Annotated in this window: 163 protein-coding genes, 2 tRNA genes, 1 pseudogene, 1 riboswitch and 1 other annotated feature; of the genes and pseudogenes, 122 read left to right on the top strand and 44 right to left on the bottom strand. The window is 49.4% G+C overall.

The window, feature by feature from the left end; genetic code table 11:
* The first annotated feature begins 450 nt into the window (after positions 1–450).
* From abc-f to AWM72_RS02555, 4 genes are all read left to right on the top strand, one after another.
* Positions 451–1,992 (top strand): ribosomal protection-like ABC-F family protein, encoded by a 1,542-nt coding sequence (gene abc-f / locus AWM72_RS02570; RefSeq protein ID WP_067972697.1) that lies wholly within the window; start codon positions 451–453, stop codon positions 1,990–1,992.
* A gap of 141 nt (positions 1,993–2,133) precedes the next feature.
* Positions 2,134–2,376: an AbrB/MazE/SpoVT family DNA-binding domain-containing protein gene (locus AWM72_RS02565; RefSeq protein WP_067972694.1), complete on the top strand. Its 243-nt coding sequence runs from the start codon at positions 2,134–2,136 to the stop codon at positions 2,374–2,376.
* Positions 2,370–2,723, top strand: coding sequence for a type II toxin-antitoxin system PemK/MazF family toxin (locus AWM72_RS02560; RefSeq protein WP_101603720.1), 354 nt, complete (start codon positions 2,370–2,372; stop codon positions 2,721–2,723). Before AWM72_RS02565 ends, AWM72_RS02560 begins: the two co-directional genes overlap by 7 nt.
* A gap of 312 nt (positions 2,724–3,035) precedes the next feature.
* The gene (locus tag AWM72_RS02555) at positions 3,036–3,983 is read left to right on the top strand and encodes a hypothetical protein (RefSeq protein WP_067972691.1); all 948 of its coding nucleotides are present in this window, start codon (positions 3,036–3,038) and stop codon (positions 3,981–3,983) included.
* Positions 3,984–4,042: 59 nt separating this feature from the next.
* Here AWM72_RS02555 and AWM72_RS02550 read toward each other — a convergent pair whose 3' ends face one another.
* A complete protein-coding gene (locus AWM72_RS02550; RefSeq protein ID WP_256364776.1) occupies positions 4,043–4,966 on the bottom strand; it encodes a LysR family transcriptional regulator in 924 nt (307 codons plus the stop codon).
* Between the two features lie 109 nt (positions 4,967–5,075).
* Here AWM72_RS02550 and AWM72_RS02545 point away from each other — a divergent pair, with 109 nt between their 5' ends.
* From AWM72_RS02545 to AWM72_RS02525, 5 genes are all read left to right on the top strand, one after another.
* Positions 5,076–5,819 (top strand): SDR family NAD(P)-dependent oxidoreductase, encoded by a 744-nt coding sequence (locus AWM72_RS02545; protein ID WP_230080827.1) that lies wholly within the window; start codon positions 5,076–5,078, stop codon positions 5,817–5,819.
* A 208-nt stretch (positions 5,820–6,027) separates the two neighbouring features.
* On the top strand, positions 6,028–7,218 hold the full coding sequence (locus AWM72_RS02540) for a uroporphyrinogen decarboxylase/cobalamine-independent methonine synthase family protein (protein ID WP_067972682.1): 1,191 nt from the start codon (positions 6,028–6,030) through the stop codon (positions 7,216–7,218).
* 426 nt (positions 7,219–7,644) lie between these two features.
* Positions 7,645–8,370 carry a DUF554 domain-containing protein gene (locus AWM72_RS02535; RefSeq protein WP_067972680.1) on the top strand — a complete coding sequence of 242 codons (726 nt, stop codon included), beginning with the start codon at positions 7,645–7,647 and terminating at the stop codon, positions 8,368–8,370.
* A gap of 62 nt (positions 8,371–8,432) precedes the next feature.
* Positions 8,433–9,506, top strand: coding sequence for a DUF6287 domain-containing protein (locus AWM72_RS02530; RefSeq protein WP_067972677.1), 1,074 nt, complete (start codon positions 8,433–8,435; stop codon positions 9,504–9,506).
* A gap of 114 nt (positions 9,507–9,620) precedes the next feature.
* Complete coding sequence (locus AWM72_RS02525; RefSeq protein ID WP_067972674.1) at positions 9,621–9,983, top strand: hypothetical protein; 363 nt, start codon at positions 9,621–9,623, stop codon at positions 9,981–9,983.
* Positions 9,984–10,082: 99 nt separating this feature from the next.
* Here the strand turns inward: AWM72_RS02525 and AWM72_RS02520 are convergent, their stop codons facing one another.
* Complete coding sequence (locus AWM72_RS02520) at positions 10,083–11,198, bottom strand: glycosyltransferase family 4 protein (RefSeq protein WP_067972673.1); 1,116 nt, start codon at positions 11,196–11,198, stop codon at positions 10,083–10,085.
* A gap of 187 nt (positions 11,199–11,385) precedes the next feature.
* On the opposite strand from AWM72_RS02520, the gene AWM72_RS02515 reads away from it, so the two are divergent.
* The 8 genes from AWM72_RS02515 to AWM72_RS02480 all read left to right on the top strand — a co-directional run bounded on the left by AWM72_RS02515 (position 11,386) and on the right by AWM72_RS02480 (position 21,131).
* Entirely contained in the window at positions 11,386–12,552 is a 1,167-nt protein-coding gene (locus tag AWM72_RS02515; RefSeq protein WP_067972669.1) for a nucleotide sugar dehydrogenase, read from the top strand.
* A gap of 341 nt (positions 12,553–12,893) precedes the next feature.
* Positions 12,894–14,087, top strand: coding sequence for a glycosyltransferase (locus tag AWM72_RS02510; protein WP_067972666.1), 1,194 nt, complete (start codon positions 12,894–12,896; stop codon positions 14,085–14,087).
* Positions 14,074–15,387, top strand: a complete 1,314-nt coding sequence (locus AWM72_RS02505; RefSeq protein ID WP_230080828.1) for an O-antigen ligase family protein — start codon at positions 14,074–14,076, stop codon at positions 15,385–15,387. The genes AWM72_RS02510 and AWM72_RS02505 overlap by 14 nt, the downstream gene beginning before the upstream one ends.
* Positions 15,365–16,432 (top strand): hypothetical protein, encoded by a 1,068-nt coding sequence (locus AWM72_RS02500; protein ID WP_067972663.1) that lies wholly within the window; start codon positions 15,365–15,367, stop codon positions 16,430–16,432. Before AWM72_RS02505 ends, AWM72_RS02500 begins: the two co-directional genes overlap by 23 nt.
* Before the next feature lie 10 nt (positions 16,433–16,442).
* Entirely contained in the window at positions 16,443–17,198 is a 756-nt protein-coding gene (locus AWM72_RS02495) for a glycosyltransferase family 2 protein (RefSeq protein ID WP_067972661.1), read from the top strand.
* A 47-nt stretch (positions 17,199–17,245) separates the two neighbouring features.
* Positions 17,246–17,318, top strand: a tRNA-Arg gene (locus tag AWM72_RS02490).
* A 785-nt stretch (positions 17,319–18,103) separates the two neighbouring features.
* Positions 18,104–19,753, top strand: coding sequence for an ArnT family glycosyltransferase (locus tag AWM72_RS02485; protein WP_067972658.1), 1,650 nt, complete (start codon positions 18,104–18,106; stop codon positions 19,751–19,753).
* 19 nt (positions 19,754–19,772) lie between these two features.
* Positions 19,773–21,131, top strand: a complete 1,359-nt coding sequence (locus tag AWM72_RS02480) for an MATE family efflux transporter (RefSeq protein WP_067972655.1) — start codon at positions 19,773–19,775, stop codon at positions 21,129–21,131.
* A 286-nt stretch (positions 21,132–21,417) separates the two neighbouring features.
* Here the strand turns inward: AWM72_RS02480 and brnQ are convergent, their stop codons facing one another.
* Together brnQ and AWM72_RS02470 are read right to left on the bottom strand one after the other, a co-directional pair.
* Entirely contained in the window at positions 21,418–22,767 is a 1,350-nt protein-coding gene (gene brnQ, locus AWM72_RS02475; RefSeq protein ID WP_230080829.1) for a branched-chain amino acid transport system II carrier protein, read from the bottom strand.
* A gap of 80 nt (positions 22,768–22,847) precedes the next feature.
* Positions 22,848–23,075: a binding site (T-box leader), on the bottom strand.
* A gap of 137 nt (positions 23,076–23,212) precedes the next feature.
* Positions 23,213–23,707 carry a beta-class carbonic anhydrase gene (locus AWM72_RS02470; RefSeq protein ID WP_067972652.1) on the bottom strand — a complete coding sequence of 165 codons (495 nt, stop codon included), beginning with the start codon at positions 23,705–23,707 and terminating at the stop codon, positions 23,213–23,215.
* A 202-nt stretch (positions 23,708–23,909) separates the two neighbouring features.
* Between AWM72_RS02470 and AWM72_RS02465 the strand changes: the two genes are divergently transcribed.
* Both AWM72_RS02465 and AWM72_RS02460 read left to right on the top strand, forming a co-directional pair.
* Positions 23,910–25,454, top strand: a complete 1,545-nt coding sequence (locus AWM72_RS02465; protein WP_067972649.1) for a glycosyltransferase family protein — start codon at positions 23,910–23,912, stop codon at positions 25,452–25,454.
* An 18-nt stretch (positions 25,455–25,472) separates the two neighbouring features.
* Positions 25,473–25,796, top strand: coding sequence for a hypothetical protein (locus AWM72_RS02460; protein WP_067972647.1), 324 nt, complete (start codon positions 25,473–25,475; stop codon positions 25,794–25,796).
* Positions 25,797–26,091: 295 nt separating this feature from the next.
* On the opposite strand, the gene AWM72_RS02455 is transcribed toward AWM72_RS02460, so the two are convergent.
* The gene (locus AWM72_RS02455) at positions 26,092–27,522 is read right to left on the bottom strand and encodes a sensor histidine kinase (RefSeq protein WP_067972645.1); all 1,431 of its coding nucleotides are present in this window, start codon (positions 27,520–27,522) and stop codon (positions 26,092–26,094) included.
* Complete coding sequence (locus AWM72_RS02450) at positions 27,522–28,229, bottom strand: response regulator transcription factor (RefSeq protein ID WP_067972642.1); 708 nt, start codon at positions 28,227–28,229, stop codon at positions 27,522–27,524. The genes AWM72_RS02455 and AWM72_RS02450 overlap by 1 nt, the downstream gene beginning before the upstream one ends.
* A 141-nt stretch (positions 28,230–28,370) precedes the next feature.
* Between AWM72_RS02450 and AWM72_RS02445 the strand changes: the two genes are divergently transcribed.
* The 5 genes from AWM72_RS02445 (at position 28,371) to AWM72_RS02425 (ending at position 33,049) form a co-directional block, all read left to right on the top strand.
* Entirely contained in the window at positions 28,371–29,150 is a 780-nt protein-coding gene (locus tag AWM72_RS02445) for an ABC transporter ATP-binding protein (protein ID WP_083505573.1), read from the top strand.
* Positions 29,128–30,630, top strand: a complete 1,503-nt coding sequence (locus tag AWM72_RS09170) for an ABC transporter permease (RefSeq protein ID WP_083272380.1) — start codon at positions 29,128–29,130, stop codon at positions 30,628–30,630. The genes AWM72_RS02445 and AWM72_RS09170 overlap by 23 nt, the downstream gene beginning before the upstream one ends.
* Before the next feature lie 71 nt (positions 30,631–30,701).
* Entirely contained in the window at positions 30,702–31,181 is a 480-nt protein-coding gene (locus AWM72_RS02435; RefSeq protein WP_067972639.1) for a cupin domain-containing protein, read from the top strand.
* Positions 31,182–31,682 carry a GNAT family N-acetyltransferase gene (locus tag AWM72_RS02430; protein ID WP_230080830.1) on the top strand — a complete coding sequence of 167 codons (501 nt, stop codon included), beginning with the start codon at positions 31,182–31,184 and terminating at the stop codon, positions 31,680–31,682. It begins immediately after the preceding gene.
* Positions 31,682–33,049, top strand: coding sequence for a DUF4767 domain-containing protein (locus tag AWM72_RS02425; protein ID WP_067972635.1), 1,368 nt, complete (start codon positions 31,682–31,684; stop codon positions 33,047–33,049). Before AWM72_RS02430 ends, AWM72_RS02425 begins: the two co-directional genes overlap by 1 nt.
* A gap of 152 nt (positions 33,050–33,201) precedes the next feature.
* Here AWM72_RS02425 and AWM72_RS02420 read toward each other — a convergent pair.
* Positions 33,202–33,275: transfer RNA gene (locus AWM72_RS02420), tRNA-Pro, on the bottom strand.
* Positions 33,276–33,618: 343 nt separating this feature from the next.
* Entirely contained in the window at positions 33,619–34,593 is a 975-nt protein-coding gene (gene trhO / locus AWM72_RS02415; RefSeq protein ID WP_067972632.1) for an oxygen-dependent tRNA uridine(34) hydroxylase TrhO, read from the bottom strand.
* 200 nt (positions 34,594–34,793) lie between these two features.
* Here trhO and AWM72_RS02410 point away from each other — a divergent pair, with 200 nt between their 5' ends.
* From AWM72_RS02410 to AWM72_RS02395, 5 genes are all read left to right on the top strand, one after another.
* Positions 34,794–35,267 (top strand): nuclear transport factor 2 family protein, encoded by a 474-nt coding sequence (locus tag AWM72_RS02410; protein ID WP_067972630.1) that lies wholly within the window; start codon positions 34,794–34,796, stop codon positions 35,265–35,267.
* Positions 35,268–35,595: 328 nt separating this feature from the next.
* Positions 35,596–43,158 (top strand): G5 domain-containing protein, encoded by a 7,563-nt coding sequence (locus AWM72_RS02405; protein ID WP_067972627.1) that lies wholly within the window; start codon positions 35,596–35,598, stop codon positions 43,156–43,158.
* 303 nt (positions 43,159–43,461) lie between these two features.
* The gene (locus tag AWM72_RS09360; RefSeq protein WP_158444725.1) at positions 43,462–43,638 is read left to right on the top strand and encodes a hypothetical protein; all 177 of its coding nucleotides are present in this window, start codon (positions 43,462–43,464) and stop codon (positions 43,636–43,638) included.
* A gap of 175 nt (positions 43,639–43,813) precedes the next feature.
* The gene (locus AWM72_RS02400; RefSeq protein ID WP_067972624.1) at positions 43,814–44,374 is read left to right on the top strand and encodes a DUF4256 domain-containing protein; all 561 of its coding nucleotides are present in this window, start codon (positions 43,814–43,816) and stop codon (positions 44,372–44,374) included.
* The gene (locus AWM72_RS02395) at positions 44,374–45,117 is read left to right on the top strand and encodes a cyclase family protein (protein WP_067972622.1); all 744 of its coding nucleotides are present in this window, start codon (positions 44,374–44,376) and stop codon (positions 45,115–45,117) included. Before AWM72_RS02400 ends, AWM72_RS02395 begins: the two co-directional genes overlap by 1 nt.
* A 947-nt stretch (positions 45,118–46,064) precedes the next feature.
* Here the strand turns inward: AWM72_RS02395 and AWM72_RS02390 are convergent.
* Positions 46,065–46,991, bottom strand: a complete 927-nt coding sequence (locus tag AWM72_RS02390; RefSeq protein ID WP_067972620.1) for a LysR family transcriptional regulator — start codon at positions 46,989–46,991, stop codon at positions 46,065–46,067.
* A gap of 123 nt (positions 46,992–47,114) precedes the next feature.
* On the opposite strand from AWM72_RS02390, the gene AWM72_RS02385 reads away from it, so the two are divergent.
* Entirely contained in the window at positions 47,115–48,299 is a 1,185-nt protein-coding gene (locus AWM72_RS02385; protein WP_067976513.1) for a uroporphyrinogen decarboxylase/cobalamine-independent methonine synthase family protein, read from the top strand.
* A 985-nt stretch (positions 48,300–49,284) separates the two neighbouring features.
* On the opposite strand, the gene AWM72_RS02380 is transcribed toward AWM72_RS02385, so the two are convergent.
* Both AWM72_RS02380 and AWM72_RS02375 read right to left on the bottom strand, forming a co-directional pair.
* A complete protein-coding gene (locus AWM72_RS02380; protein ID WP_067972615.1) occupies positions 49,285–50,049 on the bottom strand; it encodes an SDR family NAD(P)-dependent oxidoreductase in 765 nt (254 codons plus the stop codon).
* 98 nt (positions 50,050–50,147) lie between these two features.
* Positions 50,148–50,738, bottom strand: coding sequence for a TetR/AcrR family transcriptional regulator (locus AWM72_RS02375; RefSeq protein ID WP_067972612.1), 591 nt, complete (start codon positions 50,736–50,738; stop codon positions 50,148–50,150).
* Between the two features lie 128 nt (positions 50,739–50,866).
* Here AWM72_RS02375 and AWM72_RS02370 point away from each other — a divergent pair, with 128 nt between their 5' ends.
* From AWM72_RS02370 to AWM72_RS02340, 7 genes are all read left to right on the top strand, one after another.
* Entirely contained in the window at positions 50,867–51,568 is a 702-nt protein-coding gene (locus tag AWM72_RS02370; protein WP_067972609.1) for an ABC transporter ATP-binding protein, read from the top strand.
* An 11-nt stretch (positions 51,569–51,579) separates the two neighbouring features.
* Positions 51,580–54,282, top strand: a complete 2,703-nt coding sequence (locus tag AWM72_RS02365) for an FtsX-like permease family protein (protein ID WP_230080831.1) — start codon at positions 51,580–51,582, stop codon at positions 54,280–54,282.
* A 148-nt stretch (positions 54,283–54,430) separates the two neighbouring features.
* A complete protein-coding gene (locus AWM72_RS02360; RefSeq protein ID WP_067972604.1) occupies positions 54,431–54,910 on the top strand; it encodes a GNAT family N-acetyltransferase in 480 nt (159 codons plus the stop codon).
* A 355-nt stretch (positions 54,911–55,265) separates the two neighbouring features.
* Positions 55,266–55,826 carry a hypothetical protein gene (locus AWM72_RS02355; protein ID WP_067976510.1) on the top strand — a complete coding sequence of 187 codons (561 nt, stop codon included), beginning with the start codon at positions 55,266–55,268 and terminating at the stop codon, positions 55,824–55,826.
* Positions 55,827–55,948: 122 nt separating this feature from the next.
* Positions 55,949–57,097 carry a CD0519/CD1768 family membrane protein gene (locus AWM72_RS02350; protein WP_067972600.1) on the top strand — a complete coding sequence of 383 codons (1,149 nt, stop codon included), beginning with the start codon at positions 55,949–55,951 and terminating at the stop codon, positions 57,095–57,097.
* Between the two features lie 1,089 nt (positions 57,098–58,186).
* On the top strand, positions 58,187–59,650 hold the full coding sequence (locus AWM72_RS02345) for an anthranilate synthase component I family protein (RefSeq protein ID WP_067972596.1): 1,464 nt from the start codon (positions 58,187–58,189) through the stop codon (positions 59,648–59,650).
* A complete protein-coding gene (locus AWM72_RS02340) occupies positions 59,650–60,219 on the top strand; it encodes an anthranilate synthase component II (RefSeq protein ID WP_067972593.1) in 570 nt (189 codons plus the stop codon). Before AWM72_RS02345 ends, AWM72_RS02340 begins: the two co-directional genes overlap by 1 nt.
* Before the next feature lie 496 nt (positions 60,220–60,715).
* On the opposite strand, the gene AWM72_RS02335 is transcribed toward AWM72_RS02340, so the two are convergent.
* Positions 60,716–61,015, bottom strand: coding sequence for a rhodanese-like domain-containing protein (locus AWM72_RS02335; protein WP_067972590.1), 300 nt, complete (start codon positions 61,013–61,015; stop codon positions 60,716–60,718).
* 100 nt (positions 61,016–61,115) lie between these two features.
* A complete protein-coding gene (locus tag AWM72_RS02330) occupies positions 61,116–61,934 on the bottom strand; it encodes a ZIP family metal transporter (RefSeq protein ID WP_067972588.1) in 819 nt (272 codons plus the stop codon).
* Between the two features lie 168 nt (positions 61,935–62,102).
* On the opposite strand from AWM72_RS02330, the gene AWM72_RS02325 reads away from it, so the two are divergent.
* Together AWM72_RS02325 and AWM72_RS02320 are read left to right on the top strand one after the other, a co-directional pair.
* Positions 62,103–62,936, top strand: a complete 834-nt coding sequence (locus AWM72_RS02325; protein WP_067972585.1) for a CPBP family intramembrane glutamic endopeptidase — start codon at positions 62,103–62,105, stop codon at positions 62,934–62,936.
* A 321-nt stretch (positions 62,937–63,257) separates the two neighbouring features.
* A complete protein-coding gene (locus tag AWM72_RS02320) occupies positions 63,258–64,268 on the top strand; it encodes a bile acid:sodium symporter family protein (protein ID WP_067972582.1) in 1,011 nt (336 codons plus the stop codon).
* A gap of 76 nt (positions 64,269–64,344) precedes the next feature.
* Here AWM72_RS02320 and AWM72_RS02315 read toward each other — a convergent pair whose 3' ends face one another.
* Together AWM72_RS02315 and proB are read right to left on the bottom strand one after the other, a co-directional pair.
* Entirely contained in the window at positions 64,345–65,598 is a 1,254-nt protein-coding gene (locus AWM72_RS02315) for a glutamate-5-semialdehyde dehydrogenase (RefSeq protein ID WP_067972580.1), read from the bottom strand.
* Between the two features lies 1 nt (position 65,599).
* Positions 65,600–66,451, bottom strand: a complete 852-nt coding sequence (gene proB / locus AWM72_RS02310; protein WP_230080832.1) for a glutamate 5-kinase — start codon at positions 66,449–66,451, stop codon at positions 65,600–65,602.
* A 111-nt stretch (positions 66,452–66,562) separates the two neighbouring features.
* Between proB and AWM72_RS02305 the strand changes: the two genes are divergently transcribed.
* The 5 genes from AWM72_RS02305 to AWM72_RS02285 all read left to right on the top strand — a co-directional run bounded on the left by AWM72_RS02305 (position 66,563) and on the right by AWM72_RS02285 (position 71,288).
* Positions 66,563–67,426 carry a M15 family metallopeptidase gene (locus AWM72_RS02305; protein ID WP_067972577.1) on the top strand — a complete coding sequence of 288 codons (864 nt, stop codon included), beginning with the start codon at positions 66,563–66,565 and terminating at the stop codon, positions 67,424–67,426.
* An 85-nt stretch (positions 67,427–67,511) separates the two neighbouring features.
* Positions 67,512–68,063, top strand: coding sequence for a GNAT family N-acetyltransferase (locus tag AWM72_RS02300; protein WP_067972575.1), 552 nt, complete (start codon positions 67,512–67,514; stop codon positions 68,061–68,063).
* 564 nt (positions 68,064–68,627) lie between these two features.
* Positions 68,628–69,176 (top strand): hypothetical protein, encoded by a 549-nt coding sequence (locus AWM72_RS02295; RefSeq protein WP_067972573.1) that lies wholly within the window; start codon positions 68,628–68,630, stop codon positions 69,174–69,176.
* Between the two features lie 128 nt (positions 69,177–69,304).
* Positions 69,305–70,345, top strand: coding sequence for a tetratricopeptide repeat protein (locus AWM72_RS02290; RefSeq protein ID WP_067972570.1), 1,041 nt, complete (start codon positions 69,305–69,307; stop codon positions 70,343–70,345).
* A gap of 163 nt (positions 70,346–70,508) precedes the next feature.
* Positions 70,509–71,288: an acetoin reductase gene (locus tag AWM72_RS02285; RefSeq protein WP_067972566.1), complete on the top strand. Its 780-nt coding sequence runs from the start codon at positions 70,509–70,511 to the stop codon at positions 71,286–71,288.
* A gap of 819 nt (positions 71,289–72,107) precedes the next feature.
* Here the strand turns inward: AWM72_RS02285 and AWM72_RS02280 are convergent.
* From AWM72_RS02280 to alr, 3 genes are all read right to left on the bottom strand, one after another.
* Positions 72,108–72,935: a helix-turn-helix domain-containing protein gene (locus tag AWM72_RS02280; protein ID WP_067972563.1), complete on the bottom strand. Its 828-nt coding sequence runs from the start codon at positions 72,933–72,935 to the stop codon at positions 72,108–72,110.
* A gap of 657 nt (positions 72,936–73,592) precedes the next feature.
* Positions 73,593–74,486, bottom strand: coding sequence for a 4-hydroxy-tetrahydrodipicolinate synthase (dapA, locus tag AWM72_RS02275; RefSeq protein ID WP_067972560.1), 894 nt, complete (start codon positions 74,484–74,486; stop codon positions 73,593–73,595).
* 118 nt (positions 74,487–74,604) lie between these two features.
* Positions 74,605–74,747, bottom strand: a riboswitch (Lysine riboswitch).
* Between the two features lie 66 nt (positions 74,748–74,813).
* A complete protein-coding gene (gene alr / locus AWM72_RS02270) occupies positions 74,814–75,956 on the bottom strand; it encodes an alanine racemase (RefSeq protein ID WP_067972555.1) in 1,143 nt (380 codons plus the stop codon).
* Between the two features lie 104 nt (positions 75,957–76,060).
* Here alr and AWM72_RS02265 point away from each other — a divergent pair, with 104 nt between their 5' ends.
* On the top strand, positions 76,061–76,528 hold the full coding sequence (locus AWM72_RS02265; RefSeq protein ID WP_067972552.1) for a low molecular weight protein-tyrosine-phosphatase: 468 nt from the start codon (positions 76,061–76,063) through the stop codon (positions 76,526–76,528).
* Between the two features lie 382 nt (positions 76,529–76,910).
* Here AWM72_RS02265 and metK read toward each other — a convergent pair whose 3' ends face one another.
* Positions 76,911–78,110 carry a methionine adenosyltransferase gene (metK, locus tag AWM72_RS02260; protein WP_067972549.1) on the bottom strand — a complete coding sequence of 400 codons (1,200 nt, stop codon included), beginning with the start codon at positions 78,108–78,110 and terminating at the stop codon, positions 76,911–76,913.
* Positions 78,111–78,309: 199 nt separating this feature from the next.
* Between metK and AWM72_RS02255 the strand changes: the two genes are divergently transcribed.
* On the top strand, positions 78,310–78,678 hold the full coding sequence (locus AWM72_RS02255) for a hypothetical protein (protein WP_067972546.1): 369 nt from the start codon (positions 78,310–78,312) through the stop codon (positions 78,676–78,678).
* A gap of 878 nt (positions 78,679–79,556) precedes the next feature.
* On the opposite strand, the gene AWM72_RS02250 is transcribed toward AWM72_RS02255, so the two are convergent.
* Entirely contained in the window at positions 79,557–80,663 is a 1,107-nt protein-coding gene (locus AWM72_RS02250; RefSeq protein ID WP_067972543.1) for a M24 family metallopeptidase, read from the bottom strand.
* 86 nt (positions 80,664–80,749) lie between these two features.
* On the opposite strand from AWM72_RS02250, the gene AWM72_RS02245 reads away from it, so the two are divergent.
* The 10 genes from AWM72_RS02245 to AWM72_RS02195 all read left to right on the top strand — a co-directional run bounded on the left by AWM72_RS02245 (position 80,750) and on the right by AWM72_RS02195 (position 94,846).
* Entirely contained in the window at positions 80,750–81,484 is a 735-nt protein-coding gene (locus AWM72_RS02245; RefSeq protein WP_067972540.1) for a TraX family protein, read from the top strand.
* A gap of 23 nt (positions 81,485–81,507) precedes the next feature.
* Complete coding sequence (locus tag AWM72_RS02240) at positions 81,508–82,881, top strand: Sapep family Mn(2+)-dependent dipeptidase (protein WP_067972537.1); 1,374 nt, start codon at positions 81,508–81,510, stop codon at positions 82,879–82,881.
* A 1,298-nt stretch (positions 82,882–84,179) separates the two neighbouring features.
* Complete coding sequence (gene uxuA, locus AWM72_RS02235; protein ID WP_067972534.1) at positions 84,180–85,289, top strand: mannonate dehydratase; 1,110 nt, start codon at positions 84,180–84,182, stop codon at positions 85,287–85,289.
* 265 nt (positions 85,290–85,554) lie between these two features.
* Positions 85,555–86,409 carry an SDR family oxidoreductase gene (locus AWM72_RS02230; RefSeq protein ID WP_067972531.1) on the top strand — a complete coding sequence of 285 codons (855 nt, stop codon included), beginning with the start codon at positions 85,555–85,557 and terminating at the stop codon, positions 86,407–86,409.
* Between the two features lie 404 nt (positions 86,410–86,813).
* On the top strand, positions 86,814–87,665 hold the full coding sequence (locus tag AWM72_RS02225) for an HAD family hydrolase (protein WP_067972530.1): 852 nt from the start codon (positions 86,814–86,816) through the stop codon (positions 87,663–87,665).
* 18 nt (positions 87,666–87,683) lie between these two features.
* Positions 87,684–88,334, top strand: a complete 651-nt coding sequence (locus tag AWM72_RS02220) for a bifunctional 2-keto-4-hydroxyglutarate aldolase/2-keto-3-deoxy-6-phosphogluconate aldolase (RefSeq protein WP_067972527.1) — start codon at positions 87,684–87,686, stop codon at positions 88,332–88,334.
* Positions 88,334–89,371 carry a sugar kinase gene (locus AWM72_RS02215; protein ID WP_067972524.1) on the top strand — a complete coding sequence of 346 codons (1,038 nt, stop codon included), beginning with the start codon at positions 88,334–88,336 and terminating at the stop codon, positions 89,369–89,371. The genes AWM72_RS02220 and AWM72_RS02215 overlap by 1 nt, the downstream gene beginning before the upstream one ends.
* 25 nt (positions 89,372–89,396) lie before the next feature.
* Entirely contained in the window at positions 89,397–90,830 is a 1,434-nt protein-coding gene (gene uxaC, locus AWM72_RS02210; RefSeq protein ID WP_067972521.1) for a glucuronate isomerase, read from the top strand.
* Between the two features lie 1,252 nt (positions 90,831–92,082).
* A complete protein-coding gene (locus tag AWM72_RS02200) occupies positions 92,083–92,817 on the top strand; it encodes an amino acid ABC transporter ATP-binding protein (RefSeq protein ID WP_269465296.1) in 735 nt (244 codons plus the stop codon).
* A gap of 856 nt (positions 92,818–93,673) precedes the next feature.
* Entirely contained in the window at positions 93,674–94,846 is a 1,173-nt protein-coding gene (locus AWM72_RS02195; RefSeq protein ID WP_067972512.1) for a hydroxymethylglutaryl-CoA synthase, read from the top strand.
* A 63-nt stretch (positions 94,847–94,909) separates the two neighbouring features.
* Here the strand turns inward: AWM72_RS02195 and AWM72_RS02190 are convergent, their stop codons facing one another.
* Positions 94,910–96,244, bottom strand: coding sequence for a hydroxymethylglutaryl-CoA reductase, degradative (locus AWM72_RS02190; protein WP_067972509.1), 1,335 nt, complete (start codon positions 96,242–96,244; stop codon positions 94,910–94,912).
* Positions 96,245–97,091: 847 nt separating this feature from the next.
* Positions 97,092–98,573 carry a threonine synthase gene (gene thrC, locus AWM72_RS02180; RefSeq protein WP_067972503.1) on the bottom strand — a complete coding sequence of 494 codons (1,482 nt, stop codon included), beginning with the start codon at positions 98,571–98,573 and terminating at the stop codon, positions 97,092–97,094.
* A 212-nt stretch (positions 98,574–98,785) separates the two neighbouring features.
* On the opposite strand from thrC, the gene AWM72_RS02175 reads away from it, so the two are divergent.
* Positions 98,786–99,424, top strand: coding sequence for a 50S ribosomal protein L25 (locus tag AWM72_RS02175; RefSeq protein ID WP_067972500.1), 639 nt, complete (start codon positions 98,786–98,788; stop codon positions 99,422–99,424).
* A 1,113-nt stretch (positions 99,425–100,537) separates the two neighbouring features.
* Here AWM72_RS02175 and AWM72_RS02170 read toward each other — a convergent pair.
* Positions 100,538–101,329, bottom strand: coding sequence for an ABC transporter ATP-binding protein (locus AWM72_RS02170; RefSeq protein WP_067972497.1), 792 nt, complete (start codon positions 101,327–101,329; stop codon positions 100,538–100,540).
* A gap of 344 nt (positions 101,330–101,673) precedes the next feature.
* Between AWM72_RS02170 and ilvB the strand changes: the two genes are divergently transcribed.
* The 6 genes from ilvB to AWM72_RS02135 all read left to right on the top strand — a co-directional run bounded on the left by ilvB (position 101,674) and on the right by AWM72_RS02135 (position 109,033).
* Positions 101,674–103,383 carry a biosynthetic-type acetolactate synthase large subunit gene (ilvB, locus tag AWM72_RS02165; RefSeq protein ID WP_067972494.1) on the top strand — a complete coding sequence of 570 codons (1,710 nt, stop codon included), beginning with the start codon at positions 101,674–101,676 and terminating at the stop codon, positions 103,381–103,383.
* Positions 103,383–103,682, top strand: coding sequence for an ACT domain-containing protein (locus AWM72_RS02160; RefSeq protein ID WP_067972491.1), 300 nt, complete (start codon positions 103,383–103,385; stop codon positions 103,680–103,682). Before ilvB ends, AWM72_RS02160 begins: the two co-directional genes overlap by 1 nt.
* An 80-nt stretch (positions 103,683–103,762) precedes the next feature.
* Positions 103,763–104,773 (top strand): ketol-acid reductoisomerase, encoded by a 1,011-nt coding sequence (gene ilvC, locus AWM72_RS02155; RefSeq protein WP_067972489.1) that lies wholly within the window; start codon positions 103,763–103,765, stop codon positions 104,771–104,773.
* Positions 104,774–104,858: 85 nt separating this feature from the next.
* Positions 104,859–106,118 (top strand): threonine ammonia-lyase IlvA, encoded by a 1,260-nt coding sequence (gene ilvA, locus AWM72_RS02150; RefSeq protein WP_067972486.1) that lies wholly within the window; start codon positions 104,859–104,861, stop codon positions 106,116–106,118.
* Positions 106,119–107,368: 1,250 nt separating this feature from the next.
* Positions 107,369–108,574 (top strand): bifunctional phosphopantothenoylcysteine decarboxylase/phosphopantothenate--cysteine ligase CoaBC, encoded by a 1,206-nt coding sequence (coaBC, locus tag AWM72_RS02140; protein ID WP_067972481.1) that lies wholly within the window; start codon positions 107,369–107,371, stop codon positions 108,572–108,574.
* A 27-nt stretch (positions 108,575–108,601) separates the two neighbouring features.
* Positions 108,602–109,033 carry a hypothetical protein gene (locus tag AWM72_RS02135; protein ID WP_067972478.1) on the top strand — a complete coding sequence of 144 codons (432 nt, stop codon included), beginning with the start codon at positions 108,602–108,604 and terminating at the stop codon, positions 109,031–109,033.
* A 91-nt stretch (positions 109,034–109,124) separates the two neighbouring features.
* On the opposite strand, the gene AWM72_RS02130 is transcribed toward AWM72_RS02135, so the two are convergent.
* Positions 109,125–109,880: an SDR family NAD(P)-dependent oxidoreductase gene (locus tag AWM72_RS02130; protein WP_067972475.1), complete on the bottom strand. Its 756-nt coding sequence runs from the start codon at positions 109,878–109,880 to the stop codon at positions 109,125–109,127.
* A 994-nt stretch (positions 109,881–110,874) separates the two neighbouring features.
* Positions 110,875–111,447, bottom strand: a complete 573-nt coding sequence (def, locus tag AWM72_RS02125) for a peptide deformylase (RefSeq protein WP_067972472.1) — start codon at positions 111,445–111,447, stop codon at positions 110,875–110,877.
* A gap of 507 nt (positions 111,448–111,954) precedes the next feature.
* Between def and pdhA the strand changes: the two genes are divergently transcribed.
* The 11 genes from pdhA to AWM72_RS02070 all read left to right on the top strand — a co-directional run bounded on the left by pdhA (position 111,955) and on the right by AWM72_RS02070 (position 127,944).
* Entirely contained in the window at positions 111,955–113,058 is a 1,104-nt protein-coding gene (gene pdhA / locus AWM72_RS02120) for a pyruvate dehydrogenase (acetyl-transferring) E1 component subunit alpha (RefSeq protein WP_067972467.1), read from the top strand.
* Between the two features lie 2 nt (positions 113,059–113,060).
* On the top strand, positions 113,061–114,053 hold the full coding sequence (locus tag AWM72_RS02115) for an alpha-ketoacid dehydrogenase subunit beta (RefSeq protein ID WP_067972464.1): 993 nt from the start codon (positions 113,061–113,063) through the stop codon (positions 114,051–114,053).
* A gap of 114 nt (positions 114,054–114,167) precedes the next feature.
* Positions 114,168–115,820: a 2-oxo acid dehydrogenase subunit E2 gene (locus tag AWM72_RS02110; RefSeq protein ID WP_067972461.1), complete on the top strand. Its 1,653-nt coding sequence runs from the start codon at positions 114,168–114,170 to the stop codon at positions 115,818–115,820.
* 11 nt (positions 115,821–115,831) lie between these two features.
* Positions 115,832–117,244, top strand: coding sequence for a dihydrolipoyl dehydrogenase (lpdA, locus tag AWM72_RS02105; protein ID WP_067972458.1), 1,413 nt, complete (start codon positions 115,832–115,834; stop codon positions 117,242–117,244).
* 895 nt (positions 117,245–118,139) lie between these two features.
* Entirely contained in the window at positions 118,140–118,409 is a 270-nt protein-coding gene (locus AWM72_RS02100) for a UPF0223 family protein (RefSeq protein WP_067972454.1), read from the top strand.
* 12 nt (positions 118,410–118,421) lie between these two features.
* Positions 118,422–119,219: an inositol monophosphatase family protein gene (locus tag AWM72_RS02095; RefSeq protein ID WP_067972451.1), complete on the top strand. Its 798-nt coding sequence runs from the start codon at positions 118,422–118,424 to the stop codon at positions 119,217–119,219.
* Positions 119,220–119,612: 393 nt separating this feature from the next.
* The gene (typA, locus tag AWM72_RS02090) at positions 119,613–121,454 is read left to right on the top strand and encodes a translational GTPase TypA (protein ID WP_067972449.1); all 1,842 of its coding nucleotides are present in this window, start codon (positions 119,613–119,615) and stop codon (positions 121,452–121,454) included.
* A gap of 999 nt (positions 121,455–122,453) precedes the next feature.
* On the top strand, positions 122,454–122,771 hold the full coding sequence (locus tag AWM72_RS02085; protein ID WP_067972446.1) for a DUF1507 family protein: 318 nt from the start codon (positions 122,454–122,456) through the stop codon (positions 122,769–122,771).
* Positions 122,749–123,966 (top strand): FtsW/RodA/SpoVE family cell cycle protein, encoded by a 1,218-nt coding sequence (locus tag AWM72_RS02080; protein ID WP_143485095.1) that lies wholly within the window; start codon positions 122,749–122,751, stop codon positions 123,964–123,966. Before AWM72_RS02085 ends, AWM72_RS02080 begins: the two co-directional genes overlap by 23 nt.
* Before the next feature lie 203 nt (positions 123,967–124,169).
* Positions 124,170–127,607, top strand: coding sequence for a pyruvate carboxylase (locus AWM72_RS02075; RefSeq protein WP_067972439.1), 3,438 nt, complete (start codon positions 124,170–124,172; stop codon positions 127,605–127,607).
* Between the two features lie 25 nt (positions 127,608–127,632).
* On the top strand, positions 127,633–127,944 hold the full coding sequence (locus tag AWM72_RS02070) for a YlbG family protein (protein WP_070486073.1): 312 nt from the start codon (positions 127,633–127,635) through the stop codon (positions 127,942–127,944).
* Between the two features lie 936 nt (positions 127,945–128,880).
* Here the strand turns inward: AWM72_RS02070 and AWM72_RS09285 are convergent.
* A complete protein-coding gene (locus AWM72_RS09285) occupies positions 128,881–128,973 on the bottom strand; it encodes a type I toxin-antitoxin system Fst family toxin (protein ID WP_141737858.1) in 93 nt (30 codons plus the stop codon).
* A 935-nt stretch (positions 128,974–129,908) separates the two neighbouring features.
* On the opposite strand from AWM72_RS09285, the gene AWM72_RS02065 reads away from it, so the two are divergent.
* The 4 genes and pseudogenes from AWM72_RS02065 (at position 129,909) to AWM72_RS02055 (ending at position 147,539) form a co-directional block, all read left to right on the top strand.
* Positions 129,909–136,523, top strand: coding sequence for an Ig-like domain-containing protein (locus tag AWM72_RS02065; RefSeq protein ID WP_067972436.1), 6,615 nt, complete (start codon positions 129,909–129,911; stop codon positions 136,521–136,523).
* Positions 136,524–137,721: 1,198 nt separating this feature from the next.
* Entirely contained in the window at positions 137,722–144,246 is a 6,525-nt protein-coding gene (locus AWM72_RS09630; protein ID WP_067972433.1) for a Rib/alpha-like domain-containing protein, read from the top strand.
* Between the two features lie 11 nt (positions 144,247–144,257).
* Positions 144,258–144,407 (top strand): annotated as a pseudogene (locus AWM72_RS09695) (MiiA motif-containing surface protein); the annotation flags it as partial.
* Between the two features lie 126 nt (positions 144,408–144,533).
* On the top strand, positions 144,534–147,539 hold the full coding sequence (locus AWM72_RS02055; protein WP_067972430.1) for a MiiA motif-containing surface protein: 3,006 nt from the start codon (positions 144,534–144,536) through the stop codon (positions 147,537–147,539).
* Between the two features lie 887 nt (positions 147,540–148,426).
* Here the strand turns inward: AWM72_RS02055 and AWM72_RS02050 are convergent.
* From AWM72_RS02050 to AWM72_RS02040, 3 genes are read right to left on the bottom strand one after another with little or no spacing between them, the layout of a single operon-like run.
* Positions 148,427–149,041, bottom strand: coding sequence for an ABC-2 transporter permease (locus AWM72_RS02050; RefSeq protein ID WP_067972427.1), 615 nt, complete (start codon positions 149,039–149,041; stop codon positions 148,427–148,429).
* Positions 149,042–149,857, bottom strand: coding sequence for an ABC transporter ATP-binding protein (locus tag AWM72_RS02045; protein WP_067972423.1), 816 nt, complete (start codon positions 149,855–149,857; stop codon positions 149,042–149,044).
* Positions 149,858–149,860: 3 nt separating this feature from the next.
* Positions 149,861–150,238: a GntR family transcriptional regulator gene (locus AWM72_RS02040; protein ID WP_067972421.1), complete on the bottom strand. Its 378-nt coding sequence runs from the start codon at positions 150,236–150,238 to the stop codon at positions 149,861–149,863.
* Positions 150,239–151,872: 1,634 nt separating this feature from the next.
* On the opposite strand from AWM72_RS02040, the gene AWM72_RS02035 reads away from it, so the two are divergent.
* From AWM72_RS02035 to AWM72_RS02020, 4 genes are all read left to right on the top strand, one after another.
* Positions 151,873–157,713: an Ig-like domain-containing protein gene (locus AWM72_RS02035; protein WP_067972416.1), complete on the top strand. Its 5,841-nt coding sequence runs from the start codon at positions 151,873–151,875 to the stop codon at positions 157,711–157,713.
* Between the two features lie 249 nt (positions 157,714–157,962).
* Complete coding sequence (locus AWM72_RS02030) at positions 157,963–158,538, top strand: hypothetical protein (RefSeq protein WP_067972413.1); 576 nt, start codon at positions 157,963–157,965, stop codon at positions 158,536–158,538.
* 28 nt (positions 158,539–158,566) lie between these two features.
* Positions 158,567–159,082, top strand: a complete 516-nt coding sequence (locus AWM72_RS02025) for a signal peptidase I (RefSeq protein WP_158444724.1) — start codon at positions 158,567–158,569, stop codon at positions 159,080–159,082.
* Between the two features lie 106 nt (positions 159,083–159,188).
* Entirely contained in the window at positions 159,189–160,172 is a 984-nt protein-coding gene (locus tag AWM72_RS02020; protein WP_067972407.1) for a hypothetical protein, read from the top strand.
* Positions 160,173–160,569: 397 nt separating this feature from the next.
* On the opposite strand, the gene AWM72_RS02015 is transcribed toward AWM72_RS02020, so the two are convergent.
* The 9 genes from AWM72_RS02015 to AWM72_RS01975 all read right to left on the bottom strand — a co-directional run bounded on the left by AWM72_RS02015 (position 160,570) and on the right by AWM72_RS01975 (position 164,544).
* A complete protein-coding gene (locus tag AWM72_RS02015; protein ID WP_158444721.1) occupies positions 160,570–161,394 on the bottom strand; it encodes a CHAP domain-containing protein in 825 nt (274 codons plus the stop codon).
* Positions 161,363–161,596: a phage holin gene (locus AWM72_RS02010; protein ID WP_067972401.1), complete on the bottom strand. Its 234-nt coding sequence runs from the start codon at positions 161,594–161,596 to the stop codon at positions 161,363–161,365. The genes AWM72_RS02015 and AWM72_RS02010 overlap by 32 nt, the downstream gene beginning before the upstream one ends.
* Complete coding sequence (locus AWM72_RS02005; protein ID WP_067972398.1) at positions 161,587–161,853, bottom strand: hypothetical protein; 267 nt, start codon at positions 161,851–161,853, stop codon at positions 161,587–161,589. Before AWM72_RS02005 ends, AWM72_RS02010 begins: the two co-directional genes overlap by 10 nt.
* Before the next feature lie 150 nt (positions 161,854–162,003).
* Positions 162,004–162,255: a DUF2922 domain-containing protein gene (locus tag AWM72_RS02000; protein ID WP_067972395.1), complete on the bottom strand. Its 252-nt coding sequence runs from the start codon at positions 162,253–162,255 to the stop codon at positions 162,004–162,006.
* A gap of 22 nt (positions 162,256–162,277) precedes the next feature.
* Positions 162,278–162,475, bottom strand: coding sequence for a DUF1659 domain-containing protein (locus AWM72_RS01995; protein WP_067972392.1), 198 nt, complete (start codon positions 162,473–162,475; stop codon positions 162,278–162,280).
* Positions 162,476–162,541: 66 nt separating this feature from the next.
* Entirely contained in the window at positions 162,542–163,045 is a 504-nt protein-coding gene (locus AWM72_RS01990; protein WP_067972389.1) for a sigma-70 family RNA polymerase sigma factor, read from the bottom strand.
* Positions 163,046–163,205: 160 nt separating this feature from the next.
* The gene (locus AWM72_RS01985) at positions 163,206–163,691 is read right to left on the bottom strand and encodes a hypothetical protein (protein ID WP_067972387.1); all 486 of its coding nucleotides are present in this window, start codon (positions 163,689–163,691) and stop codon (positions 163,206–163,208) included.
* Between the two features lie 169 nt (positions 163,692–163,860).
* Positions 163,861–164,208, bottom strand: coding sequence for a hypothetical protein (locus AWM72_RS01980; protein ID WP_158444714.1), 348 nt, complete (start codon positions 164,206–164,208; stop codon positions 163,861–163,863).
* Positions 164,209–164,301: 93 nt separating this feature from the next.
* Positions 164,302–164,544 (bottom strand): helix-turn-helix domain-containing protein, encoded by a 243-nt coding sequence (locus AWM72_RS01975; RefSeq protein ID WP_067972380.1) that lies wholly within the window; start codon positions 164,542–164,544, stop codon positions 164,302–164,304.
* 679 nt (positions 164,545–165,223) lie between these two features.
* Between AWM72_RS01975 and AWM72_RS01970 the strand changes: the two genes are divergently transcribed.
* Together AWM72_RS01970 and AWM72_RS09455 are read left to right on the top strand one after the other, a co-directional pair.
* Complete coding sequence (locus tag AWM72_RS01970) at positions 165,224–166,306, top strand: LPXTG cell wall anchor domain-containing protein (RefSeq protein ID WP_067972378.1); 1,083 nt, start codon at positions 165,224–165,226, stop codon at positions 166,304–166,306.
* 272 nt (positions 166,307–166,578) lie between these two features.
* Complete coding sequence (locus AWM72_RS09455) at positions 166,579–167,436, top strand: LPXTG cell wall anchor domain-containing protein (protein ID WP_180754583.1); 858 nt, start codon at positions 166,579–166,581, stop codon at positions 167,434–167,436.
* A 513-nt stretch (positions 167,437–167,949) separates the two neighbouring features.
* Here the strand turns inward: AWM72_RS09455 and AWM72_RS01960 are convergent.
* Positions 167,950–168,681: a gamma-glutamyl-gamma-aminobutyrate hydrolase family protein gene (locus AWM72_RS01960; protein WP_067972372.1), complete on the bottom strand. Its 732-nt coding sequence runs from the start codon at positions 168,679–168,681 to the stop codon at positions 167,950–167,952.
* A 147-nt stretch (positions 168,682–168,828) separates the two neighbouring features.
* Between AWM72_RS01960 and rsmD the strand changes: the two genes are divergently transcribed.
* The 4 genes from rsmD to holA all read left to right on the top strand — a co-directional run bounded on the left by rsmD (position 168,829) and on the right by holA (position 174,167).
* On the top strand, positions 168,829–169,389 hold the full coding sequence (rsmD, locus tag AWM72_RS01955) for a 16S rRNA (guanine(966)-N(2))-methyltransferase RsmD (protein WP_067972366.1): 561 nt from the start codon (positions 168,829–168,831) through the stop codon (positions 169,387–169,389).
* Between the two features lie 712 nt (positions 169,390–170,101).
* The gene (locus AWM72_RS01950; RefSeq protein WP_067972362.1) at positions 170,102–170,806 is read left to right on the top strand and encodes a helix-hairpin-helix domain-containing protein; all 705 of its coding nucleotides are present in this window, start codon (positions 170,102–170,104) and stop codon (positions 170,804–170,806) included.
* A gap of 1 nt (position 170,807) precedes the next feature.
* Positions 170,808–173,144 carry a DNA internalization-related competence protein ComEC/Rec2 gene (locus AWM72_RS01945; protein ID WP_067972359.1) on the top strand — a complete coding sequence of 779 codons (2,337 nt, stop codon included), beginning with the start codon at positions 170,808–170,810 and terminating at the stop codon, positions 173,142–173,144.
* Between the two features lie 3 nt (positions 173,145–173,147).
* Positions 173,148–174,167 (top strand): DNA polymerase III subunit delta, encoded by a 1,020-nt coding sequence (gene holA, locus AWM72_RS01940; protein WP_067972357.1) that lies wholly within the window; start codon positions 173,148–173,150, stop codon positions 174,165–174,167.
* 599 nt (positions 174,168–174,766) lie between these two features.
* On the opposite strand, the gene fic is transcribed toward holA, so the two are convergent.
* Entirely contained in the window at positions 174,767–175,378 is a 612-nt protein-coding gene (gene fic, locus AWM72_RS01935; RefSeq protein ID WP_070485680.1) for a protein adenylyltransferase Fic, read from the bottom strand.
* A 593-nt stretch (positions 175,379–175,971) separates the two neighbouring features.
* Positions 175,972–176,226, bottom strand: a complete 255-nt coding sequence (gene rpsT / locus AWM72_RS01930; RefSeq protein ID WP_067972352.1) for a 30S ribosomal protein S20 — start codon at positions 176,224–176,226, stop codon at positions 175,972–175,974.
* 184 nt (positions 176,227–176,410) lie between these two features.
* Here rpsT and uvrB point away from each other — a divergent pair, with 184 nt between their 5' ends.
* Complete coding sequence (gene uvrB / locus AWM72_RS01925) at positions 176,411–178,408, top strand: excinuclease ABC subunit UvrB (RefSeq protein WP_067976506.1); 1,998 nt, start codon at positions 176,411–176,413, stop codon at positions 178,406–178,408.
* 807 nt (positions 178,409–179,215) lie between these two features.
* On the opposite strand, the gene AWM72_RS01920 is transcribed toward uvrB, so the two are convergent.
* Positions 179,216–179,860: a phosphatase PAP2 family protein gene (locus tag AWM72_RS01920; RefSeq protein ID WP_067972349.1), complete on the bottom strand. Its 645-nt coding sequence runs from the start codon at positions 179,858–179,860 to the stop codon at positions 179,216–179,218.
* Positions 179,861–180,000: 140 nt separating this feature from the next.
* Here AWM72_RS01920 and AWM72_RS01915 point away from each other — a divergent pair, with 140 nt between their 5' ends.
* The 3 genes from AWM72_RS01915 to pnp all read left to right on the top strand — a co-directional run bounded on the left by AWM72_RS01915 (position 180,001) and on the right by pnp (position 184,669).
* A complete protein-coding gene (locus tag AWM72_RS01915) occupies positions 180,001–180,879 on the top strand; it encodes a DegV family protein (protein ID WP_067972347.1) in 879 nt (292 codons plus the stop codon).
* Between the two features lie 155 nt (positions 180,880–181,034).
* Entirely contained in the window at positions 181,035–181,304 is a 270-nt protein-coding gene (gene rpsO / locus AWM72_RS01910; protein ID WP_067972344.1) for a 30S ribosomal protein S15, read from the top strand.
* Positions 181,305–182,545: 1,241 nt separating this feature from the next.
* A complete protein-coding gene (pnp, locus tag AWM72_RS01905; protein ID WP_067972341.1) occupies positions 182,546–184,669 on the top strand; it encodes a polyribonucleotide nucleotidyltransferase in 2,124 nt (707 codons plus the stop codon).
* A gap of 1,236 nt (positions 184,670–185,905) precedes the next feature.
* Here pnp and AWM72_RS01895 read toward each other — a convergent pair.
* Positions 185,906–188,365 (bottom strand): GW dipeptide domain-containing protein, encoded by a 2,460-nt coding sequence (locus tag AWM72_RS01895; protein WP_067972333.1) that lies wholly within the window; start codon positions 188,363–188,365, stop codon positions 185,906–185,908.
* A 502-nt stretch (positions 188,366–188,867) separates the two neighbouring features.
* Between AWM72_RS01895 and AWM72_RS01890 the strand changes: the two genes are divergently transcribed.
* From AWM72_RS01890 to cls, 4 genes are all read left to right on the top strand, one after another.
* Positions 188,868–189,911, top strand: a complete 1,044-nt coding sequence (locus AWM72_RS01890; RefSeq protein ID WP_067972329.1) for an aspartate-semialdehyde dehydrogenase — start codon at positions 188,868–188,870, stop codon at positions 189,909–189,911.
* A 454-nt stretch (positions 189,912–190,365) separates the two neighbouring features.
* Positions 190,366–192,069, top strand: coding sequence for a ribonuclease J (locus AWM72_RS01885; protein ID WP_067972326.1), 1,704 nt, complete (start codon positions 190,366–190,368; stop codon positions 192,067–192,069).
* Between the two features lie 3 nt (positions 192,070–192,072).
* Complete coding sequence (locus AWM72_RS01880) at positions 192,073–192,672, top strand: energy-coupled thiamine transporter ThiT (RefSeq protein ID WP_067972323.1); 600 nt, start codon at positions 192,073–192,075, stop codon at positions 192,670–192,672.
* 587 nt (positions 192,673–193,259) lie between these two features.
* Positions 193,260–194,738, top strand: a complete 1,479-nt coding sequence (cls, locus tag AWM72_RS01875; RefSeq protein WP_067972317.1) for a cardiolipin synthase — start codon at positions 193,260–193,262, stop codon at positions 194,736–194,738.
* Between the two features lie 418 nt (positions 194,739–195,156).
* Here cls and AWM72_RS01870 read toward each other — a convergent pair whose 3' ends face one another.
* Positions 195,157–195,546 carry a hypothetical protein gene (locus AWM72_RS01870; protein ID WP_067972313.1) on the bottom strand — a complete coding sequence of 130 codons (390 nt, stop codon included), beginning with the start codon at positions 195,544–195,546 and terminating at the stop codon, positions 195,157–195,159.
* A 247-nt stretch (positions 195,547–195,793) separates the two neighbouring features.
* Between AWM72_RS01870 and gmk the strand changes: the two genes are divergently transcribed.
* The 26 genes from gmk to AWM72_RS01740 all read left to right on the top strand — a co-directional run bounded on the left by gmk (position 195,794) and on the right by AWM72_RS01740 (position 229,938).
* Positions 195,794–196,426 (top strand): guanylate kinase, encoded by a 633-nt coding sequence (gene gmk, locus AWM72_RS01865; RefSeq protein WP_067972310.1) that lies wholly within the window; start codon positions 195,794–195,796, stop codon positions 196,424–196,426.
* Positions 196,426–196,632 (top strand): DNA-directed RNA polymerase subunit omega, encoded by a 207-nt coding sequence (gene rpoZ / locus AWM72_RS01860; RefSeq protein WP_067972308.1) that lies wholly within the window; start codon positions 196,426–196,428, stop codon positions 196,630–196,632. The genes gmk and rpoZ overlap by 1 nt, the downstream gene beginning before the upstream one ends.
* 704 nt (positions 196,633–197,336) lie before the next feature.
* Positions 197,337–199,751 carry a primosomal protein N' gene (priA, locus tag AWM72_RS01855; protein WP_067972305.1) on the top strand — a complete coding sequence of 805 codons (2,415 nt, stop codon included), beginning with the start codon at positions 197,337–197,339 and terminating at the stop codon, positions 199,749–199,751.
* An 8-nt stretch (positions 199,752–199,759) separates the two neighbouring features.
* Positions 199,760–200,716: a methionyl-tRNA formyltransferase gene (gene fmt / locus AWM72_RS01850; protein ID WP_067972302.1), complete on the top strand. Its 957-nt coding sequence runs from the start codon at positions 199,760–199,762 to the stop codon at positions 200,714–200,716.
* Positions 200,637–202,082, top strand: a complete 1,446-nt coding sequence (rsmB, locus tag AWM72_RS01845) for a 16S rRNA (cytosine(967)-C(5))-methyltransferase RsmB (protein WP_158444712.1) — start codon at positions 200,637–200,639, stop codon at positions 202,080–202,082. The genes fmt and rsmB overlap by 80 nt, the downstream gene beginning before the upstream one ends.
* Positions 202,083–202,844, top strand: a complete 762-nt coding sequence (locus AWM72_RS01840; RefSeq protein ID WP_067972295.1) for a Stp1/IreP family PP2C-type Ser/Thr phosphatase — start codon at positions 202,083–202,085, stop codon at positions 202,842–202,844. It begins immediately after the preceding gene.
* Positions 202,822–205,047, top strand: coding sequence for a Stk1 family PASTA domain-containing Ser/Thr kinase (gene pknB, locus AWM72_RS01835; protein ID WP_067972293.1), 2,226 nt, complete (start codon positions 202,822–202,824; stop codon positions 205,045–205,047). Before AWM72_RS01840 ends, pknB begins: the two co-directional genes overlap by 23 nt.
* Complete coding sequence (rsgA, locus tag AWM72_RS01830) at positions 205,040–205,930, top strand: ribosome small subunit-dependent GTPase A (protein ID WP_067972291.1); 891 nt, start codon at positions 205,040–205,042, stop codon at positions 205,928–205,930. The genes pknB and rsgA overlap by 8 nt, the downstream gene beginning before the upstream one ends.
* 19 nt (positions 205,931–205,949) lie before the next feature.
* Positions 205,950–206,606 (top strand): ribulose-phosphate 3-epimerase, encoded by a 657-nt coding sequence (gene rpe, locus AWM72_RS01825; protein WP_101603770.1) that lies wholly within the window; start codon positions 205,950–205,952, stop codon positions 206,604–206,606.
* Positions 206,606–207,274 carry a thiamine diphosphokinase gene (locus AWM72_RS01820; protein ID WP_067972286.1) on the top strand — a complete coding sequence of 223 codons (669 nt, stop codon included), beginning with the start codon at positions 206,606–206,608 and terminating at the stop codon, positions 207,272–207,274. The genes rpe and AWM72_RS01820 overlap by 1 nt, the downstream gene beginning before the upstream one ends.
* A 79-nt stretch (positions 207,275–207,353) precedes the next feature.
* On the top strand, positions 207,354–207,542 hold the full coding sequence (rpmB, locus tag AWM72_RS01815) for a 50S ribosomal protein L28 (protein WP_067976505.1): 189 nt from the start codon (positions 207,354–207,356) through the stop codon (positions 207,540–207,542).
* Between the two features lie 652 nt (positions 207,543–208,194).
* Entirely contained in the window at positions 208,195–210,132 is a 1,938-nt protein-coding gene (locus AWM72_RS01810) for a heavy metal translocating P-type ATPase (RefSeq protein ID WP_067972283.1), read from the top strand.
* A gap of 1,144 nt (positions 210,133–211,276) precedes the next feature.
* Entirely contained in the window at positions 211,277–211,639 is a 363-nt protein-coding gene (locus AWM72_RS01805) for an Asp23/Gls24 family envelope stress response protein (protein WP_067972279.1), read from the top strand.
* A gap of 54 nt (positions 211,640–211,693) precedes the next feature.
* Positions 211,694–213,331 carry a DAK2 domain-containing protein gene (locus tag AWM72_RS01800; RefSeq protein ID WP_067976503.1) on the top strand — a complete coding sequence of 546 codons (1,638 nt, stop codon included), beginning with the start codon at positions 211,694–211,696 and terminating at the stop codon, positions 213,329–213,331.
* Between the two features lie 1,189 nt (positions 213,332–214,520).
* A complete protein-coding gene (locus AWM72_RS01795; RefSeq protein ID WP_067972276.1) occupies positions 214,521–215,540 on the top strand; it encodes an MsnO8 family LLM class oxidoreductase in 1,020 nt (339 codons plus the stop codon).
* Positions 215,541–215,589: 49 nt separating this feature from the next.
* Positions 215,590–217,635 carry an ATP-dependent DNA helicase RecG gene (gene recG, locus AWM72_RS01790; RefSeq protein WP_067972273.1) on the top strand — a complete coding sequence of 682 codons (2,046 nt, stop codon included), beginning with the start codon at positions 215,590–215,592 and terminating at the stop codon, positions 217,633–217,635.
* Positions 217,636–217,684: 49 nt separating this feature from the next.
* Complete coding sequence (gene plsX, locus AWM72_RS01785; RefSeq protein ID WP_067972269.1) at positions 217,685–218,710, top strand: phosphate acyltransferase PlsX; 1,026 nt, start codon at positions 217,685–217,687, stop codon at positions 218,708–218,710.
* Position 218,711: 1 nt separating this feature from the next.
* Positions 218,712–218,963, top strand: a complete 252-nt coding sequence (locus tag AWM72_RS01780; protein ID WP_067972265.1) for an acyl carrier protein — start codon at positions 218,712–218,714, stop codon at positions 218,961–218,963.
* A gap of 794 nt (positions 218,964–219,757) precedes the next feature.
* Positions 219,758–220,462: a ribonuclease III gene (gene rnc, locus AWM72_RS01775; RefSeq protein WP_067972262.1), complete on the top strand. Its 705-nt coding sequence runs from the start codon at positions 219,758–219,760 to the stop codon at positions 220,460–220,462.
* 13 nt (positions 220,463–220,475) lie between these two features.
* Positions 220,476–224,078 carry a chromosome segregation protein SMC gene (gene smc, locus AWM72_RS01770; protein ID WP_067972259.1) on the top strand — a complete coding sequence of 1,201 codons (3,603 nt, stop codon included), beginning with the start codon at positions 220,476–220,478 and terminating at the stop codon, positions 224,076–224,078.
* The gene (locus AWM72_RS01765; protein WP_067972255.1) at positions 224,056–224,886 is read left to right on the top strand and encodes a Cof-type HAD-IIB family hydrolase; all 831 of its coding nucleotides are present in this window, start codon (positions 224,056–224,058) and stop codon (positions 224,884–224,886) included. Before smc ends, AWM72_RS01765 begins: the two co-directional genes overlap by 23 nt.
* Before the next feature lie 51 nt (positions 224,887–224,937).
* Positions 224,938–225,969 (top strand): signal recognition particle-docking protein FtsY, encoded by a 1,032-nt coding sequence (ftsY, locus tag AWM72_RS01760; RefSeq protein WP_067972252.1) that lies wholly within the window; start codon positions 224,938–224,940, stop codon positions 225,967–225,969.
* 1,013 nt (positions 225,970–226,982) lie between these two features.
* Entirely contained in the window at positions 226,983–227,333 is a 351-nt protein-coding gene (locus AWM72_RS01755; protein WP_067972249.1) for a putative DNA-binding protein, read from the top strand.
* Positions 227,334–227,349: 16 nt separating this feature from the next.
* Positions 227,350–228,789 carry a signal recognition particle protein gene (gene ffh, locus AWM72_RS01750; protein WP_067972244.1) on the top strand — a complete coding sequence of 480 codons (1,440 nt, stop codon included), beginning with the start codon at positions 227,350–227,352 and terminating at the stop codon, positions 228,787–228,789.
* A gap of 610 nt (positions 228,790–229,399) precedes the next feature.
* Complete coding sequence (gene rpsP, locus AWM72_RS01745) at positions 229,400–229,672, top strand: 30S ribosomal protein S16 (protein ID WP_067972242.1); 273 nt, start codon at positions 229,400–229,402, stop codon at positions 229,670–229,672.
* Positions 229,673–229,689: 17 nt separating this feature from the next.
* On the top strand, positions 229,690–229,938 hold the full coding sequence (locus tag AWM72_RS01740; RefSeq protein ID WP_067972240.1) for a KH domain-containing protein: 249 nt from the start codon (positions 229,690–229,692) through the stop codon (positions 229,936–229,938).
* Positions 229,939–230,686: the final 748 nt, after the last annotated feature.

Genomic DNA, 230,686 nt, shown 5'->3' with positions numbered 1-230,686 from the left:
ACAAAAAGCCAAGTCACTAGAATCGATAAAGTGCCTTGATCAATTTCCAATGCGGTATCCTATCATAGATTTCGAGCCATAGAAAAGCAGGGGCTTGCATGTTGTGCCTTGCGATCATTTTCTTATTTATTATTTTGTGGAGGAAGATGCCCATAATGTCTTAATTTCGCGTATCTTATATGGGAGAAGAAATATCGAAAATGCCTTAGGCGAGAATGATTGAGGCCTATACCAAGATGAAAAAATTTGTTATAATATAGTTAACTTAAGAAATCCGAGGTAAAAGGACATGGTAATTTTAATCTAAGCATCTGAGCAAAAAACTTCCTAATCATAAAGGGAGTAGTATGCATTCAGACACTTGGTTAATCTAGTCATGTCTTTTTGTGTACGCATTTTTAGCTCACAGTGATTGATGATAGCAGTACCGAACTTAAAGGAGAGCTAAAGATGGAAATGATAAAATTATTACATGTTTCGAAAATAATTGCCGACCAGCGATTATTTCAAATTGATCAGTTAATAGCTAACCAAGGAGACAAGATTGGTCTTATAGGAAAGAATGGTGTGGGAAAATCAACCTTATTAAGCATCTTGGTTGGATTAGATGAGGACTTTACAGGACAAGTGTCTATTCATCCAAGTTATGCCTACCTTCCTCAGCTTAATAAAAGTACTAAGGAATCTGGGGGAGAGCAAGAGAAAAGAATGTTGGAGGAAGTTTTTAACAAAGGGACTGACCTCCTTATTCTCGATGAACCGACAGCCAATTTAGATAGTGAAAATATTGATTGGCTCATCCAAAAATTGAATAATTATCTAGGAACTCTTTTGCTGGTTTCCCATGATCGTCAACTATTAAACCAAGTAGTGGATCAGATCTGGGAACTTGACCAAGGCAAATTGACCAAATACGTAGGCAACTATGATGACTATCAGACAGCTAAAGAAAGAGCCATTAAAGGACAAGAAGTTGCTTATAAAAATTATCAGAAGAAAGTTCATCAATTAGAAAAAGAAATCCAGCAAAGAAATCTGCGGGCGCAAAATTTTAAAAAGAAGAAAAAGAATGTTTCCCGTTCAGATTATAAAGTCAGTGGCTATGCGGGAAAATATGATGGACAGGAAAAAGCCATCGCCAAATCTGCTAAAGCTTTGCAAAGAAGAATTGACCAGCTTGATCCTGTCAAAGGGCCTGAGAAAGAACGACACTATACCTTCAAAGCGGTTGGAAATTTGGCAGTTAAGCCGGGAAGAACTTTGCTCCACTTAGAAGCGGGCCAAGTCCATGTTGGTGAGCGTTTATTATTTGCATTTTCTGAATTTAAAATACAGACAGGGGACAAAGTAGCTATTCAGGGATGCAATCAAGCAGGGAAAACAAGTTTTATGCGTCAGCTATACCATCAGCAACTGTCAGGTTATTATATGGAAAATTTAAAGATCGGTTATTTTACCCAAAATTTTGATCAACTCCAGCTGAATAAAAGTATTCTTGAAAATGTAGGTCAAGATAGCTTACAAGCAGAGGATTTGATTCGTCTGGTCTTAGCTTCTTTGGGCTTCGATCAAAATAAATTGTTCAATCAGGTCAAGTGGCTATCAGGAGGTGAACGTGTCCGTTTGGCATTCGCTAAATTATTACTAGGCGACTACCACCTTTTATTGCTCGATGAACCGACGAATTATTTAGATATTGGTACCCTGGAAAAGGTTGAAGACTTTATCAGAAACCATCCTGCTGCTATTCTATTGGTTTCGCATGATCAGGAATTTGTCAACCATAGCGTGGCTAAGCAATACCTCATCAGAAATAAAAAATTGCTTAGCCCTGCCTATCAGGATAATATTTCGAATAAAGCGGAAAAAGAAATTAGTCGCTTAAATTTCCGACTAAATCGGATGATTGCTGATGCAGATGTAGATATAGAAGAGATTAGAAGTCTCCAGGATAAGATTAGAGCATTAAAAGCAGACCACCAGATGGATTAGGACAGCTTTTATTAACTGAATCTAGCTTAGCGTTTCTTAGGAGATATACAAGAGAAAACCATATTGAAATGCATGTCAAAAGGCCTAATGTATATACATTTAGATAGTCATTTGATAAAATAGGCTTGAGGAGGGGATAGTATGCAAACCAAACTTGCTCAATGGGGGAATTCAAAGGCGATCAGAATTCCATCAACTATAGTTAAACAACTCGATTTAAAGAATAACCAAGTGCTCTCACTCGAAATCAAAGATCAAAGCTTAGTGATTAAGCCTAAGGAAGCAGAGACGATTCAGGAATTATTTGCTGATTACAAGACATCTTTCACTTATGAAGAAGAGATGGATTGGGGGCCAGCAGTGGGAGAAGAGCTCGAATGGTGATGCGGCAGGGAGATATTTTTTATGTTAATTTTAATCCAAGTATCGGACACGAGCAGAGAAGTAGTCGCCCAGCTATTGTATTGAGTCATGATCTTATCTTCAAGACGAGTCGCATGGCAATCGTTGCGCCTATCTCAACAACTAAACGAAATTATCCAGCCTATTATGAGCTTCAAGAAACTGAACATATCAAGGGTAAAGTTCTTTTAGATCAATCAAAGGCTCTTGATCTTTATCACCGTCAAGTCAGTCAAGCAGATTTCATTGAACGAGCTAAGCCAAATGAATTTAAAGGTATTATTCATCGCTATAAATTGTTATTTGATCTGGTAGATGACTATCAATAGCTAGTTAAGAAAAATTTGTAGTACTTCCCAAAATCCAAGCTTTTTTGGGGCAGTCCACTACTTATAGCCTAAGCGATTAAAAGTAAAAATATGTCACTGAAACAAAAAATCAATCAAACTAGAGAAGGTGAAGAGATGTATTTAGATAGGGAACGCGTTTTTAGAAATATCCAGAAATTCCTTGACCAGCATGGTGGGGACTTCGATAGTATTGATGAAGCAATGGACTAGGCGATTGCCTTGCTTAATGCGGGCTTGTTGTCCTTTGATGAGGATGACACTAGTCGGGCGCAGGACTAATTTGAGGTCGCCATGTATACGGATGACGAGGATCAGCGGTCAGTCTGGTTAGAAGAAGCCCATGATCTCGATCCAGATAATTTGGATATTTATTGTGCTTGGGCGCTCGACCAATTCGAAGACTTTGAAGTCATACCGATGATCCAAGCCAAGGCTGATGCCTATTTCAAGGCCCACCGCCAGGATATTAAAGAATCCGGCTATAGTTTTGTGACTAATCGCCCCTATTTCCGCGCCCAAAATATCCTCTTAGATTGTTATACTAGAGGCTTATTTATGGAAGAAGCGGAAAAAATTGCCAAGCATATCCTCCGCTACAACCCTAATGATAATATGGGCGTCCGCTACAAGTTAATGGCGCTTTATGTTAATAGCTTCCAACATAAGAAAGTGAGGAACTTCTTCAAAAGATATCCCTCAGATGACCAGATGCTGGTCTATCTGCCGACTAGTCTGATTCTAGAAAGAGATTTCAATTTGGCTAAGCACCGGATCAAAGAATTGTATCAACTTAACCCGACAATTGTTGACTTCTTTGCGGATGAGGGATTTAATGAATATAAGGTCTATCTTTTATTACCGGAGGAGTCATACCGTCCTAATTCGAAGCAGACTTTGGCTATGGCCTTCCGTGAAATGTTCCCCCTCTATCTGCCATCCAGACTCTTGTATCTTCACTTCAGGGAAATCTTAAAGGAGATTGACTCGGATTATTTTGCAGATATAGAAGCTCGAAAGGAAAAGAATCGTTACGCTGATCGGAATGCGGAAAAACTCGCAGGAACAGGGATATTCACCAATATATCCAGCCAGTATGTGCGCCTCTTGCTAGCAGAAGGTCTAGAAACGCTTGAGGATTTCAAAGAAAAGATGGAAGTGGAAGTTTACTTGATTGATGGCATAGGCAAGGTTACCATCGATCGCTTGAAGGCCAATGGGGTACGTTTTAAAGAAGACTAAGCCAAATTTGTAGTTTTATTAAGAGAGTCCTTGGACGAAGGGGCTCTTTTTTCTTTGGCTTAGTGAAGGTCTAAGTGGCCGTCTAGGATTTGATGGTTGTTGGCGGTCTGCTTGGGCTGGATCCATTGACCGATAAAGTCCAAAAAAGCGTGGAGGACGGGATGGGGGTAGGTGTCGGACCGGTAGACGAGCTGGAGTTTGCGGAAGGTCTTGCCGGGCTGGATAGGGAGGTAGCTGAGCTGCTGGGATGGATACTGCAAGGAAATACTGGTGATGAGTGAGGCGTAGCGTCCGGTCTGAGTCAAGCGCAGGATAGAGGCGGCGTCATCAACGCTGATCTGGTGGTGGATGTGGACGCCCAAGTCGGCCAGAAATTGGTCGCTCTGCTGTCTAAAGGCGTAGTGGTCATGGAGACCCACAAAGGCTAAGTCTTCCAGGTCCTGGCGGTTGATTTGGTCTTTACTAAGAAGCGGATGAGAGGGAGCTAGGGCTAGGTAAAGCTCATCTTCGAGCAGAACTTGGCTGATTAATTCGGGGGCTTTGACAGGGCCTGATGTGACCGCGACATCCAATTGGTAGTGGGTCAGTTGGTGGAGGGCTGCTTCGTGGCTCAGGTCATATTGGCTGAGCGTCAGGCCCGGATAGCGCTCCAAAAAGTCGTGGATTAATTCGGGGAAGACATGTGGCAGGGTGATCGCAAGGGAGAGCTGACCTTCTTGGAGGGAGCGTTGATTCTTGACAATCGCTTGGCCCACTTGGAGCTGGTTACGAGCGCTTTGGCAATAGGCTTGGAAGGTCCTGCCTTGGTCGGTCAGGAAGATACGCCGGCCCCGGCGGTAGAAGAGGGGGACCTGGAGCTGGTCTTCCAAATCACGGATGGCCTGGCTGATGGCGGATTGGCTGACCTTAAGAGTCTTAGCTGCCTGGGTCATGTTTTCATATTTGGCTACTTCGAGGAAGTAAGAGAGCTTGTGGTTAAAGATAAGATCGCCTCCTGATAAGATAAGCTTATTAAGTTATCGTTTATTCATAGTATTTATGATCAATTATATCACTTATAATAAAGATAAGTAATCTGAAGGAGTGATGATTTTGACGCAAAAAGTAGCAATAATCACCGGGGGAACGAGTGGTATTGGTTTGGCAACAGCTCAGAAGCTAAGTCAAGAAGGTTATCGCTTGGTCCTAGCCAGTGTGGACAAAGAAGAACAAGTCGAAGCAGCCTTAGAGAGCTTAGGACACACTGACTCGATCCTTCATGTGGCCTGTGACGTGTCCGACCCTAGTCAGTGCCAGGCAGCCGTTGACAAAGCTTTGGATGCTTTTGGACGCTTGGATGTCCTCGTCAATGTTGCAGGCATCACGGGAGAGCGTGGAGACTTCTTAGACTATGATTTATCGCTGATCAATCAAATTATTCAAATTAATTTGATGGGAACCATTAGTTTCTGCCAGGCAGCCGGTCAGAAGATGAAGGAAGCGGGCCAGGGTTGCATCATTAATGTAGGGTCGATCTGTTCTTTCCTTGCTAACGGTGAAAATATCGGTTACCACGCCAGTAAGGGTGGGGTGAAGATGGCCACTCAAGCCATTGCGAGAGAACTAGGGCCCCATGGCGTCCGCGTTCTTATGGTTTCCCCAGGCTGGGTGAATACCTCCATGATGAGGGGCGACCTTAAAGACTTTGGCGATAGCTTGCACATGAAAGAGCGGGTCATCGAGCCTGAAGAAGTTGCTAATGCTATCTACCTCCTCACCCTGCCAGAAGCCAGCGCGATCAATGGCACGAATGTGATGGTCGAAGATGGCTATACATCTTTTAAAGGGATTTTTTAAAGTATAAAGTCATTAAGATTTATTAGAAAGGGAGAAGCTCCAGCTTTGGGGCTTTTTCTTTTTACTGGCTAGCAATATTGGGCAATAGCTCCTGGCTATAGGCGGCTATATGCGATCGGTATTGGCAGAAAAAAGCTGGTTTGCTTATAATAAAGCTATTGAAAAGACTGGCAAGCTTGCCTAGGTACTGAGAAAGGGAGTAGCGAAAATGACGCAAAGTTCAAAACACTTCTTATTGGTCGGTTCCTTATTAAGGGATCCCGAATTATTAAAGTATCGCCAAGAAATTGAAACACGTGATGATATCACCTATCCATTCTATGAAGACTTCGAGGGTTATAAAGAAGTTGAAGACAAGGCAGTAGCCAAGGCTGTTCAAGCTCAAATTGACCACGGCCTGACTGAGGTTTCTGATGGGGAACAAGGGCGGTCGCTCTGGCATTTGGATTTTGCCTGGGGGCTGTCCGGTGTTCAGCGCTACATCAATGAAGTGGGCTATTTCTTCCACGAAGAAGGGGAAAAGGGACAAGCCAAATCCTTTGAGACCCGTAAGGACGTTGGTTTGGCTGTTAACGGTCCATTATCTGGAAAGAACCACCCTTTTATTGCCCAATACCAACGCCTCCAAGCCATTGTTAAAGCAAGCGGAGCTCATGTGAAGATTAAATTCACTATTCCAGCCCCTGCACAGATTTATTGTGAATTCTTATCTAACGATGTGGTGGGTGAAGGCAAGTACTATCATGATGATGCTAGCTTCAGAGCTGATTTAGTCCGCGCCTACCAAGAATTTGTCAAAGAATTCGCGGCAAACGGAGCAGAAATTTTACAGATGGATGATGCCATTTGGTCGGTCTTCGCCGGTGATGGGTCGGAAAATGCTAACCTATCCGCTTTAGATTTGTCAGGTGAAAATCGCCAGGCTCTCGCCCAAGCCGTAGTGGATATGAATAATGCAGTCACAGATTATGCCCATGAACTGGGGCTAAAAGTTTACACCCACAATTGCCGCGGCAACTATGCCTCACGCTCCAATGGTGAGGGGACTTATGAAGAAGTCGCCGATTATTTCTTGAGTCAACAACACTATGACCGTTACTTCTTAGAGTGGGATGACGACCGGGCAGGTTCCTTAGCCGCGCTAAAGGTTTTCGATGGAAAAGAAGGCGTGGAAGTGGTGCTCGGTGCCCTCTCTTCCAAGACTTCATCTTTAGATGATGAGGAACGTTGCTTAAAGCTATTAGAAGAAGCTAGCCAATACATCCCTAAAGACAAGCTCTACCTCTCCCACCAATGCGGATTTGCTTCCTGTGATGTCGGCAATGAACTGAACGAAGACCAACAATGGGCTAAGATCGACCAAGGCCAAGAGATTGCCAAAAAATTCTTTGGCGCATAAGATACAAGTTCAAAAAGCGAGAAATTCATCGGCGGATTTCTCGCTTTTTTAGTGGATTTCTAGTAGGTGGATGGAAGCCGGCCTTTCTGTATTATTTTGTACGGAAGCTCTTCGGCTATAGGGACCTGTATTGAAAATAAATAACGATTAAAAATCCCGGCTAGATGGATTGAGTGGACAGCTCACCGGTCTAGCTGGGATTTTTTTGTTGAAACTGGAGTCTTTTCTTGCCGTTCAGGATCTTATTGTGACCATTCAGGTAGGATCAGCTTTAGGGAGCAGAAATAATGCTATACTTCATTTGCAAGCCTACTCATCTAAACTAGAATTATAGCCCAAGCTATCATTAAAATTAAATGAGTTTTATATGATAAATATGCTAAAATAATAGCTATTGAAAACGAATGAAAGAAATGAGGAAATGAAATGGTAGGGCTTGGGACTGTGATTAATTGTGGTGGAATCTTACTCGGGGGTCTGGTTGGGGGCTTGGCAGGCAATCTGTTTAAGCCCAACCAGCAGGAGGCCCTTCAGAAGGCCTCTGGGGTGAGCGTGATCTTTATTGCCATTGCGGGAGCTATGGATGGGATGCTGACCTTGCAAGGAGGAGAGATTGTCAGTGGACGGTCAATGCTGGTGGTTCTCTGCCTGGCGCTCGGCAGCCTGATTGGCGAATTGATGGGGATCGACCAAGCTTTTGAGAAGTTTGGCCAATTCCTCCACAAGAAGTCGGGCAATGGCAGGGATCCCCTCTTTGTGGAAGCCTTTATTAGCGCTTCACTGACGGTTTCTATTGGGGCCATGGCTATTGTCGGTGCAATCCAGGATGGCCTCTTAGGGGACTATTCTATGCTGGCCATTAAGTCCGTTTTGGATGCCATAATCATTGCAGTGCTCACTTCTTCCATGGGCAAGGGGGCGGTTTTCTCCGTCATTCCGGTTCTAGTCCTGGAGGGCGGGGTGACCTTATTGGCCCGCTTACTGTCGCCGATTATGACCGACTTGGCCCTGGATTACCTCTCTCTGATCGGGTCCATCCTCATCTTCTGTATCGGAATCAACCTGCTATGGGATAAGAAGTTGAATGTCGCTAACATGCTGCCGGCGGTTTTCTTGGCGATTTTAGCCGCCTTCTTGCCCCTCTCATTCTAGCCATTCAGACGAGGCAGCTTGTTCTTGTCGCTATGATCAAATAATAAAAAAGGAGTCTAGCTATGAAAAAATTTAGTCAATGGGCACTTGTCCTATCAACTGGCTTGGTGCTTGCCGCCTGCCAGAACACAACCAAGCAATCAACAAACAATCAATCCTCCTCTGAGCCAGCTTCTGAGAAGGTCTCTTCGACTGCATCAAGCTCAAACAGTCAAGAAGCGTCTACAGCGTCTTCCAGTCAACAGACCTCCTCTAAGTCAGAAGCACCAGCTGTTAAGCCAGAGGTCGACAATATGATAGCTTACGGTCTGACCCTCCAGGAACTGGCCCAGGCTGAAGAGAACCGCCCAGATTACTTCGTCTTCTATGATATTGACGGCAATGGGGTGGATGAATTGCTGACGGCCACCGACTACGATGGCAAGCTCCAGTATAGCGACCTCTACTATCTAAAGGGTGGGCAAGAACCGACCCTACTGGCAAGAAATTACGCGGCTAGTGCAGGTGGCCTCCGTCAAGCCAGCGATATTTTTCAAGATGGGACGGTCTTGGATTCCTACCACTACTCTGCCCATGGAGAGGGTGAAGCTCAAATTCTCCGCATCAACCCTGAGACGCTGACAGAAGAGGTAGTCGAAGAGGGGACCTACTCGGTAGGGGATATCAGCACCCTAGATGACTTTGCCGGAGGTCGGACTCCCATCGATTATGACCAATTAGACTGGCAGCGGATTGACCAGGTCGTGCTGGCCGAATCAGCTGACCAAGCTGACGCAGCAAGTAGTTTTGACATGTCCGCTATTCTGGAAGGGGACTACTCGAGTCTGGTCGGAACTTGGCAGGATGGAAATGGCACAACTTTTGAATTTACTCCGGAAGATATTGTCTACGGTGACTTGACTATTTATAATAGCGAGGCTATGTCCGATGGCACGGTGAGACTAGGAATTGGTCCTAAGAGTGAATCCATAGCTGCAGGCGCCCTGCTTATCGTCATCCCCGCTGGACACACCCCTAATGGCCAGTCCAAGATTCCTGATACTTATGACGGATCTGACATGAGTCAGGACCGCTTATGGGCGGGACAGAGCCTAGACTTTAGGGATCCCAATGCCTTCTTTTATAAGGTGGATTGATCAAGACTATCGGCTAGGTGAATTTAACTTTTCTTGGTAAAATAGAGCTGGAAAGTTCGGACGCAGTTTTTGAGATCATGGTAGCGCTTAATGGGCATGGAAAGGATGGTTTTTATGCGCTTAGGGAAGGTTTTGAAACGGATTGGTCAGGACGAACGCTATACGGTCGAAAAGGATACAGGTTTAATTTATGCTAGGGTCAATGGCTATAGCCTCTTAGTGGACATGATGCACTTTGGCCAGCCGTACGATATTATATTTCATCTGACAAAGGATGGGCAGGCACCCGGCCGGCAGGAATTGATCCACCACCTGCCCAAGCATAAAAATTTACAGAATGTCAGAGTAGATGGGAATAAGGTCACTTACCAGGCTAGAACAGCTATGCTGGTTCAATCGACAGTGGATAGCTTGTTTGAGATAGTTGATTTAATCACTCAAGGCTTAGAAGAATTGGGATATGAAGAGATGGCTTAGTCAGTCAAGCAAAAAAGGAAATCATTAGCTGCTCTTGGCGCAATGATTTCCTTTTTTCTAATCTGATGACGAATAAAAGCTGCTAGCAAGAAAGTCCACTTAAGCCTTCAAGACTTTCTGGTAGAGTTGGCCATATCGTTCCGAGATCTTATCCCAGGAGAAGTCCTTTGAATGGTCGAGGGCGCGCTGGCAAAAGCCGGGATAGTCGGCGAGGATGACTTGGACATCGCGAACAAAGTCTTCGGGGCGGTCAGGGTTGAGGCTGGCGCCGACTTCATAATTAGGATAGTAGCTGTCGAAGCCTTCGCCTTTGGTATAGATGACAGGGAGGCCCTGGCTCATGGCTTCCACATAGACCAGGCCAAACGTTTCCCGTGAAGAGACTAGGGTAAAGATGTCCATCTGCCGGTAGAGGTCCCGCATCCCATCTTGGTCTTTGGGGCCGTGGTAGTTAACCAGGGGATGGTCTTTGACTTGGGCGAGGATGCTTTCATCCCAGGCCGGTCCAATGAGATGGAGTTCGGCTTCTTGGGCATTGTGATGGTAGTAGTCCACCAGGCGGATGAGCTTGGGGATCTGTTTTTCTTTTAAGAGTTTAGCCGTGCAAACAAAGCGCAGGGGCTGGTGGACTTCGGCTGTCTTGTCGGTGTAGCGGTTGGCGTGCCAGTAGTCGTCGATCCCATTGGCAATGACTTGGGTCTTGACTGCAAGCTCATCCTGCATGCTTTGAGGAATGTATTTGGCGAAGACTTCCTGCCTGGAGTTCTCAGAGATAAAGACGACTTGTTCGGCGTCAGCAAGAATCTGTAAACCCAGCTTTCGCAGCCAGGGCATCTTCTGGAAGAAGGTCCGGATATCAGCGCTGCGGACTGCCACAATGTAGGGAATGTGATGGGTCAAGTAGACTTTGTGGGCCAGCCAACCATTGGAGAAGAGGGAGTGGGCGTGGACCAGGTCGAATTGGTCGAAGGCATAGCGGCGCTTGAGGTCTTTCCAGATCTTATAATGTTTGAGATGGAAGACATAGCGGTCCGCTTGGTGGAAGGCTTCGACAATCTGGCAGTAGTCACCTTTAGCGGCTAGACGGTCTTTGGGGAATTCTTTGGCAATGGGGACATAGACGTCGAGGTCCATCCCGGAAGCAACTTGCCGGTCGTAGAGGTTTTGGTAGAGTGGGGTAGTTGAATAGTAGGAGTTAATATGGAGGATATGCACAAAGCTTCTTCCTTTCTTATAAAATGAACAATTCTCTATTATTATAGCAAAAAGAACAAAAGCCTAACAGAAGATAAAAAAATTATAAAATTCCTTTTTTTCTAGGGGAGGGGGCTTAATTGAGAGGGCATTATGCTATAATTAGCCCTATATGAAGTAAATGTACTGGAAGAGGAGAGCGAATCAAATGAAAATAACAGTTGTCGGTGTCGGCTATGTGGGGTTAGCGAATGCGATCTTGCTTGCACAGAACCACCAAGTGACGGCACTGGATATCAATGAAAATGTGGTCAATATTATTAATTCGGGTAAGCCTCATATCAAAGATCCCGAAATGGAAGCCTATATGGCCCATAAAGACTTGGATCTGACCGCAACGACAGATTCTGACCAGGCCTATGCAGGGCCAGAACTCATTATTATTGCGGCACCAACCAATTATGATGAGGTGACCAATTCCTTTGATACCTCAGCTGTTGAAGCCGTTCTCGATGATATCTTAGCCCATGATACGGACTGCCCAATCGTGATTAAATCAACCATTCCGGTCGGTTATACCGAGCAGATCCGCGAAGAAAAGGCTTGCGATCGTATTATCTTCTCACCAGAATTCCTGCGTGAAGGTAAGGCCTTATACGATAACCTCTATCCATCACGAATTATCGTGGGCGATGAGGGTGAAGCGGGCCAACTCTTTGCCAAGCTCTTGATTGAAGGAGCAGAGAAGGAAGATATTCCGGTTCGCTTCATGGCGCCAACTGAGGCCGAAGCGGTTAAGCTCTTTGCTAACACTTACCTGGCCCTGCGTGTTTCCTTCTTTAACGAATTGGATACCTATGCGGAAGTGCGAGGCTTAGATTCCAAGTCTATTATTGAGGGGATTGGCTTAGATCCACGGATTGGTCTTCACTATAACAATCCTTCCTTTGGGTATGGGGGCTACTGCCTGCCTAAGGATACCAAGCAGATGTTGGCTAACTTTGAAGACATTCCCAATAACATTATCCGGGCCATTGTGGACGCCAACGATACCCGCAAGCAATTTATTGCGGATTCGGTGCTGCGCCGTCAGCCTGAAACGGTTGGGGTTTACCGCTTAACCATGAAGCAAGACTCTGATAATTTCCGCCAATCGGCTATCCAAGATGTCATGAAGAAATTACGCGGTGAAGGGGTCGAAGTGATCGTCTACGAACCTAGCCTGGCTGGAGACGATTTCCAAGGTTACCGCTTAGAAAATGACCTCCAAACTTTTAAAGATAAGTCCGACTTGATCATCTCCAACCGTCTTGCCAAAGACTTAGAAGATGTGACGGATAAGGTCTACACCCGCGATATCTATAACGAAAATTAAAGACTTTTATCACATCATGTGAGTGAGCATCCGTTTCGCTTTTGAATTTGATCCTTGAAAAGCCATGGCACCGGTTCGGGCCAAGGTCCCTCACCTAGCGAGCTTCAAAGGGCTAGTAAGGCTTACGCCAACTATCCCTAATTCACATCGCTTGCTTTTTCATGGCTAAGGATCAACTTCAACGCTCTACTACTGCTCAAAGCTAACTTGTGCAAATTGTCTAGTTTAGTCATTAATAATAAATAGAGGAAAATTTAGTAAACTACACTACTTCCAAGTCGAGCGTTTTTTGCTTGGCTGGAAGTCTTTGTGTGCTTAGAAGGGAAATGAGGAAATCTGGCATGCCAAAAGACTCAGGCAAAGTCCGTCGCGTTCTCCACTTGATGAGTGGCTATGGCGGTGGCATTTCATCATTTATAAAGAATAAGGCGGAGGAAATGCCCCGCTATGGGATTGCCTTTGATGTGACGACCTATGACGAGTGTCCGGCAGACTTCCAAGCAGCCATTGAGGCGACTGGGGGCAAGCTTTATCCGCTCAGAAATCCGAAGAAAGAAGGTTTCAAGGCTTTTGAAGAGAGCTTAAACCAGGCCCTCGACCATAACGACTATGATGCCTTCTATTGCCATATCAATGGTTACCGGGCCCTTCCTTATTACTATCTCTGCCGGCGCCGGAGTCAGGCGCCTTTCTATATCCATGCCCATAATTCGCTCGATAACCAGGTCCCTAGCTTGAAAAACCGGGCCCAACAGTCCCTGTCCCAGGGCTTGAACCGCCGCCTGTCGGCTTGTCCGCTCGGCTGCGGTAAACGCGCTATCTGGGGCATCTTCGGCCCTGCCATTGATCTGGATGAGATGATGATCATCCCTAACAGTATTCATACGGACCGCTACCTGCGTTCCAATGCTTGGATTGACCAACAGAAGGCGCAGCTCAGGAAGGAGTATGCTTACCCAGCGGATACTCTTTTGATCGGACACATCGGCCGTTTAACAGCGGTTAAGAACCATGAGAAGAGCTTAGCCATTGCTCAGGCCATTAAGGACCAAGGCTGCAATGCCAAGCTCCTCATCATTGGGGCCGGTGAGCGGGACCAAGAGCTTAAGGAAGCTGTGCGCAAGCAGGGTCTGGAAGAGGTGGTAGATTTCACGGGCCGGATTAATCCGATTTCGGAATTTTATCCGCTTTTGGATGCTGTCCTCCTGCCTTCCTATTCCGAGGGCCTGCCGACAGTGGTGGTTGAGGCTCAAGCGCTGGGCATTCCTGTCTTAATGTCTGACCGGGTCACGGATGAAGTGGACCTCGGCTTGGACTTGGTATCTGCCTTGCCCCTTAGCGCTGGAGCTGAGGATTGGCTTGGTGAGATCTGCCAGCTGGCTGCTCAGGACCGGCCTAACCTGTGTGAGCGTGAGCAGGCGGTTGAAGCCAAGGCCTTCAGTAATGAAGCCTCGGCCCAGCTCTTTGTCGACTTTTTAGCGGGCAGGCGCCAGCATTTTAACTTTGAAGGGGGGCAATCTAGTGGCCATCTATAGTTTGATCTTACTTGCCAGTGTCTTTTTAGGCACGGAGCTATTGGCTATTCCGACTCCCTTTGCCCAGATGACCATCTATCGGCTCTTAGCGCTCGGCGTGCTTCCCCTGATTGCTTACCAGTCTCTGCTTAAGGGACCGAGCCTTAAGCTTAAGCGGCCTGGCTATGGCCTCTTCATGATTGGAGCCTATGTCTTTTGGTGGCTTTGGGCCCTCATCTCTGTACTCTGGGCCCGGGCTTTGGGTCCCTGGGCCCAGGCTGTCTTCCTTTTGACCATCGGTATTTCCAGTGTGGTCGCCCTCTATTTATGGACGGATAGCTTGCGCCAGTGGAAACGCTTAGTCCAGGCAGCCTGGTGGATGATGTCAGCCCTCTTAGTTTGGGGTTATTTTGAAATTATAACCAATATCTACTTATTTGCGGATATGGCCAAGCTGGATAAGTATGGGACCTTCGCCAGCCAGCCGCTGACCCGCCTGCCCATTACCCATTTCGAGAACCAAAACGACTACGCCACTATGCTCTTGGCTTATCTAGTTGTTACGGCCATCTTATTGCTCCGGTCGCGGGTGACTTGGCAAAAAATCGCCTATCTCCTGGCCATGGTCTTGGCGGAATATCTGATCTTTAGAAGTGGGTCGCGGATGAGCCTGCTCTGCTCCTTCTTATACTTCGGCCTAGTGGTCCTCCTGCAATTTAAGTGGGATCTGAAGCGTCGCCATTATGTTCTGGGCCTGCTTGCTCTGATCCTGGGATCGTTGGCCCTCTACTTGTGGGTACCGCCCGTCCAAGAAGCCCTAACTAGTTTGATTTATACAGGGAGTGAGGGCTATATTTCAGGAGATACCGGCCGGGTCAACCTCTGGCGGAATGGCCTGGTCTTTCTGGGGACGACCCTGGGCTTAGGCGTTGGAGCCGGTAATATTGAGACTTGGATGGCAGACTTCCCTCTCTTACCCACCAAGGGAATTGTCAATATGCACAATTGGTGGCTGGAAATTATGGTGGGCTATGGCCTTTTCGTCTTTTTAGCCTATGTCGTGGCCTATGCCCTCATGCTCTACCGGCTCAACCAGATTCGCTTAGTCCAGAGCCCCCAATGGCGCCAGGTGACCAACCAAGTGATGGCCTTTTTATTGGTCTTTATCCCGGCCAGTGTGACCAGTGCCAATAATATGTATATCGAATGGCATTGGGCATTCTTTGGCTTATTGATTAGCTACCTAGCCCTAGCAGAGAAGTCCCTAACGAATACAGAGAAAGAACGAGGTAGGATGTATGAGCTTAGCAACAATGATTAGTGAGTTGTGGCGTTTTTGTAAAGAAAATCTATTAAAAATTATCTTGGGTGCAGCTGTCTTGACAGCCCTGCTCTTCGGTTTGCGGGTGCTCTTGACCGACCATCCCGAAGAGAGTCTGAGCTCGGCGGCAGACCAAACAGTGCAGGCAGACGAAGCGACCCTAGAAGCGTCTAAGGAAGGGCTGAAAACGGCCTATAGCCAGGAACCCGCTGAGTTCCAGTTCAGCGCCTTAGTGGAAGACGGCAATGTCTTTAGTAATTCCTTCTTAATTGATGAATACCTGGCCCGTCCCGATATGGTCAAGAAAGCTGAAGAGAAGAGCGGGGTAAAGTTTGCGGATAGTCTGCAGGCTGAACAGAACTTAGGCCTCTATAAGAATGGTGATTTCCGCGGAGGATTAGCAGCTGTTCGCGATACCTCGAGTGGGGTGATTACCCTCCGTGTCCTCCTAGGAAAGACACCAGAAGAGAACAAGAAAATTGCCCAAGCCTATTATGATATTCTCCAGGAGCCCCTGCCCTTTACCCGCGACCTGAATCTGATCATGTTGGGCCGACCTGAAATTGGCGAACGCTTGGACCTGTCCCAGTATGAAATGGTGGCAACGCCAAATACCATCGCAAGTATTGTGGGGAGCAATTCCCTGCCACTGTGGCTCTTACTTGTTGCGGCTTATATCGTAGCCCTGCTGATAGTAGCCTTCCTGCTCTTTATCTGGCGGCTCTTCGATGGCAAGATTCGCTATGCCTTTGAATATGTTTGGGCCTTCGAGGATGAGCACCTACTGGCTAAGAACATGGATGAGGGCGTTCAACACTTCATCAACCAGCCTTACGGGAAGGACCGTCTCCTCTTAGCTGAGGAGGGTGGGCTCAATGCGCCCCTGGCTAGCCAGCAGACTTTAGAAGGCTTTAGCGGGCAAATGGATGAAATCGTCATCCTCCTGCAAGCTGGCCAGAGCCACAAGAAATGGTACCAGGCCCAATACCGCCTGGCTAAGCTCTACCATGTTCCGATTAAGATTGTGCATTTGATTCAAGCTTAAGGAGGTCATTATGCAAGACGACTTGGTTTCCATCGTGACGCCCGTTTATAAGGCGGAAAAATATTTGGCCCATACTATCGAGAGCGTCCAAGCCCAGGACTATGACAATTGGGAGATGCTCTTAGTGGATGACTGTAGCCCGGACCAGAGCGCTGAGATTATCAAGACCTACCAGGCTCAGGATGACCGGATCAAGTACCACAAGTTAGAGGAAAATAGCGGGGCGGCTGTGGCCAGGAACTGGGGCTTGGAGGCTGCCCAGGGACGTTATATTGCCTTCGTGGATAGCGATGACTACTGGACACCGGATAAATTGTCCAAGCAGCTAGCCTTTATGGACCGTGAAGCTTACGGTTTCACTTATACCAACTTCGCCCAAGTCAATGAGGCAGGGGAGGTCCTTAAAGAAAGAGCGGACTTGCCCCACAAGCTCGATTACGATGGCCTATTGAAGAATACGGCCATTGCTTGTTCAACAGTGATGATTGACCGCCAGCTGGTCGGTGACTTCCGAATGCCCCTGGTTCGTAAGGGCCAGGATACGGCGACTTGGTTGATGTTGATGCGGGAACGGGGCTGCCAGGCTTATCTCTTAGATGAGGTTCTCAACCACTACCGGCAAGTTCCCGGTTCGATTTCCTCTAATCGACTGGGGGCGCTCAAGCGGACTTGGCATACCTACCGTGAATTGGAAGGTCTCCCCCTCTGGAAGGCCTCCTATGTCTTTGCTTGCTATGTTTTTAACGCCATTAAGCGGCGAATTTAACAAATAAAGTCACAAGAAGCTTAACAAGTATGTTAAAATTCTTGTATGGCCCCGTAGCTCAGCGGATAGAGCATTCGTTTCCTAAACGATGTGTCGGAAGTTCGATTCTTCTCGGGGGCGTTTTTTTATGCCTTGAATCAAGTGTAAAAAATGTTGATTGAAATGGTGCTATGAGCATACGTTCCGCTGTTGAATTTGGGCCTTGAAAAGCCATGGCACCGGCTCGAGCCTTGGTCTCTCGCCTAGCAAGCTTCAAAGGGCTCGTACGGCTTCGCCTACGATCCCTAATTCACATTGCTTGCTTTTCATGGCTAAGGCCCAACTTCAACGCTGCACTTCTGCTCAAAGATAAATCTAAACCTGCTTTTTGTTTGGTGCTTTGATAGTGGTGGTGCGGGGATTGTGCTGATGAGCATGCATTTCGCTTTTGAATTTGGCCCTTGAATGATAAGTGGATCAACACGGCTGAAGCCGTCTTGTACTTTATCCGTAAGTCGCCAAGGCTCCAACGGCTAAAGCATGGCACCGGTTCGGGCCAAGGTCCCTCACCTAGCGAGACTCAAACGGTCCGTACGGCTAGCGCCTACGTTCCGTAATTCGCTTCGCTTGCTTGGTCACGGCTAACGATCACTTTCAAGCTCCACTCCTGCTCATGAGTAGATTCCAATCTCATTATAGTTTGGTGTTTTGTTAATGTTTGTGTAGAAACTGTGCTGGTGAGCGTACGTTGTGATTTTGAATTTGGTCATTGAATGTTCAGAGGATCAACATGGCTGATGTTATCTTGTTCTTTAGCCCTAGGTCACTTTGTTTTACGATTAAATGTCAGCGCTCCTACTTGCTTATTTGGGGGGGCGAAGACTTGAATATCAGCTTGTACATTAAAGTAAAAGAGGAGTCATGTGATGGAAAGTAGTCAAAAGAAATATTGGGAATGGTTTTTAGGGGGCTTGAGTGTTTGCTTGGTTTTAGGGCTCACTTTTATTTTTTCCCTGTCCTTGACCTCGAGTCCTTGGGCGGAGGCTATTCCCGGTCATGATAGTTCCATGTTTATTTATATGGGTCGGGAGATGGCTAGGGGTGGGATTCCCTATTTAGATTTTACGGACCACAAGGGGATTAGCATTATCTTAGTTAATGCCCTGGGTTGGCTCATGCCCCATGTCAACCGCTTTGGCGGGATTTACTGGGTGGAGCTCTTGGCCCTTTCGGCACTGACAGGCCTAATCTACTATCTGGGCCGGCAGTATTTAGACCGATTGCGATCACTCCTGGCTGTAGGAATTAGCCTGCTCATACTGGATCCTCTGATTGAATCCGGTAACTTGACCGAGCTCTATGCCTTGGCTGGCATCTTGTTCACCTTGATGGCTTACCTGCGTTATTTTGAAGCAGACCGCTTGCCGGCCTGGCAATATTTTTTAGTCGGCTTATCGGGAGCCTTTGTCTTTAATTTACGGGCCAATATGATTATCAGCTGGTTGCCTTTAATCGGACTGATCTTTGCCCACTTGCTCAGCTATAAAAATTACACTGAAATGAAGCGGGCGATTATGTGGACGGGGCTTGGGATTCTTAGCTTTATCCTGCCGGTTAGCTTATACTTGGTCTATCATGGCGCCTTTACGGAGATGATTAACTTCTCTATCCTCTTCAATCTCCAATATTTGACGGATAGTGAATTCACCAAGTCAGAAATTCTTACCAAGTTAAATGAAAAGTTAGCCTTCCACCATATCCTGGGCATGGGCAGCTTGGGCTTCCTGACTTGGTTGGTCAAGGACCGCCAGCAGCCCCAGACTTACTGGGGGTTGGCGGGTTTCCTCCTAGCTTTTGCGGCGACCTTCTACTCGACCCTCTTGTCGGGACGTTTCTATCCGCATTATTTTATGGTCCTCCTGCCCTTCATCAGCCTGCTCATCATTCACTTCTTGCGCCTCTTTAGTCTGAGGAGGGGGCAGGCCCTAGTGAACATTGGGGTCCTCGCTTTAGCCCTTTACTTCTTTAAATACCCGGCCGATATCTTCTACAACCGGGTCTACAGCGTGACCTTGCCCGAAGACCATCCGACCCTGGTGGAAAAGATGGACCAACTCGGCCCTGGCTTCAATGGGGGACTCAAGGGACCTGGCGACTGGCAATGGGAATTGGGAACGGATGAACGCTATGTCTGGGCGCTCCAGCGAAGTTCAACCAAGAACAAATACGAAGCAGCCAGTCAAATTATTCTGGCTGAAAGTCAGCCTACTGATCCGATTTATGCCCATCGCTTCGGCGGCGCCTTCTATCTCTTGACTGACCGGCAGGCACCCACTCGCTATTTCAACTTGCCGGCCGTTGACTTAGACCAGGCGCCAGCTATTGCGGATGAATTTCGGACCGACCTGACCCATAAGCAGCCCCAGGTCTTGGTCATTAAGGACCGTCTCAAGGAAGGCCAGTCTCTGAATTCTCAAGTGGAAGCTGACTTTTTGGATTGGATTCAAGCGAATTACCAAGCAATCGACCAGGTGGGGGAATACTGCCTCTACCAAAAATTACCGAGCCCACAGTGAGCTCTGAAAGGAGTTAGGAATGAAATTATTGAAGAATATCTTTAACGTGGCCCTGTCTAACATCATTGGCTTCGGGACGAGTTTTATTATTAACTTCCTCCTGCCGGCCATTCTGACAGTCGCTGACTACGGCAACTACCGCGAATATATCATGTATACTTCAATAACTTACTTGTTTAACTATGGCTATAATGATGGGATCTATATTAAATATGGGGGCAAGCGGTTGGAAGACTTGGACCCGCTGGAGATCCGGTCTGAGCATAACTTTATTGTGGTCTACCAGCTCTGCGTCTTCGCCCTGATGCTGACCTATTCTCTGGTGGTGAAGAATCCTATCTTGGCCCTCTTCTCGACGGTGACCCTCTTCGATACCATCAACATGTACCACCAGAATTTCTTGCAGGCTACGGGACAATTTGCGACCTTCTCGCGGGCCAATATCTCCAAGAGTATCTTCTATATCCTGACCCTCTTGGTGGCCATCTTCCTCATGCGAAGCGACAATTACTATCTCTACATCGTCCTCAATATCCTGTCCTATCTCTTCCTGACGGTCTTCTATGAATACCGCTTTATCAAGAACCAGGGCCTAAACTTTATCTTCTCTTGGAAAAAGCACCTGGGTCTCTTCCGGGTCGGCTTCTTTATCCTCTTTGCTAACATGTCCTTAACCTTTGTTGGCCTGATCGGGAGTTGGGTAACCAAGTGGTGGTACAATATTGAAGAATTTGCCCAGTATTCCTTCCAGAATTCCGTCCTCAATGTGATCCTCTTGATCGTCAATGCGGTGGGTATGGTTTTCTACAATGTTATTGCCAAGCGTAAGGACCAGATGCTCTTGAATGTGATCAAACGAGCCTGTATTTTCTTAGGCATTCTGAGTGGCTTTGCCTTCTTTATCTTCAAGTGGATTATCTTAACCTTCCTGGCTAAGTATGAGCCAGCGACGACCCTCTTGTCAGTTACCTTTATTGCGATTCCCTATATTATGCTCTCGCGGATCTTGGTAGCTAATATTTACAAGGCCACTGTGCCGGAACGCCAGTACTTCCGAGATAGTGTCCTTTATGCGGGCTTATCCTTTATCTTTGTGGCGGGCCTATCCTTTGTCTGGCACGATATCCTAACGGTTGCTATGACGACGACCCTCTGCTATATCTGCTGGTTCTTCTATACCAGCCAGATTCGCTTTACTTATTTGAAAAACAATTGGCGGGAGGTCCTCCTCTTGGTCAGCCATGCCGTCTGCTTCTATGCGGTGGCTAACTTCATGCCCTTTGTGGGGGGCGCCCTGCTTTACCTCCTCTACTTAGCAGTCGTGCTCTTCTTCTACCGGGATTGGCTCTTTGAAGCCAAGGCTCTCTTGGTTGATTAGTCTGTTCTTGCTTGTTCATGGCTAAGGGCCAACTTCAAAGCTCCACTCCTGCTCAAACTACATTGCTTAATTATTAAGAGTGCCTCATCTTTAAATCACAACAAAAAGAAAATAATAAATAATTTTTAGTGAGTAGCATTTTCCTTTTTGATTTTAGTATTAAGTTGCAAATCTAAAAGTAAATAATCTTGTAAAGGTGCTAGTGAGCAGTCAGATGTTCACCAGCACCCTTTTCTTTGCACGAAAAAACTCCCCTGGCTTTCCAGGGGAGCGTGTTAAAGCTGAATTAACGGGTCCATTCATTAACTGGGCTGCTGGCATAGCGAGGGAGTAGGACTTTTTCGCAGGCCAGGCTGATGAGGAGGGCGACTAGGGTAGGGACTAACCAGCCCAGGCCTTGACTGGCTAGGGGGAGGTTAGCGACGAGTGAAGTGAGGCCAGGGAAGCTGACCTTGAAAGTGGTCTGCAACATGTCGACCAAGGGGAGGGCGACTGAGACCGTAGCCGCTACGAGGTAGGAGAGGGGACCGTATTGGACGACTTCCTGGCTGATACCCATGAGGATAAGGACGAGGGCAACCGGATAGATGACGGTCAGAACAGGGACAGAGAAGGCCAGTAAATTATTTAAACCGAAGTTGGCAACTAAGAAGGAGAAGCCGGTCCAGATAAAAACCCAGGCCCGGTAGGAGAGTTTCTCCTTGAATAATTGGTTGAAGTATTCGGCGCCAGAAGTGATGAGGCCGACACAGGTTGTCAGGCAGGCTAGGGTGAAGATCCCGGCTAGGAAGACCAAGCCAAAATTACCTAAGGCAGCTTGGACAGCTTGGGTCAGGATGAAGGCTCCATTGTCTGCTCCAGCCAGTTTTTGGGAAGAGACCATCCCGATAGCGGCTAACATGGCGTAGACCAGGAAGAGGACTAGGCCAGCGAGGAGGCCGGACTTCATGGTATACTTGGCGACTTCCTTCTTGTCTTGGACGCCAAAGCGGCGGATGGCCATGGAGATGACAAAGCCGAAGTTGAGGGCGGCCACGGCATCCATGGTGTTATAGCCTTCGAGGAAACCTTGGACGACAGGACTTGTGGCATAGGCATCGACGGGTTCCGCTACGCCCTTAGGCATGAACATGACCCGGGCGAACATGAGCAGGATCATTAAGAGGAGCAGGGGCGTCAGGTACTTGCCGACCCGCTTGACTAATTGGTTGGGTTTGAGGCAGAGCCAGAGGGCCAAGGCAAAGAAGGCGAGGGTATAGATGAGGCGGGCGAGACCCAGGCTCATGGCTTCCGGGATATAGGGGGCCACTGCCATCTCGAAGGGGACAGAACCAGCCCGGGGAATCCCTAGGCCAGGGCCGATGGATAGGTAGATCGCTGTGGTAAAGATGATGGAAAACTTAGGCCCGACACGGTTGGCTAACTGGGAGAGGCCCTCTGTCTTACCGACCACAATAGTGCCTAAGACGGGGAAGATGACCGCTGTCACCGCAAAACTGACCAGGGCAATCCAGGTCCGACTCCCAGCCTGGTTACCGAGTAGAGGGGGGAAGATTAAGTTCCCAGCCCCAAAAAATAAACCAAACAGCATGATAGAAGTTTGTAAAAATTGACTTCGTGATAACTTGTTCATCATAATTCCTCCTTAATTTTCCATAACTAACCAGCAACATTTCAGACTTTGAAAACCATAAAAAAACGCCCCTTGTCCTATAGACAAAGGGCGAAATAGTCCGCGGTACCACCTTTATTCTTACCGAAATAAGCGCTCGAGCATCCAACAATGCCGGGGGAGGATAACGCACACCACTGCGACAAGGCTTACTACGCTTCAGCCTTGCAATCAAGAAAATGATTTTCGAACTTACTGCCGTTATAAGCTTCCACCAAACGCTTACTCTCTAGAAACTTTCATAAGCCTACTCGTTTTTCAATGTTTTTTATTGATCTTCAAAAGTTAAACCCATTGTAAGACGAAATCTCATAATTGTCAAATGGTTTTCTTAGATTTCTTAATATTTTTTTATGGTCATCCCTTACACATTAATTGTGAGCCTTAAATCTTCAAGTGTAGAAAGATCCTAATCCACCTGGTGCATGCGTCCGGTGTCTACGTCATAGACGGCGCCGGAGATGATAATATCATCGGGGATTAGAGGCGAGGCTTTGAGCAGGGCAATGTCTTCGCGGACACTGTCTTCCACATCGGTGAAGGGAAGGAAGTCTTGGCCTTTGACGTCGACGCCGAGGTCCTCTTTTAATTGCTGGGCGAAGCCTTCATTGGTGAAGGTCTGGGCGCCGCAGTCCGTGTGGTGGAGGACTACAATTTCACGCGTCCCTAATTGTTGCTCGGAGATGACCAAGGAGCGAATCGTATCCTCGGTGACGCGTCCCCCAGCATTGCGCAGGATATGGGCATCGCCGAGAGCCAGCCCCAATGCTTGGGCCACATGCAGGCGAGAATCCATGCAGGTCACAATGGCCACCCGGGTCTTGGGGTGGAGGGGAAGATGGGCATCTTCGTGTAGGTCGGCATAGGCTTGGTTGGTTTTTAAGAATTTTTCAAAATAAGACATGGTTTTCCTCCTGCTCGCTGTGTCATTTAAGTTGGGATTATCTTATCACTTTTTAGGGGACTTGTCCCTGATCACTCACTGGGGGACAAAGTCAGGAAAGTTGGGGAGGGGGGAAGAAATTGACGAGTTAGATTTAAAAAATCTTGGGCCTTAATTTTTGTTATAATACCTAAGTAAAACTAAAATGATGGGAGCGTATCAAGTGACTGATTCAAAAAAATCGCTGGCCTTTAAGCTAATTGGCCTCCTAACCCTGGCTATCTGCTTACTGGCAGCCTTTCGTACAGGACAAGATAAATTAGGCTACCATGTGGATGAATATTATTCCTATGGCTTATCTAACTCTTACTATAAGCCTTTTCCAGACGACTATAACCAATGGCTGAGCCCTGATTATTATGCGGACTATCTCACCACTTCGGAGGATGACCGTTTTTCTTATGGGTCGGTTTATTATAACCAGACTCAAGATGTCCACCCGCCTTTTTATTATATGGTCCTCCATACGGTGTCTTCTTTTTTTCCAGGGACCTTTTCTAAGTGGCTAGGCTTGGGAGTCAACTTAGTCCTCTATGCCTTGATTTTAGTCGTGCTCTTTTTCTTCTTGCGAGAGCTCCTGGCCAATCGTTGGCTGGCCCTAGCCCTGGCGAGCTTCTACGGGCTGAGTGTGGGCGGATTGACCTCCTTTGTCTATATCCGCATGTACCTCTTGCTGGCCCTTATCCAAGTAGTCTTTGCCTATCTGGCCTATAAGTACTTAAAAGCACCTAGCCGAAAAATCTTACTGGCGGCCATGGCCACCACTCTTCTCGGGGGACTCAGCCAGTATTATTACTATATCTTTGCGGGCATCCTCACCGCGGTTCTCTTTGGTCTCCTTTGCTTGCGTCAAGAGGGCAAAGCGGCTAGCCAATTTGCCTTAGGACAGGCCATGAGCGTGCTGGCTTGCCTAGCAATCTTTCCAAGTACTATCGACCACCTCTTCAATAGCAATCGAGGGAATGAAGTAGTGGGAAACTTGTTTGGGACCCAGCAAGTCGACCAAGTGCGAGCCTTCTATGACTTGATCATGGACCAGCTCTTCGCTGGCTATGGCAAGCCCCTCTTAGTCTTCGCCATCCTGGCTTTCCTGGTTTTGTCTTGGCAGCGGAAAGCTCTGGACAGTTTTCTTCTGCTCGCCCTGCCTGCCGTCTTAGGAGTGGCCTTGATTGCGCTCGTTTCGCCTTATCCATCAGCCCGCTATATCTTTGCTTTTTATCCCCTAATCATTGCTTGCGCTGGCCTGCTCTACCAGCAAGTTTTATCCCCTATTCCGCATTTGGGCTGGGCTAAATTGGCCCTGTTAGTCTGCCTCTTAGGCGGTCTTGGCTACGTTGGTCAGCGGGACTATGAGCTGGATTACCTCTATCCCGAGGCGGATGAATTTATGCAGGTAGTGAATACGGTAAGTGAAGCGCCAGTCATCGTCATTCCCGAATCGGAGACTCCGCAGAGAACTGCCTGGCATTGCGAGGAATTAATGCAGTTCCCAGCCATATATCCTCTAGCTGCTCAGGAGAGTCATTATGCAGAGGGCATCCAAGAGATGGCTCCGGGACCTGTCGAGGACCAAGTTGTTCTCCTCATCCACCGTGATGTGCTCAACCAACATCCCGAAGTAATTACCAGCCTCTATGACAAGTTTGGCTTCAGTGAGAATAATTGGCTAGGGCGCAACCGCCACTTTGAACTTTATCAATTGCATTAAAGAAGAAAGGAGCCCCTTATGGCAGAAATCGGTGCCATTACCTCAGTGGTCATGCTAGGCTGTGGTCTAGTTATCAGTTGGCAGGCCTGGCAAATCGCCTATAAAGAGCGTTTGGACCTCCTCAATGGCTATCATCCAGGCCGCTTGGCGGCTAAAGACCGGGTGCGCTTTGCCCGGGGCGTGGGTCAGGGTCTGGGCCTTATCGGTTGGTCAGTTGCTTTAACCGGCCTTAGCCTCCTCCTAAGCCAATCTTTATGGTCCTGGCTGGTCTTTGGCCTGGGCTTTGTCTTGGGCCTTGGGCGGGTTATTTGGACCAACCACCGTTACCATGGCCTGTTTTAGATTTTGATTGGAATTGAAAAGCCTTTCGACTGGCACTTAGCTGGCTAGTCGAAAGGCTTTTTTAATATAATATAGCGCGAGGAGAGACTGAGCATTCGTTTCGCTTTTGAATTTGATCGTTAAAGAGCCATGGCACCGGCTCGAGCCAAGGTCTCTCGCCTAGCGAGACTCAAACGGATCGTATGGCTAAAGCCTACGCTCCGTAATTCGCTTCGCTTGCTTTTCATGGCTAACGATCAACTTCAAAGCTTCACTACTGCTCACTGCTAGCCTAAAAAACTGGTACTTTAATTATCTAGCTATCGACATCAAAAGGAGAATGTTTATATAATTTCTGCTGATTTCTTGGGAATATGATACGGGCTTGGAAGCCTTGGGGGGAGAGGGCTCGGATTTGGAAATCGCCATGGTGGTTAGCCATAATCTGCCGGACGATGCGCAGGCCAAGACCGTGCTGGCCTTGGAAGGCTGCTTGGTCTTTATTTTCTTGGAAGACTTCGGCTTGGAGCTCTTGGACTTGGTTTGGAGGCAGGCCTTGGCCATTGTCGGAGACGCTAATCATGATGGCTTCGTCAAGGACTTGGAGGTCGACTTGGATCCGGCAGCCTTGGGGATTGTGGCGGATGGCGTTGGTGATGAGATTAGTTAGGGCCCTTTGCACCAGGCCGCTATCCGCCCAAATGAGGCAGTCTGTCCCTGGTCCTTGGTAGTTGAAGGCTATGGGATAGCGGTCTTCGTCCAGGCTGTTGAGGAAGTCGGCGACAACTTGGCGGCTGAGGGCCAGGAGGTTGACTTGGTCGAGTTTTAGAGGCTGCATTTGGTAGTCCAGACGCGAGGAGAGGTTCAGGTCTTCGACGAGGTCTTTGATTTTTTGCCCTTGGATGAAAATTGCTGCAACTTTCTTCTGGTCGGAGGGATTTAGGTGTTGGCTGCTCATTACTTGGTCGGCATAGCCCATAACCATGCTGAGGGGGGTGCGGATGTCGTGGGAGATGCTTGAGATCCACTGACTGCGGGCCTGGTCCTTCTTCTTGAGTTGGCTTTGTTGGTCGTGGAGGAGGGCGGAGGCTTGGTTGATTTTTTGGGCGATTTGGGCGAGGGGGCCCGATACTGTGAGGGTCAGCTTTTGCTTACTAGGGAGGGCTTGGATGGCTTCAGCCAAGGGACCTAGCGAGCTCAATAAGCGGCGGTTGGCGAAGAGGTAGATGGCGAGGAGGAGGACCAGGTCAAGGCCAATCATCAACGTAACATATTGAGGGGCCTTGGCAATGAAGGCATAGGGCCAGCTGGGATGCTGGAGCTTCCAATAGCTCTGTTTAGGGAAGGCGACCACTAAGAGTCCCAGGTCAGAGCTTCCAGTAAAAGTGGGGTAGTCGGCCAGGTAGCCGCTGTTAAAGGAAGCAATATCAGCTGTCCTGACTTGATTGCCCAGGTCAATGGGGATATGGTCTGACCGCCAGAGAATTTTGGGGGAGTCCTTGGCGATTAGGAAGGCCCAGGCTCCCTCCTCCTTGAGGGCTTGGGCGCCGCTTGCACTGAGCTGATAGGTCCCCTCCTTATAAGTGATTTCTTGGGCGACCTGGTCAGCAAGGCGCCAGGGTGAGCTGTCTTTTTGGTAGGGGCTGGCCAGGAAGGCGAAGGCTAAGAGGTTGACCATTAGGAGAAGGGCTGCCGAGCTGAGGACGATACGGATGTAGCGGCTGAGGGCCTTGTGCCAAGTTTCCATTAGACATGTCCTTTCGTGAGTAATTTATATCCCAGACCCTTAGCAGTGACCAGACACTGGGGTTGGGAGGGATTGGCTTCAATCTTCTTGCGCACCCGGCGCACATGGGTCATCAGGGCTTCCTCATAGCCAAAAGGATTATCGCCCCAGACGGCCTGGCAGAGATTATCGATGGTGACGATCTTCCCTTCGTTACGGTAGAGTACGCGCAGGAGGGCCACTTCCTTGGCGGTCAGTCGGGTTCGGTCCTGACCACGAATCACTTCGGCTGCTTCCAGGTCCACTTGACAATCGACCAGGTCAAAGCGGCTCTCGGCCTTGGGATAGGCCCGTCTGAGAATAGCGGTAATCTTATACAATAATTCCTTGGCGAGAAAGGGCTTGACCACATAATCATCCGCACCCAGGTCATAGCCCCGCAAGCGGTCTTCCGCTTCGCCTCGAGCAGAGAGGAAGAGGATGGGGTAGTTCTGTTTTTCTCGCAGGCGTTTCATCAGGTCAAAGCCATTCATATCCGGCAACATAATGTCCAGGATGGCAAGGTCAGGTGGAGTCTTTTTCACTAATTCTAAGGCCTCCTCGGCAGATTGGGCGGTAGAAATCTTTTGATAGCCGCCCTGTCTTAGGAAGTCGGCTGTCATTTCCAATAGGTCGGCTTGGTCGTCGACTAAGAGGATCTTTTTTTCTTTTAAATAATGGTTAGTCATCGATGCTTCCTCCTTAAGGCTATTATAGGCAGGAAGAAAGGGGGAAGCAATCCTTGCTTAAAAATGTCAGGAAATTGTCAGTTTGGGGTCAGGGACCTGTCAGCTTGCCTTGTTATCCTAGGGCTAAGTCAGGAAGAAAGGATGATTAAAATGACTGACTACATCATTGAAAGTCACCGCTTGAGTAAAGTGTATAAGGATTTCGTCGCTGTTGACCAGCTCTCCCTTCATGTGAGCCGGGGGTCAATCTATGGCTTGTTGGGGCCGAATGGGGCAGGGAAGTCGACCACTATGAAGATGCTTCTGGGACTGACGGCACCGTCTTCGGGCGACTGCCAGATTGATGGGCTGAGTTTCCCCAAGGACCGTCAAGCCATCCTCCACAAGGTCGGCGCCTTAATCGAGGCCCCTTCCTACTATGCCAACCTGAGCGGGCGGGAGAACTTGGACTTGATCCGCCGTATCTTGGACCTGGCGCCAGAGACGGTTGACCAGGCCTTGAATTTGGTGGACTTAGGCCCCTATGCGGACCGGCTTGTCCGCCATTATTCGCTGGGGATGAAGCAGCGTTTAGGCATCGCCTCGGCCTTGATCGGTCAGCCTCCACTCTTAATCTTGGATGAGCCCACCAATGGTCTCGATCCAGCAGGCATCCATGAGATCCGCCAGCTCATCCTCTCCCTGCCGGAACGCTATGGCTGTACGGTCCTGATCTCTTCCCACCTCTTGTCTGAGATGGAGCAGATGGTGGACGACCTCTGCATCTTAAACCGGGGCCGCCAGCTTTACGAGGGCTCACTCAGGGCCTTGAAAGACCGGGCAGCGGGGCAAGAGTCCTTGGAAGACCTCTTCCTAGAGATGGTTATGGCAGACAACCGCGGACAAGGAGGGAGCTCCCATGTTCAAAGCCTTGTCGATTGAGAAAAAGAAGTTAAAAGGAACAGGAATTGTGCCGGGAATCCTATTGACCGGCCTTGTCGGAGCAGTGTTGGTTGGTCTCACTTACTTCTTGCGCCGAGACCAGCTCTTGAACTTGCCAGGAGACCCAGTCCAAGTTCTCTTGGCCCAGCTTTATGGGATTTTGACGCTCTTGAACATGCTGGCGCTCATCCTTTCCGTTGCCCTGAGCTATGACTTGGAGCGCCGCGGCCAGGCCATTAAACACCTCTACTTCTTGCCTTATTCCCTAAGCAAAATGTACCTAGCCAAGCTTATCATCTTAGCCAGCCTTTACGGGCTCAGCCTCTTACTGGAGTTCGCGAGTTTGGCTGGCTTGATGGCTGGCTACTTGGGCTTCACAGCTGACCGACTCAGCCTGCTTGTCTCGGCTTTTGGCCTGGCCTTACTCTCTTCCCTGCCAGTCCTGACGGGGATGGTCCTCGTTGCCTCGCGCTGTCAGAACTTGTGGACCTCGCTGGGGATCGGCTTGGCTGGCCTCTTAACGGGCTTAGCCTTGGCTAATTTCCCCAACCAAGCGCTGCTTCTCCACCCCTTTGTCTTGATGTTCCAACCTTCTGCCACAATGACCTTCACTTTGTCAGGAGATCTGGGCTGGCTAGCGGGCCTATCCGCTTTGTTTTATTTAAGCCTCGGCCTTTACTTGCCCAGAATCGCTGCTATGAATAGAAAGGAGCTGGTCTCCATGTTGACCGCCTTAAAAGTCGAATGCCTCAAACTGCGCCGTAGCCATATCCTGCCCTTGATTTTGATTGCTCCCTTATTGATTGTCTTAACCGGCATCCACTCCATTTCGGCTTATTTTACGCCGGAATACAAGGAGGCCTGGGGCGCTATGTTTATCCAGTCTTGCCTCCTGTATGCCTATTATCTCTTGCCCTTTACCATGATTGTCCTAGCCGTGATGGTGACCCGACTGGAAACTAAGGACAGGGGGATGGTCAAATTACTCAGCCTTCCGGTCAAGCTCTACCAGGTCAACCTGGCGAAATTCCTGGTCTTAGTGGCCTTCTTAGGCTTGGAAATTCTTTTTTTCCTCCTGGTCTTTCTCCTGGCAGGATTTCTGGCTACGCACTGGGCAGGCATTGACCAGGCAGTTCCCTTGTCCTACCTAGTCAGCAAGTGCCTAGGGATCTTTCTTACTATGCTGCCCTGCTTGGCCTGTATCTGGCAGGTCCATGTGCTGATCAGCCAGCCCTTCCTGTCCATTGCCCTCAATTTATTCTTGGTCATTCCTAGTATCCTCCTCGCCAATACCAGCTTGTGGGCCCTTTACCCCTATTGTTACAGCGGTTACTATGTCAGCTGCGCCATGGCTGATTTTCAGGAGGGGATCGAAGCCTCGCGCTTTAATGGGATCGCTGCCCTGGTCTTTGGGGCTTGCTTCTTAGGCCTAGCCTTGCTTTTATCCAGCCGGTATTTTGCCCACCGCCAAGGCCGCTAAGGGAGACGCGTTAGAAAAACTAGGCCGCCGCCGGATAAAATGGTAAACTGGAGGAAAAGGAGGTCTTTTGAATGAAGACAAGTGCTGAATGGGCCAAGGCCCTGAACCTCGAACCCCATGTTGAAGGGGGCTATTTCCGACAAGTGGTCAAGAGTCCGGAACGGGTAAGGGACGGCGACCGCGCCCTCTACACCTCGATTTATTTCGTGCTAGAAGCGGATAATCCCTCCCACTTCCACCGCCTGACTTGCGATGAAATCTGGTACTACCATGCCGGTCAAGCCCTGACCGTCCATATGATTCATCCCGATGGCCGCTATGAGACGGTGGAACTGGGCTTGGATGCGGACCGGGGCCAACAGCTCTCTTATGTCGTACCCCAGGGGACGATCTTTGGGTCCACGGTTGAGGAAGACTATGCCTTGGTCAGCTGCTTGTGCGCGCCGGGCTTTGAGTATGATGACTTCGAGCTCTTTAGCCGCCAGGAGCTCTTGGATCGTTATCCCGACCATGCGGCGATTATAGAGCGCTTGACCCGGGAGGAGGTCTAAGTGGAGGCTAAAGCTTTTCTTATCAAATTAGTACGGGACCGGCAAGTTTGGGTGCCAGACCTCCTGGACGTCTGGGAGGCCTCGGTTCGTGCCAGCCATGATTTCCTGGATGAAGCTGCCATCCAGGCCATTAAAGAAGAAGTCCCAGCCGCTTTATTGGCTGTCGACCACTTAGTTTTAGTTCGGTCAGCGGTCGGGGAAACGGCAGGCTTCATGGGCCTGGTGGGGGATCGTTTGGAGATGCTCTTTGTACACCCCAGCTACTGGGGTGATGGCCTAGGCAGGGCGCTCTTGACCATAGGGATTAGCTCCCATGGCCTCAACCGGCTAACCGTTAATGAGCAGAACGCCCAAGCAGTGGCCTTCTACCAGCACATGGGCTTTGTCACTTATCGGCGGACGGAAGTGGATGAGGAAGGCAGGCCCTACCCTTTGCTCTATATGCGCTATGAGGGTCAGGAAATATCAGATATTTTTGGGACTAGGACGGAGGACGCGTGATGAAGAAAAAGTGGTTTGGATTGGGGATGCTGCTTGTCGTCGGCCAGTTGGCACTGACGGCTTGCGACCAGGAAAAAGCGGAGCCGACTTATGACCAGGCGCCAGTGGAAGAAGAAGTGACGGCTCAAGAGGAAGGCAATCAAGTGCCTTCGAGCCAGGCACAAAGTTCAGCTGTCAGCCAGGCAGAGGAGGCTGAGGCGACTGCTAGTGGAAGTGAAGACGGGGACCGAGAAACTTATATCCAGAATCTTCGCCAGGCCAATGCGCGATGGGCCAAGCGTCTGGACCAGGCGATAGCTTCTGGCCTTCCCACGGCTCAGAGCGTCCAAGCTGCCGACCGCGATCCCGGCGACGTCCATCCAGCTATTGCCGCGCTCTACCAGAAACTGGACCAAGAGCTGGCTAAGGAAAACCACCAAGAAAATTACCGAGAATTGTATTCGGATACTTTTGTTTTGGAGAAAATGCTGCTGCCGGAATTCGATGCAGCAGACCAAGAAGCGCTGGACCAGCTGAGGGAATGGCTGACGGGCTTGGTTTATGAAGACTACCAGAATCGCTTGGATGCCAAGTGGCGGATGAGCCAGTATGTCTTAGATCACTTGGACTTTGCCAAGCAGATGGCCGATGTGGCAGCCTTGACTGATGAAAGTTTTGATGAGGTCAACCGCTTAGCTGTCCATACCGGGGTGGCCATGGAAGCCTATATCACCCTCATTAATTATCCCAATTTCAAGGATGAAATTCCCTTCCAGGCCGACCTTTATGCGCATATTGTCTGGCCTTATACAACGGATATTGGGTCTACTCGGATCCAGGCTCAAGACCCAGCGACGGGTGACATCTGGTTTGGTGTGCCGCTTACAGGAGATGTGGGGCCCAAGCCAGCGGTTGACTATGAGGCCCGCTACGGTGTGGCCATCACCAACCACTATCCAGAAGGGTCAGCAAAAACCTCGACTCCTCCAAGTGGGACAGCTGGCAAAAGCCAGCGTCTAAGGAACTTTATGCTGACTTGGGGCCAGGAGATGGGGCAAGCCTACCAAGCTTACAGCCCCGACCAGCCTGCTGATTTCTACGGGGCTAAGCTGCCCCAAGAGGACTTTGAAATTGCCTTGGATGGCAAGACCCGCCAAGTCCAAGCGGGGGACGAGGCTGATGATTTGCGCTTGTTGGCAGCCTATAGCGATATTGAAGACAAGACCAATCCCAAGCCTGAGCGCCACTTCTATCTCTTTGTGGAAGACAAGGGCCAGCCCCGGATTCTGATCGCAGAAGAAGGACCAGATGCCAAGGGCCAGGTCCACTTCAAAGACACCGCCAACCAGGCACTCCGCCAGGGCTTCTTGGAGATATACAATGACTAAGGCATCGACCGAAATTTTCGGTCCTTGATGTCCCCAGCTATAATCTAGCAGATCAAAGAAAAAAGGAGACCGGACTAGCTTGTTCCAGCCTCTTTTTTGAGCTTAATATACAAAAAAAACGAGCGACGCTAAAAATCGCTCGGTTTCATGAATCGAGATGACAGGAATTGAACCTGCGACCCCTAGCACCCCATGCTAGTGCGCTACCAGACTGCGCTACATCTCGATATCTATCTGATAGAAACTATTATAGCACAGATAAAGAAAAGATGCTAGGGACTTACGAAAAAAGCGCCACTGCAAAAGCAGGACGCTTTTCTCGTGCCTCAGTACAGGACATAAGAGCAGACTTGGAGTGATTTCAGCTCATCGAAAAGTTTGACTGGTGTCAGTCTATTTTGATGCGCCGCCAATCATTCAAGTCTGATTGACCTTATTCACATCCTGTAGTCGGGTTCAGGCTAGCAGAAAGAGCTCCTCTTCACCAAAATCCGTCGAAGACTTTCAGTCTTCTCTGGTTTTTGGCTCCAGAGGTCTCTTTCTCCCGCTAGCCTTCACACCCTTTACTTTTATACTTTTTCCGATACCTGCAAGCTTTCACCAATCGCGTTCAAGCGCTCTTCCCACTGGGCCTTGCTGAGGTCGTGTTCAGCCACATAGCGGTTGCGGGGGTGGCGGCGGCATTCAGGGGAACAGCCGCGCAGGTACTTATCTTCATTAGCTTCAGAAGCGAAGATTTGCTTGTTGCATTCGGGATTGGCACAGTTGACATAGCGGTCGCAGGGTTCGCCGTCGAAGTGGTCGCGGCCGATGACGGTCGGTTTCACGTGATTGATTGGCACCGAGATGCGTTCGTCGAAGACATACATCTTGCCTTCCCAGAGATCGCCCTGGGTCTCAGGGTCCTTGCCATAGGTGTCGATGCCGCCTTCCAATTGGCCAACTTTTTCCCCGATGCCTTCGCGGACCAGCCAGCCGGAGAATTTTTCACAGCGGATGCCGCCAGTGCAATAAACGACGACCTTCTTATCCATAAATTCTTCCTTGTTGTCGATCACCCACTGAGGGAGTTCGCGGAAGGAGTGGATGTCTGGCCGGATAGCGCCTTGGAAGTGGCCTAGGTCGTATTCATAGTCGTTCCGGGTATCGAGGACGACGGTATCTTCATCTAAGAGGGCCTGGCGGAAGTCCTTGGGTTTGAGGTAGTCGCCCGTGGTTTCCAGCGGGTCCAGGTCCTCGTCCAAGTCCAGGGAAACAATTTCCTTGCGGGGACGGACGAACATCTTCTTGTGGGCATAGTCATCCGCCTCATCGATCTTGAACCAGACATCTTCAAAACCAGGCAGGCTGTGGACATAAGCCATGTACTGGTCGGTCTGGTCAATCGTCCCAGAAACCGTTCCGTTAATGCCTTCCTCACCGACGAGAACCCGGCCACGCAGTCCGATGCCCTTACAGAAGGCTAAGTGGTCTTTAGCGAAAGAGTCAGGATCTTCAATATGTTCATATTTATAAAATAATAAGACGCGGTAATCTTTTACCATCTTTATCTTCCTCCTTTGTAGTTGCAAGCTACAAACTATTACCTTAGCCATTATACGCGCTCTCATTGGTGAGGGCTAATCTTCTGCTCAGCCAGCCCCTGATCGGAAAAACTGCCAGTCTTTGATCGGAAATTTTGTCCCCAAATTTGGGTTGCGCGTTATAAAATAAGGCCAAGCAAAAAGGAAAGTAGGCGTAAGATATGGATATCCTAGAAGAATTAGCTGCCATTGAGGCCATCAAGCAGTGCAAGGCGCGCTATTGGCGGGCCATCGACTCTAAAGATTTCGACCTCCTGGAGACAGTCATGGCCGACCATGTGACCTTCGACACCTCCCTCTCCACCTGGGACCCCGTCAAGGGCCAGCACCCCTTGCTTCCTGCCAAGACCGAGCCCTCGCGCTCCTTAGCAGAAGTTAGCCGCAATGCCCGGAAGATCATGGGAGAGGGCGTCCAGAGCGCACACATGGGCCACATCCCAGAAGTCTCCATCGAATCGGACCGGACAGCCCGGGCTTATTTCCCCTTCGAAGACCGCGTCCTCTTCAATGGTTTTGCCGCCTTCGATGGCTATGGCTACTATGACGACCGCTTTGAGAAGATCGACGGCCACTGGCTAATTGTCAGCTCTAAGATCTACCGCTACCGTTTAATCTTTGATGACATTAATGCCTAAGAGAAGATCAAGGGGATTTCCATCTCAAAATTTGACAGAGATTAAAGGTTGGAAAGAAAAAGTTTTTATTTTGTATTTAATGAGAAAAGGTAAAATACACATAAATCTGATAAAATCAAGCTTTTTATTGGCTAATAAATTTATTTTTGTACAATAAAAGCTTAGAAATTGCTAGTCTGACAAGGAAATGCTAAGATACATTATATTGAGTTAATTAATTTATAATTTAGATTTTTTTAAAAATAAAAAACACTTTAGTGGAAATTTTGTTCTAAAAATGATGGTATGAACATTTTCTGGGACAAATTAGTAAGCTAGGAGGATATGTATGGAGAAGAATTATCGTTATGCGATTCGCAAAACGACGCTCGGTGTAGGGAGTGTTGCGATCGCAGCTTTTTTAGCTGGCCAAGTCCAAAGCGTCCAAGCCGCTGAAGGACAACCAATTGAACTCACCAGCCCCCTACTGGCTCCGGTGAACGAAGGGAGCCAAGCTGGACCAAAAGTTTTAACCCTTGTCGAGGATGCAAGTGAAACTCATAAAGCTGATAGTAGCCAACCCGCAAGTGAAACAGCTAATATAGCTTTAGAAGTTAGCCCAAACCAACCCGTTGAAGCTGTGGCAGTCCCTTATGCTGCAGAAGGTGCAGCGGTCAACTATGCTATGCCAGGAGAAGGCGGGACAGAAGGTAGCGTGCCGACATCTACTTCTGGCCTACCAGCGGATACAGTGAATACACCGATTGTACCTGCCAGTACCACTAATCCAGATAATATCAATTATTCTACCAATGAGAAGAATATTAGTGAGGGTAAGGGCTACCGACAATCTGAATTGGCCAATAATGGGATCTCACACTTCTCTGCGGCATCAAGCGCTAAGACGGAAGGGGTTAGTCATGTCGTTATTAACCCTAATGCAGACAAGGATACAGACCAGAGAACTTATGGAATTGATATCTCTATCGATCGCAATGATTCCCAACGAACCTATAACCATCTTTCTATAACGGATAGTGTAAGAAACCCACCTGTAGAGGCTGGAACTAAAAAGAATCCTCGTCTTGTTGAGTATGAAAATATAAATTCACTTACGACAATTGGCAATAAAGCTGTTGATTTCAAACCGAGCACAAAGGTAGTTTTGGTAAAGGACAAGCAACAGACTAGCCTAAATTCTCAATTAAATGAAACAGATTTACAGCATATTAATAATCATGCCAATAAGGAAACAACAATCTCTTTTAGAGATAAATATACGACTGATAATCCTTATGATAAATTGTTAGAAGGGAGAAACTTTGCAGTCACTTTTGGTGTCAACCCTTATCCAAATGAAAATGCCAACCTATCTCTTATCAAGGTAGCAGGTGACACCAATGTTAAGCGAGTGGCAGTTAAGGAAGGCTATGTCAAAACCGGTGCTCGGATTGATAACTTAGACCCAGCAGACTATGACCGGGTAGTCGGTCAAGTCTACCATCCGGATGGCTCCGTTGTGAAAGAAGCCAATGCTTTTATTGTTACCCCAACTAACATCCAAGAACTTCAGAGCAAACTAGGTAATGATATCCAGTTAGGTCAGATCATCTTCGCTATGCCTAAGGGTGCTCTGGAAGATCCTAATTCCATCTTCAATACCAATAAATTTAAAGGCATCCAAAGTTTACAAGCTCGTTTCTTCGCCCGTCCAAGAACTACTGAAGAATTCCAAGAAGTTGTCAATCTGAACAATATGAGAGAAACTGGCGTTGAAACGATAGAGGACTATAAACAAGCCGTTGCGGAAGGCTGGGATTATTCACCATATAAGTACGTCAAAACCGGTGCAGGCATTCAAACCATTAAGCATAACGGCAAGGATGTCGAAATCGACAAGCAAGGTATCGCCCGTTATGACAATTACAACGACCTAGGTCATATCACGATCAACCTTGATGATACAAGATATTACGAGCAAAAGTTCGATAAGAAACTTGAACATAAGGACGATAAGCTCACCGAAATTAAACCTGGCGAAGCCAAAATCATGGTGATAGATGATCAGAATATTAATCCAGATACCGAGCCTAATCGCAAAACTGGTAAGGAGATGATAAAGGCGGACGAACAAGGCTTCGCTGATGGTGTCATTGATCCAGATTTCATCAAAAAAGCAGAAGCTGAAGGTTGGGAGATTACGACCAATCCCAATGATATCTCTCAATTTACAGTTAAAGCGCCAAAAGGAGCCAAGGCTGGAGAGTTCATTGCTATTCCAATTACCTATACTTATACTAATGGTTCAACAGACCTCCACTGGTTCCATTTTGTCGTTCAAGATTCGGATAATAACCGGCCGGAATACCATGCGGAGGTAGGTTATCAGGGAGATGTCTTAAAGAACAAACCTGAAATACCTAAAAATGATAAAAAACGCCGACCGCTATCCTTTGAATTGGCTCAGCCAGTTTATAAAGATGAACAAGGCATTCCATTGCCAGCCGGGCAATATAAAGATAAGCAAGGCAATATCCAAACACTCCAGCCAGGGCAATATGTAGATAGTGCTGGGAATGTCTGGTCAAATGTTCAAATCGATTCAACGTCAGGGGTAGTAACTGCGATGGTACCGGAAGATGTTGAGATTATAGGTGGCGAAAACCTATATGTTAACGTCAGAGCTAATTATGGAACAGATGAAGTTACAAATGAACCTATTACAGAAGAAGTCAAAGCCCAATTTATCGCCCGTCCGAAATACAAGACAACCGTTACCGATACCGATGACAAATTGATTCCTTATGAAACTAAAGAAGAATATGATGAAACTCTGCCTGCAGGAACCATCCAAGTGGTGACTCCAGGTAAGGCTGGCAAGGAACGGACCATCTTCGAACAGGACGTCATCAACGGGCAAAAAGGTCTGGTTGACCCTGCCACTGGCCAATTTACAGCAGGCGACCAACTTTTCCGCAAACGGACCGAAACCGTCGAAGAAAAGCAAGACCGTTTAGTCAAGGTTGGGGTTAAACCGGTTGAAGAAACTGTGGCGATCCCTCGACCTGTTGAAATCGAAGTAGATCCAAATATGGAACCAACTGCTGAACCGGTTGTGGTTGAGGAAGGCCAAGACGGCGTAGTGACTGTGAAGACGACCAGAGACCCACAAACAGGTGCGGTTAATATCACTAAGGCCACCACAACACCAGCTCAACCTAAGAAAGTCAAAGTTGGCACCAAGACTACCGGCACGGTTGTCGATACCGATGAAATCCCATTCAAGTACACGGTGGAATTCGATCCGAATTTCTATAAGAACTATCCTGATGCGACCGAAAACTACAAGGTCGTGATCCCAGGACAAGCGGGTTCTAACAAGAAGACCTGGACCATCGAGAACTCCAAGGTCGTGGGCGAACCGGTCGTTGAAACGGTAGCCCCAGTCAATGCGCTGATCAAGGTGGGACAAAAAGACTACACGGGCAGCTTTGAAACGGTGGACAAGGATCCGATTCCATTTGAAACGGAATACATTGTCGACAATACCCTTGAACCCGGTAAAGAAGTGGTTGAAAACCCAGGAGCTCTAGGTGAGAAGACCACCACAACTACCCACACCATCCAGAATGGTCAGGTGACGGCTTCGACACCAGGACAAAGTGTCCAAAGCAAAGATCCGGTCAAACGTGTTGTTCGCATTGGGGCTAAGTCTAACGGTAGCTACCAAGTGACCGAGCCAATTCCATTCCAAGTGGAAGTGAAGACTGACCCATCACTTAAGAAGGGCGAATACAAGGTCGCAAATCCTGGTAAGCCAGGCAGTCAGACCAAGACCCTGACCATCGAAAACTCCCAAGTAACTGCTACTTCTGAACCTACTATCAATGAACAAGCAAGCAATGCGGTTGTTTTAGTGGGTGACCAAGACTTTACCGGCGAAGTTAGCCACGATGTCACTGAAAAAGTGCCATTCCCAGTCAAGGTCGTTGAAGACCCAACCCTAGACAAGGGCACCTACCATGTGGACCAAGAAGGGGTTCCAGGGTCTAAGACCACGACTTATACACAAGCCATCAAGAATGGGGCAACGGATGGCGCCCTGACTTCAACTGTCAAAGCGGAAAGCGCCCCTCAAGAACACATTATTCGTGTCGGCACCAAGCCTTTAACTGGCTCTACCACTGTGACGACCACCAGCCAAAAACCATTCGACGTGGAAATCGAATACGACGCGACGAAGCCAGCTGGTACGGTCGAAGTTGTGCCAAATACAGGGGTCCCAGGTGAAGAAAGCAAGACCACCCCAGTGACTGCTGCAGATGGCACGGTCACTCCAGGCACCACGACTACAACTGAAACCAAGGCGCCTGTCAATAAGAAGATTATTGTGGGGACCCAAGGCTATAACGGCGAATTCAGCCACGAATACACCAATGTCCTGCCTTTTGAAACCGAAGTTGAAGTGGACCCAAGTCTGGCTCCAAATGCAGTGGTTGAAGTTCAAAAAGGCCAGTTAGGCGAAACGACTACCACGGTAAGCCAAACTATTACCAATGGCCTTCCTGGTGAAAAAGTGGTTTCTGATCCGGTTCAAACCAAGGCGCCAGTCAACCGCAAGATCAAGGTGGGGGCGAAGACAGAAGGTATCCATACTTACACCGAAGAACTGCCATTTAGCTACACGGTAGAATACGACCCAGCTATCCAAGCCGGCAAGTATGAAATCGTGACTCCAGGTGCAGTCGGTTCCCGGACAACCGAATGGCCAATTACCAACTCTGTGGTCGGCCAAGGCAAGGTGACCCAAGAAACGCCTGCGTCCAACGCTTTAATCAAGGTCGGCAACAAGGACTTCACCGGCCAAGTTTCCCATACCGAAACCGTTCCGGTACCGAATACGGTGGAAATCCGCTACAATCCGAACGTCAAAGCCGGAGAAACCAAGGTCCTTGAAGCAGGTAAGCCAGGTTCCGTTGACGTGACATACAGTCAAGCCATCAAGAATGGCCAAGCGGCAGGGGACTTAGTGAAGACCGAAGCCAACCGCGTGGCCCCAGTTAACCGAGTTATCGAAGTCGGCACCCAGCCAGTATCTGGCACCGAAACCCCAATCCAACAAAATGTTCCAGTTGAAGTTGAATTTGTCTATGATAATACCAAGGACAAGGGCTTTGTTGAAGCCGGTCAGGTCACTCCTGGCAAGACGGAAAGCAAGGTGGTTTCCAAGGTAGTCGACGGCCAAGTGGTCAACACGGTTGAAAATATCGTGACTCCAGCCAAACAACAAATCATCGTCGGGACCAAGGACTATACGGGCGAATTCAAACATACCGAACAAAGTATTGCCCCATATCGAACTATCTACAAGTTGGATCCGACGCTTAAGCATGGACAAGAAGTCGTGGATCAAGAAGGTCAATTTGGCCTAATTCAACGTCAAGTTACGCAAGACTTCGTCAATGGCAAGCTTGGTGAGAAGACTTATGGTCCGACCGAAGAAGTGATGACACCGCAAGACCGAATTGTCCGCATTGGTTCAATGACTGACGGCACTCACACTTCTACAGAAGAAATCCCATTTGCGGTCAAGGTTGAAGTTGATCCAAGCTTGCCTAAGGGTGACTACCAAGTGGTCACACCAGGTGAACCAGGGACTAAGGAAACCACTGTGAAGATCGAAAACTCTCAAGTGGTGGGCACAGCTTCTAGCAAGGTCATTAAAGAACCTGTTACCCAAGTCATCAAGGTGGGCGACCAAGACTTCACGGGCGAAGTGTCCCATAATGTCACGGAAACCCTCCCATTCAAGGTGGAAATCCAAGAAGATCCAAATCTCCCACTCTTCGAAATTCAAGAAGTTCAAAAGGGTGAAAATGGATCTAAGACTACCAAGTATAGCCAAGCCATTAAGAATGGGGCAGCTGATGGTCAGCTGAAGGCGGAAGAAATTGCCCGCACCGAACCGAAGACCCATATCATCAAGGTCGGTACCAAGGCACCGGAAAATGCTGAAACGAGAGTCAAGGAAGTTCCTGCTGAGATTGAATACGTTTACGACAATACCAAGGACAAGGGCGTCGTTGAGAAAGGAGCCTACACTCCTGGCAAGCTTGAAACTAAGATTAAGAACGTCTTTAACCCTCAGACTGGCCAAATCGAAACCACAACCGAAGAAGTGCTGACCCCAGCCAAACAAGTCATTGTGGTGGGCACCAAGGACTACAGCGGTGAATTCAAACATACCGAACAAAGCTTGGCACCATTTAAGACCGAATATAAACTTGACCCAAGCCTGAAAGCTGGCGAAGAAGTGGTTGAACGAGAAGGTAAAGTCGGTTTAATCGAACGTGATGTCAGCCAGAAATACGTCAATGGCACACTGGCAGACAAGGTCTTCGGTGAGACTCGAGAAGTGATCGCTCCTGAAAATCGGATCGTCCGCATCGGTGCTAAGACTGATGGCAGCCATACGTCTACAGAAGAAATTCCATTTGATGTGAAGGTTGAAGTCGATCCTACTTTAACTAAGGGTGAGTACCGAGTGGTGACGCCAGGTCAACCAGGGACCAAGGAAACGACTGTCTCCATTGAAAATTCTCAAATTGTTGGCGAACCCGTGTCCAAAGTTACGAAAGAACCTGTTGCCCAAGTCATTAAGGTCGGCAAGCAAGACTTTACCGGTCAAGTGAAGCACACGGAACGCTTCGAAGTGCCATACAAGGTTGAAGTCCGTGAGAATCCAAATCTTAAGGCTGGTGAGACCAAGCTCATCCAACAAGGTCAGCCAGGTTCCTATGATGTGACCTACACCCAAGCCATTAAGAATGGTCAGGCCGATGGTGAATTAGCTAAAGCCATTACCAAGCCAGTCCAACCGAAAGCCCATATCATTGAAGTAGGGACCAAACCAGTGGCAGGCAACAGCCATGAAAGTCACAAGGATGTCCCTGTCGAAACCATCTTTGAATATGATCCAAGTCTGGACAAGGGCAAGGTAGAAAATGTCCAAGTCGTTCCGGGCCATGTGACGACCCAAATTGTCAACAAGGTAGTCGATGGCAAGGTCGTGACGGAAGAAGTGCCAGTGGTGACCCCAGCCAAGCATATCGTTAAGGTAGGGACCAAGGGCTATGAGGGTCAATTCAGCCATGAAAGCTTCCTTGAGACGCCTTTTGCGACGGAAGTGATTTACGACGACCAGCTCGATTCAGGCAAGGTCGAAGAAGTCCAAGCCGGTCAGCCAGGCCAAGTCAAAGAGACCGTGACTCAAGCCATTATTAACGGCGTTCTCCAAGACAAGAAAATCAACCAGGAAGTCCTCCGCGAACCACAAAAGCGGATCATCCGCGTCGGCATCAAGCAATTGATCAAGGAGGTACCAGTTGAGAAGATTGTGGAAATCGTCAAGGAAGTCCCAGTCGAAAAAGTCGTTGAAGTGGTTAAGGAAGTTCCCGTTGAGGTTATTAAGGAAGTTCCGGTCGAAGTGATCAAAGAAGTCCCAGTGGAAATCATCAAGGACTGCCCAGGTATTGAAGTGGTTTACAACAAAGACCTCAAGCCTGGCCAAGTCAAGGTGGTCGACCCTGGTGAAAAACGGATCACGGAAACCCGCGACGGTAAGACTATCGTCAAGCAAGAAGGACGCAAGATGATAGTTGAAGTCGGCTGCGGCAAGACGGAAAACCCAACTTCTGATTCGAATGGCGGCAAGCTAGATCCTCAAGGGCCAAAAGATCCAGAAGATGGCAACAAGCAGCCGGAAGGACCGAAAGATCCACAAGGCGACAAGGACCAATCGAAAGATCCGCAAGATCCACAAGGCGGTAAAGATCAGTCTAAGGACCCTCAAAATCCACAAGGCGACAAGGACCAGTCTAAGGACCCTCAAAATCCACAGGGTGGCAAGTAACAGTCTAAGGATCCTCAAAATCCACAAGGCAATAAGGACCAGTCTAAAGATCCGAAAGAGCCAGAATCAGGTCATAAAGATCCTCAAAACGATGGCAAAGATCCTCAAAACTCAGATAAGGATAAATTACCGTCCAAGGATCCAGAAACTGCTGACCATGACAAACTGAAGGACAAGGATCATTCCATTCCTGAAAATCCCAAACCAGGTCACAAAGATCCAAGTTCTGTAGAGAAAGTTCCTTCATCCGAAGAAACACGTCAAAACACCAAGCCCGAAGCAGTCAAGCTCAACGCAGACCAAGTGACAGTCCTGACAGCAGCAGATCCAGCAGTTGGACAAGCCGAGGCCTATACGCCATTGACTCAATTGCCAGCGACTGGGTCAGAGGATAGCGCCAGCCGCTTCCACCCTGCCGTACTGACCCTGATGCTTGGACTAGGGCTTGTGGCTTTCTCTACTAAGAAGAAAAAAGCTTAATCGGTTGAAGAATTAAGTGAGACTCGATTTTAGCGGCTAAATTTGCTGATCAAAGACAAATTAGAGCGCATCAAGATCATCTTGGTGCGCTTTTTTGTGGGTCAGGTCGCCTGGCTAAGTTTTGGGGCTAAAACATGTTATTCTAGGCTTAATAATAGAGAAAGGAGAGTTGCTTATGGATTTGAATGAGCGTTTGAAGTCAGTGGCGGAACGCTTTGAGGGGCATCTCGACCGCCATCCGGATTGGACTTGGGAGGATGTGCTGGCTTGTTTAGAGGGCAGGGAAGACCTTGTAGAGAGCCTCCTTGCTATGGAAGAGACGGGCGGTGAACCGGATTTGATCGCCTGCGAACCTTTTAGGCGGGCCTTTTTTGCGGATATGAGTCCGGAGAGTCCGGAAGGCCGGCGGAGTGTCTGTTATGACCGGGAGGCACGCTTGGGGCGGAAGAAGTTTCCACCTGAGACGAGTGTCGAGGAGATGTGCCAGGACATGGGGACCTGCTTGATGCCAATCGATATGTATATGACCTTGCAATTTCTAAAACCCTTTGACTTAAAGACTTCTTCTTGGCTGAAGACGACAGAACCCGTGCGTGAATTAGGCGGCGCCTTTTTTGGAGATAACCGCTATGGTCAGACTTTTCTTTACCATAGTGGGGCAGAGGCCTATTACAAATCGCGGGGCTTCCGCTCTTATTTTGTCATGCCTGATCGTGATAAGGAGGAGAAAAATTAATGACAACACATGAACTACTCGCAGCCTTAAAAGCAAAAAAATGGGTCAACCTGACCCATGAAGTGACCGAAGACATGGCCATCTACCAGGCCTTCAACCCCTTAGAAGAGCGGGTGCTGACGACCTTGGAGGAGACGGGGTCAGACAACCGGGAATACACCCTGGGAACTTCCCACGGGACCCACATTGACGCGCCGGCCCACTTCATGGCGGGCGGCCGGATCATGGCGGACATTCCTCAGAAGGAGCGCTACCTGCCCCTCTATGTCCTCCACCTGGAAGATAAGGTCGCAGCCGAGCCAGGTTATGCGGTGACAGTGGACGATATCAAGGCCTTCGAAGACCGCTATGGCGATATTCCGGCCGGGGCCTTTGTTGCCTTCTCTTCTGGCTGGTACAAGCGGATTTATTCCCAGGAAGCCTTCACCAATACCGATGCGGAGGGAGTCGAAGTGACGCCGGGCTGGTCTGTGGCAGCTTTGGAATACTTGAGCCGCGACCGGCAAGTCACCGCCATTGGGCACGAAACTTTGAATACTGATGCCGGCCCTGAAGCCGCCGCTGCCGGTGACCTGGTCGCCCAGCGCTTCTGGCTCAATGAAAACAAGTTTCAAGTCGAAGTCATGGCCAACTTGGACCAAGTCCCTGCAGTGGGCGGTGTGATTATGATCAATGCCCCTCATATCAAGGACGCCGTCGCCTTCCCAGCCGAAGTCATTGCGGTCCTGGATGAGGAAGCCTAGCTTGAAGGATTCTAATTAAATCTATGGAAAAAACCAGCAGAAGAGTGGCTCTGCTGGTTTTCTCGTTGTTGTCTCGCGGTTACTTTTGATCTCGTGATCTCTTTTTGTGGCGTCTACTTGTAGAAGGGGGCGAACTTTCAAATGGCGGCCTAGTTTGTGACTAGGCGGTGGCGCACTTTCAAAGGAGGCCTCCGTTAGCAGGTAGGGCTGTGTCAACTCGCAAACGGAACGCTGCTTAGCAAGTAGGGTCGCGCCAACTTTCAAATGAGGCTCTGCTTAGCAAGTAGCGTTGCGCCAACTTTCAAACGAAGCTCCAATTAGCAAGTCGAATCGCACCAAGTTGTGAACAGGGCCAGCATTAGCAAGTCGCCCCTGCTAGGCAAGCTGTCTTCTCTCTTCCCATAATGAAAACAAGCTAGCGAGGCTCTCGCTAGCTTGTTCATCCTTATTTTATGTTTTTATCATGGATTTTGCCGTATTTTACTTGGACTCAGTTTAGTTATCCACATTCAGACCTTGTGAGTGTGGGTTGCTTGTGTTTAACCCACACTCCCGACGTTTGTTTGAAGCTTGGTCGCGATCAATCCACACTGCCGAGATCTGATTGTGGGTTAGTCGTCTTCAATCCACACTCCCGATGTTTAGTTGAGGATTGCTTACTGCTAACCCACACTCCTGGTGTTTGATTGTGGGTTGAGAAGCCAGCCCTCACACCCTTTGTAGTCGGGTTCGACTTGACAGGCTTGGAGTGATTTCACAATTAAGAAACGCGCGAATGCTTCACTCTTATTCTTAATTGCTCCAATCATCCAAGCCTAAGCGCCAAGTCTCACACCCTAGTCGGGCTCGCAAGAGCAGACTTGAAGTGATTTCAGCTCATCAAAACGTCTGACTGGCGTCAGCCTTTTTTGATGTGCCTCCAATCATTCAAGTCTACCCGCTCTTGCTCACACCCTTTGTTTTTCGATGCCTTCTTTTAGGCAGTTTTCTAGGATGATGATGAATTCGTTGGCGATGGGGTTTAGGGTGTGGGTGTCGTTGGTGAGGTAGCCGATTTCGATCTCTTCGTTGGAGTCGAGGGGAATGGCGATGATGTCTTCGCCGTTGAGGTTGGCGTTGATGATGCCTGAGGAGATGGTGTAGCCGTTGAGGCCGATCATGAGGTTGAAGATGGTGGCCCGGTCGCTGACGACGATGGATTGTTTGACTTCTTGGTCTGCGTGGACTTCTTCCCAGAAGTAGAAGGAGTTGTGCTTGCCCTGGTCGAAGTTGAGCCGGGGGTAGGGGGCCAGGTCGTCGAAGGTCAGGCGGTCTTTGTCGGCTAGGGGGTGGCCCTTGTAGGTGAAGATATGGGGTTTGGCTGTGACCAGGGGGGTGAAGCTGAGGTGCTTGTCGGAGAGGACCCGGTCGATGATCTGCCGGTTGTAGTGGCTGCGGTAGATGACGCCCAGTTCGCTCCGCAATTGGTAGACTTCTTCGATCACCTCATAGGTTCGGAGTTCTTTAACCGAGGCTTGGAAGGCCTTGTCCTGGTGACGTTTGAGCAGGCGGGAGAAGGCTTCGACGACGAAGGCATAGTGGTGGCAGACGATGGAGAAGATCGGCAGGGCTGGGGGTTCCTTGTCGAAGTAGCGGCGTTCCACCAGGTGCATCTGTTCGAGGATCTGGTTGGCATATTGGAGGAATTCTTCGCCGTCCGTGGTCAGGGAGATGCCGCGCGAGCTCCGGGTGAAGAGGGTGACGTCCAGCTCTTTTTCCAGTTTGGTCATGGCATTGGACAGGGAGGGCTGGGAGATGTAGAGTTTGTTGGCTGCCTGGCTGAGGGAGAGTTCGCTAGCAACCGTTTGAAAATATTTAAAGTCTTCTAAGCGCATGGTGGCCTCCTTTAAGGAAAAGTATTGGCTATAGTCTACTGCTATACCTAGCTCTTGTAAATAGATATTTCAAAATTTTCCGCCCATCGCGTATAGTAAGAGTCAAGAAAGCGAGTGATTGATATGACAACTTTTTCCAAACGATTCTTAACGGTAGGATCCCTCTTACGGCCAAAAGAACTCCTGAAATATAAAAATGAAATTGAAAAACGTGACGACATTACTTATCCCTTCTACAATGACCTGCCAGGTTACAAGGAGGCGGAAGAAGCAGCGGTCAAGGACATCGTGGCTAAACAAGTGGCCCATGGCTTGACGGAAATCTCTGACGGGGAATTCCAACGCTCGCTCTGGCATTTGGACTTCGCCTGGGGCTTGGCGGGGATTGTCCGCTATATCAATGATTCCGGCTACCACTTCTATGAAGAAGATGAAGCGGGCAACAAGAAGGACTATGAGACCCGTCGTGACATCGGCCTCCATGTGACCGGTAAATTATCGGGCAAGAACCATCCTTTCGTGGACCACTTCAAGCTGGTCAAGGAACTTGCGCCAGAGGATGTGGCGGTTAAACACACCATCTTCGCACCTGGCCACCTCTACTTTGAATTATTGGCCCTCGGTGAAATTGGGGAAGGGAAGTTCTATTCTGACCTGGCTGAATTCCGCCATGACCTGGCCCAAGCCTACAAGGAATTCGTCAAAGAATATGCGGAAGCGGGAGCGACTATCCTTCAGATCGACGACTGCGTCTGGTCCAGCTTTGTGGGCGATGACGATGAAATTCGCTTGGAATCCTTAAACTTCGATGGGTCAAACTACTCCAAGGAAGAATTAGCGGGTCAATTGATCGAATTGAACAATGCGGTAGCGGACTATGCCCATGAACTGGGGCTCAGAGTCTACGGCCACAACTGCCGCGGTAACTATGCTTCCCGGGCCTTCACTGACGGGGCTTATACCGAAGTTGCCAAGTATTTCTTAGCCCGCCAACACTATGACCGCTTCTACCTGGAATGGGATGACGAACGCGCTGGCTCTCTCTCTGCCCTCAAGGCTTTCGAAGACCGCCCCGATGTTGAGGTAGTTGTCGGAGCCCTATCCTCGAAGACAGCAGGCTTGGACGATGCCGACCGTGCCATCCGCCTCTTAGAAGAAGCAACGAAATATATTCCCAAAGACAAGCTTTACCTCTCCCACCAGTGTGGCTTTGCTTCTTGCGACTGCGGGAATGAGTTAACGGAAGACCAGCAGTGGGCGAAGATTGACCAAGGTCATGAGATTGCTTACCGGTTCTTTGGGGAATAGGTTTTTTAAAAATGACTGGTGTTAGTGAGCATACGTTCCGTCTTGAAAGTAATCGTTAAATGTTTAGCGGATCAACACGGCTAAAGCCGTCTTGTACTTTATCCGTAAGTCGCTAAAGCTCCAACGGCTAAAGCATAGCACCGGTTCGGGCCAAGGTCCCTCACCTAGCGAGACTCAAACGGTTCGTACGGCTGGCGCCTACGCTCCGTAATTCGCTTCGCTTGCTGGGGCACGGTTAACGATCACTTTCAAGCTCCACTCCTGCTCACGATATTAATAGCAAATAAATATTATAATTCTAGTTTTATTAAAAAGTCCGAATTTACCTCTGTTTTTGTTTTATAAGTAGTGAAAAAAGTGGATGGTTCTGGTGAGCATCCGTTCCGCTGTTGAATTTGGTCCTTGAATTTCAGAGGGCAATCCCTGATCACAAGACTATGGCAAGTGAATCTTGTTTAATTGCTAAATTGTATGCTTATGGCTTACCAAATATTTTATATCGAGCTCCTCTTTATTATTGGGGAGCTTTTGATAGTCAAAAAGGCTGGAGTTAATTTTCCAGCCTTTTTGTTTGTAGATTTTTTTGCTGAGCTGTGTCGTTTTTGCGCACAGCCTGTGTAGTTGGGGTGGGCTGTCAACCCACATTTAGTGGCTTTGATTGGGGGGTGGGAGTCGGCAAGCCACACTCAGCGGCTTCGTTTGGGTGCTGAACGCTGTCAACCCACATTCGGAGCTTTTGATTGGGGGCTGGGTATCGGTAACCCACACTTGGTGCTTTTGACTGTGTGTTGGGGCTTGTCAATCCACACTCGGTAGCTTTGATTGGGGGTTAGGGCTGAGTGCCTCTGCTCACCCCCTTCCTAGTTGGGTTCGCAAGAGCAGCTTTGGAGTGCTTTCGCAAGTTGGAAACGTGCAAGCCTGGCTTGCCCTTATTCCAACTTACTCCAAGCATCCAAAGCTAAACGCTCTTGCTCTCACCCTTCCTTTACGGTCTTTGGTTTTGGCCGCCGTCGATATCTAGGGTGCGGCCGGTGAGCATTTTGCCGGCGGGGCTGGCGAGGTAGAGGGCGGTGCCGCCGACGTGGGTGATGCCGTCGGGGAATTTTCGAGCGGGGACGCTGGCGAGGACGGCTTGGTATTCTTCGGGGTGTTCTTTCGACCATTCGTCGAAGGCTGGGGTGAGGACAGCGGGGCAGATGGCGTTGGTATTGATGCCGTACTGGCTCCACTCGGTTGCGGCAACCCGGGTGAGTCCGCGGATGGCTTCTTTAGTTGCGGCATAGGAGGCGAAGCCGGCCATGCCCGTGATGCCTGCACCGGACCCCATGTTGATGATGCTCCCCTTACTTTCCTTTAGATAGGGGAAGCAGGCCTTCATATAATTGAAAGTCCCGTAGAGCCCTGAATTGATGGCCAGGCGGAAGTCGTCAAGGGTCTGGTCTTCCAGGGCGATGCCGGTGTTGACAGCTTGGGCATTGTTGATCAGGACATCAATCCGTCCCAGCTTGTCAGCGATATTTGAGACCACTTCTTGAACCCGGTCCTCATCGCCCCCATCGGCAACAAAGTAATGGATCTTGGCTTCATAGCCTTTACTAAAGTCTTCAACTGTGGCGGCTAAAGTTTCTTCCGTTCGTCCGGTAATGACCACCTGGTAGTGGGCCTGGCAGAAGGCTTCCGCAATGTCGCGCCCTAGTCCCGAACCGCCTCCGGTAATTAGTGCGACCTTGTCTTGGTTGTTTCTCGTCATCTCTAACAACTCCTTTATTTCTTTACTTAATGACAAGTATAGCATCTTCCGCGAGACAATACTGGTCAAAATGAAAAGGTTTTCTCTGCTTATTGAACTTAGCTAGTGATCAGCTGATAAGGTGGCAGGCGTTTGGCTTGGTCAATGAATTGGGCGATATCTTCGGGGCTTTCCTGGCCCCCGCGCTGGATCCAGAGCCTGATGATACTGACTACACTGGATAGGAGGACCTCCTTGGCATAGGGGAGGGGGAGGTCTTTGGGAGGAAAGTTCAGGTGCTTACTCGCCTCCAATTTGGCGGTCAATAAGCGGCTGAGGATATCCTTAACTTTACTCATAAAATGGGGATCACCTTGGGGGCTAGCCAGGGCTTGGATGAGGGTGAACTGACTTTCAACATATTGGAGGGCTTCCAGGATGGCAGCATAGGGGATGAGGCTGAGTGCGTCTATTTCCTGGGCTTGCTTATATTCTTCTTTAAAGAAAATCGTCTCAAGTTCGTCCATAATTTCTTCTTCAAGCTGGGTCATCAGGTCGTACTTGTCCACATAGTGAAGGTAGAAGGTGCCACGGTTGATGTCGGAACGACGGGCAAGATCGCTAACAGTGAGGCTGTTGAAGCCAACGTCATGGATTAAGTCGATAAAGGCTGCTTTGATTTTATCTTTACTTGCGGTCTGTCTTTTCATGGCTAGGTATCCTTTCTTTACTTAAATCAACAGATTGTTGATATTGATGATTGTTTTCTACTTGCCTTCATTTTATACTGGCTAGGTAGTTAAATCAACACGTTGTTTATATTAAGGAGGAAGCAAGATTGGCTTATATTGAAATGATAAAGAGTTCCAAGTTTTACGAGATGGGTGATCACCGTATTGTGGCTAATGACCAGGTATCCTTTCAAGTTGAAAAGGGAGAACTAGCTATTATTCTAGGGGCATCAGGTGCGGGTAAGTCAACTGTCTTAAATATCTTGGCTGGTATGGACAGCAATGACGAGGGCCAGGTCCTGATCGATGGTCAGGACATTTCAAATTATAGTCCCAGGGCCTTGACCCAATACCGGCGAGAGGCGGTTGGCTTTGTCTTCCAATTCTATAATTTAGTGCCTAATCTGACGGCTTTAGAGAATGTGGAATTAGCTACTGAAATTGTCAGTGATGCTTTAGATCCAGTTGAGGTCCTTCAGTCAGTTGCTTTGGATGAGCGGATGGGAAACTTTCCCTCCCAGCTTTCAGGTGGGGAGCAGCAGCGGGTGTCGATTGCCCGAGCGATTGCCAAGCGGCCCAAACTTCTGCTCTGTGACGAACCAACGGGAGCCTTGGACTATCAAACAGGCAAGCAGGTCCTCCAAATTCTCCAAGATAAGTGTCGAAACGAGGGGACGACGGTCGTGATTGTCACCCACAATGCAGCCCTAGCTCCGATGGCCGACCGGGTGATCCGGATGCGGGATGCCAAGGTTGAGACGGTTGAGCTAAATGATAGCCCTGCAGATATTGCGACGATTGAATGGTAGGGGGTGAAAGGATGCGCACATTATGGAAGGAAATCTGGCGGTCTATCCGTCAGTCCAAAGCCCGTTTTATCTCAATTTTTATGTTGATGTTAATTGGCTCCTTTGCTTTAGTTGGTTTGAAAGTGACGGGTCCTGATATGCGGCAGACGGGAAGGGAATATTTTGAAAGCTTGAATGCTGCGGATTTGACAGTGATCGGCTCCTTGGGTCTCAACCAAGAGGACTTGGATCATTTGCAAGCAGTGGATGGTCTTCAAGAAGTCGAAGCAGGCTATTTGAAGGATGTCACGCTCAAAGGGGATAAGGAGAGTTTACGGCTTTTTTCAAAGACGGATAGCTTGTCTCAGGCGGAAGTTCTGGAAGGTCGCTTACCTGAAAAAGCGGATGAAATTGCCCTGGATGGCTCGTACCGTGGAGATTACCGAATCGGAGACCGGATTCAAATTGATGAAGCTAAGAATCCGCTTGGGCAGAAAGTGCTCAAGGGGGACAGTTATATCTTGACGGGCTTCGTTTATTCCAGTGAGATTCTTTCTGACATTAACCGTGGCCCTTCCACGGCTGGAACAGGTGCGCTCAAGGGGTATGGACTCTTAGCCGAAGATGCTTTTGACTCTGAGCTTTATATGTTAGCCCGGATGAGTTTTGAAGATTTAGAAGGTTTAGATCCATATAGCCAAGCCTATACTGACAAAGTGCAAAGGCACAAGGACCAGGTGGCGGAGGCCTTGGCAGACCGGCCCGAGGAGCGTCTAGCGGAGATCCAAGACCAAGGCTATGGGAAGCTAGAAGCCTCTGAGCAAAGCATCAAGGCAGCGCAAAAGAAGCTAGACCAGGAAAGTCAGCGCTTAGACCAGGCCAAGCAAGACTTAGACCGGGCCCGTAGAGCAAACCTAGCTATTGGAGCCGACCAAGAAAAGGCCTTGAAAGCGGGAGAAGACCGCCTCCAAGCTGCTCAATCCGAGATCGACCAAAAGACTAAAGACTTGGCAGAGGCTAAGGAGAGCTTAGACCAATTGGACCTGCCGAGCTATACGGTCAATAGCCGCCGTGAGATACCGGGGGGAGAGGGTTATCGAATTTATGGATCGGTTTCTCATATTGTGGACGCTCTGGCCAATATTTTCCCCATCTTCCTTTATTTTGTGGCGGCCTTGTTGACTTTAAACACTATGACACGTTTTGTCGATGAAGAGCGGGTCAAGTCAGGGACCTTCAAGGCCTTGGGTTATGGCAGACGAGATATTGTGAAGAAGTTTGTCGTCTACGGTTTCTTGTCCAGCTTCTTAGGGTCTGTCCTAGGGATTGCTCTGGGGCATAGCCTCTTACCGCTGATTGCTTACAATGCCTATAGCACGGGTTTTACCCTGCCTCGGATCCAACTGCATTTTTACTGGCCCATTTCTTTACTGGCCCTAGTCTTAGCCCTCCTCTGTGCGGTCTTACCTGCCTATATCGTAGCCTGGCGAGCATTAAAGGAAAAGCCTGCCCAGCTCCTCATGCCTAAGGCGCCCAAAGCTGGAAGCAAGATTTTCTTGGAGCATTTTCCTGGCATCTGGAATCGTTTGGGCTTTATGCAAAAGATTACAGCCCGCAATATCTTCCGCTACAAGCAGCGAATGCTAATGACGATTTTTGGGGTAGCTGGGGCGGTGGCCTGTCTCTTCGCGGGTCTAGCTGTCCAAGACTCTATCAGGGGGATTAACGACCGGCAGTTTAATGACTTGATCCAGTATCAGATGATTGTAGCTGAAGCAGATCAGGTGTCAGATGATGATCGGCGAGCGATTTCGGACTTACTAGCCGGGGAGGGGGTAGCTAATCATGACCGCATCCACTATGAGCAATTGACTAAGACAGCAGGGTCTGACCAAGACCAACAAACGCTCCACTTGATCGTTCCAGAAAACCCTGCCCATTTCCATCGCTATGTGCAGCTCATCAACCGAAAAACTGGTCAAGATTTGAGCCTGGAAGAGGATGGCGTCATTATTTCAGAACGTCTGGCCCAATTGTTAGACGTCGGGCCAGGTGATGTGCTGACCTTAGAAGACAGTAAGCACAAGTCTTATGAAATGAAGGTAACAGCTATTACAGAAATGTATATGGGCCACTTTATCTTCACCAACCAAGCGGGTTATGCCAATATTTTTGGCGAGGACTTCCAAAGTAATGCCCAGCTTGTCAACTTAAAGGACAGGGGGCAAGAAAATACGGAAAACTATGCGGCCGATTTTATGGCGATCGATGGGGTCAAGGGAGTTGTTCAGAATACCAGCCTACAAAATCAAATTCGAACCATTGTGAATTCCCTTGATAAGATTATGAAGGTTCTCATCTTGGTGGCTGGAATCCTAGCAGCGGTGATTCTCTATAATCTAACCACCATCAATGTGTCAGAGCGGATGCGAGAATTATCGACCATTAAGGTGCTAGGCTTCTATGATAGGGAAGTCACTCTTTATATCTACCGTGAAACCATTATCCTGACCTTATTTGGCATTCTCTTTGGCTTCGGCATTGGCGAATGGCTCCACCGCTATATCATCCATATGTTGCCCCCAGCCGATGTCATGTTTAATCCGGCCCTCACCGCTCGCCCTTTCCTCATACCGAGTCTGCTGGTAGCTGTGATCAGTCTGCTTCTAGCCCTAGTGATTAATCACCGCCTAAAACAGGTGGACATGTTAGAAGCACTGAGCTCCGTTGAATAAAAGTTAAATTTTGAATCAAAATCCAAGGACCGATCAAAAAGGCCTTGGATTTTTTTTGAATGTCATGGGCTAAGTCCAAAATCCCCCTAGGCAAAGGGAAACTTATCCTCTATAATAAATGAGTAAAATATGAGAAAGAGGTAAGAAAATGGAAGTATTAGCCTATCAAGACGAAGATATTGCGCAGATGACGGCCATCTGGAACGATGTGCTTGAGGATGGTCTGGCTTTTCCGGGGACAGATCTTTATAGCGAAGCAGGCTTTGCGGATTATTTGAGCCATAAATCGGCGGTGACTTGTTTGAAGGAAGGGGACAGGGTGGCTGGTTTCTACACCCTCCAGCCCAACAATATCGGCCGCTGTGGGCATGTAGCCAATGCTTCTTACTGTATGAATAAGGCCTTCCGCGGGCGGGGACTCTTCTCTAGCTTGGTGGCAGCTTCCTTGGAAGAAGCCAAGGCGCTGGGCTTTAAGGGGATGCAGTACAATGCTGTGGTCGCCATCAACTACGCGGCCCTCAAGGTCTATACCCAGAACGGTTTCCAAATTGTTGGAACTATCCCCAATGGCTTCCTGCTGAAGAACGGGACTTACTGTAATATCTATGTCATGTACCGGGATCTTTAAGTAGGACACGTGGTGATAACTAATAGAATTATTTAAGCGATAGTAGTTGGGATGCAATCCTAATTTTGAGCAGGAGTGGAGCTTTGAAGTTGGTCCTTAGCCATGAAAAGCAAGCGATGTGAATTAGGGATAGTCGGCGTTAGCCGTTACTAGCCCTTTGAAGCTCGCTAGGCGAGAGACCTTGGCTCGAGCCGGTGCTGCTTTAGCCGTTGACGCTTCAGCGACTTACGGATAAAGTACAAAACGGCGAAAGCCGTTCTTGGTCCACCATATTTAAAGGAGCAACTTCAAAAGCGGAACGGATGCTCACTAGCTCAATTTTGTTAAGAACAAGAACTAAATGAAAGGTGATTCCATGTCTCTAAGTCAAAATAAACAGTCCATTCAACGCTTAACCCTGACGGCCCTCTTGACTGCCTTGGCGATTCTTATCCCCATGGTCATGCCCATCAAAGTAGTTCTCGGGCCGGCTTCCTATACCCTGGCCAGCCACCTGCCCATCGTCTTGGCCATCTTCATGGGGCCCGCTCCAGCCGCCTTTGTTGCCCTAGCTTCTGGTATCGGCTTCTTCCTGGCAGGTTTCCCCTTTGTGATTGGCTTGCGCGGGCTCAGCCACGTCTTCTTCGCTACTTTTGGGGCCTACTACTTCCAAAAGCACCCCGGTGTGGTAGACAAATTGACTACACGAACAGCTTTCTCCTTCGTGTTGGCTTTTATCCATGCCTTAGCTGAGGTGGTCGTTGTCTACTTGGTGACAGGTCTGGGGGCAGGGACTCTAGCAGCCGGGTATTTTACGCCCCTCTTTGTCTTCGTTGGCCTGGGTGGGATTGTCCATGGTATGGTTGACTTTGAGTTGGGTTACCAAACGGCTCGCGCCTTGGACAAGGCCAAGGTGGTTTCCTTCTTTAAGAACTAGTCGTTAGAGTTTAGAGGAGAGGCGTCTCAATACTTGTGGCGTCTTTTTCTTATCTCTAGGCCTAGAATTTTGTGCTATAATGGGAAAAGTTTTATGTGACGATTTAGCTGGTAAGGAGTGGAATGGTGAAACGTTATCGATATAAAAAGGCGATCGGCCTAGAGCCGGTTCTCTTTGTGCTTGTTTTCTTTGGAATATTTGGGGCGATTGGCTGGCGGATGGGTGTGGTCAATATGTTGTCGACGATTATGGCGACGGCTTATGACCTGCTCATGAATACTTGCTTTTTCTTGATGGCCATTTCGGTGGTGACGGGTGCCCTGTCCTCGCTCTTTTCAGAATTTGGTTTCGTAGCTTTAATCGACAAACTCTTGTCGCGCTTAATTGGCCCCATCTATGACATGCCAGGGGCTTCTTCCTTGGGCGTGCTCAACTGTTATATGTCAGACAATCCAGCCGTTCTAACCTTGGCCAAGGAGGATAACTTCAAACGTTATTTCAAAAAATACCAATTGCCGGCCCTGACGAATATCGGGACGTCATTTGGGATGGGCTTGATTGTGACGGCAACGGTCCTGGCGATCCCGCTCGAAGGCTCAGCGACAGCCGCTCTGATTGGCAACCTAGGAGCCGTTGTCGGCAGCGTGGTCAGTGTCCGCCTCATGCTCCACTTCACCAAGAAGGCTTACGGAACGGAAGACTATGTGGAGATTGACCACGAAGAAGACCTGCCAGAAGGATCCCGGGTGGTCCGGGCAGGTGGCGTGGGATCGCGCGCCCTCTCCGCTCTCTTGGATGGGGGTAAGAATGGGGTGGAAATGGGTATGGCCATTATTCCGGGCGTGGTCGTGGTCTGCACCATGGTGATGTTACTCACCCACGGCCCAGGCCCAGATGGCATTTATACCGGTGAGATCGGCCAGGGGGTTCCTTTCTTACCCTGGGTCGGGGAAAAATTATCCTTCATCCTGACCCCTATCTTTGGCTTCTCCAATCCTGAGGCTATTTCGGTGCCAATCACGGCACTGGGCGCAGCGGGAGCGGCTGTGGGCTTGGCTGCTAAGCTGGTAGAATCGGGCCTGGCTAACGGCAATGACCTGGCTGTCTTTACCGCCATGTGCATGTGCTGGTCGGGCTATCTGTCGACCCATATCGCCATGATGGATGCCCTGGATACCCAGGAGATGACGGGCTATGCCCTCTTCAGCCATACGATCGGCGGTTTAGTGGCGGGCGCAGCTGCTCACTTTATTTATATATTGGTGGTATGACAGGGTGTGAGTAAGAGCGTTTAGAAAGGGATGACTGGAGGCAAAAGGGATAAGAACGGCTTTAGCCGGTCGTTTCCTTTTGCTGAAGTCACTCCCTTTCTGCTCTTACGAACCCGACTATGAACTGTGCTAATGAGCATACGTTGCGCTGTTGAAGTTGGTCCTTGAATTTCAGAGGGTCAAGAACGGCTGGCGCCGTTTTGTACTATATCCGTAAGTCGCTGGCGCTCCAACGGCTATAGCAGCACCGGATCTGGCCAAGGTCCTTCATCTAGCGAATCTTAAACGGAGAGTAAGGCTTGCGCCAACTCTTCGTAATTCACATCTAGTCGGGTTCAGGCTAGCAGAAATAGCTCCTCTTCACAAAGATCCGCCGAAGACTTGCAGTCTTCTCTGGCTCTTTGCTCCAGAGGTCTATTTCTCCCGCTAACCTTCGCACCCTGAAGCTTGCTTTTCATGGCTAAGGACCAACTTCAACGCTCCACTTCTGCTCATAAGGGAGATTGTAGGTACACAAAATCAATATGCAAAGGGAGCAGTGCTGTAAGAAATAGAAAGAATGTATCAATACAGATTGTTATTGTAGGGGGATTGTATAATTTCTATACTTAGAGAAATGGGAGAAACTCTGCCAATGAGCATTGCATCTCTTGCTGAATGTGGTCTGTGATGATGTTTTGCTGATATGAATTTCCGGCCGGTCCTGATCTGGGGCCGGTTTTTGTATTTTTATTATTGACAGGTAAGATTCGGCGTGCTAGACTAGTGGCAATTAAACCGATGAAGCGGAGATAACGGCAACGATGCCTGCACAGAGAGCCCAGGGAGATGAGAGCTGGGCCAGAAACAGGTTGTCAAATGGACCGCAGAGGGCGCAGTGAAAGGCTTAGCCGAGTAGCCTGCGACGTGGAGGTTGGCGTGACAAACCAGGGATATGTTGGTATCCTAGCCAAGTGTGCGCGCAAGCGTAAATTCAAGGTGGCACCGCGGATTATTTACTATGTGTAACGATTCGTCCTTGACAGATGTGTACTTCTGTCAAGGACTTTTTTCTTGGCAGGCGGTTTTTAAGAATTTGGAGGAAAGATTATGCCCTTAAACCTGAGCCTGGAGGAGGTCCAAGCCTTCGCCCAAGATACGGACTATACGATTGTGCCCCTGGCGCGTGAGATTCTATCGGACTTTATCACTCCCATTGAAGCCATGCGAATCCTGAAAAAGGCCTCGACCCACTGTTACATGTTGGAATCGGCCCAGGCCAATGAGACCTGGGGCCGGTACAGCTTCCTTGGCTATGAGCCCAAGTTGGAAGTGACCTGCAAGGATGGCCGTTTAGAAATCGGCGACCGAGTCTATGAGACGGAAGACCCAGCGGCTTATATCCGCGACTTGCTGGCGGACTACCGGAGTCCCCGTTTGGACAATTTGCCAACTTTTACCGGAGGGCTGGTGGGTTACTTCGCCTATGACTACTTCAACTATGTGGAGCCTTCAGCCAGACGGCCGGTCGCTGACCACGAGGACTTCAAGGACCTGGATCTCATGCTCTTCGACCGAGTCATTGCCTTTGACAACCTGGAACAAAAAATTATCCTGATCGTTAATCTGAAGTTGGACCAGGTGGAAGCTAACTATGCGGAGGCGGTGGAGGCGCTGAATGCGATGGAGGACCTTCTGCGCAGCGGTGACAAGGTCGAGGAAGAACCAGGCCGGATCCAAGGGCCTGTGACCCCTTACTTGGACCAGGAAGCCTTCTGTGATATCGTCAACCGGGCCAAGGATTATATCCGGGAGGGGGATATCTTCCAGATTGTTCTCTCCAACTATCTATCCGCGCCTTTCTCGGGCAGCCTCTTTAATAGCTACCGACTCTTGCGGACGGTCAACCCTTCGCCTTATATGTTCTATTTTTCGGGAACGGATGTGGAATTAGCGGGGGCGTCGCCAGAAACTCTGGTCAAGCTAAAAGAAGGCCGGCTCCACACCTTCCCGCTAGCAGGAACGCGGCCGCGGGGCAAGACGGCGGAGGAAGACCAGGCCCTGGAAGCGGACCTCTTGTCCGATGCCAAGGAATTGGCTGAGCACAATATGTTGGTAGACCTAGGCCGCAATGATCTGGGTCGGGTCAGTGAGATCGGCAGTGTGGAAGTAGAAAAACTCCATGCCATTGAACGTTTCTCCCACGTCATGCATATTGGGTCGGTGGTCGGCAGCCAGCTGCGGTCGGACTGCGACGCCCTGGATGCTATTGCCTCTGTCCTCCCAGCTGGGACCCTGTCGGGAGCGCCTAAGATCCGGGCCTGCCAGTTGATTGCGGAATTGGAGGGAAGCAAGCGCGGTGTTTACGGCGGCGCCATTGGTTATATTGACTTTACTGGTAATATGGAAACCTGCATCGGCATCCGCCTGATCTACGCCAAGAACGGCAAGGTCTTTGTCCGCAGTGGGGCAGGGATTGTTGCCGATTCCCAAGCGGAAAAAGAATACCAAGAGTGCCTCAACAAGGCCAAAGCATCCCTAAGTGCCCTAGAACTCGCCCAGGAGGTGGACTAATGATTTTAATGATTGATAACTATGATAGTTTCTCTTATAACCTCTACCAAGAGTTGGGGGAATTGGAACCAGACATCCAGGTCATCCGCAATGACGAATTGACCCTGGAAGAAATCGAAGCCTTGGCGCCTGAAGCCATCATTATCTCACCCGGCCCCGGCCGCCCTGAAGATGCTGGAGTTATTGTCGACCTAGTTCGCCAGCTCGGGTCCAAAATTCCAATCTTGGGTGTCTGCCTAGGCCACCAAGCCATCTGCCAGGCTTTTGGCGGGGTGGTGACCTATGCCGACCGGATGATGCACGGTAAGCAGTCAGAGATTGAAGTCGACACCGACAGCCGGCTCTTCCAAGGCTGCCCCGAACGCTTCCCGGTCGCCCGTTACCATTCCCTAATTGCTGAGACCAAGAGCCTGCCAAGCTGCCTCAAGGTCACCGGCCAGACTGACCAGGCTGAAGTCATGGCCCTAGAACACCAGGACTATCCCATCTACGGCGTCCAATTCCACCCCGAATCCATCATGACCCCAGAAGGCCGCCAGATCCTAGCTAACTTCCTTGGCAAAAAATAAATTACTGTTTAATATCTTGTGCTAGTGAGCATCCGTTCTGCTTTGATTTTGCTGTTTAGTGATGTATAAGCCAAGTGAGTGATGATAGCATAACAAAAGTAGGCTAGAAGTTTGATCTCAGTTCTTTTCCTATAATATAATTTGATAAACGTTAGAATTTTCTGTAATTTTTGAGCATCCCTATCAATTCGGTTAAAAAATATAAATAAAATATTTTGTTTTAATAACAGTTCAGATTATGAGCAGGAGTGGAGCTCGAGTTTGATCGTTAGCCATGAAAAAGCAAACGAAGCGAATTAGGGAGAGTTGGCGCAAGCCTTACTCTCCCTTTAAGTCTCGTTAGGCGAGAGACCGAGGCTCGAGCCGGTGCCATGGCTTTTGAACGATCAAACTCGAAGCGAAACGTATGCTCATTAGCAGTATTTAAAAAGATAATAGATAGAAAAAAGCACCGTATCATTTTCCGATACGGTGCTTTTTGGTCAAATCACTAAACTTATTTTTCTAACTCGCCTGGGTAGTCAGGCACGCCTTTTTCAACATTGATGGCATTGAAACCATTCTTGTCTAAGATTTCAGTGCCTTTCTTGGACCCCTTACCGTCATGGCAGATAACATAGTAGACTTGGTCCTTGTCTAAGTCATCTAAGTGGTCTTCGATTTCGGATAGAGGGAAGTGAACTGCGCCGGGCACATGGCCTTCTTCGTATAATTCGCGTGGGCGAACATCCAGGATGTTAACGGAACCGTCTGCTTTTACAATGTCGTAAAATTCTTCAATCGTTACTTGGTTCATAATATCTACCTCCTATAGCTTAATCATAACAGAATGCCGTTTAGATACAAATGATTTGCTCAAAGCGTTTACAAGCCAGTTAGTTTCTGTCAAAAGCTGCCTATCCCAGGGCAACGTCGAGGACCATCATGACCGCAAAACCAGCAATCAGAGCCAGGGTGGCGAGGTCTTCGTTGCCGTTACTTTGGGATTCAGGAATGAGCTCTTCCACGCAGACGAAGATCATGGCGCCCGCTGCAAAGGCCAAAGCGTAGGGGAGAATAACAGTCATCTGGGTAACCAACCAAGCCCCCAGGATAGCCCCAATAATCTCGACCAGGGCAGAGGCTTGGCCCAGGTTAAAGGCCCGCCAGCGGCTATTTCCATTAGCGCGGATTGGCATGGCCAAGGCAGAGCCTTCAGGGAAGTTCTGCAGGGCAATCCCCAGGGTTAAGGAAATAGCGCTAGCCATACTGGCATTAGCGAGGCCGGAGCCGACTGCCCCGTAGGCCACGCCAACTGAGAGACCTTCCGGGATATTATGGATGGTGATAGCGAGAAAGAGGAGGAAGGTGGAGGAAAGTTGGGTCGGCACCCCTTCTGCTTCAGACCGGGTCTTATCCATATGCATGTGGGGGATAATCTTGTCCAGTAGGCTGAGGAAGAGGCCTCCTGCTACAAATCCCACCAGGGCAGGGAAGAAGGACCACTTGCCATAGCCCCCTGCTTCTGCGTATTCAATCGAAGGCGCGAGCAGGGACCAGAAGCTAGCTGCGATCATGACCCCAGCCGCAAAGCCATTCATGGCGTCTAATAATTTACGGTTAATTTCCCCCATGAAGAAGACCAAGGATGAGCCGAGCGCGGTAAAGAACCAGGTCACAATACCAGCCAGGCCAGCTTGGACGACGGGGTGTAAGTTGATAAACCAATCAAACATAAAAATCTCCTTACTTCAATAATTTATCCAATCAATAGTCAGTATAACGCAAATAATTAGGATTGCCTAATCATAAGCTGCCCCTGTCCTAAAAGCCCTTGTCTTAGTTCAGCTTTTGTGCTAAACTTTTCCGATGAAATTCACTTCATAGAGAAGCGAGGTAATTTAATGAAAAATAAGTCTTTAAGCCGCGCCCTGGTCTACAGTGGGGGCGCTTTCCTGTTGATGATCCTAGCCCAAGTCTTGGCGACCCTTATGACGAATTTAATTTCGGATGAAGGGCTGGCTAGCCTGGTCAACCCCTTGCTCGATCTTTTGATCTTTGCGGGGATCTTCAAGGCCTTCCAAATAAAGGCCCTGAAAATGGGGGACAGGGAATTAGGTCTGGCGCCGCGGTCTGTGTCCAAGTTGACGGCGATCCTGGCTGTGGCCCTGCCTGTGACCCTGGTCTTGGGAACGGCCCTGGCTTTAGATGGGCAAGCCCAAATGGGAGAACTCTCTCTCTATAGCTTGGCCTACTTAGTCTTAGCGGACGGCCTGAACGGGGCGGTCCAGGAGGAATTGGTCTTCCGGGGCATTGCCCTGAACGTGCTCGGTCGCGCGCGGTCCGTTTACTGGGGGATTTTTTTGCCGGCGGGGCTCTTTGGCTTGATGCATCTGTTGAACAAGCCCCTGGATGGCCCTTCCCAGCTTATCTTAGTCCTGGCCGGTTTCTTAGCTAGCTTGCTCTTCTCCCTTGTTGCCTATGTGGAGGGCAATGTCTGGTCCAGCATGGCCTTCCACGTGGCCCTGAACGGCCTGTCTTCGGTGCCTTACTTTGTGGATCCGGCCCTAGAAGAGGGCGGGATCAGCTTGGCTCCAGCCTATTATTACTACCAGGATGGCCCGCTCTTCTTCACTGGCGGGGGTTACAGCATCCTCAGTTCAGGCTGGGCCTGTTGCCTATACCTTGCCTTGATTGCCTTCTACTACAAGCGGGGCAAGGCAAGGGGAAAGTTCTAATATTTAGCTGTCCAGCTAGCCTGCAGCCCACTTGGCGATTGTCCGTAGCCAGCTGGGCTTTTTGATTATTTTAAAACTATAAACATGCGTGCGTTACGCTTTTGAATTTACCCCTTGAAGAGCCATGGCTAAGGGCTAACTTCAACGCTCCACTCCCGCATATAGCTAACAAACAATGCAAGTATTTTTTATTAATAGCTGCTTGCTTTAAATGACAGAATATTCCGTAAAAGGGTTTGAAAAATAGGGGGCCAAGGTATAGACTAGATAACAATAACAAATAAATGAGAAATAGATGAGAAAAGAAAGGGAGTTTTATTTATGGGAGTTTTCGCCCGCTTGAATGCTTATTTTAACCGTTATTTGGCGATGATTGTCCTGGTCGTGGGTCTGGGGGCCCTGCTCGCTCCCCAAGCCTTTATCTGGGCTTCTTCTTATACCTCGATTTTCCTAGGTCTCGTGATGTTTACCATGGGCTTGACCATGAAGCCCCACGACTTCTCCGAGGTCTTCAAACATCCCCTCCAGGTTTTACTGGTGGCAGTGGTCCAATTCGGCTTCATGCCTGCTTCTGCCTATATGGTGGCTAAGCTCTTCAACCTGCCCCAAGAGATGGCTTTGGGCCTGATCTTCGTTGGCTGTGCCCCAGGCGGGACCTCTTCCAATGTCATCACCTTCCTAGCCAATGGGAATGTGCCCCTGTCGGTATCCGCGACCTCGGTATCGACCTTGCTGTCGCCCTTTATGACGCCCTTGCTCCTAGCTGCTTACGGGGGCGCCTACATTGATATCGCCTTTTGGCCCATGTTCCTCTCCATTGTCAAAATTGTTCTCTTACCGATTGTGATTGGGATTGCCATTAATTACTTTGCCGGAGAGCGTTTGAATGGGGTCCAGGATTTCTTGCCCAGCTTATCTTCTCTGGCAGTTCTCTTGGTTTTAGCAGGATCTGTGGCCATTAATGCGGACACCTTGAAGGCTACGGGTTGGGTCATTGTAGCGGCTGTCTTAATCCACAATATCAGTGGCTATGTGGCCGGCTACCTGGTCTGCAAATTCCGCCACTACGACATCCCATCCACCCGGGCCATTGCCATTGAAATCGGCATGCAGAACGGGGGCTTAGCTTCGACTCTGGCCCTCCAACACTTCAATCCCAATGTCGCCCTCGCTGGAGCAGCCACAACCGTCCTCCACACCTTGGTCGGCACCCTCTACGCCAGCGCCTGCCAGCGTAAGGATCAGAAAGCACCTGTTCCTGACTCTGAGTTCTATAAGGAAAAAGCTGGGCAGCTGGAGGATAGCCAAGTCTTAGCTGAAGAAAAAATTTAGCATCTTTAATAATAACAAAAGGCATCACTTGCGAAGAATTCAAGCGATGCCTTTTTGAATGCTATAAACTGACAGGTTATTCCCGAATCTGCCCCTGGCCCTGGATCAGGTACTTGTAGGAGGTCAGGGCCTTAAGTCCCATGGGGCCGCGGGCGTGGAGTTTCTGGGTGGAGATGCCGATCTCGCCGCCGAAACCGAAGACGCCGCCGTCGGAGAAACGAGAGGAGGCGTTGACATAGACGCAAGCCGCATCGATGTCGTTCATGAAGTCTTGGGCCACTTGGTAGTCCTGGCAGGCAATGACCTCGGAGTGCTGGCTGGAATAGGTCTGGATGTGGTCGATAGCTTCTTGGTAGGAGTCGACGATCTTAACGGCGATGTCGTAGTCCAGGTATTCTTCCGCATAGTCCTTTTCTACAGCAGGGATGGCGTCTTTGACCAGGGCGCAGGTGCGTTGGTCGCCGTGGAGGCGGATGCCCTTTGCTTCAATTAAGTCTTGGGCCTGGTCTAAGAAGTCCTTGGCGATGGCCTGGTCGAGGATTAAAGTTTCCAGGGCATTGCAGACGGACACGCGCTGGGCCTTGCCATTGATGAAGACTTGCACAGCTTCATCTAAGTCGGCAGACTGGTGGACATAGAGGTGGCAGTTGCCCACGCCGGTTTCAATGGTTGGGATGGTGGCGTTTTGGACCACGCTCTGGATGAGGGCAGCGCTTCCTCGTGGGATCAGGCAGTCGACATAGCGGTCCAGCTGCATGAAGGCCGTGGCCAAGGCCCGGTCTGGATCATCGATGTATTGGATGGCGTCCTGGGGCAGGTCGACGGCAGCGAGTCCCGCTTGGAGGGCCGACACGATGGCTAGGTTGGATTGGAGGGTTTCTTTCCCCCCGCGCAGGATGACGCTGTTCCCCGTCTTAAAGCAGAGACTGGCAGCATCGGCGGTGACATTAGGCCGGGACTCGTAGATAATGCCGATCACGCCGAGGGGGACCCGCTTTTGGACGATGTCGAGGCCCTGGGCTGTGGTCCAGCCGGCGATGACTTCATGGATGGGGTCGGGCTGGCGGGCCACGTCTTCTAGGCCTAGCGCCATGGCTTCCACCCGGTCTTCGGTCAGGGTCATGCGTTCGATAAAGCTGTCGGGTCGGCCTTGGTCCCGGGTCTTAGCGATATCTTGGGCATTGGCTTCAAGGATGGCTGCCTGCTTTTGGCGGAGTTGGTCCGCCATGGCTAAGAGGGCAGCTTCTTTACTTTGGCTGCTGGCCTGGCCGAGTTGGCGGGCAGCGGCCTGGGCTTTCTGGCCCATGACTTCAAGGTCTTTGATATCCATTTTATTTTTCCTCCTTTTGGGATGATTGGCGGGCGGAGACCAGGCTGCCAATATCTTCTCCTGCTAAAAGTTTGAAGATATTGGCGGGTTCCTGGCTGCCCATGATCACCATGCTCCGGCCCTGGTCCAAGACCAGCTTGCCGGCTTTGAGTTTGGTGGCCATGCCACCGGTTGAGAAGCTGGACCCCTTGCCCCCAGCTTGGTCTAAGTTGTCTTGGCTGATGCCTTCCAACCGGCTGATTCTTTGGGCTTGGGGGTCGGAGTGGGGGTCGGCGGTATAGAAGCCATCGACGTCCGTGAGTAGGACTAAGAGGTCGGCTTCAACAATATTGCTGACCAGAGCGGACAAGGTGTCATTGTCCCCAAAGCGGGTCTGGTGGTCCAATTCATCGACTGCGACCGCGTCATTTTCATTAATGACGGGGATAACCTTCTGGGCTAGAAGAACTTCCAGGCTGTTCCGGCAGTTCTTCAGGCTCTCAGGATAGTCCATGACGTCCCGGGTTAAGAGAATTTGCGCCACGTCCTGGTTGTAATAAGCAAAAAAGCGGCTGTAGATACTCATCAGGGTGACTTGACCCAAGGCAGCCAGGGCTTGTTGTTCGGGGATGGCTTGGGGGCGCTGGGCGATCCCTTGTTGGACACAGCCGACCCCGATGGCACCTGAGCTGACGAGGACAACTTCCTTGCCGGCTTGGCGGAGGCTAGCTAGGGTGAAGGCGAGCCGGTCGATGCGCGGGTAGTCGATCGTGTTTTGGTCTGTTAATAGGGAATTAGTTCCGATTTTGAATACTAGGCGTTGGGCATGGGCTAGGTCTTGGCGCTCCATCTCTTCATCGCTCCGTTCTCTCATAATTTCTTCATTATTGTACCATAGTTTGCCTGACCCTGCCTGGTTTAAAAAGCTTTCGACTGGACCTAAAGACTGCTATAATAGGAAGTAAGACTTAAGGAGGCGGGTGCGATGACAGGAGAGGGCTTTAAACGTGTGAGGCAGATGGTCTATATGATCCTCTTAGCCGGAATGGTGGTGGTTTTGGGGCTTGTGGACCGGTCGTCTACTTTTGAGAGCCAGGTCAAGCTGACCAATCAAGTGCCTGCCTTGAAAGCGAATGAACGCCCCAGCCAGGGCAAGCTCCAGGCACCGGGGGCTGACCAATTGGAGGCTAGGTTTGGAGGTAAATTAGACCAAGTCCTTGCTGAGCTGCCTGAGTCCATCGACCCCAAGGACTGGCGCTTGATCCTCGTCAACCGTCAGGCGCTCCTAGATAAGGAACCGGATTTTGAAGCCGCCCAGACGCCAGAAGGTCAAGTCTATGACCAGCGCCTCCAAGGGGACTTGGAAGCCCTCATGGCCGATGCCCGGGCGGCGGGCTATGACCTGCGCACCATCTCGGCCTTCCGCTCCATCGAATCCCAGGCCTATAACCGCCAGCACCAATATGAGACTTATCTCAACCAGGGCAAGTCCAAGGAAGAAGCCGAGCGGATGACGGATGCCTATATCGCACCGGAGCGGGCGACGGAACATGCGACGGGTCTGGCCTTCGACTGGCTGAGCCAGGCTTGGCTGGACCAGGGTGGGGGACTTGATGACAGCTTTGTTGAAGACCCAGCGGCCCAGTGGTTGGCCGACAATGCCCATAAATATGGCTTTATTTTGCGCTATCTCAAGGACCGCGAAGCCATCACGGGTTATGAATTTGAACCCTGGCACTACCGCTATGTTGGCAGGGAACACGCCGCTTTTATCCAGCGTTATGGCTTGACCCTAGAAGAATACTTGCAGCTGGGCCGCTACCGGGACCAAGTTAAGTCAGGATCTTAGGCCAAATGGTTGGAACTTATGTTATAATAAGCCGTGACAATGAATATTTAGGCTTCGACTGAGCCGGAATCGGGGAAAAACTTGTATGAATCACAAAGGAACAAAGACCATTGAGACACAGAATTTGCTCTTGCGCAAATTCGATGTGTCTGATTATGAACAGATGTATCGAAATTGGGCAGGGGATAGCCAGCTGACCCAGTACGCTAGCTGGGGCGTCCATGAGTCCAAGCGTACCACTAAGAAGCTCTTGGAACACTGGCAGCCTAAGCGCACTAACGATAAAATCTACCGCTGGGGAGTGGAAGACAAAAGCAGCCAGGCCCTAATTGGTGAAATTCATGTGAAACGGATCGTTAAAAAGATTGCGGCCTGCGAATTGGAATTTCTCTTCGCTCAGTCGGACCAGCGCACCGAATTGGGGGCGGAAGCGGTCCGGACGGTCACCCACTTTCTCTTCGACGCTGTCCAAGCGGAACGTGTCCAAGTGGGAATTGACGTGGAGGACCAGGCCAACCAAGCCATCTTAGAAGCCTGCGACTACCAGGAAGAAGGCATCCAGAAACGCGGCTTAGCCAACAATCGCGGAATCGTTGACCGGCGCTGGTTTGCGGTCGTCAAAGCGAATAAAGACTAAAAAGGGCCCCAGCAGGCCTCTTTTTTATGGGGAAGTGTCGTTCTTTAAACTTTTGTATTGGTGATTACTAATCAAAAAATACACAACAGTAACTTTTTGAGCAGGAGTGGAGCTTTGAAGTTGGCCCTTAGCCATGAACAAGCAAGCGAAGCGAATTATGGATCGTAGGCGAATAGCCGTACGATCCGTTTGAGTCTCGCTAGGCGAGAAGAAGGTAGCAACGCTGCTAACGCAGCCTTGAACTTCATCTCTAAGTCGCCCCGCTCCAAGAGCTGAACCTGCTCGAGCCGGTGGTGTATAGCTATCTGAGCGTCAGCGACTTACGGATATAGTACAAAACGGCGAAAGCCGTTATTGTCCCTCAAAAATTTAAGGGACAACTTCAAAAGCGGAACGGATGCTCACTAGCACAATTTGTCAGTTGTTGTGAATACTGGTTGGACAGTCAGTGTACTTTTGATTGGACAAATAAACTAGCGCTTTTGGCGGTTATTCCTTGCTGAGTCTGTTATAATAAGACTGTTAGCGTTTCAATAGCTTGACTAGGAGGGTGGAGGCGAGACCATGCGTTTGGATGAATTATATACCCGTTTGAATCATTTGGCTTTCATTGAGAATTATTATGTGACGACCAAGGAGTGGGAGGGCGAGAGTTTTCGTGTCTTGAAGATTTATGATGATGATAGTAAGCTAGCGGAGGTCAACTTAGACCAGCCCTATATGCTGCGGACGAGCTTCCAGGGCTTCAACAACCGGCAAATCTTAGAGAAGCAGGCCCTCTTGAAGCTCTTGGTGGACTTTACGATGACGCCGGTTGACCAACGCCAGTCCGACCTCTATTACGCTTATTATTACGACCTCTCGAATATTACACACTTCATCAAGCGCCTGGCCAATAATCGCCTGGCCGATGATATGATTCCTATGGCTTATTTCCGGACCCTATCCGATGATGAGAAGCAAAAATACCTCTTCAATTCGGCGGAATTCGATGACTTTCCAACGGACTATAAGCCGCGCTTTACCCCAGATTCTTTTGTCAAAGTGATGTCTCTGGAAGAGATGGAGGAATCCTTGGAGGAACGCTTTCCTGCTGGGCCCTTGGATGATTAATCAAGAGTGATCGGTAAAAGGCATCACTCACACTATGCCCAGCCTTGAACTTTGACCAAGGGCCGATTACAATAATTACTGGTGTCTTTGACCGGTAATCATTATTCCGAATTAAGGGGAAGAATATTATGAATCAAGATCAAGAAAATTTACTAAAAGAAATTGAACAATTACTTGTGGGAAATTATAGCCAGGCCATTAGCGAAGTCGGCCAAAAATTGGTGGAAAATATTGTCCTGATCCGTAACGAAGAATTCCTTTCGACATTAGAGGACCTGCTCTATGAAGCTTATCCTGAAGAGACCTTGAAGAATCGCAAGCGTTATGATGACTCGGATAAGCACTCCGACAATATCTTAATGGCTAAGATCGACGAGATGTTAGCGGCGGGTGAGGTGACCGAGGCCCGCTTTGCCATGGAAGACTTCATCCGGAGTCTAGATTCTGACTTCGACCAGTACAATCCTAAGCCTGGACAGCGGCAATTGAGTATCTTTGACTTGGTTGGCCGCTTTGAATTCTTGCTCCATGAAGAGGCGGGGATGCAGCTTTTGCCAACTCACCGCGACTTCAGCAAGATCTACCAGACCTATGCCAAGGTCCTGCTCCAGGCTAATGAGCGCAAGGAAGCGGCGGACGCCTACCAACAGGCCCTGCTCTGGCACCCTTACCAAGTGACGATGATCTACGACTTGGCGGCCCTCTACCTGGATATGGACCAGTACGGCATGGCCTATGCCATGATCCTAAAAGGCCTGAAGTATTCGATCGAACGGTCAGCCTTGGCTCGGGGCTATGCCTGCTTGGCAAAATTCTATGCTGGCAAGGGAGACCTAGAAGCTGCCATGAACTTCGCTAAGATTAGCCTGCGCTGGAAGGAGAACGAGGGGGCGACTGACCTGCTTGAATCGCTCAAGGAAGAAGGCTTGGAAGTCGAAGAGCCCCTGACCAATAAGGAAGTGGCACAGATCCTCCAAGACTACAAGCTGGACCAGTTCCCTTCCGATGCCGCCCTCTGCAAGTTGGTCAACATGGCCCAAGCAGCAGTAGAGCTAGGCAATATGAAGACAGCCCGCTTCTACTTTAAGCTCTACCAGTCCCTGACTCAGGGCCAGGAAGTCGCTGCCGATGCCGTGATCGCCAACCTACAACGTCAATTGAATATGTAAAAATTGAAGAGCTTCCAAGGACATGGACTTGTCCTTGGAGGCTTTTTTATTTTGGAAGGCGGAGATCTGTTTTGCTTTTGAACTTGGTCAAGGGCTTTTACTTTTATTTCGGAACCGAAATTGTTATACTTAGCTTAACTTAAGAAAAGGAGGAATTAATTTTATGTCAGAGAAGAAAGTAGCTGTGATTACAGGTGGAGCCCAGGGCTTAGGTAAGGCCATCGCCCAGCAATTAGCGGCAGATGGTTTCGACCTGGTCTTAGCGGACATCGACCGAGAAACCTTGGAAGCGACCCAGAAAGAATTTGCGGACCAAGGGATTGAAGCGGCGATTAAGGAAGCGGATGTGAGCAAGCTCCAAGATCAGAAGGACCTGGCGGCTTATGCAGTGGATCAATTTGGCCGTTTAGATGTTTTTGTCAATAATGCAGGGATTGAAGGGCGAGTGGCACCGCTGATCGATTTGGAAGAGGAAGATCTGGGGGCGCTCTTCGATATCAATATTAAGGGTACCATCTATGGGATCCAAGCTGCAGCCAAGCAGATGAAGGCACTCGGCATTAAGGGTAAGATTATCAATGCCTCCAGTATTGCGGGACGCGAAGGTTTTGAAATGCTCAGCGCCTACTCGGCGACTAAATTCGCGGTGAGTGGCCTGACCCAGACCGCAGCCAAGGAATTAGCGGATGATGGAATTACCGTCAATGCTTATGCGCCAGGGATCGCTGGCACCGGCATGTGGGACCGCTTGGATGAAAAATTCGCGGAACTAACTGGTGCTGAAAGAGGGGAGACCTTCAAGGAACAAGTGGCCAATATTGCGCTCGGCCGCACCCAAGAACCAGAAGATGTGGCTAATTTAGTCTCCTTCCTCGCCTCAGAAAAAGCGGACTATATTACCGGTCAAATCATTGTGACTGATGGCGGCATGGTCTTCCAATAAGAATGCCTTAAAAAAAGATAGAGAGGCCTATCTCTCGAGCTTATATGGCGGGGATAGGTCTTTTTTGTATCTTGCGTGGTGTTGGTGGCCGGCAACTTGCGAATGGAGGTCCTGTTAGCAAGTAGGACCGCTGCTGGGCAAGCTGATCTGGCTTAATATAATGAAAAAAGCTAGCGAGGTCTTCGCTAGCTTTTACATTTATCCTAGTAAAAATTATTTTTTGGTAGTTTGAATGACGGGTGTTGTCCACCCACATTCGAGCCCCTCTAGTGTGGCTTGGCTGATGGGAAGCCACACTCGCTGGTATTGAATGTGGGTTACTTAGATTCGATCCACAATTGGAGGTCTTGGTTGAAGGTTGATCTTTATGAACCTAGACAAAGGACCTCTAATTGTGGGTTGAGTGATGGCAAGCCACACTAGGAGCCTTTGCTTGTGGATTGACTGCTCTTGCTTACACCCTGTAGTTGGGTTCGGTTGCGCAGCTTCCTTGTCGCTTCACAAGTCTCCGCCGCAGTCCGACAGACTGCTCTGGTGACTTGCTCCAGTGAAAGGAAGCTACCCGCGCGCCCTCACACCCTTGTAGTCGGGTTTGGTCGCGCAGAAGTGGCTCCTCTTCACAAAGCGTCATCGAAGACTTTCAGTCTTCTCTGCCTTTTTGCTCCAGAGGTCCACTTCTACCCGCGCGCCCTCACACCCTTTAGTCGGGTTCGACTTGGCAGACTCGGAGTGATTTCACAAGTCAGAAGCGAGCGAATGCTTCGCTCTTATTCTGACTTGCTCCAATCATCCGAGTCTAAGCGCCAAGTCTCACACCTTTTATTTCGCGTCGTGTGGTCTGTAATGGTAGTGTTTGATGAAGGACCGGTAGAAGTTGCTGTAGTCTTTGAAGCCGGCGTTTTTCCAGGAGTGGCTGATGGATTGGCCTTTTTTGATGCAGTCGTGGGCGTAGCTGAGGCGTTTGGTGATGAGGTATTGGTAGAGGGTGTCGTGGTAGTATTTTTGGAAGATACGATTGACGGTTGAAGTCGAGATGTTGAAGCGCTTGGCGGTGTCTTGGAGGGTGATGGCTTCGTTGAAGTGGTCGTCGACGTATTGCTTGATGTCGCTGGCTAGTTGGTCGCGCTTGGTATGTTCGTGGAGCAGGGGGTCGTTGGGCGACTGGTAGATTTGGCAGGTTTCTAGGAAGAGCAGGCTAGCCAGGTGGAAGATAATCTTCTGCTGGTAGAGGGTAGCTTTTTCCGCTTGGACTTGTTTGAGCTGGCCGAAGAGGTCGAGGAAGACTTGCCAGTTATTTTCGCTCACGGGGAGGATACGCAGTTGGCTGAAGACCTGGATGAGGTCGGTGGTGTCGATGAAGGTATGGTTGATCTCATCGAGGTAATTGTCACCAATGGAGAGGACATAGCCGTAGAATTGAGGAGAAGCGTAGTGTTGGCCCGCTTCGAGTTTAAGGTCAATGCTTGAGGGAATCACAATAATTTGCTTGGGTTCCACTTCAAGTGACTGCTGGTTGACGGTAATCCGCAATGCCTTGGTGACAAAAACGAGCTCGTGGCGGTGGAAGGATGAGCGGTTATATTGGTCGATGAAGTCTTCATCCATCGCGGTTGCTTTGATTCGAAAGGGGACTTGTCGGTCAGTCATTAGTTTAAGCCTCCAATTGTTGTATATGATAGATACTATTTTATACTAAAACCGATTTTATTCAAGTTAGGAAAAATTAAGAATGCCTGGCTAAAAGGCCTGCAGATAAAGAAAAAAATTCCACAGAATAGTATGCTGAGCATGCGTTCCGCTTTTGAATTTGGCCCTTAAAGAGCCATGGCATCGGCTCGGGCCGAGGTCCCTCACCTAGCGAGCTTCAAACGGCTAGTAACGGCTGACGCCGACTATCCGTAATTCACATCGCTTGCTTATTCATGGCTAAGGTCCAACTTCAACGCTCCACTCCTGCTCAGAATTAGATAAGCACTAATTATTGTTTCAAATATTTCTATAAAGAATTAGTGGATAAAAAAACCAGCATTTTCAGCTGGCTAAAACTAATGATTAGTATTTATATTGTAGTTAGGTTCAGGCAAGCAGAAATAGTCCCTCTTCACAAAGATTCGACGAAACCGCTCAGACTTTTCTAGCTTTTTGCTCCAGAGTTCCACTTCTACCCGTGCTTCCTCTTACCCTAGTTGGGTTCAAAAAGGCAGAAAGGGAGTGACTTCAACAAAAGGGAACGATCGGCTAAAGCCGCTCTTATCTCTATTGTCTCCAGTCATCCCTTTCTAAGCGCCTTTGCTCACACCCTATCTAACCCAACAAGCCAAGTTCGTCCATTTGTTCTTTTAATTTATTCACAGTTTCTTCTTGGGGTTTGCCTAGAGGTAGGCGGGTTGGGCCGACTTCGAAGCCTTGGAGGGCTAGAGCGGCTTTGACGGGTATGGGGTTGGGTTCGCAGAAGAGGGTGTCGATTAAGGGCTTGAATTTGGCTTGGAGTTCGCGGGCCTTGGCGAAGTCACCGTCGAGGGCGGCGTGGATCATCTCGTGGACTTCTGCAGGGGCGATGTTGGCCAATACGGAGATAACGCCTTGGCCACCCAAGCTCATGAGGGGTACAGCGGTATCGTCATTGCCTGAGTATACGTCTACCTGGTCGCCGCAGTAGTGGAGGTTGTCAACAGCGTGGTTGAAATTACCGGTTGCGTCTTTGAGGCCGACAATATTTTCGAAGTCATCGATGAGGCGGCGGAGGGTTTGAGGGGCAATGCCCATCCCGGTCCGTCCTGGCACATCGTATAAGATGATGGGAATGTTGACCGCATTGGCGATGGCAGCGAAGTGTTGGTAGAGGCCTTCTTGGTTAGTTTTGAGATAGTATGGGGTCACGGAAAGCAAGGCGTCAGCACCAGCTTCTTCACATGCCTTGGAGAGGTTGACCCCGTGGCGGGTGTCGTTAGAACCAGCGCCGGCAATAACTGGGACGCGGTGGTCGACGACTTCGACACAGTAACGGATGAGGTCAATCTGTTCCTCATCGGTTTGGTTGCTGGCTTCGCCGGTTGTGCCGGCCACAATGATGGCGTCGGTTCCTGCTTCGATTTGGCGTTCAACGAGCTGACGGAAGACGTCATAGTTAATTTCACGCGCTTCTGTATCCTGGTAGGGGGTAACAATGGCCACTCCGGATCCTCTATAAATAGACATTTGATTTCCTCCTTAAATGGTTAAACAGCTTAGTAAAATAGAAAAAGCTAAGATTCAGGAATCTTAGCTTACTTGGGTATGCCTATACAAAGTCAGCGTGTATGGTTCACGGGCCCAAGTAGGATAAGTCCTCCAAAATAAGAATGGGCTTCTCATTTGACAGTGACAGCCTTGTTCAGTACTGCCCCCAGCAAGCAAGCTTGCTTCGGCGCTGACCCCTTTCGTTTCCTAATGATGGCGAGCGCGGCCTCTATATCTCTACTTTTCTATTGCTATTAATCTAACATAGCTACTATTAATAGTCAAGGATAAAACGGTTAAAGGACTTTAATCTTGGTAGTCCCGGGGCAGGCGCTGGCTTAAGAGGCATAAGGTCTCATAGGCGATGGTGCCGGCATGGGCGGCGACGTCCTCAGCCCGGATAACTTGGCCCTGGTTTTCACCGATGAGGGTGACCTTGGTGCCAATCGGATAGGCTTGGTCGAGGCGGACCATGCACTGGTCCATGCAGACCCGGCCGACGATGGGGCAGGCCTGGCCTTGGACGAGAACTTCGACTCCTGAATAGGCTCTCAGCCAGCCATCTGCATAGCCGATGGGGAGGGTGGCGATCCATTCATCCTGGCTAGCGGTATAGGTGGCCCCGTAGCCGACTGTTTCGCCGGCATGCATTTGTTTAACGTGGGCAATTTCTGTCTCTAGGCTGAGGGCGGGTTCCAAGGAATAGGGGAGGTCTTCTTCCCCGTTCGACGGATTGGCACCGTAGAGGGCAATGCCTAAACGTACCATGTTCAGGGTCTCATCGGGATACCAGAGGGCCATAGCGCTGTTGGATTGGTGGAAGAGGGGGGCTTGGGGAAGCTGGCTGCAATCGATGGCCTGGCGGATGTCTTGAAAGGCCTGGGCTTGGGCGGCTTGCTTGCTTTTGCCTTGGGGGTCCTGGCTATCTGCCGTCGCAAAATGGGTGAAGATGCCCTTGAGCGTGAAGGCCTTGGGGTGAGCGGCAATCCAGTCGATGGCAGCCTGCAAGCTCTGGCTATCGAGGAAGCCAATCCGCCCCATGCCAGAATCGACCGCTAAGTGGATGTCCAGGGCAGGGTAAGTGGCAGCTTCGAGTTCTTCCGTCACCGCTTGAAGCCAGTCTAAGCGGCTGACCGTCACGGCGACCTGGGCTTGGGCCATTTCCAGGGCATCTGAAGCCGGGATAACCCCTAAGACCATGATATCGTTTTGGATGCCGGCCTGGCGGAGTTCGAGGGCTTCATCGGTCAGGGCCACACAGAAACCATCGGCACCGGCCTCTTCCAGAGCCTGGCTGACGGCTTTGGCCCCGTGTCCGTAAGCATCCGCCTTGACCGTGGCATAGACCAGCTTGCCTGGGGATAGGGATTGCTTAATCCCTTGGTAGTTCTGTATAATAGCATCTAGGGAAATCTTAGCGCGGCTAGCGCGGCGATAAGCAGTAACCATTGGATGTGATTCACTTCTTTCTATTCATTGGTCAAATAAGAGACTCACTCTTATTTTAGCATTGCCCATGAGAAAATATGGTTAAATTTCACTTAGGAGGTTCTATGGTTAAGATTTGTTTTATTTGTTTAGGTAATATTTGCCGGTCCCCCATGGCGGAAGCCTTGATGCGCGAGGAAGTTAAGCAGCGCGGTTGGGAGGATAAGGTCTTGGTGGAATCGGCAGCGACAGGGGACTGGAACCTGGGCTCAGCCCCCCATCCCGGCACTGCCAATCTTTTAGCAGCTAAGGGCATCAGCACGGACAATATGTATGCCAGCCTGCTGAAAGCCGGTGACGTCGACCGCTACGACTACTTAATCGGCATGGACGATAGCAATATCAAAAATATTGAGAAAATCGTCGGCACTAGCGACAAGGTCTACCAATTATTGGACTTCACTGACCAAGCCGGACCGATCGCGGACCCTTATTATACCGGGAACTTTGACCTGACTTATGATTTGGTTACAAAGGGCATCCAGGGCCTCTGCCAGCACCTAGAAGCGACCTATCCCGAATTGCGTGACTAATATAGAGGGATAAGACTGCCAGCCAAGGAATAAATCGCCTTGCCTGGCAGTTTTTTGTGGGTATTTTTTGTAGGGGCGTGCGGGACTTGTAAATGGTGGTCCTGTTTGCGAGTCGCGGCCCTTCTACTTTCGAAGGGCGGCCTCATTCGCAAGTTGGGGCGGGCCTACTTTCAAACGGAGCTTCCATTCGCAAGTTGAGCTGGCTCTACTTTCGAACCACGGCCTCATTCGCAAGTTGAGCTGGGTCTACTTGCAAACGGCGACTTCATTCGCAAGTAGCGCTGGATCTACTTGCGAAACGGATGCTCAAAAGTAATTGCTAAACAAAAGCAGCTCTCCCCAAGTCAAACTGGACCGGGGAGAGCTGCTTTTTATTTTAATCTTAGTCCAGGGCGTCCACAGCAGCTTTGAGTTCGTCAATGCGGTCGGTCCGCTCCCAAGGGAAGTAGGGGCCTTCTGCATGGCGGCCGAAGTGTCCGTAGGCGGCAGTGGGTTCATAGATGGCTTGGCGCAGGTCCAAGCTGTCGATGATACCGCGTGGCGACAGGTCAAAAATTTGCCGGACAGCTTGGGTGATTTTCTCCTTGGCCACGCTTTCGGTGCCGAATGTATCGATATTAATGGAAACAGGTTGGGCAACCCCGATAGCATAGGCCAATTGAATTTCGCACCGGCTGGCCAGTTGGCTGGCAACGATATTTTTCGCAATATAGCGTGCCATATAAGAAGCGCTCCGGTCGACCTTGGTGGCGTCCTTACCGGAGAAGGCACCGCCCCCGTGGCGTGCCATGCCTCCGTAGGTATCCACAATAATCTTCCGTCCCGTTAAACCAGCATCTCCTTTAGGCCCCCCAATCACAAAGCGACCAGTTGGGTTGATGTAGTACTTGGTCTCGTCATCTAAGAGATGGCTTGGGATGACTTCCTTGATCAAATGCTCGTGGATGTCAGCTTCAATCTGTTCCATGGGCGTTGCTTCCGCGTGTTGGGTGGAAACGACGATGGTGTCGACGCGGACAGGTTTTTTGTTCTCGTCATATTCCGCGGTAACCTGGGTCTTGCCGTCGGGGCGCAGGTAAGGTAGGATCCCTTCATGACGGAGATGTGCCAGGTGTTCAGCTAAACGATGGGCCAGCTGGATAGGTAGGGGCATGAATTCAGGCGTTTCGTCGCAGGCAAAGCCAAACATTAGGCCTTGGTCCCCGGCACCGAGCGCTTCTTCGCCATCTTTACCGCGGATTTCGAGGGCCTGGTCGACCCCTTGTGCGATATCGGGGGATTGTTGGTCGAGCGCTACCATCACGTTGAGGTTCTCCGCATCGAAGCCGTATTTGCCCCGGGTGTAGCCAATCTTTTTGACCGTGTCGCGAACGATGGTCTGGAAGTCGAGATTGGCTTGGCTGGAGATTTCCCCGAAGATTACCACCAGGCCGGTATTCACAATCGTTTCACAAGCTACCCGGCTGTTGGGATCCTGGCTGAGGGCTGCATCCAGGACAGCGTCACTGATCTGGTCAGCGATTTTGTCGGGATGGCCTTCGGTAACACTCTCACTGGTAAATAAATAATGGTTTTGTAACATTTTGTCCTCCTTAATGGGCAAGGATATTTTCCGTTTTATTCCTTGTCTATTCTAGCATGTAATTGTAAAGCTGGGAATGGTCAAATAATATCTTGAAAGTTCGTTAAAAATTCAAACATAGTCGGTAAAATATAAGCAAAGTGTGTCTGCCTGGTCCACTGGGGCGGGCTGGACACCGAAAAAGAGAGGAGGGGACCAAGTGAAACGCGCAAGCTACCGCAAGGCCAAGGCGGAACTCGCCAAGGAGAAAGAACGCGCCAAAAAGAAGCGTCAAGCCTTATTCGAGACCCACTACCAGCAGGAAACCACAATCTACGCGACGGATGACCGCACGCGAGACCGGGAAGTCGTCGATTCCAAAACACGGGAGATTGACCTGGATACCAATGAAATTTTCTATGACCGCGAGCGCAAGCGCCAGTGGTTCTGGTCGGATAGCCAACATGGCGCCTACCGCTTCTTGGCACTGGGGCTGGTTGTCGTCACCCTGGTCCTGCTCTGGTTCATCGGTCCCTTCGTGATCAGCTACCTGCGCGGACTCTTCCACCAGGCCCAGCTCTGGTTTTAGTGGCGAGGCAGGAGGGGATGACTGGTAAGACCGACTAAAGGCAGTCTTATCCTCTTTGCTCCAGAGCTTTATTTCTCCCGCTAGCCCCCATAGCCTAGTTGGGCTTGAGCAATTTGCCCTCAGACTTGCTGAATACAAAATGACAGCGGTTATTTGCGTTCAGAGCTGCTGAATGCAAAATGATGCCTGCCTATTTGCACTCAGAGCCGCCGAATGCAAAATGATAGCTGCTATTTGCACTCAGCCTCTCCAAATGCAAAATGATAGCTGCTATTTGCACTCAGAGCCGCCGAATGCAAAATGATAGCTGCTATTTGCACTCAGCCTCTCCAAATGCAAAATGATGCCTGCCTATTTGCATTCAGAACTGCCGTATGCAAATCAGACACTGGCACCATTCCAACTTACTAAAAGCTACCCGCTCTTGCTCACACCCTGTGTAGTTGGGGTGTTTGGTGTGTCAACCCACAATCGAAGACTTTGTGTGTGGCTTGGTCATCGTCAAGCCACACTCGGAGAACTTGTTTGGGTATTGATCAGCGTTAACCCACAATTGAAAGCTCTGTATGAATGTTGAGGATCGTCAACCCACAGTCGTAACTTTTGATTGAAGGTCGATTAATTTAACCGCCAGCCCTTTCACCCTTTAGTCGGGTTCGACTTGGCAGGCTTGGAGTGATTTCACAAGTAAGGAACGAGCGAACGCTTCGCTCTTATCCTTACTTGATCCAATCATCCAAGCCTAACCGCCAAGTCTCTCACCCTTTAGTCGGGTTCGCAAGAGCAGACTTGAAGTGATTTCAACTCATCGAAACGCCTGACTGATGTCAGCCTTTTTCGATGAGTCTCCAATCATTCAAGTCTAAGCGCCAGCCCTCTCACCCTTGTATAGGGATAATCGAAAGTTCTTTTGGATAGTGGTTAATGACTTCGACCCCGTTGGCTTGGGCGATGACTAGGTCTTCGATTCTTACGGCGGTTTCGCCTTCCAGGTAGATGCCGGGTTCGATGGAGAAGCACTGGCCGGCTTGAACCAGCTGGGTATTGGCCTGGCTGACGTCACCGGCTTCGTGGGTTTCTTGGCCGATAAAGTGACCTGTCCGGTGGATGAAGCAGTCGCCGTAGCCAGCTTGGGCGATGGTGGTCCGGCAGGCCGAATCGATGGCTTGGAAAGTCGCCTGACCGACCTTAACGGCTGCAATCCCAGCTTCCTGGGCCTCCAGGGTCAGCTGGTAGAGGGCCCGGTCCTTGTCTGAGACCTGGCCGTAGTAGAAGGTCCGGGTCATGTCCGAGCAATAGCCCTGGTGGCGGCAACCGATGTCAACCACAATGGCGTCTCCTAGCTGGGGCCGGCTGTGGTCCGACAAGTGGTGGGGGTCGGCCCCGTTCGCCCCGTAAGCGACGATGGGTTCGAAGCTAAAGCCTCCATCTGCTCCAACTTCCCGGTAAATTTTTTCTAAGGCCTGGCAGGCTTCGATTTCGCTGGGGCCATAGGGAAGGACTTCTTCGACTAAGCGGGCCATGGCCTGGTCGTTGAGGGCGGAAGCCTGGCGCATAAGCTCCTGTTCACCTGCCGACTTGATCCCGCGCTGTTGGTCAACCAAGTGGCTGGCCAGGCTAAAGTTACTCAAGGGATAGGTCGTGATGAGGGGGAGGAGGTAGTTGGCGGTCATCTGCTTATCGATGCCGAAATTTCCCACTTCCTCTAGGGGCAGGCGCTTGACCAGCTGGCCAAAGTCATCTTGGTCTTTGGTCCGAACCACTTGAAAAATATCATCCACTTGGAAGCGGAAGAGCTCGTTGGCTACGAGGCAGGGCCGTCCTTTATAGGGCACAATGAGGAGCCAGAGCCGCTCCATGGGGTCGACTAAGACGCCGGTATAATAATAAATACTGTAGGGGTCAGTCACTAGGATTTGGTTCACATGCTGGCTTTCCAGCCGGTCTTGTAAGGACCTTAAACGGGCACGATATTCACTTGCCATCGTGTCATCTCCTTTATGTCTTGATAGGAGCATTATAAAACAAAACTAGCCGAAGAACAAAGCCATTCAGGAAAAGAGGGAAGCAGATGCAAAACACGCGCGACGATGACAGTAGAGGACCAATCTTCTCCTTGACGGGGACCCAGTTGAAGCTGATCGCCATGCTGGCCATGTTTATTGACCATGCGGCAGTGGTTTTCATTGAGCCCCAGCTCTTGGCGCCGGTGACCTGGCTGGACTTCTTGACGGTGTCCAGTGATGGCCCGGCCCTAGTCTACCTCATCATGCGGTCGATCGGGCGGATTGCCTTTCCTATTTTTTGTTTCCTACTAATTGAGGGCTTCGTCCATACCCGGTCAGTCAAGGCCTATGCCGGGCGACTTGGGATCTTGGCCCTTCTCTCAGAAGTGCCTTTCGACCTGGCCCTCTTCCGACAAAGCCTGGACTGGAGTCATCAGAATGTCTTCTTTACCCTTCTAGCAGGGCTCCTGGCCTTAGTAACTTTAAAACAAGACCGCTACCGCTGGCTCAAAGTTTTGGGGCCGCTATTGTTGATGGTCCTCGCTGAGCTAGGAAGGGTTGACTACGGTTACTTTGGGGTAGCCTTAGTGGTCCTCCTCTACCTGAGCCGGCAAGAGCGTTTGTGCCAGGCTGTGGTCGGGGCCCTGGCATCGCTTTGGGAGGGGCCGGGTGTTTTGATCGCTTACTACCTTATTTACCACTATAATGGAGAAAAGGGGCGGGGGAATAGCCGCTGGTTCTACTTTCTCTATCCGGCCCACTTGCTTATTTATGCTGGGATCCGTCACTTGCTCTTGTAATGAATTAGAAAGAGGTGGCACAGATGTTAGCCATTAATTATGACGCTTATTTCGAGGACTTATTGGCCGAGCTCAAGGCCCTCGTCCGCATTCCATCCGTTCGCGACGAGGCTACGGCCTCCAGCGAGGCACCTTACGGCCAAGAAATCCGGCGCGCCCTGGACTATATGACAGCGCTCGCCCAAGCAGAAGGTCTGACCGTACAAAATTATGCTAATGAGGCGATTGCCATTGACCTGCCGGGGCAGTTAGCGACCCCATACCGGATTGATGTGGTCAGCCACTTGGATGTGGTTCAAGCTGGCAGCCATTGGACCCGGCCCGCCTTTGAAGCGGTGGAGGAAGACGGTAAGCTCTACGGCCGCGGGGTCAATGACATGAAACGGTCCTGCCTCTTGGTCTTCTATGCCATGAAGATTATCCAGGACTACAAAATTCCTCTCCGTAACCAGTTGCGCCTGGTCTATGGCTCTGATGAGGAAACGGAGATGCTTGACCTGGAGCCTTACTTGCGCCAGGCCGGCCAGCCTGACTTCGCCTTCACCCCGGATGGCGTCTTCCCTGTCTGTGTAGGGGAATTCGGCGCCATTACCTGGGAATTCAGCCATGACTTGGCAGACTATGGGCCAATCCTTGAGCTATCAGGCGGAGAGGGAGCTAATGTGGTGCCTTCCCGAGCCCAAGCCCGTTTAGCTGGCGACTACCGAGCAATTCTCCAGGCTTATCTGGACCAGAAAGATTGGCCGGGACAAGTCAGCTACCGGGATGGTGAGACCCACTTGAGCCTGGACGGCAAGGGGGCCCACGCCTCAGAACCCCAGCTTGGGATTAATGCTATCAGCCGGCTCTTCCAGACCCTGGGAGAAGCCTTGGACCTGGAAAGCTTTAGCGACCTAGATCGACTCTTCAGCCCTAGCGATGGGTCGGGGGTCGGCATCGCCTATGCCAGTCCGGAAATGGGGCCCTTGACCTTTAACCTCGGTCAGCTGGACTTCCGGGCTCAGACCGGCATCAAACTCGCCGTCGATTGCCGCTTTCCTAATGGTTCGCATTCGGATGAATTGAAGCAGAAGATCCAGACCCGCTTGCCCGATTGGCAGATCCAGGCCAGCTTCGACGTCCCGGTGACCCTAGAAGATCCGGACCGACCAGCCATCCAGACCTTGTCGAAGACCTTTGCCCAACACTTCCCTGAAGAAAGCCAGACGCCCCTGATCGGCAAGGCAGTGTCCTACAGCAAGAAAGTAGGCAACTGCATCAGCTTCGGCTCCAATTTCCAAAAAGATCCCGAAGTGGCCCACCAGGCGGATGAGTATGTGGAAATTGATAGCCTCATCCCGCTTCTCAAACTGTACACAGAAAGCTTGATTAAACTTGGCCAGGCTAAGGAATTGTAGGGTGGATAGTCTTTAAAGGAAATGGTGCTAGTGAGCATCCGTTGCGCTTTTGAATTTGGCCCTTGAAGAGCCGTGGCACCGGTGAGAGCCAAGGTCTCTCACCTAGCGAGCTTCAAAGGGCTAGTACGGCTAATGCCTACTATCCCTAATTCACATCGCTTGCTTGGTCACGGCTAAGGGCCAACTTCAACGCTCCACTCCTGCTCATAAGGAAACCGTTGAACCACTATAATCGTACTATTGAAAATTAAGAGCACAAATTTATCTTGTATTATATAACAGTGGAGAAAAAACTTAACTTTCTAGGATTAAATTAAACGGTGCTAGTGAGCATCTGTTGCCCTTTTGAATTTGGCCCTTGAATCTTTAAAATTCAGTTGCTGATGTCCAAAGCTTAAAACTTCCCACTGTCTTGCTACAAGCATGCTGACAAGTCTATTCAGCTGAAGTTATTAGTTAAATTTAAAACATAAAAAAGCAGAAGCTCTTATGATCTAGAAGCTTCTGCTTTTTGTCTTTTTAGTGCTGTAAATTAGAAAGGTTTCACTAATAAATAGAATATCTGTTATGAGCAGGCCTTAAGCACATGCTCACCTATACCATTCACTTCTGGCTGTTTTTAATCTTCTTTATTGCTGAGGTAGATGCTTTGGATAATGGTGAAGATAATTAAAATCACATACCAGAGAATTTTGCGGTTACGCTTTTTTTGTGCTTTGGATGTTGCCATAGGATTCACCTCACTCTTTTTTTCTTTACCAGTATAGCATATCTGCCCCCTGGAAACCATTACAAAAGAATGGAAGCGAGCTTTCAATGTATGCTTTCATGACATTCCTAATAGTTTACATGGCAGTATGCTATTGTTGATAAGCAGGCGTATCTACTTTTGCCTGACTAGTCGGTCAATTAAAATAAAGAAGATGAGAAGAATTTTTATCCAATTGACTGGCAAGATATTCCAGCCCAAGAAGCCCTGGAGCAAGCACAAAAAGAGGCACAAAAAGCCCTGGATGATTATTGGGATTCGACATCAAATCCATAGCTCAAAGCAAGTGCAAGATTGTTCTTACATGAAGCGCTTTCGCGTCAAATCAAGGCTTAGCTGATATCAGGCTAAGTCTTTTGCTCTGAAAGCGCTCTAAATATATTTATTTAAACTATCAAAAAACTGGCCTTTTCAAGCAAGTCTACTTGATATAATTAACGCTTATAAGGTACAATTGATATAGAACGCTGTGGATAAGTTTGGGCAACCAAAGTCCCACAAGTTTTTTGTGAAAAGGAGAAGATAAAATATGGAAATGAGTTTTAGATGGTATGGCCATCATGACCCAGTTAAGCTAGAAGATATCCGTGTCATTCCAGGCATGCAAGGTATCGTAACAGCTGTTTATGATGTGCCAGTGGGGGAAGCATGGCCCCTGGAAAACATCGAAAAATTAAAGGCGTCTGTTGAGGAACAAGGGATGCATATTTCGGTTATCGAATCAATCCCTGTCCATGAAGACATCAAATTAGGCAAACCAAGCCGCGACCAATTAATCGAAAACTACAAAGAGTCTATCCGCAACGTGGGTAAGGCTGGTATTCCAGTCGTTTGTTACAACTTCATGCCGGTCTTTGACTGGACCCGTACGGACTTAGAATACCTTCTTCCTGATGGTTCAACTTGCTTGGCTTTCTTCAAGGATGAAGCTGAAGCAGTGGACCCAATCAATGGGGACTTTAGCTTACCAGGTTGGGATGCTTCTTACACTAAAGAAGAAATGGCCCAAGTCTTTGCTGACTATGCTGAAGTCGATGAAGAACAATTATGGGAAAATTTAGAATATTTCCTTAAAGAAATCATTCCAGTGGCTGAGGAAGCTGGCGTGAAAATGGCTATCCACCCTGATGATCCGCCATACTCTATCTTTGGCTTGCCACGTATCATTACCGGCTTAGATGCGGTGAAACGTTTCTTAGATATCGTGGATTCACCAAGCAATGGGATCACTATGGACCATGGCTGCTACTTCTCAGATGGCAAGAACGATGTCGACGCCATCATGGAATATGCCTTGAAACGCGACCGGATCAACTTCGTCCATGCCCGTAACGTCCAAGCTGGCGACTGGGGCTTCATGGAAACTGGCCACTTATCTGCTAATGGGGACGTGGACTTCTACAGTATGATGGACCTCTTAGTGAAATACGGCTGGGAAGGCCCAATCCGTCCTGACCACGGCCGCCGCATCTGGGGTGACCAAACAGAAACACCAGGTTATGGCCTCTATGACCGTGCCCTAGGGGTTGCCTACATCAACGGCCTCTACGAAGCGCTCTGCCACAAGTATGACCGCAAGCCAGACTTCGGCCAAGCTGTTTATCCACACGACGAAGAATTACTTAAGAACCGTAAATAATAGAGTGTGACAAAAGTCGTTTAGGCCTGGACCACTGGAGCAAAGGATGATAGAGCCTTAACAAGGCTCGCACAGCCTTTGTGAAGTGGAGCCAGGGCTGACTTTTGGATCAGGATTAATAGTCGGGTTCGACTTGGCAGCTTTGGAGTGCTTTCGCAAGTTGGGAACGTGCAAGCGTGGTTTGCCCTTATCCCAACTTACTCCAAGCATCCAAAGCTAAGCGCCAAGTCTCACACCCTTAATTTTAGAAAGAAGGAATGCAAAGATGGCAAACAATCCATATGTTCATGATTTTTCAGGTAAAACTGTTGTATTAACTGGTGCAGGTGGGGTTATTGTTTCTAAGTTAGCAGAAGGCTTTGCTCAAGCTGGCGCTAATGTTGCTTTACTTGACCTTAACGAAGATGCAGCTAACGAAGCGGCTGAAAAGATCAACGCTTTAGGTGGCGGCAAGGCTAAGGGTTACAAGTGTAATGTTTTAGACAAGGAAAACTTAGAAGCTGTTCGCGAAGAATTGAATAATGACTTCGGCCCATGCGATATCTTAGTTAACGGGGCAGGCGGTAACAGCCCACGCGCAACTACTGATAACGAATTCCACGAAGAAGGCTTAGATGAAGAAACCACTACTTTCTTCGACTTAGATCCAGAAGGCGTTAACTTTGTCTTCAGCTTGAACTTCCAAGGGACCTTACTCCCAACCCAAGTTTTCGCTAAAGATATGGTAGGTCGTGAAGGGGCAAACATCATTAATGTTTCTTCAATGAACGCCTTCACACCATTAACCAAGATCCCAGCTTACTCAGGAGCTAAGGCAGCTATCTCTAACTTCACCCAATGGTTAGCTGTTCACTTCTCTAAAGTTGGCGTACGCTGCAATGCTATTGCACCAGGTTTCCTTGTGTCTCACCAAAACATTGACTTAATGTTTGAAGAAGACCACGAAACCTTGAAACCACGTGGTAACAAGATCATTACCAATACACCAATGGGTCGCTTCGGTGAACCAGATGAAATGGTTGGACCAACCCTCTTCTTAGCTGATGAAAAATCCGCAAGCTTTGTTAACGGGGTTATTATTCCAATCGATGGTGGTTTCGCTGCTTACTCAGGTGTTTAATCTGGGCAGCTGTTTTAGATGAATGAATGGGAAAGGCTTAAGCAGGAAAGTAACTTTGTTTAAGCCTTTTCCTTAGTGGTGGGAGTTAACAGAGCGCAGTAGTATTGATAATAGCAGTGATGAGCATTCATTACGCTTTTGAATTTGATCGTTAAAAAGCCATGGCACCGGCTCGAGCCAAGGTCTCTCACCTAGCGAGACTCAAACGGATCGTATGGCTAAAGCCTACGCTCCGTAATTCGCTTCGCTTGCTGGTTCATGGCTAACGATCAACTTCAAAGCTCCATTCCTGCTCATAAGTAAATAGCTAACTGAAAGCATAGCATCCTATGAAATCATAAATTACCTAAAATAATAATGAGAAACCACTAAAAGATATAAAAACAATTTAAGGAGGAATTATCTTGGCGAATTTACCTGAACAATTTGAAAAACAAAGAGATTACTTGGTATGTGTGGACTCTGATGGTTGTGCAATGGACACCATGAATGTGAAGCACTTTGAATATTTTGGGCCATTAGCGGCTGATGAATTTAATATTCAAAATAAAGACCAATTCCAAGAAGACTGGAACCGGGTTAACTTGTTCTCATCAACACGTGGGATTAACCGCTTCAAGGCTTTAGTGATCTGCTTGAACAATGCTAAAGAAGCTGGCGAGGACATCATTAATATTGATGCCTTAGCGGAATGGACTGAAACGACTTCATCCTTATCTAACGGTTCCCTAGAAGATACCTTGAAAGACCAAGATGATGAGTCCCTCAAACGTGCCCTTTCTTGGTCACAACGGGTGAACAAGGGGATTGAAGAAGAATTAGCTGGCAATGACAAGCCTTTCCCAGGCGCTAAGGACGGCCTTGCTGCTATTAGCCAAAAGGCAGACCTTGCTATCGTATCATCGGCTAACTCAGAAGCCCTCAATTCTGAATGGACCCGCCACGGTTTAATGGACTATGTGGACGTGGTTTACGGCCAAGAAGCAGGCTCTAAGAAAGATGCTATTGCCAACCTCTTAGAACACGGCTATGACAAGCACAAGATCTTGATGGTTGGGGACGCACCTGGCGACTTGAAGGCAGCAACCGACAACGGTGTCCTCTTCTACCCAATTGTCTTCGGTCAAGAAGAAGAAAGCTGGGCTGGTCTCGAAAGCACTGGCTTGGACAAATTCCTGAACGATGACTATGCCGGTCAATACCAAGAAAGCAAGATCAAAGAATTCGAAGACAACCTAGCTAAACACGACAAATAATTAGGAGGATATGCACTTATGGCTAAAAAAGCTGAAACAATTGTACAAATGAAAGAAAACTATCTTTTCGCTGTTATCCGTGGGGAAAGCGAAGAAGATGGCTACATTACCTCTAAAGCCTGCTATGAAGGCGGCGTGAAGAACATTGAAGTGACCTTCTCCACTCCAGGGGCTGAACGCGTGATGGCTCGCTTGGCTGAAGAATTCAAGGGCACGGACATGGTCGTTGGGGCTGGTACCGTTCTTGACCCAGTGACAGCTCGCATTGCGATCTTAAACGGGGCAGAATTTATCGTATCCCCAGCTTGGAACCCTGAAGTGGCTAAGATCTGTAACCTCTACACAGTACCTTATCTACCAGGTTGTGGGTCAGCGACTGAAATCCAAGAAGCTTTAACTTTAGGCTGCGAAATTGTCAAAGTCTTCCCAGGTGGCGTACTTGGTTCTGGCTTCATCAAAGATATCCATGGTCCACTTCCACAAGTTGAATTAATGCCTTCCGGTGGCGTAAACATCGACAACATGGAAGAATGGATCGACAAGGGTGCTTGGGCAGTTGGTGTGGGCTCAGCACTTACCAAAAACTACAAAGCAGAAGGGGCAGAAGGCGTTAAAGCAACCGCTAAGGAATTTGCGGACCGCCTAGCTGCAATCTTGGCTGATAAATAATGCTCAAAAAAGTTGTAACTCTGGGAGAGCTCCTGCTTCGGCTAACGACTGAGAGCAGTGAGCGTTTCTCACAAGCCCAAAACTTTGAAGCGACATTCGGTGGCTCAGAAGCAAATATTGCGGCCACTATCGCCCGTCTCGGCATGTGGGCCAGCTTTATCTCAGCTGTGCCTGCTAATGAAATTGGTGACGCAGCTGTTGAATTTATGCGTAAGAATGGGGTACACACCGGCTACATTCTTCACCAAGGCCCCCGTTTAGGGATCTATTTTGCGGAGAAGGGGCACTCCATCCGGCCTTCGAAGATCGTCTATGACCGCCAATACTCTTCTTTTGTGGAGTCCAAGGTGGAAGACTATGACTTTGATTTAATCTTTGAAGATGCCAACTGGTTCCACACCTCTGGCATTACAGCCGCCCTGTCACCTGAACTCTTTGAGCTCAGCAAGCAGTGCATGATTGAAGCCAAACGCCGGGGGATGAAGGTCAGCTTGGACTTGAACTACCGGGCCAGTCTTTGGGGCTTTGAAGAAGCCCGTCATGCCATGGCTGAACTGGCACCTTATGCGGATCTCTTAATTGGGATTGAACCGCTCTTCCTGCCCGATGTGGATGGCAATGACTACAAGGACAACCGCGACATCAAGCTGCCTTATGACTTCAATACTATTGCGCCGATTCTCGAGCAGATTGCTTCCCACTACAAGTTGGAGAAGATCGCTTTGACCAAGCGCAAGGTTATCAATGCCAGCCGCAATATCCTCCAGTCCTATCTCTACGATGCCAAGGACCATGAACTTTACCCATCCAATGTCTTTGATGTGGATATCATCGACCGGATCGGGGGCGGGGATGCTTTTGCAGCCGGCTTGATCTACGCCTTGAATACGGACAAGTACACTGACGCTGAGGCCATCCAGTTCGCCAATGCGACCTTTGCCTTGAAACATACCATTCCAGGCGACATGGCCATCGTTAACCTCAAGGATGTCGAATCCCTCATGTATCGGGGAAGCAACTTCGACGTCCAACGCTAATGAATTAGAAAGGGGCAATCCATTTATGCCATTTATTAATGACGACTTTATGTTACAGAGTGAAACTGCCAAGCACCTTTACCACGACTTCGCAGAAGATATGCCAATCTACGACTTCCACTGCCACCTGAGCCCACAGGAAATTGCGGAAGACCATGAATTCGAAAACGCTACTGAACTCTTCTTAGGTGGGGACCACTACAAGTGGCGTGGTTTACGTGCTATGGGCTATCCTGAAGATTTAATCACTGGGGACGCACCAGCTGAAGACAAGTTCAAAGCTTGGGCAGAAACCGTTCCAAATACGATCGGGAACCCACTCTTCCACTGGAATGCATTGGAATTAAAACGTTACTTCGGCATCGATGAAATCTTATCAGAAGATAACTGGAAAGAAATCTATGACAAGGTTAATACGAAATTACGCGATGAAAAATTAACCGCGCGTCAATTGATCAAGAATTCTAACGTGACCTTCATCTGTACGACGGACAACCCATTCGACAGCTTGGAATACCACAAACAAATTGCGGAAGATGATTCCTTTGACGTTGACGTAGTACCTGGCTTCCGTCCAGATGGGGCCTTCAAAGCTGGCGAACAAGCCTTCGTTGACTTCTTAGCTAAGATGGAAGAAGCGAACGGCATCCACATCGATTCCTTCGCTAAATTAATGGAATCCTTGGAAGACCGGATCAAATTCTTCGGTGAACACGGCTCTCACGTGTCTGACCACGGCTTGAAAGTCTTGGCTTATGCTGACTCAACCGAAGAAGAAGTCGAAGAAATCTTCCAAAAAGCAGCTAAGGGCCAAGCTTTAACAGAATTGGAATACGCTAAATTCCAAAGCGCGCTCTTAGTTGAATTGATGAAGATCTACAAACGCGAAGACTTTGTATTCCAAATCCACTTCGGTGCCATCCGCGACAACTCCACGCGTATGTTTGAAAAAACTGGCTTCGACTCTGGTTTGGACTCAATCAACGACCAAGGCAATGTGGCAGAAGCCCTCAACCGTCTCTTAGACGCTGCGGACAAGACCGACGAATTGCCTAAGACTATCATCTACCCATTGAACCCAACCTACTTCGACCTGGTTGCAACAACCTTGGCTAACTTCCAAGGCAACGAAGATGGTCAGAAGAGCCGTTGTCAATTAGGTTCTGGCTGGTGGTTCAACGACACCAAATACGGGATGTTGAAACAATTCAAGTCCTACGCTGAAGCTGGCCTCTTGATGAACTTCGTCGGCATGTTAACCGACTCTCGGAGCTTCACTTCTTATACCCGCCACGAATACTTCCGTCGTCTCTTCTGCGATTACATCGGCGATCTAGTAGAACGCGGTGAAATCCCTAACAATGACGCTCTCTTAGAGAAACTCATTACCAATGTCTGCTACAACAATGCGGTAAACTTCTTCTACGACGAAGAAAAAACCGTAGAAATTGGCAAATAACTTGCAAATTTCATAGCATTCGCTACAATAGAAGTAGCTGAAGAATGACAGAAGGGAGGACACTTACGAATGACTAAGCCAAAGCAAAGCCTAGTAAGTGTGACTCATTCCGGCCATTCTTTATGCCCAAAAATCTTATATTGTCAAATCCAACTAGTCCAGTTTATGCTGGGCTAGTTTTTTCTTATGTGCAGGAAGGAGTGACTGGATTGTTCTTGCTTTTCAATAAATTTCAGCGGAAAGGTTAAGGTGATCCAATGCCAATCAAGGCCGTATCTCGCTATTAGGCGTTACATAATAAAGAAAATAAAGAAAGAAGACCAGCTGGGCGGCTGGTCTTTTAGATGTCCTCTAACAGGTTCTAACAAGCGCACTGCAGTTAAGGAGCATTAAGCAACGCCATATAAGGCAATTGCTAACAGAGGAACAATGATAAAATATGGTATCAATAACAAGATAATAATAGAAATACTGCTTATGATTATCGTTAAGAATTGATGGGTATGATTTAAGAGAAATGTATTTCTTATAATCTGTTTGATGAAAACATACTGAGGAACAAAAGTAATGATATAGACCGTGATGAACACATATAGATCTTCCAAATCAAAGGAAATGCTTTTTAGATATTTAGGAATTATCCATCCAAAAAGAGCTATTGGCAAAAGATATTGATCAATGATGATAAATAGAATCAAACTAAGAAGCCAAATCATATAGAAGCGGGAACAATATTTAATTTGTTGCGAATTCTTAGTGTTTGATCCGAATGATAGGTGTAAAGCTAGCTTGTTTAATAAAAATTGGATGATAAATAGACTAGTTAAAATAAGCAAAATTCTCATGACTGACCACCCTCAATGAAATCGATACACTTTATACGGGCCTGCAGATACTTTATTAAGTTAAAAGAAAACGCTTTCTTTATTATTTATTTTATCATGATATAAATAAATATAGAAATATTTTTTAATGCTACTTTGTCCTTTATGCCAATGAAGGAAAGCTAAGCGCTAGCCCTCACAGCCTGTAGTCGGGTTCGACTTGGCAAACTCGGAGCAATTTCATAATTAAGAAACGAGCGAATGCTTCGCTCTTATTCTTAATTGCTCCAATCATTCGAGTCCAAACGCCAAGTCTCACACCCTTATTTTTTACTGGAAAATGCCAAGAATAGCTGTCAGTTTGCTATATATTTGTTATAATAGGACTACTTTAATTAAGAGAATGATGAGAAAGCGAAAGGATGAACATTATGGATAAAGTCATCGTAAAAGGGCTGAAGAAGAGCTTTGGCGATAATGAGGTTTTGAAGGACATTAACTTTAAGGTAGCTGAAGGGGAAGTGGTTTGTGTGATTGGCCCTTCAGGTTCTGGGAAATCGACCATGCTGCGTTGTCTGAATCGCTTAGAAGATATTGACGCTGGGGAAGTGATGGTCGACGGGGTCAATATTTCCGATCCTTCTATCGACATTAACAAGGCCCGGGAAAATGTGGGCATGGTCTTCCAACAGTTTAACCTTTTCCCACACTTAACGGTTCAAGAGAATATTGCTCTGGCACCGGTGGAATTGAATAAACTGAGCCAGGCTGAGGCGGACCAAAAAGCCTTAGAACTCTTAGAAACGGTGGGCTTAAAGGACAAGGCTGATGCCTATCCTAACTCGCTCTCTGGGGGCCAACAGCAGCGGGTGGCGATCGCGCGCGCCTTGGCTATGAGCCCAGACTTGATGCTCTTCGATGAACCGACTTCCGCCTTGGACCCAGAAATGGTTGGGGACGTGCTGGAAGTGATGAAGGACCTGGCCGAAGAGGGGATGACCATGGTGATCGTGACCCACGAAATGGGCTTTGCTCGCGAGGTGTCGGACCGGGTTGTCTTCATGGATGGAGGCTATATTGTTGAAGAGGATGTCCCAGAGAAACTCTTCAGCCAGCCTGAAAATGAACGGACTAAGAGCTTCTTGGATAAGGTCCTGCATTAATTGTAAAATAGTGGTCGCAACCATGCCTTGCTGCTCATGAGTGGATGCCAAGCTGATTTTTCTTTGCTGATTATGGAGTCGGTGAGCAGGGAAATGTGCGGTGAACTGCTATTTGCTCTTAAGACTCGCGAGCGCAAATTGGCGGCTGCTATTTGTTCTCAAACTTTTCGAGCGCAAATTGGTGAGCTGCTATCTGCTTTCGGAGCTCTCGAGTGCACATTGGCGATTTGTATCTGCTCTCAGGACTCCTAAGCGCAGTTTGGCCCTGCCCTTAGATCCTGAAATGGCTAAGGATCAGCTTCAAAGCTCCAATTCCACTCACAATATAGATGGTTAAATATCTTTTATCTACAAGGCATTAATTTTTTGATTCACTAATGCTAATAAGAAGAGAGTGTGACAAAAGTCGATCAGGCCTGAACCACTGGAACGAACTATGGGAAATCGTTGTAAAACGATTGGACATAGTTCGTGAAGTGGATGTCAGGCCTGACTTTTGGAACACGTTTTTGAAAAATATTCGCTTTTTAAAAAGAGGCCGGAACTTTTGTCCCAGCCTCTTTTTTTGCTTCTTCACTAAATGGTGCTAATGCGCATGCCTTGCGCTGTTGAATTTGGGCCTTGAATGCTTAGAGGATCAATCATGGCTTATCCCCTTTTGTACTTTATCCGTCAGTCATTGACGCTCCAGTGCTTTAGACCTGACCAAGTTTTCTTAGATGCCTCTTCTTTACCAGTTCTTAAATAAGATTGGTACATATTTGCCGATAAAGATGATAAAATAACAATTGACTATATGACGATCTCTGGGAGTTTTCCCAGGCTTTTAAATTAATCAAGTATGGGAGAAGATAGTATGCAGAATTTAGCAGTGGGTATTGATAAGATGGATTTTTATGCGCCGGGTTATTTTGTCGATATGGCGAACTTAGCCCAAGCGCGCGGGGTGGATCCTAAGAAGTTTAATGAAGGAATCGGCCAGGACCAAATGGCTGTGCCGCCAATTACGCAAGATATCGTGACTATGGGAGCCAATGCGGCTGACTTCTTGACGGAGGAGGACAAGGCGGCCATCGATATGGTGCTCGTGGGGACGGAGAGCGGAATTGACCAGTCCAAGTCTTCCGCTGTCTACATCCACCACCTGCTCGGCATCCAGCCCTTCGCCCGGTCGGTGGAGCTCAAGGAGGCCTGCTATAGCGCGACCGCTGCCCTCCACCTGGGGCTAGACTATGTGCGCACTCACCCTGAGCGAAAAGTCCTCGTCGTGGCTTCCGATATTGCCCGTTATGGCTTGGAAACCTCTGGCGAAGCAACCCAGGGGGCAGGGGCAGTGGCTATCCTCCTCGCAGCCAATCCCCGCCTCGCCCTTGTCGACCCAGACTCTGCCTTCATGACGGAAGATGTGATGGACTTCTGGCGGCCTAATTATACAGATAAGGCCATGGTGGACGGCAAGTTGTCCCTCCGCCAGTACACCCATGTTCTCGAACAGGTCTGGGACAAGTACCAGGCAGAGACAGGCCTGACCTTGGATGATTTCGAAGCGGTCTGCTTCCACCTGCCTTATACTAAGATGGGGCTCAAGGGCCTCCGCCGCTTGATGAAAGGAGCTAGCGATGAGAAGAAGGATAGTCTGCGGACCTATTTTGAAGCTAGCGAGCAGTACAGCCGGCGGATCGGGAATGTTTACACAGGTTCCCTCTACCTCAGCTTGATCAGCCTATTGGACCAGGCAGAGGGCCTCAAAGCGGGGGACCGGATCGGTATGTACAGCTACGGATCGGGTTCGGTAGGTGAGTTCTTTAGCCTGATCTTAGCGGATGACTTCCAAGCTGGCCAGGATAAGGCGGCCCACGAAGCCTTCTTAGACCAACGCGAGGAGATCTCGGTAGACCGCTATGAAGCGCTCTTTAACGATGTCTTACCGACTGATGGCAGCGAGCTGACCCTGACAGCTGAACATCCGAGCGAGACCTACTATGTCCAAGGTATCGCCGACCACCAACGGCATTATGCGAAGCGGTAAAAACAATAACTATTAAAAGCCCTCTGCCGGGGAAAACTTGGCAGAGGGCTTTTGTCTTTGATTTTATTCATCCGTCTTATTTTGGCGGAGGTCGGCGAGGAGGTCGCGGGCGGTTTCTTGGTTGATGTTGGTGCTTTCGGCGAGGGCCTTGGCGAGCTGGGCGACTTCTTCGCCTTCAGCTCCGACTTGGATGGCGACGGACCGGGCGTGGAGGGCCATGTGACCGGACTGGATGCCTTCAGAAACTAGGGCGCGCAAGGCGGCTAAGTTCTGGGCTAGGCCAATGGCGGCGATGACCTGCATGAGTTCTTGGGCGGGCAAGTGACCGAGCAAGTCCTGGCTCAGCTTGGCTTGGGGATGGATGCCGATAGACCCGCCCACGGTCCCCACAGCTAGGGGCAGGCAGAGTTCGCCCTTGAGTCTTTCATTATTTTCATCATAGGTCCAAATAGCCAGGCCGCGGTAGGCGCCGTCCTTAACGGCGTAGGAATGGGCGCCGGCTTCGATCGCTCGCCAATCATTGCCCGTGGCGAGAACGACCGCATCGATGCCGTTCATGATGCCCTTGTTGTGGGTGGCTGCCCGGTAAGCGTCCACCTGGGCCAGGTCGCTAGCATAGGCAATCCGCTGGGCCACCAGGCTTCCAGCTAGTCCAGGCCGGCTGAGCTTGCGGGCGGGAATGTCGCATTGGACGCGCACCAAACACTGGTCGGCGTGGTTGGAGAGGATGGCCATGAGAGGATCGAAGAGAGGCTTGTCATCTTCAGCCAAGGCCTGGTTGAGGGCCAGGCAGCTTTGTTCCTTGACGGCTTCCAACATAGTATTCATCATATTAGCCCCCATAGCTTCCTGTGTATCGACATCCAGGTAGATGAGGTAGAAGCCCCGCTCCTGATAGCTATAGTAGGCAGACCGGACAGCACGTGGGCCGCCGCCGTACTTGAGGATAGCTGGATAGGCAGTGCGCGCCCATTCTAGGATCGTTTCTTGGTGCTTACTTACCCAGTCAGCGAAGGCCTTCTGGGTGTTGGGATCATCGGGCCCTGTCAGGCAGACCTGGCCCGTCATTAAGCGCGAAATAACCTCCGCTTGGAAGCCAGAGCCGACACTCACAATTTGTCCGGCGAAGTTACTGGCCGCCACCACGCTAGGTTCCTCGGTCACCATGGGCACGATATAGGCCTTGTCGTTAACTTTCAAGTTCAAGCTCAGGCCCATGGGAATCTGGTAGGTCGTGATGACATTTTCAATCATCTGGTCGGCCATCTCCAGGGACATCCCTTCTCCCTCGGCCAGACTTTGGCAGGTCTCAGCAGCTAGGATGCCTGCTTCTTCTAAGACCTGCCAGCGCTCGGCCAAGGTCTTTTTATGAAAATGTCGCCAAATTTTTTTGCTCATGGTGGATTCGCTCCTTTATTATCATTGCTTTAAGTATAATATATTCCCGGTCTTTAGACAAAAGATTGGAGGGGAGTAGCTTGTTGGATGGGGACTGTGCTAGGGGCATGCGTTCCGTTTTGAGTTTGATCGTTAAATATTCTGGGGATCAACACGGCTGAAGCCGTCTTGTACTTTATCCGTAAGTCGCTAAAGCTCCAACGGCTAAAGCATAGCACCGGTTCGAGCCAAGGTCTCTCACCTAGCGAGACTCAAACGTCTCGTACGGCTGCGCCTACGATACGTAATTCGCTTCGCTTGCTCGTTCACGGCTAACGATCACTTTCAAGCTCCACTCCTGCTCATTAGTAAATTGCAAGCTGAGCCCTTAAATGATTTATTAAAAGTAAAAAAATGTGTTGTGAGGGTAACTTTGCAGACTGTGACAATGTAGTTCTGCCTTGCGCTGTTGAATTTGCTTAGCTAAGCTTTAATTCGAGCTTCTGCTTGTGTTGGGGCTTGCCAAGCCGCAGGTGAAGATTCTAATCTGTGTTGAGCCTGTCCAAGCCACACTAGAAGGTCCCAATTGTGTGTAGGGTCTTGCCATGCCACACTAGAAGGTCCCAATTGTGTGTAAAATCTTCCCAATCCTCACTTGACCATCCTGCTTGTGGATAGAAAGTTAGTAAGCCACAATTGAGGCTCTTCTCTGTGGCTTGGCTCCAGGCAATCCCCAGTCCAGGCTGGCGATTGTGGCTTCCTGGCTCCTGGTCAGAATCATTGGCCAGGTAAATTTCACCTTTCCAATAAAAATGCCCCAAATAGGCTCGAGGCACTATTTTGGGGCCATTTTTTTGAGGGTATAGTTCTAATCCTTCACAATCTTCAGCACTTCTGCTTCCATCTGGTCGATGGACAGAATTATTTTGTCGCGGATGTCAGCGGCTTCGAGTTCTTCGATGGCTTGGGGGTAAGGCACCCCGCTCAGCTCGCGCAGCTTGGCCAAACGTTCGCTGATCGAGGCTTGGTCGGCGTCTTGACCAATTGCTTGGAGGACGGTGGCTGGGAACTTATAGGGACTGGCGGTGGATACGATGACACCGGCTTTGGCGCCTTCTACTTGGTCCAGGTACTTGCGATAGCTCCGTGAGGCCACGGCGGTATGGGGGTCCATGAGATAGTCGTTTGCTTCGAAGACTTGCTTGATTTCGTCCTTAGTTTCGTCTTCGCTAGCAAATTCCCCACTGATGCCTTGGAAGGCTTGGAATTCTTCTGCGGTGACTTGGTAGAGGCCGTCCTGGTCGAGCTGGGCCATGAGGGCGGTCAAGTGGTCGCTATTGTCACCCAGGGCATGGTAGAGCATACGCTCGAAGTTGGAAGAAACCAGGATGTCCATGGAGGGGGAGATGGTGAGCTTGAAGTCCCGTTTGCGGTTGTAGGTCCCGGTCTGGAAGAAGTCATAGAGGACCTTGTTGTCATTAGAGGCACAGAGCAAGTGGTTGACAGGCAGGCCGCAGCGTTGGCCGTAGTAGGCAGCTAGGATATTGCCGAAGTTGCCGGTGGGGACGGTGAAGTCGATTTTTTCTCCGGCGGTGATGGCGCCTGCCTTAACTAATTGCGCATAGGCATAGAAGTAGTAGACGACTTGGGGCAGGAGTCGGCCGATATTCATGGAGTTGGCTGAAGAAAACTGGGCCCCTTGGTCAGCAAGTTTTTGGCGGAGGTCAGGGTCGTTGAAGAGGGCCTTGACCTGGGTCTGGGCATCGTCGAAGTTTCCCTTAACGGCGTAGACATAGGTGTTGGCGCCTTTTTGGGTGAGCATCTGCTTTTCTTGGATGTCGCTTACGCCACCCTCTGGATAGAAGACAGCAATCTTAGTCGAAGGCACGTCTGCGAAACCCGCCATGGCAGCTTTTCCGGTGTCCCCAGAAGTTGCGGTCAGGATAATAATTTCCTTATCGTTGTGGTTGATTGCCGCCGCCTGGGTCATCAGGTGGGGCAGGATGGATAGGGCCATGTCTTTGAAGGCGATGGTCGCGCCATGGAAGAGTTCCAAGTGATAGCGGTCGCCAACTTTGGCTAGGGGTGCGATTTTTGGATCATCGAATTTGTCGTCGTAGGCAGCGTCGATACAAGCGCGGAGAGCCTCCGGACTGTAGTCATCCAAGAAGGGACTAAGGATGAACTCGGCCATCTCTTGGTAGGAGTAGTCCTTGAGCTGGTCCCAATTGAGATCGAATTGCGGGAAGGATTGGGGAACGTAGAGGCCGCCGTCTGGTGCGAGCCCCTGGAGAATGGCTTGGGAAGCACTGACAACTTGCTTAGGATTGCGGGTAGATTGATAGTACATGCTGGGTCTCCTTTTTAATTTATTTAGCTTGATTCTAATAGTTATATCATAATTGAATTTTATAGACATTTGCAACTGTATTCTTGCAAAATTATGCTATAATGAGGATACATCGGATTATGATTTGAAGACTTGAAAATAGTCTATTGCTTATGATAAGATTAAAAAGTATCTATTTTTAGGTAAACGAATCGATTTCAGGAGGTAAATACATGAAATTTGTAGCAAAGAAACGTGAAGCTGCAGGGACAAACGCATCTAAGAAATTACGTCAAGAAGACTTAGTACCAGGCGTTGTTTATGCTAGCGACTTAGAACCAATCAACATCAGCATGGACCGTGCTGACGTGGAATTAATCGAACGTGAACTCGGGATCAACTCTGTGTTCGAACTTGAAGTTGAAGGCGAAGGCTCACGCACTGTCTTCCTACGTGATATCTCACGCGCAGCCTTGAAACCAATCATCTATAACGTCAACCTTCAAGCTATCAAGAAGGGTGAAAAACTTGAAATGGATATCCCAGTTTACATCGAAAACGAAGATAAACTGGCTAACCCAGACGGCGTAGCAGCCTTGAACTTCTTCGAAGTAACCGTTAAAATCGACCCAGCTACCGCACCAGAATACATCGTAGCTGACGTTGAAGGCTTAGACATCGGTGAAAACATTACCGTTGGCGACTTGACCTTCGAAGGCATCGAAAACGCTGAAATCATCACTGAACCAGAAGAAGTCATCGTTTCCATCGCTGTTCCAACTGAAGAAGCAGAAGTTGACGAAGAAGTCGTTGAAGCAGAACCAGAAGTTATCAACGAAAAAGAAGCTAAAATCGTAGAAGAAGACGACTAAAACAGGGTGTAAGCAAAGGCGGTTAAAAAGGGATGATTGGAGGCAAAAAAGATAAGAGCGGCAATAGCCGGTCGTTCTCTTTTGCTGAAGTCACTCCCTTTTTGCCTTTGCGAGCCCGACTAAACAGGGTGTGAGCAGTTGCGTTCAGACTTGAATGACTGGAACCCAAACGGAAAAGAGCGGCTTTAGCCGATCCTTCCGATTGGGTGAAGTCAGTTCAAGTCTGCAACTGCGACCCCGACTAAAACAGGGTGTGAGGGAGCGCGGTAGAAGTGGACCTCTGGAGCAAAAAGCTGGAGAAGTCTGAAAGACTTCGAAAGATTTTTGTGAAGAGGAGCCACTTCTGCGCGACCGAACCCTACTACAGGGTGTGAGGGCTCACTCAAACCCCAATGATAAGAATGTGACAAAAGTCAGTCCCCTGACTTTTGTGACCGATATTAAAAAAAGCTGGATTTCGCTCCAGCTTTTTTTAATGCAATGATTTTTTAATAGGTGGTAGTAAGTATCTGTTCTGCTTTTTAATTTAGATACTCGCTTTGTTAAGGTCCAAGACGGCTGGGCCGTCTTGTGGAGATTATTTTACCTGGTCAACCCACAATTGGGTCTTACGAGTGTGGTTTCCCACTTACTAATCCACAGTTGGGGGCTCTGATTGTGTGTTGGTGGCTAGCAAGCCTCACTCAGAAGTTTCAAGTGTGGGTTCTTCGGTAGCAAGCCACACTCGACCCGTCCAATTGGATGTTGGCATTCCCTAACCCACACTCGCGCTTTTTAATTGTGGGTCGGCAGGTTCCGATAGCCCTCCCGATAAATTTTTCAATAACAAGGGATCAATCAGGCCTCTGAGAGCGGACAGCGAACAGAGCCATCCGCCAAAAAAAAGAAGTTGCCGCTGCCTAAGTTGCAAACCAGGGCCTCGTTCGCAAGTCGCCGTTGCCCAAGTTGCAAACCAGGGCCTCGTTCGCAAGTTACCGCTGCTCAAGTTGCAAACTAGCGCTCCCTTCGCAAGTCGCTGCTATCCAACTCTCAAACCAGCCCCGCATTTGCAAGTTGCCACCACTCAACTCGCAAACCAACCCCGCATTCGCAAGTTCGCGCTAGCAAGCCCCCCTAGCGCGGGACAACGAGGACGCGCTGGTCTTTGTAGGGGAGGCAGTCGACGGCTTGGCCGTAGAAGTCGGTCAGGAGCCCATCTTGGAGCATGTCCTGGCGTGGGCCTTGGGCGAAGACTTGGCCTTCCTTGAGCAAGAGGACGTGTTGGAAGAGCTGGCTGATGTCTTCGCTGCGGTGGCTGATCATGACCAGGCTCAGGCCCTCTTCCTGGCTGACTTCACCGAGAAATTCCAAAAGCCGTTCGCGGGCGAAGAGGTCCAGGGCGTTGAAGGGTTCGTCTAAGATCAGGAGTTCCGGCTTGGTCATGAGGCCGCGGAGGATGAGGATCTTTTGCTTCTCACCCTGGGAGAGGGTAGCAAAAGGTCGGTCGGCTAAATCCTCGCAATCGAAGCGGGCCAGGAGCTCTTGGGCGGCCAGTTTTTCCTTGGGGCCGACTGCCTGGTAGAGGCCGAAGCTAGCAAAGAGGCCGCTCAGGACGATCTTGAGGACCGAATCGTTTTCGGGCAGGCGGTATTCCAGCCAGGAGGACACCAGGCCGATCCGCCGTTTCAAGCGGGAGATATTGGTCCGGCCGAAGCGTTCGCCGAGCACGGTCACTTGGCCGGCGCTAGGCCAGTCATAGCCGCTCAGGATATGGATCAGGGTGGATTTCCCTGAACCGTTGAGGCCGAGCAGGGCCCAGTGTTGGCCGGGACGGATTTCGAAGTTGATATTTTTTAGGATGGGGCGTCCTTGCCGGTAGTAGCTGACATTCTTTAGGCACAGGACGCTATCATTATATTGGGTCATGGGTCTACCTCCTTTTTACTCTTAGTCTTATAATAGCATGAAATTAAACATAAAAACCACTTTCATAAGAATTAAATGATAACATTCTAAGAAATTGTATTGACAAATGAGACAAGGCTCAGTATAATCAATTTATCGATTAAGAAAGGAGTCCCACTCATGAAAATGTCTAAGAATTTTAAACAAGTGAATATTTTAGTCATTTTACACAGCTAGGACTGGACTGATTGAGATCAGCTTCGAGTCCTATTCGGCTTTGTAGAGTGGGACATAGCATCCCATGCAAGCATTGGGGTGCTTTTATTTTAACTAAAGTGTAAGTAAGCAGAAGGATGGGTGGTTTAATGGCAAAGGAAGAAGAGACAAAGCAGGGCATGCAGCTCCTTGTTGAAGCCTTGAATGAAGAAGGGGTTGATGTCATATTCGGTTACCCTGGAGGAGCGGTCCTTGATTTATATGACCAATTCTTCAAGAACGGGACCAATCACGTCTTAGCCCGCCACGAGCAGGGGGCTGGGCACATGGCAGACGGCTATGCGCGGGCAAGCGGCAAGACCGGCGTCAGCGTGGTTACTTCTGGTCCGGGGGCAACTAATATTGTAACGGCTGTGGCAACGGCCCAGATGGACTCGGTGCCCATGGTTGTGATTTCAGGTCAGGTGGCCCAGGCAGGGATCGGTAAGGATGCCTTCCAGGAAACCGACGTGATCGGCGTCATGACCCCAATCACCAAGTACTGTGTCCAAGTCCGGGATGCCCGGGATATTCCACGCGTCATTAAGGAAGCCTTCTATATCGCCAATTCAGGTCGGAAGGGCGTTGTGGTGGTTGATATTCCGAAGAATGTCGGCCAGCAGATGGTGCCTATCGATGAAGTGAACACAGAGATCTACCTGCCGGGTTACCATCCTGAAAAGCAACAGAAGATTACGAATAATGAGCATATTCAGAATATTATGGAAGCAATCCAAGCCAGCCAAAAACCCCTCCTCCTTGTGGGTGGTGGGATTGCTAAGGCTGACGCGGAAGAGGACTTGCGTGAGTTCGTCCACACCCACAAGATTCCAGTTGTGGCGACACTCCTGGGCCTGGGAGCGGTCGATAGCAAGGATCCTTACTTCCTCGGTATGGGCGGGATGCATGGTTCCTATGCGGCCAATATGGCATTGATGAATACCGACTGTCTGATCAATATCGGGTCGCGCTTCGATGACCGGGTGGCTTCCGTGCCCGATAATTTTGCGCCGGGGGCTAAGATCATCCACATCGATATCGATGCTTCGGAGATCGGTAAAGTCATCCAACCCGACTATGAACTGATCGCAGATGCCAAGGTAGCCCTAGAAGCCCTCAATGCTTCAGCCCTATCCAACTATGAGGCCTCAGAAGAATGGGTGGCCTTCCACAAGGACAACCTGGCCAAGCACCCTATGGCTCTACCAGAAGCCCGGTCGACTATCCGCCCTGAAGCGGCCATCGCCTACCTGGGTGAGAAGACCGATGGTGAGGCCCTTGTGGTAACGGACGTTGGCCAGCACCAGATGTGGGCGGCTCAATTCTATCCGGTCCGCCACACCCAGCAGTTCCTGACCAGTGGTGGCTTGGGAACCATGGGCTATGGCGTCCCCGCAGCAATCGGAGCAGCCTTTGGGGCTAAGGAAGGTCAAGATGTCGTGGCCATTGTCGGCGACGGGGGCTTCCAGATGACCAACCAGGAACTCAATATCCTGTCGGCCTATGATGTGAAACCGAAGTTCATGATCCTAAATAACGAGGTCTTGGGCATGGTCCACCAATGGCAGGACAAGTTCTATGGTCAACGCTATTCTCACTCAGAATTCCTCGACCAAAACCCCGACTTTGTGAAATTATCCGAAGCACTAGGGGTTAAGGCGGCTCGCGTCTCTGACCCAGCTGAAATGGAAGCTGCCATTGACGCCATGCTGGCCTATGATGGTCCTTATGTCTTGGAAGTCAGGATCGCCAAGGATGAACTCGTTCTTCCCATGGTTCCTGCAGGCAGACCCAATAATGAAATGGAGGGATTAGGCTAATGGGAGCTCGTATCATTCAAACCCGGGTGGTTAACCGGCCAGGTGTTCTTAACCGGATTACCCAAACGGTCCTCAAACCAGGCTACAACATCGATACCCTCACCCTGCAATATGCGGGCGGGTCAGCAGATTCCAGTGCTGAATTTTCCATCATTACCCTGGGCATTCAATTTGCTGACCAGGCGGCAGCTGAGCTGTTAATGAACCAGCTCGAAAAGCAGATCGATGTGATCTATGCCGTCGATATCACAGACGGTCTTCCCAGCGACAAAGAGCGCGAAGACCAATCCATTTATTAGGTAGTAACTTACTCATTTGAGTAAATAATAATTACTATGGCAACCCTCGCGGTGTCTTAAAAAATTAGGAGGAAATAATTATGGCTACAATTTATTACGAAAAGGATGTACAAAACAACGCATTGGAAGGCAAGAAGATTGCCGTTCTTGGTTACGGCTCACAAGGGGGCGCGCATGCTAAGAACTTACGCGACTCTGGTCAAGATGTCATCATCGGCCTTCGCGAAGGGAGCTCTGCTGACCGTGCCCGTGAAGACGGCTTCGATGTTTTCTCAGTAGCTGAAGCCAGCAAGCAAGCGGACATCGTGATGGTACTTTTACCAGACGAAATCCAAGCAGATGTTTATGAAGCTGAAATCAAAGACAACTTAGAAGCTGGTAACGCTTTAGCCTTTGCCCATGGCTTCAACGTCCACTTCGGCACCATCAAACCGGCAGAAGATATTGATGTCTTCATGGTGGCTCCTAAAGGCCCAGGCCACTTAGTTCGCCGCGAATTCGAAAACGGCTCTGCCGTTCCTGCCTTAGTTGCAGTCGCTCAAGACGCAACAGGCAAGGCTCACGACATCGCTTTATCATGGGCTGACGGCATCGGCGCAACCCGCGTTGGGGTTCTTGAAACAACCTTCAAGGAAGAAACAGAAACCGACCTCTTCGGTGAACAAAACGTTCTGATGGGTGGGGTAACTCACTTGATCGAAGCAGGCTTTGAAGTCTTAGTTGAAGCTGGCTACCAACCAGAATCTGCTTACTTCGAAACTTGCCACGAAATGAAATTAATCGTTGACTTGATCTATGAAGGTGGGATGTCCCACATGCGTCAATCCTGCTCAAACACTGCAGAATACGGCGACTATGTGACTGGCCCACGCGTCATCGGACCAGAAGTTAAAGAAGCCATGAAAGAATCCCTCAAACGTATCCAAGACGGCGACTTCGCTCGTGAATTCGTGAATGACTACAAGAACGGCTTCCCAGAATTCTACAAGATGCGTGAAAAAGAAGCTAGCCACCAAATCGAAGAAGTAGGCGAAGAGCTTCGCGATATGATGCCATTCGTTAAGAAAAATAAAGTCGACACTAAGAATTAATTCAAGCGACCATAAAGTGAGAAGGATTGCCTATTAAGCGGTCCTTCTTATCTTTCCGGCACTTGATTTGGAAGGAAGGTATTTTATGTCTGAATTAGTCACCAAAGAAGAGGTCCTCGACGCTTATCGTAGCTTGCGCCAAGACCTCCCCCAAACCCCACTGCAATATGATAGTTATTTATCTGAGAAGTACCAAGGCCGCATTTACCTCAAGCGTGAAGACCTGCAAGTGGTTCGGTCTTTCAAGATTCGCGGCGCCTACTATGCCATCAACCAACTCTCAGATGAAGACTTAGCCAAGGGTGTCATTTGTGCTTCGGCCGGTAACCATGCCCAGGGTGTGGCCTATACCGCCCAGAAAAAAGGCATCCAGGCTGTCATTTTTATGCCAAATACCACCCCTAATCAAAAGATTAGCCAGGTGCAATACTTTGGGGGCGACTTTGTGGACATTCAGATTGAAGGCGATACCTTCGACGAAAGCAACCGGGCAGCCCACGCCTATGCCAAGGAACACGGGCTCAGCTTCATCGAACCCTATGACGATTTAGACGTGATGCGCGGCCAAGGAACCCTAGCGGTGGAAGTCCACCAAGACCTGGTGGCTGAAGGCCAACAAGCCGACTACTTCTTAGTCCAAGTGGGGGGCGGCGGTCTGATCTCCGGCGTTTCCGCCTATGTCAAAGAGGCTATGCCTGATACCAAGGTGATCGGGGTGGAACCTACCGGCGCAGCTTCCATGAAGGCAGCCTTGGACGCCGGCGAACCTACTGCTCTGGAACGGGTCGATAAGTTCTGCGACGGGACAGCAGTCGGCGAGGCCGGCCAACTCACCTTCCAACACGTCAAGGCCAAGGTCGACGACATCTGCCTAGTCCCTGAAGGCCTAGCTGCCCAAGCAATCTTGGAACTCTATACCAAGCAAGCCATCGTCGCTGAACCTTCCGGCGCCCTGAGCGTGGCCGCACTCGACCTTTTAGCTGACGACATCAAGGGCAAAACCGTCGTCTGCTTAATCTCAGGCGGGAACAATGACATCAACCGCATGGCGGAAATCGAAGAAAAAGCCTTGATCTACGAAGGCATCAAGCATTACTTCATCGTCAACTTCCCTCAAAGAGCCGGCGCCCTAAGAGAATTCGTTACCGACGTCCTCGGACCCGGCGACGACATCTCCGTCTTCGAATACACCAAGCGCAAAAGCCACTCCAGCGGCCCCGTCCTCATCGGTATCGACCTCGCCGAAGCCTCCAGCATCCAGGCCCTCAAAGACCGCATGGCCGCCTTCGACCCCAACTATATCGACATCTCAGAAAACTCGACACTGTATCAATTTTTAGTATAGGGTGTGAGGGCTGGCGCTTAGCTTTCGTTCACTGGAGCAAGTCACCAGAGCAGTCTAAAAGACTGCGGCGGGGACTTGTGAAGTGACACGAAAGCTGCCAGCCTGAACCCGACTATAGGGTGTGAGCAAGAGCGCTTAGCTTTCGAATATCAAAATCTCCTCCAGTTATTGCTGGGGGATTTTTTATATGAAATTAAAAAACTAATGCAGGCAGTAACGGACAAAAGGGGAGAGGATATGTCCGTAACTCAGGCAGAAACGGACAAAAGGGTATGCGATATGTCCGTATCTCAGGCGGAAACGGACAAAAGGGTAGGTGATATGTCCGTAACTCAGGCAGAAACGGACAAAAGGGCAGGTGCTATGTCCGTAACTCAGGTAGTAACGGACAAAAGGGTAGGTGATATGTCCGTAACTCAGGCGGAAACGGACAAAAGGGTAGGTGATATGTCCGTAACTCAGGCGGAAACGGACAAAAGGGCAGGCGATATGTCCGTATCTTAGCCAGAAACTGTTCCAAGGCAAAAGAAAAGGCAGTAACTCAGTCAGAAACTGCAACATCGCAAGAGAAGATGCAGTATCTCGGTCAGAAACTGCAATATCGTAAGGGAAGATGCAGTATCTCGGCAAGAAACTGCAACATCGTAAGAGAAGATGCAGTATCTCGGTTAGAACCTGCAATATCGTAAGGGAAGATGCAGTATCTCGGTTAGAACCTGCAATATCGTAAGAGAAGATGCAGTATCTCAGCAAGAAACTGCCACATCGTAAGAGAAGATGCAGTATCTCGGTCAGAAACTGCCAGATCGCAAGAGAAGATGCAGTATCTCGGTTAGAAACTGCCACATCGTAAGAGAAGATGCAGTATCTCAGCAAGAAACTGCCAGATCGCAAGAGAAGAGGCAGTATCCCAGCAAGAAGCTGCCACATCATAAGAGAAGAGGCAGTATCCTGGTTATTCGCTATCAAATCCAGAGGGCTAATCATTTACAAACGGCATTAACGGAAGGAATAATGCCGAATCGCGACTCCAAACGGCATTAGCAAGTGAGATGATGCCGGATTGCGACTCTAAATGGCATTAGTAAAGGAGATAATACCGGTTTCTAGCCAGTAGCGTCCTTTTGATCAAAAAATATGCACCTAACAGGTAGACTAACGCTAATCAAGGCAGCGTCGTTTTTTATTGGGGCTGGAAGGGATCTGTGCTATACTTTAAGCAAATTATCCAATGAAGATGGAGGGGTTGTGTGTTAACAGGTAAACAGATTGCAGTGGTTGTGACCGGGGGGATTGCGGCTTATAAGGTGCCGGGCTTGGTGCGGCGCTTGATCAAAGCGGGGGCTTCGGTGCGAGTGGCCCTGACGCCGGCTGCGGAGCGCTTCGTGACGGCAGAGACCTTGGAAGTTCTGACCAAGTATCCGGTCTTAAGAGAAGGGGTGGCCTATCCTGATCCGGTGGCCCATATTGCCTTAGCGGACTGGGCGGATGTGAGCGTGGTGGTGCCGGCGACTGCCAACAGCCTGGGGAAAATGGCTCAGGGACTGGCGGACAATGAGGCACTGAGCAGTCTCCTGGCCAACCAGGGCCCCGTCGTCTTCGTGCCAGCTATGAATCATAAGATGTGGGCGAATGCGGCGGTCCAAAGAAATGTGGCCCGCCTGAGAGCAGATGGGCATTACGTCCTGGAACCTGGCTATGGCTTCCTGGCTGAGGGCTATGAGGGCAAGGGACGGATGCCGGAGATTGAAGAAATTCATGCGGGCATTGAGGCCTTCTTCGCCTGCCAAAATCTGGACCGGCCCCTGGACCTGACTGGCCAACGCCTAGTCATCAGCGCCGGGGGAACGGAGGAGCCGCTCGACCCCGTCCGCTACCTGTCTAATCGCTCGTCGGGAAAGATGGGCACGGCCCTCGCCCATGTGGCCCTCCTAGCTGGCGCTCAGGTGACCCTGGTTCAGACGCCCTCAGCGCAAAGCCTGCCGGCCCTGCCTGGCATTACAACCCGCCAGGTCACGACCGCCCAAGAGCTTTACACGGCCATGCATGAGGAGATCCAGAGCGCGGACATCCTCGTGATGGCGGCGGCTGTGAGCGACTACCGGGCAGCCCAGGCTTCTGAGCAAAAGATTAAAAAACAGGACCAAGCCCAGGGCCTCCAGCTCGATTTAGCGGAGAATCCAGATATCCTGGCCAGCCTGCCTAAAGACCAGGCCTTTGTGATCGGCTTTGCGGCGGAGACCCAGCATGTCGTGGACTATGCCCGGCAGAAACTAGAAAAGAAAGGCGCTCATATGATTGTCGCCAACGATGTCAGCCAGGCCGGGATTGGTTTTGCGAGTGAGGACAATGCGGTCCAGATCGTGACCCCGACGGACGTCCTAGCAGTAGCCAAGCAGTCCAAGTATGGCATCGCGGCCCACATCTTAGCTCAAGCCCTCAAGGAAAGAAAATAAGCACTAAGCACAAGGAGGTTCTTTTGTATGAAGACACTCAAAGCTTTGAAAGTTTGTAATTTCTTACCACTGATTTACTTTGGACTCCTAGGCCTGGCCTTCGCTGGCCTGCCCGCTGTGGCTTCGCTAGTTGGCGAAGGCGGCTTCATGGATGGCTGGATTGGTCTAGCCTTCACCTTAGCTCTGGGATCCGGCTTCTCTATGGCCATCTGGACCCTGGTCAGCCTGACCTTGACCGCCTGGCTCCTCCTTCGAGGCAAGAAAAATAAGCACCGGCCCCTCTACCGGCAGGGCCTCCTCAGTCTAGTCCTGGCTGGCCTGTATTTTGCTAGCTTCGGTATTGTAGACCGACTCTTAGCGATTTTTGGCCAAGACCAGACCTGGCCCTTGAACCTGGTTTATTTTGTGGTCCTCATCTTTAGCCTCATCCTAGCTTGGCCCCATAACCGCGCCATGTAGATACAAAAGAAAACAGCCTTCCCCCAATCGCTAGTCTGATTGGCGGAAGGCTTTTAGTTTGTTTAGATGAGTTAAATTTTTTTCAAAGGCGCTAAACGGCTGTGTAGCCCCCGTCGACCTTGACATCTGAGCCGGTGATGAAGGAAGCGTCGTCGGAAGCGAGGAAGAGGATGGCAGCAGACACTTCATCCACTTCACCCATGCGTTTGATGGGGTGCATGTTAGCCAATTCTTTGCGGATTTCTGGGGCAACGGTTTCGGTCAGTGGTGTATTAATGTAGGCTGGGCAGACCATGTTGCAGCGGATGCCTTGGTCAGCATAATCGGTCCCCACTTGCTTGGTCAGCATTTGGATGCCGCCCTTGGTTGTGGCATAAGCAGTCAGGCCTTCACGCGCCACATGGGAGTGGATAGACCCGATATTGACGATGGACCCACCATTGCCTTGTTTGAGGAATTGTTCAACCGCGAATTTATTCGCATAGAAGGTCCCGTCGAGGTTGATCGAGCGAACTTTTTTATAGTCTTCGACAGAAAGGTCAGCAATCTTCGCTTCAATATTGATACCGGCATTGGCCACCACACTGTCCAACTTGCCGTACTGGTCGACAGCCGCCTGGATCATCTTGCGGTTGTCTGCTTCTTGGCTGGAGTCAGCATGGACAAAAATCGCCTCGCCGCCAGCTTCTTTGATCTCGTCGACCACACGTTGGCCCTCTTCGTCATTAATGTCAGCCACCACAACTTGGGCAGATTCTTCGGCAAAGGACTTCGCAGCCTTCTCACCAATCCCCGATGCAGCGCCAGTGACAATGACGACTTTATCAACAAAACGATTATAAGACATAAAACATTCCTCCTTAGTTTACATAGGGTGTTTTCATTCTTACATCCTACATTTTCACCATAAAATAGATTCTTCCGATTTTAAAATGTTTTTAATTGGAAATAGTTTACACCTATATATGGAAAAGAGATTAAGCGTGTTTGGAAATAGTTAGCTGCCCTCTGTTAGCAAGTAGGCTGGCGGGAACTTGCGAATGCGGCCTTCATTAACAAGTCGGGCAGCGGTAACTTCTTTTTTTAGCGGATGACTCTGTTCGCCGTCCGCTCTCAAATGCCTGATTGATCCCTTATTATTGAAAATTTATTGAAAGGACTATTGGAAGAGCTATCGGAACCTGTCAACCCACAATTAAGACGCGCGAGTGTGAGTAAAGGAATGCCAACATTCAATCGGACAGGTCGAGTGTGGCTTGCTACAGAAGAACCCACACTCGCAGCTTCTAAGTGAGGCTTGCTAGCCACCAACACACAATCGGATCCCCCGAGTGTGGATTAGTAAATAGGAAGACACACTCGTAAGACCCAATTGTGGCTTGAGTAGATAAAATAATCTCCACAAGACGGCCCCGCCGTCTTGAACCTTAACAAAGCTAATATTCAAATTAAAAAGCAGAACAGATGCTCACCCCCCCATTAAAAATCATTGCATTAAAAAAGCTGGAGTGAAATCCAGCTTTTTTATCGGTCACAAAAGTCAGCGTACTGACTTTTGTCACATTCTATAATTGGGTTTGAATTGGCCCTCACACCTTGTCTAGTCGGGTTCGCAAAGGCAGAAAAGGAGTGACTTCAGCAAAAGGGAACGACCGGCTAAAGCCGCTCTTATCCCTTTGCCTCCAGTCATCCTTTTCTGAACGCCTTTGCTCACACCCTGTCTAGTCGGGTTCGAGGATGCAGAAAGGGCTCCTCTTCATAAAAGTCCGTCGAAGGCCTTCAGCCTTCTCTGTCCTTTTACTCCAGAGCTCCCTTTCTCCCGCATCCTCTCACACCCTTTCTTAAAATTCTTCCCCTAATACAAATGAGTTCTGGTCGAGGGAGAAGGGGGCGTCTTGGTTGATGTGGTCGTAGTAGAGGATGCCGTTGAGGTGGTCGATTTCGTGTTGGAGGACGATGGCGGGGTAGCCTTTGAAGCGTTTTTTGTGCTCATTGCCTTCTAGGTCTTGGTAGCGGAGGGTGATGCGCGCATAGCGGGGCACATAGCCGGGGACGTCTTGGTCGACGGACAGGCAGCCTTCGCCACTCGGTAGGGCCACTTTTTCTAGGGAGTGGCTGAGGATGCGCGGGTTGCAGACGACTTCTTCCATTATAATCTTGCCGTCTGGATCTTCCAGGTCAGGGATGAGGACGGCAGTCATTTGCTTGGAGACATTGACTTGGGGAGCAGCCAAGCCGACGCCTGCACGGAGGCCGTATTTTTCAGCGATTTCTTCATCTTGGCTGTTGTGCAGGTAGTCCATCAAGTCTTGGGCGAAGGCGCGGTCCTCGTCAGTCAGAGGGAAGGTCACTTTCTCAGCGGTTTTGCGCAGGGTGGGGTGGCCGTCCCGGATAATATCATCCATTGTAATCATATTGGTATAACATCCTTTCTAGTCTAGTAAATGTCTTCCCCTCATTATACCGTTAAAGCCGGCAAATGTTTAGCGCTTTTGCTTAATATTTAAGGCGAAAAAAACAGCTCAGGAAAAAGCTTTCAAAAGATATACTCGTGTAAACGCTTTAAATAGGCTGTTTTGACCCTTACCCCAGATCAGACTATAACAGATTGCCCAAAATGATTAGTACAGATTGATGATTTAATTTACAAATAAGAACAAAAACCGCATTTAAAGGCCTGAGATCATCGACTTATCTTGGAAATAAACTTTGTGAAAAAAGGCTCAAAGTATAGAAAAGACAGCCTTTTCATTAATTTTTCTGTACTATAAAAGAACTTTTGAGCCTTGAAGCTATAAGACTTGCTTTTTATGCGCTAAAATGATACTTTATAACAGAGGGCTGCGTTTGATTGATACAGAATCGAATGCACTTGATTTAAAACTGAAAGAATTTTTATTATAAGAGAGGAATGATTATAAATGGCTAAACAACCAGTAGATTATGCTGCGCAGTTGGAAGCAATTGACGAGCTTTTCCCAATGGTTCGTATCTTAGACGAAGAAGGGAAAGTCGTTAATGAAGAGATTATGCCTGATTTATCAGACGATGAATTAGTTGAATTAATGAAACGGATGGTGTTCTCTCGGACGCTTCACGAACGTTCAATGGCTTTGGCTAAGCAAGGACGTTTAGGTTTCTACGCACCCACCTATGGCCAAGAAGCTTCCCAAATGGCCAGCTCTTACGCTTTTGAAGAAGGTGACTGGTTATTCCCAGGCTATCGTGACGTTCCTCAATTAATCGCTAAAGGCTTGCCTATCTACAAGGGCTTCCTCTGGTCACGTGGACACGTTGAAGGGAACGACTACCCTGAAGACTTACACGCTATGCCACCACAAATCATTATCGGTGCTCAATTAATCCAAGCCATGGGTAATGCTGTTGGCCAAAAATTAAATGGTTCCGACAATGTGACTTATGTCTACACTGGTGACGGTGGTTCATCCCAAGGTGACTCTTATGAAGGCTGGAACTATGCAAGCCGCTACAAAGCACCAATCGTATTCTTCATCCAAAACAACGGCTTCGCTATCTCAACCCCACGCGAAAAACAATCCGCTGCTAAGACCTTAGCTCAAAAAGCTGTTGCAGCAGGTATCCCAGGGGTACAAGTTGACGGTAACGACGCCTTAGCTGTTTACGCTGTGGCTAAACAAGCCCGTGAATATGCCGCTGCTGGTAATGGTCCTGTCTTGATTGAAACCATCACCAACCGTTTAGGCGCTCACTCAACATCAGGTGACAACCCTAAACTTTACCGGACCGATGAAGATATCGAACTATGGACCGGCCGTGAACCTCTCTTACGTATGCGTAAGTTCATGGAAGACAAGGGTCTATGGAACGAAGACATGGAAACTGAATATGTTGACCAAGTGAAAGATGAAATCAAAGAAGCAATTCAAAAGGCAGAGGCTGCCCCACAACAAAAAGTTTCTGATTTCTTGAAGAATATGTTCGAAAACCCTGGTCAAAACATTAAAGAACAAATCGAACAATATGAAGCAAAGGAGAGTGAATAAGCATGGCTAAAAAGAACAACCGCAACAAAACAATGGTTGAAGCCGTTACAGAAGCGTTAGACCAAGAAATGGCACGCGATGAAAAAGTCTTAATCTTTGGTGAAGATGTAGGTAAAAACGGCGGTGTATTCCGTGCCACAACAGGCTTATACGACAAGTATGGTGAAGACCGTGTCAGCGATACACCTCTATCCGAATCAGGTATTGGTGGTTTAGCCATTGGTTTAGCTCTTCAAGGCTTCCGTCCCGTTATGGAAATCCAATTCTTCGGTTTCGTATTCGAAGTGATGGACTCAATCTCTGGCCAAATGGCACGTACCCGCTACCGTATGGGTGGGACTCGCCATATGCCTATTACCGTTCGTTCACCATTCGGCGGTGGCGTTCACACGCCTGAAATGCACGCGGACTCCCTTGAAGGCTTAATGGCTCAATCTCCAGGTTTGAAAGTGGTTATCCCATCAAGCCCATACGAAGCAAAAGGTCTCTTGACTGCTTCTATCCGCGACAATGACCCAGTTGTCTTCTTAGAACACATGAAACTTTACCGGTCATTCCGTGAAGAAGTCCCAGAAGAACAATACGAAATTGAATTGAACAAGGCCAATGTTGCCCGTGAAGGTAATGATGTAACTATCATCGCTTACGGCTACATGGTACGCGAAGCATTGAAGGCTGCTGACGCCCTTGAAAAAGACGGCATCTCAGCTGAAGTTATCGACTTACGTACCGTTCAACCTCTTGACATGGAAACTATCGGGGCTTCTGTTGACAAGACAGGCCGCGTGGTAATGGTTCAAGAAGCCCAACGTCAAGCTGGCGTGGGTAACCAAGTGATTGCTGAAATTTCACAACGCAATATCTTGAGCTTACAAGCACCTATCCAATTCGTATCTGCTGCAGATACTGTCTTCCCATTTGGTTTAGCCGAAAACGTTTGGTTACCAAATGCCGAAGATATTCAAGAAGCAGTGAAGAAAGCAACTCAATTCTAATAGCTTAAGGACGCTTGGTAGCGGTTAGGGGAACTTAACCGCTCTGAGCTTTATCATCAAATAAGGACAGCTTTTGAACAGGTATTGAGAGATAGAAGGGAAGAAATTCAAACTATGGCTTATATTTTTAATATGCCCGATGTCGGCGAAGGTATGGCAGAAGGCGAAATCGTTGCATGGGACGTCAAAGTCGGCGACGAAGTTCAAGAAGAAGATACACTCGTAGAAATCCAAAATGATAAATCTGTTGAAGAAATTACTTCTCCTGTTACAGGGAAAGTAACCAAGCTTTACTATGAAGAAGGCGACTTGGCAATGGTCGGCGAACCATTGATCGCATTCGAAGGGGAAGGCTTAGAAGATAACGAAGCAGAAGCTGCTCCAGCTTCAACCCCAGAATCCCCAGCCCAAGAAGAAAAAGCTGAAGACCCAGCTTCATCCAACAAGGGTGGCGGCTCCTACTACAAATTCCGCTTACCAGACGTTGGTGAAGGGATGGCAGAAGGTGAAATCGTTTCTTGGTTAGTTTCTGAAGGCGACGAAATCACTGAAGAAGACTCCCTCGTTGAAATCCAAAACGACAAGTCTGTTGAAGAAGTAGCTTCACCAGTTGCTGGTACGGTTAAGAAGATCTTAGTTGAAGCAGGCACCATCGCTAATGTTGGGGATGTTTTAGCTGAAATCGACTCACCAGAACACAATGGCGAAGATGATGGGGCAGAAGATACCTCAACGCCTTCACAACCTGCTCAAGAAGCTAAGGCTGACGAAGGTAATGATGACGCAACAGGTGGCGCAGCTTCAGCACCAGCTACAGCTGATCCAAACCGTGTCATCCAAGCCATGCCTTCTGTTCGTAAATATGCACGCGACAAAGGCGTTGACATCAGCTTAGTAAACGGCACCGGTAAGAACGGCCAAATTACCCGTGATGACATCGACAACTTCGATCCAAACGCTCAAGCTGCAAGCAGCCAAGAAGCTAGCCAAGAAGCAGCTCCAGCTAAGGAAGAAAAAGCAGCTAAGAAATCACCTGCTCCAGCGCCAACTGTTTCTAACGAAGACTTGGTTGAACGCGTTAAGATCTCACCAATGCGTCGGATCATCTCTGAATCCATGACCACTTCTAAGTTTACTGCACCTCAAGTATCCCTCTTCATGGACGTTGAAGTGTCTAAACTTTGGGATCATCGTAAGAAATTCAAGGGCATCGCTGCAGAACGTGATGTGAAGTTAACCTTCTTACCTTATGTGGTGAAAGCCTTAGTTGCTGCAGTTAAGAAATACCCAATGCTTAACGCATCAATCGACGAAGAAAACCGCGAATACATCCTTAAGAAATACTATAACGTAGGGATTGCAACAGATACTGACAATGGTTTATTCGTTCCAAATATCAAGAACGCTAACCAAAAATCAATGTTTGAAATTGCTAACGAAATCAACGAAAAAGCTGCCAAAGCTCACGCTGGTGAATTAACCAACGAAGAAATGGGCGACGGTACCATTACAATTTCTAACATCGGTTCAGCTGGTGGCGAATTCTTCACTCCAATCCTTAACTTCCCAGAAGTTGCTATCTTAGGTTTCGGTGCCATCAAGCAAGAACCTGTTGTCAACGATGAAGGCGAATTAGCAGTTGGCCGCGTCTTGAAACTTTCCTTAACCTTCGACCACCGTATTGTCGACGGGGCTGTAGGTCAACGTTGCTTGAACGAAGTCGCTCGCTTATTGTCAGAACCAGAATTGCTGTTAATGGAAGGATAGGTTGATAAAATATGGTAGTAGGAGCAATGGCAATTGAATTAGATACAGTCGTTATCGGTTCAGGCCCTGGTGGCTATGTGGCAGCAATCCGCGCTGCCCAAAAAGGCCAAAAGGTTACAGTTATCGAACGTGAATTCCTCGGTGGGGTCTGCTTAAACGTTGGCTGTATTCCTTCTAAAGCCTTGATCCAAGCAGGTCACGCTTACCATTCTGCCTTAGAAGGCGCAGAAGTTTTCGGTGTGACAACTGAAGGAACAAACTTAGACTTTACCAAGACCCAAGATTGGAAAGACAACCAAGTCGTTAAGAAAATGACTGACGGGATTGGCTTCCTCTTCAAGAAGAACAAGATCGATGTGGTATGGGGCGAAGCTTATATCAACAACGATAAAGAGTTAACTATTACCGGTGAGGGCGACGAACATCAATTGTACACTTACAACAACTTGATCGTTGCTACTGGGTCAACCCCAATCGAAATCCCAGGCTTCAAGTTCGGTGGTAACATTGTGGACTCAACAGGGGCCTTAGCTTTTGAAGAAGTTCCAGAAAAACTTCTAGTGATCGGTGGTGGCGTGGTAGGTTCTGAATTAGGTTCTGCCTACGCTAACCTCGGTTCTGAAGTCACCATCCTTGAAGGGTCTCCACAACTCTTACCAGGTTTTGAAAAAGACATGGTGAAAGTTGTTCAAAAAGACATGAAGAAAAAAGGTATGAAGGTCATCACCAACGGGATGGCTAAAGAAGCTACAGACAACGGCGACTCTGTAACCGTTAAATACGAAGAAAAAGGCAAAGAAAAAGAAATTACCGTTTCTAAAGTTCTCGTATCTGTTGGCCGCCGTCCAAATACGGCTGAAATCGGCCTTCAAGCAGCAGGCGTTGAAATGGACGACCGCGGCTTAGTCAAGGTTGACGAACAAGGCCGGACCAGCGTGAAGAACATCTACGCCATCGGTGATATCGTGCCAGGCTTAGCCCTTGCCCACAAGGCTTCTTACGAAGGGATCGTAGCTGCTGAAGCCATCGCTGGGGAAAATGCAATTGTTGACTACAAGTCAATGCCTTCAATTGCTTATACTGATCCAGAATTGGCAAGCTACGGCTTAACCGAAGCTGACGCTAAGGAAAAAGGCTTGGATGTACACTCCTTCAAATTCCCATTCGGTGGGAACGGCCGTGCCGTATCTATGGCTAACGCAGACGGTTTCGTTCGCTTAGTCGCTACTAAGGACAACAACATTATCGTTGGTGGCCAAGTGGTTGGACCTAACGCATCGGATGCTGCTGCTGAAATTGGCTTAGCCATTGAATCTGGCATGACAGCTGAAGATATTGCCTTGACGGTTCACGGTCACCCAACCTTGAATGAGGCGATCAAGGACTGTGCAGAAGGTCTTTTAGGCCAAGCTATCCACGCTTAATCTCATTAAGCAAACAAAAAATTGATTCTATACACAAAAAAGAGCCTGATCTTGGGCTCTTTTTTAATGGGGATTGGGATAATTTTTCATATAGATGGTGCTAGTGAGCATGCGTTCCGCTTTTGAATTTGGTCCTTGAAGAGCCATGGCACCGGCTCGAGCCAAGGTCTCTCGCCTAGAAAATCTCAAACGGAGCGTACGGCTAAAGTCTACGCTCCGTAATTCGTTTTACTTGCTTTTCATGGCTAAGGACCAACTTCAACGCTCCACTCCTGCTCATGAAATGAACTGAATATATTAATAATTAACCCGTACTATTAAATAAAGAGCAAGTTTTTGGTTTGAAATGAAAGTAGAGTCTTCTTGCTTAATGGTTCGCTATTAACTTTAAGGGATCTGCTATAGGAGAAGGATTGCATGGTGAGCATGCGTTCCGTCTTGAGTTTGATCGTTAAAGAGCCGTGGAACCGGTGAGAGCCAAGGTCTCTCACCTAGCAAGCTTCAAAGGGCTAGTACGGCTAGCGCCTACTATCCCTAATTCACATTGCTTTCTTTTCATGGCTAACGATCAAACTCAAGCTCCACTCCTGCTAACGACATGAACTGAATATATTAATAATTAACCTGTACTATTAAATAAAGAGCGAGTTTTTGGTTTGAAATGGAAGTAGAGTCTTCTTGCTTAATGGTGCGCTATTGACTTTAAGGGATCTGCTATAGGAGAAGGATAGTATTATGGTGAGAATGCGTTGGCCTAGTACGGCTGTCGCCTACTATATTTTTCTCCCTGGCCAACTTTCAAACTGTCTTTCTCCCAGGCTAAGCCGCTTTCTGCCATAGTGGTCTGTTTTCTGCTATAATAGAGGCAAATAGTGTGCTGAAGGGGGAGATTTGGATGGGTTATGCTTACCCACTGGATATGTCTTGGTCGACGGAGGAGATGACGATGGTGGTGGAGTTTTTCCATGCGGTGGAGCTTGCCTATGAGGGCGGGGTGGACCGTGCGGATTTGATGGCGGCTTACCGGACTTTTAAGGAAGTGGTGCCGTCGAAGATGGAGGAGAAGCAGTTGGGCAATGCCTTTGAGAAGGTGTCGTCTTATAATGTGTATCGGACCATGCAGAAGGCCAAGGCGACGGAGGCCGGCCGCGTGACCATGCCTTAAGGAGGAAGTTAAATGGAAAGACAAGCAATTGAAGACTTAGTCCACGGCTGGGTGATGGCGGCGGCTGACCATATCCGCCAAGCGATGGACCAGCCGCTGACAGTGAATGAGAAGTCCAGCCACCAGGATATTGTGACCAATCTGGACCAGGAGACGGAGCGCTACTTGCGCGAGCAGATCCAGACCCACTTCCCGGATGATCGGATTATTGGCGAAGAGGGGGAGGGCCAGCAGTCGGATAGCCTGGAAGGGACCGTGTGGATTATTGACCCTATCGACGGAACCGCGAATTTCTACGGCCAGGGCCGCCACTTCGCCATTATGCTGGGGCGCTATGTGGATGGGGAAGGCCAGTTTGGCGTGATCTACGATGTGATGGCGGATGACTATGTGTCTGCCTGGCAGGGCCAGGGGGTGACCTGGAATGGCCAGCCTTTCGAGAAGCCTTTTGACGACAAGCCCCTGCGCGAGGGTCTGATTGCGGGGAACGGCAGCTACGCCCTCCACAATACCCACCGCATCCAGGACTTCATTGACCAGGCGCTAGGCTTTAGGATCTACGGCTCGGCCGGTTTGCAGGTTCTCTATGTGCTGCGCGGGGATCTTTTACTCTACTTCTCACCTAAGTTAGCTCCCTGGGATGTGGCCGCCGGTGCTGTTATTGCCCGTGAGGCAGGGCTCAGTTTCAGCCAGTTCGACGGCAGCCGCTTGGACCTCCTCCACAAGGGTTCGGGCGTGATCGGTTATCCCTCGGCCTACCAACAATTTGTCAAGTACCTGGCCGTTGAAGCCGCCTGGGATAAAATGTAAAAATCCCTAATAATTCCTAGGCAAGGCCTGGTAATAGTGATAAAATGATAAAGCAGATTTTTTGGAGCTTTATGATCTTGTGATAGTGCTGGTGATTGTGCTAGTGAGCCTTCGTTACGCTTTTGAATTTGGTCGTTAAAAAGCCATGGCACCGGTTCGGGCCAAGGTCCCTCACCTAGCGAGCTTCAAAGGGCTAGTACGGCTAGCGCCTACTATCCCTAATTCACATCGCTTGCTTTTCATGGCTAACGACCAATTTCAACGCTCCACTACTGCTCAAAAGTAGATGATATAAAAACTGTTCTTGATCATTAATCACTAACGCTAAAAGTAGAGAAGCAATTTTTGACCAGATAATAATAGAAGCAAATAGAAAAAGGAGTTAAGACATCAATGACAAAACGCGAAGATATTCGGAATGTCGCCATTATAGCCCACGTTGACCACGGGAAAACGACCCTGGTTAACCAGCTACTTGAAAATTCAGATACCTTAGATGAGCGGGCTCACTTAGATGAACGGGCCATGGATTCCAACGACCTGGAACGGGAACGTGGGATTACTATCCTCTCTAAGAACACAGCGGTTAACTACAAGGGCACCCGAGTGAATATCATGGACACCCCAGGGCACGCGGACTTCGGGGGTGAAGTGGAACGGATCATGACCATGGTTGACGGGGTTGTTCTGGTTGTGGATGCCTATGAAGGGACCATGCCACAGACTCGTTTTGTCCTCCAAAAAGCCTTCGAAGCTGGGAAGACGCCAATTGTGGTGGTGAATAAGATCGACAAGCCTGCTGCTCGCCCTATGGAAGTGGTGGATGAAGTTCTCGACCTCTTCATCGAGCTTGGTGCGGACGAAGACCAAATCGAGTTCCCAGTAGTTTACGCGTCAGCGATGAACGGGACTTCCAGCTATTCAGCTGACCCTGCTAAGCAAGAAAAAACGATGGCCCCAATCTTTGACGCCATCATCGAAAACGTGCCAGCCCCTGAAGACAACAAGGATGAACCGCTGCAATTCCAAGTCTGCATGCTGGACTATAACGACTATGTAGGCCGGATCGGGATTGGCCGGATCTTCCGCGGGTCTATCAGTGTGGGCGACCAAGTGACCTTGAACAAGTTGGACGGGACCAAGAAGAACTTCCGTGTGACGAAATTGTTAGGCTTCCTTGGCTTGGACCGGGTAGAGATCGACCATGCCGAAGCGGGCGACTTGATTGCGGTATCCGGGATGGAAGATATCTATGTGGGTGAAACCGTAACGGATACAGAGGTACAGGAAGCTTTCCCTCCACTGCGGATCGATGAACCAACCCTGCAAATGACCTTCATGACCAATAACTCACCTTTTGCGGGCCGGGAAGGGAAATTTGTGACCGCCCGTCAGATCGAAGAACGCTTGAAGTATGAGCTCCATACCGATGTGTCTCTGCGCGTAGAAGATACGCCTGAGCCTGACCAATGGATCGTTTCCGGCCGGGGGGAACTCCACCTGTCCATCTTGATTGAAAACATGCGCCGGGAAGGTTTCGAACTCCAAGTGTCACGGCCGGAAGTAATTATCCGTGAGATCGACGGGATCAAGCAAGAGCCTTTTGAATCGGTACAAATCGATACGCCTGAAGAATACCAAGGGAGCGTGATTGATTCCTTGAACCAACGTAAGGGGCAAATGTTGGATATGGTGAATGAAGGTCGCGGGACGGTGCGCTTGAACTATTTAGTGCCTGCCCGTGGGATGATCGGCTACGGCACCCAATTCGTGACCATGACACACGGTTACGGGATCATGAACCACAGCTTCGATTCTTATCAACCTCTGATTAATGCTGAAATCGGCGGCCGCCGCAATGGCTCTCTGGTCTCTACGGAAACCGGCAAGGCTACCACTTATGGCATCATGAACGTGGAAGACCGCGGGACTATTTTCGTCCACCCAGGGACTGAAGTTTATGAAGGCATGGTTGTCGGCGAAAATGCTCGGGAAGAAGACATCGACGTCAACATCGTCCGGGCCAAGAACCTGACCAACGTGCGGTCTGCAACCAAGGACCAAACTGCGACTATCAAGGAACCTCGCGTCCTGAACCTGGAACAATCGCTGGAATTCATGGATGACGACGAACTCTGCGAAGTTACCCCAGAAACCGTCCGTGTCCGCAAACGCATCCTCAACAAGAGCGAACGCGCCCGCTACAACAAGCGCAAGAAAAAAGCAGAAAATTAAGCAAGAACCGGTAGGAAGTGGAGGGATGAGCTCCACTTCCTGCTTTTTATTTGGGGATTGTGCTGGTGAGCATCCGTTCCGTCTTGAGAGTGATCCTAAGATTTTAGAAGGACAAGACGGCTGGGGCCGCCTTGTCTTTTATCCTAGGTCGCTAGTGCTTCTGGGGCTAGAGGGGTACTGTTTTTTTGGTTAGAAACTGCATTGTCGTGCGAGAAGATGCAGTAAAGAGCCGAGAAACTGCATTAACGTGAGGGAAGATGCAGTAAGTCGTCGAGAAACTGCATTGTCGTAGGAGAAGATGCAGTTTCTCCAAGATACGGCAATCCTGGTGCCATAACGGACACATTACTGGATCTTTTGTCGGTAACTCGTTCCGCAAGCGCCAAAAGGTTTGGAATATGTCGGTAACTCGTGTCGCAAGCGACAAAACGTTCGAGATATGTCGTTATCCCGGGTCGCAAGCGACAGAAGATATTAGATATGTCGGTAACTCGTTCCGCAAACGACAGAAGGCTTTAGATATGTCGCTATCTCGACTCATAGGGCCATTGACCAGCCACATCCTAGCAAACAGTCGCCAGATCCAAGTTCAGGCACGCCAACCAGCAAGACCATTTCTGCTCAAGCGAATAAAATCCCGAAAACTAACAAGCTTCTCATCAAGTTATGGTATAATTTCAAGTATATATGCTTAATAAAGGATTCTTTGCCATTTAATGTTGGTGCTAGTAATTAAAGTATAATTTTTTCTATTTATTCCTATACTGTGCACTTGTGAGCAGTAGTGGAGCTTTGAATTTGATCGTTAGCCATGAAATAGCAAGCGATGTGAATTAGGGATAGTCGGCGCTAGCCGTTACTAGCCCTTTGAAGCTCGCTAGGTGAGGGACCTTGGCCCGAACCGGTGCCATGGCTCTTAACGATCAAATTCAAAAGCGGAACGAATGCTCACCAACACCATGTGGTAAAAATCTAATAAAAAGAAGGAGGGGATAGCGAATGGATATCGATCGGAAGCAAGCGGAAGAGATCTTGCTTCATGAAGCCCAACGCATCTCCCACTTAATCCTCAGTCAAAAGGAACACTTATGTTTTGCCCAGTGTCCGGCCTTTGAGGAGATTGTGGATACTCAGATGTATGGCTTCTCCAAGCAAGTCGCCTATGCGATTGCGATTGGTGCAATTTCGAAAGATAAGGGCCATCAAATTATTAAAGAATTGGAGAATACCCTGAACCAGGTTTATACGGAGATCTTCGAAGAGGGGCAGTTCTACCATGTAGAGGGGGACCACCGTGTCAACAGAAAAGACTCCTAAGTCTAAGACGCAAAAGGTCGCTTCGGCGCTGAGGAGGGCCTACCGGGAGATGAACCTATCGATCTTCCTGCCCTATGTGGTGCTCTCGATTATCGGTTTGATCATGGTCTTTACGGCTTCATCCTACCGGGCCATTTCGGAGGGCAATGACGTCTCCTACTATGTGGTCCGCCAGCTGGTCTTCATGGGTGTCGGTTTCGCCGTTGCCATGCTGATCTACCGGCTCCGGGTGACGGTCTTTCGCAGTCAAGCTTTCAAGAAGCTGGCCATTGCGGTCATCAGCCTGGCCCTGGTCTTCGTGCTCTTCTTTGGGGAGGAGATCAACGGGGCCAAGGGTTGGATCGACCTCTATGTGATCTCCATCCAACCGATTGAATTCGCCAAGCCGGTCCTGATCCTGCTCTTAGCGGACTATTTCAGCCGCTACCAAAAAGACTTCGCCCAGAATCCGGGCTGGAAGGGCTTCTTCAGGGTCCTCGGCCGCCATCCCTTAGTGCCTGCCGCCATCCTGGTCTGGCTGGGCATTGCCGTCCTCCTGCCCGATATCGGGGGCTTCGGCCTGCTTCTTGTTATTGCCAGTCTCATGGTGCTGGGGTCGGGGATATCGTCTAAGGTCGTCAAAGTGCTGAGCGGTCTGGCGGTCGCAGCCTATGCCGTCTTGGTCTTAGGCGCCCGCCTGGCCAATCATTTGGGCTGGTCTTCGGATAACTACCAAGTCCAGCGCCTGCTCAGCTTCGTGAATCCCTTTCCCGAAGCCCAGGGAATCGGCCACCAATTGGTCAATTCCTACTATGCCCTCAAGGGGGGCGGTCTCTTCGGCCGGGGCCTGGGGAATTCGGTCCAAAAGCTGGGCTACCTGCCAGAAGCCCACAACGACTTCATCATGGCCATCGTGGGCGAGGAGTTGGGGCTAGTTGGCCTGATCTTTATCCTGGGCCTCTACTTCTACCTCACCCTCTACCTCTACTACCGGGCCCAAAAAGCACGAAGCGTCTATATCCAAATGCTCTTAATTGGGCTGGCCTCTTATTTCCTGATCCAGGCTGTGATCAACCTGGGCGGGGTGACGGGGCTCCTGCCAATCACGGGGATTACCTTCCCCTTCATCTCATACGGCGGGTCCTCCATCCTCACCTCGGCCATCATGGTGGGCCTCGCCCTCTCAGCTGTAAGAGCAGACCAAAATAGAGTGTGACAAAAGTCGTTTAGCCCTGAATCACTGCAGCAAACTATGGGAGATTGTTGGCAAACAATCGGACATAGTTTGTGAAGTGGAGGTCAGGGTTGACTTTTGGAACAGGTTTTTGACAAAAATTTGTTGTTTAAAAAGAGTTTAGCATTTTTATCCCAAGTTCATATCCAAGTAGCCACTGCATGTCATCAAAGGGGAGTGTAATTATGATTAAAAAAGTCCTAGTCGCCAACCGTGGCGAAATCGCTATCCGCGTCTTCCGGGCCTGTTTTGAATTAGGCATCGAGACGGTCGCTATCTTCGCCAAGGAAGATGAGAATTCGGTCCACCGCTTCAAGGCGGACGAGTCCTACCTGGTTGGGGAAGGTAAGAAACCTGTCAAAGCCTATCTCGACATTGAAGATATTATCCGCATCGCCAAAGACACCGGCGCCGACGCCATCCACCCTGGCTATGGCTTCCTGTCTGAGAATGTGGACTTTGCCCGCCGCTGCCAGGAAGAAGGCATTATCTTCATCGGCCCTAAAGTTGAAACCCTGGACATGTTCGGGGACAAGGTTAAGGCCAAAATTGCTGCGCGTGATGCGGGCATCCGCGAAATCCCGGGGACGCCTGGTCCGGTGGAATCCGTGGAAGAAGTCCGCGCCTTCGCTAAGGAAGCGGGCTATCCGATCATGGTTAAGGCAGCCAATGGGGGTGGCGGCCGCGGCATGCGGGTAGTTCGCTCCGATGATGAATTGGAAGAGCAATTCGAAACGGCCTCCAATGAAGCGCTCAAGGCGTTTGGCTCGGGCGTGATGTATGCGGAGAAATACATTGCCAACCCTAAACATATCGAAGTGCAAATCCTAGGCGACCAGCACGGCCATGTCATGCACCTCTGGGAACGTGACTGCTCCGTTCAACGCCGCCACCAAAAAGTCGTCGAAGTGGCTCCAACAGTGGGTCTACCCATGGAAGTCCGCCATGAGGTCTGCGACGAAGCGGTCCGCCTCATGTCCCATGTCGGCTATCAGAATGCCGGGACGGTGGAATTCTTATTAGACGGCCACGACTTCTACTTCATCGAAGTCAACCCCCGTGTCCAAGTGGAACACACCATTTCCGAAGAGATCACTGGGGTCGACATTGTCAAGGCCCAGATCCGGATTGCGGACGGCGAATCTTTTGAAGAGATTGGCCTGCCTAAGCAAGAAGACCTGCCGCTGATGGGTTATGCCATCCAGTGCCGGATCACGACCGAAGACCCCGCCAACAACTTCTTCCCAGATACGGGTAAGATCAACACCTATCGCTCACCAGGTGGTTTCGGCCTGCGTCTGGATGCGGGGAATGGCTACCAGAATGCGGAAGTGTCGCCTTACTATGACTCCATGGTGACCAAGCTGATCGCCCACGCCATGACCTTCGAAGAGACCGTGGCTAAGATGACCCGGGCCCTCCGTGAGTACCGGATCCGCGGCGTGAAGAACAATATTCCCTTCCTCTTGAATGTGGTCCGCCACGATGAATTCCAAACCGGTCAAGCGACGACCCTCTTCATCGACAACACCCCATCTCTCTTCGAATTCCCTAAAGAAAAGAACCGGGATAGAGGGAATAAGATCCTCCGCTATATCGCGGAAACGACCATCAACGGCTTCCCAGGCCTCAAACGTGGGGAGAAACCCCACTACACCAAGGCCCAAGTGCCGAATAGCTTGGAAGCGGTCGAAAGCCATGGCCCAACTGCTAAGCAGATCCTGGACAAGGACGGGGTCAAGGCGGTCCAAGACTTCGTGAAGAACAAGCAGGAACTCCTCCTGACCGACACCACCATGCGGGACGCCCACCAGTCACTGATTGCGACCCGGATGCGGACCCGCGACATGCTCAAGGCTGCCCAAGCCATGGAAGCAGCTAATCCGAACTTTTTCTCCATGGAAGTCTGGGGCGGGGCCACCTTCGACACGGCCTACCGCTTCCTGACCGAAGACCCATGGGAACGCTTAGAAAAATTCCGGGCCGCTATGCCTAATACCCTCTTGCAGATGCTCTTTAGAGGGTCCAATGCAGTGGGCTACACGGCTTATCCGGACAATGTGCTGGAAGCCTTTATCAAGCAGTCGGCCGAATCCGGCATCGACGTTTTCCGGGTCTTCGACAGCTTGAACTGGATCAAACAAATTGAAAAACCGCTCCAGTTCGTCAAGGATACGGGTAAGATCGCCGAAGCGGCCATGTGCTATACCGGCGATGTCCTCAATCCTGACCGGCAAAAATACTCCACGGACTACTATGTCAACTTCGCCAAGGACCTGGTCAGCGCGGGGGCCGATATCATCGCCATCAAGGACATGGCCGGGCTCTTGAAACCCCAAGCCGCCTATGCCCTGATATCTGAACTCAAGGCGGCAGTGGACGTGCCGATCCACCTCCACACCCACGACACGGCGGGCAACGGGATTATTACCTATGCCGAAGCTGCCCGGGCTGGGGTGGACATTGTGGACGTGGCAACTTCTGCCTTCTCCTCAACGACCAGCCAGCCAAGTATGACCACCCTCTACTATGCCCTGGAACACGACGACCGCCGTCCAGACCTCAACGTGGGCAATGCCCAGAAGATGAACCATTACTGGTCAGGCGTCCGGGCCTATTACGATGACTTCGCGTCTGGGCTCAAGGTGCCTGAAACCGAGATCTACAAGACCGAGATGCCAGGCGGCCAGTACACCAACCTTCAGCAACAAGCGATCGGGGTCGGCCTGGAAGACCGTTGGGAAGAGATCAAGGTCATGTACCACGACGTCAACATGCTCTTTGGCGACATTGTCAAAGTGACCCCATCCTCTAAGGTGGTAGGCGACATGGCCCTCTTCATGGTCCAAAACAAGCTCTCTATCGAGGACTTCTTCGAACGCGGTAAGAGCCTGGACTTCCCAGACTCCGTCATCAAGTTCTTCCAAGGCGACCTAGGCCAACCCGTGGGCGGCTTCCCTAAAGATGTCCAAGACATTATCCTCAAGGGCGCCCCTGCTACGACCGAACGTCCTGGTGACCTCTTAGACCCAGTCGACTTCGACGCCGTGCGTGAAGAATTAGGGGAAAAAGTGGATATTGAGATCACCAACCAAGACTTACTGGCTTATCTCATGTATCCAAAAGTCTTCGTCGACTACTGCAAGAAGTTGGACAACTACTCCGACCTCTCCAACATCGACACCCCAACCTTCTTCCGGGGCATGCAGCCAGGAGAAACGGTCTCTGTTGAGATCCAAAAGGGTAAGGTCTTGCGGATCAAACTGATCCAAGTCGGCGCCCCTAACCACCTCGGTGAACGGATTGTCTACTTCGACCTCAACGGCCAACGCCGGGAAATCACGGTCAAGGACACCACCATTAAGACCAGCGTGGCCCTCCGTCCAAAAGCTGACCCATCCAACCGCGGCCACATCGGCGCCACCATGCCAGGGACCATTGTGAAGGTTTCCTGCGAAAAAGGGGACAGCGTCAAGGTCGGTCAAACTATCCTGGTAACGGAAGCCATGAAGATGGAAACCACCGTGAAGTCACCGATCGACGGGGTAATCAAAGCCATCCACGTCCAAGCAGGCGACCAAGTGGACTCCAACGACCTATTGATTGAAATTGAAAAAGCCTAGATAAAGAAGCAGGGAGGTGACGCTAATGGCAGAATATGAACAACGGCAAGACCGGGCGGGACTCATTGTCTGGCTCCATTCCACCAAGCACACCCGCCCCTTACAGAAGTACGGCTATGTCTACTATATTTCCTATAAGCTCAAGTACGCCGTCGTCTACAGCCCAATCGAAACGATCGACGACACCATCCAAAAGATCCGCAAGCTGAAATTTGTCCGCGAGGTGGAAGAGTCACCGCGCCAGGAGATCAACACCCAGTTCGACCAGGTGCTTGGAGAGCTTCAGGAGCGGATGCCCAAGGATGATGGGGTACCGGAATTGAAATATCGGTTTTAAGCTAAAAAAGCTAGGTGATTTTTACCTGGCTTTTTTACTCTTAATCTAAATTGTAGTGATGAGCATCCGTTCCGTCTTGAGTTTGATCGTTGAAAAGCCATGGCACCGGCTCGAGCCAAGGTCTCTCGCCTAGCGAGACTCAAAGAGTTAGAGTGCGACAAAAGTCGGTTAGCCCTGAACCACTGGAGCAAAATCTAGAAGAGCCTTGCTAAAGGCTCGGCTAGATTTTGTGAAGTGGAGTCAGGGTTGACTTTTGGAGCAGGTTTTGGCTAGTACGGCTAGCGCCTACTATCCCTAATTCGCTTCGCTTGTCAACAATAAAGACCAGGTGATTGTGCCTGGTTTTTATTGTACCTTTTGACTTAAATGGTGCTGATGAGTATTCGCTGTTCCTTAACTTCGATTATTAAATATTTAGAGACTCAATTGGGGGGATTGTACGCGGTGGGGTACTTTCAGGAAATTGCTGGCTCCAATTTGCGTTCAAAGCTCCTATGTGCAATTTGCTACTTTCTATTTGCTTTTGAGCTTCCTGCATACAAATAGATATTTTCTATTTGCGCTCGGACTTCCCACATGCAAATAGCCACTCTTTATTTGCGTTCAGAGCTCCTGTATGCACATTGTTATTTTCTATTTGCAGAGAGAGCCGTCAAAAGCAAATTGCTAGCTTGTAAGTCCCAGATCTTCTCACAACATGCTTGGTGGCCAATTCCAAGGCTCCGCTCCTCTTCACCAAGCTGAATGCCATTAATATTAAAAAAGAGGAGCTTGATGGCTTCCTCTTTCTGCTTTATGTGTTATAATAAATGTGTGGAACGCGATGATGGCGTTCATAACTAACACAATACCCCCCGGAGTTCACGGCTCCTGGGGGTATTTTTTTCGCTCAGAGGTGGGCTAAGCGTGTGCGGTTGAGATTGGGCTAGTCGATTGTCACTTCTTGTTCAACCACCAAGAGAATAACTCAATGAGTATTCCCACAATGAGTGGTGCGACAATCAACACGATGATGGCATTAATTGACATAACTAACACCTCCCTTCGAGGGAAATAGCCCAGATAGAATTATAGCATATGAAAGCATATAACTAATAAATATGGATAAGTAATTTATCTGCATTCTGTCTTTAAGCATGCTAAAATCCTTATCATGAGCAAGATGAATTCCCTAGTTTGGCCAAGCAAAATTCCTGGGAACCATTAAAAAAGAGGAGCTTGATGGCTTCCTCTTTCTGGTTTATATGTTATAATAAATGTGTGGAACGCGATGACGGCGTTCATAACTAACACAATACCTCCGGGAGTTGGTGGCTCCTGGGGGTATTTTTTTGATTAAAGTATCGAAGAAGTATGCGCAGTTTTCTGACTTGAGCTTTGGAAATTTAATACGGTTGATATAGAATAATACTTTTAAGCATAGCTAAATGTTGTTCCACAAAAATGAAAAAATACTCATTTAAAAAAACAAAAAATATTCTTAGCAAATTATTTAGCTCCCTGATTAGTGGGTTTAAGTACAAAATATGTATCAAATTTAAATTAAATTATGCTAATAAAAATAGAAATATCGGCTTAAAAGCCTAATTATCACTCTTTTCGAAGGTGTTTATGCATTTCTGTTTATTTGATGATTAGCTATTGGCAATAAAAAACTTGTTTTTTATTGCTTTTTTTTTTTTTTTTTGTACGATAGTTTTGTCAAATGGATTACATTTGGTGAAGTGCTGTTAGAAATAATAATTAGTTTATTTACCGAAAGATCTGACAATTGAGCTAATATTCATATAGAAAGATAGATTCGAAGCTAATTTCGACCTATTTGTTTTTAATACTTTTCATAGATATTCCCTAAAAGCTCGTGACTTAGATGCTACAATTTTTTGGTAGTGACAATTATTTATTTCTAGCAAAAACTTTATTGCAAGATATTATATGCTTTGACTAAAAATAGGAGGAAAGCTATGGTTGGAAAAAATAACTACCAAGTGAAAAAGGAGAAGCAAAGTAATAAATTCTATCGCTACTCAATTAAGCGCTTAAGTGTTGGCGTAGCTTCTGTAGCTGTAGCAGCTGGACTATTATTTGCAGGGGATGCTGTCGTTGTTCAAGCAGCGGCTGCAGAAGAAACCAATGCAAGTGAAGAAGTTGCTCCGGTTGCTGGAGAAGAGACACCTGAAGAGGAAGAAGCTCCAACGAGTGAAGCAACTCCAGCTTCAAACGAAGCGCCTACACTTGAAGAAACACCTGCCGTTGAAGAAACGGCTGCTCCTGAAGCAGCTCCAGTAGCAGAGGAAGCTCCTGCAACGGAAGCAGCACCTGTAGAAGAAAATGCTTCGACAGAAACACCAGCAGCTACAAGTTCAGAATCAGTAGAAACACCAGCAAATACTGAAACATTACCCGAAAAAGAAACTGAACCAGAAAAAACTGTTTCAGAGAATACTAATAATAAGGAATCTGATTCAGAACAGGCTGCTAAGATAACGTCTTATGCAGCACCTACTGAAAATCAACCAGAAGTTGAAACTGCAGACAATAAGCCATCTGAAGAATCGAATGGCAATAAGAAAGCAGATATTTCTACGCGTTCAGTTGACTTACAAGAAGTAGAAGCGAACGCTATTTACTCACCTGGTCAAAAAGGTGATCCACAATCTTATTCCGGGACTGCCTATGTTTACCGTTACAATAAATTAAATAATCCAAGTAAGGAAACAATTGGTGGCGTCAATGTCTTCCTACAATGGGTAGACTCCGATGGTTATGTTTCTAATGTCTATAAGACAACTTCACGTCCAGATGGTACCTTTACTTTTAATTTTGAAAAACCAGAAGTTGACCAATTCGGTAACATTCACCACTTCCAATTAGCTGGTAATGGCGACTTTGCTATTCGGACCTGGGCAGAAAACCCGGATCCTGAAAAGTATAACGTCATTAAACCAGGTGACCACAAATATGGTTTCCACAAACGCTTGAACCGGGTCAATGAATCTTGGGACTTTACAGCTGGAGTTAACCGTATCGTTGATGGCCAAGTTGCCCTCCAAGAAAAAATCTTGATGAACGATTGGTTAGTTAAGCCAAAAGATCAATGGACAACTTCACCAAATGAAGATGGAATTTGGCCAAATGTTGGTAATTACGGTACCGTAAGAGGTAATGTCTGGTATGAAAATGGGGATCCAATGGGTTCAATCGCAGAAGGTTGGAAGAAGGACTCTTGGGACGTTAATGCGACAGGTACAAAAGTGGTTGCATCTTATGTTAACGATGAGATTGCGCGTCGCTTTGATGCATGGAAGGAAGCTAATCCTAATCACGGCGTTAAGGACTTAAGAAAAGCTCAAGAAACTATTATTCGTGAATATGAAGCGGAGAATGGCAAGGGATCTCATATTGCTGAAACAGTTGTTGGTACGGTAGACAGCGATGGTTACTACTATATTCCCTTTAGAGGTTTATACGGGATTAGCCCTTACAGACAAAACTCTGGCGCCAGTGTGTCACATACAATTACAGATGAAGAGTATGGGCAACTTGTTCGCGACGAAGATGTCAACCACGGTAGCTTACTACAATGGAATGGAACAATAGGCCAAAAACACCGTCACATTAATACAGACTATATGTATGTTGCTCCATTGATTGATAACTATGCAATCTGGGGCAATACATCACAGAATAATATGTTTGAAGCCCTAACCAATAACAGTACTTTACCTGTTGGAGTAAATAATCTTGTTTCAGATAATATTTCTAACGTCAATTTTGCAGCATTAGCAGCGCAACCTCTCCATGATATTAAAGTATTTGATAACCAGAACAACTTTGCTCGGCCAGGCCAAGAAGTTCAGAATGAAACAGCAGGCTTACTTCCAAACCAACAGTATAAAGTAAGATGGTTTAAAGATGGTAAACCAATCGGCGAAGCGGTTGAGCTGAATAGTAATGAAGTTGGACGCATTGGTTCAGTACCTATGACGGTTCCTGCTGACTTAGCAGTTCCTGCCAACTATTCATCTGCTGTGTTCTATGGTAATAGCAATGCTGATGACCTAGGTGAAGCATTGGCTGCTGACTCCTTTATCGCAACACCAGGCGTCAAATATCATCCAATTGAAACAAAAGCTGGCGAAGAAGCAAAAACTGATACGCCAAAATTCGTGGATAAAGATGGCCAAGAATACGAACCAAAATATCAAGGACAAAATGCGCCTAAATATGAATATGTTGAGCGCGTAGTAACGACTGACGAAAATGACCAAGTGCAAGTAGAGTATAGACCTCTTGAAACAGTCAATGTTGATGGACAAGATATTCAGGTTTCAGTTGATCCAAATACTGGTGTCGTTACTGTTCCAGCTTCTGAAACTGCTAAATTAAAACCTGGTCAGAAGATTGTCGTTCCAGTATCTGTTGCCTTTGATAATGGTTTACGTCTACCAGCAGATGCAGAAATTACCATCAAGGATGATCGTCAAGATCAAGAGAAATATCAACCAAACTACGCACCAGAAGAAGCAGAATTTGGTAAAGACTTCACCGGTCAACAACCAAACTTTAAACAAGTTGATCTGGAAGGTAAGGAGACAGATGTTGACTTCAGCAATGTTCCACTTTCCAAAGATCCAGCTAAACCAGCCTTCTCAATTACTACACCAACAAACGGTGCAACGATTAATCCAGAAACCGGTGCGATTACACTCCCTGCGGAAGAAACATCTAAGGTTCCGGGACAAACGATTGAAGTACCAGTTACTGTTACCTATGAAGACGGCACTACTGATCAAGTGACAGCACAAGTGAATGTCACAGCACCTGATGTGATTGATCGTAGTGAAGATCCAAATACCCCTGTTCCTCAAGGCTATCATAAGGTAGACTTCAAGGCAGGCGAAGGTGTTGCTTCACTTTCTGAGAACAAGGTTTACCATGTGAAAGATGGTGCAGCTTTAACAGCAGCTCATTACCCAACAGCCCAACCTGCTGAAGGTTATGAGAATCCAACTTGGGATGTTCAACCAGGTACAGCTATTAAGGCAGACCAAACGATTACCGCTACAGCAACTAAGACTGTCGTACCTGACACCACCGCACCAACCATCACCGTTGCCGCCAAGGATATCCAAGCGACGGAAGGGAAGCCAATCACCCCTGTTTCTGTAGAGACCGATGATCCAGAAGCGACCGTGACGGTTGACGGCCTACCTGAAGGCTTGACTTACAATCCTGAGACCAAGCAGATCGAAGGGACGGTTCCAGCGGGTACAGTTCAATGGGCGGATGACCAAGATGAGTCCCGCGAATTCCCAGCGACCGTGAAGGCGGTAGATCCTGCCGGCAATCAAGCGACTGAGCCAATTAATGTGACGGTTCTTCGCGACACAGACGGCGACGGCCAAGCGGACCAAACTGATCAAGATGACGACAACGACGGCATTCCAGACACCGACGATGACGCGTCGAAGGTATGGGACGGCCTCGATGCTCAAACTACTGATACTACCGCAACCAACGGCCAAGAAGTGCCTGCCAATACCAAGGTGGTCACTCCAAACAAACCTGGCGCTAAGGTGAACACGCCAGCTCCAGTCGACGGCCTGTCAGTTGACGAGAACGGCAACCTGGTCGGCACACCGAGCGTGGACTTCCAACCGGGCGAAAGAGAAAAAGTCGTTGAAATCCCTGTTGAAATCACATCAACTGGCACCGGCCAAAAGGATAGCCAAGGTCAACCAACTGACGAAGCCATTCAACGGACCGTTAAAGTGACTGTGACGAATCCAAATTCGGCTGAAACACCAGCGGAATCTAGCGTCGAAGTGACGCCTAAATCACAAAACGCCCTGGAAGGTAAGGACATTACCCCAGTAACCCCTCAAGCGGACAATGTCCCAGAAGGTGGCAGCGTCAAAGTGACTATCGATGGCCAAGACACTTATCCAGGTCTGACTGTGGACCCAGAAACTGGCCAAGTAACCGGCCAACCTCAAATCACTGACTGGGCTCCTGAAGAAGAAACCCGGACCATTACGGTAACCGCTGAAGTCCAAGACAAGGATGGCCAACCAGTCCGTGATGCAGACGGCAACCCAGTCAAGGCTGACTCAACTATCACTGTTTCCCGCGACACCGACAAGGACGGCCAACCTGATAAGGATTCCGGCATGCCTGAAGATCCAAACAATCCAACTGTCCCAGGCATCGACCAAGGCGACAAGGACGATGACAATGACGGTTGGACTGACCAGGACGAAAAAGACCGCGGTACCGATCCGAAAGACCAAAACGACTTCCCCCAAGTGACCGAACCAGGCGCAGAAAACGAACCAGGCAAGGACACCACCACGGTAACTGGCAAGACTACGCCAAACACCGATGTGGAAGTCAAGGACAAGGACGGCAAGACTATCGGTACCGGCACCTCCGACGAAAACGGTAAGGTGACTATCGATGTGCCTAAGCAAAAACCTGGCGACAAGGTAACCATCACTCCAGGTAAGAAGGACGACCAAGGCAACTTTACACCAGTCAAGGATGACCAAGGTAATCCTCGTGGTGGCGCTGAAACCGTGGTTAAGGAAACCCCACAGATTACCAATCCAGGGGCTAAGAACGAACCTGGTTCAGATAAGACAACTGTGACTGGTAAGACCACCGTTCCTAATTCTAAGGTTGAAGTGAAGGATAAGGACGGCAATACCATCGGCACCGGCACTTCTGATGAAAACGGCGACTTTACTATTGAAGTGCCACGTCAAGAAGGCGGCGACACGGTTTCTGTGATCCCATCTAAGGACTACACCAACCCAGATGGCTCAACAGAAACCCGGACCGGCGACCCTGTGGAAACGACGGTTACTGAAGATGCGCCAGTCGTTGTCGGCGTCGAAGTCACACCTAAATCACAAAACGCTCTGGAAGGTAAGGACATTACCCCAGTGACCCCTCAAGCGGACAATGTCCCAGAAGGCGGCAGCGTCAAAGTGACTATCGATGGCCAAGACACTTATCCAGGTCTGACTGTGGACCCAGAAACTGGCCAAGTAACCGGCCAACCTCAAATCACTGACTGGGCTCCTGAAGAAGAAACCCGGACCATTACGGTTGAAGTTTCTGTCCTAGATCAAGACGGCAAGCCTGTCAACGATGCAGACGGCAACCCAGTGACGGCTGAATCAACCATCACCGTTTACCGCGATACCGACAAGGACGGCCAACCTGACAAGGATTCCGGCATGCCTCAAGATCCAAACAATCCAAATGTCCCTGGCATCGACCAAGGCGACAAGGACGATGACAATGACGGTTGGACTGACCAGGACGAAAAAGACCGCGGTACCGATCCGAAAGACCAAAACGACTTCCCTCAAGTGACCGAACCTGGCGCTGAAAACGAACCAGGTAAGGATACCACGACTGTGACTGGCAAGACTACGCCAAACACCGATGTGGAAGTCAAGGATAAGGACGGTAATACCATCGGCACAGGTACTTCCGATGACAAGGGTAATGTTAAGATCGATGTGCCTAAACAAAATCCTGGCGACAAGGTAACCATCATCCCTGGTAAGAAGGACGACCAAGGCAACTTTAAGCCAGGTAACCCAGATGGTAATGGCGAAACCGTGGTTAAGGAAACCCCACAAATCACCAACCCAGGGGCTAAGAACGAGCCAGGTTCAGATAAGACAACTGTGACTGGTAAGACTACCGTTCCGAATACGACCATTGAAGTCAAAGACAAGGACGGCAATACCATCGGCACCGGCACCTCTGATGAAAACGGCGACTTCACTATTGAAGTTCCTCGTCAAGGAACCGGCGACAAGATTTCGATCATTCCATCTAAGGATTACACCAATCCAGACGGCTCAACAGAAACCCGGACCGGCGACCCTGTCGAAACTACCGTTACTGGCCACACCCCAGCAACCAAGCAAGACAAGGACATCTACGAGCCTGAATACAAACCAGGTTCCGGTCAACCCGGCACCAAGGTGGAAGTCGGCGAACCAATTTTCAAAGACGAAGACGGCAAAGTGGTGAACCCACCAGCAGGTACCAGCTTCCAACCAGGCGCTGGCGAAACCGGCATCAGCGTTGACCCTGAAACGGGCGCTGTAATCGTCGACGTTCCAGCTGACGCTAAACCAGGCGACACAATCGAAAAATCTGTCGTAGTGACCTACCCAGATGGCTCAAGCGAAACTGTCACTGTGACCATCACGGTAGAAGGCAAGGGTGGCTCGGGAGTGACCCCAGCCCCAACGCCTAAACCTGAGCCTGAAGAGCCAGAAGTCAAACCTGAAGACAAAGACGAAACGCCTGCCCAAGACCCAGCGGACGACGTAACAGTCGACCCTGTCAAGGACAGCGGCAAAGTCAGCCAAGGCGACGTGGTAGTTAACGCACCCGCCAAGGACCAAGGCCAAGCCAAGAAAGCCCCAGCCAAAGTCCAAGGCAAACTCCCACAAACAGGCGCCATCGCAGGCCTCACCAGCGGCCTCTCACTCGCCCTCATCGGCGTCGGCAGCCTCCTCGCCCTCGGCAAAAAGAAAAAAGAAGACTAATCAGTTGTGATTGCTGACTAGCCTTTAGATAGAGCACCTCGCACGGAGCGGGGTGCTTTTTTGTTTTGATAGGGTTGAGGGGAGGCGCGGGCCTCCCTTCCTTGTATATTAAGAAGACCAAGACGGCCGCGGCCGTCTTATACCTTATTGTTGAGGCTCCGATAGCTTGAGGACTTCTGGTGCGGACAAGCGAAATGGTGTTTTGTCCGTATCATGTGGCGAAGCGGACAAGAGTAGAGGTGTTTTGTCCGTATCTAGTGGCGAAGCGGACAAGAGTAGAGGTGTTTTGTCCGTATCTAGTGGCGAAGCGGACAAGAGTAGAGGTGTTTTGTCCGTATCTAGTGGCGAAGCGGACAAGAGTAGAGGTGTTTTGTCCGTATCTTGTGTCGAAGCGGACATAAGGGTAGGGGATCTGTCGGTAAGTCGGAGGGAAAGCGACATAAGGGTGGAGGATTTGTCGGTAAGTCGGAGGGATACCGACATAAGCACGGAGATCTGTCGCTTTCTCAGCTGAAATAGTGAGAATTCGATTTTTTTAACTTGTAAAATGCTAAAAGTTAGGGAAAAAGGCAGTTACGGCTTGAGAAACTGCATTATCACGAGAGAAGATGCAGTATCACGTCTAGAAACTGCATTAACGCAGGAGAAGATGCAGTATCACGCTTAGAAACTGCATTAACGCAGGAGAAGATGCAGTTTCCCCTGGCACACCGGCATTAAGGCAAGCGATAATGCCGAATTGGACCTTGTGCTAGTGAGCTCAGCTAGTGCTAATTGAGCTTAGGAAGAGGAGGAAAGTTCAATCGGATTTTTGCTTATTATAGCTTCCAGTGATAATAAAACACAATAATGTTCAATTGTTGAATAGAGGGCTCCAGTGATGGAAAGCGAAACCCTTGATAGACAAGGCTTATTGATCAATGCTGATTCAAATATTGAATCAGGAGGACAGTAAATGACACTAAAAAATACAATAGTGTTCATAATAGGGACAAAAACTGGTCTTATATTAATTTATCGTAAAAGCCAATTTTTGAAACCGATACGAAAGCCTATAGAATCAATCTTTGGTCCAAGTATCAAGAAATGGATTTCATGAAATAAGTTTATGTTATTTTTATTCATTTATTAAGCGCTATATAATCCATTTAACAATATTTCATTATTGCATTGTGTTTAATTTATAAGGAGGAGACTTATGGTAGGTAAAAATAACTATCAGGTCAAAAAGGAAAAGCAGGCAGACAAGTTCTACCGCTATTCCATCAAACGACTAAGCGTCGGGGTGGCCTCGGTTGCGGTTGCAGCCGGTTTGTTGTTTACCAGTGATGCTGCCGTGGTGGAAGTTGCCGCTGCAGAAACCGGTAACCCAAGCGCCCTGGCAGTCCCAAATGAAGAGGATGAAGAAGAAAAAGCCCGTCGCGCCGCTGCAGCAGCCGCAGCCCTCGAAGCTGAAAAAGCTGCTGCTCCAGTTGAAACACCAGCTGAAGCACCCGTAGCTGAACCCGCTGCAGAGCCAGTTGCTGAAAAATCTGAAGCTGAAAAACCAGCCGAAGAAAAACCAGCAGCCCCTGAAAAGGTTGAAGCGGACAAGAAGGCTGAGGAAAAACCACAAGCCGACAAGAAAGCTGAAGAAGCGCCAAAAGCTGAAAAGGCTGAAAAAGAAGCTAAGGCTGAAAAGAAAGCTGAAGAAAAAGCTAAAGATGATAAGAAATCTGAAGCTCGTGCAGGCTACTATGCTGCAGACAAAGACGACAAAGCTGGCGAATTGAAATTCTTCGCTGCTGAAGAGAAAAAAGCTAAAGATACCAATGAACCAGCTCCAACTGCTGATTTAACATTTAGTCTAAAAGCTGGCACTATTGAAGATAAGAAGCCAGAAGAAGCTGTTTCTAACAAGGCCTCTTTACCTAATGGCACCAAGTATGAATGGGTGAAGAAACCTCAAAAAGGTGACAAGGAAGCCCATGTCAAAGTTACTTACCCTGATAAGAGCTATGACATCTTAACCTTGCCAATCAACACCCCAGACAATGTCCCAGCAGAAGCTGCTAACGGTACAGAGTTGATTACAGGTGGCGGAACTAGTGAAGCGGACGCCATTGACGCTACTGGCCAAAATCCAAATGCTACCCAAATTTATCGTGGCCAAGCCTGGATTGAAAATGAGCCTGCATTTGGTGATAAAGATAAGGGCGATGTACCCGCAGCTGGCCAAAAAGTTTACCTCCAATGGAAGGATGGGAAGGGCATTGTTTCTCCTATCTTCTATACAGTAGTTAAACCAGATGGATCCTTTATCTTCGACCTATCTCGTCCAGTTATCTTAGCCGATGGTTCGGTGACCCAGTATAAATTAGCTGGCGACGCGGCTTTTGGTGTAAGAACTTGGGCGTCACCCATGGAAGGTTATTCTGTAGTTAAGTCCGGGGATATGTACGGGGCACGTTTCCAAACACGTACGGACCGGACCCAAGAAAACTGGGACTTTACAGCAGGTATTAACCGAATTGTTAACGGAGTTATCCAATATCAAAGAAAGCCGAATATTGAAGGCTGGTTGGCTAAACCTGAAGACCAATGGGTAAGAGCTAATACGCCTGAAGGTTACTGGCCAGATAACGGTAATTACGGGGTAATGCGCGGTAAGGTTTGGTATGAAGTTAACGAAACAAATGGTGGGGTAACCAATGAATACCTTGGCCAACCTGGTAACGGGGATATTTGGGCTACTGGTATGGAAGTGGTTGGCTCTTATGTCAACGACCATGTTGCCCGCCAATTCGATGCTTGGAAGACAGCCAACAAAGGCTATACCCATGATCAATTCAAGGTAGCCCAACAACAAATCATTGCTGAATACGAACAACAATACGGCAAGGGCTCAGCCATCGCTGAAACAGTTGTCGGTAAGGTTGATAAAGACGGTAACTTCCGCATTCCATTCAGAGGACTTTACGGGGTTTCTAGAAATCGTCAAAATCCGATAGCACAAACTTCGAATATTATTACAGATGAAGAATATGGAAAAGTAGTCAAGGACGAAGATGTCACCCATGATAATTCACGTCCATGGGATGGTATCGTAAACTTGAAAGCACGTCACATCAATTACGACTACTCTTACGTTTACCCATTATCCGGTAACCGCGACACTTGGATGAAGATGTATGAAGATAATATGTTCCAAACATCCTACTCTATCGGGGGTCAGCTAAACGCCGGTACTGATATCAGTGGTATCCAATTTGCCCTCTTGGCTGCCCAACCAGTCCATGATGTGACAAACTACGACACCAATGCGAAATTTGCGCGTCCTGGTGATACGGCTCAATCATCTACTAAGGGCCTCCACCCAAGCCAACCTTACAAACAAAGATGGTTTAGAAATGGTAAGCCAGTCGGCGAAGTGACTGAATTCACCACAGATGAGAAGGGTGAATACGGTTCAATTCCAATCACTGTGCCTAATGATCTAGAAGATGATGTCATCTATACTTCAGGCATTTTTGCTTCAACCAACAAAGCCAATAACTTGACTGACGCGCTTTATGCGGACTCCTTCATGGCACGTCCACCAGTTAAGAAGGTTAACAAGGACGACGAAGTGAAGAGAGGTTATGTTCGTGTCAGCTTCTTACCAGGCAATGGCGGTAAATTCGACGGCAACAACCAAGAAGTTTACTATGACATCATGGAAGGCAAGACCATTCAAGAAGCCATTGCAGACTCTAAGGGATCTGCTGCGCCATTAGTCATTCCAAATGTGACGCCAAACGATCCAGCTAAACCATTCAAGGGTTGGAAGGAAAACTCCAACAACGGAAACACCAAGGTTTATGCTAAAGACTTAGCAGACTACACCACACCGCTTGAAGCCGGTAAACCTGTAACTTTCGTTGCTGAATACGACAAGGTTGAAGAAAAAGATGACTACGCGCCAGTTTACAACCCAGTCCAAGCCGAGGTCGGTAAAGAAGCGACGTCAACACTTAAATTCGTCGACAAGGCTGGCCAAGATACCGCCAAACCTGCCGGCGCTAAGTTTGCTCTAGGTGAAAACGCTCCAGAGGGTTCAACAGTAGATCCTGACACAGGGGTTGTAAAATACACACCTAAGGCAGCTGACGCAGCGACAACAGTTGACGTCCCAGTGGTTGTAACTTACAAGGATGGCTCAAAGGATAATACCAATGCGCCAATCCATGTGGCTGAACAAGACAAGATCAAGGACGCCACTGATCCAAACTCTCCTGTTCCAGAAGGCTATGTGCGTCTGAAATTCAATGCGGACACCAAGGACGGTTCAGTAACGGGTAAATTTGCGGACAATTCTAAGGTGAAAGCCTTCGACGTTCTCAAGGGTACCAAATTCAACGATCCAGCTATCCAAGAAAAGTTTGATGCGGTTGTACCTACTAACCCAGTTGCGGACAATCCAGCTAAGAAATGGTCAGCATGGGAACCTATCTTTGACAATGAATTAGTCAAGGATACCCCAATTGAAGAAGGCTTGACAGGCGACACCCGCGAATACCACTCTGTTTACGAAGATAAACGCTTCAACGAAGACAATGTTGGTATCGCTAAGGTTGAAATCGTTAAAGACCCAACTAAGAAGGCCTACACCGAAGGCAAAGAAGGCGACAACAAGCTTGACCCAGCCGGCACCCAGGTGAAATTAACCGATGCCAATGGCGTGGAAAAAGTTGTTGAACCAAAAGACTTCGGCAAGTACGGCATTAAAGTTGGCCTCAAAGATGTGCCAAACTACACCCCAGATACCCCTCTAACCAAGAAAGACCATGACGGTAAGAAGGTTGAAGTCACTGTTCCAGGTAAGACTGGCGAACTCAAGGCAGAATCTAAGGCCCCAATCACGGTTAAACAACAGGATAAGGATGCTTTAGAACCAAGCTATGAACCAACTGAAGCCAATGTTGGTCAAGCTGCCAAATCGAAAGCCCCAAGCTTCAAGGACAGCGCTAATCAACCAGCTGATAAACCAGCTGACGCAACTTTCGCTTTAGGTGAAGGTGCTCCTAAGGGCGCTAAGGTTGATCCTAAGACAGGAGAAGTTAGCTATACACCTCAAGCCGCTGACGAAGGCAAGGCTGTCAAAGTTCCAGTTGTAGTCACTTACGGCGACAAGACAACGGATCAAACAGAAGCAAGCTTCAACGTGGCCCAACGTCCTGACGTGATCGAAGCGACTGATCCAAACGAAGAAGTTCCACAAGGCTATCACAAGGTAACCCTCAAAGCTGGCGAAGGCACCCAAGTTCCAGAAAAAGTCCTCCACGTCAGAGATGGCAAGGGCATTCCAGCAGACAAATACCCAGCAGCCACCATCGACCCAGCCAAGGCTAATGACTACAAAGAGCCAATCACATGGTCCGTCGCACCTAACACAGCAATTACTAAAGACGAAGTGATTGTAGCTAACGCCACTAAGAAGACCGACGCAGAAAAGAACGATCCACAAGCTAAGGACCAAACTGTCAAGGTTGGCCAAACACCTAAGGCCGAAGATTCCATTGCGAACTTAACTGACCTACCTAAGGGCACTAAAGTTGCTTACAAAGAACCAGTTAATACGTCAACACCTGGTGACAAGAAAGCTACTGTTGTTGTGACTTACCCAGACGGTACTACGGATGAAGTTCCTGCTACTGTTAAAGTCAAAGACTTAACTGATGCAGAAAAGAACGATCCACAAGCTAAGGATCAAACTGTTAAAGTTGGCGAAACACCTAAGGCCGAAGATTCCATTGCGAACTTGAAAGACCTTCCACAAGGTACTAAAGTTGCCTTCAAGGAACCAGTCGATACTAAGACCCCAGGTGAAAAACAAGCAACAGTTGTCGTAACCTACCCAGACGGTACTACGGATGAAGTTCCTGCCAAAGTTCAAGTCAAAGACTTAACCGACGCAGAAAAGAACGACCCACAAGCTAAGGACCAAACTGTTAAAGTTGGCCAAACACCTAAGGCCGAAGATTCCATTGCGAACTTGAAAGATCTTCCACAAGGTACTAAAGTTGCATACAAAGAACCAGTTAATACATCAACACCTGGTGACCAAAAAGCAACCGTTGTTGTCACCTACCCAGACGGATCAACAGATGAAGTTCCTGTAACTGTTAAAGTCAAAGACTTAACCGACGCAGAAAAGAACGATCCACAAGCTAAGGACCAAACTGTTAAAGTTGGCCAAACACCTAAGGCTGAAGATTCTATTGCGAACTTGAAAGATCTTCCACAAGGTACTAAAGTTGCATACAAAGAACCAGTTAATACATCAACACCTGGTGACCAAAAAGCAACCGTTGTTGTCACCTACCCAGACGGATCAACAGATGAAGTTCCTGTAACTGTTAAGGTCAAAGACTTGACTGACGCAGAAAAGAACGAACCACAAGCTAAGGACCAAACTGTTAAGGTTGGCGAAACACCTAAGGCCGAAGATTCTATTGCGAACCTGAAAGACCTTCCACAAGGTACTAAAGTTGCCTTCAAGGAACCAGTCGATACTAAGACTTCAGGTGACAAACCAGCTACTGTTGTGGTAACTTACCCAGACGGATCTACAGATGAAGTTCCTGTAACTGTTAAGGTCAATGACTTAACTGATGCAGAAAAGAACGATCCACAAGGCCAAGATATCAACACTAAAGTTGGTGAAACACCAAACGCTAAAGATGGTATCAAGGATGCTGACAAGTTACCTCAAGGCACCAAGTTCGACTTCAAGGAACCAGTCGACACCAAGACACCAGGTGACAAACCAGCTACTGTTGTGGTAACTTACCCAGACGGTACTAAGGATGAAGTTCCTGTAACTGTTAAAGTCAATGACTTAACCGACGCAGAAAAGAACAACCCACAAGGTCAAGATATCAACACTAAAGTTGGTGGAACACCAAACGCCAAAGATGGTATCAAGGATGCCGACAAGTTACCTCAAGGCACCAAGTTCGAATTTGAAACACCTGTTGATACTAAGACTCCTGGTGACAAGCCAGCTAAGGTTGTCGTGACTTACCCAGATGGGACTAAGGATGAAGTCCCAGTAACTGTTAAAGTTTCTGAGAACCCAACCCAAGCTGAAACAACTAATCCAACTGTCCCAGCTAAGACTGAAGTTGAAAACAAAGATAGCTTAACCCCAGAAGAAAAAGACAAGGTTAAGAAAGCTGTCGAGGATGCTAATAAGGATAAATTCCCTGCGCCTAAGGACGGCCAAAACCCAACAGCTGTAACAGTTGATGACAAGGGTAATGCAACCATCACTTACCCAGACGGTTCTAAGGACACCATCCCAGGTACGGACTTAGTTGTTGAAAGACCTAAGACCACTGTTGAAGGTACACCTAAGCCAGTCAAAGCAACGGATGAGCCTCAAGACACCGGCCTTGTTGTGAAGAACCAAGACGACAAGACTCCAACTAAGGTGACTGCTAAGGACGAAGACGGCAATGATGTTCCTGTAACTGTTGACCCAGAAACTGGTAAAGTTTCCGTAACCCCTGGTACTAAGGTTGACGGTCCAATCACTGTAACAGTTGAAGATAAAGACTTGCCAGAAGGTAAACAAACATTCGAAGTCCCAGTTGAAGGTCACGAAAAGGTCGCGATGACAACAATTCAGGTAAGACCCAAGCAGATCTTACTGATCCAACCGTCCCAGCTAAGACTGAAGTTGAAAACAAAGATAGCTTAACTCCAGAAGAAAAAGACAAGGTTAAGAAAGCTATTGAGGATGCCAACAAGGACAAGTTCCCAGCAGCCAAGGAAGGTCAAAAACCAACAGCTGTAACAGTTGATGACAAGGGTAACGCAACTATTACCTACCCAGATGGTTCTAAAGACACCATCCCAGGTACGGACCTAGTCGTTGAACGGCCTAAGACCACGGTTGAAGGTACGCCTAAGCCAGTTAAGCCAACCAAGGATCCTCAAGACACCGGACTTGTTGTTAAGAACCAAGATGACAAGACCCCAACTAAGGTGACTGCCAAGGACGAAGATGGCAACGATGTTCCTGTAACTGTTGACCCAGAAACAGGTAAAGTTTCCGTAACACCTGGTACTAAGGTAGACGGCCCAATCACTGTAACTGTTGAAGACAAAGACTTACCAAACGGTAAACAAACATTCGAAGTCCCAGTCGAAGGCCACGAAAAAGGTCGCGATGACAACAACTCAGGTAAGACCCAAGCAGACTTAACTGACCCAACTAAGCCAGCTAAGACTGAAGTCGAAGACAAGACCAACTTAACTCCTGAAGAAAAAGCTAAGGTTAAGAAAGCTGTCGAAGATGCCAACAAGGATAAATTCCCTGCTCCTGCAGAAGGTCAAAACCCAACAACTGTTGAAGTTGGCCCAGACGGTACAGCTACAATTATCTACCCAGACGGTTCTAAGGACACCATCCCAGGCACAGACTTAGTTGTTGAAAGACCTAAGACAACGGTTGAAGGTACGCCTAAGACTGTTAAGCCAACTAACGATCCTCAAGACACCGGACTTGTTGTGAAGAACAAAGACGACAAGACCCCAACTAAGGTGACTGCTAAGGATGAAGACGGCCAAGATGTTCCTGTAACTGTTGACCCAGAAACAGGCAAGGTTTCCGTAACACCTGGTACTAAGGTTGATGGGCCAATCACCGTGACTGTTGAAGACAAAGACTTACCAGAAGGTAAACAAACATTCGAAGTTCCAGTCGAAGGTCACGAAAAAGGTAACGACGATAACAACTCAGGTAAGACCCAAGCAGATCTTACTGACCCAACTGTCCCAGCTGAGAAAACTCCAGTTGCTGATAAGAATAACTTAACAGATGACGAAAAGAACACTGTTAAGAAGGCTATCGAAGACGCTAACAAGGATAAATTCCCAGCGCCTAAGGAAGGTCAATCAGCAACTAAGGTTGAAATTGGCAAGGACGGTACTGCTACGATCACCTACCCAGACGGTTCGAAAGACACCATCCCAGGTACTGACTTAGTTCGTGAAAAGACCAATGTTGATGACTCAGCGGTTAAACCTGTTAAGCCAACCGGCGATAAACAAGGCACCGGCATTAAAGTCAACAACAAGGACAAAGACACTACTGTCTCTGCTAAGGATGAAGATGGCAAGGATGTTCCTGTCGTTATCAACCCTGAAACCGGCGAAGTGGAAGTCACTCCAGGTACCAATGTTGACGGCCCAATCGTGGTAACTGTTAACGATCCAGACCTCCCAGGCGGTAAGAAAGAAGTGACTGTTCCAGTCGAAGGTCATGAAGCAGGCCGCGATGACAACGGTTCAGACAAGACTCAAGCAGATCTTACTGACCCAACTGTCCCAGCTGAAAAGACTCCAGTCGCTGACAAGAACAACTTAACTGACGACGAAAAAGCTCAAGTTAAGAAGGCTATCGAAGACGCCAACAAGGATAAATTCCCAGCAGCTAAGGAAGGCCAAAACCCAACCAAGGTTGAAATCGGCAAGGACGGCACAGCTACCATCACTTACCCAGATGGCTCTAAAGACACCATCCCAGGTACTGACTTAGTTCGTGAAAAGACCAATGTTGATGACTCAGCCGTTAAGGAAGTTAACCCAACTGACGAAAAACAAGGCACTGGCATCAAGGTTAACAACGCGGGTAAGGAAACCAAGGTGACTGCCAAGGATGAAGACGGCAAAGACGTTTCTGTAGTCATCAACCCTGAAACCGGCGAAGTTGAAGTCACTCCAGGTAAGGATGTTGACGGTCCTATCACCGTTACCGTAACGGACCCAGACCTCCCAGGCGGCAAGCAAGAAGTGACCGTTCCTGTTAAGGGCCACGAAGCAGGTCGCGATGACAACGGGTCTGACCAATCGGCTAAGCCTACCATCGAAGCCATCCATGAAGGCGACGAAATCGTGGAAGGTAACGGCGTGCCAGATGCTAAGATTGTGGTGAAAGACAAGGACGGCAATGTCATTGGCGAAACCACAGTTGACGGTATCGGTAACTGGTCTGTCAAAGTTCCTGCCAACAAACTTTTCGCTGGGGACAAGGTGACGGTTGAACAAACTGAAGAAGGTAAGAAACCTGCCGTTGAAACCGCAACCGTTCAAAAGGCAACGGGCGAAACAACGCGCAAGGGTGACCCAGCTGTCGCTTACCCAATCGAATCCCACCCAGTTGTTAAGCATGTCGGCGAAAGCTTGACCGCAGACGACATCACCAAGGCCATCGTCGTAGTCGGCGTTCCTGAAGGCTCTTACAAGGTAACCATCAATGAAGGTCAAAGCCTCCCATCTACGGATAAAGTGGGCGACACCATCATCGATGTGACTGTCACCCTACCAGACGGCACCACTGAAGCTGCCCAAGTATGGGTGATCGTGAAAGCTAAAGGCGGCGCAGCTCCTGACTACAAGAAGCCAACCACGGTGGATGATTCACAAGTCAAGGAAGTCAACCCAACTAACGACCAACAAGGTACTGGCATCAAGGTGAATAACCCTGATAAGGACACTAAAGTCACCGCTAAGGATGAAGACGGCAAGGACATTCCTGTTGTCATCAACCCAACAACCGGTGAAGTTGAAGTGACACCAGGTACCGACGTTGACGGCCCAATCACTGTGACCATCACCGACCCAGAATTACCAGGCGGTAAGAAGGAAGTCGTGGTTCCAGTCAAAGGCCACGCCGCTGGACGCGATGACAATGGTTCTGATAAAGTTGTCGCACCAAGCAACACTGTCAAACCAGCTCAACCAGCCACTCCAGTTGCCAAACCAGCCGCTCCTCAAAAAGCAGCTCAAGGCACTGTCAAAGTGGACCAAAAAGCACCAAGCGCTCTTCCAAAAGCTAGCCAAGCAGGCCAAGGCCATGCCAAAGCAGCCAAAACGAAGACCAAACTCCCACAAACCGGAGCCCTAGTCGGCCTAACGAGCGGCCTCGCCCTCGCATTAGTCGGCGCTGGTAGCTTACTGGCACTCGGCAAAGGCAAAAAGAAAGACTAAGCTCTCTCTTGACCGCCAAAGCTGAATAAGAAGAAGCCCTCGCACGAGAATGTGCGGGGGCTTTTTGTGTGGGCGGGTATAATATGTAAGGAAGTGGAATTTTTGTGGAGGAGCTGGTCTGTGAGGGGCGAGTTATTGACATGAGGCGTGCGATATGTCGGTATCTTGGTGACTTAGCGACACAAGGGATAGGGATCTGTCGGTATCATGGTGACATAGCGACATAAGGAAAAGGATATGTCGTTAAGTCAGCTGGAAAGTGACATAAGCTGGCTTCTTATGTCGGTAACTGGCAAAGAAGCTGCCAGTTCTCAAAGGAAGAGGCAGTAAGTCGGAAAGAAACTGCCAGTTCTCAAGGGAAGAGGCAGTAAGTCGGCAAGAAACTGCCAGTTTTTAAGAGAAGAGGCAGTAAGTCAGCAAGAAGCTGCCAGTTCTTAAGAGAAGAGGCAGTAAGTCGGCAAGAAACTGCCAATTCTTAAGAGAAGAGGCAGTAAGTCGGCTATAAACTGCCTCTTCTCAAAAGGAAAGGCTCTTTCTCGCGGAGAAAGAGCTTCATCATAGGAAAAACTAGCAAGTTCAGCACAAATCGAAAAGCCAGGCTGCTTCTCTTGTCCGCTTGAGAGGGGAGGCAGCCTGGCTTGTTATAAATTTGGTATTAATATAGTAGGAACTGATTCAAAATAGTAGGCCTGGCTTGTTGAAACGGCATTAATCTAGAAGGTATTGCCGAATCAGATCGCGTATCAGCATTAGCGCAGGAGACAATGCCGAATCAGACTGCGTACCGGCATTATCCTGAGCGACATTGCCGAATCCCAGCACACCTGCCAGCCCCACAAGCGACCATCTAGTCGCTTTTCAGGTCAATGGGGATTACCACACAGTCACTAGAGGTCTTTTCGCTCATAGATTTTCACGGTTAGGATGAAGAGGGCGGAGGCGAGGATGAGGCAGAACAGGCTGGCGGAGAGGATGAGGAGGGTCTGGTCCATGGTCAGGAGCTGGCGGATGAGGCCTTGGACGAAGGCGCTGTTGAAGATGGACCAGCCGAATGTGATGAGGACCAGGAAGAGGGCGATGCTGACGTAGTTCATGAAGACGGGCCCGAAGAGGGTGTAGGTGAATTGGTAGCCGACAAGTAGGAAAACCGCAAGCAGGCCCAACAAGAGGACTTCAGAGAGGCTGTTGGCCGTATAGCCGGGGATCAAGGCGTTCAAGCCAATGATCGGGATGATGAGGATGGCTACTTGAATGAAGTGGGAGAGGATCTTGCCGGCGACCACTTCCTTGCGAGTGACAGGCAGGCTCTGGATCAATTGTTGGTAGGGCCGCTTGTCGTCAAGCCCGTCGATGTTTCGGATATTGAAGAGGGCGAGCATAAGGCCGAGTGACAGCGGAAACTGGCCATCTCCTACAATAAAGAGTACCAGCAGGCTCACCGCTAAGGATAGGAACAAGAGCTTGTGACCGATTTGCCAGTCTTTGTAGAGTAAGGCTTTCATTTAATGCGCTCCTTTCAAGCTATAGACCATGATTTCTTCCAGGGAGGCGGGTTCGATGAGAACTTTCTCGCCATAGAGTTCCCGGAAGGTGTCCGCTTCCTGGGTCAGGCCAACAAAGCCGGTAGAACTTTCCCTGAGCCCTGCCAGGAGCGGCCGGGTGTCGGCATCGAGCAGGTCGCTAGCCCCCTTGACCAGGCGGCCGTCCTGGATCAAGACCACATAGTCGGCAATTTTTTCCAAGTCACTAGTGATGTGGCTGGAGAAGAGGACGGTCTTGTCTTGGTCTTGGATGAGGTCATAGAGAAGGTCCAAAACTTCCGAACGAACAAGGGGGTCGAGACCGGAAGTTGGTTCATCCAGGATGATTAAGTCTGCATGATGACTCAGGGCCACCGCCAGCGACAGCTTGACCTTCATGCCCGTGGATAAGTCCTTCACCTGCTTTTTGAGAGGGAGGCAAAAGTCCTGGCAGAGCTGACGGAAAGTATCCTTATCCCACTTGGCATAAAAACCACCCACCACCTGACCAGTAGCTGCCACGGTCAAATTCTCGTAAAACACATTCTCGGGATAGACAAAGCCAATCCGGTCGCGGGCGGCCTTGCCAGCTTCCTGGTGGTCCAGGCCGAGAATTTTAATGTCGCCAGCGTCGGCTTTAACTAAATCCATAATCAGCCGGATAGTCGTCGACTTGCCCGCACCGTTGGGGCCAATAAAGCCGGTGATATAACCTTTAGGGATCTGTAAATTCATCTGGTCAATGCGGAAGTCTCCTAGATTCTTAGAAACATTGCTCAGTTCAATGGCGTAAGTCACTCCTTATTCCTCCATTCTTTCTAACAGGCGTTGGGTCAGGTCCTGGGCAGTGAGGTCGATACTCTTGGCCTTGGTCGCGATCTCCTCCAGACCCTGATCGATCTCTGCCAAAATCTTCGCTTCAATCTGGTCGGTATCTAAGTGGGCCACATAAGTCCCCTGGTAGGGCACCGTCATCAAAAAATGCTCCTGCTCGAGCTTCTCATAAGCCTTCTTAACCGTGATCACACTCACTTCTAAGTCCTTGGCCAGCTGTCTGATCGAAGGCAACTGCTCTTCCTCCTTCAACTGGCCAGACAAGATATTGCGCTTAATCTCGCTTATAATCTGCTGGTACAAGGGGTCTTTGGAAAATTTGGATAGGGTGATGTTCAAAGTCATAGCTCCTTTGTATATAGTATATGATATATATGTACAGTATATTCTGGGAGGAGATTTCTGTCAAGTTTGTTTGGAGAATGCTATTGGTGATTAAGGTAAATAGTGAATATCCTAAGCTGAGATTAATTGAGTAAAAGAGAAGAAAATAAGCTTGTTAAGAGGCTAAGCGATATCTAACTTAATAAGCGGAATATTCCGAATAATAATTGAAGCCTTTACAAAGATAAAAGTTTATGGTCTAATTTAAATGTGGCTTTGTTCCACAACTCTTCTACCGACTCTCCAAAGAAACTCACGTAAAAGTATAATAAAACCTAACATTGCGTCGGTAGATTTGGCGGTAAAGCGATTTTGCTTTACCGCTTTTTTTCAAATTTAAATTGACAATTCAAATAGATTAAAATTATTTTAATCATAATCAAATCATTTTCTTTCTTGGCGTGCATAATCAAAATGTTTACAGTGATGCCGATGGGTACTACATATCAATTATCTGTTAATACTAGATAATTGTTTATAATTATTGGTTAATTGTGAAAGGAGATTGCGATGAAGAATTCAAATTATTCAGTGTTCAAAAAAGAGTAAAAAAGAAAAGTATATGGTGGACTTTATTATGTGGTTTAGAAAATATAGGAAGATTTAGTGCTGCTGTTAGTATTCTAATAGGAGCGAGTACAACAATAAAATGTTCAAATCATGTAGTAATTGATAGCTAGTTTATAGTTATAGCTAGTATTCAACATTATACTCTTATTCTATTGGAGGAGGATAAGTATGAAAAGAGATTTAGGATTATGGATTAGATTAGGTATAATTTTTGGTTCTATTTTTGGCAGATAATATAGGGGTTGGAATAGACGTTGGTATAGCAATAGGGACTGCTATAGGTGTTTCGCATGGGGAAGACAAAAATGATAAAAATAATTAATGTATCATTAAGTATGCGAGTATTAAAAAGTTAGACTATTTCAAGGAATCGAATAACCTAGGAACATTCCTTTGTTACAATGCTCAATACCTGACTTAATAAATGGAATATTTCGAATAATAATTAAAGCCTTTACAAAAATAAAAATATATGGTTTAATTTAAGTTGTGGCACTCCTTGCGCCACAACTTGTCTACCGATTCTTCGTAGAAACTCACGTAAAAAATATGATAAATGCTAACATTTCGTCGGTAGATTTGGCGGTAAAGCAATTTTGCTTTACCGCTTTTTTTACAAATAATTGTATTTGTAAGTATTTATAAGGGCTAAAGTGTACGTTTTTTGTTTTTTGTTATCATTTATGGGTTTTAAATAAATAATAGATTGGGACTATAAGTAATTAGTCATTAAGCAATAAATTCATGCCTAAACTTCTCTATCAAAAATGTAATGATAATTTATGATGATTTTTCATCATTTAGAATTGTCATTTTTTAAAACAATAATGTACTAATCCAATTAAGAGTAGGGCCTATGAAAACGTTAATATTACGTGCTAAATTCTAGTTCTCTTATGTGTTTTTAATGAACAAAAAATGTTTTAAAAAGCTGATCGTGAAAGAATTTATTTTTTTTTTTTTTTTTTTTTACCATGGACTTATCTCAAATCAAATAAACTAATTTTGACTAGGAGGAAGTCTTTATGGTTGGAAAAAATAATACTAAGCTTAGAGAGGAAAAACAAAGTAACAAGTTTTATCGTTATTCGATTAAACGATTAAATATTGGTGTAGCCTCTGTGGCAGTTGCAGCAGGCTTACTTTTTGCTGGAAATGTCGCTGTCGTCCAAGCAGCGAGTATTCAAGAACAAGAAAAAGTCGAAGCTTCTGAAAGCGCAATTTCAGATGTGCCAATAGACGCGCCAGCAGTAGAAGATACTGTAAACAATAACGGGCTAGAAAATCCAGAAAATGAACTAAATTCTAATTTAATTCCAAACAATAGTGAACAATCAAATATGGAGTCTAGTGATGAAACAAGTCCATTAGACAATAATTCGAAAGAAGAGAAAAATGATACAAAAACACCTGTTGAAGTAAATACACAGGATAAACAACCTGAAGAATTAACTGTTGATTCTAATCATAATGAAGACAAAGAAAAAAATAAGACACAAGATATTAATGAACCTTCTAGTGAAAAATCTTCGGTAGCTGATTCTAAGGAGAAGGCTATCCTAGAAGAAAATCAACAGAGAAATGCCCATCAAAACGCTGTTAAGAATGAAAATACGAGCGATACCAATCAACAAGCAGCGCTCGATGATTTCGCAAAAGAACTTGCAGCTTCTGATAATCCCAAGCAGGTCTTACGTTCTAAATTAGCGGAAGTTTATGATCCGAAAGATGTTGAAGGTTTACTCGCTGAGATTAATCCTCAAAATATAAGCAATGGCTTAAGTTTGAGAGAGGAATTAACAAAAGCAGCTTTAGCCTATGCAGAGAGCCATCGCTTACGTGAAAAAGGACAAATTTTTGCGGTTTTACCTACCAGCAGCTGGTCTGTTCGTGGAGGACAGAATGTCGCAAACCAAATTCAAGTGACTAATGCTGACTTTAAGCAACTTGATGGTAGTAATCGTGAAACAGACTATGTTCATGATAATGAAGGTGGCTATGCTCGTCTTGATGTCGATATCGCAGTCTCCGGGCAAGTGCAAGCAGGGGACTACTTTATTCTTGATTATGGTCAATATCTAAGACCGGGTGGCCTTAATATCCCAGCAACTCCTAAAGATTTAATCGGTCCTGGTAATGCAGTTGTTGCTAAAGCTTACTATGACGCTGATCAGAACCGAGTGATTTACCGCTTTACAGACTGGGTGAATGGTAAGAATAATATAAGAGCTGCTCTACGCCAAGGGACTCAGCCTTTCTACGATAAGATTACAGATAATTTCAAGAATTATCCTGTCACCGTGACGATTGCAGGAACACCATACACAGAAAATATTGCCTACCACTTTAATAATATCAACGGTGACGCTACCAATAATAAATATCGAGCGGTTGATGGAACGCACGTTGAGACGAATCGAACAGATCCCAACCACTATACAGCCAAAGAAGTTTGGTATATCAACCGTGACGGACGTAATATGAACCATGGACCACACACGATTCTCTTTGAATCAAATACTAGTAATCTGGAATCCATGAAGGTTTATGAGGTCTTGGACGATCGTGCCTTTACGGATAGCTTTAATCCGGAAGTAAATCCGCGCTATGTTCGTGAAGTTTCTGGAAGATCTTATCAAGATTCTGAAGGTGTACGCTTTAATGTAGGTAATGGGCCAGCTACTGGTAAGAAGTATATCGTTTATACGGTGACTAGTCCGAAAAACCAACAAGCTAATCAACGGATTAACAGCGAAATGCATTTGACGCTTAGAAACAAAAATAATGAGTCTAATTCTAGAGAGCATTGGAAAACCTTAACGATTTCAACAACTCATAGTTCATCTGCCGCTTCAGGTCAGAATACACCTGGGATCTTTGTTGAACGTCACCGCTATGAAACCGTTGATGAGAACGGCCGTGTCGTGAGTGTTGACGATACGATTACAGAAACTCCGCAATATGGGACCGTCAACGAGCAATACACAACAGGTGCGGAAAATCGTCCAGGTTATACCTTCGTTCGAACCGAAGCTCCAAGAAATAATCCGACTTATTCGCCAGATGGACGGACAACCAGTGGAAACTTTAAAGCAGGTATGACCCAAGAAATCACTTATGTTTACCAAAGAAGACAACAACAAGTTGAGACTGGCCCTGCTTATGAAATGACGGTTGAAGATTCTTCATATCCAACAGAATTCCGCTATGATCCTTCTCTTCCGGCAGGTCAGATTCGTGAAATTCGTCCAGGACAAGATGGCCGTGTACGAGTTCTTTATGAACATGTGAATCCAGAAAACGTTCCTGGCTTCAATCCTAATAACTTTAGATATATGCGGGGTCAATACTGGCGGGAAGTTTCTCGTGAAGTTGTTCAAGAGCCACAAAGTCAAATCTTTGGGTATAATTTTGAAGCAATTACTGAAACTAAGACCAATCCTGACGGCAGTGTCACCATTATCTACAACACTGGACGACGGGTGGAAATTCCAGCAGCTAAACCTAAGGAACCATTGCTACCAAGTAAACCGATTGTTGAAACGACACGGGTAACCGACCGACACCCAGAAACTGGCAAGGAAGTGAGAGGCTCTCGAGTTACGATTAAGATCTTCAATCCGAATACTAACCAGTTTGAAGATGAGAAGGTTATCTTTATCCCAGATGGGCAAGACGGGACGGATGGAAACAACGGCACCAATGGAACTTCTGTAACCGCTAAGACTGAACGTGGTAAAGAAAATCCAGCCGATCCTAATAGTCCAAGCGGTTCATGGATCCGTGTTTATAAGGTGAACCCAGACGGAAGTCAAGGTGAGTTAATCTCTGAAACCTTCGTCAAAGATGGCGAAAAAGGTGATCCAGGTGAGCAAGGTCCACAAGGTGAGAAGGGTGAACAAGGTACCCCAGGCCAAGATGGTCAAGACGGCCGAGACGGAAAATCTGTTCTAGCTAAGACCGAACGCGGCACCAAAGCCGATGAAACAGGTAAAGACCGTCCAGGCACATGGGTAATCGTTCACGAAGACACCAACAATAACGGTCAAGTTGACCCAGGCGAACGTGAAATCAGCCGTGAATTCATCTTCGATGGTACAAACGGTACCGACGGTAAAGATGGTAAGACGCCAATCGTTGAAAGTGAACGCGTTGAAAAAGATCCAAATGATCCAAACTCTGAATCTGGTGTGAAGATCATTGTCAGAGACCCAGAAACCAATGACATCATCAAAGAAATCTTCGTCAAAGACGGCGAAAAGGGTGATCCAGGTGAGCGTGGCGAACAAGGTCCTCAAGGCCCACAAGGTGAGAAGGGTGAACAAGGTACCCCAGGCCAAGATGGTCAAGACGGCCGAGACGGAAAATCCGTCCTAGCTAAGACCGAACGGGGAACCAAAGCCGATGAAAGTGGTAAAGATCGCCCAGGTACATGGGTAATCGTTCACGAAGACACCAACAATAACGGTCAAGTTGACCCAGGTGAACGTGAAATCAGCCGTGAATTCATCTTCGATGGTACAAACGGTACCGACGGTAAAGATGGCAAGACGCCAATCGTTGAAAGTGAACGTGTTGAAAAAGATCCAAATGATCCAAACTCTGAATCTGGTGTGAAGATCATTGTGAGAGACCCAGAAAGCAACGAAATCATCAAAGAAACCTTCGTCAAAGATGGCGAAAAAGGTGAAAAGGGTGACCAAGGTACTCCAGGTCAAGATGGTCAAGACGGAAAAGATGGTAAATCATCTTATGTACACGTCGTGAATGGACCAAACGAAGCCGGAGAATCAGGCAGCTGGATTATCACTTACTTCGATAAGAACGGTGACGGCCAATTCACTTCTGATGAAATTGTCTCTACTGAATTTGTAGCCGATGGGAAAGATGGCCAAGACGGTAAGGACGGCAAGTCAGTGACTGTTTCTACAGAACCAGGTCATTTCCAAGGTCAAGATGGTGTTTGGATCATTGTTCAAGATAGTGTAACAGGTAAAGAACTCGATCGAGACTTTGTTGCCAACGGTAAAGATGGCAAGGATGGCAAGTCTGCAGATATTAAGACAGAAGCATTGGTAGATCCGAATGGCCAAGAAATTGGTTATAAGATTACTATTACCCATCCAGATGGGTCAGAAGAAACTCGTCTGATTAAACATGGGAAAGATGGTAAGGATGGAAAAGATGGTCGCGATGGGAAATCCATTATTGCGACAACGGAACGTGGCGACCATAAAGGACAATCAGGTGCTTGGTTGATTATCCGCGATAGAGAGACCCTTCAAGAAATTGACCGTGAATTTATTGCTGATGGTCAAGATGGTAAATCAGCTGATATCTCATCACGAGAAACTGCAGAAGGTCTAGAAATCACCATCCACCATGCCAATGGAACAAGCCATACACACATCATTCGTGACGGTAAAGACGGCAAGTCTATAACTGCATCAACTGAACCTGGTACCTTCAACGGACAGTCAGGTATGTGGTTGATTATCCGTGACCGTGACACGGGCCAAGAATTAGACCGTCAATTTGTGCGCGATGGCAAGGATGGACAGGACGGAAAAGATGGGAAATCACCGCTTCTAAGTACTGAAAAGATCCTTGATTCTGATGGTAAAGAAATCGGCTTAAGTATTAAGATAACGCATCCAGATGGCTCGACTGAAACACATACCATCTACCATGGTCGCGATGGCAAGGATGGTCAAGATGGTCAAACCCCACAAATCCGTACTGAAAAAGGCAAAGATAGCCAAGGCAATGTGGGCAGATGGTTGATTATCGAAGACGGTCATGGCAATGAAATCGTTCGTGAATTCATCCGTGATGGTCAAGATGGTAAGACCCCTTCTGCTAAAGTAGAACCTGGTAAGAATGAACATGGGGATAGTGGCCAATGGATTATTATCTTCGATGGAGATGGTAATGAAGTTTCACGCGAATTCGTTCGTGACGGCAAGGATGGCCAAGACGGTCGCTCACCAAGTCTTGAAACAGTTCCTGGTAAGGATGCAGATGGTGACAGTGGTCTATGGGTGATTGTTAAAGATCCAGAAGGTAAGGAATCGAGCCGTCACTTTATCAGAGACGGTAAAGATGGCAGAGGAATTAAGAAGATCTATAGTAAAGATGGTCGATTAACGATTGTGTTTACGGATAATACAAAAGAAATCCTTGAAATTCCATGTTGCCAACCTAAGTCAGAGGATCCGAAACCAGAGGATCCAAAATCAGAAGATCCTAAGCCAGAAGATCCTAAGCCAGAAGATCCTAAGCCAGAAGATCCTAAGCCAGAAGATCCTAAGCCAGAAGATCCTAAGCCAGAAGATCCTAAGCCAGAAGATCCTAAGCCAGAAGATCCGAAACCAGAAGATCCGAAACCAGAAGATCCTAAGCCAGAAGATCCGAAGCCAGAAGATCCTAAGCCAGAAGATCCTAAACCAGAAGATCCTAAGCCAGAGGAACCTAAGCCAGAAGATCCGAAACCAGAAGATCCTAAGCCAGAAGATCCGAAGCCAGAAGATCCTAAGCCAGAAGATCCTAAACCAGAAGATCCTAAGCCAGAAGATCCTAAGCCAGAGGAACCTAAGCCAGAAGATCCTAAGCCAGAGGGACCTAAGCCAGAAGATCCAAAAGCCCAAGATTCAAACCTAGAAAACTCTAAGACTAGAGATGGCTACACGATTACTGGAGAAACAACTTCATTTAACCGTAAGCAAGCAAAAGAAAAACAAAGTGTAGTTGCTAATAGCCGCTTACCTCAAACAGGTGCAGTGGCTGGTATGTCTGCTGGAGCAATTGCAATTAGTCTATTTGTAGGTGTTGGTAGCTTAGTACTAGGTAGAAGAAAGAGAAAATAGAGCATTGTTTATAATAAAAGAAAGGAGATAATAAAAACTATAAAAATAGGCTATAGAACTAGCCAATAAAATAATCCGTCAATAACGTTGTAAAAGGCAGCGTTATTGGCGGATTTTATTTTTTGTAAATATCCATTAATTTTACAATAATAGAAACTACTTATTCATAAATTTCCTTGTTTTTATGTAAATGCTTAGGTATACTAAATATAATAGTAGATAAAAGTTTTTATGAGGAGGAAAATATTAATGGAAGAAAAGGAAAATAAAAAGAAAAAATCTTTACTTTGGTTACTATTATTTCTTTTACTAGGTGTAACCATTGGTGGCGTATATACTTATTGGGTCGGTAATGTAGGTGGCCCCAATGACCAGTCACAGCAAGAAACAGTTGTGATTGGTGAAGGGGAATCCATTGCGACACAATTAGACGTTAGCAAAACTTTAGCAAATGAAGGGAAAAAATTAGTTCCCCAAGGAAAAGCTAATGTAAGTGTCGGAGGTACGGAACAAAATGTTGAAAGCTTCCAAGTTACCTATACTGTAAAATGGCAAGAATCTGGTGATAAAAATATTATCGATGCAGATGACGCGATCAATCGTACTCTGAGTGTTACCGGAACTGGTGAAATTGAAGGGGCGCAAGCTGCAAACAATGAGCTAGTGAACTTATCCATTGATCCATCCACAGCAGAAATTACAGCAGATGGTGAAGCCGTTGAGGTTAGAGTGACGGTTACATTAACTGAACCTAGAGATAAAGCTCAGTATGATGATATAGTAGGTAAAAATATCCTAGTTAACCTAAACTTCAGTGTTGAATAGGTTTGCTATGTTATATCGATGCATTCAGATGATAAGGAAAGCTTTAGCTTTCCTTATCATCTTCTTTATAGGTTTTTATTTTACGGTGAATCACTTGGATCCCTATTTAGCTATTAATACATTTGGTTTTAAGCCTTTTATCGTTAAAACTGATTCGATGGAGCCTAAATTTTATCCTGGTGACATTGTGATTGTTGAGCCAGTCGATCAAGAGGACTTGCAGGCAGGCGATATCATTGCCTTTGAACTTTCTGATCGTTTTTATGTGGTGCATTCCATTGCAGATATACAGACGAGTCAGTCTGGAAAAATTATTTTTAAAACAAAACCTTTCAGCGTCACTGACAAGAAACTGTGGGATTACTGGGGAATTCAATCTAATCAAATTTTGGGTCAAGCGAACCATGTGATCCCTAAATTAGGCCATGTCGTTCTGTTTCTGAGGTCAAAAGTTGGTCTCGGCACAATGACGCTATCTGCTGTTATTGTTTGGTTAATTTGTCGAATAAGCGGTCGGGAGGAGAGAAGATATGAAAAAAATTAAAATCTTATTACTTCTTGGCCTGATGACTATTTTGACTCCCAATATATGGGCTTACTGGTCAAGTCATTTAGAGAATCCTCAAGCGCAATCCTAAACAGGGAATGTTGTGATTGGCAAATGGATCTATTCAGATTTAAGTAATCGCAAAGTCATTTACTTAGATCTCAATGCACCTGACACTTGGCCAGATCGAATAGAAGAGGGGACCATTGTTATCGTTGAAGATAATAATGAGAATTTACTGGTTTATGAAACCCTTCATTCTATTGATCGAACAGACCAGCGTTTTAATCCAACGCAACCGAATACCAACTGGGCTCAGCCGATGATCTATAGTGAAAATACGGCAGAATATCGCTGGTTCCACCATTATTACAATGGCGATATCGTTATATTTAATAAGGCATATTATCGTTACACTGGGAGTATTCCCCACAACCCTAATACGATTACTCAAACGCCACCCTCTCCAAATTCAAATCGTTGGGAACACCTTCCCAAAACTTGGACCGTTGACCCTTGGTTCCGCTATGTTCTCTATAATGAAGGGGATATTGTCTCTTACAAAGGGAAGTTGTATGAAAGTACAGTGAGTGGAAATAGTAACTTTGAGCCAGATTTAGAGAATAACCCTTGGCGAGTTGTAGGAACAGCTTGGTCCATCGCTCCATATGCTGGTCTTTCGATGGAGGAAGAAGGTGAGAAAGAATGGCAGGAAGATAAACTTTATCATAAAGGCGATCAAGTCCTCCTAAACAATGAACGCTATATCCTATCAGCTGATCGTTCGCAGGGGGAACTTCCTTCAGACTTTCCCAACATCTGGGAAAAATTAGAAGAGGAGAAATTAGAAGAGGAGAAATTAGAGCCTGAACAATCAGAACCAAATACTAGTCCTCAAGACAATGCCCCTAAAGCTGATCAAGGAACTCTCTGGAAAGAGGGGCAAGAATATCACCAGGGAGAAATTGTTGTTTATAAGGAGATTCCTTACCAATTAATAGCGGATTATTCGGTCGATGATATTCCAGACCAGAATCCGAATATATGGCAGGTCATCGAATTCGAAGATGAAGGGGGATCAGACTAAAAAAATGACTGACAATGATTAACGAAATTGATTGATGAGAAAAGTCTCTATAGTGAATCAATGAGCCATTTGGCTTGCTATAGAGTTTTTTCTTGGAAATTCTAAGGGTACAGAATAGGTGACTTCAAATAATTCATGTTTTTGGTTAATCTGCTCAATTTATAGCAGAACTGTACTATATCAGATGGTTAGACTACTAAAGATGAAGTCTCATTAGCCATTAAAAATCCTATTAAACCTTGGTTAATGAGGGATAATAGATAAGAGTTAAGTAATATTAAAAGAGCCGGATCATCTTCCTTATTTCTCCTGCCATCTATTGTTTGACAGAGATAGGAGAATGTAATCTGGCTCTCGGCTTTCTATTATTCTTATACGCTAGTAGTCAGAGTGAGGATTAAGGGTAAGCAACATCTTGCTCAAGAAGCCAACCTAGGTACGCACCTGGAGTCGCAAGCAGGTAAGCTTTCTGACTGCGGCTCTGCTTGACAGGCTTTTCATTAACTACCTTATAGGTCTTACCTAAAACTTTAGGATGGATGCGTTCACCTGTCTGCCAATGGGTGGCGTGCTGGGCGATGGTGACCTCTTTGGCGTCACGTAACTTGACCAAGTTATTAACCGCCTGCTGGATAGTTATCGGATTGTGACCAGCGGATTTGAGGCGACGAATGCGGTCGCTACCGTTGCCCCATTTGGCATCAAGGACTTCTTTAGCTAATTCGTAGTCTTTGACGCTAGGTTTGGCATTTGAACCATAGTGAGGCCGGGCGTAACCTTTGATTCTCCAGTCATTCCATCTATATCTATTTCGCCTTACCATGTTAGCAGAATTCCCTTCGATAGTGGTTATTTGACCAGCTGAAACACTTTCGACAAAGCCAATATGGTCCGCAAAACCGGCGCCATCCCAATCAAAGCTAATGATATCGGCCGATTTGGGATAAGTTCGTCCCAACCAGATTCCTAGCTGGTTGAAGCGATGGATGTGACGCTGGACGCCACATTCGCGTCCGATAAGATGCGAAGCTCCGACTTCATCAGCGACTGCTGTGACGAAGGCGTCGCACCAGTCATCGGCATAGGTCATTGTATAGCCAACGGGACGCGGCAAGATACTGTTGTAGCGGTCGATGAGATCTTTATGAGTGGGGGACCATTGGCGAACACCCAAATACTTACGAGCACAATTAAGGATATCTTGGCTGCTGACCATGGCCATTCCCTCCTCCATAATAATGATGACTTGAAATTTGTAATATCGTTCCTAAAAAAGCAGTTCCTAAGTTGATAAGGGTCACCCAGACGTCAACGGCATCCCAATAAAGGACCTCGCCAATCCCTTTGACGAGAACTGCTAGAGCAGGTAAGAAGATTAGGACCAACCACTTAGCCTTGTCGTAGGCATCATTATTTAAGAACATGTCTCCACCTCCATCTCTTTTAGAGCGGCTTTAAATTTCTGAATGGCTTCCTGCTGAATTTTAATCTGATAGCCCTGGCAAGCGACTTCCTGGGCTAATTCTTGGCGGGCTCGGAGCTGTTGGTCTAAGCTTTCTTGAATACTGTCGATGCGTTGAATGAGGTCATGGATAGCAGTAATCAACTTAACTAGGCGGTGAATGAGAGTTACTAGGGTTAAGATGGCTCCTGCCAAACTTCCAAGTTCAATAATTGTCATAGGCTAGTACCTCCTGGTATAAGAATGCATAAAATTGAAGAGTCATGAGCTCCTGGACAAACTATAAGTCGTGGGCTGATTGTCAGGATTAAATAGGGGAACAGATATTAAAAGCCCCGCTGAATACCAGCGAGGCCTGAGCGAGTGGACCTAGGCTAGAGGTTCTTCTCCAGCTACATAAACTTCGTCAACTTGGCGAGTGACATAGCGAGCGGAGACCGCTTCATCATAGACAATGGTGCCCTCTGGTGTTACGAAGGCTTCTGCTCCAGCGATAGTTTCAATAGCAGCTTGAGCTTGCTCTGCTGTAACGTCCAAGCGTGGATTAGCGATGCTGATTCGAGTCGACTTTCCGAGTGAGTTCTTGAAATTGAGTTCAAGATTTTGTGTCACTTCTGGCATCTTATATTCCTCCTTTTAAATCTTAAGCAAATACGTTAGTGACAATTTCTGCAACACCGAAAATGTCGTAGGTTGACAGGCTGTTGTAGGCTTCTTTAACTGCATTTGCCTCTTCACTTGTCACAGCTTCTTTTAAGTTGTTGATATGGATTTTCTTGTCCTTACCCTCCTCGGTATCGAAGCCGATGAGTTGCAGACGGGCGCTTTCAAATGATTTCATTTTTGTTTCCTCCTTTTTTCTGATGTCATGCATGACACCTTAAGAACGAAAAATGCTGAGTGAATGTCAAGGTCGAAGAATGTGAGCTAGGGGAAGAAGTTTCTGGCGGATATTTTTGAGTCTGGAATGTACGGCTTGGCGAGATACGCCATCAGCTTCGGCGATGCTGGCGAGAGAGTGGCCAGCTTGTAAGTGAAGGACTGTCTGGTATTCTTTGGTAGTAAGTAACTTTTTGGCATGAGATAGAAAAACTTGGACTTCTAGAGAGTATTCACGCTGGGCCTCGTCCTTGAGGTAGTGGAGCTCCTCTAGGGAACTGGCAGCCTGTGGTAAACGACGTAAGAGATCTAGGCAGTACCAGGACAAGGCTCGTTTGAGGTAAGCTGTAAAGCGGAAGCGGTCCGACTGGAGAATATCTCCCTCGAAAGCTTCAGCAACCTTAAGGGCTTTGAGTCGGAGTTCCTGGAGCAAGTCTTCGTAGTCTGCGTGATAGGGTGCAATGGAGAAGCGAGCGAGTACGTGGTGGAAAAGAGGCGTAAACTGGTCAAGGATAGCAGTTGAATCAGACATAGGGGCTCCTTTCTTGGTCAGGTCATGTGGTCTAACTTTATGATAAGGGAGCCCTGTCGCTTTTGCATTAGCTCCTTTTTAGCAAATTTGTATCAAAAGTGAGCATAAAAAAAGCAGGTTATCCTGTCGATAACCTGCAAGCTAGTCGATAATTAGTGGTCTAGCCCAGTGACGGTCGGAATTCAGCGGGGGATTCAGGGGCTAGTCCTCTGGCGTAGGCGTAAATAGTTTCTGGGAAGCTGAGGTCAAATACCGTCTCTGTCATGGACCACAAGGCGTAGAGCAAGTGGTTAAGAGGGTGGTAGATCAGGCCTTCGTTACGTAGCTCCTTAACTAGGAGTCCGAGCTCGCGATTGACTGAAAGTCCCTCCACATAGCGGTAGGAGAGCTCAAGCTTGATCTTAGTCAGGCGAGATAGGGTGTAGAGCTGGACGAAAGCTTCCCCAATTCGCTTCTCGATGAGAGGAAGATGGATCTCCGTCTCAAGATCATAGAAGCATTCCACTAGGCCGAGTGCGAGGTCACTCGTCGTGGGATAGTCCGCTAGAATAACTTCTTCGAGATTTTCGATTTGCGTGATGGTTTGAGCAAAAAGCAAGCGTTCGATAAATTTTTCGCTGTCTACCAAGAAAAGATCTTCGTTCATTTGGGCCTCCTTGATTAATTTAATTAATTTTGTCAATACGTAATTGTATAATTAGTCTTTTGTTAATTAGTATTTTGTTACTTAGTACTTAGTAGTCGCTGGTTTCCAGTAACTAGCTTTCCTAGTTACTGGAAACCTAGATATAGGCTTGCAAGTATCAAGCTTTTGTTTAACGTCCCATTCGGTAGAGAGGGCGTTCGTAGACAACAGTTTCCCAGTATTTAATGCGCTGGCCAGCTCCGTTACGAACGGGATTGCGTTCGATATAACCCTGTTTGACTAGCTCCGTCCAACCACTACGAAAAGAAGTTTTTCCGTCAGTGGCCTGAGCCTTAACTGTTTCTATTCGGATCACCCAATCATCAGGGAGGGAGAGCAAGTAGGCCAAGATACCTTTTGCTTTCCAGGACAAATCGGAGCGATGTAGAAAATCATTGTCTATCACCGAGTAATTACTGGTTTTCTTAATCCGAAAATAAGACGTTTGGGGGCTAGGGCAGATATGCTTAATCATCAATTGAACCTCCTAGGTGTTGATGTAAGGATTGAAAATAGCGTATAAAAGCAATATTTTGACTCATTATTTGAGAATTAATGAGCATAGGAGATACTAGAGCACACGTTCGCCTCGAATTGAATTGATTGTCACGACGAGTTCGTCGGCGGATCCCAAGTAGATGTGTTCCTTCTCCATCTGGTAGAGATAGCACAAGTTTTCGAGCACCTGACAAGGCATGGAACTGCTGTCCCGCTCATAGCGACGTAAAGTCTGAACATGGATTCCACAAAAATCGGCAACAGTTTCTGCTGAAAGCCCGCAGTTAATTCGGCAAGCTTTAATGGAAAATTTCATATTAAAAGGTCCTCCATTCAATCAGTTTCTGATAATGAGACATCAATAATTCATAAGCTATACGACATTATAAAGCGCGCTTAAATTTAATATAGCTAAAACCAAAATTATTTTCAAGGAATCATATAACCAATGTATAAAAATAGTGAATATTTGCTCACTTTTTGAGCATTAGGATATCAAAAATAGAAGTATAGCGCTCCTTTATAAAGCGACTCTTATGAATTATTCTAAAAGTTTATAGTCAAAGTTAATCCAATATGAACAATTAATGGTTTTAATTATTTATTTCAGTGTTACTCTCTTAATTTTTTCAGACTGTTCAGGAGTAAATTTTATCTATTCAGGAATGAAAAGATGAAAAGGCTTCAGAAAGTGAAGAAAAGGTGAAGATTAGCTTGCTTTTTAATTCGATATGCATTAAACTCGTCATGTACATAAGATTGGTTCAGTCAATGTTATGGTGCTCTTAATGTAATAGTAAATCTTCAAAATTAGGAACAGGAAAGAAAAAAATAACAAGTTTCATGAATTATTTATGATTTTTATGTGACTAATTTAGAATTTTACGTTATACTAAGGGTGTGTAGGGAGAGGAACAAATTCATTACTGAATTTAAACTCTACATTAAGTAATCGTTACTAGAAATTTTTGACTAAAGTCAAGGAGGAAATATCTATGAAAAACTTGAAAAAAGTTCTATTAACATCAGTTGCTACAACTGCTGCTGCAGGTGCATTCTTTGCAGCTAACGCTGACGTTGCACAAGCAGCTCCAGCATTTACACCAGAAACTAATGCAGATGGTGTTCCAGTATTACCAGAAGAAACTCCTGAACAAGCTGCTGCTCGTAAAGCTGCACAAAAACAAGTTGAAGAAAACTTACAAAAATCTGCTCAAGAAGCAGAAACTAAACCTTCTAACAATGCACCAGTTCCTGATGTAATGTTCGAAACTCCTGGAAGTGAAGAAAACACTACTACAACTCCAGAAACTAAACCAGAAACTGGAAAAGTTGATACCGCTCAAAACGAAAAGGGCTATGCTACTGCACAAGAAGCAGAAGAAGCTGCTAAGAATGACCCTACTTACGTTGAAGGTGCAGAAATTAAAATTTCTGAATCTATGACAAATGGCGAAAAAACATATCACTATGTTATTTCACCTAATGTAGATACTAAGAATGAATTACCAGAATCACCATATGAATATGAAGCAGAAACTAAAGAAGCTGCTATCGAAATTGGTGAAGCTATGCTTAAACGTTCTAAATTAGAAGGAACTGCTTTAGCACAAGTTAACAACCATGTTGATGCTGTTCAAACTGCTTCAGGTAAATGGACGCCAAGCTTCAGCTTTGTAGAAAAAGAAGAAACTCCAGCTGAAGAAGATAACAAGAAGCCTGCAGACAAGAAAGACGAAAAAGCCGAAGATAAGAAAGATCCTAAGGCTGAAGATAAGAAAGACAACAAATCAGAAGCTGGAAAAGAAGATCCTAAGGCTGAAGACAAGAAAGACAACAAAAAAGCTGGCAAATCAGACAAACAAGTTGCTGCTGATAAGAAAGTAGCGGCTAAGAAATCTGAAGCTGTTAAAGCTAACGGTAACAAAGATGTAGCTAAGAAAGAAGCTGCTAAGAAAGCTAAATCTACTTTACCTAAGACTGGTGCCGTAGCTTCTGCAGCTCCTGCTGTATTAGGCTTAGCCTTAGCTTCTGTTGGTACTGCCTTCGCATTTGGTAAGAAGAAAGAAGACAAATAAGTCTTTCCCTTTTAAATCGAATGACACTTAGCTAAATATGATCGAACGAGATAGGCAAGGGCTTCGGCTCTTGCCTTTTTTATTCTTCTTATATATCGAAATATTTGATTATTTATGAAATGCGGTAGAATCAAGCTTTCATCTGATTGTGAATTTTCCTAGAAGATTTTTCTTTCTCTTGTAATCGACAATGGGGTATGATTTGAACTAGGCAAGAGCCAAGGTCGTGTCCTGGGTTCGCCGAATAAAAATTTTATCTTATGAGAGGATGTATGAATATGAACTTCAAAAAAGTTTTATTAACATCAGTCGCTACTACCGCTGCCGCAGGGGCATTATTTGCAACTAGCTTACAAGTTGCTGAAGCTGCTCCAGCTTACACTGCTCCAGTTGACAAAGACGGTAACATCATTCTTGGTGGCAACGCAGACGTTAACCCAGCAGATACTAACACTGACAAACCAGCTGACACTCCTACAGACAAACCAGCAGACAAACCTGCTGCAACACCTGATGCTTCAAACCAATTCAAAACATCTGTAGACGCTGATGGCGTTCCTACAAGTGTATCTGGTAAACCAGCTGTAGAACAACAAGAAGAAGTTAAAGCTGAAGATCCTAACTATTCACCATACGAATACGAAGCAGAAACTAAAGAAAAAGCTATCGAAATTGGTCAAGCAATGTTAGACCGTTCTAAATTAGAAGGCACTGCATTAGCACAAGTTAACAACCATGTTGATGCTGTTCAAACTGCTTCAGGTAAATGGACTCCAACTTTCAGCTTCGTAGAAAAAGCTGCTAAAGAAGACAAAAAAGCAGAACCTAAGAAAGAAGACAAGAAAGCAGATCCTAAGAAAGACGCTAAAGTAGAAGATAAAAAAGCTGTTGACAAGAAAGCTGTTAAACCAGCTGCCAAAGCAGACGCTAAAAAAGCTGCCGACAAGAAAGTAGCGGCTAAGAAAGCTGACGCTGTTAAAGCTAACGGTAAGAAAGAAGCTGCTAAGAAAGCTAAATCTACCTTACCTAAGACTGGTGCCGTAGCTTCTGCAGCTCCTGCTGTATTAGGCTTAGCCTTAGCTTCTGCTGGTACTGCTTTAGTATTCGGTAAGAAGAAAGAAGAAAAATAATTCTTTCTTAATTGAATAAGAAGCGAAAACCTTAGCATGATATGATCGGACGAGATAGGCAAGGGCTCCGGCTCTTGTCTTTTTTTATGGCTTTGGGTGAAAGGAGGGTGGTTGGTCTTCGGCAGTGGCGGCGAACTTGCGAAGGGGAGGGGCATTCGCAAGTAGCTGGTGCTCTACTTGCAAACAGAGGGGGCATTTGCGAGTTGCAATTGTCTTACTTGCAAAGGGGAGGGTCATTCGCAAGTTACCGCCGATCTACTTGCAAACAACAGCCCTATTCGCAAGTAGCCCTAATCCAATTTGCAAACCCAGCCTCCATTCGCAAGTTGCCATCCAAATCCTTTCCCCATAAGGAAAAAGCTAGCAAGGCAGGCCCGCCTTGCTAGCTTGTTGATCAATAGATTTTATTTTGAATGCAGCCTGTTCGCATTTTATTGATATCTTGGAAATAATCGCACAATAATCATAGATCTATCAATTATTTTCGAGCATGCACAACTCGGCTGATCAGTGTTATTTCTTGAGTTCTTTAATGGTATCAATAAAGCCCTTAAAGAAGTCTTCGGATGGTCCGTGGGCGTGGTGCCATTCGGGGTGGAATTGGACGCCGACTGCGAAGTGGTCGTCGTCTTTGGCTTCGATAGCTTCGACGACGCCGTCTGGGCTCCAGGCGGTGGCTTGGAGGGCGTCGGCGACTTTTTTGACACCTTGGTGGTGGTAGGAGTTGACCAGGTCGCCGTCGAAGTAGGACTGGCTGATCCAGGAGTTGGCCTTGACGCGGATGCTGTGGGTGGCGATGTTGGTGGCCGACTTTTGCACGTGCTGGATGCGGACGTCGGGGTTCTCGCTCAGGTCTTGGTAGAGGGACCCGCCCAGGCTAACGTTCATCAGCTGCATGCCCCGACAGACGCCGAGAATCGGAAGTTTGCGCTTCCAGGCCGAGTGGAAGACCGCCATCTCGAAGATATCCCGCTCGTGGGAGATATTCTGGAGCTTGAAGCCCGGCTCTTCGCCGTAGAGGTGGGGCGACAGGTCCTGGCCTCCGGTGAAGATGACGGCATCGACGAGGTCCAGGTAGTATTCCGTTTCCGCCTTTTGCGTCAGCGGGAAGAAGATCGGCGTCCCACCAGCCTTGATCAGGCCCTTGGGAAAGCCTTCATGTGTATAAAAAATCGGCAGGCCGGTGTAATGTTCGTCGTCACTCGTCAGCCGATTCATTGGAATGCCAATGATAGGTTTGGTCATTTGTCGTCATCCTTTCCAAATGAATAAACAGTTGTGGATAATTATATGATTAATTGAATGAAAATTCAAGCGAAGCCGCTTTACCTGCTTGTGATTTTCGGTTAGAATTTGAAGGAGAAGAATTGATTCAAAAGGGGGAATTTTGACATGCGAGTGATTGCAGGCGAAATGGGTGGCCGACGACTCAAGGCAGTACCGGGCAAGAACACCCGTCCGACAACGGATAAGATCAAGGAATCCATGTTCAATCGTATCGGGCCATATTTTAATGGGGGCATTGGACTGGACTTCTACGCGGGGTCGGGTGCCCTTGGTATCGAGGCCCTATCACGGGGGATCGAAAAGATCTATGCCTTCGAGAACAATCGCAAGGCCCAAGCCACCATCCAGGACAACGTGGAGACCCTCCGCCTGACCGACCGCTACGAGCTCCTGCGCGGCGACAACCGGCGCGGCCTCAAGCAATTGTTAGAGGGAAACGCTGACCTCCGCTTCGACCTGGTCCTCCTCGACCCACCCTATGAGGGCCAAAAATTACTGGAAATCCTAGAAGAATTCCAAGAGCTGGACTGCCTGGCCGACGACGCCATCATCCTCTGCGAACTCGGCAAAGAAGACGACCTCCCTCAAACCATCGGCCACTTAGAAGGCTGGCAGGACGTCACCATGGGCATCACCCGGCTGGTCACGTATCGGTATAGGGGCTAAGGTTGAACGGTGAGCATGCGTTCCACTTCGATTCATAATTAACGGGTTGACACATTTAGATAGCATATTCATTGTTAAATTAAGACGTGTAAAAGGCTCGGGATCCCTGTCCCAGCCTTTTTTGTTGTCAAGGAGTGGAAGTAGAAGTCAGCTCGATTGAATTGTTTTGAATTGGGGGCGAACTTTCAAACAAAGCCCTTCTTTATAAGTAGCAGGCGGCGAGCTTTCAAACAAGCCTTTTGTTTACAAGTAGAATGTGGTTAACTTTCAAACAGGGCCCTTGTTTACAAGTAGCAGGCAGTGAACTTTCAAACAAAGCCTCTGTTTACAAGTAGCAGAATTCTAAGCCGCCAGAATTTCTGTTTTCTCTTCTCCATTCAAAAGAATCCATCAATGATTTTAACTAGTTATATAAATAATTTTAGAAAATCATGTTGTGAGCAGGAGTGGAGCTCGAGTTTGATCGTTAGCCATGAAAAAGCAAGCGATGTGAATTACGGATAGTCGGCGTAAGCCGCTACTAGCCGTTTGAAGCTCGCTAGGCGAGAGACCAAGGCTCGAGCCGGTGCCATGGCTTTTTAACGATCAAACTCGAAGCGCAACGCATGCTCACCAGCACAACTTCCATTAGAAAAGAAAAGTTCTTTTAAATACTTAAAATCACTTGATGAATTTCGCCCCTCCAGCGTTTATATATCTATGAGGTGATAAGATGTGGAATCGTTGGAAAAATTTATCTGTTCAAGACATCGTGCATGACTACGGCCGCTATCTCATCGGTGCCTTGGTCGCCCTCTGCCTAGCCCTTTTCTTCCTAGGCCGTTTTTTAGGAGGCAATCAAAGCGCTGACTTAGTGGAAGAAGTCCCAGTAGAAGCCTTGGCCGACCAGCCCGAACCAGTCGAGCCTGCCCCAGAAACAGCCGAATCCTCTGCCAGTCCGCCGCCTGCCCAAGAAACCCTCTATGTGGACGTCAAGGGGGCGGTCAAGGAACCCAAGCTCTACCAGGTGGAGGCGGGCATGCGGGTCTACGACGCGGTTATGTTGGCGGGCGGCTTCTTGCCCGAGGCGGACCAGGACCAGGTCAACTTCGCCCAGCGCTTGGAGGACCAGATGTTGGTCTACATCCCGCGCCAGGGTGAGGAAGTGCCGGACAACTTGAAGCTGGCGGTCCAGACAGGCGGGAGCCAGGCCCCTGCCTCTTCGGGAGACCAAACACCCGGCAACCAGGTCAACCTGAACACGGCGGACAGCGCGGAGCTCCAGACCCTGTCCGGGGTGGGGGAGAAGAAGGCGGCGGATATCATTGCCTACCGGGAGGCGAACGGCCCCTTCCAGACGGTGGATGACCTGGCCCAAGTGTCGGGGATCGGCGAGAAGACCCTGGACAAGTTGCGCCCCCAGCTGACGGTGGACTAGGATGCTGGACCGGTTAAAATCCTACCATATTGTCAGCTGGGCCCTCCTTGTCCTCCTGGCGGCTTGCCTTGTTTTAGCGCCGTCCATCTGGTCCGCAGCCGGCCTTATCCTCCTCCTGGTCCGACTCGCTTATTTAAAAGAACCCCGCTTTTTTCGTTCGACCCTAGTCCTAGCTGGCCTTTGCTTGGCCTATTTTGCCTGGCAGGCTGGGGGCTCGTCTTCTCTCTTGGAGGCGGGGGCTTTTGAAGGGGCGCTAGCTATGGACCTGGCAACCCTGCAGGTGGACGGGGACCAGGTCAAGTTCCAGGGCGATGTGGTCCTAGGGGAAGGGCAGACCGAGCGGATACAGGCCTTTTACCGCTTGGCATCAGAAGAAGAGCAGGTGGCCTTTGAGGGTTTGGACCAGGCCCTCACCTGGCAGGTCAAGGGTGAGCTCAGCCAACCCCAGCCCAACCGCAACCGCTATCTCTTCAACTACCGGGCTTATTTAGACCGCCAGGGGATTTTTTACCTGGGGGACCTGGAAGCCATGCGGCCGCTTGCTGTCCAGCGGGGTTGGCGGGCCTTTTTGGCTGAGGCCCAGGTCGGAGTCCGCCAAGGCTTGGGCCGGCTAGCTAATGACCAGGTCCGGGCCTATGTCCTCGCCCTCTTTTTTAACGACAGCCAGTGGATCGACCCGGACGCCATGGCCTCCTACCAGACTATCGGCATGATCCACCTCTTCTCCCTGAGCGGCTTCCACGTGAACTTCCTCCTCAAGCACTGCCGCTATGTCTACCTCCGCCTGGGCGGACTCCTGGACTACTTCGATGGTCTGGCTCTGGTCCTCCTCCTGGTCTACGGGACCCTCCTGGCCTGGCCTTACGGGATGGTGCGGGCTATTGGGGTCTACCTCTACCAGGTCCTCTGCCGGGCTTTGGGACGGCCGCCGTCCAGCCTGGAGGGAACGTCCTGGGCGCTCATTGTCCTGGTCATCGGCCAGCCCACCGCCATCTTCTCCCTGGGCTTCCAGCTCTCCTTTGCCCTGGCTGTAACCCTCTTAGTCCTTGACGGCGGCATCCGGCGTCTGACTCCGCGGCCCCTCCTCCGTGAACTGACGCGGTCCCTGGCCTGTTCCTTGGTCAGTCTGCCCTTCCTCCTGGTCCACAACCATGCCTTCTCCTGGCTCTCTCTTGTGGTGAATTACTTCTACAGCCTCCTCTTCTCCTCCGTATTGATCCCGGTCCTCCTGCTTTTACTGGTCCTCCACGCCCTAGGTCTGGCTAATTTCTTGCTCGGTTTCCAGGGCCTCCTAGGGCAAGCCCTCCACCTCCTCGAAAAAATCTCCCAGGCGCTAAGCCAATGGCAGGGCTTGACCTGGGTCACCGGCCACTTGCCGGCCTGGCTCGTTTTTCTTTATGGACTGGCCCTGGTCGCCGTATTGGCTTGTCTTCAAGCAGGCCAGATCAGGCGTAAGGCTGGGCTCTCTTTACTGAGCCTGCTCTTAGTCATCTACCTCTGGCCCAATCTCAAGGTCCAGGGCCAGGTGTCGGCGCTCGCTATTGGTCAGGGGGACTGCCTCCTGGTCCGCCTGCCTTTTAACCAGGGCAACTACCTGATCGATGCAGGCAGCCAGCCTAGCTTCTTTGACCGCGAGCCCTGGCAGGTCCGCCGTAAGACGTCTACGGTGGCCGGTCGAGACATCTTGCCAGCGCTCCGGGCGGAAGGGGTCCGCCACTTGGACGGGATCTTTATCAGCCACTCCGACTATGACCATTATGGCTCCCTTGAAGAAATCTGTGAAAACCTGCCGGTGGATAAACTCTACTTGCCTATTGGTTTGGCCCAGGATGAAGCAGTCTTGGCGGATTGGCAGGGCTTGACCCGGCAAGGTTGGGTCTGGCTCCGAACCGGCGACCGGCTCCAGCTGGGGCGCCAGGCAACCTTTGACATCATCCAGCCCGACCAGCTGGGCCAGGGGGACAATGCGGATTCCCTGGTCATCTGGGCCGAGCTCTACGGGCATTCCTTTCTCTTTACCGGGGATACGGAAGGACAGGCGGAGGAAGCCATGGCCCAGCGTCTTCGGGGGCGGGACCTGGACTATCTCAAGGTGGCCCACCACGGCTCGGACCATTCCTCGCCGCCTGAAGTCTTAGCTAGCTTGCAGCCCCGGCATGCGGTGATTTCGGTGGGCCAGAACAACCGCTATGGCCATCCCAGCCCCCGGGTCTTGGCCGACTTGGAAGCGGTGGGCGCTCAGGTCTGGCGGACAGACGAAATGGGGGGCATCCACTATATTTTTAGCCCAAAATCCGCTACAATAGAAAGGACGATCCAATTAGAAGAAGGGGAATGACGCGTGGAAATTCAAAAACAGCTGCAAAATATCAAGGCGGGCAAGTGGGCTCCGGTCTATCTTTTGCTTGGCCAGGAGACCTATTTGGTGGACCGTTTTCGCCAGACCCTGGTTGACTCGGTCCTGGGCGGGGAAGTCAATGCCTTTAACTTTGTCCACGTCGACCTCCAAGAACAGGCCCTGTCCGACGCCATGCTGGAAGCCAATACCATTTCTTTTTTTCAAGAGACGCGGATTATCTGGCTCAGCCATCCCAGCTTTTTGACCGGGGACAAGGGCAAGGGGGCGGTCAAGCAGGACCCGGACGAGCTCCTGGCCTACCTGGACCATCCCGCTGAGGAAGTCGTTCTGGTGATCGAGGCCCCCTATGAGAAGCTGGACAACCGCAAGAAGGTCGTGAAGCAATTAAAAAAAGCGGCCAGCCTAGTGGACGTGGGCGAGATGAAACCCGACCAGGTAGCCCGCTATCTGGAGGGCTATGTCTCCCAGCTGGACCAGGCCATGGACCGGGACGCCGTCAAGCTCTTCCTCGAGCGGACCAATTATAAGCTCAGCCGGACCATGGATGAGATGGCCAAGCTCCAGCTCTTCACGGCTGACGCGGACCGGATCACCGCCCAAGATGTCCGCCTCCTGGTCGAGCCCTCCATCGATGACGATATCTTCCACCTGACCGACTACCTGATGCGCGGCCAGGCCGAAGCAGCACTCAGCCTCTACCGGCAACTGATCGCTGACAAGCAGTCGCCCATCGCCATCCTGGCCCTCCTCATGTCTAACTTCCGCCTCTACTGCCAGATCAACCAATTCCAGCGCATGGGCTACGACCAGGGCTCCATGGCCAAGGCCCTGTCTGCCCACCCCTACCGGATCAAGATGGCCAGCAAACAAGCCTCTGCCTACCCCGGCGACCGCCTGATCCAAGCCTACCTGGCCCTAGTCGACCTCGACTACCGGATCAAAACCGGCCGCGTCGACCAAGACCTCGGCATCGAATGGTTCATCCTGCGCTTTTGCGGGTAATAATGAAAAAGCACCGCGCTAACTTCCTTCATGGAGAGGAGAAAGTTAGCGCGGTGTTTTTTGTATACAAATTGTGCTAGTGAGCATGCGTTCCGCTTTTGAATTTGGCCTTTCAAGAGCCATGGCACCGGTTCGGGCCAAGGTCCCTCACCTAGCGAGCTTCAAAGGGCTAGTAAGGCTAACGCCAACTATCCCTAATTCACATCGCTTGCTTGGTCATGGCTAAAGGCCAACTTCAAAGCTCCACTCCTGCTCACAAGTAACTGGTATAGGATTTCTAATCACTGTTAGAAAATATAGCTCTTGCTTTTCTTGGAAAAGGAGTGTATTCACTAATGAGACTGCTATTAGCGAGTAGTTGACCGCGAATTTTTAAATAGAGCCTTGGTTTGTGAGTCGCCTGATGCCAACTTTTAAACACCCGCTAAGTTTGCAAGTCAGAGGGTGTCAACTTTCAAATGACTCGCCAGTTTGAAAGTTCGATGGCACTAACTTTCAAACACCCGACAGCTTTGCAAGTCAGAGGGGGGCAACTTTCAAACGAGGGTGTCTCTTGGCAAGTAGGGCGTTAACTCGCCTTATAGATAGCAGCTAATTTTTTATTCACCATCACTTTCCCCACCATTCGATCCCTCGATTTCATAATACGGATAGTCGGCCATATCTTCATAGGCGTAGGATTGGTCGATTCCTTTCATATAAACTAAACGGTTATCAACTTCATCGGTCAGCGCGTTTTTTAGGAGCATCTTCAAGAGATTGTTGTTAGCCGGACTTAATGCCATGGCAGACAAGTAGTCTCTTTTGTCGATAAGCGACCAATCAATACAAATCGATAAATTTTCTTTCAATATTTGATCCAGCCAAATCCGCGTCGACCGCCCATTTCCTTCTCTAAAAGGATGGACCACATTCATTTCGGTATATTTATCAATTATCGCGTCGAAATTATTTTCTGGCATGGCTTCGACCGCCTGAATCGCTGACTCTAAGTAGAGCACACTGGCAAAGCGGAAATTTCCCTTAGAAAGATTGACCTGCCGCACTTCGCCTGGATGGACTTCCGGAAAATCTTGGAACAAATAAGCATGGATATCTGCCAAGCCTCTAAAACTCCCAACTTCAAATTCATCGATAAGATTGAGGTCCCAAAGCTCGTGGGCTCGCCGTTTCGTTTGGTATTCTTCATTCTTCATCATCTTCACCCCCATCGCTTCTCTGTAAAGCTAAGTATAACATCTTGTCAGCCTTAGGAAAAATGACAATCCTATTGTGGGTGGGGATGCCGTTCGCAAGTCGCCTATTTGCATTCGAGAGCCCCGAAAGCAAATAGCACTTGTCAATTTGCGCTCAAGAGCTCTGAGAGCAGATAGCATTTGCCAATTTGCACTCAAGAGTCCTGAAAGCAGATAGCGTCTCGTCAATTTGCGCTCTCAAGCCCTGAGAGCAGATAGCAGCTCGTCAATTTGCACTCAAGAGGCCCGAAAGCAGATAGCATCTCACCGGAACAGCTTTTGCACAACTACTAACAAAGCACCAAGCAAAAATCAGCTGGGGGTTTGTCTTTGAGCAGGAGTGGAGCGTTGAAGTTAGGCCTTAGCCATGAAAAAGCAAGCAAAGGGAATTACGGATCGTAGGCGATAGCCGTACGAACCGTTTGACTCTTGCTAGGCGAGAGACCGAGGCTCGAGCCGGTGCCATGGCTCTTCAAGGCCCAAATTCAACAGCGCAACGGATGCTCACAGCACAGCCCCTAAAAGAAAAAACCAGCCGATCATTCCGATCGGCTGGTTTCATCAAATAATTATTTGTTTAATTTTTTAGCGAGACGTGATTTTTCACGAGCTGCTTTGTTGCTGTGAATTAAGTTCTTACCAGCTGCTTGGTCAAGTTCCTTAGAAGCTTGAACGAATAATTCTGGGGCGTTGTCGGCACCAGCTTCGGCAGCTTGTTCGAATTTCTTCATCGCTGTACGCATCTTGCTTAATTTTTTACCGTTTTGAGCAGTACGTTTTTCTTCTTGGCGTACACGCTTGATTGCTGATTGAATTTGTGGCATGAGAGCACCTCTTTCTGTGATAGATTTCAAGTGATGAGTCACTAACAGAAATATTATATCGAATATTTTCTCCAGATGCAAGGGGAAAAGAAATTTATCCTGGTCCGCCAAAGTGGCCCCACACGGCTTAAAATGATAGAATAGGGTGGAATGGAGTGGATCGTGCATGGATAATCAAACACTGATGTCGAATCAAAAATTTGATCTGGTGGCCCCCTATGAACCGAACGGGGACCAGCCGGAAGCCATTAAAGAATTAGTTGAAGGGGTGGAAGCGGGCGACCAGGCCCAGGTGCTCTTAGGGGGCACGGGGACGGGGAAGACCTTCACCATGGCCAATGTGATTGCCCAGACCAACCGGCCGACCCTGGTCCTGGCCCACAATAAGACCCTGGCTGGCCAGCTCTACGGGGAGCTGAAGGAATTCTTCCCCAACAATGCGGTGGAATATTTCGTTTCCTACTATGATTATTACCAGCCGGAAGCCTATGTGCCTTCGAGCGACTCTTATATCGAAAAGTCAGCCTCGGTCAATGATGAGATCGACAAGCTCCGCCACTCGGCCACCTCAGCCCTCTTGGAACGCCGGGATGTGGTGATTGTGGCCTCGGTGTCCTGTATCTATGGTTTGGTGAATCCAGAAGAATACCGGGACCATGTCTTGTCCATCCGCGAGGGTCAGGAGATGGAACGCAATGATTTTATGCGCAAGCTGGTGGATATGCAGTTTGAGCGCAATGATTTTGACTTCCAGCGGGGGACTTTTCGTGTGCGCGGGGATGTGGTGGAGGTCTTCCTGGCCTCACGTGATTCTTCGGCTATCCGGGTGGAATTTTTTGGTGATGAGATCGACCGGATCCGCGAGGTGGATGTGCTGACGGGCGAAGTGAAGAATGATGTCAAGCACTATCCGATCTTCCCGGCGACCCACTTTGTCGCTAACCAGGAACAGATTCTTCGGGCCGTGCAAACCATTGAGGCGGAACTGGACGAGCGGCTCAAGGAATTGGAAGCGGACAATAAGTTGCTGGAGGCGCAAAGGCTGGAGCAGCGGACCCGCTATGATATTGAGATGCTCCTGGAGATGGGCTATTGTAATGGGATTGAGAACTATTCCCGCCACATGGACGGTCGGAAGCCGGGTGAGGCGCCTTATACCTTGCTGGACTTCTTCCCGGACGACTGGTTGCTCATGGTGGACGAGTCCCACATGACCATGCCCCAGGTGCGCGGGATGTACAATGGGGACCAGGCCCGCAAGCAGCAGCTGATCGACTACGGTTTCCGCCTGCTGAGTGCCCTGGACAACCGGCCCCTCAAGCTGGAGGAGTTCGAGAAGAAGGTCAACCAGGCCATTTACGTCTCGGCGACACCGGGCGACTATGAAGTGGACCTGGCCCATGGGGAAGTGGTCGAACAGATCATCCGACCCACTGGCCTCCTCGACCCGCAAGTGGAAGTCCGTCCCATCAAGGGGCAGATCGACGATTTGGTCAGCGAGATCAACGAACGGGTGGACAAGGAAGAGCGGGTCTTTATCACGACCCTGACCAAGCAGATGTCCGAAGACTTGACCGACTACCTGGAAGAGATTGGCATCCGGGTCAAGTACCTCCACTCGGACATCAAGACCCTGGAGCGGACCGAGATTATCCGCGACCTGCGCCTGGGCGTCTTCGATGTCCTCGTTGGGATCAACCTCTTGCGGGAGGGGATCGACGTGCCGGAAGTCTCCTTGGTGGCCATCTTGGACGCCGACAAGGAAGGCTTCCTGCGTAATGAACGCTCGCTCATCCAGACCATTGGCCGGGCAGCGCGGAACTCTTCCGGCCACGTGATCATGTACGCCGACCACATCACCGGGTCCATGCGCTATGCCATGGATGAAACAGCCCGCCGGCGGAAAATCCAGCAGGCCTACAACAAGGAGCACGGCATTACCCCGCAAACCATCAAAAAGGAAATCCACGATTCGATCCGGATCACTTCCGACGTCAACCTGGCCGAAGAATCCGAATCCCTCACCGAAAGCATCCGCGCCCTCAAGCGCAATGAAAAAGAAGAAGCCGTCCACAACCTGGAAATGGAAATGCGGCAAGCGGCCAAGGACTTGGAGTTCGAACGCGCCGCAGAGCTGCGTGATGTCTTGATGGAATTGAAAGCAGAATTTAAGATTAAATAAGGGTGTGAGGGAGCGCGGTTAGAAGTGGACCTCTGGAGCAAAAGACCGGAGAAGTCTGAAAGACTTCGCAGGGATTTTGTGAAGAGGAGCCACTTCTGCGCGACCGAACCCGACTACAGGGTGTGATTTTTGGGACGGTGCTGAGGAGCATGCGTTGCGCTCTTGAAAGTGATCGTTAAAGAGCCGTGGCACCGGTTCGGGCCAAGGTCCCTCACCTAGCGAGACTCAAACGTTTCGTACGGCTGGCGCCTACGATACGTAATTCGCTTCACTTGCTTGGTCACGGCTAACGATCACTTTCAAGGCTCCACTCCTGCTCCTATCAATATTGTGTTCTACCATCAAAATATCACTTATAATAATGGGGTATTGGTGAACAGATGCTGTGGTTTTATCAATATTGTCTAGTGTGATAAGAATGTTCCTTAATAATTAATGTAAAAATGAGAGAAAAACCAGATCCCGAAATTCCTGGGGTCTGGTTTTTGTGTTTTTATAGGGAGGGGGAATGGATAAGCCACACTCGTCTGCCGTGATTGTGGCTTGGGTGGTGTCAATCCACATTCGGCCATTATGAGTGTGGATTGAAAACTGTCAACCCACACTCGTATATCGTGAGTGTACCTTAACTATTGGCAACCCACACTTGGGCAGGTTCACTGTGTCTTGGAGCTCGCCAACCCACACTCGATCGGTTTTATTGTGCCTTGCCGATTATCAACCCACACTCAACCAGCTTGATTGTGGGTTGCCCCCTCTAACCCCCAACCAAAATGAAAAACCAGGCCGGGAGCCTGGTTTCATCTTTTATTCTACTTGGGGTCGCTCATCTACCCAGCGGTCCATGGCGGCTTTGGCGAGGATGAGGCAGGTTAGGCCGAGGGAGAGGCCGGCCAGGGTGTCGGAGAAGTAGTGGACACCGAGGAAGATGCGCGACCAGGCCAGAGCTAGGGAGAGGAGGCCCACCAAAGAGTAGAGGAGGGCGGGATGTTTGAAGTGTTTGGGCCAGAGGTAGACCAGGGTCAGGGCCAGAGTGCCGTAGAAGACGACCGAGCCCATGGAGTGGCCGCTGGGGAAGGAGTAGCCGCCGACCAGGATCAGGTGGTCGAAGAGGTCAGGCCGCGGCCGCTGGATCAGGAATTTGACCAGCTGGTTGATGCCGGAGATGGTCAGGAAGTTTGACAGGACCAGCCAGAGAGCCACTTGTTTTTCTTTTTTGTAGAGGAGCCAGAGGGCCAACAGCGCGATGAAGGTCAGCTGCAGGTAGTTGTCGCCCAGGTAGGTGAAGGCACGGATGATGGGGACCAAGAGAGGGTAGTGGCCGCCGTAGAGGGCCGTGTTCACCGCCTGGTCCATGGCCAAGAGGGCGGGATTTCCCGTCGCAACTAGGCACAAGATGATTAGAAAAGGCAGGCCAGCGAGTCCAGCGGCCCACAGGTAAGATGTTTTCATGTTTTTCCTCCAAATAATGCAATACCTTTATTTTACGCTAATTTAAAGAAAAATAAAGTCTTTTTTAAGAGGGGTTAGAACAGACTTTGGAAAAGTTCTCTGTTACAATGTAGAGTAAGAATAAGAAATGGAGTGACGGGATGAAAGCAGCATTTATCATTGATAGTACAGCAAGTTTGCCGGATGAGTTGAGAAACCGGGACAATGTCTTTCAAGTGGACTTGTCGATGCGCTTTCCGGATGGCAAGGAGTTTGCGGACACTGCTGAACCCGAGGCAGCCCAAGCCTTCTACGACTACTTAGATGCTTCGCCTGAATTGCCCCAGACCTCCCAACCGGAACCCCTGGCCTTCTACAAGCGGGCCCAGGAGATTATTGCGGGCGGCTATGATACGGTCTTCGCCATCTTCCTCTCCAGCAAGATCAGCGGCACCCTGAAGACGGCGCGGATGGTGCTGGAGGAATTCGCTGATGACTTCAAGACTTATTACATTGATTCCAAGGGGACCTCTTTCCAGATGCAGCACATCCTGATTGAAGGCTTAGAGATGCTGGAAGCGGGCTGGCCGGCTGACCGCCTGGCTGAAGAGCTCCAGTGGATCGGCGACAATTCCCGGATCTATGTGGTGATTCCGGACCTGAAGACCTTCGTGAAAGGGGGACGGGCTTCCTTACTGACCGCTAAATTGGGCAGCCTGCTCCGAATCAACGTGGTGGCCTACTTCAATGCGGCCGGTGAGGTGGTCCTCTATGACAAAGTCCGGACCAAGAAGAAGGTTATCCAAGCCTACCAGAAACTCCTGGATGAAGCCATCGCGGCCTATCCCCAAGGCATCCGCCTGGCTTTTGCCCACGGGGGAGTGCCGGAAGAAGCGGAGGAATTTAAGGCAGCCATCCACGGCCAGCATCCGGACCTGGACTGTATGATCGGCTATCTGACCCCTGTTTTGGGGACCCATGGCGGCAAGGGCTCGATCGGTATGGGAACCCTGGCCAAGCACCGGCCCCTGGCAGACTAAGTGAGAAATCTTTTAGGCATTTTCCCTTGCATTCTGAACCTTTTGGGCGTATACTTTGGAGAGTGCCGTCATGGCATGACCTAGTACTTAGTCTTTGCGAGTCACCGACGATCGACTCAGTTCTAGGCAAAAATATAGAAAGAGGTGTTGTCAAAATGGCAATTTCAAAAGAAGAAAAAACACAAATTATCGAAAAATATGCAACGCATGAAGGGGATACTGGGAGCCCAGAAGTACAAATCGCTGTACTTACCGCAGAAATCAATGCGCTGAACGCCCATGCCCAAACGCATAAGAAAGACCACCACTCATACCGTGGCTTAATGAAGAAGATTGGTCACCGTCGTAACTTATTAGCTTATTTACGTAACAAGGATGTTACTCGTTACCGTAACTTGATCCAAAGCTTAGGTTTACGTCGCTAATTCGATGTCAAAAAAGCGAGATTCGAGCAATTGGATCTCGCCTTTTTATTAAGAAAAATGAGCTTGGATTTTTTGGGAGCTGTGCTGTGAGCATACGTTCCGCTGTTGAATTTGGGCCTTGAAAAGCCATGGCACCGGCTCGAGCCTCGGTCTCTCGCCTAGCAAGCTTCAAAGGGCTCGTACGGCTCCGCCTACGATCCCTAATTCACATTGCTTGCTTTTCATGGCTAAGGCCCAACTTCAACGCTGCACTTCTGCTCATGACTGGCTTCCAAGCTGCTTTTTGCTTGGTGCTTTGTTAGTGGTTGTGCGGGGATTGTGCTGTGAGCATGCGTTCCGTCTTGAGTTTGCTCGTTAAAGAGCCATGGAACCGGTGAGAGCCAAGGTCTCTCACCTAGCGAGCTTCAAAGGGCTAGTACGGCTAGCGCCTACGATCCCTAATTCACATCGCTTTCTTTTTCATGGCTAACGATCAAACTCAAGCTCCACTCCTGCTCATGAGTAGATTCCAAGCTGCTTTTTGTTTGGTGCTTTGATAGTGGTTGTGTGGGGGACTGTGCTGATGAGCATACGTTCCGTCTTGAAAGTGATCGTTAAAGAGCCGTGGCATCGGTTCGGGCCAAGGTCCCTCACCTAGCGAGACTCAAACGTCTCGTACGGCTGCGCCTACGATACGTAATTCGCTTCGCTTGCTTGTTCACGGCTAACGATCCCTTTCAAGCTCCACTCCTGCTCATGACTGGCTTCCAAGCTGCTTTTTGCTTGGTGCTTTGTTAGTGGTTGTGCGGGGATTGTGCTGGCGACTTGCTATCTGCACTCAGAGCGTTCGAATGCAAATTGATGACTTGCTATCCGCATTCAGGTCACTCGAATGCAAACTGGTGAGCTGCTATTTGCGCTCAGAGCGCTCGAGTGCAAACTGGCGACCTGCTATCTGCACTCAGGTCAGTCAAAGGCAAATAGGCGCTATCTCTCTCACCTCTGAGATGGCTACGGGCTCTGCTCACGGGTGAATTCAAGCTGATTTTTATGTTGAATTTGTTAGTGTCTACGCAGGATCTACTTTTCTGCCTATGGATACTAGTGTAAGTTAATTTTTATGGGATGATTGTTGTTTGTAATGGTAAGCGGCGTCTGTAATTCCTACTAACCAAAGAAGTGGGGCCTGGCCTTGGATCTGGCTTTAGTTCTTTGTTTAGTAGCTTACGACGCCATGCAAAGATATGATAAAGGAGCATGACATGTCAGAAGAAAAGAAAGTCTATAAAATGAACTGGGCGGGGCGTCCGCTCCAGGTTGAGATTGGTCAGTTGGCTAAGCAGGCCTCTGCGGCGGTCCTCGTGCGTTACGGGGAGACGGTTGTTTTGACGGCTGTGGTTGGGGCTAAGGAGCCTAAGGAAGGGCAGGATTTCTTCCCTCTCCAAGTGCTTTATGAAGAGAAGATGTACGCTGCGGGTAAGATTCCGGGCGGTTATATTAAGCGGGAAGGACGTCCAAGTGAGCATGCGACGTTGACGGCGCGTTTGATTGACCGGCCCATCCGTCCGCTTTTCCCTGAAGGTTACAAGAATGATGTCCAAGTGATCAATACCGTGATGTCGGTGGATCCTGACTGCAGCCCTGAGATGGCGGCTATGTTCGGGTCTTCTCTGGCGCTCGGCATCTCCAGCATTCCTTTTGAAGGGCCGATTGCAGGGGTGAATGTGGGCCGGGTGAATGGCGACTTGATGATCAACCCAACCGCTGACCAAGAAGCCCAGTCCGACCTGGAATTGACGGTTGCGGGGACTTCTAAGGCCATCAACATGGTGGAATCTTCTGCGTCCGAACTGAGCGAGGACGAGATGTTGGCAGCCCTCATGTTCGGCCACGCCAATATCAAGGAAATGACTTACTTCCAAAAACAAATCATCGACGAAATTGGCCAAGAAAAGGTCGACTATGTAGCGGATGAATTGGATCCTGAGCTGGAAGCGGAGATCGTGACCAATTACCACCAACGCATGGTTGAAGCCATCCAAACCTTCGACAAGTTGGAACGGGAGGAAAATATCCAAGCGGTTAAGGATGAAATCCTGTCTGTTTATGATGCGCGCTTCCTCGATGATGAAGACTTCATCCGCCTCCACCAACAAGTGGCTGACCTGGCTGACAAGCTGGAGTACAATGAAGTCCGCCGTCTGATTACGGATGACAAGGTCCGTCCCGATGGCCGTCAAATCGACGAGATCCGTCCTCTGTCTTCTGAGGTAGGCCTCCTGCCACGCGCGCACGGGTCCGGTCTCTTTACCCGGGGCCAAACCCAAGTGCTGTCGGCTTGTACCCTGGCGCCTTTGTCTGAAGCCCAACACATCGACGGCTTAGGGCCTGACTACGACCAACGCTTTATCCACCACTACAACTTCCCCCAATTCTCTGTTGGATCAAACGGCCGCTACGGCTCACCAGGCCGGCGTGAAATCGGCCACGGGGCTTTGGGTCACCGTGCCTTGAGCCAAGTGATCCCAGATGAAGAAGACTTCCCATACACCATCCGCTTGGTGGCGGAAGTGCTGGAATCTAACGGCTCGTCTTCCCAAGCTTCCATTTGTGCCTCGACTTTAGCTATGATGGATGCCGGTGTGCCAATCAAGGCGCCAGTTGCCGGGATTGCTATGGGTCTGGTGATGAACGAAGCCGATGAAAGCAAGTACACCATTTTGACTGACATCCAAGGCCTGGAAGACCACCTGGGCGACATGGACTTCAAGGTGGCAGGGACAGCTGAGGGGATTACCGCCCTGCAGATGGATATCAAGATCAAGGGAATTACTGAGGAAATCCTGCGCGAATCCCTGGCCCAAGCCAAACAAGCGCGGATGCAGATCCTCGACCAAATCACTTCTACGATTGCCGAACCACGCGCCGAACTGAGCAAGTATGCGCCTAAGATCGGCAAGATCCGCATCGACGAAGACCAAATCAAGGTCGTAATCGGTAAGGGCGGCGACACCATCAATGGGATCATCGACGAAACCGGCACCAAGATTGACATCGCGGACGACGGCCTGGTGACCATCTATTCCGATGACCAAGCCATGATCGACCGCGCCATCGAAATCATCGAGCAGCTGACTCTGAAGATCGAAGTCGGCCAAATCTACGAAGGCAAGGTCTTCCGGATTGAAAAATTCGGCGCCTTCGTTGACCTAGCACCTGGCCAAAACGGCATGATCCACATTTCCGAACTCCAGCACAAACGGACCAACAAGGTAGAAGATGTGGTAAATATTGGCGATGTGGTCCGCGTGAAGGTGATCGAAATCGACGACCGCGGCCGGATCAATCTTTCCCTAAAGGCGCTGACAGATCCTGAGGCGGAGTAGACAGGGATTGTACCCAATCACATGGTTGAGCATGCGCTTCACTCCTGCTCATGATTTGGAGAAGCAATAGGATTTCATTGTTTGCATTATGGATTAAACTGAAAAAGGGAGGGGTAATTGATTTTGAAATCTAATAAGAATATAGACATTAGCTCAAAAATTCTTACCTGCTTAAATTTTCTTTTTGTCATTTTAATCATTGCAAATATATTAATGGATCTTTATTTTGGGGATCGTATTGATTATGGAAATATAATATGGCTGGGGATTGCTTTAATTTTAATAAATGTAATCAAATAACCAGCAACACAAATAAAGCAGCTAGTGACCTGAGAGAAGGGACTAGCTGCTTTTTTATGTTTTTTAATGATGGATATTTTAATGTAATATGAACAAAATATGCTGTTTTGTCTATAAAATTGTCATAAACCTAGTAAATTTCCAGAGCTACAGGCTTGAGAAACTGCAATATCATGAGCGCAGTTGCAGTAACGCGTCGAGAAACTGCAATATCGCGAGTGAAGATGCAGTAACGCGTCGAGAAACTGCAATATCACGGGAGAAGATGCAGTAACGCGCTGAGAAACTGCATTATCACGGAAGAAGATGCAGTAACGCGTCGAGAAACTGCAATATCGCGGAAGAAAATGCAGTAATATGTCGAGAAACTGCCAGTTCTTAAGAGAAAAGGCAGTAATTTGCGGAGAAACTGCCAGTTCTTAAGAGAAAAGGCAGTAACTTGCGGAGAAACTGCCAGTTCTCAAGAGGAGAGGCAGTAAGGTGCCAAGAAACTGCCAGTTCTTAAGAGAAGAGGCAGTAAGATGCTGAGAAGCTGCCAGTTCTCAATAGAATAGGCAGTAACTCGCGAAAAAACTGCCAAATCGCTGTCGAAGAGGCAGGAACGGATGCCTCAGCACAGCATTGATCTTAAAAAAATCCTCCAGCACGAGGCTGGAGGATAGAGGATAACAAAAGTTGAAAACTTTTGTTACATATTCTAGTCGGGTTCGGTCGCGCAGAAGTGGCTCCTCTTCACAAAATCCCTGCGAAGTCTTTCAGACTTCTTCGGTCTTTTGCTCCAGAGGTCCACTTCTAACCGCGCTCCCTCTCACCCTTCCTAGTCGGGTTCGCAAAGGCAGAAAGGGAGTGACTTCTGCAAAGTGGAACGACCGGCTAAAGCCGCTCTTATCCTCTTTGCCTCCAGTCATCCCTTTCTAATCGCCTTTGCTCACACCCTTACAAGATCGTAATCGCTTGTCCGTTATATTCAAGGTTGAACTTGCTGATTGGTAGCCAGTGTTTTGCCCCGAGGTCGTAGGCTGGGTTCTTACCACCGGTCATCGCGCCCTTGTTGGCGTTGGAGTAGAGTGGGTCGTAGACGCGGAAGGCGTTGTTCTTGTAACCGGTGATGACCTTGCAGTGGTTACGAACATAGTCGCCTGGTTTTTGGTAAGAGGAGTAGCCGTAGTAGAGGACAGGGTTGCCGCCGAGGACGGTGTCGATGATTTCTTGGGTGCTAGCGCCCGTGATGTTTTTGACACCGGAGTAGTAGGTCTTCAGGTAGTTGGTCAGGCCTTTAGGATTGATGACCCAGCCGAAGCCTTGGCCGGTGAAGACGTCGCCTTTTTGGCCGTTTGGATCGCTTGGGTACATTGGGGTGTTGCGGATGAGGGTGTCGAGGTTGAAGTCGACGTCCTTAGCGCCTAAAAGCATGGCAGAGGCAGCGCCGGCACAGCCCCATGGTGCGAAGACGGGTTTGTATTGGCTGACATAAGGCACGTGGTTGAGGACGCGTTCTGGCGCAATGGCTTTGGCGTCGATCCAGCCGCGCGTGCCGTCTGCTAGGGTGATGTTAACCCAGTCCGCCCGGTTAGTGGAAACTTCTTGGTTGACCTGGACATTTTGGCCGGTGTAAGCCTTCATTTGGCCCCGTGACTTGATGGTTTCAAAGCCTGGGATCCCCCATGGTTTGGAGTCTAGGGTGTGGTTGCCGTGGGTCAGGCGGGCTGAGTAGTTGACGTTTTTCGCATTTGAGGTGTAAACGTCGACTTGGCCCTTGGTTAAGCCGGCGCGGTCGAACCAGCCGCTGGTCCCGTCAGAAAGGGTAATGTAAGCCCAGTCGGCCCGGTTGGTGGAGACTTCGCTACTTACCTTGACTTGGTCGCCGGTGTGTTTCTTCATGTCAGAACGACTGGCGATGGTCTTGTAGCCAGGAATGCCCCAAGGTAGGGTATCTAGGGTATGGTTGCCGTTAGAAATAGTGGCGGTATAGTTGACCGATTTTTGAGGGCTGGTGTAGGAGTCTACCTTGCCGCGGGTCAGGCCCTTGATGTCGAACCAGCCGCTGGTCCCGTTAGCCAGGGTGATGTGCGCCCAGTTGGCCCGGTTGGTAGAGACTTCTTGGTTGACTTGGACCCGTTCGCCTTGGTGACGCTTCATGTCGGCCCGGCTAGCGATGGTGGAGTAGCCTGGAATCCCCCAAGGAAGGGTGTCTAAGGTGTGGTTGCCGTCAACGATGGTCGCCACATACTTCACATCCTTGTGGGCAGAGGTGTAGTCATCGATCCCATTGGCACGCTTAGGACCAGCACCTGGCTTGAGGCCGGCGCGGTCGATCCAACCAGCTAGGCCGTCTTGGAAGGTCACATAAGCCCAGTTCGCCCGAGTAGTGGACACTTCTTCAGACACTTGGACCGTTTGGCCGCGGCGGGTCTTCATTTGTGACCGTGAGCGGAGGGTTTGGTAACCTGGAATCCCCCAAGGCTTGGTATCTAAGGTGTTGTCGCCGTCTTTGAGGTGGGCGGTGTAGTTGACCTTCTTCACTGGGCTAGTATAAGCGTCGCCAACCTTTTGTACGCCCTTGGTGTCGATCCAGCCAGAGAGCTTGCCGTCGAGGCTGTCGATGTAGACCCAGTTGGCGCGTTCGGTAGATACCCCTTGGCTCACCTTAACGTTGGTGCCGACTAAGTTCTTGTAGGCATTGCGGCTGACTAAGTTTTGGTAGTCCTTGGTTCCCCATGGCTTGGAGTCGATGGTGTGGTTGCCCACCAGACGGCCATAGTAGTTTAAGCTTTCCACGTCAGAGGTATAGCGGTCAAAAGGCAGCTTCTTGCTTAAGGCTTTGCGGTCCACCCAACCAGCTAGGCTATCTTGGAAGTTGATGTAGGCCCAGTCAGCGCGTTCGGTGGAAATATAGTAAGAAACCTTGACCAAGTCACCTTGGCGGTCCTTCAAGTTGGCGCGGATGGTTTCGTAGCCAGCGGTGCCGTAAGGGCGGCTGTCCAAGGTGTGCTTGCCGGATTGGAGGGTCATCCATTCATCGGTCGCTTGGAGTTGGCTGGTGTACTTTTCACCGGTCTGGTTTCGGGTATCCAGTTGAGGCTGGCTGGTCTTCTTTTCTTGCTTGCCAATCACAATTTCAGGCTGCTTGTCGAGGTCAGTCCCTGCATAGTAGCCAGCTTGGACTTCTTTCTTTTCAGGGGCAGGGGTTTCCGCAGCTTCCGTTTCAGCGGCTGGGCTGCTTGGCGCTTCAACTTCTTGGTTTTGGCCAGCTGGTGCAACTTCTTCAGCAGGCGCTGGGATATTTTCTTCGCTTGGCGCATCAGTTGTCACTTCGTCCGCCGCTACAGCTTCAGGGCTATAGAGGAAGGCGGCCAAAGCGAGGTTCGACGCCAAAAGTAAATGTGTTTTCTTCATAGGTCTCTCCTTTGATTAATATCTGATTAAATTAAGGCAATCGCATATATTATAATCAATCCTTGACCAATTAACAAGGCCTAAAAGCCCGTCCTATATAGGTTTTATAGGCGTTAAAAAGAAGTGTTCAGGAGCGATAATGATAAAACGATGAGAATAACCAAGTGGATTCCTCCTCAAGCCCCGTTTTTCCAGCCGAAAAGCAGGCAAAAAGCCGCAAAGACTCACTTAAGAATTCGTAAAAAGCCCGCCTTTGTCTGACAAATATGATACAATAAGGCTATTAATAAAAAAATCATGAGAAGAGAGTGTGACAAAAGTCGGTTAGGCCTGAAGCAGTGGAGCGAACTATGGGAAATCGTTGATCAACGATTTCCCATAGTTCGTGAAGTGATGTCAGGACTGACTTTTGGAACAGATTTTTGCCAAAAAGTTCGTTATATTTAAAAAGAAGACGAAGCTTTTGTCCCAGCCTCTTCGGATAGAAAAGTGAGGAAGCGCTATGACTAAAGAATATACAGTTGCAATCGTTGGGGCTACAGGAGCAGTGGGGGAACAATTGTGTGACCTCCTCCCTCAAGCGGAAATTCCCGTTAAAGATGTGAAACTTTTGGCTTCTGCTCGTTCAGCTGGGAAGATCCTTCCTGTCGGCGACAAGACCTATGAAGTGGAAGAATTGACCGAAGACTCCTTCGAGGGTGTGGACATCGCCATCTTCTCTGCTGGTGGGGCCCTTTCTGAAAAATTCGTGCCCGCTGCGGTGAAGGCTGGGGCTGTGGCCATCGACAACACTTCTGCCTTCCGGATGGACCCAGATACCCCACTGGTGGTGCCTGAAGTTAACCCTGAAGCCTTGAAGGACCACAAAGGCCTCATCGCCAACCCGAACTGCTCAACCATCCAAATGGTGGCTGCCCTCAAGCCTATCCACGATGCTTACGGGCTCAAGCGCGTGATTGCGTCCACCTACCAGGCTGTGTCCGGAGCTGGGGCTGAAGCCATTGAAGAAACCTTAGCCCAGTCTAAGGCCATTGTGGAAGGCAAGGAAGTCCCTGAAGCGGAAGTCCTTCCTTGTGCTGGTGACGACAAGCACTATCAAATGGCCTTCAACGTCCTGCCACAGATCGACAAGTTCCAAGACAACCACTACACCTTCGAAGAGATGAAGATGACCAACGAAACTAAGAAGATCATGGGCCTGAAAGACCTGCCTGTTTCCACCACTTGCGTTCGCGTGCCAGTTCTTCGTGCACATTCTGAGAGTGTTTATATTGAAATTGGCGAAAATAATGTTACAATTGAAGCGATACAAGATATCTTGCGCCAAGCACCTGGCATTGTGGTTGAAGACGATATCCAAAACCAAGTCTACCCACAAGCCATCAATGCAGAAGGGAAGAAGGAAACATTTGTCGGCCGGATCCGTAAAGATTTGGATGTTCCAAACGGCTTCCACCTCTGGATTGTTTCAGATAACTTGTGGAAGGGTGCCGCATTGAACTCCGTGCAAATCGCCGAAGAAATGATTAAGCAAGACTTGATTTAAGCTTTAGATAAATGGTGCTGATGAGCATTCGTTCCACTTTTGAATTTGGTCCTTGAAGAGCCATGGCATCGGTTCGGGCCAAGGTCCCTCACCTAGCGAGCTTCAAAGGGCTAGAAAGGCTAAAGCCAACTATCCCTAATTCACATCGCTTGCTTTTTCATGGCTAAGGACCAACTTCAAAGCTCCACTACTGCTCATAAATCAAGTGGCGGTGAGAAGTGTGCTCAATCGGCTACCAGCGGTGCTAAAAAATAAGAAGCATTAAATTAAACGGTGCTGGTGAGCATTCGTTAGACTTCTTTAGAACAGAGTGTTTAACATTATTCACCAATGCCAAAAATTTAAAAGTAAATTTATAAAATAAAAATCTAGTTTAGAAGCAAGCACTCATGCCGATTTAGAGGGTTGGAGTGCTCTGTTTCTGTCTAGGGATAATTCATTTAAGGAGGTTTCTATGAGTGAAATAAAATTTATTTCCTGGGGGGGCGTCCGCGAGAATGGTAAGGACATGTACATCGTTGAAGTCGATGGCATGATCTATATCCTGGATTGCGGTCTCGTCTACCCACCCAATGAAATGTTAGGGATCGATGTGATGATTCCTGACTTTAGCTATTTGAAAGAGAATGAGGACCGGATTGCCGGGGTCTTCTTAACCCACGGCCATCCCGATGCTATCGGGGGGTTGCCTTATCTCTTGAAGGAAGTCAATGTGCCTGTTTTTGGGACCGAGTTGACCATCGAACTCTTGAAGGTGATGAGCCGGTCTGTGGGCGTGAAGAATTTCAAGGACTTCCATACGATTGACGACGATAATGAGATCGATTTTGGAGATGTGGTGGTCAGCTTCATTAAGACCACCCACTCTCTCCCTGATTCCGTGGCCATTGTCTTGAAGACCTCGGAAGGCAATATTGTCTACACCGGGGACTTCAAGATGGATGCGTCCGTTTCGGAAGACTATGCCACAGACTTTGCTCGGCTAACCCAGGTGGCTGGCGAAGGTGTTTTGGCCCTTCTCAGTGAATCCAGCAAGGCTGCTTCCTATTTCGAGAATGCCAGCGAAGTGGTGGTTAAGGAGTCCCTCCAAGATGAAGTGGTCAAGGCAGAGGGTCGGGTGATCGTTTCTGCGGTCGCTTCCAACCTCATGCGGCTCCAACAGATCATCGACGTGGCCCAGTCCACCGGCCGCCATATCTTTATTTCAGGGGAAGCTCTGGAACAGATCATCGATGTGGCCATCCGCTTGGACAAGCTCAAGTTACCGAGCAAGGACCTGATCAAGCGCACCGAGCAGTTGGGCAATTATAAGGATGAAGAAATTATTATCCTTGAGACCGGTAAGTCCGGCGAGCCCCTCTATGCCCTCCAACGCATGGCCAAGGCCCGGGGCAACAAGCAGCTGAAGATCAAGGAAGGGGACCTGGTCATCTTGGCCACCACCCCGAATACCGACATGGAAAAAGTCGTGCCAGAAACCAAAGACATGGTCTACCGGGCAGGGGGCCACACCCTGGAACTCTCGTCCAAGTACCACACCTCTGGCCACGCCTCGCCTAAGGACCTGCAATTCCTCATGTCCATCTTGAAGCCTCAGTATCTGATTCCTGTGTCAGGAGAATACCAACTCATGCACGCCCACAAGAAATTGGCCGAGCAGATTGGTTTTAAAGAAAACCAGATCTTCCTCCTCGATAAGGGCGATACCCTGACCTACAAGAAGGGCAAAATGACCCTCGGCGATAAGGTTCCCGCCAGCAATGTCCTCATCGACGGTTCTGGCGTGGGCGACATCGGAAATATTGTGCTCCGCGACCGGACCATGCTCGGGGAAGACGGGATCTTCGTCGTTGTCCTGACCATCTCCCGCCGCGAAGGCAAGATCCTGGCAGGACCAGAGATCATTTCTCGAGGTTTTATCTTCATGAAAGAAAGCGAAGACTTGCTTAAAGAATCGAGCGAACGGGTTCGCAAGGTGGTCCTTGACAACCTGGAAGACAAGAACTTCCAATGGTCCAAGCTCAAATCGGGCATCCGTGATGAACTCGGCAAGTTCCTCTTCAAGCAAACCAACCGCCGGCCAATGATCCTACCGGTAATTATGGAAGCTTCCAACTACCGCAAGGGTCGCAAGAAGAAGGGCGGAAAGAAAGGATAGTTTATGAAAGCATCACAGCGATTTATGACAATCATTGAAGGCTTTTTACTGGCACTACTGGCTGGGCTCTTGCAGCTGGTCTTCCCCGCTGAACTAGGAGAGACGGGACTGAGTCTGGAGATGGGACTCGTCCTCATCCTCTTCTATGCCTTCCGCCGGGGAGCTCTGCCAGCTTGCTTGGCGGGTGGCTTGGTGGGCATCATCCAGCTCTACCAGGTGCCCGACGCCCTGACCAATTGGCCCCACAGCCTAGCCTTGGTCATTGCCTCAGCCGCTGTCGGATTCGCCGGACTCTTTGCCCGCAACCTCCAACGCACCTTGCATAATCGACGGATGTCTTCAGTCTATCTCAACCTGGTCACCGGGTCGCTAATCGGTGTCCTCTGCTACTTTATCTGTCGCTTCGTCGACCAGGTCTGGATCCAAGCCGAAAGCACCGGCCTCGCCGAAGCCTTCCGCACCAACGGCCTCAGCTTCCTCCTCAACCTAGGCATCGCCCTAGCCATCCTAATCGTCACCCTCAACGTCTCCGCCAAATACTTCATCCCGCGCTACACCAAGTACATCTCGCGCAAAGAACGGTCGAGACTCCTGAATGATTAAGGAAGGGTGTGAGGGAGCGCGGGTAGAAGTGGACCTCTGGAGCAAAAGACCGGAGAAGTCGAGAGACTTCGCAGGGATTTTGTGAAGAGGAGCCACTTCTGCGCGACCGAACCCGACTAGGAAGGGTGTGAGACTTGGCGACTATTTGCGCTCGGGAGCGCTGAAAGCAAATAGCAAGTCGCCAATTTGCGCTCGCAAGCTCCGAAAGCAAATAGCGAGTCGCCAATTTGCCTTCGCCAGCTTTGAGAGCAAATAGTCAGCGCCGATTTGCGCTCGGGAGCGCTGAAAGCAGATAGACCGCCACGACTTTTCGAAAACACTTCATCCAATCTGACAAACCCAAATAAAAAATACTTCATAATCCAAAAAGAGGCCGAAAGCTATGTGGTTCTTTAATTATTTAGTGTTGGCAATTGATGGCTCAGTCACAGGGAGCCAGCTAATTATTTTTGAGCAGTAGTGAAGCTTTGAATCTGGTCCTTAACCATGGCTCTTCAATAGAGCCAGTTCAAAAGCGCAGCGGATGCTCACCAGCACCATCTCAATCAGAACCAGCTTATCGGTCTCTTTTTTTAAGAGGTGACTGCATGTTAGAAACAACACAAACTGTTTTAGTCAATTTATTTTCGCTCTTTATTATTGCCAACACCATCCTGGCGATCTTCACGGTCTTCCGCCAGCGCCGTCCGGTCACTTCGATCTGGGCCTGGCTCTTGGTCTTGATCCTCCTGCCTGGTTTTGGTTTTATTCTCTATTTCTTCGTTGGCCGACGCCTGTCCGACGACAAGATTTTTTCCCTCTCCCAACAGCAAGTTATGGGGATGAGCAGCCTGGTCGATAAGTACATCAATGAAGATGGCATGCACCGGGACTTGAAGACTTATCCCTCCAGCCAGCAGAGTCTGATCAAGCTTTTTTACCAGACGGATGATGCCCTCCTGACCAACAGCAATGATGTGGATCTCTACGTCGATGGCAAGGCCAAGATGCGCCAGCTCCTGGAAGATATCCGCCAGGCCAAGGACCATATCCACATCCAGTACTACATCTTCTCTTCCGATGAGATGGGCTCCCAGGTGGTGGAAGCCCTGGCTGAGCGAGCAGAGGCGGGGGTCAAAGTCCGCCTGCTCTATGATCCTTTAGGCAGCCGGAAACTCAGTCGTAAGGACATCAACCGGCTGGAGGAGGCAGGGGCAGAGACCAGTGGCTTCTTTAGCCGGGGCTTCTGGCTGGTCGACCTGCGCCTCAACTTCCGCAACCACCGCAAATTGGTCATTATCGATGGTGACTTAGGCTATGTCGGTGGCTTCAACATCGCCAAGGAATACATCGGACTGGGGCCCCTGGGCTACTGGCGGGACACCCACCTGCGCGTTCGCGGGGAAGCGGTCCAAGCCATGCAGACCCGCTTTATCCGCGACTGGTGCGCCTCCATGGACTACAGCTACGACGACTTCCTGGAGATCTCGGATGACGCCCGGTCCTATTTCCCGGAAGTCAACGAGGCAGACCACGGTCACGTCCCCATGCAGATTGTGTCCAGCGGGCCGGAAGACGACACCGACCAGATCAAGCTGGGCTACATCCAATTGATCAACTCGGCCGAGCACACCCTCTACATCCAGACTCCCTACTTCATACCCGATGAGAGTGTCTACGAAGCCCTGGAAATCGCGGCCCTGTCAGGGGTTGAGGTCCACCTCATGATCCCTTGCAAGCCCGACCACCCCTTCGTCTACCGGGCCACTGAGTACTACTGCCGGGAGATCATCGAAAAAGGCGTCCACGTCCACCGCTATGACAAGGGCTTCCTCCATTCCAAGGTGGTTATTGCCGACGATGAAGTCGCCAGTGTCGGCACCGCCAACTTCGATATCCGCTCCTTCAGCCTGAACTTTGAAGTCAACGCCTTTGTCTATGACAAGGACCTGGTGGCTAAACTCAAAGCCGCCTACCAGGACGACTTGAAGGTCTCAACCACACTGGACGCTGCCTACTTCGACCAACAATCCTGGTGGAAAAAACTCCGCCAGAACTTATCACGACTCCTCTCGCCCATCTTATAATGAAGCAAAAAAGCTGCCCTCTGCCAATAGAGGACAGCTTTTTTATCTGGGAGGAATGAAATGGTCTTGGTGGCATTTGTTTCGCTTTTGAACTAGGAATTTGAATAGTTAGAACTTCAAGAATGGCTGCATCGAGCAGTGGGAGGTTTCAAATGGCGACTCCGTTTGAAAGTAGGGTTTTGGTAACTTTCGAATGCCAGCCCTGTTTGAAAGTAGGGTTGCGTCAACTTTCAAACAGAACTTCGATTAGCAAGTAGGCTCGCACTAACTTGCAAACAGGCCCTCGATTAGCAAGTTGCCCTCTGCTAGGCAAGCAGACCTCTTCCTCACTATAATGAAAACAAGCTAGCAAGGGCCTTGCTAGCTTGTTAATCTTATTTTATATTTTAATCATTGCTTGCCCCTGTATGAGACCTAGTTATCGGCTAGAGAGGGATTTCAAGTTTTCTTTCCCCACGGCTTTGATGGCCTGGATGCGGTCGAGGGCGATGAGGTGGGTGACGGGGTTGAGGGCTTCGGCGAAGACGATGCGTTCTTTGTGGTTGTCGATGTGCTTAACAGTGCCAAAGAGGATGTCCTTGGTCAGGAGGGGACCATTTTTACGACTGACGGTCAGGTAGATGGGGTCGCCTTGGCTCAGGGCCTGGTCCAGTCCGCGGGCGATGGCTAGGGCGGGCATGGTCTGGGTCAGCTGGCTGGGTTCAGCGCTTGGGCTGGCTGTATTCATTTGACTCGGCTTGACTTCCGCAAGCTGGCTGGCGGGGGTGAAGAGGGCTTTTAGACGTTGATAATGGGATACTTTTTCCATATGAAGGCTCCTTTACTGAAATTTTATCATGAATAATCGCAAATACCGGAACGGATGTTCTGTACCCTTAGTATATCGAACGCTTGTTCCCTTGTCAATATTAAAACAAAAAATTTGATTCATGTTATAATGGACCTATCAGATCAGCGACGGGTCAGAATGATAAAAAAATTGTAATCTTACTGTCAAAGGCTGAGATTTATGTTACTATAGTTGTTATATAAATTCAGAGGGTGAAAGGTGTTCTATGAAATCAAAAGGATTATTAGTTGTTTTATCAGGCCCTTCTGGGGTGGGAAAAGGTACCGTGCGAAAAGCCTTGTTCGATACGGACCACGATCGTAACCAATTCTTCTATTCTGTCTCAGCAACAACACGGGAAGCGCGCCAGGGCGAAGTGAATGGCCAGGACTATTTCTTCGTTAGCCGCAGCAAGTTCGAGCAGATGATTGAAGAAGAACAATTATTAGAATATGCCGAATACGTGGGCAATTATTACGGCACCCCCTTGGCCTATATTGAAGACATGACTATGCAGGGGAAGGACGTCTTCTTGGAGATTGAAGTCCAAGGCGCCCTCCAGGTGAAACGCCGGATGCCGGACGGGGTCTTTATTTTCCTAGCGCCACCAAACTTGGGCGAACTCGAAACCCGGATCGTCAACCGCGGCACCGATGCCCCTGACGTCATCGCCAAGCGTATGGAACAAGCCCGGGGCGAATTACAATTAATGACCCAGTATGATTATGTTGTTGAAAACGATGACGTATCCAAAGCTGTTGAAAACATCCAAACCATCATCCAAGCGGAACACCTCAAAGTTGACCGCTTCATCGATGACGTGGTTGAGAATTACTTAGACGAAGGAGAGACTAATTAATGATTATCTACCCATCCATTGACCGCTTACTCGAAAAAGTAAACTCCAAATACTCCCTGTGCAGCGTATCCGCCAAACGCGCCCACGACCTACAAGTCAACCGCAACCCCATGCTCAACGAATACCGCTCACCCAAGTACGTCGGCCAAGCCCTAGAAGAAATCACCTCCAACGACCTAGTTATCGACCCAGAATCGTTAAGATAGGGTGTGAGGGAGCGCTAGCGCCCAGCCTCTGCAAGGATTCAATTCCCAAACAGAGGCCTCGAGTGTGGCTTGGCAACGCTCAAGCTTCAATCAGGTGTCTCAAGTGTGGCTTGGCAACGCTCAAGCTTCAATCAGGAGCCTCAAGTGTGGCTTGGCAACGCTCAGTCTGCAATCGGAGGCCTCGAGTGTGTCTTGCCAGCACTCAACCTTCAATCGAAGGCCCCAAGTGTGGCTTGCTTTAGTACCAGCTCAAATATAGAGAGCTAAACACGATTTTTAAACAATTTTTGAAAATAGCTAGAGCTAGAGAAGGTAATTAGTATTGCTTACTCATTAAAGTTCAAACAGTATTTACTTTGCCGGCTATTTTTAATTTGAGCAGGAGTGGAGCGTTGAAGTTGCCCCTTAGCCATGAAAAAGCAAGCGAAGCGAATTACGGATCGTTGGCGTAAGCCTTACGAACCGTTTGAGACTTGCTAGGTGAGGGACCTTGGCCCGAACCGGTGCCATGGCTCTTAAAGGGGCAAATTCAAAAGCGCAACGGATGCTCATAAGCACTATTTAATTTGATTCTTAAAAGCTGGAGTTTTGATCCGGCTTTTTTCTTTATCCCATAATAAATCAATTCCCCAACGAAAAAATTTGTTTCTGGCCTTGAATCGTTTAAAATGGAAGAGAAGAGTAATTAAAGAGAGGAGGATTTTGTGAGCAAATCCATTGCACGTGTCATTGTAGACGTCCCAACCCAACAAACCGACCAGCCCTATGACTACGCCATCCCCGAAGAGCTGGCCGGCCTCGTCCAGCCCGGCATGCGGGTGGAGGTGCCTTTTGGTGTCCGGGAAGTCCAAGCCTATGTCCTAGACCTGGTCGCCGCTAGCGATTATGAGGGGAAGCTCCGGCCCCTGACCGGCCTCTTGGATGATGTGCCCGTCCTCAACCAGGAACTCCTGGACCTGGGCCGCTATATGGCCGACCATTATTTTTCTTTCTTGGTGACCTGCTACCACGCCATGCTGCCGCGCCTGCTCAAGGTCAAGTATGAGAAGTACTTCCGCCCTACGGAAAATTTGCCCTATCTCGACCACCAGTATTATTTTGCCGACAAGGAGGCCTATGCCTGGATCCAAGCTGACCAGGACGGCCATTTAAAAAACTTGCTCAAGCTCAAGGACCAGGGCAAGCTGAGCTTGGAATATCGGGTGGAGGACCAGAAGCGGGTCAAAACCGAAAACTGGATCCAACCCCTCCTGGACCGGGAAGATTTAGAGGAAGTCCATGCCGGCCTGTCCAAAACGGCCCACAAGCAGGTCCTCCTCTGTGAACTGCTTATGGAACTCGAGGGCAAGTCCCTGCCCACCCGGACGCTGAGGGAGGATTATGACCTCAGCATGCAGACGGTCCGGGCCGGGGAGCGCAAGGGCTGGCTCAAGGTCTACGAGCAGGAGGTCCGCCGCGATCCTTTAGCTGACAGCGACTTTGAAGCGACCGAGCCGCTGCCTCTCCTACCCGAACAGGCCCAGGCCTATGACCAAGTCAGCCAGGCCATGGCTGCCCAATCCGACCAGGTCTTCCTCCTCCAAGGGGTGACTGGGAGCGGGAAGACGGAGGTTTATCTCCAGCTCATCCAGAAGGCGCTTGAAGCGGGGCAAAAGGCCCTGCTCCTGGTGCCTGAAATCGCCTTGACCCCTCAGATGGTCCGCCACTTGAAGGGACGCTTTGCCGACCAGGTGGCGGTCCTCCACAGCCAGCTTTCGGTTGGGGAACAATTCGATGAGTGGCGGCGGATCAGGCGCCAAGAAGCCCAGGTCGTGGTGGGGGCCCGGTCCTCCATCTTTGCCCCCTTGGAGAATTTGGGGCTGATTATTATCGATGAGGAACATGAGACCAGTTACAAGCAGGCCGACCAACCCCACTACCATGCCCGGGACCTGGCCAAGTGGCGGGCGGCCTACCACCACTGTCCCCTGGTCTTGGGTTCGGCGACCCCTTCTCTGGAATCCCGGGCCCGGGCCCAGAACGGGGTCTACCAGCTCTTGACCATCCGCCAGCGGGCCAACCAGAAGCCCCTGCCCCAGGTGGAGATTGTGGATATGCGCGAGGAATTCCGCCATAAGAACTACTATCAATTTTCCCGCAAGCTGCGGGATGCCATCCAGGAGACCTTGAACCAGGGCCAACAAGTGGCGCTCATGCTCAACCGCCGCGGTTATGCGGCCTATATGATGTGCCGGGACTGCGGCTATGTCTTCAAGTGTGAGCACTGCGATGTAAGCCTGACCTACCACTATCACGCCAAGTCGCTGGACTGTCACTACTGCGGCTATTCCATCCACCTGCCCCAGCGCTGTCCCCTCTGCTCGAACCAGCACCTGCGGGACTTCGGGACGGGGACGGAGCGGGTCCAAGAAGAGATTGAAGAGCTCTTTCCAACGGCCAATCTGGTGCGGATGGATAATGACACCACCCGGCGCAAGGGGAGCACGGCTCGGCTCTTGAAGAAGGTGGAGACTGGGGAGGCCGATATTCTCTTGGGTACCCAGATGATTGCCAAGGGGCTGGACTTCCCCAATATTACCCTGGTGGGCGTCATCAACGCCGATACGGCCCTCAACCTGCCGGACTTTCGGTCCAGCGAGAAAACTTTCCAGCTCCTCACCCAGGTCAGCGGACGGGCCGGCCGGGGAGACTTGACAGGGCGGGTCTTTATCCAGACCTATAACCCGGACCACTATGCCATCCAGCTGGCCCAGACCCAGGACTACGACCGTTTCTACCAAAAAGAGATGGCCTACCGCAAGATGAACCACTATTCCCCTTACTATTACACCATCCGCCTGACGGTCTCCCACTTCGACGAACGGGAGGCCCAGCTGGCCATGAACCAGTTAGCCCGCTTTCTCAGATCCTATGACCAGGGCCAGGGCACGCGGCTTCTCGGTCCCAGCCAGGCCCCCATTGCCCGGCTCAAGAACCGCTATTATTTCCAGCTCCTCTTCCAATACCGCCAGCTCGACGGCTTGGACCAGGCCTTCAAGGAGATCCAGGCCATGGCCCAGGAATGGAGCAAGAAACAAGTCTATATTGCCATTGATGTTGAACCGATGACGTTTATTTAGGAGGTACTATGAAAAATATTGTCTTTATGGGCACCCCAGATTTTGCCGTAAAAAGTTTACAAGCCCTCTTGGACCAGCCCGACTACCAAGTGGTTGCAGTTGTGACCCAGCCGGACCGTCCAGTGGGTCGCAAGCGCCGGTTAACCCCGACACCCGTTAAGGAAGTGGCCCTAGCCCACGAGCTCAAAATCTTCCAGCCCGAACACATTGCCTCGGACCAAGAAATTGCCGACTTCTTTGACCAAGCAGAGGTGGATCTTTTGGTGACGGCGGCTTACGGGCAATTCCTGCCCCAAAGCCTGCTGGAAGCGCCCAAGTACGGGGCGGTCAATGTCCATGCCAGTCTCCTCCCTAAATACCGGGGTGGGTCGCCCATCCACTATGCCATCTGGAAGGGCGACCAGGAGACAGGCGTCAGCCTGATGCGGATGGTGCCTGCCATGGACGCGGGGCCTATCTTAGCCCAGGCTAAGGCGCCAATCGACGACCAGGTGACAGTAGCCGAAATGTTTGACCGCTTAGCTGACCTGGGGGCTGAGCTCTTAATCGACAAGCTGCCGGCCCTTTTTGCCGGGGACTTACAAGCGGTCCCTCAAGATGAGGACCAGGCCACTTATGCGCCCAATATCAAGAAGGCTGAGGAGCGGATCGACTGGACGGAGCCTGCCCAGGCCATCCATAATAAGATCCGGGCCTTCAACTCCTGGCCGGGTGCCTATGCCCTCTATGAGGACCAGCGCTGGAAGTTCTGGCGGACCGAGGTCTTAGCTGACCAGACGACCGACAAGGCGCCGGGAACCGTGGTTGGGATCAAGAAGAAACCGGCCCAATTCCTGATTGCGGCAGGGGACGGCAAGGTCCTCAATGTCCTGGAGATCCAACCCAATGGCAAGAAGCAGATGGATAGCGCAAGTTTCATTAATGGGGGGGCTGGCCACATTGACGTCAACGACCGATTCGAATAAGCCGGCCCTCAAGCAGTCTGCCCGCTACCAGGCCATGGAAAGTCTGACGGCGGTCTTCCAGGAGGGCGCCTATGTCAACCATGTCGTCAGCCAGACCATCCAGGACCAGGCGGTGGCTCCGCGCGACCAGGCTCTCTACACCCAGCTAGTCTATGGGACCATCCAGTATCAGATTCCGCTCGAGGCCCTCTTCAGCCACATGGTCAAACGCCCTAAGCGGGTGAAGAAATGGCTCAAGCAGGTCATCCTTCTCAGCTATTATCAATATTATTACCTGGATGCCATCCCCGAGCACGCCATCGTCAATGAAGCCGTGCGGATTGCGAAGAAGCGGGGCAATGCCAGCCTGGGCCGCTTTGCTAACGGGGTCTTGCGTAATAGCTTCCGCCAATATCCTAAGCTGGAAAGCTTTATTGAGGAAAAGGCGGCCAGTGAGCTAGAGGCGGCGTCTCTCCGCTACAGCCTGCCCAGCTATTGGGTGACTTACTTCAGGAACCGCTTCGGCGAAGAAGCGGAGGACTTGATGGCTTCCCTCAACCAGGCCCCTGCGACGGCGATCCGCATCCTGGATCCGGACCGGGCGGCAGCCATTATCCGAGACCTGGAAGGGGAGGGCTATGCCCTAGAGGCTAGTCCCATTAATAGCGCCAGCTACCGGGTGACCAAGGGCAATCCTGCCAAGAGCCAAGCCTTTAAGCAGGGGCTGATCACCATCCAGGATGAGTCAGCTAGTCTGGCGGCCCAGGCCCTCAACGTCCAGCCTGGTGACCGGGTCCTCGATGCTTGCGCGGCTCCGGGCGGGAAGACGGTCCAATTAGCCCAGGCGGTAGGGGACCAGGGCCAGGTCTATGCCTATGATATCCAAGCCCATAAGCTGCCCTTGATCGAAGAGAACTTGGAGCGGACCGGGCTCCGGAACCGGGTCCAAGTGGCCAGCCAGGATGCCCGCCACTTGGGCCAAGACTTTGCATCCGAGAGCCTGGACCGGGTCTTAGTCGATGCCCCTTGTTCGGGCGTGGGTCTTTTCCGCCGCAAGCCGGACACCCGCTACCACAAGGAGGCCGCGGACTTGACGGCCCTCCAGTCCATCCAACTGGCTATCTTAGACGAAGTGACCCCTCTTTTGAAAAAGTCTGGCCTTTTGACCTATAGTACCTGTACAATAACAGAAGAAGAGAACCAAGCTGTCGTGGCCGCCTATCTCGACCGCCATCCGGAGATGGCCCTCGAAGCCGTACCCGTTAAACAACCGGCGCTCCAGCGTGCCCAGACAGCCCAGGGGTGTTTGGAAATCTTACCCCATTATTATTCCAGCGATGGCTTTTTTATTGCCAACTTTAGAAAGAAGACAGAGGGAAGTGATTAGATGGAAGTAGCGAAGTTAACGGATATCGGCATCCAGCGCAAGGAGAACCAAGACCAGCTGGGAGACTTTTATAACCAATCCGACCAAGCTCTGCTGATCCTGTGTGACGGCATGGGCGGGCAGAATGCGGGCGATGTGGCTAGTGAGATGGCCCTTTTCCAGGTGGGTAAGGCCTGGGAGGAGACGGTGGATATGACCCACCAGCGGGCCAAGGACTGGTTCCAGTTGATCTTACAAGATGCTAATGACCGCTTGATCGAGAAGTCCCAGCAATACCAAGACCTAGAAGGGATGGGAACGACCGTGGTGGCCATTGCCGTGATGGACCGGGAGGCGACCATTGCCCATATCGGCGACAGCCGGGCCTATCAGATCCGGGACGGGGCCATCAAGCAGATTACCAAGGACCATTCCTATGTCCAAGAGCTATTAGACCTCAATATGATCTCGGAAGAGGAGGCCAAGGCCCATCCGCAGAAGAATATCATCACCCAGTCTCTGGGCGTCAAGCCGGACTTCTATGTGGATATCGACCGGCTCCACCTCTATCCGGATGATGTCTTTGTCCTCTGTTCAGATGGCTTGAGCGATATGTTGGCGGATGAGGATATCCTAGCCATCATTGACCACTACCCCCACCTGGACGAGTCCATCCAACGTTTGGTGGAAGCGGCCAACCAAGCCGGGGGTAAGGATAATATTTCAGTGATTTTGGCACGGATTGAGGGGAGCGACGAGTATGCGAATCGGGCAGCTCATTGATGAGCGTTATGAGCTCTTAAGTCATATCGGTTCCGGTGGGATGGCCAATGTTTACCTGGCCTTTGACCACATCCTCGAGCGACAAGTTGCCATCAAATTTTTACGTTTAGATTTAGATGATGAAACAGACTCTATCCGCCGCTTTCGGCGCGAGGCCATGTCCATTACCGAACTCGACCATCCCAATATTGTGGATGTCTATGATATCGGGGACAAGGAGCGGGAGAATTATATTGTCATGGAGTATGTCGACGGCAAGGACTTAAAAACTTATATCCGCGACAACCACCCCATCTCGCCCCAGACCTACCAGGCCATCATGCTGCAGATCCTCGACGGGGTCCAGTGCGCCCACGACCACGGCATCGTCCACCGCGACCTCAAACCACAGAATATTATGGTTAAGGCCGATGGAACCGTGAAAATCATGGACTTTGGGATCGCCATTATTTCGACGGAAACGTCCATTACCCAAACCTCCACCATCATTGGCTCAGTCCACTACCTCTCGCCGGAACAGGCCCGGGGGAGCTTGGCTACGGCCCAGTCGGATATTTATTCCCTGGGGATTGTGTCCTTCGAGATGCTGACGGGCCACGTGCCCTTCGATGGGGAGTCGGCGGTTTCTATCGCCCTCAAGCACTTCCAAGAGGACCTGCCCGCCTTAGACGCGGAAAGGCCCCATATCCCTAATTCCATCCAAAATGTGATCTACAAGGCTACGGCCAAGGACCCCAGTGACCGCTACCAGAGCTGCCGGGACATGGCCGAGGACCTAGCGACCGCCCTGGATGCCGAAAATCTGGAGGTGCCCCTGGTCAATGGGCCGGGCTTAGCGGCTGAGACCATTATCCTGGCCAAGCCGGACCTGGACGCCCAAGCCGAGACTGACCAACTGGACCAGACCCTGGTTTTGCCCACTGCCGGGGCGACTGCTGGGACAGCCTCTACTAGCCAGGCGGAAGTACCGGAAGCTAGTCGATCAGAAGCGACTGGAGACCCAGCCGAGGACCGGACTGAAAAGATGCGGTCCCAGGGCATCTGGGCCAAGCTCCAATCCCTGCCGCGCTGGTTAGTGGCCAGTGCCCTGGTTGTCCTCTTGCTTCTGTCCGTGACCGTTTATTCGGCCATGACCAGGGTCCGAGTGCCCGATGTGGCCAAGATGACCCCCGACCAAGCCGTCCAGCTGATTCAAGAAGCCGGCCTCCGGGTAGGCGACCAGCAGGAGGAAAGTTCGGAAGAGGTCCAGGATGGCCGGGTGACCCGGACCGATCCGGAAGCCAGCAGCCGGGTCAAGGAGGATGCTGAGATTGACCTCTATGTCTCGACCGGTCCCAAGAAGGTCACCCTCAAGGACTACCGCGACAAGCCTTTTGATGAGGCCAAGCGCGACCTGGAAGAAGAGGGCTTCAAGGTGAAGAAGGAAGAGGTCTATGATAACCAGATCAAGTCCGGCCATGTGGTGGACCAGGACCCAGGCTCAGGCCAGGAAGTCCAGGTCAAAGGAACCACGGTCACACTCAAGGTCAGCAAGGGGAAGGAGACCTTTAGCCTCCAAGACTTGGCTGGGAAGACCCAGTCCGAAGTTCAGGCTTATGCGGATTCGATCGGCCTCAACCTGACCACTTCCAGTGAGTATTCCAACCAAGTGGAAGCGGGCCGGGTGATCCGTCAAAATCCTTCGTCTTCGACCAAGGTCCAAGCCGGTGACAGCCTATCTGTGGTCCTTTCCCTAGGGCCTGAGAAACCAGCCACCGTCCAGTTCTCCCACACCATCACCATTCCTTACAGCGATCCGGGCGAGGGCGAGGAAGAGGAAGAAGAGGAGAGCCGGTCCTCATCCAGCTCCAGTTCTTCCAGACACTCCCGCCAAGACCGCCGCAATGACAGCACGGTCGGCCTGCGCAACTTGGCAGAACCGACCGCCCTCTTCAAGTCATGGCGGACCTGGCCTGTCTGGACCCGGGTCCAAGCCAGCGAGTGGGCCAAGGACCAACCACTCTTGGCCCGTGGCGAGAACCATATCGAGATCTACATTGATGACTACAACCATTCCTATGCCAGTCCTGCCGACAGCTTCACCATTTCCCGGGATACCTCCTATACCTTGGACTTCGAAACCGTGGAAGGTGACATCGCCAGCTTCAAGGTGGTCCGGGACGGCCGTACCATTATAGAAAACCGGGTGAAAGCGAGTGACTAAGACAGACTACCAAGGACAGATTGTCCACGCCCTGAGCGGCTTCTACTATGTGGAAGAAGCCCAGAGCCATCAACGCTATGAAACCAGGGCTCGGGGCCAGTTTCGAAAGACCAAGACCAGCCCCTTAGTTGGGGACTATGTGCGTTTTATCGCCGACCATGACCGGGAAGGCCTGATCACAGAGGTCCTGCCGCGGAAGAACCAGCTCCAACGGCCCCCTGTGGCTAATGTTGACCTGGCCTTCCTCGTGGTCTCGGTCAAGGAGCCCAGCATCTCGCCCAAGCTCTTGGACCGCTTCTTGGCTTATCTGGCCTATGAAGGCATCGAGGTGGTCCTCTACTTCAGCAAGCTGGACCTCTTAAGTGAAGATGAGGAAAAAGAGGCGGCAGCTTTCATGGCCCTCTACCAAGATATCGGCTACAAGGTCTTCCGCAGTGATGCTCTGGACCTAGCTGACCTGGAAAGCCTTAGCCAGGACCAGACCATGGTCGTGGTGGGCCAGTCGGGGGTGGGCAAGTCGACCCTGCTCAACCGCCTCTTGCCCGAACTTGACTTAGAGACGGCAGAAGTCTCCAAGTCCCTGGGCCGGGGCCGGCATACGACCCGGGATGTCCAGCTCCATGACCTCTTAGGGGGCAAGTTCCTGGATACCCCAGGCTTCTCCTCTATCGACCTGCCGGACATGGAAGCGGCCGAACTGACGGGGTGTTTTCCCGATATCGCCGCCTACGCCCCAGCCTGCAAGTTCCGCGGCTGCCTCCACCTCAAGGAGCCCAAGTGCGCGGTCAAGGCAGCCCTGGCAGAAGGGGAGATTGCAGAATCCCGCTATGCCTCCTACAGCCAGCTTTTAGATGAACTCGCTAATCGTAAACCCAAGTATTAGAATCCATATGAAAGAAGGAATCCAAATGAAAATTGCCCCATCTATTCTCAGTGCTGACATGTCAGCCTTTGCGAGTGAAGTGAAACGGATTGAGGAAGCCGGTGCCGACTGGGTTCATATCGACATCATGGACGGCCACTATGTCCCTAATCTAACTTTTGGGGCGCCTATTGTTGCGGCCCTCCGTCCCAAGTCCAAGCTCTTCTTCGACTGCCATCTCATGGTCAGCCGGCCAGAAGACTATGTGGACAGCCTGGCTGAAGCAGGAGCGGACCAGATGACCGTCCACGCCAATGCTAGCCAGCACCTCCACGCCCTAATCCAAAAGATCCACGGCCAGGACATGAAGGCAGCGGTGGCCCTCAACCCAGCGGATCCCGTCAGCTTGGTGGAGCCGGTTTTAGGCCAAGTTGACATGGTCCTCGTGATGACCGTCAACCCCGGCTTCGGCGGCCAGGCCTTCCTGCCTGAAGTGACCGATAAGATCAGCCAGTTGGCCCAAATCCGCGATGACCGGGGCCTCGACTTCCTGATCCAAGTCGACGGCGGGATCACAGACCAAACCATCAAGACCTGCTACGACAAGGGGGCGGATGTTTTTGTCGCTGGCTCCTATGTCTACGGCCAAGACGATGTGAAACAAGCCATCCTCTCCCTGAAAGAAGCGGTGATCTAATGGCCCAGCCGCAAGCCTTGTTAGTCGGAAGCGGGGACCTGGAAGACAAATGGTTGGAGACCCTGGCTATCGGCCCCCAAGACTTTTGCCTAGGGGTGGACAAGGGGGCGCGTCGACTCTTAGAAGCCGGCCTGCCCCTGGACCTGGCCCTGGGTGACTTCGATTCGGTCACAGCGGAAGAGAAGGCATGGATCTGTTCGGAAGCCAAGGAGGTGGTAGACCTGCCTGCCATGAAGGACGCCACCGATTTGGAGGAAGCCCTGGACTATCTCATCAAGATGAACTGGCAGGGGACCATCCGCTGCCTGGGCTTTCTCGGCGGCCGTTTGGACCACACCCTGAGCGTGGTCTGGTTGGGCTACCTGGACCGCTACCGGGACCTTCTGGAAGATTTGACCTTCGAAGATCCCTACAACAGCCTGGGCTTCCTCTTGCCCGGTGACCACCAAGTCGACCGCCAGTCCGATAAGAAATATTTGTCCTTTATTGGCCTGGGACCGGTGGCGGACTTGACCTTGAACCAGGTGGTCTATACCCTGGACAAGTATCAGATGACCACCCCGCGTGCTTTTATCTCCAACGAATTCCTGCCCGATGCGTCGACCATGACCCTGAGCTTTAGTTCGGGGCGTCTCTTGGTGATCCAGAGCCGGGATGCTTGGCGGTAAAAAAATCTTGCGAGGGGCTGGACTTTATGCTATGATTGTTTGGTACATGATTTTTGAACGAAGGGAGTATGATGACATAATGGCTAAAGAATGCTACTTCACGGGTCGTAAAGCAAAAACAGGAAATAACCGTTCTCACGCTTTAAACGCTTCAAAACGTTCATTTAAAGCAAACTTACAAAAAGTTCGTATTATTGAAGACGGTAAACCTAAACGTGTATGGGCGTCAGCTCGTGCTATCAAATCAGGTCTTGTTAAGCGTGCCTAAGACTTATAAATAAAAAATGGAGCTGGGATTGTGGTCTCGGCTTCTTTTTTTGTATCTATATGAATGAGACTGTTCTTGTGAGCATGCGTTACGCTGTTGAATTTGGTCCTTGAAGAGCCATGGCACCGGTTCGGGCCTCGGTCTCTCGCCTAGCGAGATTCAAACGGTTCGTACGGCTTATGCCTACGATCCGTAATTCTCTTCGCTTGCTTTTTCATGGCTAACGATCCCTTTCAAGCTCCACTCCTGCTCACTAGTTGAATAGCAAAAAAATAAGTGAATCCCGGTTTTATTTGAAAAGTTTGAAGCAATTCTGCTTTTATTTGTAAGGGGTAGGGGGATTGGTGGTGCTGGTGAGTTGCTATCTGCATTCAGGGCTCTTGAGCGCAAATAGGCGACTTGCCTTTACACCCTGTTAATAAAAATATGCTGAGTTCAAGCTTGTGGTGGCAGCCTTGGCTTGTTTTTTCTTTTTGGCAGATTTTTTAGCTTAAAAGGATTGACATATGAAATTCCGTTCAAGTATAATAAGGGTACGAATGAGTGGTGCTTCATGTAAGCCCTTGTTTTATAGATGAACAGCTATTCATATGTAACCCATACAAGCTAAATGAACTGAAAGTATTACAAACGAGCTAAGGAGGAAAATGAAATGTGCGAGAAGACTTTAGAGGTCCAAGGGCGCCAGGACCAGGCGACCGCAGAAGACCAACACGACCATGACGGGAAGTTGCCGGTTATCATGTACTTTGTCGGCTTAGCGGCTTTCTTCATTGGTCTCTACTTGGAGGCGACGGGATCGGGCTATGCCAGCCTGGCTTTTACCGCAGCGATTGTGACCGCTGGCTACCATATTATCCTTGAAGGTTTTGGCGATACGATTCGTAAGAGCCTCGAAAATAAGAAATTCTTACCCAATATCCACTTTCTCATGGCCCTGGCTACGGCTGGTGCTATGGCGATCGGTAACTTCGAAGAGGGGGCGCTCTTGATTGTGATTTTTGCGGGGGCCCACTTCTTGGAAGACTATGTGGACGGCAAGAGCAAGCGTGAGATTACCAATCTCCTGCAGATGAACCCAACGGAGGCCCGTTTGATTTTGGCCAATGGTGAGACCCAGGTGGTTCCTGTCGACCAGGTCAAGGTTGGCGACCAGTTGAAGGTGCTCAACGGGGACCAGATTCCGACTGACGGGGTTATCCTCTCCGGGCTGACGACGGTGGATGAATCGTCGATCAATGGCGAGAGCATGCCTAAGGAGAAGGGGGAAGGCGACGAGGTCTTCGGTTCGACCATCAACGGTAGCGGGACTTTCACCATGGAGGTTACCAAGGACAGTTCCGAGACCGTTTTTGCCCAGATCCTAGACATGGTCAACCAGTCACAATCTAGCCTAACCAAGACTGCCAGCCTGATCCAGCGCTTGGAACCTAAGTATGTGACCCTGGTCCTCCTGCTCTTCCCGCTCGTCCTCCTGTCCGGCCCTTACATCTTCGGTTGGACCTGGGAGATGAGCTTCTACCGGAGCATGGTTTACCTCATCGCTGTTTCCCCTTGTGCCCTGGCTGCCAGCGCCGTGCCCGCGACCCTGTCCACCATCTCCAACCTGTCGAAAAAAGGTGTCCTGGTCAAGGGTGGGGCCTACCTCTCTAAGGTCGCTGACCTCCAGGCGATTTCTTTCGATAAGACGGGCACCTTAACTTACGGCAAGCCCAGCGTGACCGATGCCTACTTCGATGATTCGGTCGATGAAGCGGCCATGGTCGATATCCTAGTCGCTATGGAAAAGGAATCCAACCACCCCCTAGCCACGGCCATCCTCAAGCACTTCACGCCCCAGACAGCTCCTGCCTTAACCGTTGAAAACGAACTGGGACGGGGCTTGTCAGCCAACTACCAAGGCCAGACTTACCGGATCGGCAAGCCTTCCTCCTTCGCCCAAGTTAAGGCAGACTTTAAGGCCAAAGAAGAAGCGCTGGGCCAAGAAGGCAAGACCGTGGTTTACATGGCGGTCAATGAAGAAGTGGTCGGCCTGATCGCCCTCATGGACCTGCCCAACCCAGCGGCCAAGGAAGCCATCGCCTACTTTAACCGGGAAGGCATCCACACCACCATGATCACCGGCGACGCCAAGCTGACCGGGGAAGCAGTGGGCCGGATGATCGGCATCCAAGAAGTAGTGGCCAATGTCATGCCTGAAGATAAGGCCGGCATTGTCGCTGATCAACAAGCCGCATTCGGCACCACCGCCATGTTAGGGGACGGGGTCAACGACGCGCCCGCTCTCGTCAAGGCCGATGTGGGGGTGGCCATGGGGGACGGAACGGATGTCGCCATGGACGTGGCTGACCTGGTCCTCATGCAAAACGACCTCTCCAAGATGGTCTATGCCCACCACTTAGCTAAGAAGATGGACCGGATCACCTGGCAAAACATCGCCTTCTCCATGCTGGTCGTGCTAACCCTGGTCACCCTCAACTTCCTCGGTAAAATGGACATCGCAATCGGCGTCATCATGCACGAAGGCTCCACCATCCTCGTCATCATCAACGCCCTCCGCCTGCTCATGACCCCGCGCGAGTTTAAATAATCGGACGAATAAAAGGGGGCTGGTGAGCAGCCAAGCCCCACTCTAGTATTCGCTAATCCATTGCTTTCAAACAAAATTAATCAAAAGCGGACGCTTGTTAACGACTAGCGTTCGCTTTTTTCGATGGCATGAGTTAACAGATGACTGATAAGACACTCTAAAAAGCATAGAAACGGACAAATCCCCTATCGTTTTGTCTGTAACACGGAGAGAAACGGACAAATCCCCTATCGTTTTGTCTGTAACACGGAGAGAAACGGACAAATTCCCTACCGTTTTGTCTGTAACATGGAGAGAAACAGACAAGTCACCTACAGATTTGTCCACAAGCTAGGGAGAAACGGACAAATCCCTAGCACTCTTGTCCATAAAGATCGAGAAGCTGCTTCTTCCCAAGAGGAGTGGCAGTATCGGCTCGCAAACCTGCCTCTTTTCAAGAGGAGTGGCAGCATCGACTCGAGAAGCTGCCTCTTCCCAAGAGGAGTGGCAGTATCAGCTTGCGAAGCTGCCTTTACTCAGAGGAAATGGCGGGATTTCAATAAATCAACGCTTGCTCACTCGCCATTTATATTTTTGCTAGGTACTTGCTCCAACCATACTGCAATTATTCATAATAAAAAAATCACTCATTCAAGAAATTTATATTTATTCTATCAACAACTGTGTACTAAAAAATACCATTTTTATTAAAAGCACTTTATAATTTGCGCAATCGAAATAGTAAGCATAATTATATTTATTAAGCAGACTAAAGTTTGAGCAGGAGTGGAGCGTTGAAGTTGGTCCTTAGCCGTGAACAAGCAAACGATGTGAATTAGGGATAGTCGGCGTAAGCCGTACTAGCCCTTTGAAGCTCGTTAGGTGAGGGACCTTGGCCCGAACCGGTGCCACGGCTCTTCAAGGACCAAATTCAACAGCGCAACGCATGCTCACTCTCAATTCGTGTTTTTACAATCCGATTGTACTATCATTTTCCTTAGCTAACCCCACTTTTTAAATAATAAATGTCTTAATTTACATAATTTAGCTAAAGAATATAGTATAATGAGAGAGAATGTGTAGAAATTGTGCTTTGAATCCGTTACACTATTCATAAGGATTTTTTAAATTAATAGCTTCATATATCTATAAGGAGGCTTTTTAGATGACAGTAAAAATGGAAGCAAAACATGGTGAAATTGAAATTAGTGACGAAGCCATTGCCATGGTAGTCGGCAAGGCCACCACCCAAAACTACGGCGTGGTCGGCATGGCTTCGAAGAATCAAATTCGTGACGGCATCCAAGAAATTCTCAACCGGGAAAACTATGCGCGCGGCGTGGTGGTCCACAGTGAAGACCAACGCGTGGTTGTAGATGTTTATATTATCGTGAACTATGGTACTAAGATCTCCGAAATTTGTCGTAACGTCCAAAGTTCTGTGAAGTTTGAGTTAGAGAAGGTTCTAGGCCTCTCTGCCAACGTGGTGAATGTCTTTGTCCAAGGCATTCGAACGGATGTCGACTAGGAAAGCTTGAGGAGGTTTAATGTGAATTCGATAGATGCAAAAGAGTTAAAAAATATGATTTCGGTAGGGGCCAAGCGCCTCGAAGACCAGGCGGAATATGTCAATTCCTTGAACGTCTTCCCGGTTCCAGATGGGGACACAGGGACGAATATGAGCCTTTCCTTCACTTCAGGCTGTGACCTGGTGACGACTAATAATGCCCAAGATGTCGGTCAGGTGGCCCAAGACCTCGCCAAGGGACTCTTGATGGGCGCCCGGGGTAACTCCGGCGTGATCCTGTCCCAGTTATTCCGCGGTTTTGCCAAGGGTTGCGAGGAGAAGGAAGTCCTCTCCGGCCAGGACCTCGCGGATGCTTTTAACCATGGGGTGGAAACGGCCTACCAAGCGGTGATGAAACCGGTGGAAGGGACTATCCTAACCGTGGCGCGCGAGGCAGCAGAAGCCGGGATGGCCGCCGCCAAGCAGCAGGACGACCCTATCCATGTCATGGAAGAAGTCCACAAGGGGGCTGAGGAAGCGCTGATCAAGACGCCAGACCTCCTACCTGTCCTCAAAGAAGTGGGCGTTGTCGATAGTGGGGGCCAGGGCCTGTTTATTATTTACACCGGCTTTTTAGAAGCGCTCAAGGGTGAAAAGATTGCAGTCGATGACAAAGTGGGGATGTCCCAAGCAGATGTGACGGAACTGGCCCACCAGGAAAACTACTTCAAGACCTCCCATGCCGTGTCCAATGAAGACATCACTTATGGCTACTGCACGGAGATCATGGTCAAACTGGGCGAAGGGGAGACCGTTACCGACAGCTTCGACTATGAGACCTTCCGCAACTTCCTCAACGACTTGGGCGACTCGCTCCTGGTGGTTAACGACGAAGAAGTGGTCAAGGTCCATGTCCACACCGAACACCCCGGCCAAGTGCTCGAATACGGGCAAAAATTTGGCTCGCTGATTAAGATCAAGGTCGACAACATGCGCCTCCAACACGACACCATCCTCGAAGGCAAGGCCCAAGTCTCTGCGCCAGCTAAGCCTAAGGAAAAAATTGCCGTGATTGCGGTGGCAGCTGGCCAAGGCATCCAAGACATGTTCCAAAGCCTGGGCGTCTCCAAGGTCATCAATGGCGGTCAAACCATGAACCCCTCGACGGAAGACATTGTCAAGGCGGCCCAAGAAGTTAACGCGGAAAGCTATCTGATCTTGCCGAATAACAAGAACATCTTCATGTCGTCCAAGCAGGCGGCAGAGATCTTGGACCAAGACGCCCGCGTGGTGGAATCCAAGTCCATCTCCCAAGGCCTGACTGCCATGCTGGGCTACAACCCAGAAGCCAGCCTGGATGAGAATGCGGAAGCCATGACTAGCGAACTGGCCTATGTTAAGTCCGGCCAAGTCACCACCTCTGTCCGCGATACCAAGATTAGCGACCTAACCATTAAGGAAGGCGACTACATGGGCATCGTCAACGGCGACATCATCAGCAGCCAAGCTGACCGAAAAGCCCAAACCCTAGCCACCGTTGAGGCCATGCTGGATGAGGATTCCGAAATCGTGACCCTCTTCTTCGGCGAGGGTGTGAGCCAAGACGAAGCCGAGGCTTTGGCAGAGGAAGTCGAAGCCAAGCACGAGGACATCGAAGTGGAAGTCCACGAAGGCCAACAACCGGTCTATGCTTATTTGATTTCGGTGGAATAGGGGGATGGTGCCTGATGAGCATCCGTTCCGCTTTTGAATTTGGGCCTTGAAGAGCCATGGCACCGGCTCGAGCCAAGGTCTCTCGCCTAGCAAGCTTCAAAGGGCTAGTACGGCTAGCGCCTACTATCCCTAATTCACATCTAGTCGGGTTCAGGCTAGCAGAAATAGCTCCTCTTCGCAAAGATCCGCCGAAGACTTGCAGTCTTCTCTGGCTCTTTGCTCCAGAGGTCTATTTCTCCCGCTAGCCTTCGCACCCTAAAGCTTGCTTATCATGGCTAAGGCCCAACTTCAAAGCTCCACTCCTGCTCATAAGGGCATGGTAGAGTAAGCACTACTACAAAAAATAAAGAATCCATTTCAATAATGGAGAAGAAAAAGCAGTGTCAATGTAAATGGCGCTGCTAGAAGGGTCCTGCCGTTTAAGCGGGGCCTTTTTTTGTGGAATGGTGCCATGAGCATCCGTTCTGCTTTTGAATTTTTGCCTTGAATTCTAATGGGGCGAGTACGGCTGACGCCTACGATTCTTCTAGTGAGGATGAAGTCTTTTTTGAATTTGATCCTAAAAACTCCAGATCAAAGCTTCGATTTTGTGGATAAACTTGGGCTAAGGAAAATTTATTCAATTATTATTTAGCTAGTATCAGCTATGAAAGATACTGTATCAATGAGACTTGTGCTACTAGAGTTTTCCTGCTTTTAATTAGTTCTTTTTTATTTTCAATTTTAATTTTAATAGGTATGCAAGATTTGTTTGCAAGTCAAGTGTGAGCAGGAGTGGAGCTTGAAAGTGATCGTTAGCCGTGACCAAGCAAGCGAAGCGAATTACGTATCGTAGGCGTTAGCCGTACGAGACGTTTGAGTCTCGCTAGGTGAGGGACCTTGGCCCGAACCGGTGCCACGGCTCTTTAACGATCAATTTAAAAGCGAAACGCATGCTCACCAGCACAGTCTCAATCATCAATTCACGCTATATTTAATACAAAATCTGTACCAAACCTCTAAAAGTTCGCTACATAGGAGCTCCAGTGATCGGCTCAGTTGATAGGTCCCAGCTTGCTTTGGCCAGCGCTTGGATAGGCAGGAGGGGAAATGCTTGTAGGCTAACTATAATTTAGTGTTATAATAAGCTTAATGAGGAAAATTGCAGAGCCCAGTGCTTGTGGGTAGTGGGCGTGGGAGGAATGTTGGAATGAACGGCAAGCAGACGAATATTGGGATTTTGGATTTTATTCCCCGGGACAAGGACACGACGGCGACGGATGCTTTTGATAGCTCGGCCCAGCTGATCCAGTACGCGGACCAGCTCCAGCTAAAGCGCTACTGGTTTGCGGAGCACCACAGTACACCGTCGATCTTTAGCTCGAGTCCTTTCTTGCTGACGGCGCACTTTGCCTCGAAGACCGAGCAGATCCGGGTGGGGGTTGGTGGCGCCATGGTCAATAACCAGTCGACCTATCAGATGGCGGAGAAGATCCGTACCCTCCAGGCCATGTACCTCAACCGCGTCGATGCCGGCCTAGGCAAGAGCCGATCTGGGGACGCTATGAATGACATCCTGGACCGGGAGTTCTTCCAGTCTGACTTGACCTATGAGGAGAAGCTCCAGTCGACGGCGGCTTTCTTGGCGAATTCTTTTCCGCCTGGCCATCCCTATGCCAACCGGCTCTTGATTCCCCACCGGGTGGGGGACCAGCCCGAGCTCTTTATCCTAGCCGGGAGTGCCAATAATGTCCAAGCAGCAGCGCGGATGGGTTTTGGTTTGAACTACGGCCTCTTTATCAACAGCGACCTTAAGGAAGCTGAGCGGGCCATTGCTGACTACCGGGCCAATTTTGAGCCCTCCGCCTTCTTCAGCCAGCCCCGGGTTATTGTGTCCCTATATGTGGTAGCGGCCTATGATGAGAAACTTCTGCCCGCCCTGGAGACGGCGGTTGACTATTGGAGCCTAGCCTTCAAGTTCGACAAGCGGTCGGTCTACCAGCTCCTCTCGGTCGATGATGCCGCCGATTTCCCCTTTGACCAGCGAGAAAAAGCTCTCTTGAGGGCGAATAAGAACCAAAAAGTCGTCGGGACGCCCAAACAGGTGGCCAGCCAGCTCCAGAGCTTGAAGAAGCGCTTGGACTGCGACGAATTCATGGTGCTCAACCAATTGCCGGCCCACATTTACCGCAAACAATTGCTGGAAATCTTGAGCGAGATAGTGATTTAAGGCGAATTATGTTAAAATTAAAGAAGAATATTTAGAAGGGAAGTGAAGCATGATGTCAAGTCTTTCCGATCCGGTGACAAAGATCCCAGGGGTAGGCCCCAAGACGGCCGACCGCCTGGAAAAAATTGGAATTGTAACGGTGAAAGACTTGCTCTACCACTTCCCTTTTCGCTATGAGGACCTCTCGGTGGAGGATGTGGCCGAACTGGAGGATGGGCAGAAGGCGACAGTCATGGGCCGGGTCACAACGCCCGCTGTGATCGATTATTTTCGCGGCAAAAAGGGCAGCCGGCTGACCTTCACCCTGGCCGTCCAGCACGAGGTCTTGCGGGTGGTCTTCTTCTACCAGCCCTATCTCAAGGACAAGGTCAAGGTAGGGGAGGACTTGGTGGTCTACGGCAAGTTCGACGCCAACCGCCAGCAGATGATTGGCCAGCGGATTATTGACCTGGCCCAGTCCGATGACCTGAGCGAACAAGCCTCGGTCTACCGGCTGACGTCGGGGCTCTCACAGAAGCAGCTCGTGACTTATATCCGTCAGGCCTGGGAGCTCTACGCTGACCAGATTGAAGAAGTCCTGCCCGATGAATTGCGGGAGAAATATGGCCTAGTGACCCACCGCCAAGCTCTGGAGTGGATGCACTTTCCAGCGGATGGGGAGGCTTCTCGCCAGGCCCGCTACCAGATCAAGTACCAGGAATTCTTCCTCTATATCCTCCGCATCCAATGGCGCAAGCTGGTCAAGCGCCGGTCTGAACAAGGCATTGCCATCGCTTACGACAACCAGGCCCTGGTCCGCTTTATCCAGTCCATCCCCTTTGAACTCACCCAGGGGCAAAAAGAAGTGGTCAATGAGATCTGCGCCGACCTCCGCCAGCCCTATCAGATGAACCGCCTCCTCCAGGGGGATGTGGGGAGCGGGAAAACGGTCGTGGCCTTCATTGCCTTGATGGCGGCCGTCTACGGGGGCTACCAGGGGGCTTTTATGGTGCCTACCGAAATCCTGGCCGACCAGCACTACCAGTCGGCCCAGAGCCTCCTGCCTCCTGACCTTAAGCTGGCCTGCCTGACGGGCTCGACCAAGGCCGCCGACCGCCGGCAGATTCTTGACGACCTGGCCAATGAAGACCTGGATCTCTTGATTGGGACCCATGCCCTGATCCAGGACGAGGTCGACTTTGCCCAGCTCGGCTTTATTATTATCGATGAGCAGCACCGCTTCGGGGTCAAGCAGCGGGCCCGCCTGATCGAGAAGGGCAAGTGGGCCTTACCTAATGTCCTCTACATGACGGCAACGCCTATCCCGAGGACCCTGGAGATCACCACCATGGGCGACATGGACGTCTCCAAGCTCAAGGAGCTGCCCAGCGGCCGCCAGCCCATCACCACGACTTGGCTGCGGCCCAGCCAGGAAGAGACGGCCCTGGACCAATTGGAAGGGGAGCTTCGATTGGGCCACCAGGCTTATATCATCTGCCCCCTGATTGCGGAATCGGAGACCCAGGAAGCCCAGAACGCTGAAGAGATCTACCAGCGCTTTTGCACTTACTTTGCGGGCCGCTTCCAGGTGGGCCTCCTCCATGGTAAAATGTCCAATGAGGAGAAGGACCAGGCCATGGCTGACTTCCAGGAACAAAGAAGCCAGGTCTTGGTGGCCACCACGGTGGTTGAGGTCGGGGTCAATGTCCCCAATGCGACCTTTATGATGATCCTGGATGCCGACCGCTTCGGCCTCGCCCAGCTCCACCAGTTGCGCGGGCGTGTGGGTCGGGGGGATGCTCCCTCCTACTGCGTCCTGATTGCCGACCCCCGTACCGAGAACGGTCGCGAGCGGATGGCCATCATGACCCAGTCGACAGACGGTTTCTACCTGAGCCAGGCTGACCTGGAGCTCCGGGGGGCGGGGGATTATTTTGGCACCAAGCAGAGTGGCCTGCCTAGCTTCAAGCTGGCCGATCCCCTAGCGGATGCGACCATCCTCGAAGCGGCCCGCCAGGATGTGGGCTACTTCATGCCCTATCTGGAGACCCACGCCGGGCAATACCCCCAACTCCTGGCCTATCTCAAGGCCCTGGACCAGGATGTTCAGGCCTAGCCCTTTTGACCAATGAAGCAAGACAAAACAAGGATTAAAGGAGAAAACAATGAGAATTGCAATTGATGCCATGGGCGGCGACCACGCCCCAGAAGTTCCTCTGAGAGGCGCCCTCAAGGCTGCCCAGGAATACCCAGACTTAGAGATTCAACTATACGGCCAGACGGAGGCCCTAGCTGCCTATCTGCCCGACAACCTGCCGGCTAACCTCCAAATCGTCGAGGCAGAGGAAGTCATCGGTACTGCTGAAGAACCCGTCAAGGCCCTGCGCCAGAAGAAAAAATCTTCCATGGTTCTCGGCTTAAAGGCCGTGCGCAAGGACCAGGCCGACGCCTTTATCTCAGCCGGCAATTCGGGCGCTCTGATGGCCGGAGCCCTCATGCAGGTGGGGCGGATGAAAGGGATTAGCCGGCCCGCCTTCCTGGTCAACATGCCCTGCTTTACAGACTTCAACAAGTCCTGGGTCCTGATCGACGGGGGCGCTAATGTGGACAACAAGCCGGCCCACCTCCACCAATACGCCATCATGGGCTCGGCCTACATGGCGGCGGTCAAGGGGATTGACCAGGCCCGGATCGGTCTTTTGAACAATGGCAAGGAAGCCGGCAAGGGCAACCAGCTCACCCAGGCGGCCTATGAGCTCCTCAGCCAGGAAGAGACGATCAATTTCATCGGCAATGTGGAACCCAGCGAGGTCCTCAACGATGCCTGCGATGTGGTCGTGGCAGATGGTTTTGCGGCCAACATGGTCCTCAAGAGCCTGGAAGGTGCCAGCAAGGCCTTCGTGACCCTCTTGTCCGATACCTTGAAGACGGCCTCCTGGAAGAGCAAGGTCGCTGGCCTCTTAGTCAAGGAAGACCTCAAAACTGCCTTTGCGGGCCTCAACTCCGATAATATTGGGGCTGGAGTGGTCTTCGGCGTCAAGCAGCCGGTCCTCAAATGCCACGGCTCAGCAAAGGACGACGCCTTTTACTATGCCATCCTCCAAGCCCGGCAGATGGTTTCTAGCCAGCTTTACGACCAACTAGCCCAAGACTTTGAAGCTTTAGCCCAAAGAGAGAAAGAGGAAGATTGAGATGGAAGTGGAGTTAAAAGTCTTTCAAATGATCATTGACCGCTACGGAGTGGAAGCCGAACGCGTCAGCCGGGACCTGTCCTTCACTGACGATCTCGGCGCCGACTCCCTTGACGTGGTGGAATTGATTATGGAACTCGAAGACATCTTCGGCATCCAGATCCCCGATGACAAAGTGGAGTCGATTGAAACGGTGGGGGATGTCCTCGATTACATCCGCGATAATGTCCCCTCAGCCGAAGATAAAGCCTGAGGATAGATAGCGATGGAATGTCCGAGCCCTGCTGGATATTCCATCGCTTAGTCTATTTATTTCGGTATAAATATTTTAAACTGTGCTAGTGAGCATCCGTTCCGTCTTGAAAGTGATCGTTAAAGAGCCGAGGCACCGGTTCGGGCCAAGGTCCCTCACCTAGCGAGACTCAAACGGAGAGTAAGGCTTGCGCCAACTCTCCATAATTCGCTTCACTTGCTTGGTCACGGCTAACGATCACTTTCAAGCTCCACTCCTGCTCACAATTAAATAGTAAAAATATTTGAATATCAGTGCTAAAATAAAATTTAAATCAGACTAGTAAACCTTGGTTTTATTTTAGCAGCAGTAATCGTTGCATATTTAGAAACGCAATAATGACCAAAGTGTACTACCAAAAGGGTAGCTCTCTTCTGGAATAATTTGGAATTATCAAAAGAGATGCAATTACTGCGATTTAAAAAGTGAAGGAATGTTTATTAGTAGAATTCATAAAGAATTTATTTTATTAGATTTTGTAATTGCTGATAAGATTTCATAAATTTAACAATTTATTTTATGAGCAGTAGTGGAGCGTTGAAGTTGGTCCTTAGCCATGGAAAAGCAAGTAAAGCGAATTACGGAGCGTAGGCTTTAGCCGTACGGTCCGTTTGAGATTTGCTAGGCGAGAGACCGAGGCTCGAGCCGGTGCCATGGCTTTTCAAGGACCAAATTCAACAGCGCAACGGATGCTCATCAGCACAGTTATTATCATAAATTTTACCCATTACAAAAAAAGAAAGCGAGCGATTGGAATGAATTTTGATGCGATTAAGGACTTATTTTCCAGCCAATTCGGTTTAGAAATCCAGAATTTGGCTTATTATGAAACAGCCTTCACCCATTCCAGCTATGTGAATGAGAAGAAGCGCGAAGACCTGAATGACAATGAACGAATTGAATTCTTAGGAGATGCAGTGATTGAGCTCCTCGTCTCCAACTACCTCTATGCCCACTATCCCGAACTCCGCGAAGGTGATCTCTCCCGCTTCCGGGCCCGGATTGTCTGCGAAGAGAGCCTGTCCAAGCGCTGTGTGGAACTGGGCTTGGACCGCTTGATCCGCCTGGGCAAGGGGGAAGAAGCTAACGGCGGGCGAAAGCGTCCCGGCCTCCTCTGCGACCTCTACGAAGCGGTCTGCGGGGCGGTCTACAAGGACCTGGGCCTGGAAGCTGTCGAAGTGATCCTAGCCGACAATATCTACCCCAAGATCAAGGCCGGGCGCTTTGACCGTCAAATGGACCCTAAGACGGCCCTCCAGGAAGAATTACAGAAGAATGGTGAGATCAACCTCTCCTATGACCTACTTGAAGAGAGCGGACCAGCCCACAACCGGGTCTTCCGCATGGCTGTATCGCTCGACGGCCAAGTCATCGGGGAGGGCCAGGGCCAGTCCAAGAAGGCCGCCCAACAAGCGGCGGCCCAAGAAGCCTTAGACCAACTCGCAAAGAAAGACCAGTAGAAGGGGGCTTTCAGTGTATTTAAAGTTAATCGAATTGACCGGCTTTAAGTCCTTTGCGGAGAAGACCCGGATTGAATTGGACCGGGGCTTTACAGCCATTGTCGGCCCTAATGGTTCGGGCAAGTCCAATATTACCGAGGCCATTAAGTGGGTGCTTGGCGAACAATCAGCCAAGTCCCTGCGCGGCAAGCGGATGGATGACGTGATCTTCGCTGGCTCGGAGGCCAAGCGCAAGGCCCAGTATGCCGAAGTGACCTTGACCTTCAACAATGAAGACCGGGTCCTAGCCATTGACCAGGACGAAGTCTCCATCAGCCGCCGCTATACCCGGTCCGGGGAAGCCACTTACATGATCAACCGCCGCCAGTGCCGGCTCAAGGACATCACGGAATTGATGCTGGATACCGGTGTGGGCCGGGATTCCTTTTCCATTATCTCCCAAGGCCGGGTGGAGGCGATTTTCACCCAGAAGGCGGAAGAGCGGCGGGGGATCTTCGAAGAGGCAGCTGGCGTGATGAAGTACAAGAGTCGCAAGGTCGAGGCTGAGCGCAAGTTAGCCCGGGCCGAGGACAATCTCAACCGGATTGAAGATATTTTAAGCGAGGTGGCGGGCCAGTTCGAACCCTTGGAGGACCAGCGCAATGTCGCCCTCAAGTACCAGGCGACCAAGCAGGAGCTTTCGGAGATTGAGATCGCCCTGACCAGCGTCCAGGTGGAGACCCTGTCCGAGCAGTGGCAGGTGGCCCAGCGCGACCTGGAGGAGTGTAAGGACCAAGTCAACCAGCTCAAGGCCGACCTGAAGACCTACCAGGACCAAGCTGACCAGGTCCAGAGCCAGGAAGAAGCCAAGGAGGACCAGGTCAACCAGCTCCAGACGGACTATGTGGATACGGTCCAAAAGACCGAGAAGCTCCAAGGGAAGATCCGCCTCTACCAGGAGAAGCAGGACTTCCACCAGCGCGACCAGTCCAGCCAGCAGAATTTCTTAGCTGAACTCGACCAGGGCATCCAGGAAGCCAAGCAGGAAGTCGAAAGCCTGAGCCTCCATGTGGACCGGGTGCGCCAGGACTATGCCGACCAGGAAAAGGAACACCAGCGGCTCAACCAGGCCCTGGAGGAATTGACTGCCGGCCAGGCCGAGCTTTTGGAGACTAAGCGCAATGACTACATCGACGCCCTCCAGGCCCAGGCCCGCTACGATAACGAACAAAAAGAAATCACTAAGGAAAGCGACCGGCTCAAAGACCAATTGGCCCGCTACCAGAAGGACCAGGAAGCTAAACAGGCCCAGTACGATAAGCTGACCAAAGACCGGGAAGACCGCAACCAGGCCTACCAGGACAAAAAGAAATCGACTGAAGACTTGCTCAACAACTACCAAGAACTCGCCCAAGAGGCTAAGACCTACCAGGCCGACTTGGAAGCGGCTGACCAAGCCTACCGCCAGGCCCATGAGCGGATGATCCAGGTCCAAGCCCGGCTGACCAGTCTGGAAGACTTGGAAGAGAGCCATGCCGGTTTCTTCTACGGGGTGAAGAATGCCCTGGGAATGAAAGACCGGATTTCTGGCATCCACGGGGCTGTCGCTGACCTCATCCAAGTCGATCCCACCTATACAGCAGCGGTCGAAACCGCCCTGGGAGGGGGCCTACAAAATATCGTGACGGCGGATGCCAAGGTGGCCAGCCAGGTTATCCAAGCCTTGAAGAAAGAGCGGGGAGGACGGGCGACCTTCCTCCCGCTGGCTGTTATCCGGCCCCGCCAGCTCAGCCAACAAGTCCTAAACCAGGCCCAGTCCTGCCCCGGCTATGTGGGCGTTTTGGCAGACCTGGTCACTTATGAATCGACCTACCGCGCTGTCATGATGAATCTCATGGGAACGACCCTAGTGGCCGATAACTTGGACAATGCCCGGCAGATGGCGGCCAAGCTCGGCCAGCGCCAACGGATTGTTACCCTGGAAGGCGATATCATCCATGCCGGCGGGTCGATGACCGGGGGCCAGCAGAAGCAGGACAAGAGCGGCCTCCTCTCCCGTAAGCAGGAGATCGACCGCCTGCAAGTGGAAGAAGCAGAGCTGGCTAAGGCCCAAAGTCAGAGCCAGGCCGACCGCCAGGCTGTCCAGACCAAGGGCCAAGCCATTCTAGACCAAATGGAAGCGGTCAAGGAAGCCGGCAGCGAGAGCCGCTTGAAGGAGCAAGAGCTCAAGCAGGCCCTGGATCAAGTCGACCGGGATTTGAAAAACTTAGCAGCCGACCTGGACCTGGTCAAGATGGACCAAGCCACTGCCAAGGACCAAATCCAAGAACTGGACCAGCAGGCAGGCGAGCTTGACCAGAAGTCGAAAGACCAGGCTGAGGCGGTCCAAGAGCTCAAGGCTAGTATCGAGCGGATGAATTTATCCGAGTCGGACCGGGCCCAGCGCCTCCAGGACTTCCAAGCCGAACTTCGCCAGTTTGAGAGCCAGTTCGCCGTCTTAGCTGAGCAGAAGAAGCAGGCTGAGAAGGACTACCAGGCCGCCCAAGCGACCCTCAAGCAAAAGGAAAAAGACCAGGTCCAAACCAAGCAGGCCCTGGCTGACCTGGACCAAGAATTGAGCGAGCACAGTGGCCAGGCTGAGCGCTACCAGGCCGACTACCAAGCGGCTAAAGCCCAGCTCAAGGAAGTCGACCAAGCTCTCAAGGCAGCCCGCCAAGCCCGCAAAGACCTCCAAAAAGAAAGCCAAGCATTGAGTCAAAAACAACAAGCTTTAAACGACCAGCTCCAGGAAGCCCTGGGCCAACAAGCCAAGCTCGGCGCGACCGTTTCCCGCTACGAGGTCTCTATCGACAATCACTTGGACCACCTGCGGGAAGAATACGGCCTGACCTATGAGCGGGCCCGGGAGATCAGCCAGCTGGACATGTCCATGGAGGCTGCCTCGACCAAGGTCCGCCAGCTCAAGCAGACCATTGAAGACCTGGGGCCCGTTAACTTGGCAGCTATCAAGGACTATGAAGAGGTCAAGGAGCGCCATGACTTCATGACCAAGCAGTGGGAGGACGCTGACCAGGCCAAGACCAACCTCTACCAGACCATTCAGGGGATTGACCAAGAAGTTACCGAACGCTTCAAAGTGACCTTTGAAGCTATCCGCGATGCCTTTGAAACGGTCTTTCCCAAACTCTTTGGCGGGGGCAAGGCCACCCTGGTCCTCACCGATCCCGATGACCTCTTGAATACGGGGGTCGAAATCATGGCCCAGCCCCCTGGCAAGCACCTCCAGCTCCTCAGCCTCCTATCAGGCGGGGAGCGGGCCCTGACCGCCATTGCCTTGCTCTTTGCCATCCTCCATGTCAAGACCATCCCCTTCACCATCCTGGATGAGGTGGAGGCTGCCTTGGACGATGCCAATGTCCGCCGCTACGGCCAGTACCTACAGAATTTTTCCAAAGAAAACCAATTTATCGTCATTACCCACCGCAAGGGCACCATGGAGGCCGCCAATGTCCTCTATGGGGTGACCATGCAGGAATCGGGAATCTCCAAGCTGGCCTCGGTCAGCCTGGCAGACTTTGACGCGGAAGCACTTGAAGAAGGAAAGGAGTCTCGTGATGAAAGCACTCGTGGCCATTGATCTGGACGGCACCTTACTCAATCCCGACAAGGAGGTGAGTGCGGCCAACCGCCAGGCCATCCAAGAGGCCCTGGCTGCCGGTGTCGAGATAGTGATTTGCACCGGCCGCCCCTTAGCGGCCATTGAAGCCATTCTCCAAGAAGTTGGCCTGGATAGCGCCGACCACTACAGCGTCACCTACAATGGGGGACTGGTGGTTGCCAACCGCGGCCAGGAAGTTCTCTTCGAAGCCTCCTTGACTAGGGAAGACCTGGCAAGGATTTACCCAGTCCTCCACGACTTGGACCTGCCCCTAGAAGCAGTCAGCCGCAACCGGGTCTACCAGCTGCCCTATCCAACAGACTATCCGGGACACTATGGGGATGCCCGCGACTTCCTACCGACTGAGAAAGTTAGCCTGGAAGATCTTGACGACAACCTGACCTTCCCCAAGCTGGTGGTCGCCACAGAAGCTGACCACCTGGACGCCCAAATCCCCAAGCTGCCCCCAGCCTTTTACCGAGACTATTCCCTTATCCATTCGGTGCCTGAAGAGTTGGAATTTATGGCCCAGGGGATCGACAAGGGCAAGGCCCTAGGTGTTTTGGCCGACCGACTGGCTTACCAGAAGGACCAGGTTTATGCCATCGGTGACGAGCGTAACGACGCCGCTATGTTCGCCTATGCCGGAATGGGGATTGCCATGGCCAACAGCCACCCCGACATCCTGGCCCAGGCCGATCTCACCACCCGGTCCAATCGTGAAGACGGGGTCGCCTATGCCCTTAGAGAATTTATTTTAAAAAAACCAGGAGACTTGATACAATAAGACCAGAAGCGACCGAGTTGTCGCAAGGACAAAAAGAAAGGTGGCCCAAGCATGGGATTATTTGATCGCATTAAGAAAGCCTTCACTGGGGAAGACCCCATTGTTACGGACAAGCAAGATACAGCCGAAGAAAAAGAGGAGCAGATAGTCTTTGAGAAGTATGACAAAGGGGTTGAAAAGACCCGGAAGACCTTCTCAGAGCGGATTAATGAGCTCTTTGCGGGCTTCAGAGAAGTGGATGAAGACTTCTTCGATGACCTGGAAGAGACCCTGATTTCCAGCGACGTGGGCTTCGACATGACCATCGCCCTGTCGGATGCCGTCCGCGAAGAAATCCAGTTGAAGAATGCCCGGTCCGGTGAAGAAGTTAAAAACACCGTGGTCGAAAAGATGATTGAGATCTACGACAAGGGGGAAAGCCCTGAAGTTGAAATCAATGAAAGTCAGACGGACGATCCGACCGTGATGCTCTTTGTGGGCGTGAACGGGGTCGGCAAGACCACTACTATCGGGAAACTGGCTTATCAATTAAAGGCCAAGGGTAAGAAAGTCCTCCTCGTGGCCGGCGATACCTTCCGGGCCGGGGCCGTGGAACAGCTCGAAGAATGGGCGCACCGGGTGGACGTGCCGATTGTCTTGGGCCGCGACCAGGGCGACCCTGCCTCTGTTGTCTTCGATGGCGTCAAGCGGGCCAAGGCAGAGGGCTTCGACTATCTCTTGGTGGATACGGCGGGGCGCCTCCAGAACAAGGCCAATCTGATGGCGGAATTGGAGAAGATGAACCGGGTCATCCAGCGGGAAATTCCTGATGGCCCCCACGAAACCCTCTTGGTCCTCGATGCCACAACCGGGCAGAATGCCCTCCAACAAGCCAAGGAGTTTGCCAAGGTGGTTAATATCACGGGCATTATCCTGACGAAGATGGACGGGACCGGCAAGGGGGGCGTGATTTTCGCGATCCGCTATGAGTTGGATATTCCGGTGAAGTTTATTGGCCTGGGCGAGCAGCTGGATGACCTGCAGAAGTTCGATCCGGAGCAGTTTATCTACCAGATGGTGCGTGATGTGGTGGAAGTGCAATAGGCTGAGGATTGCAGTGAAAAGTAGATTATTTGCTTGATGGAGACTGTGCTGGTGAGCATGCGTTCCGTCTTGAAAGTGATCGTTAAAGAGCCGTGGCACCGGTTCGGGCCAAGGTCCCTCACCTAGCGAGACTCAAACGTCTCGTACGGCTGGCGCCTACGATACGTAATTCGCTTCGCTTGCTTGGTCACGGCTAACGATCACTTTCAAGCTCCACTCCTGCTCACAACAGGAATTGCTAAGCAAATCTCAGCCTATAAAAGGGTGATTAAATGGTGCTGGTGAACATGGGTTGCGTTTTGAGAATAATTAAAGGGTGCTGATGAGCATGCGTTCCGCTGTTGAATTTTAGAAGGGCAAGAACGGCTGATCCTCCATTTCTGCTCAAACATCGTTGGTATAGAAATTGTTCTTTAATGACTAAACATAAAAAAAGAGTCTTAAAAAACTATGGAAGATCACAGTCAAGCAATCCACCAAGTTTAAAAAAATATTAAAACGTACTTTGGGATACAAGGCTTGATTCTCTGTGTTAATGGTGAGTTCAAAAGTCTAAATAAAACGCTATTTCACTAGTACTATTTATTATTATTTTATAGAACTGTTGGTTGAATATTTATTTAACGATCTATTTATGAGCAGGAATGGAGCTCGAGTTTGATCGTTAGCCATGAAAAAGCAAACGAAGCGAATTAGGGAGAGTTGGCGCAAGCCTTACTCTCCCTTTAAGTCTCGTTAGGCGAGAGACCTTGGCTCGAGCTGGTGCCATGGCTTTTTAACGATCAAACTCGAAGCGAAATGGATGCTCACCAGCACAATTTTCTATTAAGTATTTATCTAATCCTAACAACTGTCTAGATCTTATTTGCTTTAGCTTTTAGGAGAATGCTTGTGAGCTTATAAAGGAAGATTTGAATTGACTTTCTTTTGGGGCTTCGTTATCCTTAAGTATTGTTAGGAGGAGCGGCGGGCTTGGCTTGTTGGCTCCGAGATCAGTTAAGGGGCGAATGTGAATGGAATTGGAAAAGACGAATGAGATGAACCGCCTCTATGATTTTTATGGCGATTTGTTGACGGCTAAGCAGCAGGCTTATATGGCGCTCTACTACCAGGATGATTATTCGCTGGGGGAGATTGCGGAGGCTTATGATGTTAGTCGTCAGGCGGTCTATGACAATATTCGGCGGACGGAGAAGATTCTCCAGCGCTATGAATCGGTCCTCCATAATGTCAAGGCCTACCGCCAGCGTAAGCGTTTGGGTCAGAAGGTCCAATCCTATATCGACAGTCAGTATCCGGAAGATCAAGTCTTGCAGGAGATGCTGGCAGAATTAATGTTATTAAATGATGAAATCGATGACTAAAGTGTGAGGTGTAAATATGGCATTTGAAAATTTATCAGACCGCTTGCAGGGTGCCATCCAGGGTGTCGGCAAGAAGGGTAAGATTACTGAAGCAGACCTGAAGGAAATGATGCGGGAAGTCCGCCTGGCGCTCTTGGAAGCCGATGTTAACTTTAAGGTGGTTAAGAGCTTTGTCAAGCGGGTCAATGAGCGGGCCCTGGACAGTGAGGTTCTAGCCTCCTTATCGCCGGCCCAACAGGTGGTTAAGATTGTTAACGAAGAGTTGACCGAGCTCTTAGGGGGCGAGCAGGTAGGGATCGACTATGCGTCAGCTGGTCAACCGACTGTCCTCATGATGGTCGGCCTCCAAGGGGCAGGGAAAACGACGACTGCCGGGAAGTTAGCCAACTACCTGCGCAAGGAAAAAGGCCGCAAGCCGCTCTTGGTAGCGGGCGATATCTACCGGCCAGCTGCCATCAACCAGCTCCAAACCATCGGCCAGCAGCTGGACCTGCCCGTTTTTGAATTGGGTAACCAGGTAGACCCGGTCGAAATTTCCGAGAAGGCCATCCAATACGCCCAAGAAAAGGGCTATGACACGGTCTTCATCGATACCGCCGGCCGTCTCCAAATCGATGAGAAATTGATGAACGAGCTCAAAAACATTAAGGCAGCGGTCAACCCTAATGAAATCCTTTTGACCGTGGACGCCATGACCGGGCAAGAAGCTGCCAACGTGGCCAAGGCCTTCGATGATGAACTAGAGATTACCGGGGTAATGCTGACCAAGCTGGACGGGGACTCCCGCGGCGGGGCGGCCCTTTCCATCGCCAGTATCACGGGCAAGCCCATCAAGTTCGCCGGGACTGGGGAGAAGTTGGAAGATATTGAAATCTTCTACCCTGACCGGATGGCTAACCGGATCCTGGGCATGGGGGACATGTTGACCCTGATTGAGCGCGCCCAGAAGGAATTCGATGAGGCCGAAGCTGAAGCCATGGCCGCTAAGATGCGGGAGAATACTTTTGACTTCAACGACTTCATGAAGCAGATGGAGCAGATGAACAAGATGGGGCCTCTGGAAGATATTATCAAGATGATCCCTGGCCTCAACCAAATGCCGGGCTTGGACCAGCTCAAGATTGATCCAAAAGAAATGACCCGGACCAAGGCGATTATCCAGTCTATGACTAATTTCGAACGGGAAAATCCTGACGAAATCTCCCAGAGCCGACGCAAACGGATTGCCAAGGGTTCTGCGACCACGGTGGCTGAAGTCAACCGCTTGATCAAGCAGTTCAACCAATCGCGTGACATGATGAGTAAGATCTCTAACGGCAACTTGGGCGGTTTGGACAAGCTCATGGGTGGCATGGGCCAAGCAGGCGGCGGCAAACGCAACAAGATGCAAGAAGTCGCCAGCCGCCGCATGATGCGCAAGCTTAATAAGAAGCTCGGGAAAAAGAAACGCCGTTAAGGATTGATTAGGGGATTGTTTTTGGGAATGGTGCTGGTGAGCATGCGTTCCGCTGTTGAATTTGGGCCTTGAAGAGCCATGGCACCGGCTCGAGCCTTGGTCTCTCGCCTAGCAAATCTCAAACGGACCGTACGGCTAAAGCCTACGCTCCGTAATTCGCTTTACTTGCTTTTCATGGCTAAGGCCCAACTTCAACGCTCCACTCCTGCTCACATCTAAATTTCCAAACATGAATTGCTTAATCATTAGACGGCATTGGAAAAATTTAAATGTATTTAACAAGGGCGACTTTGACTAGTTTTGCCCTTTTCTTGATTTTGTGGTTCTAGGGAAACTGCATTATTTTGAGAGAAGATGCAGTAAAGTGCCGAGAAACTGCATTGTCTTGCAGGAAGATGCAGTAAAATGCCGAAAAACTGCATTATCTCAAAGGAAGATGCAATAAGTAGCTAGCAGAATCTTTTTCTCTGTGCTGGCTGCCCAGGCTTGACTTGATAAAAAATAGGCCTGTAAAGAAAAAATACTTTACAAGCCGGAGAAAAGCTGATATAGTATACAAATGTGATTAAAGAAAATATATATTGAAAAGAAACAAGGAGGAAATTAACTCATGGCAGTTAAAATTCGTTTAAAACGTATGGGTGCTAAACGTAACCCATTCTACCGTATTGTTGCAGCAGACGCACGTGCACCACGTGATGGTCGTATCATCGAAAAGATTGGGACTTACAACCCAACAACTGAACCTGAAGAAGTTGTTCTTGATGAAGAATTAGCTCTTAAATGGTTAGCTAACGGTGCGCAACCAACTGATACTGTTCGCAACATCCTTTCTCGTCAAGGGATCATGAAGAAACACCACGAAGCTAAAAACAACAAATAAGACTAGGATGAGCCAGCATGCCAGATATTGAAAATTTACTGCTAACGATTGTTACACCGTTAGTAAAATATCCAGAAGATATCCACCTGGAAATTGTCGATGGTGACGAATACTTAGAATACCACCTGCAATTAAACCCAGAGGATGTGGGGCGTGTGATCGGTAAAGGTGGCCGTGTAGCAAATGCCATTCGCACCATTCTCTATAGCGTCCGCGTCGAAAACCACCGCCGCGTCCGCTTACTCATTGATCGGGATGGAGATTAGAAGGGGGTGAAGGCTGGCGCTTAGACTCGGATGATTGGAGCAAGTCGGAAAAAGAGCGAAGCAATTGCTCGTTTCCGACTTGTGAAATCACTCCGAGTCTGCCAGCCTGAACCCGACTAGAAAAGGGTGTGAAGACTGGCGGGAGAAATAGACCTCTGGAGCAAAGATCCAGAGAAGACTGGAAGTCTTCGGCGGATCTTTGTGAAGAGGAGCTATTTCTGCCAGCCTGAACCCAACTAGAAAAGGGTGTGAGGGAGCGCGGGTAGAAGTGGACCTCTGGAGCAAAAAGCTTGAGAAGGCTGCAAGCCTTTGAAAGATTTTTTTGTGAAGAGGAGCCACTTCTGCGCGACCGAACCCAACTAGGGTGTGAGCAAGAGCATCCAGCTTTGGAGTGTACTTGCAAATCTGACTAACACGTCACAAATATGCTAGAATGAGCTAGGGCGACACTGCCCTAGCTTTTTTAAATAAGAGCATCGAGCTTTTTGCTGAATCATGCTGAGAGCATCCGTTACGCTTTTGAATTTGATCGTTAAACGTTCAAAGGATCAACACGGCTGAAGTCGTCTTGTACTTTATCCGTAAGTCGCTAGCGCTCCAACGGCTAAAGCATAGCACTGGGTCGAGCCAAGGTCTCTCGCCTAGCGAGCTTCAAAGGGCTAGTAAGGCTAAAGCCAACTATCCCTAATTCACATCGCTTGCTTATTCATGGCTAACGATCAAATCAAAGCTCCACTCCTGCTCAACA

This window comes from Aerococcus sanguinicola (assembly GCF_001543145.1).
GTDB classification, from domain to species: domain Bacteria; phylum Bacillota; class Bacilli; order Lactobacillales; family Aerococcaceae; genus Aerococcus; species Aerococcus sanguinicola.
This window is presented reverse-complemented; position numbering and strand designations above follow the sequence as displayed.

Bases quoted from the DNA above. Each gene is read 5' to 3' on its own strand.
- AWM72_RS01820 (WP_067972286.1), top strand. From the start codon at position 206,606: ATGGCCCAGCCGCAAGCCTTGTTAGTCGGAAGCGGGGACCTGGAAGAC.
- AWM72_RS02335 (WP_067972590.1), bottom strand. From the start codon at position 61,015: ATGAACCAAGTAACGATTGAAGAATTTTACGACATTGTAAAAGCAGAC.
- AWM72_RS02455 (WP_067972645.1), bottom strand. From the start codon at position 27,522: ATGGAAACTTGGCACAAGGCCCTCAGCCGCTACATCCGTATCGTCCTC.
- AWM72_RS02405 (WP_067972627.1), top strand. From the start codon at position 35,596: ATGGAGAAGAATTATCGTTATGCGATTCGCAAAACGACGCTCGGTGTA.
- AWM72_RS01950 (WP_067972362.1), top strand. From the start codon at position 170,102: ATGTGGAATCGTTGGAAAAATTTATCTGTTCAAGACATCGTGCATGAC.
- cls (WP_067972317.1), top strand. From the start codon at position 193,260: ATGTTAGAAACAACACAAACTGTTTTAGTCAATTTATTTTCGCTCTTT.
- AWM72_RS01985 (WP_067972387.1), bottom strand. From the start codon at position 163,691: ATGAACGAAGATCTTTTCTTGGTAGACAGCGAAAAATTTATCGAACGC.
- uxuA (WP_067972534.1), top strand. From the start codon at position 84,180: ATGGAAATGAGTTTTAGATGGTATGGCCATCATGACCCAGTTAAGCTA.
- AWM72_RS02035 (WP_067972416.1), top strand. From the start codon at position 151,873: ATGGTTGGAAAAAATAATACTAAGCTTAGAGAGGAAAAACAAAGTAAC.
- rpoZ (WP_067972308.1), top strand. From the start codon at position 196,426: ATGATTATCTACCCATCCATTGACCGCTTACTCGAAAAAGTAAACTCC.
- AWM72_RS02100 (WP_067972454.1), top strand. From the start codon at position 118,140: ATGGGTTATGCTTACCCACTGGATATGTCTTGGTCGACGGAGGAGATG.
- gmk (WP_067972310.1), top strand. From the start codon at position 195,794: ATGAAATCAAAAGGATTATTAGTTGTTTTATCAGGCCCTTCTGGGGTG.
- plsX (WP_067972269.1), top strand. From the start codon at position 217,685: ATGAGAATTGCAATTGATGCCATGGGCGGCGACCACGCCCCAGAAGTT.
- AWM72_RS09170 (WP_083272380.1), top strand. From the start codon at position 29,128: ATGTTCAAAGCCTTGTCGATTGAGAAAAAGAAGTTAAAAGGAACAGGA.
- AWM72_RS02230 (WP_067972531.1), top strand. From the start codon at position 85,555: ATGGCAAACAATCCATATGTTCATGATTTTTCAGGTAAAACTGTTGTA.
- AWM72_RS02190 (WP_067972509.1), bottom strand. From the start codon at position 96,244: ATGAGCAAAAAAATTTGGCGACATTTTCATAAAAAGACCTTGGCCGAG.
- AWM72_RS02305 (WP_067972577.1), top strand. From the start codon at position 66,563: ATGACAGGAGAGGGCTTTAAACGTGTGAGGCAGATGGTCTATATGATC.
- AWM72_RS02560 (WP_101603720.1), top strand. From the start codon at position 2,370: ATGGTGATGCGGCAGGGAGATATTTTTTATGTTAATTTTAATCCAAGT.
- trhO (WP_067972632.1), bottom strand. From the start codon at position 34,593: ATGGTAAAAGATTACCGCGTCTTATTATTTTATAAATATGAACATATT.
- rpsO (WP_067972344.1), top strand. From the start codon at position 181,035: ATGGCAATTTCAAAAGAAGAAAAAACACAAATTATCGAAAAATATGCA.
- AWM72_RS02380 (WP_067972615.1), bottom strand. From the start codon at position 50,049: ATGACGAGAAACAACCAAGACAAGGTCGCACTAATTACCGGAGGCGGT.
- proB (WP_230080832.1), bottom strand. From the start codon at position 66,451: ATGAGAGAACGGAGCGATGAAGAGATGGAGCGCCAAGACCTAGCCCAT.
- AWM72_RS02400 (WP_067972624.1), top strand. From the start codon at position 43,814: ATGGATTTGAATGAGCGTTTGAAGTCAGTGGCGGAACGCTTTGAGGGG.
- AWM72_RS02365 (WP_230080831.1), top strand. From the start codon at position 51,580: ATGCGCACATTATGGAAGGAAATCTGGCGGTCTATCCGTCAGTCCAAA.
- AWM72_RS01975 (WP_067972380.1), bottom strand. From the start codon at position 164,544: ATGAAATTTTCCATTAAAGCTTGCCGAATTAACTGCGGGCTTTCAGCA.
- abc-f (WP_067972697.1), top strand. From the start codon at position 451: ATGGAAATGATAAAATTATTACATGTTTCGAAAATAATTGCCGACCAG.
- AWM72_RS02215 (WP_067972524.1), top strand. From the start codon at position 88,334: ATGCTCAAAAAAGTTGTAACTCTGGGAGAGCTCCTGCTTCGGCTAACG.
- thrC (WP_067972503.1), bottom strand. From the start codon at position 98,573: ATGTACTATCAATCTACCCGCAATCCTAAGCAAGTTGTCAGTGCTTCC.
- AWM72_RS02295 (WP_067972573.1), top strand. From the start codon at position 68,628: ATGCGTTTGGATGAATTATATACCCGTTTGAATCATTTGGCTTTCATT.
- AWM72_RS02390 (WP_067972620.1), bottom strand. From the start codon at position 46,991: ATGCGCTTAGAAGACTTTAAATATTTTCAAACGGTTGCTAGCGAACTC.
- rpsP (WP_067972242.1), top strand. From the start codon at position 229,400: ATGGCAGTTAAAATTCGTTTAAAACGTATGGGTGCTAAACGTAACCCA.
- AWM72_RS02375 (WP_067972612.1), bottom strand. From the start codon at position 50,738: ATGAAAAGACAGACCGCAAGTAAAGATAAAATCAAAGCAGCCTTTATC.
- AWM72_RS02565 (WP_067972694.1), top strand. From the start codon at position 2,134: ATGCAAACCAAACTTGCTCAATGGGGGAATTCAAAGGCGATCAGAATT.
- AWM72_RS01945 (WP_067972359.1), top strand. From the start codon at position 170,808: ATGCTGGACCGGTTAAAATCCTACCATATTGTCAGCTGGGCCCTCCTT.
- AWM72_RS01990 (WP_067972389.1), bottom strand. From the start codon at position 163,045: ATGTCTGATTCAACTGCTATCCTTGACCAGTTTACGCCTCTTTTCCAC.
- rpsT (WP_067972352.1), bottom strand. From the start codon at position 176,226: ATGCCACAAATTCAATCAGCAATCAAGCGTGTACGCCAAGAAGAAAAA.
- AWM72_RS02485 (WP_067972658.1), top strand. From the start codon at position 18,104: ATGGAAAGTAGTCAAAAGAAATATTGGGAATGGTTTTTAGGGGGCTTG.
- AWM72_RS02425 (WP_067972635.1), top strand. From the start codon at position 31,682: ATGAAGAAAAAGTGGTTTGGATTGGGGATGCTGCTTGTCGTCGGCCAG.
- recG (WP_067972273.1), top strand. From the start codon at position 215,590: ATGATGTCAAGTCTTTCCGATCCGGTGACAAAGATCCCAGGGGTAGGC.
- AWM72_RS02355 (WP_067976510.1), top strand. From the start codon at position 55,266: ATGTCTCTAAGTCAAAATAAACAGTCCATTCAACGCTTAACCCTGACG.
- AWM72_RS02330 (WP_067972588.1), bottom strand. From the start codon at position 61,934: ATGTTTGATTGGTTTATCAACTTACACCCCGTCGTCCAAGCTGGCCTG.
- AWM72_RS02050 (WP_067972427.1), bottom strand. From the start codon at position 149,041: ATGAAAGCCTTACTCTACAAAGACTGGCAAATCGGTCACAAGCTCTTG.
- AWM72_RS02245 (WP_067972540.1), top strand. From the start codon at position 80,750: ATGCAAAACACGCGCGACGATGACAGTAGAGGACCAATCTTCTCCTTG.
- AWM72_RS02395 (WP_067972622.1), top strand. From the start codon at position 44,374: ATGACAACACATGAACTACTCGCAGCCTTAAAAGCAAAAAAATGGGTC.
- rsmB (WP_158444712.1), top strand. From the start codon at position 200,637: ATGGCAAGAAGCAGATGGATAGCGCAAGTTTCATTAATGGGGGGGCTG.
- fmt (WP_067972302.1), top strand. From the start codon at position 199,760: ATGAAAAATATTGTCTTTATGGGCACCCCAGATTTTGCCGTAAAAAGT.
- brnQ (WP_230080829.1), bottom strand. From the start codon at position 22,767: ATGATGAACAAGTTATCACGAAGTCAATTTTTACAAACTTCTATCATG.
- ilvC (WP_067972489.1), top strand. From the start codon at position 103,763: ATGGCTACAATTTATTACGAAAAGGATGTACAAAACAACGCATTGGAA.
- AWM72_RS01780 (WP_067972265.1), top strand. From the start codon at position 218,712: ATGGAAGTGGAGTTAAAAGTCTTTCAAATGATCATTGACCGCTACGGA.
- pnp (WP_067972341.1), top strand. From the start codon at position 182,546: ATGTCAGAAGAAAAGAAAGTCTATAAAATGAACTGGGCGGGGCGTCCG.
- pknB (WP_067972293.1), top strand. From the start codon at position 202,822: ATGCGAATCGGGCAGCTCATTGATGAGCGTTATGAGCTCTTAAGTCAT.
- AWM72_RS01885 (WP_067972326.1), top strand. From the start codon at position 190,366: ATGAGTGAAATAAAATTTATTTCCTGGGGGGGCGTCCGCGAGAATGGT.
- AWM72_RS02070 (WP_070486073.1), top strand. From the start codon at position 127,633: ATGGCAGAATATGAACAACGGCAAGACCGGGCGGGACTCATTGTCTGG.
- AWM72_RS02530 (WP_067972677.1), top strand. From the start codon at position 8,433: ATGAAAAAATTTAGTCAATGGGCACTTGTCCTATCAACTGGCTTGGTG.
- AWM72_RS01920 (WP_067972349.1), bottom strand. From the start codon at position 179,860: ATGAAAACATCTTACCTGTGGGCCGCTGGACTCGCTGGCCTGCCTTTT.
- AWM72_RS02495 (WP_067972661.1), top strand. From the start codon at position 16,443: ATGCAAGACGACTTGGTTTCCATCGTGACGCCCGTTTATAAGGCGGAA.
- rsmD (WP_067972366.1), top strand. From the start codon at position 168,829: ATGCGAGTGATTGCAGGCGAAATGGGTGGCCGACGACTCAAGGCAGTA.
- AWM72_RS01840 (WP_067972295.1), top strand. From the start codon at position 202,083: ATGGAAGTAGCGAAGTTAACGGATATCGGCATCCAGCGCAAGGAGAAC.
- AWM72_RS02135 (WP_067972478.1), top strand. From the start codon at position 108,602: ATGAAGACACTCAAAGCTTTGAAAGTTTGTAATTTCTTACCACTGATT.
- AWM72_RS02340 (WP_067972593.1), top strand. From the start codon at position 59,650: ATGATTTTAATGATTGATAACTATGATAGTTTCTCTTATAACCTCTAC.
- uxaC (WP_067972521.1), top strand. From the start codon at position 89,397: ATGCCATTTATTAATGACGACTTTATGTTACAGAGTGAAACTGCCAAG.
- AWM72_RS01795 (WP_067972276.1), top strand. From the start codon at position 214,521: ATGAACGGCAAGCAGACGAATATTGGGATTTTGGATTTTATTCCCCGG.
- AWM72_RS02265 (WP_067972552.1), top strand. From the start codon at position 76,061: ATGGTTAAGATTTGTTTTATTTGTTTAGGTAATATTTGCCGGTCCCCC.
- ilvA (WP_067972486.1), top strand. From the start codon at position 104,859: ATGTCTGAATTAGTCACCAAAGAAGAGGTCCTCGACGCTTATCGTAGC.
- AWM72_RS02410 (WP_067972630.1), top strand. From the start codon at position 34,794: ATGGATATCCTAGAAGAATTAGCTGCCATTGAGGCCATCAAGCAGTGC.
- AWM72_RS09455 (WP_180754583.1), top strand. From the start codon at position 166,579: ATGAATATGAACTTCAAAAAAGTTTTATTAACATCAGTCGCTACTACC.
- AWM72_RS01765 (WP_067972255.1), top strand. From the start codon at position 224,056: ATGAAAGCACTCGTGGCCATTGATCTGGACGGCACCTTACTCAATCCC.
- typA (WP_067972449.1), top strand. From the start codon at position 119,613: ATGACAAAACGCGAAGATATTCGGAATGTCGCCATTATAGCCCACGTT.
- AWM72_RS02320 (WP_067972582.1), top strand. From the start codon at position 63,258: ATGGGAGTTTTCGCCCGCTTGAATGCTTATTTTAACCGTTATTTGGCG.
- AWM72_RS02280 (WP_067972563.1), bottom strand. From the start codon at position 72,935: ATGACTGACCGACAAGTCCCCTTTCGAATCAAAGCAACCGCGATGGAT.
- AWM72_RS02040 (WP_067972421.1), bottom strand. From the start codon at position 150,238: ATGACTTTGAACATCACCCTATCCAAATTTTCCAAAGACCCCTTGTAC.
- AWM72_RS02240 (WP_067972537.1), top strand. From the start codon at position 81,508: ATGTTAGCCATTAATTATGACGCTTATTTCGAGGACTTATTGGCCGAG.
- pdhA (WP_067972467.1), top strand. From the start codon at position 111,955: ATGGCTAAACAACCAGTAGATTATGCTGCGCAGTTGGAAGCAATTGAC.
- AWM72_RS02000 (WP_067972395.1), bottom strand. From the start codon at position 162,255: ATGCCAGAAGTGACACAAAATCTTGAACTCAATTTCAAGAACTCACTC.
- AWM72_RS02095 (WP_067972451.1), top strand. From the start codon at position 118,422: ATGGAAAGACAAGCAATTGAAGACTTAGTCCACGGCTGGGTGATGGCG.
- uvrB (WP_067976506.1), top strand. From the start codon at position 176,411: ATGTCGAATCAAAAATTTGATCTGGTGGCCCCCTATGAACCGAACGGG.
- AWM72_RS02195 (WP_067972512.1), top strand. From the start codon at position 93,674: ATGCAGAATTTAGCAGTGGGTATTGATAAGATGGATTTTTATGCGCCG.
- AWM72_RS02325 (WP_067972585.1), top strand. From the start codon at position 62,103: ATGAAAAATAAGTCTTTAAGCCGCGCCCTGGTCTACAGTGGGGGCGCT.
- alr (WP_067972555.1), bottom strand. From the start codon at position 75,956: ATGGTTACTGCTTATCGCCGCGCTAGCCGCGCTAAGATTTCCCTAGAT.
- AWM72_RS02345 (WP_067972596.1), top strand. From the start codon at position 58,187: ATGCCCTTAAACCTGAGCCTGGAGGAGGTCCAAGCCTTCGCCCAAGAT.
- fic (WP_070485680.1), bottom strand. From the start codon at position 175,378: ATGGGGGTGAAGATGATGAAGAATGAAGAATACCAAACGAAACGGCGA.
- AWM72_RS02110 (WP_067972461.1), top strand. From the start codon at position 114,168: ATGGCTTATATTTTTAATATGCCCGATGTCGGCGAAGGTATGGCAGAA.
- metK (WP_067972549.1), bottom strand. From the start codon at position 78,110: ATGTTACAAAACCATTATTTATTTACCAGTGAGAGTGTTACCGAAGGC.
- AWM72_RS02160 (WP_067972491.1), top strand. From the start codon at position 103,383: ATGGGAGCTCGTATCATTCAAACCCGGGTGGTTAACCGGCCAGGTGTT.
- AWM72_RS02480 (WP_067972655.1), top strand. From the start codon at position 19,773: ATGAAATTATTGAAGAATATCTTTAACGTGGCCCTGTCTAACATCATT.
- AWM72_RS01995 (WP_067972392.1), bottom strand. From the start codon at position 162,475: ATGAAATCATTTGAAAGCGCCCGTCTGCAACTCATCGGCTTCGATACC.
- AWM72_RS02130 (WP_067972475.1), bottom strand. From the start codon at position 109,880: ATGTCTTATAATCGTTTTGTTGATAAAGTCGTCATTGTCACTGGCGCT.
- ftsY (WP_067972252.1), top strand. From the start codon at position 224,938: ATGGGATTATTTGATCGCATTAAGAAAGCCTTCACTGGGGAAGACCCC.
- lpdA (WP_067972458.1), top strand. From the start codon at position 115,832: ATGGTAGTAGGAGCAATGGCAATTGAATTAGATACAGTCGTTATCGGT.
- AWM72_RS02005 (WP_067972398.1), bottom strand. From the start codon at position 161,853: ATGACAATTATTGAACTTGGAAGTTTGGCAGGAGCCATCTTAACCCTA.
- AWM72_RS02510 (WP_067972666.1), top strand. From the start codon at position 12,894: ATGCCAAAAGACTCAGGCAAAGTCCGTCGCGTTCTCCACTTGATGAGT.
- ffh (WP_067972244.1), top strand. From the start codon at position 227,350: ATGGCATTTGAAAATTTATCAGACCGCTTGCAGGGTGCCATCCAGGGT.
- AWM72_RS02445 (WP_083505573.1), top strand. From the start codon at position 28,371: ATGATTAAAATGACTGACTACATCATTGAAAGTCACCGCTTGAGTAAA.
- AWM72_RS02030 (WP_067972413.1), top strand. From the start codon at position 157,963: ATGGAAGAAAAGGAAAATAAAAAGAAAAAATCTTTACTTTGGTTACTA.
- AWM72_RS01915 (WP_067972347.1), top strand. From the start codon at position 180,001: ATGAAAGCAGCATTTATCATTGATAGTACAGCAAGTTTGCCGGATGAG.
- AWM72_RS09630 (WP_067972433.1), top strand. From the start codon at position 137,722: ATGGTAGGTAAAAATAACTATCAGGTCAAAAAGGAAAAGCAGGCAGAC.
- ilvB (WP_067972494.1), top strand. From the start codon at position 101,674: ATGGCAAAGGAAGAAGAGACAAAGCAGGGCATGCAGCTCCTTGTTGAA.
- AWM72_RS02450 (WP_067972642.1), bottom strand. From the start codon at position 28,229: ATGACTAACCATTATTTAAAAGAAAAAAAGATCCTCTTAGTCGACGAC.
- AWM72_RS01960 (WP_067972372.1), bottom strand. From the start codon at position 168,681: ATGACCAAACCTATCATTGGCATTCCAATGAATCGGCTGACGAGTGAC.
- dapA (WP_067972560.1), bottom strand. From the start codon at position 74,486: ATGTCTATTTATAGAGGATCCGGAGTGGCCATTGTTACCCCCTACCAG.
- AWM72_RS02500 (WP_067972663.1), top strand. From the start codon at position 15,365: ATGAGCTTAGCAACAATGATTAGTGAGTTGTGGCGTTTTTGTAAAGAA.
- AWM72_RS02470 (WP_067972652.1), bottom strand. From the start codon at position 23,707: ATGTCTTATTTTGAAAAATTCTTAAAAACCAACCAAGCCTATGCCGAC.
- def (WP_067972472.1), bottom strand. From the start codon at position 111,447: ATGATTACAATGGATGATATTATCCGGGACGGCCACCCCACCCTGCGC.
- AWM72_RS02025 (WP_158444724.1), top strand. From the start codon at position 158,567: ATGATAAGGAAAGCTTTAGCTTTCCTTATCATCTTCTTTATAGGTTTT.
- AWM72_RS02085 (WP_067972446.1), top strand. From the start codon at position 122,454: ATGGATATCGATCGGAAGCAAGCGGAAGAGATCTTGCTTCATGAAGCC.
- AWM72_RS02515 (WP_067972669.1), top strand. From the start codon at position 11,386: ATGAAAATAACAGTTGTCGGTGTCGGCTATGTGGGGTTAGCGAATGCG.
- AWM72_RS01755 (WP_067972249.1), top strand. From the start codon at position 226,983: ATGGAATTGGAAAAGACGAATGAGATGAACCGCCTCTATGATTTTTAT.
- rpmB (WP_067976505.1), top strand. From the start codon at position 207,354: ATGGCTAAAGAATGCTACTTCACGGGTCGTAAAGCAAAAACAGGAAAT.
- AWM72_RS02170 (WP_067972497.1), bottom strand. From the start codon at position 101,329: ATGACCCAATATAATGATAGCGTCCTGTGCCTAAAGAATGTCAGCTAC.
- AWM72_RS02535 (WP_067972680.1), top strand. From the start codon at position 7,645: ATGGTAGGGCTTGGGACTGTGATTAATTGTGGTGGAATCTTACTCGGG.
- AWM72_RS02290 (WP_067972570.1), top strand. From the start codon at position 69,305: ATGAATCAAGATCAAGAAAATTTACTAAAAGAAATTGAACAATTACTT.
- AWM72_RS02175 (WP_067972500.1), top strand. From the start codon at position 98,786: ATGAAATTTGTAGCAAAGAAACGTGAAGCTGCAGGGACAAACGCATCT.
- AWM72_RS02220 (WP_067972527.1), top strand. From the start codon at position 87,684: ATGGCTAAAAAAGCTGAAACAATTGTACAAATGAAAGAAAACTATCTT.
- rnc (WP_067972262.1), top strand. From the start codon at position 219,758: ATGAATTTTGATGCGATTAAGGACTTATTTTCCAGCCAATTCGGTTTA.
- AWM72_RS02010 (WP_067972401.1), bottom strand. From the start codon at position 161,596: ATGTTCTTAAATAATGATGCCTACGACAAGGCTAAGTGGTTGGTCCTA.
- AWM72_RS02555 (WP_067972691.1), top strand. From the start codon at position 3,036: ATGTATACGGATGACGAGGATCAGCGGTCAGTCTGGTTAGAAGAAGCC.
- AWM72_RS02350 (WP_067972600.1), top strand. From the start codon at position 55,949: ATGGTGAAACGTTATCGATATAAAAAGGCGATCGGCCTAGAGCCGGTT.
- AWM72_RS02300 (WP_067972575.1), top strand. From the start codon at position 67,512: ATGAATCACAAAGGAACAAAGACCATTGAGACACAGAATTTGCTCTTG.
- AWM72_RS02015 (WP_158444721.1), bottom strand. From the start codon at position 161,394: ATGGCCATGGTCAGCAGCCAAGATATCCTTAATTGTGCTCGTAAGTAT.
- AWM72_RS02360 (WP_067972604.1), top strand. From the start codon at position 54,431: ATGGAAGTATTAGCCTATCAAGACGAAGATATTGCGCAGATGACGGCC.
- AWM72_RS02315 (WP_067972580.1), bottom strand. From the start codon at position 65,598: ATGGATATCAAAGACCTTGAAGTCATGGGCCAGAAAGCCCAGGCCGCT.
- AWM72_RS02540 (WP_067972682.1), top strand. From the start codon at position 6,028: ATGACGCAAAGTTCAAAACACTTCTTATTGGTCGGTTCCTTATTAAGG.
- AWM72_RS02385 (WP_067976513.1), top strand. From the start codon at position 47,115: ATGACAACTTTTTCCAAACGATTCTTAACGGTAGGATCCCTCTTACGG.
- AWM72_RS01870 (WP_067972313.1), bottom strand. From the start codon at position 195,546: ATGGAAAAAGTATCCCATTATCAACGTCTAAAAGCCCTCTTCACCCCC.
- AWM72_RS01810 (WP_067972283.1), top strand. From the start codon at position 208,195: ATGTGCGAGAAGACTTTAGAGGTCCAAGGGCGCCAGGACCAGGCGACC.
- AWM72_RS02065 (WP_067972436.1), top strand. From the start codon at position 129,909: ATGGTTGGAAAAAATAACTACCAAGTGAAAAAGGAGAAGCAAAGTAAT.
- AWM72_RS01880 (WP_067972323.1), top strand. From the start codon at position 192,073: ATGAAAGCATCACAGCGATTTATGACAATCATTGAAGGCTTTTTACTG.
- AWM72_RS02115 (WP_067972464.1), top strand. From the start codon at position 113,061: ATGGCTAAAAAGAACAACCGCAACAAAACAATGGTTGAAGCCGTTACA.
- AWM72_RS02435 (WP_067972639.1), top strand. From the start codon at position 30,702: ATGAAGACAAGTGCTGAATGGGCCAAGGCCCTGAACCTCGAACCCCAT.
- AWM72_RS02250 (WP_067972543.1), bottom strand. From the start codon at position 80,663: ATGGCAAGTGAATATCGTGCCCGTTTAAGGTCCTTACAAGACCGGCTG.
- AWM72_RS01890 (WP_067972329.1), top strand. From the start codon at position 188,868: ATGACTAAAGAATATACAGTTGCAATCGTTGGGGCTACAGGAGCAGTG.
- AWM72_RS01895 (WP_067972333.1), bottom strand. From the start codon at position 188,365: ATGAAGAAAACACATTTACTTTTGGCGTCGAACCTCGCTTTGGCCGCC.
- AWM72_RS02285 (WP_067972566.1), top strand. From the start codon at position 70,509: ATGTCAGAGAAGAAAGTAGCTGTGATTACAGGTGGAGCCCAGGGCTTA.
- AWM72_RS01805 (WP_067972279.1), top strand. From the start codon at position 211,277: ATGACAGTAAAAATGGAAGCAAAACATGGTGAAATTGAAATTAGTGAC.
- AWM72_RS01740 (WP_067972240.1), top strand. From the start codon at position 229,690: ATGCCAGATATTGAAAATTTACTGCTAACGATTGTTACACCGTTAGTA.
- AWM72_RS02075 (WP_067972439.1), top strand. From the start codon at position 124,170: ATGATTAAAAAAGTCCTAGTCGCCAACCGTGGCGAAATCGCTATCCGC.
- AWM72_RS09285 (WP_141737858.1), bottom strand. From the start codon at position 128,973: ATGTCAATTAATGCCATCATCGTGTTGATTGTCGCACCACTCATTGTG.
- AWM72_RS02525 (WP_067972674.1), top strand. From the start codon at position 9,621: ATGCGCTTAGGGAAGGTTTTGAAACGGATTGGTCAGGACGAACGCTAT.
- AWM72_RS01800 (WP_067976503.1), top strand. From the start codon at position 211,694: ATGATTTCGGTAGGGGCCAAGCGCCTCGAAGACCAGGCGGAATATGTC.
- AWM72_RS01970 (WP_067972378.1), top strand. From the start codon at position 165,224: ATGAAAAACTTGAAAAAAGTTCTATTAACATCAGTTGCTACAACTGCT.
- AWM72_RS02460 (WP_067972647.1), top strand. From the start codon at position 25,473: ATGGCAGAAATCGGTGCCATTACCTCAGTGGTCATGCTAGGCTGTGGT.